Origin of the sequence: Zunongwangia mangrovi (assembly GCF_900112105.1) — a bacterium.
In the GTDB taxonomy this organism is placed as follows: Bacteria; Bacteroidota; Bacteroidia; order Flavobacteriales; family Flavobacteriaceae; genus Zunongwangia; species Zunongwangia mangrovi.
In genome coordinates this window covers 1-230,686 of the sequence record NZ_FOKV01000003.1, presented here as the reverse complement: position 1 = coordinate 230,686, position 230,686 = coordinate 1, and the positions used below count along the sequence as shown (strand labels likewise).

At 35.0% G+C, this 230,686-nt stretch carries 205 protein-coding genes, 1 tRNA gene, 1 other RNA gene and 1 pseudogene; 115 read left to right on the top strand and 93 right to left on the bottom strand.

Going from position 1 to position 230,686, the window contains the following annotated elements; genetic code table 11:
* The first annotated feature begins 53 nt into the window (after window positions 1-53).
* The 13 genes from BM201_RS09390 to BM201_RS09330 all read left to right on the top strand — a co-directional run bounded on the left by BM201_RS09390 (window position 54) and on the right by BM201_RS09330 (window position 10,297).
* Complete coding sequence (locus tag BM201_RS09390) at window positions 54-440, top strand: hypothetical protein (RefSeq protein WP_092541949.1); 387 nt, start codon at window positions 54-56, stop codon at window positions 438-440.
* Window positions 441-597: 157 nt separating this feature from the next.
* Window positions 598-1,056, top strand: coding sequence for a hypothetical protein (locus BM201_RS09385; RefSeq protein ID WP_092541947.1), 459 nt, complete (start codon window positions 598-600; stop codon window positions 1,054-1,056).
* Window positions 1,057-1,215: 159 nt separating this feature from the next.
* Window positions 1,216-1,788: a hypothetical protein gene (locus BM201_RS09380; RefSeq protein WP_092541945.1), complete on the top strand. Its 573-nt coding sequence runs from the start codon at window positions 1,216-1,218 to the stop codon at window positions 1,786-1,788.
* A gap of 484 nt (window positions 1,789-2,272) precedes the next feature.
* Entirely contained in the window at window positions 2,273-2,980 is a 708-nt protein-coding gene (locus tag BM201_RS09375) for a putative quinol monooxygenase (RefSeq protein WP_175487017.1), read from the top strand.
* 176 nt (window positions 2,981-3,156) lie between these two features.
* The gene (locus BM201_RS09370) at window positions 3,157-5,064 is read left to right on the top strand and encodes a tetratricopeptide repeat-containing sensor histidine kinase (protein ID WP_092541941.1); all 1,908 of its coding nucleotides are present in this window, start codon (window positions 3,157-3,159) and stop codon (window positions 5,062-5,064) included.
* A 109-nt stretch (window positions 5,065-5,173) separates the two neighbouring features.
* A complete protein-coding gene (locus tag BM201_RS09365) occupies window positions 5,174-5,839 on the top strand; it encodes a response regulator transcription factor (protein WP_092542323.1) in 666 nt (221 codons plus the stop codon).
* A gap of 186 nt (window positions 5,840-6,025) precedes the next feature.
* Entirely contained in the window at window positions 6,026-6,535 is a 510-nt protein-coding gene (locus BM201_RS09360; RefSeq protein WP_092541939.1) for a hypothetical protein, read from the top strand.
* Window positions 6,536-6,601: 66 nt separating this feature from the next.
* On the top strand, window positions 6,602-7,153 hold the full coding sequence (locus BM201_RS09355; protein WP_139219189.1) for a hypothetical protein: 552 nt from the start codon (window positions 6,602-6,604) through the stop codon (window positions 7,151-7,153).
* Entirely contained in the window at window positions 7,153-7,563 is a 411-nt protein-coding gene (locus BM201_RS09350) for a hypothetical protein (RefSeq protein ID WP_092541935.1), read from the top strand. The genes BM201_RS09355 and BM201_RS09350 overlap by 1 nt, the downstream gene beginning before the upstream one ends.
* Window positions 7,556-8,221, top strand: a complete 666-nt coding sequence (locus BM201_RS09345) for a spermidine synthase (protein WP_175487016.1) — start codon at window positions 7,556-7,558, stop codon at window positions 8,219-8,221. Before BM201_RS09350 ends, BM201_RS09345 begins: the two co-directional genes overlap by 8 nt.
* 79 nt (window positions 8,222-8,300) lie before the next feature.
* Window positions 8,301-9,242, top strand: a complete 942-nt coding sequence (locus BM201_RS09340) for a hypothetical protein (protein ID WP_092541931.1) — start codon at window positions 8,301-8,303, stop codon at window positions 9,240-9,242.
* 29 nt (window positions 9,243-9,271) lie between these two features.
* On the top strand, window positions 9,272-9,814 hold the full coding sequence (locus BM201_RS09335; protein WP_092541929.1) for an STM3941 family protein: 543 nt from the start codon (window positions 9,272-9,274) through the stop codon (window positions 9,812-9,814).
* A gap of 30 nt (window positions 9,815-9,844) precedes the next feature.
* Window positions 9,845-10,297 (top strand): glycine zipper domain-containing protein, encoded by a 453-nt coding sequence (locus BM201_RS09330; protein WP_092541927.1) that lies wholly within the window; start codon window positions 9,845-9,847, stop codon window positions 10,295-10,297.
* A 40-nt stretch (window positions 10,298-10,337) separates the two neighbouring features.
* Here the strand turns inward: BM201_RS09330 and BM201_RS09325 are convergent, their stop codons facing one another.
* The 3 genes from BM201_RS09325 to BM201_RS09315 are packed head-to-tail and all read right to left on the bottom strand — an operon-like array spanning window position 10,338 to window position 12,747.
* Complete coding sequence (locus BM201_RS09325) at window positions 10,338-10,784, bottom strand: PH domain-containing protein (protein WP_092541925.1); 447 nt, start codon at window positions 10,782-10,784, stop codon at window positions 10,338-10,340.
* 28 nt (window positions 10,785-10,812) lie between these two features.
* The gene (locus BM201_RS09320) at window positions 10,813-11,616 is read right to left on the bottom strand and encodes an alpha/beta hydrolase (protein ID WP_092541923.1); all 804 of its coding nucleotides are present in this window, start codon (window positions 11,614-11,616) and stop codon (window positions 10,813-10,815) included.
* A gap of 30 nt (window positions 11,617-11,646) precedes the next feature.
* On the bottom strand, window positions 11,647-12,747 hold the full coding sequence (locus tag BM201_RS09315) for an SGNH/GDSL hydrolase family protein (protein ID WP_092541921.1): 1,101 nt from the start codon (window positions 12,745-12,747) through the stop codon (window positions 11,647-11,649).
* A 192-nt stretch (window positions 12,748-12,939) separates the two neighbouring features.
* On the opposite strand from BM201_RS09315, the gene BM201_RS09310 reads away from it, so the two are divergent.
* The 7 genes from BM201_RS09310 to BM201_RS09280 all read left to right on the top strand — a co-directional run bounded on the left by BM201_RS09310 (window position 12,940) and on the right by BM201_RS09280 (window position 19,422).
* Window positions 12,940-13,431: a sigma-70 family RNA polymerase sigma factor gene (locus tag BM201_RS09310; RefSeq protein WP_092541919.1), complete on the top strand. Its 492-nt coding sequence runs from the start codon at window positions 12,940-12,942 to the stop codon at window positions 13,429-13,431.
* Window positions 13,432-13,435: 4 nt separating this feature from the next.
* Window positions 13,436-14,092, top strand: a complete 657-nt coding sequence (locus tag BM201_RS09305; RefSeq protein WP_092541917.1) for a hypothetical protein — start codon at window positions 13,436-13,438, stop codon at window positions 14,090-14,092.
* Between the two features lie 176 nt (window positions 14,093-14,268).
* The gene (locus tag BM201_RS09300) at window positions 14,269-15,426 is read left to right on the top strand and encodes a retropepsin-like aspartic protease (protein WP_175487015.1); all 1,158 of its coding nucleotides are present in this window, start codon (window positions 14,269-14,271) and stop codon (window positions 15,424-15,426) included.
* A 57-nt stretch (window positions 15,427-15,483) separates the two neighbouring features.
* Window positions 15,484-15,807 carry a hypothetical protein gene (locus BM201_RS09295; RefSeq protein WP_092541913.1) on the top strand — a complete coding sequence of 108 codons (324 nt, stop codon included), beginning with the start codon at window positions 15,484-15,486 and terminating at the stop codon, window positions 15,805-15,807.
* Between the two features lie 294 nt (window positions 15,808-16,101).
* Complete coding sequence (locus BM201_RS09290; protein WP_092541911.1) at window positions 16,102-17,268, top strand: MFS transporter; 1,167 nt, start codon at window positions 16,102-16,104, stop codon at window positions 17,266-17,268.
* Window positions 17,269-17,324: 56 nt separating this feature from the next.
* Window positions 17,325-17,981, top strand: coding sequence for a DUF2461 domain-containing protein (locus tag BM201_RS09285; RefSeq protein ID WP_092541909.1), 657 nt, complete (start codon window positions 17,325-17,327; stop codon window positions 17,979-17,981).
* A 28-nt stretch (window positions 17,982-18,009) separates the two neighbouring features.
* On the top strand, window positions 18,010-19,422 hold the full coding sequence (locus BM201_RS09280) for a serine hydrolase domain-containing protein (protein WP_175487014.1): 1,413 nt from the start codon (window positions 18,010-18,012) through the stop codon (window positions 19,420-19,422).
* Window positions 19,423-19,458: 36 nt separating this feature from the next.
* Here the strand turns inward: BM201_RS09280 and BM201_RS09275 are convergent, their stop codons facing one another.
* A complete protein-coding gene (locus tag BM201_RS09275; protein WP_092541905.1) occupies window positions 19,459-20,493 on the bottom strand; it encodes a nucleoside hydrolase-like domain-containing protein in 1,035 nt (344 codons plus the stop codon).
* 154 nt (window positions 20,494-20,647) lie between these two features.
* Here BM201_RS09275 and BM201_RS09270 point away from each other — a divergent pair, with 154 nt between their 5' ends.
* The 5 genes from BM201_RS09270 to BM201_RS09250 all read left to right on the top strand — a co-directional run bounded on the left by BM201_RS09270 (window position 20,648) and on the right by BM201_RS09250 (window position 24,482).
* Window positions 20,648-21,133: a glycosyl-4,4'-diaponeurosporenoate acyltransferase CrtO family protein gene (locus BM201_RS09270; protein ID WP_092541903.1), complete on the top strand. Its 486-nt coding sequence runs from the start codon at window positions 20,648-20,650 to the stop codon at window positions 21,131-21,133.
* Between the two features lie 182 nt (window positions 21,134-21,315).
* Window positions 21,316-21,921, top strand: a complete 606-nt coding sequence (locus BM201_RS09265; RefSeq protein WP_092541901.1) for a hypothetical protein — start codon at window positions 21,316-21,318, stop codon at window positions 21,919-21,921.
* 72 nt (window positions 21,922-21,993) lie between these two features.
* Complete coding sequence (locus BM201_RS09260) at window positions 21,994-23,178, top strand: TlpA disulfide reductase family protein (protein WP_092541899.1); 1,185 nt, start codon at window positions 21,994-21,996, stop codon at window positions 23,176-23,178.
* Between the two features lie 18 nt (window positions 23,179-23,196).
* The gene (locus BM201_RS09255; protein ID WP_092541897.1) at window positions 23,197-23,757 is read left to right on the top strand and encodes a hypothetical protein; all 561 of its coding nucleotides are present in this window, start codon (window positions 23,197-23,199) and stop codon (window positions 23,755-23,757) included.
* Window positions 23,758-23,900: 143 nt separating this feature from the next.
* Window positions 23,901-24,482, top strand: coding sequence for a hypothetical protein (locus tag BM201_RS09250; protein WP_092541895.1), 582 nt, complete (start codon window positions 23,901-23,903; stop codon window positions 24,480-24,482).
* 155 nt (window positions 24,483-24,637) lie between these two features.
* Here the strand turns inward: BM201_RS09250 and BM201_RS09245 are convergent, their stop codons facing one another.
* The gene (locus tag BM201_RS09245; protein WP_217643052.1) at window positions 24,638-25,564 is read right to left on the bottom strand and encodes a hypothetical protein; all 927 of its coding nucleotides are present in this window, start codon (window positions 25,562-25,564) and stop codon (window positions 24,638-24,640) included.
* A 403-nt stretch (window positions 25,565-25,967) separates the two neighbouring features.
* Window positions 25,968-26,558, bottom strand: a complete 591-nt coding sequence (locus BM201_RS09240) for an FEKKY domain-containing protein (RefSeq protein ID WP_092541893.1) — start codon at window positions 26,556-26,558, stop codon at window positions 25,968-25,970.
* 277 nt (window positions 26,559-26,835) lie between these two features.
* Between BM201_RS09240 and BM201_RS09235 the strand changes: the two genes are divergently transcribed.
* Complete coding sequence (locus tag BM201_RS09235; RefSeq protein ID WP_092541891.1) at window positions 26,836-27,267, top strand: hypothetical protein; 432 nt, start codon at window positions 26,836-26,838, stop codon at window positions 27,265-27,267.
* A gap of 14 nt (window positions 27,268-27,281) precedes the next feature.
* Window positions 27,282-27,956, top strand: a complete 675-nt coding sequence (locus BM201_RS09230; RefSeq protein ID WP_139219187.1) for a hypothetical protein — start codon at window positions 27,282-27,284, stop codon at window positions 27,954-27,956.
* Between the two features lie 64 nt (window positions 27,957-28,020).
* Here the strand turns inward: BM201_RS09230 and BM201_RS09225 are convergent, their stop codons facing one another.
* Complete coding sequence (locus tag BM201_RS09225; RefSeq protein WP_092541887.1) at window positions 28,021-28,560, bottom strand: glutathione peroxidase; 540 nt, start codon at window positions 28,558-28,560, stop codon at window positions 28,021-28,023.
* A gap of 183 nt (window positions 28,561-28,743) precedes the next feature.
* On the opposite strand from BM201_RS09225, the gene BM201_RS09220 reads away from it, so the two are divergent.
* From BM201_RS09220 to BM201_RS09200, 5 genes are all read left to right on the top strand, one after another.
* The gene (locus BM201_RS09220) at window positions 28,744-29,337 is read left to right on the top strand and encodes a TetR/AcrR family transcriptional regulator (RefSeq protein ID WP_092541885.1); all 594 of its coding nucleotides are present in this window, start codon (window positions 28,744-28,746) and stop codon (window positions 29,335-29,337) included.
* Between the two features lie 22 nt (window positions 29,338-29,359).
* A complete protein-coding gene (locus BM201_RS09215; RefSeq protein WP_092541883.1) occupies window positions 29,360-30,406 on the top strand; it encodes an efflux RND transporter periplasmic adaptor subunit in 1,047 nt (348 codons plus the stop codon).
* A 21-nt stretch (window positions 30,407-30,427) separates the two neighbouring features.
* On the top strand, window positions 30,428-33,532 hold the full coding sequence (locus tag BM201_RS09210; RefSeq protein ID WP_092541881.1) for an efflux RND transporter permease subunit: 3,105 nt from the start codon (window positions 30,428-30,430) through the stop codon (window positions 33,530-33,532).
* 17 nt (window positions 33,533-33,549) lie between these two features.
* Entirely contained in the window at window positions 33,550-34,884 is a 1,335-nt protein-coding gene (locus tag BM201_RS09205; RefSeq protein WP_092541879.1) for a TolC family protein, read from the top strand.
* Between the two features lie 398 nt (window positions 34,885-35,282).
* Complete coding sequence (locus BM201_RS09200; RefSeq protein ID WP_092541877.1) at window positions 35,283-36,896, top strand: glycoside hydrolase family 43 protein; 1,614 nt, start codon at window positions 35,283-35,285, stop codon at window positions 36,894-36,896.
* Window positions 36,897-37,104: 208 nt separating this feature from the next.
* On the opposite strand, the gene BM201_RS09195 is transcribed toward BM201_RS09200, so the two are convergent.
* Together BM201_RS09195 and BM201_RS09190 are read right to left on the bottom strand one after the other, a co-directional pair.
* Entirely contained in the window at window positions 37,105-38,100 is a 996-nt protein-coding gene (locus tag BM201_RS09195) for a family 43 glycosylhydrolase (protein WP_092541875.1), read from the bottom strand.
* A gap of 346 nt (window positions 38,101-38,446) precedes the next feature.
* A complete protein-coding gene (locus tag BM201_RS09190; protein WP_092541873.1) occupies window positions 38,447-38,779 on the bottom strand; it encodes a hypothetical protein in 333 nt (110 codons plus the stop codon).
* 822 nt (window positions 38,780-39,601) lie between these two features.
* Here BM201_RS09190 and BM201_RS18000 point away from each other — a divergent pair.
* The 5 genes from BM201_RS18000 (at window position 39,602) to BM201_RS09165 (ending at window position 44,533) form a co-directional block, all read left to right on the top strand.
* Window positions 39,602-39,811, top strand: coding sequence for a hypothetical protein (locus BM201_RS18000; RefSeq protein ID WP_139219185.1), 210 nt, complete (start codon window positions 39,602-39,604; stop codon window positions 39,809-39,811).
* Between the two features lie 1,261 nt (window positions 39,812-41,072).
* Window positions 41,073-41,828: a hypothetical protein gene (locus BM201_RS09180; RefSeq protein WP_139219183.1), complete on the top strand. Its 756-nt coding sequence runs from the start codon at window positions 41,073-41,075 to the stop codon at window positions 41,826-41,828.
* Window positions 41,829-41,864: 36 nt separating this feature from the next.
* On the top strand, window positions 41,865-42,590 hold the full coding sequence (locus BM201_RS09175; RefSeq protein WP_092541867.1) for a DUF3667 domain-containing protein: 726 nt from the start codon (window positions 41,865-41,867) through the stop codon (window positions 42,588-42,590).
* The gene (locus BM201_RS09170) at window positions 42,580-43,578 is read left to right on the top strand and encodes a DUF4421 family protein (protein ID WP_092541865.1); all 999 of its coding nucleotides are present in this window, start codon (window positions 42,580-42,582) and stop codon (window positions 43,576-43,578) included. Before BM201_RS09175 ends, BM201_RS09170 begins: the two co-directional genes overlap by 11 nt.
* Before the next feature lie 10 nt (window positions 43,579-43,588).
* Window positions 43,589-44,533: a hypothetical protein gene (locus tag BM201_RS09165; protein WP_092541863.1), complete on the top strand. Its 945-nt coding sequence runs from the start codon at window positions 43,589-43,591 to the stop codon at window positions 44,531-44,533.
* Between the two features lie 174 nt (window positions 44,534-44,707).
* Here the strand turns inward: BM201_RS09165 and BM201_RS09160 are convergent, their stop codons facing one another.
* Window positions 44,708-45,796 carry a site-specific integrase gene (locus BM201_RS09160; protein ID WP_394333739.1) on the bottom strand — a complete coding sequence of 363 codons (1,089 nt, stop codon included), beginning with the start codon at window positions 45,794-45,796 and terminating at the stop codon, window positions 44,708-44,710.
* Window positions 45,797-46,333: 537 nt separating this feature from the next.
* Between BM201_RS09160 and BM201_RS09155 the strand changes: the two genes are divergently transcribed.
* The 15 genes from BM201_RS09155 to BM201_RS09085 all read left to right on the top strand — a co-directional run bounded on the left by BM201_RS09155 (window position 46,334) and on the right by BM201_RS09085 (window position 60,379).
* Entirely contained in the window at window positions 46,334-47,662 is a 1,329-nt protein-coding gene (locus BM201_RS09155) for a site-specific integrase (RefSeq protein WP_092541861.1), read from the top strand.
* A gap of 3 nt (window positions 47,663-47,665) precedes the next feature.
* On the top strand, window positions 47,666-48,637 hold the full coding sequence (locus BM201_RS09150) for a hypothetical protein (RefSeq protein ID WP_092541859.1): 972 nt from the start codon (window positions 47,666-47,668) through the stop codon (window positions 48,635-48,637).
* A gap of 185 nt (window positions 48,638-48,822) precedes the next feature.
* The gene (locus BM201_RS09145; RefSeq protein ID WP_092541857.1) at window positions 48,823-49,110 is read left to right on the top strand and encodes a helix-turn-helix domain-containing protein; all 288 of its coding nucleotides are present in this window, start codon (window positions 48,823-48,825) and stop codon (window positions 49,108-49,110) included.
* A gap of 89 nt (window positions 49,111-49,199) precedes the next feature.
* Window positions 49,200-50,411 (top strand): primase-helicase family protein, encoded by a 1,212-nt coding sequence (locus BM201_RS09140; RefSeq protein WP_092541855.1) that lies wholly within the window; start codon window positions 49,200-49,202, stop codon window positions 50,409-50,411.
* A gap of 227 nt (window positions 50,412-50,638) precedes the next feature.
* Window positions 50,639-51,508, top strand: coding sequence for a toprim domain-containing protein (locus BM201_RS09135; RefSeq protein ID WP_092541853.1), 870 nt, complete (start codon window positions 50,639-50,641; stop codon window positions 51,506-51,508).
* 108 nt (window positions 51,509-51,616) lie between these two features.
* A complete protein-coding gene (locus BM201_RS09130) occupies window positions 51,617-51,952 on the top strand; it encodes a plasmid mobilization protein (RefSeq protein ID WP_092541851.1) in 336 nt (111 codons plus the stop codon).
* A gap of 2 nt (window positions 51,953-51,954) precedes the next feature.
* Window positions 51,955-52,527 (top strand): hypothetical protein, encoded by a 573-nt coding sequence (locus tag BM201_RS09125; RefSeq protein WP_092541849.1) that lies wholly within the window; start codon window positions 51,955-51,957, stop codon window positions 52,525-52,527.
* Window positions 52,524-53,264, top strand: a complete 741-nt coding sequence (locus BM201_RS09120; RefSeq protein WP_092541847.1) for a relaxase/mobilization nuclease domain-containing protein — start codon at window positions 52,524-52,526, stop codon at window positions 53,262-53,264. Before BM201_RS09125 ends, BM201_RS09120 begins: the two co-directional genes overlap by 4 nt.
* Before the next feature lie 6 nt (window positions 53,265-53,270).
* A complete protein-coding gene (locus BM201_RS09115) occupies window positions 53,271-54,182 on the top strand; it encodes a hypothetical protein (RefSeq protein WP_092541845.1) in 912 nt (303 codons plus the stop codon).
* A 310-nt stretch (window positions 54,183-54,492) separates the two neighbouring features.
* Entirely contained in the window at window positions 54,493-54,717 is a 225-nt protein-coding gene (locus BM201_RS09110) for a type II toxin-antitoxin system ParD family antitoxin (RefSeq protein ID WP_092541843.1), read from the top strand.
* Window positions 54,717-55,010, top strand: a complete 294-nt coding sequence (locus BM201_RS09105) for a type II toxin-antitoxin system RelE/ParE family toxin (protein WP_092541841.1) — start codon at window positions 54,717-54,719, stop codon at window positions 55,008-55,010. The genes BM201_RS09110 and BM201_RS09105 overlap by 1 nt, the downstream gene beginning before the upstream one ends.
* Window positions 55,011-55,058: 48 nt before the next feature.
* Window positions 55,059-56,942, top strand: coding sequence for a site-specific DNA-methyltransferase (locus BM201_RS09100; protein WP_092541839.1), 1,884 nt, complete (start codon window positions 55,059-55,061; stop codon window positions 56,940-56,942).
* A gap of 3 nt (window positions 56,943-56,945) precedes the next feature.
* On the top strand, window positions 56,946-59,597 hold the full coding sequence (locus BM201_RS09095; protein WP_092541837.1) for a restriction endonuclease: 2,652 nt from the start codon (window positions 56,946-56,948) through the stop codon (window positions 59,595-59,597).
* Window positions 59,598-59,611: 14 nt separating this feature from the next.
* Window positions 59,612-60,028, top strand: coding sequence for a hypothetical protein (locus BM201_RS09090; RefSeq protein ID WP_092541835.1), 417 nt, complete (start codon window positions 59,612-59,614; stop codon window positions 60,026-60,028).
* A gap of 9 nt (window positions 60,029-60,037) precedes the next feature.
* Window positions 60,038-60,379, top strand: a complete 342-nt coding sequence (locus tag BM201_RS09085) for a hypothetical protein (protein WP_092541833.1) — start codon at window positions 60,038-60,040, stop codon at window positions 60,377-60,379.
* Between the two features lie 177 nt (window positions 60,380-60,556).
* Here BM201_RS09085 and BM201_RS09080 read toward each other — a convergent pair whose 3' ends face one another.
* A complete protein-coding gene (locus tag BM201_RS09080) occupies window positions 60,557-60,784 on the bottom strand; it encodes a hypothetical protein (RefSeq protein ID WP_092541831.1) in 228 nt (75 codons plus the stop codon).
* Window positions 60,785-60,997: 213 nt separating this feature from the next.
* Window positions 60,998-61,071 (bottom strand) — tRNA-Pro (locus BM201_RS09075).
* A gap of 145 nt (window positions 61,072-61,216) precedes the next feature.
* Between BM201_RS09075 and BM201_RS09070 the strand changes: the two genes are divergently transcribed.
* Window positions 61,217-62,791: an NADP-dependent glyceraldehyde-3-phosphate dehydrogenase gene (locus BM201_RS09070; RefSeq protein WP_092541829.1), complete on the top strand. Its 1,575-nt coding sequence runs from the start codon at window positions 61,217-61,219 to the stop codon at window positions 62,789-62,791.
* A 22-nt stretch (window positions 62,792-62,813) separates the two neighbouring features.
* Here BM201_RS09070 and BM201_RS09065 read toward each other — a convergent pair whose 3' ends face one another.
* On the bottom strand, window positions 62,814-63,701 hold the full coding sequence (locus BM201_RS09065; RefSeq protein WP_317039141.1) for an aldo/keto reductase: 888 nt from the start codon (window positions 63,699-63,701) through the stop codon (window positions 62,814-62,816).
* 158 nt (window positions 63,702-63,859) lie between these two features.
* On the opposite strand from BM201_RS09065, the gene BM201_RS09060 reads away from it, so the two are divergent.
* The 3 genes from BM201_RS09060 (at window position 63,860) to BM201_RS09050 (ending at window position 67,534) form a co-directional block, all read left to right on the top strand.
* A complete protein-coding gene (locus BM201_RS09060; RefSeq protein ID WP_092541827.1) occupies window positions 63,860-64,858 on the top strand; it encodes a response regulator in 999 nt (332 codons plus the stop codon).
* A gap of 233 nt (window positions 64,859-65,091) precedes the next feature.
* Window positions 65,092-66,354, top strand: coding sequence for a YaiO family outer membrane beta-barrel protein (locus BM201_RS09055; RefSeq protein ID WP_092541825.1), 1,263 nt, complete (start codon window positions 65,092-65,094; stop codon window positions 66,352-66,354).
* Between the two features lies 1 nt (window position 66,355).
* Window positions 66,356-67,534, top strand: a complete 1,179-nt coding sequence (locus tag BM201_RS09050) for a hypothetical protein (RefSeq protein ID WP_092541823.1) — start codon at window positions 66,356-66,358, stop codon at window positions 67,532-67,534.
* On the opposite strand, the gene BM201_RS09045 is transcribed toward BM201_RS09050, so the two are convergent.
* The 5 genes from BM201_RS09045 to BM201_RS09025 all read right to left on the bottom strand — a co-directional run bounded on the left by BM201_RS09045 (window position 67,531) and on the right by BM201_RS09025 (window position 72,256).
* Complete coding sequence (locus BM201_RS09045; protein WP_092541821.1) at window positions 67,531-69,579, bottom strand: LTA synthase family protein; 2,049 nt, start codon at window positions 69,577-69,579, stop codon at window positions 67,531-67,533. The genes BM201_RS09050 and BM201_RS09045 overlap by 4 nt on opposite strands.
* A gap of 99 nt (window positions 69,580-69,678) precedes the next feature.
* On the bottom strand, window positions 69,679-70,080 hold the full coding sequence (locus BM201_RS09040) for a hypothetical protein (protein WP_092541819.1): 402 nt from the start codon (window positions 70,078-70,080) through the stop codon (window positions 69,679-69,681).
* A gap of 1 nt (window position 70,081) precedes the next feature.
* Complete coding sequence (locus BM201_RS09035; protein ID WP_092541817.1) at window positions 70,082-70,498, bottom strand: hypothetical protein; 417 nt, start codon at window positions 70,496-70,498, stop codon at window positions 70,082-70,084.
* A 61-nt stretch (window positions 70,499-70,559) separates the two neighbouring features.
* Window positions 70,560-71,909: a 30S ribosomal protein S12 methylthiotransferase RimO gene (rimO, locus tag BM201_RS09030; protein ID WP_092541815.1), complete on the bottom strand. Its 1,350-nt coding sequence runs from the start codon at window positions 71,907-71,909 to the stop codon at window positions 70,560-70,562.
* A 95-nt stretch (window positions 71,910-72,004) separates the two neighbouring features.
* Window positions 72,005-72,256, bottom strand: coding sequence for a hypothetical protein (locus BM201_RS09025; RefSeq protein ID WP_092541813.1), 252 nt, complete (start codon window positions 72,254-72,256; stop codon window positions 72,005-72,007).
* Window positions 72,257-72,382: 126 nt separating this feature from the next.
* On the opposite strand from BM201_RS09025, the gene BM201_RS09020 reads away from it, so the two are divergent.
* Entirely contained in the window at window positions 72,383-73,510 is a 1,128-nt protein-coding gene (locus tag BM201_RS09020) for a P1 family peptidase (RefSeq protein ID WP_092541811.1), read from the top strand.
* Window positions 73,511-73,611: 101 nt separating this feature from the next.
* On the opposite strand, the gene BM201_RS09015 is transcribed toward BM201_RS09020, so the two are convergent.
* From BM201_RS09015 to recR, 15 genes are all read right to left on the bottom strand, one after another.
* The gene (locus tag BM201_RS09015) at window positions 73,612-74,490 is read right to left on the bottom strand and encodes an aminotransferase class IV (protein ID WP_092541809.1); all 879 of its coding nucleotides are present in this window, start codon (window positions 74,488-74,490) and stop codon (window positions 73,612-73,614) included.
* A 135-nt stretch (window positions 74,491-74,625) separates the two neighbouring features.
* Window positions 74,626-77,859 (bottom strand): S41 family peptidase, encoded by a 3,234-nt coding sequence (locus BM201_RS09010; protein WP_092541807.1) that lies wholly within the window; start codon window positions 77,857-77,859, stop codon window positions 74,626-74,628.
* A 139-nt stretch (window positions 77,860-77,998) separates the two neighbouring features.
* Window positions 77,999-78,277, bottom strand: a complete 279-nt coding sequence (locus tag BM201_RS09005) for a hypothetical protein (protein ID WP_139219181.1) — start codon at window positions 78,275-78,277, stop codon at window positions 77,999-78,001.
* Window positions 78,277-79,935, bottom strand: coding sequence for an amidase family protein (locus BM201_RS09000; protein ID WP_092541803.1), 1,659 nt, complete (start codon window positions 79,933-79,935; stop codon window positions 78,277-78,279). Before BM201_RS09000 ends, BM201_RS09005 begins: the two co-directional genes overlap by 1 nt.
* Window positions 79,936-80,178: 243 nt before the next feature.
* Entirely contained in the window at window positions 80,179-81,129 is a 951-nt protein-coding gene (ftsY, locus tag BM201_RS08995; protein WP_092541801.1) for a signal recognition particle-docking protein FtsY, read from the bottom strand.
* 141 nt (window positions 81,130-81,270) lie between these two features.
* Window positions 81,271-81,420, bottom strand: coding sequence for a DUF4295 domain-containing protein (locus tag BM201_RS08990; protein ID WP_092541799.1), 150 nt, complete (start codon window positions 81,418-81,420; stop codon window positions 81,271-81,273).
* An 8-nt stretch (window positions 81,421-81,428) separates the two neighbouring features.
* Window positions 81,429-81,611, bottom strand: coding sequence for a 50S ribosomal protein L33 (gene rpmG, locus BM201_RS08985; protein WP_013070733.1), 183 nt, complete (start codon window positions 81,609-81,611; stop codon window positions 81,429-81,431).
* A gap of 26 nt (window positions 81,612-81,637) precedes the next feature.
* The gene (gene rpmB, locus BM201_RS08980; protein ID WP_013070732.1) at window positions 81,638-81,877 is read right to left on the bottom strand and encodes a 50S ribosomal protein L28; all 240 of its coding nucleotides are present in this window, start codon (window positions 81,875-81,877) and stop codon (window positions 81,638-81,640) included.
* A 140-nt stretch (window positions 81,878-82,017) separates the two neighbouring features.
* On the bottom strand, window positions 82,018-83,268 hold the full coding sequence (locus BM201_RS08975; protein ID WP_092541797.1) for a CinA family nicotinamide mononucleotide deamidase-related protein: 1,251 nt from the start codon (window positions 83,266-83,268) through the stop codon (window positions 82,018-82,020).
* Entirely contained in the window at window positions 83,268-83,606 is a 339-nt protein-coding gene (locus tag BM201_RS08970) for an Hpt domain-containing protein (protein WP_092541795.1), read from the bottom strand. Before BM201_RS08970 ends, BM201_RS08975 begins: the two co-directional genes overlap by 1 nt.
* A gap of 4 nt (window positions 83,607-83,610) precedes the next feature.
* Window positions 83,611-84,225 (bottom strand): fumarylacetoacetate hydrolase family protein, encoded by a 615-nt coding sequence (locus tag BM201_RS08965; RefSeq protein ID WP_092541793.1) that lies wholly within the window; start codon window positions 84,223-84,225, stop codon window positions 83,611-83,613.
* 32 nt (window positions 84,226-84,257) lie between these two features.
* Window positions 84,258-85,202 (bottom strand): carboxypeptidase-like regulatory domain-containing protein, encoded by a 945-nt coding sequence (locus BM201_RS08960; RefSeq protein ID WP_092541791.1) that lies wholly within the window; start codon window positions 85,200-85,202, stop codon window positions 84,258-84,260.
* 2 nt (window positions 85,203-85,204) lie between these two features.
* Window positions 85,205-85,978 (bottom strand): 3'-5' exonuclease, encoded by a 774-nt coding sequence (locus tag BM201_RS08955; RefSeq protein WP_092541789.1) that lies wholly within the window; start codon window positions 85,976-85,978, stop codon window positions 85,205-85,207.
* 94 nt (window positions 85,979-86,072) lie between these two features.
* Complete coding sequence (locus tag BM201_RS08950; RefSeq protein ID WP_092541787.1) at window positions 86,073-87,419, bottom strand: dihydrolipoamide acetyltransferase family protein; 1,347 nt, start codon at window positions 87,417-87,419, stop codon at window positions 86,073-86,075.
* A 184-nt stretch (window positions 87,420-87,603) separates the two neighbouring features.
* Complete coding sequence (gene recR, locus BM201_RS08945; RefSeq protein ID WP_092541785.1) at window positions 87,604-88,221, bottom strand: recombination mediator RecR; 618 nt, start codon at window positions 88,219-88,221, stop codon at window positions 87,604-87,606.
* A gap of 83 nt (window positions 88,222-88,304) precedes the next feature.
* Here recR and BM201_RS08940 point away from each other — a divergent pair, with 83 nt between their 5' ends.
* Window positions 88,305-89,768, top strand: a complete 1,464-nt coding sequence (locus BM201_RS08940; protein ID WP_092541783.1) for a sodium:solute symporter — start codon at window positions 88,305-88,307, stop codon at window positions 89,766-89,768.
* Here BM201_RS08940 and BM201_RS08935 read toward each other — a convergent pair.
* Window positions 89,739-90,101, bottom strand: coding sequence for a CoA-binding protein (locus tag BM201_RS08935; protein ID WP_092541781.1), 363 nt, complete (start codon window positions 90,099-90,101; stop codon window positions 89,739-89,741). The genes BM201_RS08940 and BM201_RS08935 overlap by 30 nt on opposite strands.
* Window positions 90,102-90,507: 406 nt before the next feature.
* Between BM201_RS08935 and BM201_RS08930 the strand changes: the two genes are divergently transcribed.
* The gene (locus BM201_RS08930) at window positions 90,508-92,859 is read left to right on the top strand and encodes a TonB-dependent receptor (protein WP_092541779.1); all 2,352 of its coding nucleotides are present in this window, start codon (window positions 90,508-90,510) and stop codon (window positions 92,857-92,859) included.
* A 110-nt stretch (window positions 92,860-92,969) separates the two neighbouring features.
* Here BM201_RS08930 and BM201_RS08925 read toward each other — a convergent pair whose 3' ends face one another.
* Window positions 92,970-94,586: an ABC-F family ATP-binding cassette domain-containing protein gene (locus tag BM201_RS08925; protein ID WP_092541777.1), complete on the bottom strand. Its 1,617-nt coding sequence runs from the start codon at window positions 94,584-94,586 to the stop codon at window positions 92,970-92,972.
* 165 nt (window positions 94,587-94,751) lie between these two features.
* Here BM201_RS08925 and BM201_RS08920 point away from each other — a divergent pair, with 165 nt between their 5' ends.
* Entirely contained in the window at window positions 94,752-96,167 is a 1,416-nt protein-coding gene (locus tag BM201_RS08920) for a TlpA family protein disulfide reductase (protein ID WP_092541774.1), read from the top strand.
* A 219-nt stretch (window positions 96,168-96,386) separates the two neighbouring features.
* Here BM201_RS08920 and fsa read toward each other — a convergent pair whose 3' ends face one another.
* The 3 genes from fsa to ffs all read right to left on the bottom strand — a co-directional run bounded on the left by fsa (window position 96,387) and on the right by ffs (window position 98,069).
* Window positions 96,387-97,043, bottom strand: a complete 657-nt coding sequence (gene fsa, locus BM201_RS08915; RefSeq protein ID WP_092541772.1) for a fructose-6-phosphate aldolase — start codon at window positions 97,041-97,043, stop codon at window positions 96,387-96,389.
* A 66-nt stretch (window positions 97,044-97,109) separates the two neighbouring features.
* Window positions 97,110-97,928 (bottom strand): SDR family oxidoreductase, encoded by an 819-nt coding sequence (locus tag BM201_RS08910; RefSeq protein WP_092541770.1) that lies wholly within the window; start codon window positions 97,926-97,928, stop codon window positions 97,110-97,112.
* Window positions 97,929-97,970: 42 nt separating this feature from the next.
* Window positions 97,971-98,069, bottom strand: an RNA gene (gene ffs, locus BM201_RS08905) — signal recognition particle sRNA small type.
* 88 nt (window positions 98,070-98,157) lie between these two features.
* Here ffs and BM201_RS08900 point away from each other — a divergent pair.
* A complete protein-coding gene (locus tag BM201_RS08900) occupies window positions 98,158-99,225 on the top strand; it encodes a glutaminyl-peptide cyclotransferase (RefSeq protein ID WP_092541768.1) in 1,068 nt (355 codons plus the stop codon).
* Entirely contained in the window at window positions 99,226-99,639 is a 414-nt protein-coding gene (locus BM201_RS08895) for an acyl-CoA thioesterase (RefSeq protein ID WP_092541766.1), read from the top strand.
* A gap of 45 nt (window positions 99,640-99,684) precedes the next feature.
* Here the strand turns inward: BM201_RS08895 and BM201_RS08890 are convergent, their stop codons facing one another.
* Both BM201_RS08890 and BM201_RS08885 read right to left on the bottom strand, forming a co-directional pair.
* Window positions 99,685-100,128, bottom strand: a complete 444-nt coding sequence (locus BM201_RS08890; protein ID WP_092541764.1) for a hypothetical protein — start codon at window positions 100,126-100,128, stop codon at window positions 99,685-99,687.
* Window positions 100,118-100,699, bottom strand: coding sequence for an RNA polymerase sigma factor (locus BM201_RS08885; protein ID WP_092541762.1), 582 nt, complete (start codon window positions 100,697-100,699; stop codon window positions 100,118-100,120). The genes BM201_RS08890 and BM201_RS08885 overlap by 11 nt, the downstream gene beginning before the upstream one ends.
* A 146-nt stretch (window positions 100,700-100,845) precedes the next feature.
* On the opposite strand from BM201_RS08885, the gene BM201_RS17995 reads away from it, so the two are divergent.
* Window positions 100,846-101,190, top strand: coding sequence for a DUF6249 domain-containing protein (locus BM201_RS17995; RefSeq protein ID WP_139219179.1), 345 nt, complete (start codon window positions 100,846-100,848; stop codon window positions 101,188-101,190).
* 74 nt (window positions 101,191-101,264) lie between these two features.
* Here the strand turns inward: BM201_RS17995 and glyA are convergent, their stop codons facing one another.
* Window positions 101,265-102,539: a serine hydroxymethyltransferase gene (gene glyA, locus BM201_RS08880; RefSeq protein ID WP_092541760.1), complete on the bottom strand. Its 1,275-nt coding sequence runs from the start codon at window positions 102,537-102,539 to the stop codon at window positions 101,265-101,267.
* A gap of 108 nt (window positions 102,540-102,647) precedes the next feature.
* On the opposite strand from glyA, the gene fahA reads away from it, so the two are divergent.
* Complete coding sequence (gene fahA / locus BM201_RS08875; protein ID WP_092541758.1) at window positions 102,648-103,937, top strand: fumarylacetoacetase; 1,290 nt, start codon at window positions 102,648-102,650, stop codon at window positions 103,935-103,937.
* 57 nt (window positions 103,938-103,994) lie between these two features.
* Here the strand turns inward: fahA and BM201_RS08870 are convergent, their stop codons facing one another.
* Together BM201_RS08870 and ytxJ are read right to left on the bottom strand one after the other, a co-directional pair.
* On the bottom strand, window positions 103,995-104,204 hold the full coding sequence (locus tag BM201_RS08870; RefSeq protein ID WP_092541756.1) for a hypothetical protein: 210 nt from the start codon (window positions 104,202-104,204) through the stop codon (window positions 103,995-103,997).
* Window positions 104,205-104,325: 121 nt separating this feature from the next.
* Window positions 104,326-104,721 (bottom strand): bacillithiol system redox-active protein YtxJ, encoded by a 396-nt coding sequence (gene ytxJ / locus BM201_RS08865; RefSeq protein WP_092541754.1) that lies wholly within the window; start codon window positions 104,719-104,721, stop codon window positions 104,326-104,328.
* Between the two features lie 177 nt (window positions 104,722-104,898).
* Between ytxJ and clpB the strand changes: the two genes are divergently transcribed.
* Window positions 104,899-107,505 (top strand): ATP-dependent chaperone ClpB, encoded by a 2,607-nt coding sequence (gene clpB, locus BM201_RS08860; protein ID WP_092541752.1) that lies wholly within the window; start codon window positions 104,899-104,901, stop codon window positions 107,503-107,505.
* A gap of 79 nt (window positions 107,506-107,584) precedes the next feature.
* Here the strand turns inward: clpB and BM201_RS08855 are convergent, their stop codons facing one another.
* A complete protein-coding gene (locus BM201_RS08855) occupies window positions 107,585-107,770 on the bottom strand; it encodes a CsbD family protein (protein ID WP_092541750.1) in 186 nt (61 codons plus the stop codon).
* A gap of 117 nt (window positions 107,771-107,887) precedes the next feature.
* Between BM201_RS08855 and BM201_RS08850 the strand changes: the two genes are divergently transcribed.
* Both BM201_RS08850 and BM201_RS08845 read left to right on the top strand, forming a co-directional pair.
* Entirely contained in the window at window positions 107,888-108,988 is a 1,101-nt protein-coding gene (locus tag BM201_RS08850) for an esterase-like activity of phytase family protein (RefSeq protein WP_245758610.1), read from the top strand.
* 120 nt (window positions 108,989-109,108) lie between these two features.
* On the top strand, window positions 109,109-109,654 hold the full coding sequence (locus BM201_RS08845) for a phosphoglycerate mutase family protein (protein WP_245758609.1): 546 nt from the start codon (window positions 109,109-109,111) through the stop codon (window positions 109,652-109,654).
* Window positions 109,655-109,845: 191 nt separating this feature from the next.
* On the opposite strand, the gene BM201_RS08840 is transcribed toward BM201_RS08845, so the two are convergent.
* Window positions 109,846-111,246 (bottom strand): NAD-dependent succinate-semialdehyde dehydrogenase, encoded by a 1,401-nt coding sequence (locus BM201_RS08840; protein ID WP_092541746.1) that lies wholly within the window; start codon window positions 111,244-111,246, stop codon window positions 109,846-109,848.
* A gap of 245 nt (window positions 111,247-111,491) precedes the next feature.
* Here BM201_RS08840 and BM201_RS08835 point away from each other — a divergent pair, with 245 nt between their 5' ends.
* Window positions 111,492-112,283: a hypothetical protein gene (locus BM201_RS08835; RefSeq protein ID WP_092541744.1), complete on the top strand. Its 792-nt coding sequence runs from the start codon at window positions 111,492-111,494 to the stop codon at window positions 112,281-112,283.
* Between the two features lie 15 nt (window positions 112,284-112,298).
* Window positions 112,299-113,063 carry a class I SAM-dependent methyltransferase gene (locus BM201_RS08830; protein ID WP_092541742.1) on the top strand — a complete coding sequence of 255 codons (765 nt, stop codon included), beginning with the start codon at window positions 112,299-112,301 and terminating at the stop codon, window positions 113,061-113,063.
* Between the two features lie 31 nt (window positions 113,064-113,094).
* Here BM201_RS08830 and BM201_RS08825 read toward each other — a convergent pair whose 3' ends face one another.
* A complete protein-coding gene (locus BM201_RS08825) occupies window positions 113,095-113,838 on the bottom strand; it encodes a DUF6503 family protein (protein ID WP_092541736.1) in 744 nt (247 codons plus the stop codon).
* 247 nt (window positions 113,839-114,085) lie between these two features.
* Here BM201_RS08825 and smpB point away from each other — a divergent pair, with 247 nt between their 5' ends.
* On the top strand, window positions 114,086-114,547 hold the full coding sequence (smpB, locus tag BM201_RS08820) for an SsrA-binding protein SmpB (protein WP_092541734.1): 462 nt from the start codon (window positions 114,086-114,088) through the stop codon (window positions 114,545-114,547).
* Window positions 114,548-114,586: 39 nt separating this feature from the next.
* Here smpB and BM201_RS08815 read toward each other — a convergent pair whose 3' ends face one another.
* From BM201_RS08815 to ruvX, 4 genes are all read right to left on the bottom strand, one after another.
* On the bottom strand, window positions 114,587-114,934 hold the full coding sequence (locus BM201_RS08815) for a hypothetical protein (RefSeq protein WP_139219177.1): 348 nt from the start codon (window positions 114,932-114,934) through the stop codon (window positions 114,587-114,589).
* 223 nt (window positions 114,935-115,157) lie between these two features.
* Window positions 115,158-115,580 (bottom strand): DUF5606 family protein, encoded by a 423-nt coding sequence (locus BM201_RS08810; RefSeq protein ID WP_092541730.1) that lies wholly within the window; start codon window positions 115,578-115,580, stop codon window positions 115,158-115,160.
* Between the two features lie 57 nt (window positions 115,581-115,637).
* On the bottom strand, window positions 115,638-116,228 hold the full coding sequence (gene def / locus BM201_RS08805; RefSeq protein ID WP_092541728.1) for a peptide deformylase: 591 nt from the start codon (window positions 116,226-116,228) through the stop codon (window positions 115,638-115,640).
* Between the two features lie 156 nt (window positions 116,229-116,384).
* Window positions 116,385-116,789, bottom strand: a complete 405-nt coding sequence (ruvX, locus tag BM201_RS08800; protein WP_092541726.1) for a Holliday junction resolvase RuvX — start codon at window positions 116,787-116,789, stop codon at window positions 116,385-116,387.
* Between the two features lie 88 nt (window positions 116,790-116,877).
* Between ruvX and BM201_RS08795 the strand changes: the two genes are divergently transcribed.
* The 3 genes from BM201_RS08795 to BM201_RS08785 are packed head-to-tail and all read left to right on the top strand — an operon-like array spanning window position 116,878 to window position 119,801.
* On the top strand, window positions 116,878-117,693 hold the full coding sequence (locus BM201_RS08795) for a 2,3,4,5-tetrahydropyridine-2,6-dicarboxylate N-succinyltransferase (RefSeq protein WP_092541724.1): 816 nt from the start codon (window positions 116,878-116,880) through the stop codon (window positions 117,691-117,693).
* Between the two features lie 27 nt (window positions 117,694-117,720).
* On the top strand, window positions 117,721-118,743 hold the full coding sequence (locus tag BM201_RS08790; RefSeq protein ID WP_245758608.1) for a glycosyltransferase family 9 protein: 1,023 nt from the start codon (window positions 117,721-117,723) through the stop codon (window positions 118,741-118,743).
* Window positions 118,740-119,801, top strand: coding sequence for a UDP-N-acetylglucosamine 2-epimerase (locus BM201_RS08785; protein WP_092541720.1), 1,062 nt, complete (start codon window positions 118,740-118,742; stop codon window positions 119,799-119,801). Before BM201_RS08790 ends, BM201_RS08785 begins: the two co-directional genes overlap by 4 nt.
* 47 nt (window positions 119,802-119,848) lie before the next feature.
* Here the strand turns inward: BM201_RS08785 and BM201_RS08780 are convergent, their stop codons facing one another.
* Window positions 119,849-120,604: a lipopolysaccharide kinase InaA family protein gene (locus tag BM201_RS08780; RefSeq protein WP_092541718.1), complete on the bottom strand. Its 756-nt coding sequence runs from the start codon at window positions 120,602-120,604 to the stop codon at window positions 119,849-119,851.
* 208 nt (window positions 120,605-120,812) lie between these two features.
* Here BM201_RS08780 and BM201_RS08775 point away from each other — a divergent pair, with 208 nt between their 5' ends.
* From BM201_RS08775 to BM201_RS08750, 6 genes are all read left to right on the top strand, one after another.
* Window positions 120,813-121,754 (top strand): glycosyltransferase family 2 protein, encoded by a 942-nt coding sequence (locus BM201_RS08775; protein ID WP_092541716.1) that lies wholly within the window; start codon window positions 120,813-120,815, stop codon window positions 121,752-121,754.
* An 89-nt stretch (window positions 121,755-121,843) separates the two neighbouring features.
* A complete protein-coding gene (locus BM201_RS08770; RefSeq protein ID WP_092541714.1) occupies window positions 121,844-122,413 on the top strand; it encodes an L-threonylcarbamoyladenylate synthase in 570 nt (189 codons plus the stop codon).
* A gap of 111 nt (window positions 122,414-122,524) precedes the next feature.
* Entirely contained in the window at window positions 122,525-123,955 is a 1,431-nt protein-coding gene (locus BM201_RS08765; RefSeq protein WP_245758607.1) for a CCA tRNA nucleotidyltransferase, read from the top strand.
* Window positions 123,956-124,000: 45 nt separating this feature from the next.
* Window positions 124,001-125,026 carry a COX15/CtaA family protein gene (locus tag BM201_RS08760; protein ID WP_092541710.1) on the top strand — a complete coding sequence of 342 codons (1,026 nt, stop codon included), beginning with the start codon at window positions 124,001-124,003 and terminating at the stop codon, window positions 125,024-125,026.
* Between the two features lie 24 nt (window positions 125,027-125,050).
* Window positions 125,051-125,563: an IS1096 element passenger TnpR family protein gene (locus tag BM201_RS08755; protein ID WP_084842661.1), complete on the top strand. Its 513-nt coding sequence runs from the start codon at window positions 125,051-125,053 to the stop codon at window positions 125,561-125,563.
* A 50-nt stretch (window positions 125,564-125,613) separates the two neighbouring features.
* A complete protein-coding gene (locus BM201_RS08750) occupies window positions 125,614-126,672 on the top strand; it encodes a nucleoid-associated protein (RefSeq protein WP_092541708.1) in 1,059 nt (352 codons plus the stop codon).
* 111 nt (window positions 126,673-126,783) lie between these two features.
* Here BM201_RS08750 and BM201_RS08745 read toward each other — a convergent pair whose 3' ends face one another.
* Together BM201_RS08745 and BM201_RS08740 are read right to left on the bottom strand one after the other, a co-directional pair.
* Window positions 126,784-127,335, bottom strand: coding sequence for a hypothetical protein (locus tag BM201_RS08745; protein WP_139219175.1), 552 nt, complete (start codon window positions 127,333-127,335; stop codon window positions 126,784-126,786).
* Between the two features lie 147 nt (window positions 127,336-127,482).
* A complete protein-coding gene (locus BM201_RS08740; RefSeq protein WP_092541704.1) occupies window positions 127,483-128,547 on the bottom strand; it encodes a hypothetical protein in 1,065 nt (354 codons plus the stop codon).
* Window positions 128,548-128,949: 402 nt separating this feature from the next.
* Here BM201_RS08740 and BM201_RS08735 point away from each other — a divergent pair, with 402 nt between their 5' ends.
* From BM201_RS08735 to BM201_RS08720, 4 genes are all read left to right on the top strand, one after another.
* A complete protein-coding gene (locus BM201_RS08735) occupies window positions 128,950-129,852 on the top strand; it encodes an ABC transporter ATP-binding protein (protein ID WP_092542315.1) in 903 nt (300 codons plus the stop codon).
* Window positions 129,852-130,688, top strand: coding sequence for an ABC transporter permease (locus tag BM201_RS08730; RefSeq protein WP_092541702.1), 837 nt, complete (start codon window positions 129,852-129,854; stop codon window positions 130,686-130,688). The genes BM201_RS08735 and BM201_RS08730 overlap by 1 nt, the downstream gene beginning before the upstream one ends.
* Before the next feature lie 83 nt (window positions 130,689-130,771).
* Window positions 130,772-132,778, top strand: coding sequence for an excinuclease ABC subunit UvrB (gene uvrB / locus BM201_RS08725; RefSeq protein WP_092541700.1), 2,007 nt, complete (start codon window positions 130,772-130,774; stop codon window positions 132,776-132,778).
* Window positions 132,779-132,905: 127 nt separating this feature from the next.
* Window positions 132,906-134,132, top strand: a complete 1,227-nt coding sequence (locus tag BM201_RS08720; protein ID WP_092541698.1) for a hypothetical protein — start codon at window positions 132,906-132,908, stop codon at window positions 134,130-134,132.
* Between the two features lie 148 nt (window positions 134,133-134,280).
* On the opposite strand, the gene BM201_RS08715 is transcribed toward BM201_RS08720, so the two are convergent.
* The 8 genes from BM201_RS08715 to BM201_RS08680 all read right to left on the bottom strand — a co-directional run bounded on the left by BM201_RS08715 (window position 134,281) and on the right by BM201_RS08680 (window position 142,105).
* Window positions 134,281-135,447, bottom strand: a complete 1,167-nt coding sequence (locus tag BM201_RS08715) for a sigma-54-dependent transcriptional regulator (RefSeq protein WP_092541696.1) — start codon at window positions 135,445-135,447, stop codon at window positions 134,281-134,283.
* Complete coding sequence (locus BM201_RS08710) at window positions 135,447-136,355, bottom strand: DUF6268 family outer membrane beta-barrel protein (protein WP_092541694.1); 909 nt, start codon at window positions 136,353-136,355, stop codon at window positions 135,447-135,449. Before BM201_RS08710 ends, BM201_RS08715 begins: the two co-directional genes overlap by 1 nt.
* Before the next feature lies 1 nt (window position 136,356).
* Entirely contained in the window at window positions 136,357-137,250 is an 894-nt protein-coding gene (locus tag BM201_RS08705) for a mechanosensitive ion channel family protein (protein WP_092541692.1), read from the bottom strand.
* Between the two features lies 1 nt (window position 137,251).
* Entirely contained in the window at window positions 137,252-138,547 is a 1,296-nt protein-coding gene (locus tag BM201_RS08700) for an ABC transporter permease (protein WP_092541690.1), read from the bottom strand.
* Window positions 138,540-139,469 carry an ABC transporter ATP-binding protein gene (locus BM201_RS08695; RefSeq protein WP_092541688.1) on the bottom strand — a complete coding sequence of 310 codons (930 nt, stop codon included), beginning with the start codon at window positions 139,467-139,469 and terminating at the stop codon, window positions 138,540-138,542. The genes BM201_RS08700 and BM201_RS08695 overlap by 8 nt, the downstream gene beginning before the upstream one ends.
* Window positions 139,470-139,611: 142 nt before the next feature.
* Entirely contained in the window at window positions 139,612-140,151 is a 540-nt protein-coding gene (locus BM201_RS08690; protein WP_175487012.1) for a fasciclin domain-containing protein, read from the bottom strand.
* Window positions 140,152-140,367: 216 nt separating this feature from the next.
* Window positions 140,368-141,486 carry a molecular chaperone DnaJ gene (gene dnaJ, locus BM201_RS08685; RefSeq protein ID WP_092541684.1) on the bottom strand — a complete coding sequence of 373 codons (1,119 nt, stop codon included), beginning with the start codon at window positions 141,484-141,486 and terminating at the stop codon, window positions 140,368-140,370.
* Window positions 141,487-141,517: 31 nt separating this feature from the next.
* Window positions 141,518-142,105: a nucleotide exchange factor GrpE gene (locus tag BM201_RS08680; protein ID WP_092541682.1), complete on the bottom strand. Its 588-nt coding sequence runs from the start codon at window positions 142,103-142,105 to the stop codon at window positions 141,518-141,520.
* Between the two features lie 168 nt (window positions 142,106-142,273).
* Between BM201_RS08680 and BM201_RS08675 the strand changes: the two genes are divergently transcribed.
* Window positions 142,274-142,948, top strand: a complete 675-nt coding sequence (locus tag BM201_RS08675) for a YceI family protein (protein WP_175487011.1) — start codon at window positions 142,274-142,276, stop codon at window positions 142,946-142,948.
* A gap of 71 nt (window positions 142,949-143,019) precedes the next feature.
* Here the strand turns inward: BM201_RS08675 and BM201_RS08670 are convergent, their stop codons facing one another.
* The 3 genes from BM201_RS08670 to BM201_RS08660 form a co-directional block, all read right to left on the bottom strand.
* Entirely contained in the window at window positions 143,020-143,922 is a 903-nt protein-coding gene (locus BM201_RS08670) for a TIGR01777 family oxidoreductase (RefSeq protein WP_092541678.1), read from the bottom strand.
* Window positions 143,923-143,994: 72 nt separating this feature from the next.
* The gene (mnmD, locus tag BM201_RS08665) at window positions 143,995-144,666 is read right to left on the bottom strand and encodes a tRNA (5-methylaminomethyl-2-thiouridine)(34)-methyltransferase MnmC2 (RefSeq protein ID WP_092541676.1); all 672 of its coding nucleotides are present in this window, start codon (window positions 144,664-144,666) and stop codon (window positions 143,995-143,997) included.
* Window positions 144,667-144,669: 3 nt separating this feature from the next.
* A complete protein-coding gene (locus BM201_RS08660; protein ID WP_092541674.1) occupies window positions 144,670-145,194 on the bottom strand; it encodes a DUF4920 domain-containing protein in 525 nt (174 codons plus the stop codon).
* A gap of 105 nt (window positions 145,195-145,299) precedes the next feature.
* Here BM201_RS08660 and BM201_RS08655 point away from each other — a divergent pair, with 105 nt between their 5' ends.
* Both BM201_RS08655 and BM201_RS08650 read left to right on the top strand, forming a co-directional pair.
* Entirely contained in the window at window positions 145,300-146,367 is a 1,068-nt protein-coding gene (locus tag BM201_RS08655) for a branched-chain amino acid aminotransferase (protein ID WP_092541672.1), read from the top strand.
* A gap of 244 nt (window positions 146,368-146,611) precedes the next feature.
* Entirely contained in the window at window positions 146,612-148,480 is a 1,869-nt protein-coding gene (locus BM201_RS08650) for a BamA/TamA family outer membrane protein (RefSeq protein ID WP_139219173.1), read from the top strand.
* A 1-nt stretch (window position 148,481) separates the two neighbouring features.
* On the opposite strand, the gene BM201_RS08645 is transcribed toward BM201_RS08650, so the two are convergent.
* Window positions 148,482-148,868, bottom strand: a complete 387-nt coding sequence (locus BM201_RS08645; RefSeq protein WP_092541668.1) for a pyrophosphohydrolase domain-containing protein — start codon at window positions 148,866-148,868, stop codon at window positions 148,482-148,484.
* 282 nt (window positions 148,869-149,150) lie between these two features.
* Between BM201_RS08645 and BM201_RS08635 the strand changes: the two genes are divergently transcribed.
* The 4 genes from BM201_RS08635 (at window position 149,151) to BM201_RS08620 (ending at window position 153,547) form a co-directional block, all read left to right on the top strand.
* Window positions 149,151-150,185, top strand: a complete 1,035-nt coding sequence (locus BM201_RS08635) for an SRPBCC family protein (RefSeq protein ID WP_092541664.1) — start codon at window positions 149,151-149,153, stop codon at window positions 150,183-150,185.
* Between the two features lie 530 nt (window positions 150,186-150,715).
* Window positions 150,716-151,054, top strand: coding sequence for a P-II family nitrogen regulator (locus tag BM201_RS08630; RefSeq protein WP_092541662.1), 339 nt, complete (start codon window positions 150,716-150,718; stop codon window positions 151,052-151,054).
* 29 nt (window positions 151,055-151,083) lie between these two features.
* Window positions 151,084-152,298, top strand: coding sequence for an ammonium transporter (locus BM201_RS08625; RefSeq protein WP_092541660.1), 1,215 nt, complete (start codon window positions 151,084-151,086; stop codon window positions 152,296-152,298).
* A 160-nt stretch (window positions 152,299-152,458) separates the two neighbouring features.
* Window positions 152,459-153,547 (top strand): outer membrane beta-barrel protein, encoded by a 1,089-nt coding sequence (locus tag BM201_RS08620; protein ID WP_092541658.1) that lies wholly within the window; start codon window positions 152,459-152,461, stop codon window positions 153,545-153,547.
* A 102-nt stretch (window positions 153,548-153,649) separates the two neighbouring features.
* Here BM201_RS08620 and BM201_RS08615 read toward each other — a convergent pair whose 3' ends face one another.
* The 3 genes from BM201_RS08615 to BM201_RS08605 form a co-directional block, all read right to left on the bottom strand.
* On the bottom strand, window positions 153,650-154,267 hold the full coding sequence (locus BM201_RS08615) for a DUF1684 domain-containing protein (protein ID WP_092541656.1): 618 nt from the start codon (window positions 154,265-154,267) through the stop codon (window positions 153,650-153,652).
* An 18-nt stretch (window positions 154,268-154,285) separates the two neighbouring features.
* Window positions 154,286-155,749 carry a hypothetical protein gene (locus BM201_RS08610; protein WP_092541654.1) on the bottom strand — a complete coding sequence of 488 codons (1,464 nt, stop codon included), beginning with the start codon at window positions 155,747-155,749 and terminating at the stop codon, window positions 154,286-154,288.
* A 213-nt stretch (window positions 155,750-155,962) separates the two neighbouring features.
* Window positions 155,963-156,160: a DUF1328 domain-containing protein gene (locus BM201_RS08605; RefSeq protein WP_092542313.1), complete on the bottom strand. Its 198-nt coding sequence runs from the start codon at window positions 156,158-156,160 to the stop codon at window positions 155,963-155,965.
* A 203-nt stretch (window positions 156,161-156,363) separates the two neighbouring features.
* Here BM201_RS08605 and BM201_RS08600 point away from each other — a divergent pair, with 203 nt between their 5' ends.
* Complete coding sequence (locus BM201_RS08600; RefSeq protein ID WP_092541652.1) at window positions 156,364-157,257, top strand: class I SAM-dependent methyltransferase; 894 nt, start codon at window positions 156,364-156,366, stop codon at window positions 157,255-157,257.
* On the opposite strand, the gene BM201_RS08595 is transcribed toward BM201_RS08600, so the two are convergent.
* Window positions 157,250-157,699 (bottom strand): Lrp/AsnC family transcriptional regulator, encoded by a 450-nt coding sequence (locus BM201_RS08595; protein WP_092541650.1) that lies wholly within the window; start codon window positions 157,697-157,699, stop codon window positions 157,250-157,252. The genes BM201_RS08600 and BM201_RS08595 overlap by 8 nt on opposite strands.
* 118 nt (window positions 157,700-157,817) lie before the next feature.
* Between BM201_RS08595 and BM201_RS08590 the strand changes: the two genes are divergently transcribed.
* Window positions 157,818-158,204, top strand: a complete 387-nt coding sequence (locus BM201_RS08590; RefSeq protein WP_092541648.1) for a hypothetical protein — start codon at window positions 157,818-157,820, stop codon at window positions 158,202-158,204.
* Here BM201_RS08590 and BM201_RS08585 read toward each other — a convergent pair.
* Window positions 158,201-158,830 carry a MarC family protein gene (locus tag BM201_RS08585; protein WP_092541646.1) on the bottom strand — a complete coding sequence of 210 codons (630 nt, stop codon included), beginning with the start codon at window positions 158,828-158,830 and terminating at the stop codon, window positions 158,201-158,203. The two genes, BM201_RS08590 and BM201_RS08585, sit on opposite strands and share 4 nt — an antisense overlap.
* A 185-nt stretch (window positions 158,831-159,015) precedes the next feature.
* Window positions 159,016-162,462: a methylmalonyl-CoA mutase family protein gene (locus BM201_RS08580; RefSeq protein ID WP_092542311.1), complete on the bottom strand. Its 3,447-nt coding sequence runs from the start codon at window positions 162,460-162,462 to the stop codon at window positions 159,016-159,018.
* Between the two features lie 167 nt (window positions 162,463-162,629).
* Here BM201_RS08580 and purU point away from each other — a divergent pair, with 167 nt between their 5' ends.
* Complete coding sequence (gene purU, locus BM201_RS08575; RefSeq protein WP_092541644.1) at window positions 162,630-163,481, top strand: formyltetrahydrofolate deformylase; 852 nt, start codon at window positions 162,630-162,632, stop codon at window positions 163,479-163,481.
* Between the two features lie 84 nt (window positions 163,482-163,565).
* Here the strand turns inward: purU and BM201_RS08570 are convergent, their stop codons facing one another.
* A complete protein-coding gene (locus tag BM201_RS08570; RefSeq protein WP_092541642.1) occupies window positions 163,566-165,056 on the bottom strand; it encodes a catalase in 1,491 nt (496 codons plus the stop codon).
* Between the two features lie 135 nt (window positions 165,057-165,191).
* Here BM201_RS08570 and BM201_RS08565 point away from each other — a divergent pair, with 135 nt between their 5' ends.
* Together BM201_RS08565 and BM201_RS08560 are read left to right on the top strand one after the other, a co-directional pair.
* Window positions 165,192-165,896: a DUF4197 domain-containing protein gene (locus BM201_RS08565; RefSeq protein ID WP_092541640.1), complete on the top strand. Its 705-nt coding sequence runs from the start codon at window positions 165,192-165,194 to the stop codon at window positions 165,894-165,896.
* A 128-nt stretch (window positions 165,897-166,024) separates the two neighbouring features.
* A complete protein-coding gene (locus tag BM201_RS08560; RefSeq protein WP_092542309.1) occupies window positions 166,025-166,219 on the top strand; it encodes a Lacal_2735 family protein in 195 nt (64 codons plus the stop codon).
* Between the two features lie 6 nt (window positions 166,220-166,225).
* Here the strand turns inward: BM201_RS08560 and BM201_RS08555 are convergent, their stop codons facing one another.
* Genes BM201_RS08555 through prfA form a run of 3 tightly spaced genes read right to left on the bottom strand, consistent with a single transcriptional unit; the run spans window position 166,226 to window position 168,948 of the window.
* Window positions 166,226-166,996 carry an ABC transporter substrate-binding protein gene (locus BM201_RS08555; RefSeq protein ID WP_092541638.1) on the bottom strand — a complete coding sequence of 257 codons (771 nt, stop codon included), beginning with the start codon at window positions 166,994-166,996 and terminating at the stop codon, window positions 166,226-166,228.
* Window positions 166,997-167,001: 5 nt separating this feature from the next.
* Window positions 167,002-167,823, bottom strand: a complete 822-nt coding sequence (gene pyrF / locus BM201_RS08550; RefSeq protein ID WP_092541636.1) for an orotidine-5'-phosphate decarboxylase — start codon at window positions 167,821-167,823, stop codon at window positions 167,002-167,004.
* Between the two features lie 48 nt (window positions 167,824-167,871).
* The gene (prfA, locus tag BM201_RS08545) at window positions 167,872-168,948 is read right to left on the bottom strand and encodes a peptide chain release factor 1 (protein ID WP_084842620.1); all 1,077 of its coding nucleotides are present in this window, start codon (window positions 168,946-168,948) and stop codon (window positions 167,872-167,874) included.
* Between the two features lie 442 nt (window positions 168,949-169,390).
* On the opposite strand from prfA, the gene BM201_RS08535 reads away from it, so the two are divergent.
* On the top strand, window positions 169,391-170,041 hold the full coding sequence (locus BM201_RS08535; RefSeq protein ID WP_092541633.1) for an ATP-binding cassette domain-containing protein: 651 nt from the start codon (window positions 169,391-169,393) through the stop codon (window positions 170,039-170,041).
* Here the strand turns inward: BM201_RS08535 and BM201_RS08530 are convergent.
* From BM201_RS08530 to BM201_RS08520, 3 genes are all read right to left on the bottom strand, one after another.
* Window positions 170,038-170,742 carry a hypothetical protein gene (locus tag BM201_RS08530; RefSeq protein ID WP_092541631.1) on the bottom strand — a complete coding sequence of 235 codons (705 nt, stop codon included), beginning with the start codon at window positions 170,740-170,742 and terminating at the stop codon, window positions 170,038-170,040. The two genes, BM201_RS08535 and BM201_RS08530, sit on opposite strands and share 4 nt — an antisense overlap.
* Window positions 170,743-170,862: 120 nt before the next feature.
* Window positions 170,863-172,044: an AIR synthase related protein gene (locus BM201_RS08525; protein WP_092541629.1), complete on the bottom strand. Its 1,182-nt coding sequence runs from the start codon at window positions 172,042-172,044 to the stop codon at window positions 170,863-170,865.
* 108 nt (window positions 172,045-172,152) lie between these two features.
* Window positions 172,153-174,339 carry a glutamine synthetase III family protein gene (locus BM201_RS08520; RefSeq protein WP_092541627.1) on the bottom strand — a complete coding sequence of 729 codons (2,187 nt, stop codon included), beginning with the start codon at window positions 174,337-174,339 and terminating at the stop codon, window positions 172,153-172,155.
* Window positions 174,340-174,563: 224 nt separating this feature from the next.
* On the opposite strand from BM201_RS08520, the gene BM201_RS08515 reads away from it, so the two are divergent.
* Window positions 174,564-175,574 (top strand): glutamine synthetase beta-grasp domain-containing protein, encoded by a 1,011-nt coding sequence (locus BM201_RS08515; RefSeq protein ID WP_092541625.1) that lies wholly within the window; start codon window positions 174,564-174,566, stop codon window positions 175,572-175,574.
* 340 nt (window positions 175,575-175,914) lie between these two features.
* Here the strand turns inward: BM201_RS08515 and BM201_RS08510 are convergent, their stop codons facing one another.
* Window positions 175,915-176,862 carry a calcium/sodium antiporter gene (locus BM201_RS08510; RefSeq protein WP_092541623.1) on the bottom strand — a complete coding sequence of 316 codons (948 nt, stop codon included), beginning with the start codon at window positions 176,860-176,862 and terminating at the stop codon, window positions 175,915-175,917.
* Between the two features lie 114 nt (window positions 176,863-176,976).
* Here BM201_RS08510 and BM201_RS08505 point away from each other — a divergent pair, with 114 nt between their 5' ends.
* The 6 genes from BM201_RS08505 to BM201_RS08475 all read left to right on the top strand — a co-directional run bounded on the left by BM201_RS08505 (window position 176,977) and on the right by BM201_RS08475 (window position 183,807).
* Window positions 176,977-177,972: a carboxypeptidase-like regulatory domain-containing protein gene (locus BM201_RS08505; RefSeq protein ID WP_092541621.1), complete on the top strand. Its 996-nt coding sequence runs from the start codon at window positions 176,977-176,979 to the stop codon at window positions 177,970-177,972.
* Between the two features lie 76 nt (window positions 177,973-178,048).
* Window positions 178,049-178,414 (top strand): BlaI/MecI/CopY family transcriptional regulator, encoded by a 366-nt coding sequence (locus BM201_RS08500; RefSeq protein ID WP_092541619.1) that lies wholly within the window; start codon window positions 178,049-178,051, stop codon window positions 178,412-178,414.
* A gap of 3 nt (window positions 178,415-178,417) precedes the next feature.
* Window positions 178,418-179,656 (top strand): M56 family metallopeptidase, encoded by a 1,239-nt coding sequence (locus BM201_RS08495; protein WP_092541617.1) that lies wholly within the window; start codon window positions 178,418-178,420, stop codon window positions 179,654-179,656.
* 13 nt (window positions 179,657-179,669) lie between these two features.
* Window positions 179,670-181,850, top strand: coding sequence for a M56 family metallopeptidase (locus BM201_RS08490; protein ID WP_092541615.1), 2,181 nt, complete (start codon window positions 179,670-179,672; stop codon window positions 181,848-181,850).
* 162 nt (window positions 181,851-182,012) lie between these two features.
* The gene (locus BM201_RS08485) at window positions 182,013-182,165 is read left to right on the top strand and encodes an SsrA-binding protein (RefSeq protein ID WP_092541613.1); all 153 of its coding nucleotides are present in this window, start codon (window positions 182,013-182,015) and stop codon (window positions 182,163-182,165) included.
* Window positions 182,166-182,574: 409 nt separating this feature from the next.
* Window positions 182,575-183,807 carry an MFS transporter gene (locus BM201_RS08475; protein ID WP_092541611.1) on the top strand — a complete coding sequence of 411 codons (1,233 nt, stop codon included), beginning with the start codon at window positions 182,575-182,577 and terminating at the stop codon, window positions 183,805-183,807.
* Between the two features lie 46 nt (window positions 183,808-183,853).
* Here the strand turns inward: BM201_RS08475 and BM201_RS08470 are convergent, their stop codons facing one another.
* Window positions 183,854-184,825, bottom strand: a complete 972-nt coding sequence (locus BM201_RS08470) for a hypothetical protein (RefSeq protein WP_092541609.1) — start codon at window positions 184,823-184,825, stop codon at window positions 183,854-183,856.
* Between the two features lie 440 nt (window positions 184,826-185,265).
* On the opposite strand from BM201_RS08470, the gene BM201_RS08465 reads away from it, so the two are divergent.
* Complete coding sequence (locus tag BM201_RS08465; protein ID WP_139219171.1) at window positions 185,266-185,472, top strand: hypothetical protein; 207 nt, start codon at window positions 185,266-185,268, stop codon at window positions 185,470-185,472.
* Window positions 185,473-185,735: 263 nt separating this feature from the next.
* Window positions 185,736-187,115 (top strand): C1 family peptidase, encoded by a 1,380-nt coding sequence (locus tag BM201_RS08460; protein WP_092541605.1) that lies wholly within the window; start codon window positions 185,736-185,738, stop codon window positions 187,113-187,115.
* 209 nt (window positions 187,116-187,324) lie between these two features.
* On the opposite strand, the gene BM201_RS08455 is transcribed toward BM201_RS08460, so the two are convergent.
* The 3 genes from BM201_RS08455 to BM201_RS08445 are packed head-to-tail and all read right to left on the bottom strand — an operon-like array spanning window position 187,325 to window position 196,910.
* Window positions 187,325-189,250: an OmpA family protein gene (locus BM201_RS08455; protein ID WP_092541603.1), complete on the bottom strand. Its 1,926-nt coding sequence runs from the start codon at window positions 189,248-189,250 to the stop codon at window positions 187,325-187,327.
* A gap of 12 nt (window positions 189,251-189,262) precedes the next feature.
* Window positions 189,263-190,201, bottom strand: a complete 939-nt coding sequence (locus tag BM201_RS08450) for a PorP/SprF family type IX secretion system membrane protein (RefSeq protein WP_092541601.1) — start codon at window positions 190,199-190,201, stop codon at window positions 189,263-189,265.
* 43 nt (window positions 190,202-190,244) lie between these two features.
* Window positions 190,245-196,910, bottom strand: a complete 6,666-nt coding sequence (locus tag BM201_RS08445; RefSeq protein WP_092541599.1) for an Ig-like domain-containing protein — start codon at window positions 196,908-196,910, stop codon at window positions 190,245-190,247.
* Window positions 196,911-197,603: 693 nt separating this feature from the next.
* On the opposite strand from BM201_RS08445, the gene BM201_RS08440 reads away from it, so the two are divergent.
* The 5 genes and pseudogenes from BM201_RS08440 to BM201_RS08425 all read left to right on the top strand — a co-directional run bounded on the left by BM201_RS08440 (window position 197,604) and on the right by BM201_RS08425 (window position 200,560).
* Window positions 197,604-197,816, top strand: a complete 213-nt coding sequence (locus BM201_RS08440; protein WP_092541597.1) for a hypothetical protein — start codon at window positions 197,604-197,606, stop codon at window positions 197,814-197,816.
* A 126-nt stretch (window positions 197,817-197,942) separates the two neighbouring features.
* Window positions 197,943-198,005: pseudogene (locus tag BM201_RS18350) on the top strand (AraC family transcriptional regulator); the annotation flags it as partial.
* 193 nt (window positions 198,006-198,198) lie between these two features.
* Window positions 198,199-198,888 carry a guanitoxin biosynthesis heme-dependent pre-guanitoxin N-hydroxylase GntA gene (gene gntA / locus BM201_RS08435; protein WP_092541595.1) on the top strand — a complete coding sequence of 230 codons (690 nt, stop codon included), beginning with the start codon at window positions 198,199-198,201 and terminating at the stop codon, window positions 198,886-198,888.
* A 9-nt stretch (window positions 198,889-198,897) separates the two neighbouring features.
* Window positions 198,898-199,485, top strand: a complete 588-nt coding sequence (locus BM201_RS08430; protein ID WP_092541593.1) for a DUF1989 domain-containing protein — start codon at window positions 198,898-198,900, stop codon at window positions 199,483-199,485.
* Between the two features lie 355 nt (window positions 199,486-199,840).
* Window positions 199,841-200,560, top strand: coding sequence for a hypothetical protein (locus tag BM201_RS08425; RefSeq protein WP_139219169.1), 720 nt, complete (start codon window positions 199,841-199,843; stop codon window positions 200,558-200,560).
* A 74-nt stretch (window positions 200,561-200,634) separates the two neighbouring features.
* Here the strand turns inward: BM201_RS08425 and BM201_RS08420 are convergent, their stop codons facing one another.
* On the bottom strand, window positions 200,635-201,321 hold the full coding sequence (locus BM201_RS08420; protein ID WP_092541589.1) for a site-2 protease family protein: 687 nt from the start codon (window positions 201,319-201,321) through the stop codon (window positions 200,635-200,637).
* A gap of 273 nt (window positions 201,322-201,594) precedes the next feature.
* Here BM201_RS08420 and BM201_RS08415 point away from each other — a divergent pair, with 273 nt between their 5' ends.
* Complete coding sequence (locus BM201_RS08415) at window positions 201,595-202,587, top strand: potassium channel family protein (protein ID WP_092541587.1); 993 nt, start codon at window positions 201,595-201,597, stop codon at window positions 202,585-202,587.
* Window positions 202,588-202,670: 83 nt separating this feature from the next.
* On the opposite strand, the gene BM201_RS08410 is transcribed toward BM201_RS08415, so the two are convergent.
* From BM201_RS08410 to BM201_RS08400, 3 genes are all read right to left on the bottom strand, one after another.
* Entirely contained in the window at window positions 202,671-204,803 is a 2,133-nt protein-coding gene (locus BM201_RS08410) for a catalase (RefSeq protein ID WP_394333735.1), read from the bottom strand.
* A 184-nt stretch (window positions 204,804-204,987) separates the two neighbouring features.
* Window positions 204,988-206,424, bottom strand: a complete 1,437-nt coding sequence (locus tag BM201_RS08405; protein WP_092541583.1) for a phytoene desaturase family protein — start codon at window positions 206,422-206,424, stop codon at window positions 204,988-204,990.
* A gap of 8 nt (window positions 206,425-206,432) precedes the next feature.
* Entirely contained in the window at window positions 206,433-207,299 is an 867-nt protein-coding gene (locus BM201_RS08400; RefSeq protein WP_092541582.1) for an SDR family oxidoreductase, read from the bottom strand.
* 297 nt (window positions 207,300-207,596) lie between these two features.
* Here BM201_RS08400 and BM201_RS08395 point away from each other — a divergent pair, with 297 nt between their 5' ends.
* On the top strand, window positions 207,597-208,610 hold the full coding sequence (locus BM201_RS08395; protein WP_092541581.1) for a zinc-dependent alcohol dehydrogenase family protein: 1,014 nt from the start codon (window positions 207,597-207,599) through the stop codon (window positions 208,608-208,610).
* 298 nt (window positions 208,611-208,908) lie between these two features.
* Here BM201_RS08395 and BM201_RS08390 read toward each other — a convergent pair whose 3' ends face one another.
* The 6 genes from BM201_RS08390 to BM201_RS08365 form a co-directional block, all read right to left on the bottom strand.
* Window positions 208,909-209,898, bottom strand: coding sequence for a family 43 glycosylhydrolase (locus tag BM201_RS08390; protein ID WP_217643051.1), 990 nt, complete (start codon window positions 209,896-209,898; stop codon window positions 208,909-208,911).
* A 66-nt stretch (window positions 209,899-209,964) separates the two neighbouring features.
* On the bottom strand, window positions 209,965-213,132 hold the full coding sequence (locus BM201_RS08385) for a beta-galactosidase, LacZ type (protein ID WP_092541579.1): 3,168 nt from the start codon (window positions 213,130-213,132) through the stop codon (window positions 209,965-209,967).
* Between the two features lie 12 nt (window positions 213,133-213,144).
* Window positions 213,145-215,499: a glycoside hydrolase family 2 TIM barrel-domain containing protein gene (locus BM201_RS08380; RefSeq protein ID WP_245758619.1), complete on the bottom strand. Its 2,355-nt coding sequence runs from the start codon at window positions 215,497-215,499 to the stop codon at window positions 213,145-213,147.
* 58 nt (window positions 215,500-215,557) lie between these two features.
* Window positions 215,558-217,117 (bottom strand): glycoside hydrolase, encoded by a 1,560-nt coding sequence (locus BM201_RS08375; protein WP_092541575.1) that lies wholly within the window; start codon window positions 217,115-217,117, stop codon window positions 215,558-215,560.
* Between the two features lie 166 nt (window positions 217,118-217,283).
* The gene (locus BM201_RS08370) at window positions 217,284-218,972 is read right to left on the bottom strand and encodes a RagB/SusD family nutrient uptake outer membrane protein (protein WP_092541573.1); all 1,689 of its coding nucleotides are present in this window, start codon (window positions 218,970-218,972) and stop codon (window positions 217,284-217,286) included.
* Window positions 218,973-218,983: 11 nt separating this feature from the next.
* Window positions 218,984-222,082, bottom strand: a complete 3,099-nt coding sequence (locus tag BM201_RS08365) for a SusC/RagA family TonB-linked outer membrane protein (protein WP_092541571.1) — start codon at window positions 222,080-222,082, stop codon at window positions 218,984-218,986.
* 219 nt (window positions 222,083-222,301) lie between these two features.
* Between BM201_RS08365 and BM201_RS08360 the strand changes: the two genes are divergently transcribed.
* From BM201_RS08360 to BM201_RS08350, 3 genes are all read left to right on the top strand, one after another.
* Window positions 222,302-226,339, top strand: coding sequence for a two-component regulator propeller domain-containing protein (locus tag BM201_RS08360; RefSeq protein WP_092541569.1), 4,038 nt, complete (start codon window positions 222,302-222,304; stop codon window positions 226,337-226,339).
* 1,019 nt (window positions 226,340-227,358) lie between these two features.
* Window positions 227,359-229,221 carry an AAA family ATPase gene (locus BM201_RS08355; RefSeq protein ID WP_092541567.1) on the top strand — a complete coding sequence of 621 codons (1,863 nt, stop codon included), beginning with the start codon at window positions 227,359-227,361 and terminating at the stop codon, window positions 229,219-229,221.
* A 151-nt stretch (window positions 229,222-229,372) separates the two neighbouring features.
* Entirely contained in the window at window positions 229,373-230,425 is a 1,053-nt protein-coding gene (locus tag BM201_RS08350; RefSeq protein ID WP_092541565.1) for a hypothetical protein, read from the top strand.
* Window positions 230,426-230,686 lie beyond the last annotated feature (261 nt).

Genomic DNA, 230,686 nt, shown 5'->3' with positions numbered 1-230,686 from the left:
AACTAAGTTTTTAAAATACCTAACTGAAAATTTCAACTTAAATTCTATTCAACATGAAGTTACGATCTCTTCTTTTTACCTCATTCCTAATCTTCTCCCTTACCACATTTGCACAGAGTGATAAAACCAAAAACGATAGTATAGTTACGAATAGCGTCACTGCTATAAATATTGATACCGATAATGTTGATGATCTAAGAAACTTTGACTGGGAAGAAATGCTGGAGTTCTTTAGTGAAAATGAAGCCGACCAGGAGTTTAAATTTTCAATTGCATATCAAAATCCTGATAAAAAAGAAGAGGGTAAATTTAGCTACGACAATTTTAAATTTAGTGTAACGGGGAAATCTAAAGATGCTGAAAAGCTTCTACAAAATACCGAAAAAGTTGTGAGCAAATTCGTGAAAATTTACGATCAAAAAAGTACTGATAAGCAATAGTTGCCTTCAAGCCAAACCAACCAATGAACTTTGATTTAGAAGATAAACTTAACGGATACTTAAAGCGGAATGAATTAGATTCTACAATACAAATAGCAGAAACGGAATTGAGCAAGTTTCCGCAAACTGATTTCCATCAACTGATTGGCTTCTGCATATGGAATCGGATTTGGACAAGTATATTTCTAAATTTTACTCAATCGTTAAATTAAAATACGCTTTGAGTTTTGGAAAAAAACTAAAGGCCTTTTACTGTGAAATGAACGGATTTACAATAAATTATGACCGTTGGTTTATAGACTTGTTTTCATTTAGCAAAATTGGACAAGAAGATTATGACTGGTTATCTGATTATGACCATCTAACAAAAATCGATTTGACTATAACTGGATTTGAGAACTTACAAAAAGTTTACGAAGACGTTTATAAAAACAAAAAAATTGAAATACCTGAAATCGAACAAGCATATGAAGTAGCGGAATTATTAATCATTTTAAGATTGCAGGAACTTTTTAGAAAAACCTATCAGAGTGCTAAATCAAATGAAAAGAAATGGACTGAATTTCCAATGTTTGTTACAGCACACGACTATGAAATGATTTATCAAACAAAATAAAAAAGCCAGCAGGTAACAATGCATATAGCCAACTGCGGCTAAATTCTAAATCGATATTCGATGTTTTTAGCTATATTTTTTTTGAAAGGACACAATCTGGCAAATCAACTCGCAACTTTTCATACTCGAAACCCTTGGCAACAAGCTAAAACTTAATAGATGAAAAAGAAAATTGGAGAAATTTTAGTACAAATAATACCTGTTATGATTGGTGTTTATCTGGGGTTCGTTTTATCAAATTGGTCGGAAACGAATAAAAGGAAATCTCAAACAGAACTATTAAGAAAAAATATTATAACCGAAATAAAATCAAACAAATCGAAAATTTCCGAGGTATTAAATTATCACATAATGCTTAGAGATAGCTCACGAATTATTCAAGATTCAGATAACATTGAAATGAAAACATTACTGCCGTTTTTTAAGGGAACTCGAACCGTAATTTTAGGTAATGGTGCTTTTGACACAGGAATTCAAACTGGACTTATCAACAATTTAAAATTTCAAGAAATTCAAGATATTAACGAAATCTACACGATGCAATCAGCCTATAAAGATTTTAATCAACTCATACTATCAAATTTGATGATGAAAATTGACTTTAAAAAAAACGATAATGGTGATAGAGAATTTTACGGATTTTTAGCTGTAACAATGACAGACATTGTATTGCAAGAAAAAATACTAATACAGAATTACGAAAAATTATTGGAAGAGATTGATACGGAATAAAGCCAGTTGCCAACAAGGTATCACAACAATTGCGGCTTTATGTTCTGCGGATAATTTGATGATAATCTTAAAAATCAAAAAATGAAGAATAAAATCGGTTTAAATATGCAATTTTGGCTTTACCAATTGGAATGGCATTGCTTCGTAAATTTGATTCCAAACCTTTACGTTTAGAAAGACAGTTTTAGGTATTATTTACTTAGTTACATTTATTGTCTGTATATTTTTGATGCTTAAGAAATAAAAAAGCAAATAAATTAATTAAAAGAAAGCCAGTTGCTAAAAATGCGTATGGTCAACTTCACCTAAATCCTCAATCAATATTCGATGTTTTTAGCTATACTTTTTGGCAGACACAACCTGGCCAATCAAACCGCTACTTTCCATACTCAAAAAAGTTCTTCAGACTAGAATTAACATAGCTTTAAAAAGAAATCTCTATTAAATGGTATCTTCGTTTAGAGGAAACCTTGAATCTAGAAATATGAAAAGAACGTATTTTAAAGCTATCTTGTTTTTACTGCTGGCCATTGGAGGCGCTAATTTTTCTAATGCCCAGGAAGAAAAAAGCTTTCAGAAACTTACAAAATTGCCTTTACGCGAAGGTGGTTACGAGAGCTTTTTATCTTTAATGCGAATTAACGTAACACAATCGCAAAAAGAAGAAGGTAATATTTCTTCGACACTTTTTGGTAAAACAGATGATTATACGATTTACCTGGTAGAGCGCTTTAAAGATAAAGCGGCCTGGGATGCGCACGAAGAAAATGTTTATGCCAGATCTGTTGATGGTATTGCTCCGGCAGCAACCATGAACATGCTTCATGAAACGATATTAAAAGAAATTGAAGAAATTCCTGCTGAATCTACTACTACAGTAACTCCTGAGGAAAATACGCAAAACATAATCGTATGGTTTACTACAAAACCGAATACGAAAGAAGCCTTTGTCGAGGCCATGAGCAGAGCTATTCCTGAAGCCAGAAATGCAGAAGGTAATTTAGGCTATAATATCTATCAAAACGCTGATAATGAAGATGAATTTATAGTGATCGAGCGCTGGAAAAACGCTGAAGTACACCAGGCGCATTTACAGAATGATTATAGTCTTCAGCTTAATAAAGATCTGGAGGGATTATTAACTGAAGAGCCTCAGCAAAACCGAGAAGTCTTAAAAAATATCTCAGAATAATACTTTATGCCGAGTAAACTACCTTGGGGCAAGTGTCGGAGTATTATACCCTTTGGCGGTGCCAATAAAATTTAGCCGCAATGTCAATTTGATATTGCGGCTTTTCTATTCCATTTTTTAACGTATTCGCATATAATTTCAGAAAGCATTTCAGCTTAAAAACTTACTTTTGCGTCATGCTCGCGAAACTTAAAATCCTTCTTCTACTTCCGCTGTTTTTAAGCGTTAGCTGCCAAAAAGAAACAAAACCAATAAGCCAAAACAACAATAGTAAGGCTTTTAATTTATTTGAAAAAGGTAAAAAAGCCGATGATATTTCTCAAAAACTAGATTTCTACCGGCAGGCTTCAAAAGAAGTGAAGGTTTCAGATACTATTCTACCATATATTTTAGACCATCAAATCTACTATTCAATTTATATAAAGGAATACGATTCAGCATTCTTCTTTGCGAATAAAATGCGGAATCTTGCACAAAAAAATAAGGACACATTACTTATTGCTCAGTCATATTACAGAAAAGCAAGAACATTTCTTTCTAAGAAACAATATGACAATGTTCTGGAAAATATGTACAAAGCGCAGCAATATTATCTCTTGGGAGGCGACTCTATTAAAGCGGGTAAGCGCCTTGTTGAAGTTGCAATAGCCCAGGAAAGATTGGGAGATCTTGCGGGAAGTCAGCAAAATAACACCAAGGCTTTAGAATTATTGGAGCACACCAAGGATTCGGCATTTCTGGTTAGTTTATATAATTCTTTAGCTATTACTTATCGGCGATTAGGCGACCGGGAAGAAGCCTTAAAAGAATTTCAGAATGCGCTGGATTACGCTATTGCTTCAGAAGAAAAAATCACAATTTTAAACAATATCGCCCTGATAGATGCCGATTTGAAAGAATACGAGAAAGCTTTAAATATCTGGCAAGAAATATCTAAAATTCCCACCAAGGATAGTATCAATTGGGCTAGAGCTAAAGAAAATCAGCTTTTTTATAAATGGTTAAGCAATGGAACCAGGGAAATTGATTCGCTTAAAATCATTGCTAAAAAAAGAGAAGCTTGGAAAGACTATTCTGGGTTATTAGCGAGTTATGCTCATTTAACATCGATATATAGCAAAGAAAAATCTTCCCTTGCTAAAGTCTATGCTGAAAAACTTTTGGATGCTTCAAAAAAAGCAAAGTCTGATGATGATCGTCTTCTCGCCCTGGATCATTTAGTAGATCTTTCTGAAGGAAACTCGAGTAAATCGTATGCTCAAGACTATATTAAACTAAGTGATAGTTTAAAGAAAGCCAGAATAAATGCCAAAAATCTGTTCGCTAAGATTAAATATGACGAAGAGCAAAAACTAGCTGAAATCAATAACTTACAGGAATTATCGGCTGCTCAAAAGTTAGACCTGCTTCAGCAAAAAAATCAAAAATTGGTGGCTATTTTTGTTATAATCCTGCTTATTCTTTTAGGTGCAGGAATCTATTTTTTTCTTCAGCAGCGCTACAAACGAGAAAAACTTAACGAGCGTTATAAAACCGAAAAACAGCTCGCAAAAAAAGTTCACGACGAATTAGCCAATGATGTGTACCAGATCATGTCGCAGCTTCAAGAACAAAAAGATGATGGCATTTTAGATAAACTTGAAAATGTTTATCGCCGCACCCGGGATATTTCTAGAGAAAACGCAGCTATAAGAACTAACGAAAACTATAAGGACGATCTATTTTATATGATCTCAAAAACCGGCGGAAATCATATAAAATTAATTATGAATGGTTTCAGTGCTATAAATTGGGATCTAATCAAAGAGCCTCAAAAGATCGTTATTTATCGCGCTTTGCAGGAACTATTGGTAAATACCAGAAAACATAGCCAGGCTTCAAGTTTGATTATTAGTCTTATAAAGGAAGGCAAATTTATAGAAATCAATTATCGTGATAACGGAATTGGATTTGAAACCTCAGCATTAAAAAAAACATCCGGATTGGCCAATACGGAAAACCGTATTAAAGACATTGGCGGAAGTTTTACCTTTGAAACCGAACCCGATGCTGGATTTTCAGCAAAAATTAAAATTCCTAGTTAATCTAAGGCAAATTAGCTTAGGCAAACCGGTAGGAATACAATTTAAAAGAACTAAAATATTGAGACAAGCCTCAAATATTGAATCTCGATCATTAAGTAACAACAAGCTCATGTTTAAACATGTTTTAATTGCAGAAGATCTGGATAGCGTAAATATTGCTGTAACGCAGCTATTAGGCTCTTTAGGTATAAAGGAGATCGAAAATACACAGTATTGTGATCAGGCTTTTTTAAGGTGCAAGAAAGCAGAGTTAGACAATAACCCGATCGATCTGCTAATCTGTGATCTTAGTTTTAAACAAGATTTTAGACAGGAAAAAATTGAAAATGGAGAAGAATTGATCTGGAAGTTAAAGAAGGATTTCCCAGCTTTAAAGATCATTGTTCATTCTGTTGAAGATCATCCCACTACGATCTCTCGTTTATGGGATTCTGAAAAGATAGATGCGTACATTTGCAAGGATCGCAATGGAATGCAAAATTTGAAGGAGGCCATCGTAAAAGTTTATAACGATGAAAAATTTCTTCCAAAATCCTTAAAAGATACGCTAAAACAAGATAATATCGTTCAGATCGCAGATTATGAAGTGAGAATTCTAAAGCTACTTTCTGATGGATATACCCAGGAAGAAATTCATGTGAAATTTAAAAAGGAAGGCACTTATCCACACAGTAAAAGTTCTATTGAAAAAAGATTAAAAGACCTAAAAGAAGACTTTGGTGCACGTACCAATCCGCAATTAATAAGCATGGCCAAAGACCTGAAAATCATCTGATAAAATTTAACACTTAGAGATGTAATTTTTACGGAAAACCGTATTGAAAAACTAAGTTGTAATACTAAATTTGTAATTAGAAATGCTGATGGAGACGTTTATCGAGTAGGGCGATAAACATGATCTGTTGGCATTTTCTTTTTATTCCAATTTTCGGCTAAAATTCAATCAAAAAACGAACAGTAAATGTCATCTATACAATGCCCTGCCTGCAAAGAACCTCAGGAAATTAATGTTTCTAATTGTACCAATTGCAGGTTTCCGTTCACCGGGAGTACTCAGGAAAAATCAAAACATATTGCCCAGTTTATCAATAAAAAAAGTGTGATAAATGATGCTGAAGAAGCCCTTTCCCGCAGCAAAAAAATCTTATTTTTAATATCTGGGTATAACTTTTTATTTATTCTGGTTTCCATTTTGTCTTCAACTATAGAAGTTGATGTTTTCTCGATTTCCATAAACCTTATTTTAGGTTTGGGGTTTGTAATATGCGGATTGTTGCTAAAAAAAAGTCCTATGTTTTTTAGCGTTTTCCCTTTAGGCATGATCTTAGGTTTGTATACCGTCAACTTTATTTTAGATCCAGATCTCGCAATGCGCGGCATTATTTATAAATTAATTATTGTAGGAAGCCTTATTTATAGTATTTATCTATTACAAAAAGCTAAAACATTCAATAAGCAGTTTAGCTCATAAAAAATAGGGTACAAATTAGATTTAATCAATTAATCTTGAGGTCTTATCTTTGCTAAAAATTTAGTCTTGATTAGGATCTTTAGAATCTTAGCCTTTTTTTTATTTGTAGCCTGCCACCTGGCTTTCCTATTGTCGATATTGTTCGAAAAAGTACACAATTTTTGGCTTATATCTGGGATCATTATTTCTACGGGGCTAATCACCTATGCTTATTATCACAAAAACACCCAGGAAGAAGCACATTTTCTAAACGATCTTCAGGATATCGTTTACGTTAGTTTAGGAGCTTTACTCACCTATTTTATTAGCGTAGATCTGGAATTAGGTGCTGTGATCGCGGCTGGTTTTACGGGTACAGTAGCTTCCTATTTACCTGTTATTTTTAGAAAATCTTCGTGGATTAAAAGAGTTCCTGTAGCTGCCTACTGTGGTGCATTTGTGGGGATGACGGCTCCCGCAGTATCCTTAGGATATACGTTTATAATTTTTAGTGCATTTTTAACCGGAGCATTATTTATTTCAGCAAAAAATGTGTTTAACGGATTTGGCGGAAAGCTGGGAACTATCGCTTTTGGCGGCGTAGCCTTGTCGTCGTTAATCGTTTATCTTTTATTTTAATGGAAGCAGCTATTCTCATTTTTACCGGCATATTTGGAGCACTGCTTACCTGGTTTATCAACAACCATAAAGCTAAAGGAGCGGTTAGAGCCTCTGCCCTGCCCTCGCTGATCATCGGACTATTTTTCTATTGTTTCCCTAATTTGCTTTCAGTGTTTCTTACAAAACAAATTCCGCTTGTTTTTATCGGTGCGTCTTTTGTTGGAATGGTTTCAATCAAGATTATTTCAAAATGGATTTATGTGGCGATTTCAGGATTGGTTTTTAGCCTGATTTATATAAATACCGGTAAATTTTTTAACGGATTTGGTGGCGCTTTGGGAACAACTGCCTGCATCTCGGTCTTAATAGCGATAGGGCTTGCGAAACTTATTGAACATCGCGGAATTAAAAAGAAGAGTATTGAGTAAACTGAAACAAATTTTAAGCTATTTATGGCCAATTACAGCTAAAAAAGATTCAGACTTTAGTGGCTTACTGGAAGTTACCTGGATAGACGGCAAAAAGGTTTTAGACACTAAAAACGCTAATTATTCTTACGGAGCACTTCAAAAAGTTTTAGAAAACGGACTAAATTTTATCGATTTTCGCCAAATAGAATCGGTTTTAATTTTAGGCCTGGGCGGTGGTAGCGTGGTAAGATCGCTTCAGGAAAAGTTTAATTTCTTCGGAAAAATTTACGCGGTAGAGATCGATCAGAAAATAATTGACATCGCTAAAACCGAATTTGATATTTCAGCAATAAAAAATCTCAACATCCATAATTCTGATGCATTCGATTTTGTAAAAAATAGAGATCAATTTTACGATCTTATTATTGTAGATCTATTTATTGATGCTGAAATTCCCGAGGCTTTTCTTTCTGAAGAATTCTGCCAAAATCTAAGTGAAATTTGCCAAAACTCGCTACTTTTTAATTTAGGCTTTAATGAAAAAGCTGGTGACAAAAGCAAGAAAGTGATTCAATTCTTTAAAGCCGATGAAAAATTTAAAGTTGAAGAATTTAAAGAAGTTGAAGGCATAAACCGCTTATTACTGGCTAAAAGAAACCGCTTCACCTCTATTTAGGCCTACTTTCTGTAACATTTCTACGAAAATCGCTACCTATACTTTAGAAGAATGATCTATTTTTCTAAAACATGAAGCTATGCAATTTCCAAAGGAGGAAGAATTTCAAAAACAAAGATTATTAAAGTCGAAATTAGATAAATTACGTTCTAATTTTAAAGAATCTCATTCGCGCTTAAAAGTGAAAAAAGAGCGTAGTGCCACGTTAAAAGAGACTCTGGAAAAAGAAAAATGTGATGTTCAGAAACTTGATGAACTGAATCTAACCTCCCTTTTTTATAACCTTTTGGGGAATAAAGACGAAAAACAGGAAAAAGAGCGTCAGGAATATCTAAAAGCAAAACTACAATATGACGAAGCGATCGAAGAAATTAAATTGATCGAAGAAGATATTGCAAAGCTTCAGATAGAAATCGATCTTATAAAAGATTCCGAAGAAAAATATCGAATCTTACTTCAGGAAAAGGAAGAGTTCTTGCTATCGCTAAAGGATGAGCGAGCTAAAGATCTACAAGAAATTATAGCCGAAATTGAACAAAACGAATTACAGATTCAGGAAACAAATGAGGCCCTGGAAGCTGCAAAACCTGTATCGCATTATTTAAACGAGACCTTTAAGCAACTGGAATTTGCAGAAAGCTGGGGAACTTTTGATATGATTGGTGGTGGTTTGATTTCTACCGCAATTAAGCACGGCAAGATCGACGATGCTAAACTGGGGATTTCTAAGGCACAATTTCATCTTGATAATTTTGCACGAGAATTAAAAGATGTAGACATTCCAGATCGGGTAGATGGATCTATCGATATTGGAAACTTTAATACGTTTGGTGATTATTTTTTCGACGGACTCATTTTTGATTTTATCGTTCAGGAAAAAATTTCAAAATCAAAATCTCACGTTCAACGCGTGTATTTACAGGTTTCCAGAATAGAAACCATCCTTAAAAACCAGCTGCAAAGCTTGGTAAATAATATCAAAGAGAAAGAACAAGAGAAATTGCAGGTTTTGAATAAATAAATTAAATTTATACAAAAACGTTAGTTATTATGACACATATAGATACCATCTCCATATCATCTGATATTAAAAAACAAAATCACCTGATCATTGCAGGTTTGGTTTTTGTGATCGCTTCGATTATTATCTTTATCAACGCAGATCTTTACGCCAAAACTCCAGATTCTTATGCACCAGTAGTGGTGCGTGGTTTAACTACTTTTAGCTTTCTATTTTTTGGTGGTATCACCGCATTTTTACTTTTCAAAAAAAAAGACGATAAGGTCTTATACATGAACAATAAAGGAATTATAGACCAAACTAACGCAAGCAGTGTTGGGCTTATCGAATGGGAAGATATTGTTGAAATTGAAGCTAAAAACATCTTTTCTGGAAAGTTTTTACTGATCACTGTAAAAGATCCTGAAAAATACCTTCAAAAAGCACCAATTTGGAAAAAAATCATTCTAAAACTTAATGCATTAACGGCTAAAACTCCTTTTAGTATTACTCTAAATTCGTTACAATTGGATGCTGAAACCACAACCGAGTTAGTAAAGGAAAACTATCGGAAATTTAAATTTAACGAATAATTGATTTAATTTACCACACATATTTTTCGAATGGAATTAAAAAGTACAGCTCCCAGAGCTGATATAGGACAAAATAAAAAAGCTTATAAAAGTTTTTCTCAGTTTATGGGGTTTCTTGACGCATTAAAACAACAGGATCTAACCGACGAAGTGATTGAAAAATTGAATCCAGAAATCGATAAAATCAACGAAGCTCCTCTTAAAAAACTGAACACGCAGATCAAGAGAAGTCAGTTAAAAATGCTTCAAATCGTAGAAAAGGAGCAAAAACTGGTTCCTAAAAATTATTACACGAAAACCTGGATGCCTTTAGGTATGTCGGCTTTTGGAATTCCTCTAGGTGTTGCTTTTGGTTTTGCATTTGATAATATGGCCTTCCTGGGAATTGGTCTGCCTATTGGTCTATGTATTGGGATGCTGGTTGGCGCTCAAATGGATAAAAAAGCCGAAAAAGAGGGTAGACAAATGAATATTGAAATGTGATTTAATCAAAAAAAGTAATTCTATTTTTACAATACTTCCCTTACTTCTTACCCGAAGATGTCACTTTGATCTGGTTGTCCAACTCCAGTATTTTATTGATAAAACTTTCGTTGGTACGCGGACTTATATACAACTCGTTATAAATATCATATTTTAAGATTAGTCCTTTTCTTGCGGTTGCTGGCCTTAAACCTATCCACAGACTTTTACCTTCTACAATTTCGGTTATTTTCTCTAGCGGAATCGCTCCTTTTAGCGGGCCACTTTTATATTTAAAATAAGTTGGTGTAAGCTCGTATTCTGTTCCAAAATTCAACCAAAGTAAGAGTCCAGCGATAAGTATCAATAAAACATCACCTACAATAAAATTTTGGTTTCGGGTATCCTGAGAATAGTAAAACTGATAAGCAAAAGCACAAAACACCAGCGTGGTAAAACCAAAGCTAAGAGCTAAGAAAAAGAAATCTTTTCGGCTTTTAAATTTCATGATTACAATTGGGGTCTTTAAATTTTTACTATTGGTCGGATTTTTCTTTTACAAATTTCAACAATAATGGTAAAGCTGGATAAACCATGTTATGGCCATACCCATTCATTTCGTAAAGATCGATTTCTTTTTGCCCGGCAACTTTCATCATTCTATAGAAATAAGCATTCTCTTCGTATCGCCCAAGCATCTCCATTTCACGATCTCCAGTGATCAATAAAGTTGGCGGTGCATCTTTCCTAACATAAAATAAAGGCGCCCATTTATCTACGATCGCCTGTGTCCCGGGAATTCCCTGCTGATCTCTAATCGTAAAATGCGTAATGGTATGCCCGCTAAACGGAATTAATCCAGCCACATCGTTAGCATCAATATCGTATTGGGCTAAATTTTCTTTGTTCATTATTGCCATTAGAGCCAAATACCCACCTGCCGAATGTCCAGAAATAAATATCTCTTCAGTATCGCCATAATACTTTTCAATATTATTAAACACCCAGGCAATTGCAGCAGTTGCATCGTCTATGGTTTCTTCAGCTTTAATTTTTGGCGCCAATCGATAACCTACACCTACCACTACAACTTCCTTATTTTTTAATTCCTTCGGAATTTCTTTGGAGCCACCAGTTAATCCGCCACCATGAAACCAAACGATCACCGGATATTTTTTATTGTTATCTGAATCTGGAAAATGAATATCCAGTTTAGATTGTTGCTTCATGTATTCTGAAGTTGGATCTTCGTAATACTGAATATCCTTTTCCTCTTTATATTGCTGAGAAAAAACCTGGAATGACAGCAATAAAAGAAGCGCACTTAATTTTAAGTTCATCTTTTAATATTCAAAAAAGTTAATTCGAGGCTATTCTTCAGCAACTAAAATTTTCTCGTAAAAAGGTGTGATTTGATCGGCCATCATTTTATCTTCTTCTATCGAAGGGTGCGCGCCGCAACCAGTTTCAGGAATAGGTTCGAAATCAAAAATATGGATTTTTTTGCCTTTAGTTTCAAAATAAGAAGCCACGCTATCCAATGAACGATGTAAAATTTCTTCCTTTTCTCCAGAGATCATAGGACTATCTAAAATGGCGATTTTTGGATTATCGCGAGTATCGAGAAGATGCTGAACAAATTCTATATACGCCCCAACATAATCATCTACACTGAATGCTAAACGCTCATGCTGCCCATCGCCATCTGAAAGATCGTTGGTTCCTAAATTGATACTGATAAGTTCTGGATTAAAATCCTTTGCTGTGTAGGTTTTTGTAGAATCTGTACTTAAATACAGATTATCGTAAACATCGGGAACGGTTGGGCCCGTAACATTCCAGTTTCTATACATTCCCCAACCAGAAATAGAGGATAAGACAAAATCGGCATCCAATCGATTTGAGGCAATCGTTGCGTAAGAATAATACGCATTATGCGCATCGAACCAGGAACCTTCACCACAGGGAAATTCTTTATTGTCATTTCCAAAACCAGAGGTAATTGAGTTTCCTATAAACTCGATCTTAAGATCTGGCTTTTTAGGCGCTTCAGCAATTTCTTTCGCTTTTATACCACTAAAAATTAAATTCCCTGTGCTTGCTTCAGTAGCTTTATATAATTCGATTAAAGTATCGTTTTTGGAAACCGGAATTTTTAATTCGTTTATGGTGTCTCCCTCTACTCTTTTCTTTCCTTTATATTCTCCGTTTATAGCCAAGGCCCAAAATGCATGTTGCTTAGGGTCGTCTACCTTAGAAAAAACACTCAAAGTATCATCTTGTGTATTTTTAAAGGCAATTTTAGAAGCCGGACTAATCATTACCAGCGATGAATCTCTTTTATCCACCCTTCCTGAAATCGTAAAATGTTCAGCATCCTGAGCGGAGTAAAGTTTTGATGTTAATTCTTCTGTCTCCTGACAACTTGAAAAACCGGCAATTATAGCCAGTCCATAGATTATTTTTTTCATGATGATGAATTTTGCTAAAACCTTAAACTAAATTAAGTAAAATATGTTTTTATCTGAAATCCTTTTGTAAGGAAAGTATATTATAAGCCAAACACCGCACAAAGCTTATTTTATTTGATTTTTTTCTGAAAAAAGTGTGATTTTTAAAAAGTAGAAACGATTAATGATACAAAGACCTAAGAAAAACAGGTAATGAAATCGGCTAAAGAAGACATTTTACAACATATCGAAGAAAACAAAAACCTCATTTTTAAGGTTGTAAATGCTTATAGTTATTATCCTGAAGAGCAGGAAGACCTTATCCAGGAGATCATTATTAATCTTTTAAAGAGTTATGAAAAATTTGATCATGCCGTAAAAATTACCACCTGGATGTATAAAATCGCCTTTAACGTCGTGATTTCATATAACCGAAAAATAAAAACCCAGGAGAAATATTTTGTTCCGTTAAAAGAAAAACTTGTTCATATTCAGGAAGAAAATAAAACAGAGGAAAACGAGAACATTAAAAAACTGAACCAATTTATTCAGGAATTAAAACCTTTAAACAAGGCTATAATGATCATGTATTTAGATAATAAAACTCACCAGGAAATTGCGGCAGTTCTAGGAATTTCAGAAACAAATGTTGGCACTAAAATAAACAGAATCAAAAAAGAACTAAAAAAGAAATTTAAAAAATAAACTTATGGATATCGAGCAACTAAGAGATGCCTGGCAAAATCAGGAACAAAAACTGGAAGCTACAAGAAGTTTAAACATATCTGTTTTAAAAGAGCTAAAATTAGATAAAACAAAGTCGAAAATTAATCAGCTGCTTTTTTTACCTATTAGCAGCCTGTTATTTTTTAGTCTGCTTATTGGCTATGCGGTACAATTTCTTATTCGAAATTTAGAAATCTGGTATTTGGCATTTTCGGCCAGCATAATTCTATTTTTTAGCTTTGCTTTTGTATTTTCTTCTCTTAAACAATTGCATGACATTTTGAGTTTAGATTATCAGCAACCTGTTACCATATTGCAGCGACAACTTTCGAACCTTAGACTTTCAATCTTAATTAATTTAAAGATCGCGGCAGCTATTTTACCATTTAGTCCGTTTGTTGGAATTTTTGTGCTAAAAGTTTTATTCGATTTTGACGCTACGGAATTTATTTCAGTACAACAGATCTGGATCTTTGCAGGAATTACCGTAATTCTTCAAATTTTAGCTTTGTTTTTTTCAGCAAAACTGAAATCAAAAAATGCTGACAAAAATTACATAAACTGGTTATTAAAGGGCAATGGCAGCCAGATCGAAGAAGCAAAATCATTTTTAGCTGAAATTGAAGATTTTGAATGCTAAGTTAGAATTCTAAAGATTTAGTTCATTAAAGATCTAGGAATATACATTTCCAATAATATTTTTTATCCCAAAGAGTTACTTATATTTGGCAATATAAAATCCAATTTTACAATCAATTTTAAATGAATAAGACCAAATTATTCCTATTTTTTCTTTTAGCTGTCTTTCAATTCTCAATGGCACAGAATAACAAAGAATTAAAAGAATGGGCAAACCAGGGACAGACCAAAGAAACCGACTTTTTTGCTGAAATTCCTTTTCATTACGTCGATCATTATATTATACTCGATATCGAGCAGAACGATAAAACATACCAATTTATGTTTGATACTGGCGCTGAAGCTAGCGTGATCGACCCAGCTGTTTTAGAAGAATTTGAAACGATTTCTGAAGGTAATGCAGATGTTTTTGGTCCTGTTATAAATAATGGGAAAGTGAATTATGTTTCCATCAAAAATATAGTGATAGGCGGAATTCACTTCGAAAACACCGGTGCAATTGGCATGGATATGGGATTTTCAGAAAAGGTTTTTGCTGAAAAGTTAGATGGCATTATTGGAAGTTCTTTAATCAAAAAAGCCGTTTGGCAGATCGATTATAAGAATAAACTTCTTAGAGTAGCCAATAATATCGATAAGTTCGAAATAGATGAAAACACAGAAAAAATAAATATGCATCTTAAAGAAAGTGGCTGGGGAACTGAAAATGTCGCTTTAACCATCGAAGATGAAGAATTTCAATTTGCATTTGATACCGGAAACGGCCGTAGAAAATTTGTAGCAAACCCTGAAGATCTTAAAAAAGTACTTCGTAACCATAAAAAATCGAGACTAGAATTAAACCTGAAAGATCAGCCCACAGATTATCGATTTATAGCAAACACAGTAAAAATTGGAGATATGATTCTGGAAAATCAGGTCATTGATGCTGAAAATGAAGTGGGTACCTCCAAGCTTATAGGCAATAGGTTTCTTGAAGATTACTTAGTTACCGTAGACTTCAAAAATCATCACCTTTTTTTAAAGAAAAATAGATCAACCCCAAATGATGAGATTGCTCAATTTGAACTCATTTTTAAACCGAATTATCAATCCAAAAAATTAGAAGTTTATAAGGCCGAAAAGGATTTTAATAAAAAACACAAAATTGAAAAAGGTGCTGTGGTGCAAAGCATTAATGAAAAGGATCTTTCAGGATTAACAAAAGAAGCCCTTTTAAATTTTTGGCAGAACGAATGGCTATCCTTGCAAAAGCAGAATTCCTTAGATCTTGTACTTTCTCAAAATGGTAAAAAAGTGAACCTAAAAATCCATAAAATCGATATCAATTCTTGAAAAAAATATCTAAAAAACATATAATTTCGGTAAAACTTAACCAACTACTTTTTTATAATGCTTAAATTTTTAGCTAAACTCTTTCAACTTTCAGAAAAGAGAAACAATACTAACGCACACCTCGAAAATTTAACACCAACCGGAGAAAAAGCGCTTATTACCGCTCCAGAAATTAAAGGAGAATCAGAATTCAAAGTTTCCGAAATTCTTATCGAAAATGAAGGAAAAGCAGCCAAAGGACAGGTTATTTGCTCCCTGGAAAGTAAAAGCTTAAGCTTCGAATTAGAAAGTTTCGAAAATGCAATTCTGCGATGGAAATGTAAAAAAGGTGATATCGTAAAAACTGATGACGAAATCGTAGAAATTGAATTGATTAAGTAGTTTTCAGTATACAGTCTCAGTTTACAGTTTACAGTAAAAATGAAAATAGTTTAGCATTACCATTTCATGTCTAAACTCTAATTTCTATATTCTCATATCTTAAAATGTCACTTCGAGTATTTTATTTTGCAGCACAGCGAAAAAATAAAATGTATCGAGAAGTCTTTTTCAGTGAGCAGTTGGCAGTCTCAGTGAGCAGTAATCTAAAATACCAATAGTCCAAATTCTAATATACTAACAATCCAAAATTCTAACATACCAATTATCCATATCTTTACCCAACAATAAATAAACATGTTGGTTAAAAGGAGAATTCTTCCGCTTATCGTAATTGCTCAATTTTGCTGTACTTCCCTTTGGTTTGCAGGAAACGCGGTGATGACTAATCTTATTACGGACTTTCAACTACCCGAAGAAACTTTAGGTTTATTAACCTCTGCGGTGCAATTTGGGTTTATTTTAGGGACGCTGCTTTTTGCCATTCTTAGCATTGCCGATAGGTTTTCGCCTTCAAAAGTATTTTTTCTTAGTGCTCTTGGCGGAGCACTTTTTAATTTGACGAGTATTTATTCCCAAAATACGATAGAAACTTTACTCCTTTTACGCTTTTTCGTTGGCTTTTTTCTAGCCGGTATTTATCCTATAGGCATGAAGATCGCTACAGATTATTTTCAAAAAGGATTAGGAAAATCATTGGGATTTTTAGTCGGTGCGCTGGTGATTGGGACCGCTTTTCCGCATTTACTAAAAAGTCTAACTGCTAATCTTCCGTGGAAATCGGTTTTAATTGGCACCTCGATTTTGGCCGTTTTAGGCGGACTTTTAATTCAATTTTTCGTACCAGACGGTCCGTTTAGAAGTGCCGGTAAATCTGTAGATCTAAAATCATTTTTAAAGGTTTTCAGGAATAAAAATTTTAGAAGCTCAGCTTTTGGTTATTTTGGACATATGTGGGAATTATACAGCTTTTGGGCTTTTGTTCCAGTCATGCTAAAATTATATGCTGAAATTCACCAAACCAGCTTCAAGTTTTCGCTGTGGTCATTTTTGATTATTGGAGTTGGCGGATTGGCTTGCGTTTTGGGCGGATTTATTGCTGAAAAAAATGGAACTAAAAAAACTGCAATTTCCGCATTAGCACTTTCAGGAATTTGCTGCCTTGCTTCTCCCCTTTTCTTCAGTATAAATTCCGTAGAAATTTTTATCGCTTTTCTTTTATTTTGGGGAATTTCGGTGGTTGCAGATTCACCTTTATTCTCTACTCTGGTGGCGCAAAATGCAGACCCAGAGGTAAAAGGAACAGCACTAACCATCGTAAATTGTCTTGGCTATTGTATAACGATCTTTAGCATTTTATTGCTGAACATTCTTGCTGAAACAACAAATAGCACCACTATTTTTATGATTCTGGCCATTGGTCCCATTTTAGGCTTAATCGCGCTTAGGAAGAAATTTGATTGAAGCAGGATTTTGCTGAAAAAATATGGTAACTTTCCTTCCTAAAAGGAGCAACAACTATGGATTTCGACAAAATTTTTCATTTTTTAATCGATCTTCAAATCAATAATAATAGAAATTGGTTTAATGACAATAAATCAAGATACGAAGAAGCTAAAGACGAGTTTCTGCAATTTTTGGAAGACTTTTTACCGCAGTTAAAAGCGCAAGATCCACAAATCAATGTAGACGATCCTAAAAAATGCATGTTTAGAATTTATAGAGATGTTCGATTTTCTAAGAATAAAGCGCCTTATAAAACAAATTTCGGAGCTTTTTTCGCAAAAGATGGTCGTAAAAGTGGGCACGCAGGCTATTATATGCATATTGAACCCGATCACTGTTTTATTGGCGGCGGAATTTACAAACCGGATGCCCAAAGTTTAAAAGCAATACGTCAGCATATTTATGATCATCCCGAAGATTTTAAAAATATCATTAAAAACGACCAATTTCAATCTTATTTCCCTGAAATTCATGGTGAAAAACTAAAAAGAGCTCCAAAGGATTTTCCGAAAGAATTTAAAGATATCGAATTGCTAAAGCATAAAAGTTACGCAATGATCCATCCTGTTTCGAACGAATTTTGGGCGCAGAAAGACCTTGAAAAACAATTGCTGAAAATCTATAAAATTCAGCTTCCTTTTAACCATTTTCTAAACGAGGCGGTAGATTAAGCTAACTTAAAATTCAATTTAAATGGGAATGCGGTTATTACTTTTTGGTCTTTTCGGTTTTGTTTCTAACCTTGTATTTAGTCAACAGATCATTTCAGATTCCATCGAAAATGAAATTTTACGACGTACAGAACTTGAGATCAATCCGAGTATTTCAATAGGCATATTATTGCCTTCAGGAGAAGCGAAGTTTTTTAATTACGGGCAAATTGATGCTTCTGGAGAGACAGCTACTAACTTAAGCTTGTACGAAATTGGTTCAGTAACAAAAACCTTTACCGCCTGGCTTGCTAAAATTTATTTAGGAGACGAGCTTGATAAATCGATCGCAGATTTTTTTCCAGATATCGAAAATAAAGATTTAAAGCTTGTAAAAGTAAATGAGCTAAGAAATCACAAATCTGGTTTGCCAAGATTATCTGAACAATTTTCACCTAAAGATTGGTCTGATCCGTTTAATGGCTACAGTAATGCACTTTTAGAAACCGAACTAAATAATTTAAAAATCGATACAAGTAAAACCTGGAGCTACTCTAACTTTGGTTTTGGTGTTTTGGGAAGAATTATTGAAAAGAAAACTGTAAGTGATTTTCCAGATCTGGTTGGTGAATTATTTCAGGATAGTGAAATGTATCATAGTCACTTAGAACATGCTACTGTAAATAAAAAACTCCTGGTGCAGCCCACAAATATTGGCACCAAAAATAAAAACTGGAAATTTACAGGACCTAGCCGGTATGCTGGTGGTTTGATAAGTTGTACGCAAGATCTTGTTAGCTATTTAAAATTTCAGAAAGAAAATAACGATCAGTTTCAAGCACCAAAAATTGAAAATCTGCATATGACCGGAATCGACGATCTAGGTGCAAACAACCTGTTTTATAAGAACGGTTGGTTTGTTTTAAAACCAGAAAATTCTACAGAAATTTTATTGCACAATGGTGGCACAGGTGGCTATACTTCATTTGTTGCTTACAATAAGAATACGAAAACTGGTGTGGTGACGCTTTCTAATTCGGTTAGTCTGGTTGATGATATTGGTTTAAAGATCATTTATCCTGAATTTAAATTAAATCACCCCAATCGTACCATCGCTTACGACCTTGCCGATGCTATAGAAAGAAAAGAAACTAATGATTTGGTTGGACAATATTATAAGCTTAAGAATGAGAAAAATCCAAGCAACATATTAGATATTTATTGGTTAGAGCGGCTTAACTTCGGAAATAAAAACTGGAAAATAAGCGCGCAATTAAGCGAGATCATGACTCGAGAATTACCCGAAGACTGGGAAGTTTGGGACATTAAAGGCCAAAATCTAGAAAAATTAAAAGAATATAAAAAAGCCGAAATAGCTTATCAAAAAGCTTACGAACTTAATCCTGAAAAAGGAACTTTGCTGGAAAATATAGAGCGATGCAGAAAATTGCTTAAGAATTAATCCTTTTGGCTAACTGGCAAAATTCAGGTCACTATGTTACTTCGAATAAAGTTCTTTCATTTTCTGCCTGTAATCTTCATACCATTCGGCACGCTTCAACATAAGACCTTCTAATCTATTTTGATACACCTGGTTAAAATTATTCCACGTATTTTCAGGATTTGCGTAATTCCAATCTTCGATGCCAGCATCATCAATCCAGTAATTTGGTCGCTCTTCAGGAAAAGGCTTTATATATTTACCCGCCCAAGAACTAGAAGTTGGATCGTTAATATCTACGCCTGGTTCTAAAAAATAAAGCAATGTTGGAGTATCGCCTGCTCTAAAATATCGCGCCCAATCATGCGGTTGTACAACTTCCCAAATATAATTTCCTAGAGTTCCGTACTCCTTAATTTCATTCAGAAATTCCTTTGGCTCTGCCCCTTCAAACATCGCATTGTACGCCCAATCATTTTCTAACCACCAAAGATTTTTAAATTGGGGATCGTAGTGAATTTCGTCTCTGCCCGGGTTATTCCAGTTTCTTCGAATACCAAAATCAGTGGTATCTTTAGAATGTTGCTGTGCATCTTCATTTGCAGCCATACGATGCGTAGCGATAGTGTAAATTCTTATATTTTCGGCAATTTCTGGCGCTGTATTTAAAGCATCTCGCATCGTATTCATATTCCCCCAAATTAAAATATGAAGCGGTCTCTCGTTTTCAGCTTTAGCTTCAGCAATAATTTTTTGGATAGCTTCTGTTTTATTTTTGGCGATTTGATCTCGCAAATAATCTGGTTCAGGATAACTCAACTCTTTAAAATTATAATCAGGATTTTTATAATCCTGCTCATAAGCTGTGATGGTTTGTATTGTTGCCTCTACGCCTTTTCCTTCCCATAAATCTGGAATAATCCCAACAATATCAACTTCATTGGCATACATAAACAAATGTGCCATTGATTGTTTATCATCTGGATCGCCACCGATATTATTAATATCAGACAAAATTAATACTCGGGGTTTCGTTGGCTTAGAATTACAGGAAATTAAAATTAGAAGAAAGATGAAAAGTAATTTTCTCATGGGGATTTATTGATAAAAGCTTTTAGGGATTTTAAAGATATTATTAATTGAAAAACAATCTTATTAAAATTCTACTTTTTAGACCTAAGATTGTTTAATTTAGTAAAACCTAAGCTACTGGACACCTTGGGTTTTAACCTCGATCGATCTTTCGATGACTTTAAAATATATCACTTTTAGTATATCTATTTGTTTAATTTCCTGGATCGTTGGGATGATCGTAAATGCGGCGCTCAGAAAAACGGAATTCTACGGAAAACTATCTAATATTAGCTTAATAAAAAGTAGAAAACTGAATAAATTCATTGGTTTGGGTGCTTTTAAATGGATCGTAAAAAACACATTCTTTAGATTTTTTAATCCCAAGCTGCAGTTGCAATCTAAAGCCACCACAGAAGAGTTAATCGAATTAAAACAGAAAATGACTATTGCCGAAATTAGTCATTTTATCGGCTTTATATTTGTGATGATCTTTGCCATGATTAAAATAATTAGAGCGGAATATTTATTTTCACTTTGGATCATTTTAGTCAATATTTTAATGAATTTATATCCCTCACTGTTACAACAGGAAAATAAAGGCAGAATTGATCGCTTTTTAAAGATACTTTCTAAAAAAGAGGCTAAAAGAATCGCATGATCTATCAATTAAAAATGAAATAATTAATCATCACGATTTTATATGAATAAAAGCTTCTTTTTAATCTTATGCGTCTCATTTATGACGAATTCGTTCTTTGGTCAGGAAATAAAAGCGACTTATTCCGCAGAAATAATTACTGATTTATTCCAGATTCGGTTCCCAATCCTGACTACGAAATTATGTTAGACCAGATGAATTTTGAAAACAAAAAGGCGGTGGCCGAAATTAAATTCATCGTAATTTCAGATAACAAAAAGTATCAGGTTACGGCAGAATGGCCAGAATACCTTCAGTTTTTTGAAACAGCCTACAATCTTGCTCAAAACAGCATCATAAACAGCAAATTTATCGCCAGCGACATTCAGCAGAAAAAATCATATTACATTCCCAGGGTTTTGGAGTTTACCAGACAGGTCGCTGCAGATAATGTAAAGTGGCGTATTACAGAAACTTCGAAAAAAATAAATGGATATACCGCAATTTTGGCGCTGCCAGAAATCCTTAACGAAAACGAAGAATATCAAAAATTTATTCCTGAAGAATGCTGGTTTATTCCTGAAATTGATTTTGTTGGTGGCCCAACGGCTTACGCCACACTTCCCGGTTTGATCGCCGAATATAAAACCGATAGTTTTATCCTGAAGTTAGAGAAAGTAGAATTCGGGGATTTTGATTTTAAAGAATTTGATCTTGAAAAACAGGCGATTAAAGATCATCTAAAATTCGTCGAATTTTACAAAGAATGGAATAAAACTCACAAGCCTGGCAGCGGGCTAAAAAATTAAATCTGAAAAACAATTTTTATCTATTACTTCTGAAATTAGTTAATTTGGCATCAAGTTTTAGACTTCTAAAAAATGAATCGAATTCACTTAAAATCGATAATTGCAGGACTAATTTTTTCATTATTCCTGGCCAGTTGCACGACTGATGTCGCCATTACCGGAAAGATAAAAAATGCAACTTCAGATCATAAGCTTTATTTGATTCGGCCAGAAAAGTTAAATGAGGTTGCAGCCTCATTTTTTGGAAAAGTTATCGATTCGGCGACTATTGCTGAAGATGGTTCTTTTAGTTTTCAGCAATTTTCAGGGAATTCGGCTTCAGGATTATTGGAAATTGTACTTCAGGCTCCCGGCAAAGCTCCAAATTATTTAATTTCTGAAGATCCAAAATCTTCGAATTATATGCCGGTGATCTTTCAGCAAAAATCCATAAAAATAGCGGCGAATTTCGACGAATTTCAACAAAGTTTTTCTATCGAAAATCCTTCCGAAGAAAATAGGGCCTTGCTTCAACTTAGAGATCTAAAAAACAATGCCTATCAAAAATATCTGGCCAATAAAACCTGGCAGATAGAAGATGGCAGCCAGTTGCTCCAGAAAGAGGAAGCGATCTTAAATTATCAAAAATCATTGATGGATTTCGCTGATAACAGCGAACATATTTTGCCCGCAATGCAGGCTTTACGTTGGGTAAGACCAGAAAATGATTTTGAACGTATTCCAGAATTTTTAGTGCGACAATGCCAAAAATGGCAAGAAAAAAATATTGATAATTACTGGTTAAATGAGCTTTGTGAAATGGGGGCACGCCAAAGTTTACCGGTTTTAATTGGCGATACCTTTCCTGAAGCTATGCTGCCATCGATTACTAAAGACAGTCTTTCGATTCACAAAAATTTAGGTTCAAAATTAACGATTATCGACCTGTGGGCATCCTGGTGTGTTCCCTGCCGAAAAGAAAATCGAAAAGTCCTGGTTCCGCTTTACGAAGAATATAAAAACGAAGGTTTAGAAATAATCGCTTATGCTTTAGAAAGCAACGAAAAAACCTGGAAGATGGCGGCCGAAAGCGATGGCGCCGATGCCTGGATTCAGCTTTCAGAATTACAGGGTGACGATACAGATTTCCTGAAAAAAATAAGAATCAGGACAATCCCTGCAAATTTTATTTTAGATAAAAACGGGATCGTTATTGCTAAGAATATTCATGGAAAGGCGCTTATCGGGTTGGTAAAAAATGAAATTGAAAAGGAGTGATTTTTAATCTAGTTAAGCATGAATCAAGATCTTTCACATCGTATAAAGTTTCATAAAATTGTTAGTCCGTTTAACTACGATATTACAGTAGATTGGGCTATTGAACTTTTAAAAAATGGTTTTGAGACTGACAATATTTATATGCTAGCTTCATTTTCTAAACCAGTAGATTCTGAAGAAATCAAAAACTACGTGAGTGCTGTTCTAAACGATCTAGGGATTCCTGAAGCCATAGAAGAAGAAAAAGATGATCCTGTTAAGCATATTCAACACTTTATGGAACAGATCATCGCCAAGAATGATATTTACGCCCAATTAAAGCAACTTTATGAGCTTTTTCTTAGTTATAATGAGGACTATGGATTGGATCCTTTTTCACTAGTTTATTATTCGTGGGAGAATTTTTTAACGGAAAATGAAACTTTCTACGCAGAAGCTTCAAGCCTGAAAAATTTGGAAAATTGGGCTGTCGAAGAAAGTCATAAATGGATGAGCATATATGTTTATAAAGATTACTGGCAACAACAAAAAACCTTCAAAAACTTATTCAAAAAAATCTGGACACGATTGTTTAAGTAAACTACCTTGGGTAAGCCCATAAGGCATTCGTTAAAAATAATTTTTTAATTTCAAGGTAAGCCTCGGGGATATTATACCCTTTGGCGGTGCCAATAGAATTTATATTTTTTTAAAAATCATCCATCTTAGTTAGATCAATCAAAATGAAAGCATCTAAAAAACCTTATCTAAAAGGAAAAACCATTTTTATTATTTCCCTCATCGTTATTGCCGTGACCGCTGTAACCGTTTGGCTTACGGGAATTAATTATAATCGTGCACTAACCAGTAACTTTTATATTTCGCTTTCGATAATTGGTACGCTACTATTCGCATTTATGACTTATGGTTTATACAAAGGCCTGGGATTACAAGATGATTTTCCTAATTATAGAAATTATACCAAAGGTTCTCTTTTCAACTATCAGGCCCCGGGAGGCTTCGATTCTACAGACACTGATGTGGGAGATGGCTTAAGCGGACTAATACTTTCTATCCTGCTTTGGATCGTGATGAGCATTTTAATTCTTGTTGCTATGCTCTTGCTGGAAGCGATTTTTTGGTTTTCGCTATTTATCATTATCATGATGCTCTACTGGATTTTCTTTAGAGCTTTGCGACAGGTTTTTAAACATGCCAATGCAACTTCAGGCAACCTTACAAAAGCAGCAGCTTACTCAATATCCTACACTTTTCTTTACCTGGGTTGGATCTTCGGAATTGTTTTTCTTTCCGAAATTATATAAATCCTGACTTGATTTTTTACTGAATGAAACAGAACGAAAATTCAGAATTTTAGAAGTAGACTAAATCAGGAGAAAGCTTAGAAACATTTGTTTGAAAATTATCTTTATTTCAAGTTAAGCCTGGCTGCGTTTAAGCTCGATTATCGAATAAAACTTTAAGATCTGGGTTCCTTATTCTGCGCATAATAAACATCTGCCGGAATGTGATGTTCATGATACACCTTAGCCAAAATGTTGTAAAGTACAGGATCATATTCTTCCAGATCGCTAGGCGAAACGATATATTTTCCGCCATCATAAAACCCGTAATTAGACCAAAACCACCACTGCGAACCTTCTGCCCAATATTCTGCTACGGTGTTAATGGCATATTGGCCTTTGTACAATCCTTTTTCTTTGGCTGCAGTGTAAGCTTTGCCAATTTCAGCATATAGCTTTGGATCGGTTTTTCGTAAAGCGCTCATCATATTATGGCTAAATTCGTGTACCAGAATATTTTCGCCATAATATCGAGTATCTGGATATCCCAATAAATTTTCCTCGGCGCAACTTGTTACCGTTCCGCCCATTCCACGGGTACGCTTGTTCCAATATTCTTTATCGGTTTGGCTACCAATTCCGCCTGGTTTATTATAATTTTCACGTTCCCCCGGCGTTAACCGAACATCGTCTATTGCCGGCTTTTTCCAGTCGCTGCGTTCTGGTAGATCGGTTTCCATTTCGGTTTCAGCCATAATTAATATTCTGGCTCCGCGTATTTGAAGTTCCTGCCGTATATCAGGACGTTTTACCAGCATAAAATTTACAATATCACGAGCCACAGCAAGCGCATCATCTGGAACTTTTTCTGAAGAGACCACCGGAATCCCAAAAGCATCAATATACTTTTTATAAAAAGGATCTAATTTTAAGGAATCTGGCGGATTAGCGATCATCATCTCACGATACAGCTGAAGTGTTTTTGCTTCAGTTGAAACTGCCGCACTGTTTTTATTTTGAGCTTTGGTAGTAAGCGTTTTATTTCCGCAGGAAAGAGTAATTCCGCATAAAAATATAAGACCAGTGATTCTTAAAAATGCCATGAATATTTATCTAATTTCAGTTTAAATCAGTTGTTTTGAGGCTTATTTTCTTCCGAAGAAATTACAATAAGTTACCTCAAAAACGTACAAAGTCTTCAATTTAGAATATTTACAGCATAAGTTGACTGTGCTTCCTTTAAACTGCTTACATATTATTGAAACTGGTTAATATGCTATAATTTTACAGAAAACACAGTGCTGATATTGTTGGTTTTGGTCGTACTTTTTTAGTTCATGGAATGGATACCAATCATGTTCCCTTCGGTATCGGTGGCTAAAACAGTAAATTAGTTCGAAAAACACAAAGCGACAACAGACTTAAACACTAAAAATTAACGCAAAAATCAGTGAATATCAGTATAACGCATGGCTCTAATTTTAATAATAAAATTTGATGGAACTACTATTTTTTGATTCCGAATGGAGTTGCAGGTAAACTATCTCTCCATTCTTCGCCAAAGTTTTCGATAAGGTACTCTACTACTTTTTGATTATGTGCGGTAACACGCTTCATAGTTATTGGGTCTACGACACAATTTTTAGTAACCATACCCACACCATAAGCTTCGGTAAATTTAGAAAAATCGATAGGATTATTATTTAATCCGTTATAGATAAAGTTCATTCCTACACCAAGATCTTCAGGATTTGCCAAATTTCGATAATTTAACGCAGTTTCAGTAGTTGGTTTCTGCTCTAACCTTATGGTAATGATATTCTTTTTAGAGGTGATTCTGGCAGGATAATACGTATAACTGGTAAAATCTTCAGAATAAAAACCAAACTGATATTTGCCTTTTTCAGGTAATGTTATTTTAAAACTTTCTGCGGAAGTGATTTTAATTTCTTTATCTAATTCAGTAATAAAAAAAGTTCCCGAAGAGATAGGCAGATCAGTCTTGTTCTCGAAAATAACCTCAGCAATTACTTCTTTGGATTCGGCTTTAAGGTTGATAGCAAATAGTAAAACAATGATAAAAAAGAGCTTTTTCATATTCAGATTGATTGATGAATTTATTAATAGACGATAGGCATAAAATATTGTTGCAATTTGGTGCCAAAAATTATCTAATTATCTATCTAAATATAGTGAAATAAAATTAACCGACTAAGTATTTTGGTAATTCGACGTTAATAGCTAAAAAGCAGAAAATCAGATTATCTCAATTAGAATGCTAATCATCGACACTTCATTAATATATTCCTAAAAATTACCATACTTCGTAAATATCTGACTACATTTGCTTCATTAACAAGCATTAAACAATAAAATGAAAAAAATTTACTTTTTTACCCTACCATTTTTGACTTTAAGCCTAAATGCCCAGGTGGGTATTGGTACATCAAACCCTCAGGGAACTTTACATGTTTACGAGGAAAATGGAACTGCAGCTTCTCCTACCACCGGTACGATGGTATTAGAGCATGCCAACGCCGGTGGCGAATCTTCGATAATTTTTAAAAGTGCCGCTAATCCTGGAAACGATTATGGATATATTAAATACCAGGATAATGCTAGTGGAAATGGCTCTACTGATGAAAACGGACTTTTAACTATTGGGATAGAAAATGACGGCGCACCAACTTATCCAACATATCAGGACGATATTAATATTCAGGCTACAGGTTCTGTTGGGATTAATAACAGCGCACCAAATCCTGCAGCATCCTTGGATCTGGGATCTACGAACAAAGGAATTTAATTAACCGGGTAGCATTGTCGAGCACGACAGACGTTTCTTCTATGGCAGCAACCCCGCCAGTTGGGTTACTTGTTTTTAATACTCAAACTACAAATGATGTTACCCAGGGATTTTACTATTATAATGGTAGCCGATGGGTACGTTCTGGGCATAATACCTTTTCTGTAGAGTACAATCAAACCAATGAAGTAAGAGCAAGTTCTAACAACAGGGAATATGTAAATTTACCTGGCTTAAACGGTACATTTACAGCTCCATACACAGGAACATTCCAATTTATTATCAGCGCTTATTATGCATCTGGAGCACCAACAAATACAACATTTACTGAAAACACAAGTTATAGCTCATCCCATCGTCATAGTGTTACGCATTATCAAGATGGTGCCAGCCAGGGATCTGTTCGATTTATGGTCAATAACAATGTTATTAAAGAAAAATATATAACTTCAGTATCAAAATCGTTCCCTGGAAATACATTTTACAGCCTGGGTCAAAATACTACCATGGTAGCAAATGTAAGTATGGTCGCAGGAACAACTTACACTATCAATGTGCAAGGAAGAGAATGGGTTAAATATAATTCTAGCGAAGGCTATTTTGGTAGATCTACCAACGTTTACGCAGGTGCAGAAGGTGTATCTGATGCGCAATATGCTACAATGAGTATAACTTTAGTACAGCAATAAAGTTAGTAAAAAACAAAAAGGGTAATTTGATTACCCTTTTTGTTTTCTATTATTTTAAGCGGAATTATTTCTGAATCCAACTTAAGATCGAATTATCACCTGGAACCACATTCGAGTCTTTTACCGCGACAAGCTTCCCGTCTCTATCGATTAGATATTTCTGAAAATTCCATTTTACTTCAGAATCTTTAAAACCATTTTTAGATTTCTCGGTTAAAAACTGATACAATGGATGCTTTTCTTCTTCTTTCACTGTAATCTTTGCCATCATAGGAAAATCTACTCCGTAGTTTTTCTGGCAAAATTCTGAAATCTCTTCATTACTCCCCGGCTCCTGATTTCCAAAATCGTTAGATGGAAATCCAATAATTACAAAGTCACCATATTTATATTGCTCGTAAATACGCTGCAATTCGGCATACTGCGGCGTAAATCCACATTTACTCGCCGTATTCACGATCATCACCTTTTTCCCTTTAAGTGAACTTAGATCGAAAGTTTCACCATTTATATCTTCAACCTTAAATTGATAAATCGTCTTATCTTTTTGAGCGAAAAGGCTTGTCATACACATCAAAGCAAGTATTAAAAATGATCTTTTCATTTTCTATATTTTAATTTCAGCCTAAAGTAAGTATTTATTTTAAAATTCAACCTTTAAAATTCTTCACCTCCCATTCACTTTTTAGACGTTCAGACTAAAAATTAACAACTTAGAAAGATTTACATTTAGACATAAATTGTAATTTTGTTTAAAATTAGACATAATTTTAATTTTTGTCGAAAAATGGATTCTAAAGAAGATTTTGTAAAAATGCAGATTATAGAAGCCTCCAAAACCGTATTTCGAGATCACGGTTATAAAAAAGCGACTATGGATCATATCGCTAAGGCTTCAGAAAAAGGGCGAAGTACTTTATATTATTATTTCAAGAATAAAAATGAAGTTTTCGAAGCCTTTGTAAAGAATGAATACGAAAAACGAATTCAGGAGACTTCAAAAAAGGTTTCAAAAGAATTCAGCATCGAAAAAAACCTTTCTAATTATAGAAAGATAAAACTAGAACATCTAATCTCGCTTTCTAACACCTACACCTATTTACTCACAGATCTAAAAGAAAACACTAGTTTTTTATATCAGCTTTTAGACGGTATTAGAACCGAAGAAATCAGCATTATCGAAAATTGTATTCACTGGGCGATCGAAAAACAAGAAATTAAACCTGTTCCCAAAAAGGACATCAATTTTTTGGCGTTGGCACTGGTAACGGCAACCGATAGCCTGGAAAAAGAAATTTTTCTATATCAGCGATTTTCTAACGATATGTTCGATCGATTAGAGTGGATTAATCAATTAATGATCAAAGGACTTCAAAACTAAACTTATCCTAATCTTATTTAATATGCGTAACATTTGTCCCACATTGTTTGCGATTCTTGCTTTGCTTGCCATTAGTTGTGGCGAGAAAGAGAAATCTGTTGCTATCCAACCAATCGCTGTTAAGACGATTACAATTGGTGAACATACTAATTCACTAAATACCAAAAACACTGGTTTTACAGGTAAAATTATTGCCAGCAAAACAGTGAATCTTAGTTTTCAAATAGGCGGAACGATTGAAGTTATTAATGCTGAAATGGGCGATTTTGTACAAAAAGGTGAGCTTTTATCCCAGGTAGACGCTACCGCTTATAAAGAGCAATATGAAGCTCGTAAAGCTCAGGCAGATCTTGCCAAAGAAAATTACGAACGCATAAACGAAGTGTACCAAAAAGGAAGCATTGCTGAAATTAAAATGATCGAAGCGCGATCAAAATACAATCAAGCAAAAGCAGCGGCCAATGCTGCGTTTCAAAATGTAAAACACAGTAAATTATATGCGCCTTTTAGTGGTTATATTGGTGCTAAGATCATGGAATCTGGCGATTTGGCCAGCCCGGGCAGACCTGTTTTTCAATTGCTAAATATAGATACCGTAAAAGCGGCTATTCCTGTGCCAGATGCTGAAGTAAATCAACTAAAAAAAGGAGATAGCGCAAAGGTAAAAATCGATGCTTTGGGAGATGATTTTTTCTTCGGAAAAGTGACTGAAATTTCCATTCAATCTAATCAGCAAAATCCGGTTTATATCGCTCAAATTCTTCTGGAAAACCCAGAGAAATCAATAAAACCAGGAATGTCCTGTACAGCGCTTATCGATTTCAATCAAAATCAAAAATCAGATGATTCTGAAATTATTTTGCCTATTAAAGTAGTTTCAGTAACCGAAGAAAACGAATATTTTGTATTTGTTGCAGAAAACGGAAAGGCTAAACGAAAGCAGGTTAGCACAGGAAAGCTTTACAGCAATGGCATTGCCATAACTTCAGGTTTAAAAGCTTCAGACCAGGTAATTACTTCGGGATATCATAAACTTACCGATAATACCCCAATTAAAATTGCCCAATAATTTAAAAGACTCGTTTAGATTATGAAAAAGCAAAACAATTCTATCATAGAATGGGCAATGCAAAATAAATCATTTCCGCTTGCCGTAGCTCTTCTTCTGGTAAGTATAGGACTATTTGGTTTATTTAATATGCCACGAAATGAATTTCCAGATTTTACCATTAGGCAGGGATTATTAATTGGCTATTATCCGGGAGCAAATTCAGAAGAAGTAGAACAAGAACTTACCAGCAAAGTTGAAGAGTATCTTTTTAGTTTTAATGAAGTAGACAAAACCAAAACCTATTCGTATTCTCAGGATGGTCGCATGTATGTATATGTTGAAGTTGCCAATCGCGTAGATGAAGATGCAACCGAGCAATTTTGGAATAAATTAAAAAACGGCTTATTAGTTTTTCAGCAACAACAACTGCCAGCGGGAGTCCGCGGAATTCTGGTAAATAGTGAATTTGGAAGTACCGCTGCCATGATCCTCGCAGTTCAATCTTCTTCCCGCCCCTACAAAGATTTACAGCATCATGTAGAGGATATTGAAGATAATCTGCGACAATTAGAAAACGTTGCAAAAATTAGCCATGACGGTGGTTTAACAGAACAAATCGCGGTCTATACCAATCAAAACAAACTAGCCACTTACGGGATTAGTCCGGGAATGCTAATGCAAAGTTTGCAGCAACAGGGAAGCGTTAATCCCGGCGGAACTTTAGAGGGAAATGAATTTGACCGGCCAATTCACATTGATACATTTTTAAAGGATGAAACTGATGTTGCCAATCAAATCGTGCGCACCACTAACGACGGAAGCATAATTAGAGTAAAAGATATTGCTGAAGTTAAACGAGAATACGAAGATCCAGATGCTTTTACCAAAACCAATGGTACCAAAGCGATGATCATTACTCTAGAGATGGCCAAAGGGAATAATATCGTTCAGTTTGGGAAAGAGATCGAAGAGCGTTTACATACCATCGAAAGCAATCTGCCTGAAGATATCGAAATTGTAAAAATTGCAGATCAGCCTGAAGTAGTTCACAGCGCTATTGGGCATTTTATGAAAGAATTTGGCTATGCGCTAATTGGCGTAATCCTGGTCGCTTTATTCCTGTTACCTTTTAGAGTTGCATCTGTAGCTGCGGCTACCATTCCCATTACCATTGCCTCTACGCTTGCCGTAATGTATATGCTGGGAATGGAATTAAACACAGTGACGCTCGCAGCGCTTATTATCGTCTTAGGAATTGTTGTAGACGATCCTATTGTGATTATAGACAATCATGTTGAAAAATTAGATGAAGGCGAATCGATTTGGAAAGCGGCTTATCACAGTGCTTTAGAACTTTTCCCTTCAGTATTTACGGCAACTTTAGCGATTTCAGCAACATTTTTACCCTTGGTATTCTTTTTAAGTGGTACGGCAAAAGACTTTTTAAGCACCTTCCCTTTCACGATAATGATCGCCTTGTTTTTATCGCTGGCAATTTCAGTTTTAATCGTTCCATTTTTTAATACGGTTTTCATTAAAAAAGGACTTCATAGCGACAAAAAAACAGACAAGGAAAATAAAAAATCGATGTTAGATCGTTTGCAGGGCTTTTTTAATGCTTCACTTAAAAAGGCGATGAAGCACTATAGATTAAACCTTGCCATTGGGCTGGCATCTGTTATTTTGGGGATCATTTTGTTTTCAGGCTTAACCCGAGAACTTTTCCCAATTATTGAACGAAATCAATTTGCAATAGAAGTTTACCTGGCCAAAGGCAGTAATCTCGATGAAACGGCAAAAGTGGTAAGCCAATTTGAAGAGAAAGTTCTTAAAGACGATGAACGTGTTTTAAACTATACCAGCTTTATTGGTGAAAGTTCACCACGTTTTCACATGGTTTATGCTCCTAACCTACCGGCTAAAAACTTTGCCCAAATTCTGGTAACCACTGCTTCTGAAGATGCTACCGAAGAAGTTTTAAAAGATTACGACGAGCATTACGCAAAGATGTTTCCCAATGCTTATTTCAGGATGAAACAGCTAAATATGGTTAACAAGCCGGCGCCTATAGAGGTTCGTTTATACGGAAATGATATTAGCCAACTTCGTGCTTATGGAGACAGTATTATCAATCTGGCAAGGCAAACGCCAGAAACCATCTGGTCTCGTACCAATTTTGGCGAAATGGAAAAAACCATAAATATCGACATTAAAAAAGATGAAGCTGCCCAGTTAGGATTAAGCAAACAGAATATCGCGAATACTGTTGCCATGTATATGGAAGGTCTAAACGCTACAAAGATCTACGATGAAGATTATGCGATTCAGGTAAAAATTAAGGCTGAAAATAATAAATCTCAAACCGTAGCAGATCTTAATGAACTTGCTATACTTTCAGCAAAAACCCAGAGTATGGTTCCGCTTAGGCAGGTGGCAAATGTAGAGCCCGGCTGGCAGGAAGAGCAAATAACACACCGTAACGGGATGCGCTGTTTAACGGTTAGAGTAGATATTACCAAAGGTGCCGTTGCCAATGTGGTTTTAGAAAAACTAAGACCAAAAATCGATAATCTTGATATTCCTAATTCGATAAGAGTAGATTATGGTGGCGAGTTCGAAATGCAACAGGAAAACCTCGTGCCAATGGGAATTTCACTATCGATAAGTGTTTTGGTAATATTCCTAATTCTTATCTGGCATTTTAAATCTATAAAACACGCCAGTCTTAGTTTTATCACGATGCCGCTAAGTATTTTGGGCGCTGCACTAGGATTAATGCTAATGCAGTATCCATTTGGATTCACTTCGTTTTTGGGGATTTTGGCACTATGCGGAATCGTAGTCAGAAACGGAATTATCCTAATTGATTTTGCAGACGAACTTCGGTTTAAAGAAAATTACAGCGTTAAAGATGCCGCTATTTTAGCAGCACAACGAAGAATGCGACCTATTTTCTTAACCTCATCTGCCGCCGCAGTGGGTGTAATCCCAATGATTATAAGTAGATCGAGTTTATGGGGACCATTGGGAACCGTAATAGCATTCGGACTCATGATTTCGATGGTACTTACGCTTTATGTGTTACCAGCATTATACTGGATGTTCTTTAGAAATACTGAAGAAAAGAAAACTGAAAATGCTTAAACCTGAAATTGTTAAAAATGAAGACTAATTTTTCGATACATAAAAAACAGCTTTTATTTTTTCTAATCTTAGCTGTTACTTATACCAGCAATGCGCAGGAAACTAAAATTACGCTGAAAGAAGCTAAAAATGCTGCACTAAAGTATAGTCACGATATTAAAAACGGAAATCTTAGAATCGAAGAGGCCAATGTGCAACGTCAAGAAGCTATAGCCCATTATTTCCCAAACATTGAAGCCCTAGGTGGCGCCATTTATGCTTTTGATAATATTATAGATCCCATCGCGATGCTGGGAATTCCTGAAATTGATAATGTATATCTGGCATCGGCTACAGCATCTGAAGTTGTTTTTGCCGGTGGTAGCGTTAGAAATTCAAATAAACTTGCAGAAATACAGGTAGAAGCTAATAAAATTAGAGCAGAGCAATCTATAGATTCGGTTATTTTAACTACTGAAAATAAATACTGGCAACTAGTACAATTGCAGGAACAACAAAAAGTAGTTAAGGCTTCTAAGGCTTATTTAAACGAGCTTTTGAAACAACAACAGGATTTGTTGGATGCCGGATTGATCGCAAAAAATCAATTACTTCAGGTAAAAGTAAACAGAAGTAAAGTTTTACTTAATGAAAGTAAGCTTTCTAATTTGCGAAAACTAGCGCTACTAGATCTGGCCTTATATACAGGTTTAAATTATGATACTAGCGCTGTGGCGGTGGATACTCTGCATGAGGTTATTCCGCCAGAATTAAAATACGAGCATACTACAAATGTATCTGCAAATTCTAATTATCGCTTATTGGGTGAGCAAATTCAGGCTTCAAAATTACAAACAAAACTGGCCAAAGCAGAGATGCTGCCTCAGGTTTCGGTTGGTGTAAATGCAGTAAAATACGGCACTTTTAGTACAGGATTAGATTCTGATATTCAACCAATGGCATTTGGTCTTGTACGTATCCCGATTTCTGCATGGTGGGGTGCTGAAAAACAAAAAGTAAAGCAACAGGAAATTAAAGAAGAAATTGCGGTAAACCAGTTAAAGAAAGCTCAGGATCAAATTACGATTGGCATTATGCAAAGCTGGTACGATTTACAAAATGCCTACAAACAAATTGAATTTACTGAAGAAAACCTGACTTATGCTGAAGAAAATTTAGAAGTGCACCGGGATAATTACAACAGCGGTTTAAACAATCTTTCAGACCTACTTGATGCACAGCGTTTACAGCAGGAAGCAAAGACAGAACTGGTTAATGCATTCGCAAATTACCAAAGCAAGGAAATAGTTTACCTGTACAGAAATAACAAACTTGAAGCTCCAGAATTAGAAGATATTTCCAGTTCAAAATAACTAAATTTTATACACCGATATTCGATAAAAATAAGGTCTGTTTTTATCGAATATCGGTGTATTGTTTTGTTTAATTTTTCTTCGGAAATAAGCTGATATTTTCTCATTTAAAGTTTGAAATTTTTATTTTTTAATAAATGAATTACCATTTTTTGAAGAATTCAGCTCATTCTTGAATGAATTTCGGCAGTGTAGAGCTCCAAAACCTTTCTGCATAGTATCAAAAACTTTACGTTTTGTTTCAAACTAGCCTTATAGCTTCGTTTGCGGTCTAGCTTCAAAATAATTCTGCCTTATTTTACCTAATTTTAGATCAAATAGGACTAAATTTTCAGCTTTCTAAAATCTACAAATGATAGATTCGGCTTAAAAATTATTCCGCAGAAATTAGCAAATATATGAGACGCTCGTTTGTCATTTTTTTCAGCTTACTTATTTTCAACAGCACTTATTTTTATTCCCAATCGGCGCAAAATCCAGTGATCTTTGCAGATGTTCCAGATGTAAGTACCATTAGAGTTGGAGACACGTATTATATGAGCAGTACAACGATGCACATGAGCCCGGGACTTCCTATCATGAAATCTAAGGATCTTATAAATTGGGAAATGGCGGGTTATGCTTATGATCGCCTTGTTGAAAACGACAAAATGAACCTAGAAAATAACGAAGAAGCCTACGGAAAAGGTTCCTGGGCCAGTAGTTTGCGTTATCATGATGGTCATTTTTATGTATCGACTTTTTCTGCCACTACCGGAAAAACCCATGTTTACAAAACCGATTCTATTGAAAAAGGGAACTGGGAATCCTTTGCTTTTGAGCCGGTTTTGCATGACAATTCGCTATTTTTTGATGATGACGGAAAAGTCTACATGATCTATGGCGGTGGAGAAATTAAACTGATAGAATTACTGCCCGATGCTTCTGGCATTAAACCCGGCGGAATCCAAAAAACAATTATTGAAAATGTGAATATGGTTTTTGGTGAAGATGAAGTTGGCGGACTTCCCGGTGAAGGTTCACAGGTATTTAAAATTGATGGCAAATATTACATTTTTCATATTGCATCGCCCAAAAGTAAATGGGCACGCAGCGTTATTATTCATAAAGCCGATAAAATTACAGGACCTTACGAAGGTCGCCTGGCTTTGCAAGACGATCATGTCGCACAGGGAGGTATTGTGAATACACCAGACGGCGACTGGTATGCGATGCTTTTTGGAGATCGTGGAAGCATAGGAAGAATTCCTTATCTGGTTCCTGTAGAATGGAAAGATGGCTGGCTTGTTTTGGGTGAAAACGGAAAAGTACCAGAGACTTTAGAGCTACCCAATAAAAAAACTGAAGTGCCGGCAATTGTTGCTTCAGATGATTTTGAACGTAAACCTAATGATCCTAAACTTCCGTTAGTATGGCAATGGAATCACAATCCAGATAATGATCATTGGGAAATCTTAGAAAATCCGGGGCGTTTACGAATAACTACAGGTCGAATTGACGCTAATTTACAATCGGCTAAAAACACCTTAACGCAGCGAACTATAGGACCAAAAAGTTATGCGACTACCAAAATAAATGTCGCTAATATGAAAAATGGTGATATCGCTGGATTAACTGCTTTTCAGAACAAATATGCTTACGTAGGTGTAAAAAAGCAAGATGGAAAAACATCGATCGTGATGGTAAAATCGATTTTAGGAATCGAAAATGAAGATGAAAAACAGGGAATTGTTATGATGAGTAACGTAAGTGAGCATTTTGAAGCTGTAGAAAGTATTCCGCTTAACAACGACGAGGTTTTTCTTAAAGTTTCATGCGATTTCACTAAAGATAAAGCTGAATTTTATTACAGCCTCGATGGTAAAAACTGGCAGAAGATTGGAGATTCTCTACAGATGATTTACACTTTTACAAAACATTTTATGGGCTATCGCTACGGCTTATTTAACTATGCTACAGAGCAACCGGGAGGATATGTAGATTTCGATTTTTATACTATTGAAAAGAATTAAGATTTAATCACGGTAGAATGGTGAAGAATTATAAGCCTAGAGTTTAGTTTTCTACGTATCGATTTTTTGGTTTCCTTTTGGAAAAACAGATTTAATTGAATTTGAAGCGCTTTCCAATAACGCCGTTTTTCTAATTATTGAAGTTTCTGCTTTAAGATTCTATAGAATTCGCCCTTTTTTTAAAACCGAAATTCTACTAAAAATGCAGTTATTTTTTAGTTTTCTCTAAATTCATCAAGGTTTTGGCTGGTCTTACCACTTCAATTTCATCAGCCGAAAAATTAAGACTATCAATAGTCAACCCTCTATACAATTGATCACTATTATCGGTTATGCGATGGTATAAAATATAATCATGACCGCCTTCAGTAAATACGCTATGATGGCCTGGCCCTAAAGTTGATTTATCTTCAGAAGTCGTTAAAACCGGACTATTTTCGCCTTCAGAAAATGGCCCAAATGGATTATTGGCTTTAGCATATCTTACTTTATAAGTTTCTGTAGTGCATTTTCCGTCAGAATACATTAAAAAATAAGTTCCGTCTTTTTTAACCATAAACGGTGCTTCAAAATAATTTGGTGGGGTAATATCTTTTATTTCAGCCTCATCGAAAGAAATCATATCGTCTTTCAATGGAACCACAAAACAATGCCCGTTTACCCAATTTAGTCCAGATCCCCAATATAAATACACCTGTTTATCATCGTCTATAAAAACTTCAGCATCGATCATGTGATATTCAGGAAACATATTGCCTTGAATAAGTGGCGAATTATCGCTTTTAGCATTTTTCCAGGGACCTAAAGGATGATCGCTCACACCAGCCCAAACTTCACTGCCTACAGACACATACATATAAAACTTACCATCTTTCCCCTGAATTACGGAAGGAGCCCATACATTGCTTGAATTAGAAGTTTCACTGGTACAAAGTTCTTTTGTTGGCCAGTTAATATGCTTTTGCTCCCAATGCACGAAGTCATCTGATTCTAAAACTCCAAGTTCTTCTGCTCCCCAGGGATCTATCGTGGCGTAGATATAATATTTATCCTCGTATTTTACGATCGATGGATCTGCAAAATCGCCATCGATAAGCGGATCTTGTAAAACAATGTCATTTTTCTTTTGTTCAGAACAACTTACCAGTACAACTAACAATAATACTGAAATTGCTCTAACTGATTTTTTAAAAATACAGGTCATTATTTTTTGGATTTTTTGAATTAGCCTTTTTTGTAAAGACTAAAAAACACTTGTATAAATTTATTGAAAATACCGATAAATTCTATTCAACAGGATTGCGCTTTTCTATAATTCTAATTATAAACTACAAAACAAAAAAGGGAATGAATAAGATCATTCTCTTTTCGGATAATTTTAAAAGTCGGGATGACAGAACGCTTGTAACATTCTGAAACCCGCAGTATTTATATGGTTTGCCGCGGTTTCCAATTTTGGAACTCACGATTAACTCACATTTTAATCAGAACATATTGAAGGCGTTTGATACTTCTATTATAAAATTAATAAAAAATACCATGAAAATAATCTAAAGTTCATTATTTGAAGAGGAAATCAGCTTAACTGCTTGCTGAACTTCTAGTTTATTTAATTTTTGCCACTTAATATATTTGCTATAATCAAAATTTTTCCCGTTCAAGGTAATATTCATAAATTTCTCATATAACGATTGGTAATATTCTTTCGCTATATTAAAATTTTTAATTTCTTTTTTGTATTTAAGTGATAAAAGAACATTTTTAGCTATGTAATACTCTAAGAAGAAATCTAATCTTACCCAAAAAATTTCATCATTACCAACCCAGCATTCAAGGCCCTCCCATCTTTGTTCAACATATTTTAAACTTAAGTTGTTTTCCATTTTTTAATATTTATCTAATGTAGCTAAAACTTATTGAATCATAAGTATACCCCAGTCCACCTTCATTTATAGGTTTAATTAATATCTTATGCTCTCTAACGAAGAAAGACAAAGTACCAAATATTTGATGATAGGATATCTAAAACAACTCTAATTATATTTCCGCGACTAGCAGCATCTCTCAACTAAGTTTCGCTAATGTAATTCCAGATCTGACTATCATTCCAAGTAGGATTTGGAGATTCACATAATGCATTAAAACCGCCTAAATTTTCGCCGACTTTGAAAGTCCACTTTCGATAATATCTTTTGTATCTCCACCAGAAAGATCATTCCACTTTCCAATAACGGTTGTTGTCTTATTAAGATTTATAACAATATTACCACTGAAGCGAATATACTTAAATCGTAAAATATTATCCGTAATCTTACCCAGCTTAGACGACTGTTGAAGAATTACTGGAAATTGGAGAATCAAAGGAATACACTTTGCTATCAAAGATTGGTATGGTGGGGGGGATGGATCGATAGAGCAGCGGGAAGCGAAAGGCCGCTATTTTAACATTTCAAGGTCGTTTCTGACCGAGAATTTTGATGAATTGATGAACGGGGAAGGTTAAGCCCTGTATTTATAGGGGTTTAATGGCTCATCATTTACTCATCAAATATTCATCAAAAATAAAAGTGATGAATAAAAACATGCTGTTGAAAATAAAAATGATGAATTGATGAATTTTTGATGACAGCTTCAGCTCAATATCTACAAGGGCTAAAAAGGGTTTCTCATCAATTCATCAAAAAAATCCAGAAAATAGAACATTTATGAAAATAAAGAAAATATGCTGTGAACAAGACCGTAATTTAGACATCGTACACATACTCGCTAAATTAGGTCATTATCACAGCAAAACAATGGTGAAAGAAGCCTGGTTTCTGAGTCCCCTGCGGTCAGAAACACAGGCCTCTTTCCATGTCTCTTATCATAAAAATCGCTGGTACGACTTCGGATTGGAAAAGGAGGAAATTGCCTAAATCTGATTATTGAATTAAAATAATGTTCTATTCCTTAAGCTTTGAAAAGCTAAAAAAAAGGGAATGCCAAACGAGGATTTCCAATGATGGGGACACGGGTTCCCATCCAACGGAAAATTCTAATATAGATCCTAATTCAAGATGTGTATCTGTGGACACAATCTTGATTGCTCCCCCTGGTCGCAATTAAAAAAAAGAGATGTTTAAGGGGAAGCGTTATTAATTCCATTTACTTTTTTTATCCCGAGCATTTGCCTTTTTCGTTCCATTGAATCACTACTAAAGATCGAATGAAATAGGCTTTAGGATTATTTCATTTACTTCTTTTAGAGCCGTCACATTACCTTTTTGATATAGATTCTTCTACAGGATTTAGGATTAGGAAAAGGGCTATAAATAGGAAAGCGAAGCTGACCGGGTTATGCACCCGCTAATGCTAAACCTGTTCTTTTGAGATCAAAAAGGTGAGGTTTTAAAATATCGGAGTAAGCTTAAAACTATGCAATGCAGATCGGTCAACTTTACCGGAATGTTGCTAAAGCGAACGTTAGGTAAAAGCAAATTTTCCGCTTCAATCAATTAAAATTTTTATTTGCTTTTGGCTTATGTTCAAGACCATTTCGACGGATCGTTTTGACTGCAACAGAGTGAAGAGAAATAGGGTGAGGACTACCCAAATAATAGCTGAATTTTCAATTTTCCGTGAAATTTACAGTAAAAAATCACCTATTTCTAGGGCTTCCCAGAGGTTTTACAGTAAAAAATCCATGAAAACATTTTGAGTTGCATAAATATAAAACTGATTTTATCTCTCAAATGAGTACTTCTATCTCATAAACATATTACCTCCATTTAATCATTAAATCAAAAATAATGACGCTTTACTTTCTGATCCAAAAACCAATAAAATCATATCCTAGATCGTACAAAATCAATAAGGATATTGTTATTTTTTACTATTACTTTTAATAAAGCGAAGAGTATTTGAGTTAGGAAGATAATGACGGTATCATTTTGAAGATTAAGAATCTTAATTCAATCAGTAAAAACTACTTTGAATATTATCACTTAGTTTTAAAAATTTATTTTTCAATGATTTTAATTTAACATTAAAATGTTAAAAAATTAACTATATTAGTAATTACTAATCAACTCTTTTTCAAATATGAACCTACAAAAATCACTTATTACAATTGTTCTAATTATTTTAAATTTCATTGCTTCAAACATTTTTGCTCAAGAGAAAACGGATGTTATTTATATGATTAACGGTGAAACTAAAGACGGAAAAGTAACCGGAATACATGAGACCAGTATAGATTTTGTTTACACCGGAGAAGACCTAACTTACGAGCTGAAGAAATCTAACATTCAAAAAATTGTTTTCGCAAGTGGTCGTACCCAGATTATTTCGCAACCGCAGGTACAAACTTCAAATTCACCAACTTCTACCGCTGCTGAACGGAAAAATAAACTGGCGGTATTGCCATTTACAATGGTTTCTAATGATCAAGGTCTAATGAGCGAAGCCATGTCTGGTCAAATTCAACATGCGGCAATCAATTCTTTTAAAAAGAATACACATCAAATTATAGTTCAGGATCCCATGACAACTAATGCACTACTTTTAAAGAACAATTTGGACCCTAACAGTATTAAAACTATGATGCCACAAAAAGTAGCTGAACTTTTGGGCGTTGAATTTGTAGTCTATGGAACAGCCAATATTAGTTTTGAAGGTACTCGTTCCTATGGAAGTTCCAGTACAACATATAAAGATAAGACCGAAAAGGACAAAGATAAAAAAGAAAATAAAAGTTCAGGGAAAGAATTTACTTCCAACAATTCTTCAACAGTTTCAAATTATGACACTTCCATAGAACTAAATATCTTTTCTGATACCGGAAGTAATCTATATTCAGTTAGCCGAAATGGGTTTGGAAATTCTTTAGATACCTATGATGGAACCCTAAATTATCTGATTAAAAGATGTCCTTGGGGTAGTAAAAACAAATAGGAGTAACAAAGGCTCTTAACATTTAGAATTCTGCTGATGACAATTTGTAAAAATTGCCATAATCGATTTCAAGGAAACTATTGTAATCAATGTGGACAAAAGGCAACCGTAAAAAGAATTCGTCGTGAATTTATATTCAATGATTTACAGCTAGGGCTTTTTAATATCGACTCCGGAATGTTCTTTACGATTAAAGAACTATTCACTCGCCCGGGATACGCTATTAAGGATTATATTGTAGGTAAAAGGGTTGGATATTTTATGCCGGTCTCAATGCTCATTGTATTATCCACGATTTACAGTTTCTTATATCACTATCTAGATATTGATCTTTTTTACCAGACTACAAATAAGTTCAGCGAAGACGAGAGATCCATGCATCTTATTAAGTCATTAGATGGGAATTATGTGTACTATGTTCTAATGACGCTACACGTGTTTTCATTTAGCTCATGGATCTTATTTAAAAAAAAAGGATATAACTTTTCAGAACATTTTGTTCTTAATACTTATGCTGCAAGTCAAAGACTGGTTTTTCATACTGTCACTCTGAGCATTTTATATGTTGTACCTGAAGAGCCTCAAATACGCCAATTAATTACTCGCATACAGTTGATCGTAGATATCTCTCTTATTGGCTGGTGTTATTTTCAATTTTTCAAATTAAAAACTATTACGCTAATCATCAAAACAGTTTTAAGTCTGGGTTTATCTTATTTAATATTAATTATTCTAATCTCTATTCTCTATTATGTTCTATAAATCAACTTTTCTATTGCCCCTTTTCTTCTTCTCGTGCTTTACTCAGGTTACTAGAGCCCAGCAAAAGGATTCCTCGGCTATTATATCCTATGCTGAAAAAATGCAAATTAAATTAAACGTCGATTCTCATTTAGAGAATTATTATATATCGACTGATGACATTGATCAGGAATTAAACCTTGCTTTGAATAATGATCTCCGGCTCACCTTACTACTAGATTATAAGATTTTTAGTTTATCTTATTCATTTACTCCAGATTTTTTACCCGGAAATCATGGTGATGAGGAAAAAGGCGAAAGTAGTTACTCAGACTTCAGTATATCTTTATTTCCAGGCCAGTTTGTACAGCAGTTAACCTATCAGCGTATGAAAGGGTTTTATGTTGTAAACTCTAACGATTATAACGACAACTTAACTGCTGAAAACCCTTACTTGCTTTTTCCAGACCTAAAACGTACATTTTACGGGGGATCCACTGCCTATATTCTTAATCCCAATTTTTCCATAGAAAATTTAGTTTATCAAAGAGAATGGCAGCGTTATAGCACCGGAAGCTTTGTACCTAGATTTAATTATGGCTATACTGAGTTTTCGAATAATTTTGAAGATTATAGGGGAAAAGAAAAGGACTTTGACCTAAGCTTAGATCTTAATTATTACTATAACTGGGTTCTTGCTGAAATGTTTAATTTGTCGCCATATGTATATGGAGGTTTAGGTACCCGATTTGAGAGTTATAGACAGCGAGGAGAGAATATTAATGAAAGGGAGAATAACACATACTTCACCCAAGAATATGGTGGAGGTATTCAACTCGGATTCAATACAGACACCTTTCTTATGGGAGCAAGAGTATCCTACAAGTCTTTAAATTATAAAAATGATATTGATACTAGAATACAAAACGATTCGTGGTATGGTTTATTTTTTATCGGTTATCGTTTAGATCCTCCTGAAAATATGAAGAGAATTGCTGACCAATTTTAAATTACAAATTATGTATTTTAGATTTTTTATATTGGTGTTCTCCCTATTTCTTTGTCTAAGTTGCAAGAATAATGATCCAAATAAAGAGCATCTAATTGACCTACACCAAAAGAATATAATTCCAGACGGTACGTATGTAGCTGACAGATACGAAGATCGAAATGACGGCTATGACTGGGTAGGTGTTGAAATAACTTCAATTACTGATACCATAATAAAGGTATCGATCAGATCTAGAGCAGATCTAAAAAGACCAACCTGTACACTTCACTGCCTTGCAATAAAGATAGATGACAGTATTTATCAATCTATAAAAACAACCTTACCGGTACAATTTAAATTTAATAAATCTACTCTTTCTATTTTCTCTAAATCACCACAGGATTTGGCATATTTCTGTTCCGGTGGTGCCAGTATCGAAGGATCTTATCGAATGATTGAAAGAAATTTAGATGCTGCTCAAGTTGATCCAAGAGTTTATTCGAAATATCTTCATAGCGAAAGGGTTAATTTTGAGATCAATGTTACCAGTAAAAATGAAGCAAAAGTTTTGAAGGTTATTCCTATGGGTTTATCTAAAGATAATTCTATCTATACGCAATCTTTAGATATGGAAATAGTAAACACACAAATAACTGATCTCGATCAGGATGGTGCCCCTGAATTAATTATACAATTGCAGAATTTTGAAACACATAAATCAGACCTGATTGTTTTCACTACAAATCATAAAAAATCAATGAGTCTGGTAAACTTTCCTGTAAATGAATTTAATTTAAAGAATGGAGCCTATAAAGGCTATGATACTTATGAGATAGAAAAAGGTAGACTTAAGCGGAGCTTTCCGATATTCCAAGATGGAAAACAAACAAATAATAAACATCTAATTATTTATAAGTTGATTCCTGGTGAGGCGATGCCACAATTAAAAGTTGATTTGGAACAAACTATGTAAACAAATTAATCTGTATATCTATACTCAATTTATTTCTCGATGTATGAAATTGACTCCATCTAGTCATTTATATTGATTGAAATCATACGTTTTTTTTGATCTATTAATAGCGAATTTCGAAACATCCCGATTGGCAAGGTACATATAAAGCAGGGTAGCTTTCTGCTATCCTTCCTACAATTTTCCCCTCAACTTATCCATATCATTCGAAATTTTAGAATCTATTACCCTTGCATAAATCTGCGTAGTAGATAGTTTAGTATGTCCTAAAAGCTTGGAGACCGTTTCTATGGGCACACCATTAGCTAGAGTTACCGTCGTCGCAAAGGTATGCCTTGCCGTATGAAAACTAAGCTGTTTGTTGATCTTGACCGCTTTGGTAATCTCTCTTAAATAGTGATTTGTTTTTTGGTTGGAATACACCGGAAGTAATATATCACTAGAACTAACCCTTGGGTGTTCTTTATATTTTTCTAGGATTCTTTCTGCCTCTTCCAGAAGTGGGATTCTAAGCAACGTATTTGTTTTCATTCGCCTTGTATAAATCCACTTTTTACCATCAATACCGATTTGAATATGCTTTTTCTTTAGTTCCAGTACATCCCCGTAAGGCAATCCGGTATAGCAGCAAAACACAAAAATATCACGGTTTATGCTAAGGGTAGAACGTTTAAACTTCTTTTCCTTGATCTTCTGTAATTCTGCTTTTGATAAATACACCATATCGACATGATGAAACCTAAGCTTAAAACGTTTAGCTGGGTTCTTTTCAATCCAATCCAGATCTTCGGCAAGTCGCATAAGCTTTTTAAAGCGCTCCATATGTTTCATGACTCCATTGTTACTTAAGGATGGTAGATCACGCAGAAATCGCTCGAAACCTAGCGTAAATTGGTAATCGATCTGTTTTAAATAAAGATCTGAGATGTTACGTTTTTCTTTTAGATAATTCTTTAGATAGGTTTCTGTAGTCGTATAATTCTTTAAAGTTCCATATTTCAAAACACCTTTCATTTTAGTGGAGTGGTAATCCAGTAATTGGGTTAAGGTGTAATGTTTTTTATCAATGCCCAGATACCGTGACTTCACTGCACTGGCGGTAATCACCTGATCTTCCTTTTGCAAACTGTCATAAGCCTTATATAATAGTGCCTTGGTATCATCGATCTTTTTATTGAGTTGTTGGCTTTCCATACTGCTGCCATTTAACTTGCAGGCTGATTGGTTCCAACGGCTTACTTCCAAACTGCGTTTTAAGCTCATTTCAATATATGCCGTTAACTGATATTCGGGCATAAAGGAGGGCTTCTTCCGGCTTATTTTTTTTCTTGCGGATGAAAAAGGAAATCATAAATGTTTGAGTGGTACGCATCGTTTTGTTTTTTAAATGAAACAATAATTAAGGGTTGAAAGCCAAAACGATCAATATGTACTAAGGGTCATGGGGCTAAACAAGATACAAAAAATAAGCTCACGATTAACTCACGAAAAAGACCAAAACTCACGAATAACTCACATTATAGCTGGTGCAGTTTGGTAGAATTTAACGCATTAAAAAAGGATAACTACATGAAAACCATATAATTACCCTTAATTAACCAAAATTTGGTAGATTAAAAAGTCGGGATGACAGGATTTGAACCTCCGCACTTAATTTATCATCATTTATTCTAAAAACATTATATAATAGACTGTTACACTAATTTTTATAATTATCTTTACTCAAGTTAATAAGGATAATATCACTACTTATTAAGTTTTTTTGTCCGCAATGTGTCCGCATATTATAAAAGTTAAAAGATGAGATGTAAATTTTATTTAGATAGACCATATAACCCTGAAATTGATAATAATATTATCAAAAAGGAAAAGAAGTATGCTGATGAAAAAAGAAAAAAACTGGCAGTAAAATTTTTCAATCCAAAACCGACTTCAGTCTACATTTATTTTTCACCTGATAAAAATACAAGATTAAAATATAGAACGTCGATAAAACTATTAGCCAAAGATTGGGATTTCACAAAAGGTAGAGTTCGGACAAGCTCTTCAGATGCTCTTCATATTAATATTGAACTGGATAAACTTTCTTCTAAAATTGTTAAAGAAGCTTATTTAGCCTTAGAAAGAAACAAGTTTCTATCTAAAAACGATTATAAATTGTTATTAACCAGCAAAGTCGATGAAGATAAATTAGAAAGTAACAGTTCCAAATTAGATAACTTAATAAGTGAATTTAAAAAATACAAAAGATTGTACGCTACTTCTGGAACTATGCAAGAGTATAAAACAGTTTTTAAAGCTTTAGCCGAATATCAAGAAAGAGAAAAAACACAACTATCACTATTAGACTTTAACAAAGACTTCTATATCAGTTTTGAAAATTACTTAAGCTTTAAGAATAATCCATTAAAAGACGAGCCAGGCTTATTAAATGATACTATCTACAAATATATTTCTACACTTCGTGCTTTTTTGAAGTGGTGTCACAGCAATGGTGAAAATGTGCATCCCTATACTTTTGAAAAGCATAATTCAGCTTTTAAAAAGAAGACCTACAATGAAATAGTAGTATTGAATCTGGAAGAAATAAAAAAATTAGAGGAACTTGACTTGAAAAATCAACCTTCATTCGACCGTGTGAGAGATCTTTTCCTCTTAATGATTTACACAGCTCAACGATTCTCAGATATCATGAAATTTTCAAAGTCTGACTTTCAAGACAATAAATGGACATTTGTTTCAGCAAAAACAAAGAAAATGACCGTTGTTCCATTCAACGGTTATATTGCGAATGGGCTTAGATTATTAGAAAAATATGATTATGAACTACCTAAAATATCGAACCAAAAATTTAATGAATATTTAAAAAAGATAGGAAAATTAGCTGAAATTAATTCAGATGTGAAAATTGTTCGGTTTAGAGGTAAAGAAGAAGTGGTCATAAAAAAGCCTAAATATAAGTTTATGAGTAGTCACATGGGAAGAAGAACTGCTGTTACTATTTTGTTATCAAAAGGAATCCCAATACCACTTATCCAAAAACTAACACAACATTCTGATATACGAACTCTAATGAAGTACAATTCTACGAGTATGGATTCTCTTATTAGCGCATTAAACGAACTTTAAATTATGGAAGGATATTTTTTCAAGCCCCGTAAAAATTTTGATTTCAATCCAAATGAATATGATTTAGGTATACCATTTTGGCAGACAAAAACTCATTTGGATATGCATTTTTTGAACAAGATAGTTAAGCTTGATGTCTCAAAACATTGGAATTTATACGAATATCATAAAAACTATTACTTAGAAACCAAAGACAAAGCTGTAGAAGAAGTTTTTTTTAGAAAATTACTTAAAATAGTCGAAGAGGAAAAAGAAAGATACAATCAAAAAGATCCTAGGAAAATCTCACCTAGAGAAAAACAAAAATTAGATAATAAAATTGAGAAATATGAAGCTTTTATAAAAATGCTACGTTCCAATGATAAGTGGGGAGTAACGACGACTGATAAAGATAAACTTTCGAGCATTGGAAAAGATATAAGGAAAAATCGTAAAAGAATCGATTCTTTAAAGGAAGATACATTTAATCAATTAAAAAAGGAATTAGAATCTTTAGACAAAATAGATAAGGGACTAACACCTAACCAAGAGAGTAAACTTGATAGTATTGTTAACAATCTTAAAGAAACCCTTAAAACAGAAAGCCTTTTACAGAAAGAAAACAAACGTTTGAGAGAAGAATTCGAGAATGAGAAAAAACGTTATAATGATTTAAATATAAAGTTTAAAAGAATATATGTAAAACCCGGAAGTAAAATCAACATTAAGGAAGGTCATTTTGGAACTTTTATTTCGCTCATTAAGAATCTACAAAAAATCAAAGAACCAAATACTTCTAATGAAGAAAATCAAATAGAAAAAATTTTACAAACAGGTGCTGAAAAAACGTGGCTTAAATTAATCAGTAATAATTTCACCTCTAATGGAAAGAGTATCTCAATAAAAACACTTGAAAATTACTTTTACGATGACCGTGAGTTACCAAAAAAGGGTTATTACACTGAGATAGTAGTCCTACCAAAAAAAATAAAATAATATATCACCAAATTTATGTCTGAGGGTAAAGTTAATTTACCCTCTTTTTTTTTTGAGGGTATAAATATTTCACCTTCATTATTTCTTCAATTACGCATTAAGTTTGTTCCATCCTTGCAAGGTTGACGATAGTTAGCCACTATCCTTTTCATCATTTATTAACGCTTATTAAATCTTAGCAAATTATGGAATTATTTGATTCAAGTGCATTAGTTCGTTGTATAAAAGAAGCTGTAAGAAGTGAATTACATAGCATATTGAAAGAAACGAATTTTCTAAATCAAAAACCTAAAGAGGAAGAAAGATTGCTTACTAAAAAAGAAATGGCTGAAGAGTTAGATATATCTTTAGTAACACTCACCGAATGGATGAAAAAAGGCTTGCCTCATAGAGGTAAACATAGCCGGAAATATTTTATAAAGGAAGAGGTATTTAACTCCTTAGAGAAATATCCAAAAAGGAAAAAAGCGTAAAGAGTACCATTCTTTACGCTTGTAATTTCTTCAAAATTATTTTTAAATAACTGTATAAGACAAATATACAGTTTTCAAATCAATTGTATATGGAAAATCACGAAATTCCTTATAGTAGAATTGGTTGGGATTATTATTTATTCGATGATGTTCCAACAGTCTACGGGAAAAATATAAGAACGCTCATAAAATGGAACAAACAAGCGATTATTGATGATCATGGCAAAAAGTATTTGGATAAAATACCTAAATACGTCGGATTTACCTGTGTCCCTTCTCATCTCGATTACCAGCGAGTAATAGGTAATAGGTTCAATCAATATCATCCAATATCCCATAAACCGAAAAAAGGCTCAATTAATAATACAATTAGTTTTATTAACCATCTCTTCGGTGAGCAATATCTACTGGCCTTAGATTACTTGCAGATATTGTTTACCATGCCTGTTCAGCATCTCCCGATACTTTGTTTGGTTTCAAATGAGCGTAATACGGGTAAAAGCACTTTTTTAAAGTGGCTTAAAATCATTTATGAAGAAAACGCAACTTTCATCGAAAGTAATAGTTTTCAGAGCCAATTTAATACTGATTGGGCAGGCAAGCTACTTGGGCTAATGGATGAAACACTTTTTAACCAGGAAGAGATTACTGAGAAGCTTAAATATTTAAGTACATCCAATACTCAAAAATTAGAAGCAAAGGGTAAAGATCGTGTTGAAATCTACATTTTTATCAAGTTTATTATTTGCACTAATAACGAATATAACTTTATAAAAATTGATGAATTTTCGGAGCGCTTTTGGGTAAGAAAGATAAATCGTTTGAAGCACCAAAAAACTGAAATGCTAGAGGACTTAAAAGAAGAGATCCCGGCTTTTCTACACTTTCTGACTCAGCGAAAGCTATCTACAAGAAAGCAATCAAGAATGTGGTTTAGCTTTGAACAAATCAAAACCAAAGCCTTTACCAGACTCGTACAAAACAATAAATCTCGAGTAGAAAAGGAGCTAGCCAGTATTCTTTATATGATCATGGAACGCTTAGAGATGGAAGAAATTCAACTTTGTCCATACGATGCCGTTGATCTTGTTTATAGATCAAGAATCAAAACAAGTCAAAATGAAATGCGTAGAATCTTAAAGCGGAACTGGAAACTAACCAATCAAACCAACTCCTGTTGGTATGAGAAATTTAGTCTTTGGCAGGATGGGGATATTCAGTCCAAAAAAACTAAAGGACGATATTTTACCGTAACTCGAGAATTTCTTATTACAAATTTTGATGACTTTGATGACAATTGAGGATAATCCCTTATAAACTAAGGGCTCATCATGTCATCAAAATTGTCATCAGTAAGTCATCAAAAATAAAAGTGATGACAAAATTTGCAGTGAAAAATAAAAAAATAAAAAGTGATGACAAAGTGATGACGTAAGTGATGACATTGCAATCCCTCACTATACTTGGGATAAGAGAGAAATGTCATCAAATCATCAAAAAATCACGAAAATAAAAGCTCACAACAAAAATGAAAACAAAACATATACTTTCCTGTGCAAAAGCGAAACAAATTAGCCTATTAGATTTTTTAAAAGCTAGTGGATATAAACCCGAAAGAAACAAAACTCATGAAGCTTGGTTTTGTAGTCCGCTTAGATCTGAAAATCACGCCTCTTTTAAAGTCTGTAAACGAAAAAATGTATGGTTCGATCATGGGACGGGTTTAGGAGGAACTACAATTGATTTAGTAATGAGACTTAAAAATTGTACAATTTCTGAGGCTCTTTTATTCCTAAGCGATAGTAACTATTCTTTTTCTTTTCACCAGCAACCGAAGATTAATAATAAACAGAACAAATACACTATTCAAAAAGTATGTGACCTACAATCGCCAAAACTATTGCACTATATAAAAGATCGTAAAATCAACATTGATTTTGCAAAAAAGTTTTGCAGAGAAGTACATTATTCATTTGATGATCAAAAAATATATAGCGGTGTAGGCTTCCAAAATGACCTGAATGGTTTTGAAATACGATACTTTAAGTTTCAATGTTGCTTGTTTAAAAAAAGTATTACTAGCATTTTGAGCCATTCGCAAACGGTCTGCTTCTTTGAATCCTGGTCGGATTTTCTTTCCTATCTAACGCTTAAAAAAAGAATTCCAAAAGAAGATTTTATTATTCTTAATAGCACTGCGCTTGTTAAGAAAACAGAACATCTATTGGCCAATTACAAGCACAACAAAGTTTTCTTTGATAACGATACGGCCGGCCAATCAGCCTGTAATTATATTCAAAAACTAGCCCCTAAAAAGACTGTAGACTGTAGTATTCATTACAGTGATTATAATGATTTAAATGATTATCTAATCAATAGTGAAACTATAGGGCGTTGAGCTTAGCCAGTCGTGGGCAACGTGCACAATTCGTGCACACTTTTGCCCCGCCTGGCTATTCGCAGCAGAGCTGCTCATAGAAAATTTGTCAACTAAAATCGATTAAAAATGAATTCAGAAAATAAACATAGGGTTGTTTTTTATTTGTCTTCGGAAGACAAAGAATACCTGAATAATCAATGTGAAATACTTCAAGTCAAAGTCTCTTTTTTTGTACGAAACTGTGTCCTTGAAAAACTAGGAAAGCCTGTTCTTGATATTCAAAAGAAAGATATCGATGTAAAAAAATACAGCTCTCAAATGATCAGAATTGGTGTCAATTTGAATCAAATTTCCAAGAAGTTGAATTCCGGTGCGAAATTCATCATAGCCGATCAAAAAAAAGTTCTCGACGATATTGAAGGCTTAAAAAATCACATCTTAGAAATTAAATCCCAACTATAGTTATGGCGAATAATGAAGAAATATTACTGAATCTTATGCAAAATGTCTCTGATGAATTAGAGCACATTGAAAAGAAAATAAGTGATCTGGAACGATCAAAAGAAAAAGATGATGAGCTCTTTGAAAAGCAACGCAATTTGCTTGCCGGGAATTTAAATGCTACAAATACTATGCTCAGCAAAGTCTTGGCTGAAAATCCGCCAATAGTCAATCATACTCATCATACCCAATATACGGTCTTTGGAAAAGATACGCCGTTTAGTTCGAAAATGCTTTTAATCTTAATCGCTTCGCTATTGCTGTTAATTCCCTTAATCAAATATGTACCTCCATATATGAATGAAAGAAGCACTATCGCCAAAGAACGGGATGATTATAAACTCTTTTATGAGTACGTATTCTATAGAAACTTTGAAGCGGATCAATCTATTCCTAAAGATCTACAGCAAATGCTAAAGGATATCAAAGCTGATGATACCACGTATACCAATTACGTTAATCGGCTTAGCAGAAAATATGAAAATTACCTGAAAAAGGAAGATCTAAAGGCACAAATAAAAAAATTGGAAGAATGATCGCGAAATTACAATCCATATCCTACACCAGTAACGCTTTGCAATACTGTGAAAGAGGTGGCCAGATCTTATATTCTAATGAATGTTTAGGATCTGCCAAACAAATTTACGATCAAATGAAACTATTGGAGGATCGTAATGACCGCTGCGAAAAGAAAGCATTTCATATTAAAATAAGAATTGCACCGGAAGATAAATCGAAGTTAACCAATCAAGATTGGATAGATATAGCTAAGGATTATGCTAAGAAAATAGGTTTTCACAATAATCTATATGCTGCTTATATCCATGAAGAAGGTACAAGTAAAGAGCATATTCATATTGTAGCCAGTAGAATTCAAGAGAACAATATAGCTGTTCCTGACAGTTATACACATTATAAAAACATGGATTTCTCCCGGAAGATTGAAAAGCAATATGGACTGCGAAAAGTGGATCGAAAGTTAGAGCATTTTAAAGCCCAAGAAGTTTTCATTCCAAGCGATATACGCAATTCCAATTTAAAAGATAATATTTTGAAAGCTATGGAAATTTCAGATTCGCTGGATGATCTGACTTTTCATTTGAAACAGCAAAATATTCAAACAAAGATCGGTCGCGGAATATCTTTTATCGATGCCAATGGCGTACGAAAAAAAGGTTCGGAAATAGATCGCAAACTATCCCTAAAAGGCATAGAAAAGCAACTTTCCTATAAGAATCAAGAACGAAAATTTAATTACGGAATAACTAGATAATCAAATATGAAAAATATTCAATTAGAAATAAGTAAAGAGTGTCCAGAGGAGTATATCGAAATTATTAAAGACTACTGGAAATATGAAGGTACACCTTTCGATTTCATCAATAAGCCTAAAAAAATACGAGATAAATATACTATCTCGCAGCAAGATCTAAATAAGATTATTAAACCTTATTCAAAACTTACTTTTTATTTTCATTGTACAAGCTGTAATTCTTATGAATTTCAAGAAGTTCGCAGTCAATCAGCATGTGTGCAAAAACTCAGAGAAATAAAACCGTCAAAATTTGATGAGTTTAGATGTGAGCACTGTGAAAATCAAATGAAAATAGAAAAATTAAAACAGAAAGAGCAAGATAGAAAAAAGATGATTGCAAGATTAGAAAAGGCTGTGGATGAGCAGCGTTGGGAAGAACTTAAAGATTTCGAGTACAAACTATTAGATCATTGTATCTCCAAAGATTTAGCCGAGTTGAAACAATTTTATGGGACGAAACTCGGAAAAGATCAAATCAAGCGGTTATTTAGAGGGTTGTATATTCTGGAAGAATTTGAACTTCTTGTATTAAAAACAGATAGATATAGCAAAACAATTAGAGGCTATGAGGTTCATGAAAAATTAAAAGAAAACTTCAAATATAATCCTCGTCCTTACAAAAATTCAATAGATGAGGAGCCTGAAATTGACTTTGATCAGCTCGATGCTTTGAAATTTTTATTACCTGTGAATAGAACCAAGCTCCGTCCAGATGATCCTAGATATGCAGGCAGAACTAAATTTCCAAAACGTATTATCATCGAACCGAATGTAGAGTATTCATTTGCGCTTTGGGAAAGATCAAATGGCAGCTTATATCTAACGCTATTACCTACTGATGATATTTATCCTTCCCCAAGGGTATCACCTCTTTAGTGAATTAATTATTAAAACAAGAAAATGCCATCTCTCCAAAGTGAGGGATGGTGTTTAGGGCAAAATAATGATTGAAGCACATTTACAAATCTTAGTCATTTTTCGAGATATAGGGTGCTATCTACCATATTTCTCAAAATTTTACTAAAGTTGCGGCTAAGAAAATAGATCAAAAAAATTGAGAGATAAAAAAACAATCATTGAAAACTAGATCAACTCTAATACTTAAAATTAATGAATACCAATTACAGGCAAAACAATTTGATTTTAAATTTCAATATATCTATATTTGATAGATATAGATAAAGTTATGAATATTAGCTTCACCAAAAAACAGGAAGAATATATCTCAAAGCAAGTTGCTTCGGGAGAATATCAAAATAATAGCGAGGTAATTAGAGATGCCTTACGACTTCACGGAATCTATCGTGAAAAAGTAATTCAGGATTTAAGAAAAGAGATTGAGCTTGGTTGGGATGGCCCTGAAAGCCAGCAAACAATGGATCAAATTATTGAATCCAAGAAAAATTCTTAATGGATTACTATACTCTTTCAAAAAAATCAGAGGAAGATATTGAGGCTATTTATGATTTTGGACTTCAAAAATTCGGCAAAGAACAAGCTCTAGCGTATTTAATTGAGTTACGATCTTATTTCGAATTACTTTTAAAAAATCCAACTATTGGTAAACAGCGTAACGAAATAAAGGAAGGCTTATTAAGCTTTCCTTTTTCTTCACATATCATATTTTATAGAATACTTTCTAATCATATTCGTATTGTACGGATTCTTCACGGAAGTAGAGATTTGAAAAGGTTTTTAAAATAAAATTTTTGATTAACTAATACTGAAAAGCGATTTTCTAAAACAAAAAAAATGGACGGGACAAGCCTAACGCCACAAGAAATAAAACTACAAGAATTAAAAAAGATTTTCCCTGAAGTTTTTGCTGAAGGTAAAGTAGACTGGGAAAAATTAAAAGCCACCCTGGGCGAAGACATCAATTTTAGTAACGAACGCTATGTGTTAAACTGGGCAGGAAAAAGCGATGCGTTTAAAGTGTTGCAAGCCCCTACTACTAAAACCCTGATCCCTGCCAAAGAAGAATCGGTGAATTTTGAGGAAACCGAAAATATCTTTATTGAAGGCGAAAACCTGGAAGTATTAAAGGTGTTACAAAAGAGTTACTTTGGTAAAGTGAAAATGATATATATAGACCCGCCTTATAATACTGGTAACGATCATTTTATTTATCCCGATAAGTTTTCTGAAAGCAAGGCCGATTACGAAAGACGTGTGGGCGATAAAGATGAAGAAGGATATATGACTAAAGAGGGCATGTATAGAAAGAACAGTAAAGAAAACGGCCAGTATCATAGCAATTGGATGAATATGATGTATCCTCGCCTATTCTTAGCCAAAAATCTTTTAAAAGATGATGGGGTTATTTTTGTTTCCATTGATGATAATGAAATTCACAATCTAAAAATGATGATGAATGAAGTTTTTGGTGAGGAAAATTTCGTAGAACAATTAGTTTGGAAGAGACGCGCTACTCCTCCTAATGATAGAATAATTGGAAAAAATCATGAATACATTTTAATTTATGCTAAAAGGATTGAATCTTTGAAATTATATCTACAACCAAGAAGTGCTAGGTTGAATTCAAGGTATAGTAATCCTGATAATGACCCGAATGGAGCTTGGGTGGCTTCAGATTTAAGCGCTAATGGAAAAGGTGGTAGGCTTACTCAGAGTTGTATATTTGACATAGTTGATCCTAAAACTGGCAAAAAATATTCTCCCCCAAAAAATAAATGTTGGCTTTATAATCAGGAAAAGGTTGAAAGATTATTAAAAGATAATAAGATTGGATTTAGAGAGACCACAGGAACGCCTTTTCTGAAAAGATATTTATCCGAAGTAAGACAAGGAGTTACATTAGCTACAATATTAGATGATCACGGATTTTCCCAAGATTCAGCGAAGGAAACTAAAGAATTATTCGATGCTGATGTATTTGATTTTCCAAAACCTATTAAAACTTTGATAACGCTTATTATTGCAGCCACAAAGGATAATGATTTGATTCTTGATTTTTTTTCAGGTTCAGCATCACTAGCTCAAGCTGTCTATGCACAAAATCATAAAGATTTTAGTAAAAGAAAATTTATATGTGTTCAAATAGCAGAATTAACTGGAGAAAAAAGCGAAGCGAAAAAACTAGGTTTTAAAACTATTTCTGATATTTCTAAAGAAAGAATTCGAAGAGCAGGTAAAAAAATAGAAGAAGAAATTTTAGAAAAAAAGAAAATACAGAAATCTGAAATTCCTTTTAATGAAAAAGAAACCTTTAATCCAGATTTAGGCTTTAAAGTTCTTAAACTTTCCGATAGCAACTTTAAACAATGGCAGCAAATTCAAAATAAAGATGCCAAAGCTTTAGAAGAGCAAATTAAACTTTTTGTAGATCCGGTTTCAGAAACGGCTACGATAGAAAATATGGTGTATGAGTTACTACTAAAAAGTGGAAAAGATCTTAATAGTAAAATTCTTAATCAAGAAGATTATTATAGCATAAACGATAATGAATTAGTACTACTTTTAGAAAAAGCTAATCAGGATATTATCGATAAAATTATCGCCACAAAACCTCAAAAAGTAATTGCGCTAGACAAACTTTTCAAAGATAACGACCAACTCAAAACTAATACGGTGTTACAAATGAAGGATGCAGGGATCGAATTTAAAACTATTTAAGCGATGAAGTTAACTTTTGAAGCCGATCTGCAATTTCAACAAGATGCCATTAAATCGATAACCGATGTTTTTGAAGGGCAGCCTTTAGAAGATGCTGTACAGGAATTTGATTTGGGCGAAAAAGATGTGCTAAACCTTATTAATGGGGTTGGGAATAAGCTTATTTTATCGGAAGAGCAAATTTTTGCCAACCTACAAAGTATTCAGAAAGCTAAGGATATAGCTGTTTCTAAAAAACTCGACGGAATGAATTTTTCAGTCGAAATGGAAACAGGTACAGGAAAAACCTATGTGTATCTAAGGACTATTTACGAATTAAATGCACTTTACAATTTTAAAAAATTCGTGATTGTAGTTCCTTCGGTAGCCATTCGTGAGGGCGTTATAAAAAATCTGGAAATCACCAAAGAGCATTTTCAGAATCTTTATGATAATGTACCGGTCAATTTTCAGGTTTACGATAGTAGTAAAGTTTCCGCCTTACGTGGTTATGCCACCAATAACAATATAGAAATTTTAGTAATTAATATCGATTCCTTCGCCAAAGATCAAAATATTATCAATCAGCCACACTATAAAGCGAACGGTCGGAAACCTATTGAGTTTATTCAATCTACAAATCCATTTGTAATTATTGATGAACCTCAAAACATGGAAACCGAAAAACGTATTGCTGCAATAAAAAATTTGAACGCTGCCTGTACACTGCGTTACTCGGCTACTCACAGAAATCAATATAATCTTACCTATAGTTTAAATCCGGTAAAAGCTTACGATTTAGGCCTGGTAAAACAAATTGAGGTAGATAGTATAATTGAAGAAAATGCCTTTAACGATGCCTATGTTTCAGTAGATTCCATAAAAGCAACAAAAACAAAAGTTACCGCGAAGCTTCTTATTAATGTAAATGATAAAGGTGGCGTAAAAAAGAAAAAAGTAAACGTTTCTGTAGGGAAAGATCTTTATGACCTTTCCAACGAGCGCGAAATATACTCTGATGGTTACTTAATAGAAGAAATAGATGCAGCCAATGAATGTATCTCATTTTCCAACGGTAGCATATTATACAAAGGTGATAGCCAGGGCGGTTTAACAGATGAAGTGATGAAATTTCAGATCCGTAAAACCGTAGAAGAGCATCTTAAAAAGCAGAAGCGTTTAAATAAACTGGGGATTAAAGTATTATCGCTATTCTTTATTGATAAAGTGGTTAATTACAGAAAATACGATGCTAACGGTAATCAATTATTAGGGAAATTTGCCCAATGGTTTGAAGAAATTTATCAGGAATACATAAACAAACCAGCATTTAAAGATTTAAATCTATTTTCTGTTTCAGAAGTGCATAACGGTTATTTTTCGCAGGATAGAAAAGGAAAATTAAAAGATACTTCAGGCGAAACAAAAGCAGATGATGATACCTATAGCCTGATTATGAAAGATAAAGAAAAGCTTTTGAATCTGGATAATCCGTTACAGTTTATATTTTCACATTCAGCATTACGCGAGGGTTGGGATAATCCTAATGTGTTTCAGATCTGTACACTAAACGAAACCAAATCTGATATTAAAAAACGTCAGGAAATAGGACGTGGATTGCGTTTGGCAGTAGACCAAAACGGAAAAAGAACTTATGACCAGAACATTAACCGCTTAACGGTAATAGCAAATGAAAGTTATGATGATTTTGCTAAAACGCTTCAGAAAGAAATAGAAGATGAATGTGGAGTAACCTTTAAAGATCGAGTTAAAAATAAACGAAAACGTACGCCAATCAAATATCGTAAAGGTTTTGATGCAGATCCCAAATTTTTAGAAATATGGGAAAAACTGAAAAATAAAACCACATATAGAGTAGATTATAAAACCGAAGAACTTATAACCTTAGCGGCCAAAGCGATTAAAGATTTACCGGAAATTAAAGCACCGTCGATAAGGTCTACCAAAGTACGTTTATCAATGTCTGATGAAGGTTTAGAAACCAGTTACGCCGGAGATAAAGTAGAAAATTACGATAGTTATTCGTGGTCGATACCAGATGTTTTGGGATATATTCAGAATAAAACTGAATTAACCCGATCAACGCTACAGGCAATTTTGAGTAAATCGAATAGAATTCCTGATATATTAGTAAACCCCCAGTTGTTTTTAGATTTAGCTTCACAGGCCATAAAACGAACGCTTTATGATTTAATGATAGAAGGCATTAAATATGAAAAGATAGGCGGTTCTGAATACGAAATGGCCTTATTTGAAGCACAAGAGTTAGAAGTCTACCTAAATGATTTTACATTTAATGTAAATGATACTTCTAAAACCATTTATGAAGAATTTATTCCGTTAGATTCGGGAGTAGAAAGCAAATTTGCCGAAGATTGCGAAACAAGCGAGCAAATTAAATTTTATTTCAAATTGCCTAATTGGTTTAAAATCCCAACCCCTATAGGAAATTATAACCCAGATTGGGCGGTCGTTTTTCAGGATGACAACAAAGTCTATTTTGTTGCTGAAACAAAAGACACCGGCACACCAGAAATTGACCTTCATAAATTAAGTGCAGATGAGCAATTAAAAATAAAATGTGGTAAAGCACACTTTAGTGAATTTGATAAATTAGAATATCGAGTAGTGAATAAAGTAGGACAACTCATTTAACCATAACATATAATATGCTTACAGAACTAGAAGAATCTCAACAGGAATCAATCAAAAACTACTCAAAAGCAGGTATCGAAATATCAGTAGTAGATGAAGAAACAGTTTTAATTAAGCAGAGTAAACTCATTAATGGCTATATTCTATCAAATAAAGAATTATTCAAGAGAGCCAGAGCCATTTTTCCTGAACATAATATTAAACCTGTAGTTTTTAACTTAGATGTTTCCTCTATTACTATTGAATGGATAGAGCAAAAAATGAAGGAATTTGGATTGAATAAAAAAGATCTAAGTCGTCAATTAGCGATTAAAAAAGAAGATATTGCGCTTTATTTTTCGAAAAAAAAGGGAATTGAGTATACTTTAAAAGCGGCATTTTACTATTATTTTTTATCCTACGAATTAAATAAAAATTTCAGAGCAATATAGCTTTTGCGTATGGGAACTACTCTCAATAAGCAAGAAAAGCAACAAGTCCTCTCTACCCTAACCTATGCTACGCATAAAATGATTAAACAATTAGAGGTAGGTAAAATGGTTGGTAACTTAGATTTTTATCAATTTTGTGAAGACCATTTTAAAGGAGGAGTTTGGTTAGGTTTTATTACAAAACTCAATTACTACCATCATGATTATTCAAAGCTATATGTGAAGGTTAAATGCAAATATTTAGGAACTAAATTTAAAATAACTTTTTCCATGAAAGAGATTACGCAAAGTGATAAAAGTAAAATATGGCAAGCTTATAATATCGATATTTCAGAAAAAGTAGAATTGTAGAAATTTAGTAGCTACTACTTATTCATCTTTTTTACGGGTGATGGCACTTCAAAACTATATGCTTTAACATATAATATCAATCAAACAGAAGGAATTATATGTAATTACATATAATTTAAATTCTAAATTTGCAGTCAAAATAATTCAACTACAATAATCTACTGGAATGGTTTAAATTCATAGTTTTTCCAACCAATCATCAATATTATCAATTCGTTCCAAATTTCCGCTTTTGGCTTCTTCAATAGCGGCTTTAGTAGCCTCATTAGGAATATTACCAATGTCTTTAGCTAATGCCTTTTCTATGTAGTTATTTAAACTGCATTGATTTGCCTTAGCTTCTTCTTTTAAGGCTTTCAAAAGGTCTCTATCTAAATGCAATTTTACTCGAACTTTTTTATCCATGATATTCAATTAAGGTATAAATTACAAAAGCATAGTAAATATAGCCCATTCCTATTAAATAAGAATTTTAGAGAATATTACTTGAATTAATTTAAGTTGGCTTATTCAGCTTAACTTTACTTAACTCATTTTATCAGAAGGAAAGAAAAAAGAAAAAATCTGTCCGCATTATGTCCGAAAAAAATATAAGCCGCTGATTATCAGCGGATTTTGTCGGGATGACAGGATTTGAACCTGCGACCCTACGCCCCCCAGACGTATACGCTACCAGACTGCGCCACATCCCGATTTAGAAATGGCAAAATAAACAGGTTCGGCTATATTTTCAAAATATAATTCCATAAAAATAAAACTCAATAAATTGATAATTTCAGCACTACTATAGGTCGGAAATTGAGTATATTCATAGTATAATTAATTGAATTTACAAATATGACAACCGACCAACTAAAGATCAACGATCTACTACACCAAAAAACCTATTTAAGTGACGGTAAACTCATCGATTGGACTGGCAAAACCGATGAGGTTTTTTCTACAATTTCATCTTCAGAAAATTATCAAAAAACACTATTGGGTACTGTACCTCACATGGATAAAGAAACCGCTCTGGAAGTGCTAGAATCTGCTTGCCATGCTTTTGATAAAGGAAAAGGACTTTGGCCTACAATGAAAGTTGCCGAGCGTATTGCCTGTATGGAAAACTTTGTAGGCAAAATGAAAGAGCAACGAGAGATCGTAGTAAAATATCTTATGTGGGAAATTGGTAAATCTATGCCAGATTCTTATAAAGAATTCGACAGAACGGTTGAGTATATTGAAGACACCATTGAAGATTACAAAGACCTGGATCGCGATAGCGCTAAATTCTCTAAAAAAGACGGAGTTTACGCGCATATTAGAAGAGGACCTTTAGGCATTGTGCTATGTCTAGGACCTTATAATTATCCTTTAAATGAAACTTTCGCTTTATTGATTCCCGCTATTATTATGGGAAATACCGTAATTTTTAAACCTGCGAAACATGGTGTATTGCTTATTTCTCCGCTTCTTGAAGCTTTTAAAGAAAGTTTTCCCGCCGGAGTAGTAAATGTGATTTACGGTAGAGGTCGTGAGGTTGCTGCGCCAATTATGCAAAGCGGTAGAATCGATGTATTAGCACTTATTGGTAACAGTAAATCGGCTATTGCACTGCAGGATCAACATCCTTATAAAAATAGACTAAGATTAGTATTAGGACTTGAAGCCAAAAATCCTGGAATTATTTTACCAGATGCCGACTTGGACCTGGCGATTAGCGAATGTATATCTGGAACACTTTCCTTTAACGGCCAACGATGTACTGCACTTAAAATTCTTTATGTGCACGAATCTATACAAAAAGAATTTTTAAAGCGTTTTGCTGAAAAAGTTGACAGTTTAAAATTTGGAAATCCATGGGACGAAAATGTTAACCTTACTCCATTGCCTGAGCCTGGCAAACCTGAATATATCCAGGGGTTAATTGAAGATGCTCAGCAAAAAGGCGCTAAAATCATCAATAAAAAAGGTGGTGAAATTTCAGAAAATTTCATATTTCCAGCCGTACTCTTTCCGGTAACTAAGGATATGAATGTTTACCAGGAAGAACAATTTGGACCGGTAATTCCAGTAAAACCATTTTCAGAAATTAAAGAAATATTAGAAGAAATTGCAGATTCTAACTACGGGCAACAAGTTTCTCTCTTCGGAAAAGATATTTGCGAACTTGCTCCGCTAATCGATACACTAGTGAATTTAGTTTGTCGCGTAAACCTTAATAGTTCCTGCCAACGTGGTCCAGACGTTTTCCCATTTACAGGAAGAAAAGATTCTGCCGTAGGTACACTTAGCGTGCACGATGCACTTCGCTCTTTCTCTATACGAACTTTTGTAGCTTCAAAAGATAATCCATACAATAACGAGATTTTAGAAAATTTGCTGCATAGTAAATCCTCTAATTTTATGAGTACAGATTATCTTCTGTAAAACTTTTCAGGAATCATCCCGATTATTTGTTAGCAAAATGCTCCATAAAATGATCGGGGTGTGCTCCTGTTCTTTCATTATTATCTAAATCATCTATTTGCTGTACTTCATCTTCGGTTAATTCAAAATCAAAAATCTCAGCATTTTGTTTAATTCGGTTTTCATGAACACTTTTAGGAATGGTAATTACGCCTTTCTGTAAGTCCCATCTTAATACCACTTGTGCAGTCGATTTTTGATATTTTTCAGCAATATTTTTTAAAACCTCATTATCCAGTATTTGGCCCCTCATCAATGGTGACCAGCCTTCGTATTGAATATTCCGCTCAGCACAATAATTCAACATATTTTGCTGCACGAGTTTTGGATGAAATTCATTTTGAAGCAACATAGGTTTTATAGTTCCATTTTCGATAATTTCATCCATTTGATGTTCTACACAATTGCATAAACCAATCGCTTTTGCTTTACCAGATCTATAGATCTCTTCCATCGCGCGCCAGGTTTCAGTTAATGTATCGGGTACGGGCCAGTGAATTAAATATAGATCTAAATAATCCATCTGTAACTTGGCCAAACTCTCATCTATAGCTTTTAATGTCCCTTCATAACCCTGGTCATCATTCCAGACCTTACTTGTTACAAAGATCTCCTCACGAAGGATGTCACTTTCCTTGATGGCCTCTCCTACTCCTTCTTCATTTTTATAAAAACTGGCAGTATCAATATGTCTATAACCAGCTTTTAAAGCAAAATGAATAGCATTTTTAACTTCATCGCCATCTTTAGATTTATAGACACCTAAACCAAAATAAGGCATTTCGTAGCTATTATTCAATTTCACTTTTCCGTTAATACCTGTAATATTCATAAGCTTTTTTGTTAAAGATAAGACGTGTATCTGATTCATAAAAATCTATGGAAATTTTGACAAATCTTTGACTAAAAATTTAGATTGCTTAATTCATTAGAAGGTTCTATATTTGACGCTCCTTAAGCTAAATCTTTTTACCTGATTATCAATGCTGTAAAAAGAGACATTAGTATTGTCTTAGGGAGCTAGCTGTTATGACCCACAACAAAACCTACAAGATCCTACTAATCTCTAATCCAGAGGAAGAACCTTTCTGCATAAAAGCATACCTGGACGATTCGATCATAATTACAAGAGTGACCAATATTCACTCTACTTCAGAAGCTATAAATGAGCTAAAAGAGCATACCTATCATATCATATTCTTGGATTTAGGTAAACCAGGAAAAGCGGGATTAACAAAATTAGATCATATTCTCGCCTTCACCACAGCGATTCCTGTTGTAATTTTAAGCAACCAGCTAAATATGGCTTTTAGCATTCGCTGTTTAGAAAGAGGTGCTTCAGATTATCTTATAAAAGACAGTTTAGACACTTTTACCGTTTATAAAGCCATACGCCATAATATAGACCGTCGCAGCTATATTCATGCGCTTGAAGAGTCCAGATTAAGATATAGTCGTTTATTTCATTTAAGCCCGCAACCTATGTGGGTTTACGATATCGAGACCTTACAATTTATCGATGTAAACGAAGCTGCACAAACTAAATACGGGCATACTTTAGAAGAATTTCTTTCGATGAAAATAACCGATATTCGATCTACAGCCGAAATTCCTAAAATGCTAAAAACGGTTTATGAAACTCGAAAGAATTTAAACCGCAGTTATAAAGGTATTTTTAAGCATCGCACTAAAGACAAGCAAAATATCGATGTAGAGATTCATAGTAATCTTATAAAATTCAACAATAAGCCGGCTAGATTAATACTTGCCAACGATATTACAGAGCAGCTTAAACATATTAAAGCGATGGAAGCTCAAAACAAAAAATTGCGTGAAATCGCATGGACGCAAAGTCACGTAGTTAGAGCACCATTAGTAAGAATGATGGCTTTAGTAAATATGCTTAACGATAATTTTGAAGACAAATCTGAATTTTACCTGGAACAGATCAATAAATCTGCGCAGGAATTCGACCAGATCATTCGGGAAATCTCAGAAAAAACCGCCCGAATAGAATTCGATGATTAATTTCTAAATTCTGTAAAGTACCTTGGGACAATCCCACAAGGCCCTCGTTGGAAATAAATTTTTAATTTCGAGACAAGCCTAGGGGTATTACATCCTTTGGCGGTGCCAATAAAAACACTTTCCTTTTTTTCTTTGATTTATTGGTTTATCCAATATTTTTGTAGCTGAATTAGTATTTAATTTCTATATTCATAAAACCCAAATCATGTGCTTTGCACAAGTATTTCTTTATAATGAGTAGTATAAATCATTCTTATTTTAGATATTTTACAGTAATTTTCTTTTGCCTGTGCTTAAATCTTACCGGTAACGCACAACAATACGGCTCTGATGAATTGTTTACCATGGCCAGGAATGCAGCTTTCGAGGAAGACGATTATCCCAAAGCGATCAATTTGGCAAAGCAGGCTTTAGAGCAAAGCCCAGATTATACAGGAATTCGTATTTTTTTAGGAAGAGTATATACCTGGAGTGATAAAGTTGACAGCGCAAGAGTAGCTTTCGAGAGAGTTTTAAAAGATAATCCCGGCCACGAAGATGGCTCTTTTGCTTATGGAAGTTTAGAATACTGGAACGATAATTCTAAAAAAGCATTAAATATTATTAATAATGGTTTAGAAAAACATCCCGAATCTGAAAACTTATTATTGCTGAAGGCAAAAGTGCTTCGTGATCTAAAAGAATATAAACTGGCACAGGATGCTAATTCCAAGCTATTAAAAATTAACCCGAAAAATACTGAAGCTCGATCTTTGAGTCAGCGTTTAACCACACTTTCAGCTAAAAATCAAATAGGCGCAACTTACGATTTTGTGTATTTTGACGAACAATTTGATGATCCCTGGCATCTCGCCAGCATCGATTACAGCAGGCAAACTAAAATAGGATCTGTTGTGGCTAGAGTGAATTATGCAAACCGATTTAATACAAATGCATTTCAGTTTGAAGTTGATGCCTATCCAAGTATTTCTGAAACTTTCTACGCTTATGTAAATGCAGGAATTTCAGATAATGCTGGCATCTTTCCAGAATATCGCGCAGGTTTTTCTCTTTATGCTAACCTACCCTGGGCCCTAGAAGCCGAAGCTGGTTTTAGATTACTAGGTTTCGACGACGAGACCTGGATCTACACCGCTTCCGTAGGGAAATACTACAAAAGCTTCTGGTTTAATCTAAGAACCTTTTTAACGCCCTCTAATAATTCGGTTTCCCAATCCTTTAGCTTTATGACGCGCTATTATCTGGGCGGTGCAGATGATTTTTTAAGTATTAGAATTGGTACGGGGCTTTCGCCAGATAATCAAACTAATAATATTTTATATAATAATGGTAATCAATATCGCCTAAAATCGAATAATATTTCTCTAGGCTTTCGTAAAACACTTTGGGCCACTAATGTGGTATTTATAGAAACCGGACTCGAAAATCAGGAATATCGACAAGGCGAAACTGGTAATCAGTTAACGATAGGCGTAGGATATTTAAAACGTTTTTAAAATGCTGAAAAAGCGTTTAAAACACATTATTATTATTTTGATTTTATTGTTGCCAGTCTTTATGTTTTTGGCGTGGTTTTTTACGCCTAAAACTAAAATGGTTGCCGCTATTATCGATAAAACCGTTTTAACTACAGAAGGCCAGGAACATATCTCTTTAGACTGGGTTCTTAATTACAAGAAATACACAAAGACTTCAACCAAATTCTATAAAAGGAGCGAAGATTATTTTGGTTTTTTTCCGAAGGAAAATGAAGAATTTGACCTTCGTGGATTAGAGCGTTTCCCGTCAAACAAAATAGAACAATTAAGTAACGATGCAGATTTGGTTTATTTTACCGATACCTACGGAATTTACACCAACGAGTGGTACGAGCAAGACAATCAAACCGAGCGCTCTGGGATTGTATACGGCGGATTAAAAGAAAATGACATGGATCTCCTTCGTAAAATGAAGGAAAAAAATAAGCTTGTTATTACCGAATTTAATACGTTTGGCTCACCTACCGCATTCGATATTCGACGAAAATTCGAACGGACTTTTGGTCTAAAATGGACTGGATGGACGGGTCGTTATTTTGACAATCTGGATACGCTTACCAATAAAGAATTGCCACGATGGCTTATTCGAAATTACCTAAATCAACATGGTAATAAATGGCCATTTAAAAAATCTGGAGTTGCCTTTGTACACGAAAGTGACCAGGTAACCATTCTTGAAGACAGCATACATTTAGAGCGTGAAATCCCGCAGATCTTAAGTAATGACTACGGAAAAGAGCGCTTCTCGCTACCTAATGAAATGAAATATCCGTTCTGGTTCGATATTGTTCAAAATAACCCGACTATCAATAAAACCGCTGCAAATTATAAACTCTACACTACAGAAAAAGGAAGCCAGGAATTGAAGAAATACGGTATTCCTTCCTCATTTCCTGCCGTAACTTATCATATTGATAGCGATTACGAATTCTATTATTTCTCTGGTGATTTTTGCGACAATCCCATCACTATGGGAACTTCGTATTTTAAAGGAATTAGCCTTTTTCAACGGTTTTTCTACAATGACAGAGACAAAACTGAAAGAGCCAGTTTCTTCTGGAAATTCTATCGCCCAATGCTTCAAACCATCTTAGAAGATTACGAGAAAAAAATTAGTGCAGAAAATAACGAATCTTAGTTCGTATATTTCACATAAATCGAATCTGGAATTATTTTCCCGCCATTGGTAATTATGGCGTTCTTCTGCTTAAATCCATTATACGCATCCATAATACTTTGTTGCTGCTCTGGATCGTTTACAGGTCGTGTTCCCATATTTTCCTGAATTTCATAAAGACGATCGCCGTTAAGATGATAGTTTCCTACCACATAATCCTTCATATTCACCTTGGTTTGAATTAACGGAATTTGATGAATATTTCTAAAATTAACTACAGTATCTAAACCTTTTCCCAGCCAACTGGTATTATCAGGAAGATCTAAATTATAATTCGATTTCAGCAATCTTAAAAGACTTGGCGCAACATCATAATGCGAAGAGATCGAAGCCATTTCTGAAGTTCTGTTAAGCATTGGCGAATACATAATTAATGGTACATGATAACGATCGATAACGGTTGCCATAGGAATTTCTGGCATACGGTGATCTCCTGTAATTAGAAAGATGGTATTCTCAAAATCTGGACGCTTTTCGAAGTTTTCGAAGAACTTTTTAAGCATTTCATCGGTATATAAAATACTGGCGTATTGATCGCGATACGAGCGATAATCCTGCTTTTTCCGATCTGAAAATTCTAGTTGCGTCATTCGCTCTTCAAATCGATCATAAAACTCCTGCTGATGATTAATTTTAAATGGGTTATGCGAAGAAACCGTTAGCAAAACACCTAATTGTGGTTTTGCAGCACTATCTGAAGGTCTTGTTTTTAAATATTCAGCATAAAGTGCTTCATCATCGTAACCCCAGGTAAATCCGTTTGTTTCGGGCAGTAATCCTGAATTTGTAGAAAACTCATCTTTATCGATTAAATCGTCAATTTTATTTCTTCTTAAATACAGCTCCATATTATCGAAACTCGCATCACCACCGTAATAAAACGAAGTTTCATACCCGTTATGTTTCAGCAAATTTAAAAGCGATAATTGTTTAGGCATTTGCTCGCCCATTCCCAAATAACCACTTTGTGCAAATGGCAAAGATCCTAAAACAGAAGGCAAAACAGCGAAAGTACGCCCACCCTGACTAAGAAAGTTTTTCCAGTACAAACTTTGTGTAGAAAGCGAGTCCAAAAAAGGAGTCCAGTTTCCTAAATATGCACCTTTATTTGTAAAAGCTCGCCCTAATCCTTCAACCAAAATAATAACAACATTCGGTTTTTTTTCATTCAGATTAAAATAAGGAGAAAGCACATCGGTATCTCCATCTACATGATAAAAAGGATAATTACTTTCATCTAAATATTCAAAATCGGCAATAGAATTATCAAGATTGTCATAAATACCAATATAATTATCGGCGTAAATATCTACGTCGTAATCTGTCTTCGGAAAAAAATAATAATATGAACTTGTAAAAAAGTAATCAGATTTATTAGTGACCAGATTGCTGGCAAAAGTGTTCTGTAAACTTATCTGGCTCCATGCTGAATTGCTTGGCGTGAAGAAAATAATTACTGAAGCAATTGGATAGATCACCCCTAAACTCCACGGCAATTTAATGAATCTTGGCACCCACCATAAAATTGAAATACAAATGGCAATTACCACCAAAAACTGAAGTATCGCCACAAAACTTAATCCGCCAGAAGCTCCTAAAGTTTGCTGTACATCTTCTAAGGAGTAACTAAAAAGATCTGCCCCAAGTAAGTTTAAAGAAGTAGTGAAATATAAAACCAACGCGGTTTGTATAACGGCTGCGATACAAATAAAAGTTTTAAAAATAGCTTTAGCCGATCTTGGATGAATTACATAAAAAATTATGTAGAATAAATAACAAATTGCACCCCATTTTAACCAAAGCAAAATATCCATCCAGCAACTGTACATCAATAGATTAAAGAAATTTTCCTGTACAGAATTTACTACTGTATTATATAAAAGCTCTAAAATACTAAGCAAAAACAATAGCAATAGCCACACCAGTGAAATCGAAAAAAATTCTCTGGTAGCATTAATTAACTTCTCTCTAAAACTTAGATGATCGAATGAACTTATCTGAGACATAAGACTTAGTTACAAGTAGCCAAAGTATCAAAAAAAGCTGTATTCTTAAATATAAGAATGTATAAAAATAGATAGGTTTTTTTCTGAAACGTACTAGAACTAATTTAAAGTAAGCCTGGATCGTAGTAGTTGAAGATCGTCTTCTTTAAAACCTTTTATATTTAAAATAGAACCGCGATGCGCATCAGATTTTAAAATGAGTTTATCTTTTTCGAAACGAAAATCAACAATATCTTTAAATAAAAACGATTTAGATTTTAACTGCTGACCTTTAACTTCCAACTTTTCATCATCCCAAGAGATCATTACTTCTTTTGGATAATAAAAATAGACCAGTAAATTAATAAAACCAGCAAACATAAACATCGTAAACATAAATATACCTACCGGATGTTCAGTTTCAATTAGATTAGCAATTCCCGAAATTATAAAAGCAACTCCAGAAATAAGCCGTAAATGTTTTACCCAAAATGGTGAATGTTTCTTGATTGTAGTTTGCATCTTAGGCGAATTGTAAATTAACTTCTGAACTAAAATCCTCCTGTAATTGCTGAATATCTTCAGGTTTGAAACCTTTTAATTCCATCATTGTTCCGGCAGCTGCTCCTTTTTTGATCGTAAGATTATAATCTGAAACATTTATATGATCGATTTCAGCTAAAGTAAAGCTAACTTCTTTTTGAGTCCATTGTTTTAAAACGATCTTATCATGATCCCAGCTAATATATTCTTCAGTAGAACCACCAGAGAAATATTGTACTACAAAATAGCCAATTCCAAAGGCGAAGTAGCCATACGACATCACACTCGAGCTATCTTCAATAAAAAACATAGCAACAGCAATAATTAGGTAAAATGAACCAAACAGACTGTAATAATGTCTTCTAAAAAAGCCGTTATGTTTTTCGATTTTCTGCATAAAAAAAGGATTTCGATCTAAAAATACCGAAATCCTTTATTATTTCCTAAAAAATTTTACCCTACACCGTTTTTATTTTTAATTCTTTTCGTGTAGGCTTTGCTTCTGCATTTAAAGGTGTACCGTACAAATCAAAGTCGGCTGCATCTGTTATCTTAATATCGTAATATTCGCCTGTTTTCAAGTAAATTTCAGTAGCATCGATCAAAACTTCATTATCTACATCTGGCGAATCGAATTCTGTTCTACCAATAAAATAATTTCCTTCTTTTCTATCGATTATCACCTTAAAAGTTTCTCCTATTTTTTGCTGATTCAGCTCCCAAGAAATTTGAGACTGAATTTCCATGATCTCGTTAGCGCGCTCCTGTTTTATATCATCTGGAACATCGTCCTCAAGATTATAAGCATGCGTATTTTCTTCGTGAGAATAGGTAAAACAACCTAAACGTTCAAAACGCATTTCTTTAACCCATTCTTTCAATTCCTGAAAATGCTCTTCAGTTTCCCCGGGATAACCAACGATTAGCGTTGTTCTAATTGCCATTTCTGGTACGATTTCACGGAATTTATATAAAAGATCTGTGGTTTTTTTATGAGTAGTTCCACGACGCATCGACTTTAAAAGATCGTCTGAAATATGCTGTAATGGGATATCCAAATAGTTACAGATCTTAGGCTCACGCTTCATGATCTCTAATACATCCATTGGGAATCCTGTAGGAAAAGCATAATGCAAACGAATCCATTCGATACCTTCAACTTTTACAAGATTCTCTAATAATTCAGCCAGATTTCTCTTTTTGTAAAGATCCAGACCGTAATAAGTAAGATCCTGAGCGATAAGAATTAATTCTTTTACGCCGTTTGCTGCCAGTTTTTTAGCTTCAGTAACTAAATGCTCGATTGGTGTCGATTTATGACCACCACGCATTAACGGAATTGCACAAAAACTACAAGGACGATCGCAACCTTCAGCAATTTTTAAATATGCGTAATTTTTTGGCGTTGTGGTTAAACGCTCACCAATAAGCTCGTGTTTATAATCGGCTTCCAAAGCTTTTAACAAACCAGGAAGTTCTGTAGTTCCAAAATATTGATCTACATTTGGAATTTCCTTTTGTAGATCTGGTTTATAACGCTCACTTAGACAACCGGTCACAAACACCTTATCTACATCGCCCTGCTCCTTTTTCTCTACAAATTCTAAGATCGTATTTACAGATTGTTCTTTAGCATTATCGATAAAACCGCAGGTATTTATCACCACGATATTACCATCTTCTTCGTGAACAACTTCTTTATCATTCGCTTTTAACTGCCCCATCAACACTTCGCTGTCGTAAACATTCTTACTACAACCAAGGGTTACCACATTTATCCTGTTCTTTTTTAGCGATTTAGTCCTCATGTAAAATCTTCGTTTAGGAGTGCAAAAGTAGTGAAGATGAACGAAATACTAAGGATCTGGACTAAAATTTAGTTTTTAGGTGGTTTTCAGCAAATTCAATCTTGTTGAGAATGCAGTTCTTCTTCAGGTTTCTTCCATAATGCCAGGCAGATAACTCCAGAAATTAGCATCGCAGCGATTACGCCGCCAATGACGATTCCATAGCCATCACCCGCAAAACGATCCATATTATAATCCATAAAAATAAAAAGGTAGCCTATAAAAAGTGCATCTAATACCAATTGAATAATCCAATAGGCTATTTTTCCTTTATGCGTTAGCTTTCGCAGAAATAATCGATCTAACATAAATTGAGTTTTCTTTTGGGTTTTCTTTGATTTGGGTTTAAAGAACGAGCAGTGTTTTCGATTATTTTATAGACTGGGAAGTTATTTTTAAGAATAGTGTATCTTTAAAAGATCAATCAATATTCTATGAAATTTCGGCTTTTTTTTCTGCTCATTTTTATTGTTAAACTATCCACGTATGCTCAAAAAACCGCCAGAGAATTGGGTATTAAAACCGGAGTTATGCCCGTTGGCGCCACCAATAGTATTGTTGATGTTAAAGGCGTAAAAGTTGGACATACCACTTTAATCAAAGGCGATTCTATTAGAACTGGTGTTACTGCAATTTTACCCCACGGTGGAAATATCTTTCAGGATAAGGTACCGGCGGCATTTTTTGTGGGTAACGGTTTTGGAAAATTAGCTGGTACCACACAAATAAACGAACTGGGGAATATCGAAACTCCCATTATTCTAACCAATACTTTAAATGTTGCTACCGGCATCGATGCCGTTATAAAATACACGCTAAATCTACCCGGAAACGAGAACGTAAGATCGGTCAATGCGATCGTAGGCGAAACTAACGATGGCTACTTAAATGATATAAGAGGGCAGCATGTTTCTACAAACGATGTAATTTCAGCTATAGAAAATGCAAGTACAGATAAACCGAAGGAAGGAAATATTGGTGCCGGCACGGGTACGATCTGTTTTGGTTATAAAGGCGGAATTGGAACTTCTTCTCGCAAATTACCTGAAAATCTTGGCGGCTATACTGTAGGCGTTTTGGTACAAAGTAATTTTGGCGGAGTTATGGATATTGGCGGCGTAAATATGGGTGAAAAATTAAAGAAATTCGCCTTTTCAGATGAGTTGCAAAATAATGTAGATGGTAGTTGTATGATCGTTGTTGCTACCGATGCGCCTTTAACCAATCGTAATTTAGAACGATTAGCTAAACGTGCTTTTATGGGATTGGCACAAACCGGCGGAATTGCCTCTAACGGAAGTGGAGATTATATCATCGCTTTTTCTACTGCGGAAGAGGTTCGAATTCCATATCAAACAAAAGAAATCTATAAAACTGAAAGTGTTCCTAACGACTGGATGTCTCCGCTATTTATGGCTGCAAATGAAGCAACGGAAGAAGCTATTATTAATAGTTTGTTTATGGCTGAAGATATGACCGGATACGACGGACATACGATTAAAAAACTACCTGTAGAAAAAGTCTTATCGATCCTAAAAGCGCAAGGTGTTTTAGAAGAATGATTAAGTCTATTTTTAAGAATGCTACGCCAAGACTTATTTATGTTTTACAATTATTAAAACTTTGGCTGAGAGCTGACAGCTGAGAGCTTTTTCATCAACTACTAACTTAAATCCACTCCTGTTTGTTTCTTTACTTCTTCAGAAAATAATTGTTGAAGCATTTTAGTCACTTTTCCGATCTGGTCTCCAAAATTTAAAATTTTATCTGGAAAATGAAGATTCTTGATTGCTGTGATCTGGGTGGTGGTTCCGGTGATAAAAACTTCAGTAACCTCATCTAGTGCTGAAACCGGAAGTGCTTCTTCGATAATTTCTATAGCATTGTTCTTACATAGTTGAATAAGAAAATTTCGGGTAATTCCGGGTAAAATGAATGTTCCATTGGGATGTGTATAAACCGTATCGTTTTTCACAAAGAACAGGGAAGAATGTGAACCTTCAGTAAAAAAACCATCTCTAATCATTATATTTTCAGCAAAACCACCTTTTTTAGCTTCGGTATTTGCGATAATATTGGCCATTAGAGAAACCGATTTTATATCGCAACGATGCCAACGTAAATCATTGGACACCACCACATCTTTAAATTCCTGCTGAAAACCTCTAAGATTGGTTTTATAGGCATACATAAGCACTGTAGCATTGTATTTTTCAGGAAAATAATGTGTTCTTGGTGCCATTCCCCTACTCACCTGAATGTAAATTGCGCCATCTTCCTGGTTTAATTCAGCCAGATCGATCGCTTTTAAAATTAGTGCTTCAAAATCACCAATATCGCATTTCAGTTCGACTTCATTTAAAGAATATTTCAATCGGTCTAAATGTTCTTTCAGCAAAAATAAATTTCCGCTATAAAAAGGAATGACTTCGTAAATGCCGTCGCCGAATAAAAAACCACGATCAAAAACAGAGATTTTCGCCTCTTCAGGCTTTAACCATTCTCCGTTTAAATAGACTTTGCTGGGGTAAGTTAGCTTCATATCGTAATGCAAAATCTAAAAATAGACTTTTGAAGGCTATAAAAAAACTGCCCCGGAAAATTTTTCACGAGGCAGTTCTAAATTTATATTAAATCGATCCCGATTTAACTCAGGATAAATTATGTTTAAAAAATACTATTCGGTTTCTTTTAAAAGTTCTTTTACTGCGGTTTGCAGCTGTGGATCTTCACCGTTTAAAAATTCGTTATAAGGTAAAGCCACTTCGATATCCGGTTGTAATTCCATATTCTCGGTTGGTACGCCTTCTGCTCCAATAGTAGCCACCATAGGAATTCCAAATACGATCGAAGGATCTATTTGTCTTTCCCACCAAACTGCTGTACCGGTACCGGCAACAGGCATTCCTACCAGTTTACCAATTCCGTTTTGTTTGTACACGTAAGGGAAGATAAAAGCATCACTATAGTTTCCTTCACTCATTAAAACAATGCTAGGTTTCGTCCAGCGAGCCATTGGCTCACCACCACTAATTACTTCTCCCTGCGGTGCGAATTTCAGATATTCTTCTCCGCTTAAAAAAGTATTAAGATCGTCGTGTAACCAACCACCGCCATTAAAACGGGTGTCTACCACAAGACCTTCTTTTTCTAAATTCTTACCAAGGGCATTTTCGAAAACATCTCTAAAACTTCCATCATTCATTCCCTGGATATGTACGTAACCTAGTTTTCCACCACTAAGACTATCGGTTTTGCGCTCCATAGTTCTTACCCAACGTTTATACATCAAACTACGAATAGATCCTTTTGAAACCGGTTTAATAGTTTCTTCGAAAGTTGAATTACCGCTTTTGATCGTTAGCAGTGTATTTTTATCCTGAATGTTATTTAAATACTTATTCCAGTTTTCATTAGAATCGATGCTTTTACCATTGATTTTGGTAATAATATCACCTGCTTTTATTTTACTATCGGCATTATCTAATGGCCCCCCCGAGATAACTTCGGAAATTTTAATTCCGTTGCCCATATAAGATTCGTCATACAACAAGCCTAAAGATGCGGTATGATCTCCATTAGCTCCTGAAGCATAATAACGACCACCGGTGTGCGAAGCATTTAATTCACCTAAAAGTTCACTTAACAATTCCTGAAAATCATAATTGTTGTTGATGTGCGGTAAGAATTTGGCATATTCATCATGATACATTTGCCAATCGATACCATGAATTTCTGGATCATAGAATTTCTTGGTTACCTGTCTCCACATGTGGTTAAACATATAATCTCGTTCTGTAGCGGCATCTACAACCATATCTCCGTTAATCGCGATATTATCTACTTTACCACTTTCAGCATCCACCTTTACCAGCCTGCCATTATTACTTAAAAATAATGATTTACCATCTTCGCTAATTTCGATTCCGCTTGGCGAACCGCCCATTTTAGCCAAGATCTTAGTTTCTCTCGTTCGTGGCTCTGTTACCCAAAGATCATATCCTTTTTCGAAAGAAGCCAGGTAAAAGACCTTACTCGCATCTTTATTTAGCACATAATCGCTAATGCTGGCCGAATTGATCGTAAGTTTTACTTTACGAATATCCAGATTATCAAAATCGAGCTTTAATTCTTCTTTTTTATCCTCTTTCTTCTTTTTAGACTTTTTATCGTCTTCTTCAGCTTTTTCCTTTTCTTCTTTCTCCTTTTTCTCACGCTCTTCTAAAAGCTTGAATTCTTCTTCGCTTAAAGTGTAACGGTCATAAGCTTTTTGATTGAAAAAAACCGCATAGATATCCTGCTCTGTACTTCCCTGTAATGCTAAAGATTTTCTACCTTCACGACTGCTGGCGTACGTCATCATCTTACCATCCATTGCCCATTTGGCATTCGATTCTCCAAATCCGCTATTTACAGGATGAAAAATTTCACCGCTACCATCAGCTTTGATCAAAGCAGTATTATTAAGGAAGAAATATCCTTTTTGATCGTCTACCATTAACCAACGGCTATCTGGACTCCATTGAAAAGACCAATCTCCATCGCTGTAAGAATGATTTCTACCTTCAGGAAGAATAACTGTTTTCTTGCCGGATTTTAGATCCATTACCTTCAAAATATTTCGCTCTTCTACAAAGGCGATTTTAGATGAATCTGGGGCAATTTTTGCCTGAAATTCTTCAACTTCAGTATTAATTAAAGGCTTAATATCAACAATGGTTGAAGCATAAAAATACTCTTCCTGAGGTCGATTTAGCGTCGCTTTATACACATTCCAGCTACCATCCTGTTCCCCAGAAAAAATAAGTTCTTTTCCGTTTGGTGACCAGCTGATCATTCGCTCCTGCGTAGAGGTATTGGTGATTCTTTTGGTACGAGAATCATCTACACCAGTTACAAAAACTTCCCCACGGTTTACAAAAGCGATCTCTTTATTATTCGGACTAACAGCAAACTCGGTTACACTGTTTATATCCATATTTTTGATAGCCTCGAAAGCAGCATCATCTAAAACTTTTATTGCTAATTTTTCAGGCTCAGATCCCGGCATCATGGTATAAACTTCGCCTTTCCAGGAAAAAGCAAGTTTATCATTATCTGAAATACTTAAATGACGAACCGGAAAATCTTTAAAATTCGTTAGTTTTTCTTCAGAACCAGAATCAAGGCTTTTCACGTAAAGATTTTGTGTACCGTCTTTTTCATTCAGGTAAAACACTTTTGAAGCATCTGCACTAAAAACCGGCTCGCGATCTTCACCTTCAAAATCACTAATTTGTTTGTAAGAATCATTTTCTACATCATACAACCAAATATCCCTGGTCACGGCTGAAGTATGATGTTTTCTCCAGGCATCTTCGTAACCTTTTCTATCCTGAAATACCAAATGTTCTCCATCATTACTAAAGTGAGCTTCTTCAGCCCCCGCAGCGGTAAGCAATTCTGGTCTTCCTCCTTGTAGAGGAATGGTATATAAATTTTGAAATAATCCGGGATTAGGAAATCTAACACTCGAAGCCGGTGCATTACGACCACTTCCGTAGAGAATTTTATCATCCTCTGGTGTGAAATCGTAAGGATAATCATTAGCGCTATTAAAAGTTAATCTTGTTGGTGTGCCGCCAGTTGCCGGCATTGTATATACATCAAAATTCCCATAGCGATCACTGGCAAAAGCAATGCTCTTAGCATTGTTACTCCAAACAGGCCGCATATCGTAAGCATCGCCCGTAGTTATCGCGATAGCCACACCACCATCGCTACTCACGCGATAAAGGTTACCCATATATCCAAATACGATGGTCTCACCATTTGGAGAAATCGAAGGATATCGTAACCATTTTGCATTTTCTTGTGCCGAAATTGCCACACTAGCCAGCAATAGCATCATCAGCAAGTAAGATTTTTTCATAAAGTGATTGAATTTAGTTTAGAAAAATTATAAGAGTTGCACTAAGATACTAACAATCGGAAACTTTAAGGCTATAAAAAACCCATCGAAACTTTCGTTAAGATGGGTTTTTATAATCTATATAGTTAGAATATATCTTCTAAGTACCAAAATAATTATGCAAGCCTAATAACCAGCCTTGTTCGTAATACCTGATAATACTTATAAGTATTGCACAAATGATAACGTATAGCCAATTGTACTTCTTGATCTTTACAAAATATGCACCTAAAAGGCCCAATATGAGCACCGGGAAAGCTATAATTAGGTTAGCATAAAGCCATGCACCCTGAAAAACGGCCAGTATTTTCATGATCACATAAAACAGACAGTATATAAATATAAGTTTGGTAAATATAATCAGGTATCGTTGTGCCATTACTTAGAATAGTCTTTTGGTGGTTTACGCTGCTGCGATTCCTGCTCGTATGCATAAGCCCAGCGTAGTAAATTTTGTTCAGAATAAGGAATAGAAATAAAGGTTAAACCTTTAGGTTCTCCAATATCGTCATAGCCCATAGGTACTGTAATCGCAGGATATTCTGCAACTGCGGCAAAACCGGCATGATAATTATTTATCGAAAGAACACCGTCTAAATCATATTCTTTCATCGGGATATTAAAAAACCGCTTTCCGCGTGTTTTTAGGGTATCTTTTATTGCCTGAAATTCTTCTGCTGAAGCGGTATCCTTTACAATTCCTTCAAACAATCCCTGCCCATAAGGAGCACGTTGCACTGAATCTTCAACATTAAAAGCCATTATATCTTCTACAGATCTAACGTCTACCCTTTTGCCATATCGCTTTAGATAAGCAGGAAGATCTTTTTTCATATCAAGATTTAACAGCCTAAGAAAATTTGGCAAATCAATGTCTTCAGCTTCAAATTCGACGATTTGAGCTCCAACTTTTTTAAGATCGTTAATGGCACGACTATATAAAGAATCTTCAGTAAGTTCTTTGATCACACCTAATCTTACTCCGCGTAAACTTGTAGTATCGCTTAAAGCCGAGTAATAATCTGTGGTTACTTTAATAGAATCTGAAAACACTTTCGCGTCGCTAGTATCTCTTCCCGCCATAGCACTCAACAAAATGGCGTTGTCCATAACGGTTTTCGTCATTGGGCCAGGAGTGTCTAAGGTACTTGAAATAGGAACGATTCCGGTTCTACTTAAAAGTCCGATTGTTGGTTTTAATCCCACTAAACTATTCTGACTAGATGGTGAAAGTATAGATCCTGAAGTTTCAGATCCTACTGCCAAAGGAGCAAAATTAGCAGCCACTGCAACACCACTACCAGAGCTGGAACCTCCAGTATCAAAAAACCTACGCCCGTAAGGATTTAAAGTTTGCCCTCCTACTGCCGAATATCCACTAGGACATCCTTTACAGAAAAAATAAGCCCATTCACTAAGGTTAGCTTTTCCTAAAATAATTGCACCGCTACTTTCTAATTGATTCGCGATAAAAGCATTAGGTGTTGTATTTCCTTGCAGCGCTACAGCTCCGGCCGTTGTTGGCATCGTAGCTGTATTAATATTATCTTTTAGCAATACCGGTATCCCATAAATAGGACTTTTATTCTCGGTATTTTTATAATTTCTATCCTTTAAACGAGCTTCGGTTAACACATCTGGATTAATCGCTATTACAGAATTTAAAGAAAGTTCATTTTCACGATCTAACTTTCGCATTCTATATAAATAAAATAGAGTAAGCTCTTCGTAGGTAAGTTCTTCTTTTGCGATCGCACTTTGTAATTCTGTCACAGATTTTTCAAGAATTATCGATTTTAAGCTATCGTATTTCTTTTCTGTAACTTTATAGAGTTCGATTTCGAATGGCGCCCAAAGCACGTCATTCTCGATATATTTAGAATCTAAAACCTTAAATTCTAGCATTACATCTCCCTGATATTCGCTAGTACCAGTTGAATCTGAAACTACAATTTCCTGAGAATCCTTTTTACTTTCTTTATCTTTTTTACAGCCTATAATGGCCAATATTCCGCACAAGAATAAGATCTTTTTCATATGGGGTGGTTAGTTGGTTAATATTGGTTAGTTTATTTGTATATTCTAAAAGAACAAATCTTACTCTGTTTAAAATTTCTTCGGAAGAAAATAGCCTTCAAAAGCACAAAATTAATTTCGAAAAATAATAATTCCTTAAAAATGAATTGAAATAAAAAACTTCAGGAATCTATAATAAGTTAAAATCTTACCATCTTAAACCGGTAAAAAATACTAGTTCAAAATCGATAAAATCAGCTAGAATTATTTGAAAAATGAATCTACAAATTCAAATTTATTGAATACCTGAAGATCCTCAACACGCTCTCCTACGCCAATATATTTCACCGGAATCTGGAACTGGTCGCTAATCCCAATCACTACACCGCCTTTTGCAGTTCCATCCAGTTTGGTTACGGCTAGCGAAGTAACTTCAGTAGCGGCTGTAAATTGTTTAGCCTGTTCAAAAGCATTTTGCCCGGTAGAACCATCTAAAACTAAAAGTACTTCGTGTGGTGCATCTGGAATTACTTTTTGCATCACTCGTTTTACTTTAGAAAGTTCTTTCATAAGGTTTACCTTGTTGTGCAATCTTCCGGCAGTATCGATAAGTACTACATCGGCATCCATTTTGACTGCATTTTGTACCGTATCAAAAGCAACAGAGGCTGGATCGCTTCCCATAGATTGTTTGATAATAGGCACGTCTGTACGTTCTGCCCAAACTTGTAATTGATCTATTGCTGCAGCTCTAAAAGTATCGGCTGCACCTAAAACTACTTTTAATCCACGATTTTTAAATTGGTTTGCCAGCTTACCGATGGTCGTTGTTTTACCAACACCATTTACCCCTACCACCATCATTACGTATGGTTTCTTATCTGGAACAGTAAAATCTGTTGCATTACCCGAGTTAGTTTCAGATAACAAACCTGCAATTTCTTCGCGTAGGATCTGGTTAAGCTCGTCTGTACCCAGATATCTATCTTTAGCCACACGATCTTCAATTCGGTTAATAATTTTGATCGTAGTAGCAACACCTACATCACTACTTACCAAAACATCTTCCAGATCATCTAAAACTTCATCGTCTACTTTAGATTTCCCGGCAACAGCTTTACTCATTTTAGAGAAAAAACTGGTCTTACTTTTTTCTAGCCCTTTATCGAGAGTTTCTTTCTTTTCTTTTGAAAAAATCTTTTTAAATAAACTCATTTTTGATTGTTAGTTTTAATGAGAATGGTCCTAATCGAAAAAAGGACTCTAAAATTAGGGGTAAATATACATAAAAAGAAAAAGCCGTCCAGATAACAAATCAGGACGGCCTTTTAAAAAAATTATAAATTTTTTATCCGATTACTTTTTCAAATAATCGTTAACATCTTCAGGAGCCATAATAGCCTCAACGAAAGTATATGCACCTGTTTTAGGAGATTTAACCATTTTAATAGCTTTGGTTAATCTCTTAGATCCTGTTTGTAATGCTGCAACTGATTTCTTTGCCATGACTCAAATTATTTAATCTCTTTATGAACCGTCATTTTTTTCAAGATTGGGTTAAATTTCTTTAACTCCATTCTATCCGGTGTATTCTTTTTATTCTTCGTAGTAATGTATCTTGATGTACCTGGTTGTCCAGAAGCTTTATGCTCGGTACATTCTAAAATAACCTGTACTCTGTTTCCTTTCTTTGCCATCTTAATTTGTTTTTATAAGTAAAGGATTATTTTTGAAGAAATCCTTTTGCTCTAGCCTCTTTAATAACGGCAGAGATTCCTTTCTTGTTAATATTTTTAAGCGCAGAGGTAGACACTTTTAAAGTGATCCATTTATCCTCTTCAGGAATAAAAAAACGTTTCTTAACCAGGTTCGCGTTAAATTTACGCTTGGTTTTATTCATTGCGTGAGAAACATTGTTCCCAACCATCGCTTTTTTACCTGTAAGTTCACAAACTCTTGACATTGCTCTATACTTTATCTCGTTATTTCAAAACAGGGTGCAAATTAACGATTTTTATCCCTAATTCACAACACATTCTGTAAAAAAAATTTACGATATTATTTTCGTTGTTATTGAGTATGAAATTATTGAAGAAAACACCTCTATTTTTGGCTATAAATTTCATCTAATACTAGCTCCATACATTTATTTATGGCCTTCCCAAAAACCTTGTCTCTATGATTCCCAAAGTTGAATTCTCTGGCAAAAACATGATCTGGGGTAGCGATCGCTAAAAAGACAGTTCCAACATCTGCATCGCTATCTCCTTTTGATGGGCCTGCGTTTCCTGTTGTTGCAATGGCGTAATCGGTTTGGTATAAAGCTTTTACTTTCCTAGCCATTTCACAAGCCACTTCATTACTTACCACAGAATATTTATCAATAAGCTCCTGCGAAACTCCAAGAATATTCACTTTAGCTTCTGTAGCATATGCCACCACGCTCCCTTTAAAAAAAGCTGAAGAACCTGAATTTTTGGTAAAAATAGAAGCTAATCTACCTCCTGTAAAACTTTCAGCAGTAGCCAGGCTGGCATTTTTTTCTTTTAATAAATTACCAATCTGAACTTCTATAGGATTTTCTTCCTCTACTCCTTTTATAATTTCTCCAATAATCTGGCTAAGCGAAGCGATTTGGTCATCTACTTCCTGTGCCATTATTTTAGGATCACTACCTTTTGTACTTAAACGTAAACGTACTTTACCCAAGTTTGGCAAATAAGCCAGACGTATATGAGCCGGTAATGCTTCTTCCCAGGACTCAATTTTTTCAGCAATAGCACTTTCACCCATCCCTAATGTCAGCACTGTTTTATGCAAAATAAAAGGTCGTTTAAAACGCTCTCTAATTCTTGGAATTACCTCATCTTGCATTAATGCTTTCATCTCGTATGGCACACCCGGCATAGAAACAAATACAGTACTATCTTTTTTAAGCCACATTCCGGGAGCAGTCCCATAACTATTCTTTAAAACCTCTGCTTTAGATGGCACCAACGCCTGCATCCTGTTAAGATCTGAAATTGGTGTATCGATATATTTCTCAAAAAGCTCTTCGACATGCGCTAAAACTTCCTCGTTCTTTACCAGGGTATCGTTAAAAAATTCGCAGAGACATTTTTTGGTGATATCATCTTTGGTAGGCCCAAGCCCACCGGTAATAATTACAATATCTGCTCTTTTTTGGGCTTCACCTAAAGTAGTTAAAATATGGTTCCATTCATCTTCTATAGAAGTTATTTGATGAATACTTACCCCTATTTTATTAAGCTCTTTTGCAATATAAGCCGAATTGGTATCGATGATCTGGCCGATAAGAATTTCGTCGCCAATCGTTATGATCTCTGCGTTCATTAAAGATTAAAGTCTTCTTTTAATTCTTTGCAAACCTGCGTTACTTTAGCTGTAATCGTTCTTGCAGCCTTTGGAGCATCTTCTTTATTTTTCCCTTGTTTAGACCATTGCTCGATTACAGTAATCTCTGGCATTAACTGTAATCCAAACAATTTTAGATTTGGTTTCATCTTATGGGCAAAACTGTAGGCGAGATTTGCGTTACCATTATTTATAGCTTCATTCATGGCTTCTACATCTGGCGGAATCTCTTCAAGAAAAGTTTGTACTACTACAAGCATAAATTCCTGATCACCGCCTGCCATTTCTTCTACATCTTTTAAATCGTAGCTACTCATGGGGTTATTTAATATTTATAGAAAAAATTTCTTCTTCTTCAATAAATCCGGTTAAATTATCTTCTGGAGCAACCGGGCCAACACCTGCAGGTGTTCCCGTAAAGATAATATCACCGATCTTTAATGTAAAGAATGTTGAAATATAAGCAATTAGTTCGTCAATTTTCCAAAGCATCAAAGAACTATTGCCATTTTGTACAATTTCGTCATTCTTTTTTAAACTAAAATTAATATTGTTTAAATCTGAAAACCGATTTTTATCCAGCCATTTTTCACCAATTACCGCGGCACCATCAAATCCTTTTGCTTTTTCCCACGGAAGTCCTTTAGATTTTAGTTTCGCCTGAAGATCTCTGGCCGTAAAATCGATTCCCAAACCTATTTCATCATAGTATTTATGAGCAAATTTAGGCTGAATATGTTTTCCTACTCGTGTGATCTTTACCAGTAATTCTACTTCGTAATGCACATCATTAGAAAAATCTGGAATAAAAAAAGGCTGTTTTTTTAATAATATCGCCGTATCTGGCTTCTGAAAAACTACAGGATCTTCTGGCTTTTCATTTTCTAACTCGGCAATATGATCGGTATAATTTCTACCTATACAAATAAGCTTCATTTGCAATACTTTTTAATCTGTTTTTTTAGTCTCTAATCTGTCAAGGTTATTTTGAATGCCGGGACTGGCAACATTCCAGAAAAAACTTCATTCGAATTATCTAAATTATCCATTTTTTGCCAGCCATTAGTGTCTTTGTAATATGAATTAAAACCTTCCCTATATTCTTCTAAAACTCCGCTAAAAACTGGTCCATATTTACGCAATTTCACATCACGATAAATAATAGTGTCGTTAACACGATAATCTTTTTCTTCAAAATAGGCATTTTCTTCAATAAACAAATGCTCTACTGCTACAAAAAACCCATCCTTTGGAACCGGAATTTTATATGGAAGCATATCAATTTTGCTTTTAAACTGGCTGGCCTCTTTCTGGATAATCAATCCGTCGCTTAGTAGATCATAAGAAGGTTTTCCTTGGTTATCCACCGCCATAATCCGTAACCTGAATTTTGCGCTTCCGTAAAGTGTTTTTTCTACGGAAAAATAACGGACTTCAATATTCTTTATAAAACAGCCTTCATCAAACTTTTCCGGCTTATCATAATGCCTGGCAACGATACTCGGATATTGCCCACCGCTAAAATTACCAAGCCCAATGATTTCTTTACGTCGAAAATCGTTAATTCTTTGTCGTTTTTTTTCTTTTATGGTATATAAGCGAACTTCAGCTAAATGATCTACAGAAGGTTTTAATCGAATTACTTTTCCTTTTAATTCCTTTAACGGTGCATGCTTAGATTCGTAACCTACATAACTAAATTTCACATCAGTATCTTCAGCAATATCTTTTACTACAAAAGAATACCTGCCTTCTTTATCTGTAGAAGTTCCTCTTTTTTCTTCCTCTAAAATAATATTTACGTAAGGTAATGGCTCTAAAGTTTCAGCATCTACAACTTGCCCCACTGCTCTGATAGCTTGCCCAAGAGCGCTCGCAGAAATAAACAGAAAAAAAGGAAGCAGAAGCCGCATTTTTAAAGTTTTGTATTCAGCTTACGCAATTTTATCGCGGTTAATACTTTCTTGGTATATAGTGGAAAATCGGCATTCTGTAACCAACCAAAATAACCGGGTTCCTTTTCTAAAACCTCTTCTACAAGCTTTCCTTTATATTTTCCAAAAGAGAAAACTTCCTCTCCTTTTTTATTGAAGCTTATAAAACCGGCAAAATCTGCAAAATTCTTGCGAGCACTATATTGCGACAACCACTTAATATCATTCTCTAAATCCTCGTATTTATCTAGCTGAGATTTTAAAACTTCGTAAGTCGCTTCAGTATCTGCAGCGGCACTGTGCGCATCGATAAGATCTTTTCCGCAGTAAAACTTAAGAGCGGCTGCTAAAGTTCGCTGCTCTTTTTTATGGAAGATCGTTTGTACATCTACGGCAAGCATATTCTTCATATCAAAATCGATATCTGCACGTAGTAATTCTTCAGCTAAAAGTGGTATATCAAAGCGATTGGAATTATAGCCTCCAAGATCACAACCTTTAATCATGTCGTAGATTTGCTTGGATAATTCTTTAAAAGTCGGCTCGTTCGCCACTTTCTCGTTCGAAATTCCGTGAATAGCAATAACCTCTTTTGGAATCTCCATTTCTGGATTTACCAACCAGGTTCTACTTTCTTTATTTCCGTTTGGATATACTTTTAATATCGCTATTTCTACAATCCTATCTTTAGCAAGGTTCGTTCCGGTAGTTTCCAGATCGAAAAAACAAATAGGCTTTGTAAGCTTTAATTCCATCTTTTAAGGTTTGATTTTTCTTACAGCAATATAAAAAGAAAACCGGAATCGCCCCATAAAAAGCAATTCCGGTTTCTCTTTATATACATTAATTTTATATTTCTCTATTCTTATCGAAGCCTTCTAAGTATTGAGCTACACGTTGCACAAATTGCCCGCCTAGCGCACCGTTTACCACACGATGATCGTAACTATGTGAAAGGATCATTTTATATCGAATCCCGATAAAATCACCTTCTGGAGTTTCTATAACCGCAGGCATTTTTCTAATTGCACCTAAAGCCAGAATACCTACCTGAGGCTGATTAATAATTGGTGTTCCCATAATACTACCAAATGTACCTACATTGGTTACCGTATAAGTTCCTCCCTGAATATCGTCTGGTTTTAGCTTATTTTGTCTTGCTCTATTTGCCAGGTCGTTTACCGCTTTGGCCATTCCTACAAGATTTAATCGATCTGCATTTTTAATAACAGGTACGATTAAATTCCCATCTGGAAGCGCTGCCGCCATCCCCAAATTAATATCTTTCTTCTTGATCACTTTGTCTCCATCTACAGAAATATTGATCAATGGGAAATCACGAATAGCCTTAGCTACAGCTTCCATAAATATTGGCGTAAATGTTAGTTTTTCGCCCTCTTTTTTCTGAAAAGCTTCCTTATGCTTATTTCTCCAGTTATAGATATTGGTTACATCTACTTCTATAAAAGACTGCACGTGGGCTGAAGTTTGCACACTATCGATCATGTGCTTACTAATCATTTTCCCCATACGGCTCATTTCGATAATCTCGTCTTCGCCAGAAGTCACCACATTCTCCTGATTTTTAAAAGCAGGTTCTAAATGATCTGATTTTGAAGTAGTATTGTTAGCCGTTGAAGTTTTTGGCTTGCTTCCACGGTTTTCTACATAAGCTAAGATATCGTCTTTAGTAACGCGCCCATCTTTCCCGGTACCTTTTACGGCTTCCAGTTCTTCCAGGCTAATATTCTCTTCTTTAGCAATGTTTTTTACTAATGGAGAATAAAAACGATCTGAATCTGAATAATCTGAACTTCCTGTAGTTTCCATTGCCATTTCAACCGCAGCTTCAGCTTCTGCAGCATGCTGCTCTACTTCCTCAGCATCTTCTTGGCTACCTTCGTTACTATCTTCTTCAAGATCAATAGCTAAATCATCATCCTGATTAACTTCGCCATCAGTTTCTATAATAGCGATCGTTTGGCCAACTTCAACTACATCATCTGCCTCAAAAAGTATTTCTACAAGCTTACCATCTACTTCACTTGGCACTTCGCTATCTACTTTATCTGTAGCTATTTCCAGTACCGGTTCATCTGCTTCAATGGTATCGCCTACTTCTTTTAACCAGCTGGTTATGGTTGCCTCAGCAACACTTTCTCCCATTTTAGGTAATTTCAGTTCAAATTTTGCCATATCTATATTTGAAAGCTATTTTTTGTTGTTTCGTTTGCGAATTTACTTAAATTAAAGGTTTTTAAATATTAAAAAATCAATAAAACATAAATTCACTGAAAATATTTTTGCATCTATACTTAAAAAAGTATTGTGTAAAATTACAATTTCATCCTTCAACCTGAAAGCAGAAGCTTAAAGCATTTTAACTTTTTAGGCTATTTTCAAAAGGAACTCGATTGGTAATACTTCGGCCTAAAGTCACCTCATCTGCATATTCTAACTCATCTCCTACACTTATTCCCCTGGCGATGGTAGATGTTTTTATACCCGTTCCTTCTAATTGTTTATAAATATAAAAGTTCGTCGTATCGCCTTCCATCGTGCTACTTAATGCAAAAATGATCTCCTGTATCTTGCCATCTTTCACTTTTTTGATCAATGGTTTTATAGTAAGTTGCGAAGGACCAATACCATCCATGGGGCTAATTTTACCACCCAAAACATGATACATGCCGCGATATTGCCCTGTATTTTCGATCGCCATCACATCACGAATATCTTCTACAACGCAAACAAGGTCTTCCTGTCTGGAAGGATTTGCACAAATATCACAAAGCTCTGTATCGCTAATATTATAACAATTTCGACATCTTTTTATTTCTGCTTTAAGTTTAGAAAGTGCTTTGGTAAGTTGTTCGGTTTGCGTTTCGGGTTGCCTTAAAAGGTGTAAAACCAATCTAAGCGCGGTACGTTTTCCTATACCAGGCAACTGCGACATTTGGTCTACAGCCTGCTCCAATAATTTCGAAGAAAAATCCATAGCCGCAAATTTACAATTTTTAAACCGATGCAAATAGTTAGTAATATGCTAAGTTTGCAATTGTTTTGGTTAAATTCGTATTTATGGAACCTATACATATTGTACTACTCATCGCACTTTACTTTGGTGTTTTACTTTTAATTTCATATTTCACAGGAAAAGAAGATAGCAACGAAGCTTTTTTTAAGGCTGAAGGTAAATCTCCCTGGTACATCGTAGCTTTTGGAATGGTTGGTGCCTCACTTTCTGGTGTTACTTTTATATCGGTTCCCGGGTGGGTTAGAGACTCGCAATTTAGCTACATGCAGGTAGTAGCCGGTTATCTATTTGGTTATCTGGTGATTTCTTTCGTTTTACTACCCATTTATTACAGCTTAAATGTTACTTCAATTTATCAATATTTAAATAATCGCTTCGGAAATGTAAGTTACAAAACCGGAGCTTTTTTCTTTTTTATATCCAGAGTGTTAGGGGCTTCATTCAGACTTTTTCTAGTGGCTACCGTTTTACAATATTTTGTTTTTGAAGCATGGAATGTACCTTTTGTAGTAACCGTTATCCTATCGATTTTACTAATTTGGATCTATACCTCGCGAGGCGGAATTAAAACCATTGTTTGGACAGACACCCTTCAAACTCTTTTTATGTTAGGCTCTGTTGGAATTGCTATATATTTTATATCTAGTGAATTAAACTGGACAGTTAACGACTTTTTCTCGGCTCCAGAACTTGCTCCCTATACCAGCACATTCCATTTTGATAATTTTCTTGAAAAAGATTATTTCTGGAAAGCTTTCTTTGGCGGGATGTTCATTACCATTTGTATGACGGGCTTAGACCAGGATATGATGCAAAAGAATTTAACCTGTAAAAGCCTAAAAGATGCACAAAAAAATGTAATGTCTTACAGTCTGGTTTTTATTCCGGTAAATATCTTATTTCTTTTCCTAGGAGCACTTCTTTTTATTTATGCTGAACAAAACGGAATTAGCGTTCCTGTGCTAGACGGTAAAGAAAAAACCGATCTTCTTTTTCCTGAAATAGCTTTAAATGCTGAGATGGGAATGGGCCTTGCCATTATCTTTTTACTCGGCTTAATCGCTGCTGCATATTCTAGTGCAGATAGCGCTTTAACCAGTTTGACGACCAGCTTTTGCGTGGACTTTTTAAATATAGAAAAAAGAGAAGCCAGCGCCCAAACAAGTATAAGAAAACGTGCACATATCTTAATAAGCGTGCTTTTAGTAATCGTTATTATTGCTTTTAAATATTTGCTAGATAGCAGTGTAATCGATCTACTTCTAAAAGCCGCCAGTTACACTTACGGACCATTACTTGGCCTTTTTGCTTTCGGAATTTTTACCAAAATGCAAATAAAAGATCATCTGGTTTGGATCGTATCTTTAGTATCTGTGGTTTTGACCTTTATTTTAGGAAATCTACCATCAGAATATTTGGGCGGTTATGTATTTAACTACGAATTACTAATCGTAAATGGTGCAATCACCTTTTTAGGTTTAGTATTGATTCGTACCAAGCATAACTAAAGTACAGGCGTTTTGATATTCGATATTATTTTGCTCTAAAATTCTGTAGAGTTCAGGATTCTCTGTTCCCGGATTAAAAATTACACGCTTAGGATTTAGCGCAACCAGATATTCGTAATATTCAGGTTGATTTTTTGGACCAACGTATAAGGTTACGGTATCTATATCTGTAAAAAGATCTTTTTCTTTTACTATATCAATTCCTTCAACTTCTCCTTCTCTTAATCCCAATGCAACAACGGGTTGTTGCTTGCTTACCAATTTTTTGATCGCCATATTAGAATATCTGGCTGGATTGGTAGAAGCTCCTATTACTAATGTTTTCTTTTTCATATTGTTAAATAACTCAGGGCCAATCCCTGATCTGTTTTTTGAAATTAATTTTTATGTTGAACCAAAGCTCAAATCATATAATCTCGATTATCGAGTAAAAATACTTTTTAAAATTTACTGTAACAAGTTTCAAACTTATCAGTCTTTATGGTAAGACTAGTCTAAAAATGTCGTTGCTATCTTTTTTTTGATGGTTAGAAGATAGTAATGCTTGATAAGGTTCGCGCTATTTGCAAGGCGCGAACTTTTTTCAAAATTAATTCAGGATTTCTGTAACATTAATTTTTTAGCGTCGTCTTTATAGTAGAAATCATCAAAATTGCAGAAATACACTTTTTGGTATTATGCAATACAAAGTATTATTTATAACATAACAAACTTTCAATTACTAAACATCAACCAAAAAATGAAACAGTTATTTTTAATCATCATCCTTGCGCTAACCGGCTTTAATTCTATTGCAAATAACGAACCATTTGCCAGAATATCAGGAACTATTATGGATACAGACTTACAGGAACCTATTCCTTACGCTACCATAAGCTTAACAGACACAGAAGGAAACATCATCACCGGAACAACATCAGAAGAAGACGGGTCATTCATCATCAAAAAAGTAAAATCGGGCACTTACACCCTGAATATCCAATTTATTGGCTACAAAAAATTCAGTAAAGAAATTGTCGTAAATCGTAACGGACCTATGGAATTAGGAACCATAAATCTTGATCCTGATGTTGCCGAAATGGATGAAGTTGTAGTTGTTGCCGAACGTTCCACGATCGAACAAAGAATCGACAGGAAAGTTATCAATGTTGGTAAAGACCTTACCACTGCCGGAGCCAGCGCTTCAGACATCATGAACAACCTGCCTTCTGTTAACGTAGACCAAGACGGTAATATCGCGCTACGTGGAAACTCGAACGTTCGTATTTTAATTGACGGAAAGCCTACAAATATGGATGCTGCTCAATTATTGAAGCAAATCCCTTCAAGCTCCATTAAAAAGATCGAATTGATCACTAATCCTTCAGCAAAATATAATCCTGAAGGAATGAGCGGAATCATTAACATCGTTCTACACAAAAACGCTAATAATGGATTTAACGGTAGTTTAAACACCGGTTTAACTTATGGTGAAAATGCACGTTTTAACGGCTCTTTAGATCTTAATTACCGCCAGGGTAAATTAAATTTCTATGCAAATCTTGGAACTAACTTCGGAAAAAGAGAAAATATAAATGACATTAACCTAATAGGTAGAGACGCTACACAATTTTTAGATATGCTGAATGATACCGAGTCGTATTTATATAAAATTGGGGTAGATTATTTTCTAGACGACAATAACACTTTTAGCTTCTATACCAATCAAAATATTTATGATGGCGGATTAGGTGCTACTATTACCGCTACCTATCTTAACAATCCTGCTAACAACTTTGAGCAGTATTTAGACCTGGATTTAAACAATGTGAATGCAAGTTATAATTTTGCATACAAACATTTATTCCCTAAAGAAGGACACGAAATTTTATTTGAAGCCGATTTTAATGATTTTGACGGTGACGAAGATTTTGCAGCAGATTTTAGCAACAATGCACGATTTGATTCTTATGCTGAAATCGTAAAAGAAGAAAGATCTAATGTGATCACCAATATTGACTATTCACTTCCTATTGGAGAGAGGTCAAAATTTGAAGCTGGAGCTGAAGCCAGAATCTTAACCAATACTGAAGATTACGATACTAACAATCCTGCTTCTCAAAATTCAGATTACGATTACGATAGAAATATTTACTCCTTATACAGTACATTTGGACAAACTTTCGAGAAATTCTCTTACCAGTTAGGAGCTCGACTAGAAAGCTTTGATATCGATGCTGATGTAAATGGAGAAAATGTATTTACCGATGATTATGTAACATTATATCCTTCAGGATTCTTCAATTATACGCCTAACGAAAAAAATAGCTATCAGGTAAGTTATAGTCGTAGAATAGATCGACCAAGTTTAGGACAGGTAAGCCCTGTAAGAGAGGTAAGCACTCCAACGATCACAGTGGTAGGAAACCCGAGTTTACAGCCACAATTCACAAACTCGGTTGAATTTAATTACACCAGAAAACTTAAGAACGGTAGTTTTACCGGTGGTGTTTTCTTCAGAAATATAAATGATAACATTAACCAGTTGATCGAAGAAGATCCATCTGATCCTGCAAGTTTGATCATCTCTTTTTCAAACTTTGATGACACAAATGCATATGGATTCGAACTTTCCTCTAACTATAAATTTACCGATTGGTGGAATGCTAATGCTAGCTTCGAGTTATACCAGCAATCTCAAAGCGGAATCGTAGGAACAAGTTTTGTTGAAGTAGACAACACGGTTTACACCGCAAGAGTGAATAATAGTTTTAGTGTTACTGAAGATCTAACACTTCAATTATTTGGATTCTATAGAGGGCCAAGCGAAGAACTTCAGTTTAAAAATGAAGATGTATTTTTTGCAAACATTGGTGGTCGCTATACCTTCTTAGATAAAAAAGCTACGCTGAGTTTAAACTTTAATGATGTATTTGGAACCCAGGAATATAGATTTAGCACTACTAGACCTTACGAACAAGAAGGGTACTTTAAAAGTGAATTCCAGAATGTGTATTTAGGATTTAGCTATCGTTTTGGAGGAAGTAATGGTAAGAAATTAAAAAGAAAACAAAGAGATAACGATGAAGCCCAGGGTGGCGGAATGTTTTAAGGAAAACAAATTATATCATTTTAGATAAAAAATTTGTTTGTTTAGCCAAAAGAAAAGCCTGAAGTTAAAACTTCAGGCTTTCGTTTTTCTATAAGTTGATATTCTACAAATTAAGAATACATTTTATCACGTTGCTCCTTTATTTTAGGATCGCTCATATACTCATCGAAGGTTAAGTAACGATCTATCACTCCTTTTGGAGTAAGCTCGATAATACGGTTTGCAACCGTTTGTGCAAACTCGTGATCGTGTGTTGTAAGCATTACAGTTCCTTTAAAATTCTTAAGCGAATTATTAAAGGCAGTAATCGATTCCAGATCCAAGTGGTTTGTAGGCTCATCTAGCATTAGCACGTTTGCCCTCATCATCATCATTCGGCTTAACATGCAACGTACTTTTTCTCCTCCAGACAATACGTTACTCGTTTTTAAAGCTTCCTCGCCACTAAATAACATTTTTCCTAAGAAACCACGAATAAATACTTCTTCTCTTTCTTCTTCGGTTTTCGCATATTGTCTTAACCAATCAACCAAAGTAAGATCGTTTTCAAAATAATCGGAGTTATCTAACGGAAGATAAGATTGTGAAGTAGTTACTCCCCAATTAAATTTTCCTGCAACAGGTTCTTCTTTTCCATTAATGATCTCGTAAAAAGCGGTCGTTGCACGACTATCCCTAGAGAATACTACAATTTTATCTCCTTTAGTTAAGTTGATATCTACACCGCTAAAAAGTGTCTCACCTTCTAAAGAAGCTTCCAGGTTTTCGATATTTAAAATTTGATCTCCTGCTTCTCGATCTCTATCAAAAATGATCGCAGGATAACGACGACTTGAAGGTTTAATTTCTTCAATATTTAATTTATCGATCATCTTTTTACGAGATGTAGCCTGTTTAGATTTCGCTACGTTCGCGCTAAAACGCTGGATAAATTCCTGTAATTCTTTCTTTTTCTCTTCTGCTTTCTTGTTTTGCTGTGCACGCTGTCTTGCCGCTAACTGCGAAGATTCGTACCAGAAAGAATAGTTACCACTAAAGTGATTAATCTTTCCGAAGTCGATATCAGAAATATGCGTGCAAACTGCATCTAAAAAGTGACGGTCGTGAGATACCACGATCACTGTATTATCATAGTTTGCCAAGAAATTTTCTAACCAGCTTATCGTTTCGTAATCCAGGTCGTTGGTAGGCTCATCCATGATCAAAACATCAGGATTTCCAAAAAGTGCCTGTGCCAGTAAGACACGTACTTTTTGTTTACCATCAAGATCTTTCATTAATGTATAATGAAGATCTGTTTTTATTCCCAGGTTAGAAAGTAAAGATGCAGCAGCACTATCTGCATTCCATCCATCCATTTCTTCAAACTGAACCTGTAGCTCTCCTATACGATCTGCATTCTCATCAGAATAATCTGCGTATAAAGCATCTATTTCGGTCTTAATTTCAAAAAGCGGTTTATTTCCTCTTAAAACCGTTTCTAAAACAGGATAATCATCATATACATTGTGATTTTGCTCCAGTACAGACATACGTTTGCCCGGCTCTAAATGAACATGACCAGACGTAGGATCTGATTTTCCAGATAAGATTTTTAAAAATGTAGATTTACCGGCACCATTGGCACCAATAATTCCGTAGCAGTTCCCCTCAGTAAAAGTAGTATTCACTTCATCAAAAAGTACTCTTTTACCAAACTGGACAGAAAGATTTGAAACTGAAAGCATAAATTCCTCTAATTTTTCGCAAAAGTAGCATATATTGTACACTTTCTAAAAGATTAACGTTTAGAAAATTCCTTTTAACTCGTGGTTAACATTCAAGATTTTAGCTGCATTTTATATTTGTTGATCTGTTACAAGACTTTTTGATATGAGATTATATTTATTTGGATGAGAAAATTTTTACTGTTAGGTATTATTTCTTCTTTAGTTTCACTAGTTGGTTGCAACGATAACAGCACCAATAGTGAACGCGTTTACCTAGGTGGTAAAATTGTAAATCCAAACTTAAAATATGTAATCTTATCCAAAGATCAGGAAATTGTAGATACACTTTCCTTAAACACCGAAAACCAATTTGGTGAATATTTAGAAGATATTACTCCGGGAATTTATACTCTTCAGCATAATCCAGAAAATCAGGTAGTCTATCTTGAGCCTGGCGATAGCATTATGGTTTGGGTGAACACTTATGATTTTGATCGCTCATTGAATTTTAGCGGAAGAGGAAGTAAAGAAAGTTCGTTTTTACTGAATCTTTTTCTTCGCAATAGAGCCAATAACGATCTTGTTTTAAATTATTACAAGATCAAGCCTGAAGAGTTTGAGCAAATTAGTGATTCTATCCACAACAAAAGGATTGAAGAGTTTGAAGAAAATACCGCTAAGCAAGATCTTAGCGAAACCTTCAATAAAATTGCGCGACAGGGTATCGATTATGAATTTTACGATCTTCGAGAGCGATACACCTATCTTATTAAAAAATATCACCCGGAATTTGTAAAACTAATTCCTGAAGATTTTAATGATTATAGAGATTCAATAGATTTCAATAACGAACTTCTTCAAAATTATTACGTTTACACCAACACTATCGATGATTACCTTCGAACCAGAGCCGTTGAGTTTTGCCTGGAAGAACACAAGGATAGAGAGTGTTTTAATGTTTCTAACTTCGATAACATTAAAAGAAGAGCCACTCTTATAGATTCGCTGTCTAACACACCTGCTATAAAAAATAAATTTTTAGATATTTTACTTAGTAAGGCAGTAACCATGGCATCGAACGAAAAAGATTTAGCAAAAGTTCTAAATTTCGCTAAAGGCCTGGATTATGAAGAAATAGATCAAATAAATCAGTTGGCCAATATCCAAACCAATTACTTTACCGGGAAATCGCTTGCAGATTTAAGTATTTTAAACACCAAAGGTGAAGAGGTTACTTATGGGGATGTTGTAGATCAAAAAACTATTGTTTATCTATGGTCTGCAAACAATATTCGTCGCTACATCTGGCAATTTAGAACTATAAAAAATCTACAGGAAAAATATCCAGAATTAGATTTTATTGGTGTAAATCTAGACATGGGACAGCAAAATAAGTGGCTAAGAATCTTAGAAGAAAACAACTACGGCACTGAAAATCAATATCAAATTGCTCGCAGGGAATTTGGAAGCGATTTTGCTACTAAATACTTATACCGCTTAAACTTTATAGATAAGGATGCTGTGATTATAAAAGGAGACATCGCGCTTAGTTCTTCGCCAGAATTTGAGTCTAAATTGGTAGAATTTATTAATCAATAAGTCGCCCAAAATTTACTTCAGACTTTTTATTTCATCTGAATTTCTGAGTATTATTACCTGATTTAGCTTCTGAAAAAATTGTTCACTAGAACATCGAATATTAATTACTAAGATTCTATATTTTCTAAGATCTTTTTTCAGAATAAATTTGATTCGAAAAAACAAGACATAAAAAAAGCTGCCAAAAGGCAGCTTTTTTATTTTATACAGAACTAACGATTACTCGTTTCCTTTTTTATAATCTGCTAAGAATTTTTCTAATCCAATATCAGTTAAAGGATGTTTTAATAAACCTTCGATAGAAGATAAAGGACCAGTCATTACATCTGCACCAATTTTAGCACAGTCGATCACGTGCATTGTGTGACGAATAGAAGCTGCTAAGATTTCAGTTTCGAATCCGTAGTTATCATATACCAATCTAATTTCTTCGATAAGGTTAAGACCATTAGTAGAAATATCGTCTAAACGACCTAAGAAAGGAGATACATAAGTTGCCCCTGCTTTAGCCGCTAATAAAGCCTGACCAACAGAAAAAATTAATGTACAGTTCGTTTTGATTCCTTTATCAGAGAAATGCTTAATTGCTTTAATTCCTTCTTTGATCATTGGTACCTTTACGATAATTTGATCGTGAAGTGCAGCAAGCTCTTCTCCTTCTTTAATAATTCCTTCGAAATCTGTAGAAATAACCTCGGCACTTACATCCCCAGTTACGATCTCACAGATCTTTTTATAGTGATTTATAATGTTTTCTTTTCCTGTGATTCCTTCTTTAGCCATTAACGAAGGATTTGTAGTCACACCATCTAATACACCTAATTCCTGAGCCTCTTTAATTTGATCGAGGTTAGCGGTGTCGATAAAAAATTTCATATTTCAAGTTTTATAAGTTTATTCTTAATTTTATTTAAGTGTAAAAATAACACATTTAATCACTTTTTACAATTTATAGTGATTCATAAGCATTTTTTCGTAGGCTCTATCGGGTAAGATCTTCTTAAGTACGATACTCGCTTTTTGCAAAAGCTCCCCTACTTTATAATGTCCTTTAGGCTCTTTTTCTTCTATAATCTTAAGTACAGCTTTCGCCATCATATCTGGATCCTGTCCCGCATCTACATGCTCATTCATCAATTTTAAAGAATCTCCGTAAGATTGCTTATAAGGAGAATCGTCTAAAACAGGAGCATGATAACGCCCAGAGGCAATATTAGTTGCAAAATCACCAGGAGCAACACAGGTCATTTTTATATTGAAGCCCTTTACTTCCATTCTAAAAGCTTCGGTAGCAATTTCTAAAGCCGCTTTAGAAGCCGAATAGATTCCGCGATATGGTAAGCCCATATAACCTGCTATCGATGTCACATTAATTATAAGACCTTCGTTTTGCTTTCGCATCACCGGTAAAACTGCTTTGCAAACATTTATGGGACCATAAAAGTTGGTTTCAAAAGCTTTACGAATTTCTGGTGTTGGCGTTTCCTCTAAAGGACCGGTAATTCCAACACCGGCATTATTGATCAAAATATCAATTCGTCCTTCTTTTTCTAAAACTAATTTTACTGCATTAAAGATACTATCTTCATTAGTAACATCTAAATCTATAAGATTAAAATTTGATGATTTTCCGGCAGAATTTCTGCTGGTACCATATACTTTAAAATTATGCTGATTTAAATAGTCGCCAATTGCTTTACCAATTCCTGAAGAGCCACCGGTAATAAAAACTACTTTGTGAGAAAGAGTATCTGTTTTCATAAGGCAAATATGCGATTAATTTTGCTAATTTCCAGATACAAAAAAAGGCAAGCGACCCACATCACACCGCTACGACCGCCTACCCTTGCTGCGTTCCCGCCCTGGGGGATTCAGCAGGAGCTGGTTGTGTGGGACTTGCCGGGTGCAAATATACAATCTTTAGCACTTCTGGCAAGCATTTTTTAAACAGAATTGGTTAATTTAGCCATACAAAATAGGACTTTAGAAGATGATGAAACTTAAATCTCTGTTAATCTTAACATTAGCTTTTTTATATTTTTCCTGCGGAAGCAATTCTGGCTCAAAAAAATCGCATTTTAGTATCAAAACTGATGAAAATAAGAAAGAATTTCAGCTTGGCGAGAGCATTTCAGGGCAAATTGAAAACAAAAAAGAGTTCAGTATCGACTCAGTTATCGTTTATTTAAATACAGAAAAAGTAACCGCAAAATCACCAAACTGGTCTTTTGATATTCCGCTTAAAAATCAACTTTTAGGAAATCAAACCCTAAAGGCTGAAGTTTATTACGAAGGCCAAAAAGATACCACCAATAAGTCGATCAAAATATTTAATGACACCCCACCAAAAGCCTACACTTACGAGATCGTAAACACGTATCCTCACGATCCAGAAGCTTACACACAAGGATTAGAATTTTTAAACGATACTTTATACGAAAGTACAGGCGAATATGGCGAATCTGATCTTAGAAAAGTAGATCTAGAAACCGGTGAAGTTTTACAGATTATCGATTTAGATAACTCGGTTTTTGGAGAAGGAATGACCATTTTTAATGACCAGATCATTTTACTTACCTGGCAGGCAAAAGAAGGTTATATCTACGATCGCGAAACTTTTGAGAAAAAAGGAACCTTTAGTTATAACCAAAGTGAAGAAGGCTGGGGACTTTGTAATGATGGCGAACATATTTATAAAAGTGATGGCACAGAAAAGATCTGGCTTTTAAACCCTGAAACTTTCGCCGAAGAAAATTATATCCAAATCGCAACCCACAAAAGCATTAATTCTAAAATGAATGAGTTAGAATGGGTAGATGGTCTTATTTATGCAAACACCTACCAGAAAGATGGCGTAGCGATTATTAATCCTAAGAACGGAGCCATTGTTGGTCTCATCGATTTTAGAGGTTTAAGAAATAAATTAGGTAACGAAAACGAACTTAGCGAGGTGAACCATGTTTTAAATGGTATTGCATACAATCCTCATACTAAACAGCTTTTTGTAACCGGTAAACACTGGGATAAATTATTCGAAGTAAAAATCGTCGAAAAATAAATGATCACGACTCCCCAGATTTTTGAAATGGAGATCAAGGTTAGCCAAATCGATCTTGATGAACAAAACCACGTAAATAATGTACAATATGTGCAGTGGATCCAGGATGTAGCAAAAGGCCATTGGGAAGATCGCGCTTCAGCAGCTCAAAAAGAAGAATTTTTTTGGGTAGTGGTTCGACACGAGATCGATTATAAACAACAGGCTTTTTTAGACGACGAAATTCTGCTACAAACTTACGTAGATCAAATCACCAATGTGACTTCTATAAGACACGTAAGTATTAAAAATAAAAAGACCGATAAAGTTCTGGCCCAGGCAAAAACCACCTGGTGTTTAATGAGCCACGAGTCTAAACGCCCGGCAAGAATCGATGAAAATATGAAGGTTTTATTTCAGGAAAAATCAGTTTAAGATTAACCTTCTCGAAAAAAACTAGAAGGTATTTAATCTCGATTATTAGGCAAAATTCTTTTTATTCATCCAGTTATTCAGTAGAAAAATTTCTAATAAAAAATAAGCGGTAAAAAGTGCTATAGAAATCGCCAAAACATCTGTATTCAAAATATCGATATTGGGCATTTCAATAGAAAAATTAAAAACAGATTTCAGCTTACCCCATTTATCGATCATTACCCCTGAAGCGTTTACTGCGGAAGAAAAATATGCTGAAATCAACAATATCGCTACAAAAGCCGCGATCATCCCCCAGCCGGTTTTAGTGATTAATGGCTCATATTTTATTTTTTCAACTGAAGTTTTCGCGCTTTTTATTTTAGCTGAATTAATTTCAGGAAGATTAGCCATTACCTTATCGGTAAAATTGAATGAAGGAGTTTCCAGGCTTGTTTCACTGAAAATTTTCTGAGTAAATTCGTCTAATTTCATTTCTTTATTTTCCATAATTCAGCAACATATCATTCGACAATCTTCTTTTTAAAATAACCGCCAGTTGTTTACGGCCTCGGTATAATTTTACTTTAACGTTAGCTACCGATAAATTCATAATTTCAGCAATTTCTTTAACCGACTGGTCTTCGTAATAATGTAAAGTTAGCAAAAATGCATCGTCCTCATTCAGCATATTAATACAACTCAAAATCGCCGATTTTCGCTCCTTTTCTTCAAGAATATCAATAGCATTATCTAAATCTTGAATCTCAAAACCATCATAAGCATCTACACTTAACTCCTGAAATTTACGTTTTTTAGCCTTCAAAAAATCAAGACAATTATTATAGGTTACTCGATACACCCAGGTCGAAAATTTTGCTTCTCCTTTAAATTTATTTAGAGATTTATAGATTTTCACAAAACTATCTTGAGCAACTTCTTCGGCCTCTTCCCTATTTTTTAGTAATCGCAAACATAAGGTAAACACCAAATTTTTATAACGATCTACCAGGACAGAGAATATTTGCTTATCTCCACCCAGGATTTGATCGATGAGTAATTGGTCTTTTTTGATGGTCATTTTAGTATATGACGACGACTAAGAAAACCTGGTTACATTAATTTTCCTCTTTTCTTGAATTAATTTGTAACCTGTTTTTACAAAGTATCGTCTTAACTTTTGAAAGCGCTTAAAAAAATTGTCATTAATCAAATAAAATTAAAAATATGAATCCAGCTATTATTATATGTATCTCTCTTTTTGCCTGCATCTTTGGTATTTTTTTCCTGTTTTTTCAAACGAGAAACAAAGAGCGTCTTGCGCTTATCGAACATGATAAGGATGCCTCTATATTTAAATTTAGAAAAGATAGATCGTCACCGGTTTGGGCAGTTATCCTATTAAATTTATCGCTTGTCTTAATGGGTGTTGGCTTGGGATTTCTTATCGGAAATCTTCTTGAAACTTATACCATTTTAAGTGGAGACCTGGCTTACGTGGGTAGCTTATTCTTTACTCCCGGAGCATTTTTACTCTTAGGTTTTTACCTAACCCGTAAGATGAAATTATAATCGATCGATCCATTTACGAACAAAAAAAGCTACCAAAATTGGTAGCTTTTTTATATAATATTGGTAAATACAGCTTAAGCTTTAAAAAGTGGACGACCATGCATTAAGGCATTCACTTCAGATTTTACTTCTGCTAATTTAGCATCGTCATCAATATTAGAAATTACCTTATCGATCAATTCTACGATCTTAGGCATATCTTTTTCAACCAAACCTCTCGTAGTTACTGCAGCAGTACCAATTCTAATCCCAGAAGTTACAAATGGTGATTTATCGTCAAATGGCACCATGTTTTTATTTACGGTAATATCTGCTTTAGTTAAAGCTTCTTCCGCTTCTTTACCGCTCACCTCTTTATTTCTAAGATCGATAAGCATACAATGATTATCGGTTCCGCCAGAAATAATTTGATAGTCTTTTTCAACAAAAGCCTCAGCCATTACTTTAGCGTTTTTCTTCACTTGTACAGCATAATGTAAAAACTCATCGGTTAACGCTTCTCCAAAAGCAATTGCCTTTGCAGCGATGATGTGCTCTAAAGGACCACCTTGATTTCCTGGGAAAATAGCACTATTTAAAATAGCTGACATTTTCTTAAGATTTCCATTTTTCAATTTTTCTCCAAAAGGATTATCAAAATCTTTCCCCATCATGATAATTCCCCCACGTGGACCACGAAGTGTTTTGTGGGTTGTTGATGTTACAATATGACAATGCGGAATTGGGTCTCCTATAACACCTTTTGCGATAAGACCTGCAGGGTGTGCGATATCTGCAAATAAAATAGCACCTACGCTATCTGCGATCTCTCTAAAACGTTTATAGTCGATCTCACGAGAATACGCTGAGGCTCCCGCGATAATCATTTTTGGTTTTTCTTTTTCTGCAATCTCTGCAACTTTATCGTAATCAATAAGTCCGGTTTCTTTATCTACTCCGTAGAAAACAGGCTCATATAATCTTCCTGAAAAGTTTACCGGAGAACCATGTGTTAAATGCCCTCCATGAGAAAGATCAAATCCTAAGAATTTCTCGCCAGGTTTTAAACATGCCTGGAAAACAGCTGTATTTGCCTGCGAACCAGAATGTGGCTGTACGTTTGCATACTCTGCCCCAAAAAGTTCTTTTAAACGATCGATGGCTAATTGCTCTACTTCATCTACTACTTCACATCCACCGTAATATCTTTTGCCAGGATAACCTTCAGCATACTTGTTGGTAAGTACAGATCCGGCAGCTTCCATTACCTGATCACTAACAAAATTCTCACTTGCAATAAGCTCTAAACCATGTAGTTGACGCTCTTTTTCCTTCTCGATTAAATCAAAAATTTTTGTATCTCGTTGCATCTTAAATATTTACGTTAAATATTCATCAAAAGTAATAAATACATTCGGTTAATTACAGGAAAATAATATATTTGAATCAATCAGATTTTAACAAATTCTTATTTTTCTATGTCAATTACCGCAAACGATCCAAAAAGAAAAACCTGGTTGGAGATTTCTAAAGATACCGATTTCCCGATCCAGAACATTCCTTTTGGTGTATTTTTAACCAGAGATGATATCATTACCATTGGAACCAGAATCGGTGATTTTGCGATCGATCTTGGTGCACTACATCAGCTTGGTTATTTTGAGGGAATTCCTTTAACCGATGATATTTTCCTTCAGGATACTTTAAATGATTTTATTTCTGACGGAAAAAAAACGTGGAGATTAGTAAGAAATAGAATTGCTGAAATCTTTGACGAAAACAACGAAGCTTTAAAGAACAACCAGGAACATCGAAATGTAGTGCTATTTACTTTAGATGAAATAGAAATGCAAATGCCGGTGCAGGTTGGCGATTATACAGATTTCTACTCAAGCAAAGAGCATGCAACCAACGTTGGGAGCATGTTTCGGGATAAAGAAAATGCTCTGTTACCAAATTGGCTGCACATCCCCGTAGGTTATCATGGTAGAAGCTCTTCGATCGTTACCAGCCATATTCCTATTCATCGTCCTAAAGGCCAAACAATGCCAGAAGATGCTAAAGAACCTGTATTTGGACCATCAAAACAGGTAGATTTTGAAATGGAAATGGCTTTTATTACTACAGATGCTAATTTATTAGGAGAACCAATTCCTGTTGATGAAGCTGAAGAATATATCTTCGGAATGGTAATGTTTAACGATTGGAGTGCTCGCGATATTCAGAAATGGGAATATGCACCACTTGGACCTTTCTTAGCTAAAAACTTTGCTTCTTCTATTTCGCCATGGATCGTAACCATGGATGCTTTGGAACCTTTTAGAACTGAAGGACCAGATCCAGAAAAAGAACTGATGTCTTATTTAAAATACACAGGTAAAAAGAGTTTCGATATTAATCTTGAAGTTTATCTAAAACCAGAAGGTAGCGAGGAAAACTTACTCAGTAAGACAAATTATAAGTATTTGTATTGGAATATGAGTCAACAGTTGGCGCATCATACTATTAATGGTTGCCCGGTAAATTCTGGAGATATGATGGCATCTGGAACCATATCTGGTCCAACTCCAGATACCTACGGAAGCATGTTAGAACTTTCTTGGAAAGGAGAAAAACCAATAAAATTAGGTGACGGCAGCACTCGTAGCTTTATCGAAGATAATGATACGGTAATTATGAGAGGTCACTGTGAAAATGAGAGCATACGAATTGGTTTTGGTGAAATTAACACCAAGATTTTACCAGTATTCGAACCTAAAAAGAAATAACTATTCCTAAATATAGGTCATAAAAAAAGCTGCCAGATCATGGCAGCTTTTTTTATTTTATCGACTGTAGCTTCTAAATTCCCTCGACTCGCGCATCGCCGCCTCAGCAGCTTTTTTCTCGTCGCTAGATCCGCCTTTCTTTCGATCTTCAGGCAAATTAGCTTCGCTGTAATCTTGGAACTCTCGCTGTTGTCTGTCGTTATCCTGACTTTTCTTGATGGCTTCCCATCTTTTTTCAAGTTCTTTAAAATCTATCTCTTTATCCATAACTGTGATTAATCTTTAAACCTGATCCAAAATTACAAATGATGAATCTTTTTGACATATTGATTAATAATCTTTAACAATGGTTTCTAAATTTAAATTAAAAAAAGAAAATATTCAAATATTATAAGAATTCCTTGATATTATTCACGTCGATATCTTGGTGAGAACTATGATGAACTACTTGTTTTTGCTGAAGTATGATGAGCTGTGGGCTCTCGTGCCTTACCTTAAATCGATCTGCGATTTCATTAGAAATATCACGATGACTAAGCAGGTCTAAAAAGTATAATTTAACCTCAGCATCTTCAGGAAGATCATAAGAATTTTCAAATTGTCTTAACACCATTCGGCTAATTCCGCATCGAGTAGAATGTTTTAAAATTGCTACTAGTTGCTGCTGTGATTCCATTTCTGCAACTTCGACCTCAGAAATATCGGTTAACGGCCTCCAATTCACCTTAGATTGATTATTAGATTCATTCTCTCCTCCTCCAAACATTTTATCAAAAATTCCCATACTTAAATTTTTTGCAAAGATACACCTTAAAACCAGATGCTTACCCAATTTAAAAGATTTTCAGTATAAATACAAAAACTGTCGTTTTGTCTTAAGATTATTTAAAAATAATGTCAATTTGTCCAATTATTCGTAAGGTATAGGATTTGCTATTTAGAAATCAAAAAACAAAAGACTATGAATTTTAATAATTTCACAATAAAATCACAGGAGGCTATTCAGCAGGCGCAACAGCTTGCTCAGGAAATGGGCCATCAGCAAATCGAGAACGAACATCTATTTAAAGCGATCACGATCGTAGATGAAAATGTAACTCCATTTTTGCTGAAAAAGTTGAACATTAACGTTAACCTCTTCAATCAAATTCTGGATAACACGCTTCAGAGTTTTCCAAAAGTTAGCGGTGGCGATATCATATTAAGTCGGGAGGCCGGCAAAACAGTAAATGAAGCATCGAGCATTGCCAAAAAAATGAACGATGAGTACGTTTCTGTAGAACATTTGATCCTGGCAATTTTTAAATCTTCCAGCAAAGTTTCTCAGATCTTAAAAGATCAGGGAGCAACTGAAAAAGGTTTAAAGGCAGCTATCGAAGAATTAAGAAAAGGTGATCGTGTAACTTCTCAAAGTGCTGAAGATACGTATAACTCTTTAAATAAGTATGCAAAAAACCTTAACCAGCTAGCAGAAACCGGAAAACTGGATCCTGTAATTGGTAGAGATGAAGAAATACGCCGAATCTTACAGATCTTATCGCGTAGAACCAAGAACAACCCAATGCTTGTTGGTGAACCAGGTACTGGTAAAACTGCGATTGCTGAAGGTTTAGCACATCGTATCGTAGCTGGTGACGTTCCTGAAAATCTTAAGGAGAAACAAATTTTCTCTTTAGATATGGGTGCACTAATTGCCGGAGCTAAATTTAAAGGAGAATTCGAGGAACGTTTAAAAGCGGTAATTAAAGAAGTAACCGGCAGCGATGGTAATATTGTTCTTTTTATCGATGAGATTCACACACTTGTTGGTGCCGGTGGTGGCCAGGGCGCGATGGATGCCGCAAACATTTTAAAACCTGCGCTTGCTCGTGGTGAACTAAGAGCGATTGGAGCGACCACTTTGGATGAATATCAAAAATATTTTGAAAAAGATAAAGCTTTAGAGCGTCGTTTTCAAAAAGTGATGGTTGAAGAACCAGATACCGAAAGTGCGATCTCGATACTTCGTGGTATTAAAGAAAAGTACGAGCAACACCATAAAGTAAGAATTAAGGATGAAGCGATTATCGCAGCGGTAGAATTATCGCAACGCTATATCACTAACCGATTTTTGCCAGATAAGGCGATCGATCTGATGGATGAAGCTGCTTCTAAACTTCGAATGGAAATCAACTCTAAACCAGAAGAATTAGATGTTTTAGATCGTAAGATCATGCAGCTGGAAATCGAGATCGAAGCAATTAAGCGCGAAAAAGATGAAGCAAAACTAAAATCTTTACGTGCAGATTTAGCGAATCTTAAGGAAGAGCGAAACGAAATACATGCACAATGGAAAAATGAGAAAGAAGTTGTAGATAACATCCAGGGCGCTAAATCTGAAATCGAAGAATATAAACTGGAAGCCGAGCGTGCTGAGCGTGAAGGTGACTACGGAAAGGTTGCTGAGCTACGTTATGGTAAAATTAAAGAAGCACAGGAGAAATTGGAGCGCCTTCAAAAAGAAGTTCAGCAAAAAGAAAGTGGTAAATCTTTGATTCAGGAAGAAGTTACTAACGATGATATTGCTGAAGTTGTTGCAAAATGGACGGGAATTCCGGTAACTAAAATGTTACAAAGCGAACGTGAAAAATTACTTCGACTAGAAGACGAATTACACCGTCGCGTTGTAGGACAGGAAGAAGCAATTGTTGCCGTAAGTGATGCCGTTCGTAGAAGTCGTGCTGGATTACAGGATCAAAATAGACCAATTGGATCCTTCTTATTCCTGGGAACAACCGGAGTTGGTAAAACTGAATTAGCGAAAGCACTAGCAGAATATTTATTCGATGACGAATCTGCCATGACCAGAATCGACATGAGTGAATACCAGGAGCGTCATTCGGTTAGCCGTTTAGTTGGTGCACCTCCGGGATATGTTGGTTACGACGAAGGTGGGCAGTTAACTGAAGCGGTGAGACGTAAACCATATTCAGTTGTACTTTTAGATGAGATCGAAAAAGCGCATCCAGACACGTTCAATATCCTGTTACAGGTACTTGATGAAGGACGCTTAACAGACAACAAAGGACGTTTGGCCGACTTTAAGAACACCATCATTATAATGACTTCGAATATGGGAAGCCAGATTATTCAGGAGAAATTTGAAGCGATCCAGGATGTAGAAACTGCAATGGAAGCTGCAAAAACCGAAGTTCTTGGTGTACTAAAACAAAGTGTACGACCAGAGTTTATAAACCGTATCGACGATATCGTAATGTTCACTCCATTAACACAAAAAGATATTAAACGAATTGTAGATCTTCAGTTAAAAGGTGTGAAGAAAATGCTGGCAAAACAAAACATTGTTTTAGATGCTACAGAACAGGCATTGAATTTCCTTGCAAGACGAGGTTTCGATCCACAATTTGGTGCACGACCAGTGAAGAGAACCGTACAGAAAGAAGTGTTGAATAAACTTTCTAAAGAGATTCTTTCTGGAAATATTCATACCGATAGTATCATATTATTGGATGAGTTTGATGATAATTTAGTATTCAGAAATCAGGAAGAACTAACTGCTTCTGAGTAATCGAAAAAAGAAAAAATAAGCACTAAAAAAGGGACTGTAAATTACAGTCCCTTTCTTATTACCTTCATAAAGTATTAAATTACCACTGCTCTATCTCGTACTTCAATTCCTGCTTGGTTTTGCCGGTTTTTTCCTGTAACCTTCCAAGCATTTCATCAAATTTTCCTTCAGCATAGGTTGCATCATCATCGGTTACTTCTCCATACTTCTGTTTGAATTCACCCTGCATCTGTTTCCATTTTCCTTCTAATTGATCATTATTCATAACACTTGATTTTTTTGGTTAACAATATAAATTTACTTCAATACTCAATAGATTCATCATAACAAATCGCCATATTTTACTTAAGCTTTTGTTATTTTTATCCTGAAAAAAATGATGATGAAGAAATTACCAATATTGGCCATTCTAGGCCTGCTTTTTTGTTCTTGCGCGACCACCAGAAAAATAGAAGACGACAGAATAAAAATTAAGTTTCGGGACGAATATGTGATCGATAAAGATCTTACCTTAGACGATACTAAAGTCGGCGGATTATCTGGAATTGATTATAAAAACGGCAAATATTACTTTATCGTCGATACACCTTCTGATGCCCGCTTTTACGAAGCTGAAATTGATCTCTCCGGAAATAAAATTGATACTGTAAACTTCAAAAAAACGGTAATAATCGAAAGATCTGCTGAATTTTTCAAGGAACATACATTAGATCCTGAAGCGATTCGATTTTCCACTGAAGAAAACCAGGTTTACATTAGCAGTGAAGGGAGTATAAATAACGAAAAAGATCCTTCAGTATTTATTTTAGACGAAAATGGTAATTTTAAAGAAGCTTTTAAAATTCCGCAGCATTTTACAGCAACCGGAGAACAAAAACCTAGGCATAACGGAGTTTTTGAAGGTTTAACCGAAGCTTCAGATAAAAAAGGAATTTGGGTAGCTACAGAACTTCCGCTAGAAAAAGATGGCCCTAAACCCAAATTATTTCCAACAAAATCTTTTACCAGAATTACCTATTTTGATAAAGAATCGATGGAAGCAACCAATCAATTTGCGTATCGATTAGACGGAATTTCAAAAATCCCTTGGAACTATTTTGCAATTAATGGCGTAACCGAGCTTTTAGAATACAAACCGGGCAATTTTCTTGTTTTAGAACGCGCTTATTCCGCAGGACATGGATCGCATAGCAATACAGTGAAAATTTTTGATGTTGATACGAAAAGAGCAACCAATATCCTGGAAAAAGAATCACTAAAAAAAGCCAGTTTTTCACCGGCCAGAAAACGTTTGGTCTTTGATTTTAAATCGGTAAAAGATCAACTCACCGATAAAATAATTGATAATATAGAAGGAATATGCTTTGGCCCAAAACTCGAAAATGGGAAACAGTCTTTATTAGTAATTTCAGACAATAATTTTAATAGCTTCGGGCGACAAATAACGCAGCTTATTCTTTTAGAAATTGATATTAAAGAATAAATTATGGTGATGAGACCCTGAATCAAGCCTGCCAGCCGGCGAGGCAGGTTCAGGGTGACAAAACCCAAATATGACCGATTTCTGTAAAATTTAAAATTCAAACTAAACCAACTAAAAAATATGAAACAAATTATCAAATATTTATTCTTAAGCTTTCTTTTCTTATCAATTTCCTGCCAGCAACAACCGAAGAAAAAAGAACAAAAAAATGAACCAAAATTAGAGAAAATCAGCACTTATTATTTTATAAGACATGCTGAAAAAGACACTACAGATACCGGTAACCGCAATCCCGCTTTAACCGAAGAAGGAAAAGAGCGCGCCCAAAAATGGAAAGCTATTTTTGCTGAAGTTGATTTTGATGCCGTGTATAGTTCAGATTTTATTAGAACTATAGAAACCGGGAAACCTACAGCTGAAAGTAAAAGTCTTAAAGTTGAAATCTACGATCACACTAAATTAAATTCCGAAGCATTTAAAAAAGCAACCGAAGGTAAAAAAGTACTGGTAGTTGGACATACTAATACGACACCTTACTTCGCAAACGGCGTTTTAGGAAAAGAACATTTTCAAAACGATATTGATGAATCACAACACGGTAAATTATTTATCGTTCAGGTTAATCCAAATGGAGAAAATACGATCGAAAATCTAACGATCAATTAAAGAAAATCCACAAGTAAACCAACTCGTTACAAGCTCACATTAATGGAAGTAAATTTGTAATCTCGTGGTAAGCTTTGGGAGTATTATTCCCTTTGGCGGTGCCAATGCAAAAAGCCGTGAAAACTAATTCACGGCTTTTTCTCCAACCAATTGCGCTGAAACTAAATCCAGCGTCTTTTAATTGTTCAATATTATCCTTCTAGAATATTGATAGCTTTGGTGTTTACAAATTCTTTAATTCCAAAGCCACCATGTTCTCTACCATATCCAGAATTTTTAACTCCTCCAAATGGCATATTTGGTTGTGCCACGCCAAAAGAGTTAATAAATACCATTCCGGTATCAAAATGCTTTTCGGCTAGCTCGATCGCTTTTTTCTCATCTTTAGAGAAAATTCCGCCACCAAGACCAAATCTACTATCGTTAGCAATTCTCATAGCATCTTCGTCGTCTTTCGCTTTAATAACAGAAGCTACCGGGCCAAAAAGCTCATCGTCGTAAGCTGGCTGTCCTGGGTTTACATTTGCCAGTACAGTTGCTGGATAAAAATATCCTTCACCATCTGGAATTCCGCCACCACAAAGCACTTTTGCTCCGTTTTTCACACTTTCTTCTACCTGATCGTGTAATTTTTCGCGAAGATCTTTACGTGCCATCGGTCCTATCTGCGAATCTTCATTTGTAGGATCTCCCATTTTTACGTTCTTCATTTTTTCTGTAAATGCTTCTAAGAACGCATCATAATTCTTCTCTGTCACTACAAATCTTTTTGCAGCCACGCAGGTTTCACCATTATTATAGATTCTACCTTTCACACTCCATTCTACTGCAGTGTCAAGATCTGCATCATCTAATACTAAATACGCATCATTTGATCCTAGTTCCAGTACGGTCTTTTTAAGGTTTCCTGCAGCTTTTTCTGCTACTGCCCTACCACCGTTTGGACTTCCTGTAAAAGTTACGCCTCTTACAAAATCATTATCGATAATATCATTAGACTGATCGTGATCGATGATCAATACTTTAAATAAGTTTTTAGGTAAACCAGCTCTTTCAAAGATTTCCTCTAGCATTAAACCAGATCCTGTAGTTCCTTCAGCATGTTTCAATAACACTCCGTTTCCGGCCATTAGATTTGCGATAGCATATCGTACTACCTGGTATGCTGGGAAATTCCATGGTTGGATTCCGTAGATCACACCAATAGGAGAATATGTTATAATTCCGCGACCACCACCTGGTAATTCACGTTCTGGTTCATTTTGTAATTCTTTTGCGCCATTTTCAGCAGTATATTCACAAATTGTAGCACAAAGCTCAATTTCTTCTTCTCCCTGACTCACTAATTTCCCCATCTCTTGGGTCATTAGCTGAGAAAATTCAGATTTATAATCTCTAAGAGTTTCAGCAATCTTTTTAAGAACTGCTCCTCTTTCTTCTAAAGATTTGTGTTTCCAGTCTACAAAAGCTTCGTGACATTTCTTAACTGCTTCACTAGCTTCTTCATTGGTCATTAACGGATAATCCTTAAGTTTTTCTCCTGTTGTTGGATTAATCGTTGTAATAACATCGTTTTCAATTAATGTACTCATAGCTTTTAATTTTTTTCTAAGGTACGATAGGACTTCAGGCTTTGCTGATAAAGCCCCGTTAAAGCTTTTCGAAATTCACGTTAATTGAGATTTGTTAACAGAATTACGCCATGTATTAATTGTTCGTTTAGAAACTGAATTCATTTTCATATTAATTCGCTAAATTTAATTTTCATTTCGGTTTATAGATGCGAAAATTACTTTGTTTACTTTACATCCTTAGCGCCTTTTCCTGCGCCTCTAAAATGAAAATAAAGGGAGAAGCAACGCAACAATTTGCTCCGCTTAAGAAGAACGAAGCTGTCGCCATAATCGAAGAATATAAAAAGATCCCAGATTCTATCAAATATCAACACGTTGGTGAATTTCAACTAAAAGATGGTGGCTTAACGGTAGATTGTAGCTACGAACATGTTTTGGATCTTGCCAAAACCAAAGCCAGAAAACTTGGCGGAAATGCAATTAGGATCATCCAACATAAAATGCCAGGAGCTTTTTCGTCCTGTCACCAGATAAAATTCGAAATTCTAAAAATGACAGATGTTTTTGCTTTTCAGAAAATGTTGATCTGGAGTAAAGAGCACAAAATAGGCTGGAAATATTTTAAAGGCGCTCCAAAGATCGAACGTCCATCATTTCTTTGTGCTACGCTAAATGTAGATTATAAAGACCACAAAATTGGTGGTAAAGGAAGAATAGAAGTTTTACCGGTAATTGTTTTCGATTGCAGTTACATTCAACCCAATTATCAAAATAAGCATCAGTTAGAATACAACCAGCTAAAATTCGACCTTCTGGAACTTTACGCGCGTAAAATGCGTGAAGCTTTTAATGCTGCTAATATCGACTCGCAGCTGAAGTGGCAAAAGTTTGCTGAAGAAATCTACAACGAGATCTTTAATGATTTTGAAACTGAGATCTATTATCTGGAAACCGAAACTAATTTTGGGCTGGAATACACTGAAACTTTACGCTGGAAATACCGTTTAAAAGAAGAATTAGCAGAAACCGCTGCTTTAAGCACCGATTCTATTTAACCTAAAATCTAAAAAATGGCTACAAGCTGGGATGCGAAATTATATAATACAAAGCATGATTTTGTTTTTCACTACGGAAGTTCACTAATCGAACTTCTAAAACCAAAGAAAGATGAATTGATCTTGGATCTTGGTTGCGGTGCCGGGCAACTGACTGAGGAAATTGCGAGAAGCGGAGCAAAAGTTATAGGCATGGATGCTTCTGAAACCATGATTAAAAGTGCCAAAAGTAATTTCCCCGAACTGGAATTTAGAATTGCTAATGCTGAAAGTTTTGATTTTGCTGAAAAATTTGATGCTATTTTCTCGAATGCCACTTTACACTGGGTAAAAAACTATAAAGTCGCCGCTGCGAATATGTTTCAGCATTTAAATAAAAAAGGTCGCTTAATTATCGAATTTGGGGGTAAAGGAAATGTTGAGAAAATCGAACAGACACTAAAAGCCGTATTGAAAGAAAAAAATTATCTAAAACAAGCTAATATCAATTTATGGTTTTTCCCTTCTATTGCTGAATACTCCAACATATTAGAAGAAACAGGTTTTGAAGTTCGTTTAGCCGAATTATACGATCGACCAACCAAATTAGCCGATGAAAAAACCGGGATAAAAGACTGGATTTCGATGTTTGGCAAGACTTTTTTTGAAGGTATTCCTGAAAATGATGCTGAAATCATTAAAAATGAAGTTCAAAACCGACTAAAACCGGATCTTTTAAAAAAAGATGGCTGGTATGCCGATTACAGGCGTTTAAGAATAATTGCCTATAAAAACAGCTAATATTGAATTTAAGAATCAGCTTTTAACAAAACTATTCTGAAAAATTAACCTCAACATCTTCAGTAATGATTTCAGAAAATAATTCTAATTCACCAGCTTCGTAAAGTTCATCAAGACTTTCTAAAGGCGTAGAAAGATCGTCTTCAGCATAATTTTTATAATCTACAAAGCGAATTCCTTTTATCATTCGTTCATTAAAGGCTTCTCTAAAACGAATTCCGCCTTCATTTACATGATAACTGTACGCCAGATAATCTACCGTGAATGTATTGGTATTGATCCAATAAAGATATTCATCTTCATAATCGGTGCCGCCACCATCTTGATTAAAACTAACTTTAATTTCGTAATATTCTTTACCTTTAATACTGTCTTTCCCTAAAAGATCTTTATTCACCGCATCACCATTTAGACCGTAAGGCAATTGCACAAAATAATGTACAGAATTTACCGAATTTGAGTAGGCACTGGCTGTAGAATCTGGCAAGTTAACAGGCTTCTCATTCTGCGTTCGAGAAAAATCATTATTGGTTAATTTATCGATAATTTTATTTCCTAAAGAATCTTCCTGATGGCGCTCCAATTGAAATTGCCCATTTTTCCTGGTACTTTTATAATGCTTATCACGAAAATTAAAAGTGATTGTTGCTGAATCGTATTTCTTTCCGCCAGAGGCTTCAATAGATCTATTAATGATCTCTTTAGCATCAAGCTCTTTTTGCTGACAAGAAATACTAAATACTGAAATTATAAGGAGTAGGGTAATTTTTTTCATAGATTAAAATTGTCGGCAAAGATAATAAATCCTTTCAGCAATTGAAGACTAAAGGAAAATTGAAAAGAATGCTTACTTTTGTTTGTTACGATTTTTGTAAAATGATTTAATTATCTTGTGAAGCTTATTATTTTTGCTTTCTATACAAGTTCACTTCCTGTTGGCAACAGGTTTTGAATATTAAAAAAGAATTCCATTTTTAAATCCGGAAAAAGGAAAATTTTAATGGATTTCAAATTCAATTTAAATGAAACAAGCGAACACTATAAATATAAAAAATCGAAAGGCTAAATTTCAATATGAATTTCTGGATAAATACGTTGCAGGAATCAAATTAGCTGGAACCGAAATTAAAGCGATACGACAGGGTAAAGCTTCTATTGCTGAGAGTTTTTGTGAGTTTCAGGATGGTGAACTTTATGTAATAAACATGCATGTTGAAGAATATTCGCATGCTACCCATTTTAACCATAATCCAAAAAGTGAGCGTAAACTCCTTTTGCAAAAAAGAGAATTGCGAAAACTGGAAAAAGAAGTTAAAAACGGGGGATTAACCATTATTCCGCTTCGATTGTTTATAAACGACCGCGGACTCGCAAAATTACAGATCACGCTTGCCAAAGGTAAAAAGCTTTACGATAAGCGTGAAACCATTAAAGATCGTGATAACAAACGTAAACTAGACCGCATAAAAAAGGAGTATAATTAAAAAATTATACTCCTCTTCATTTGGAAAAAATAATCTAATCTACTTTAACTCTCCGTAACTAAAAGCTTTATCTAAATTGGCTTTAATTGTTTTTCGATGAATAAAGAAATTTTCATCGTCTGTTCTTTTTAGCACTGCAAAAGTTCCTTTTTTAGTATTTTCTACGGATACAATTTCTACTTCCAATCCGTCTAATTTCTTATAATTTGGTCGTTCTCCCTGTTTTACCAACATATTTAATTTTGGCAGTTTTAGGGATTTGAACTTTAAATTACTGTTAGAATTGATCGTAAAAACATCTCCTTCTTTTACATTTTCTGGTTGTTCCTGGCCATAACTAAAACCACAAACAAGTAGGCTAAAACAAAATAAAAATATAGTTCTCATTGGTTCTTGATTTTGAATCAAAACTATCGGCTTCAATTTAAAATATTATTGGATTTAGATTAAAATTTGATTAGAAATCGTTAATTTATTAATAATATAAGTTAATTTTTATCAAATCATCAATTTATGAGACGAGTAACTATCTGAATTTCAGAGAAATAAAAAGCCTGTCTTAGCAATTCGCTAAAACAGGCCTTTCGCTGTTTTGAAATAATTTTATAAACTATTCTTCTTCACTACTGGCTTCAACCTCTTCTCCTTTAGAAAAATCGGTAAATCCATTTTTAGTAAGAAGGTTATACCATTGGATAATTTTCTTGATATCACTCGTGTAAACCCGGTCTACATCATAATCTGGTAATACCTCAGAAAAATAATTTTCCAATTCGTTTTTAGAAGCTTTGTGGCTAATTGCTTCACCACCATCTTCTTTTTGTTTAATATTTTCTAGAACCTGCCCCAAAGGCACTTCTTCTGTATAAGTATAGATCGCAATTTCGCTAAGAATGCTCACATTGTGACGCATATTCACAGCGATCTTTTTTCCATCTAAGATTGATTTTGCAATAAATCCGCCTCTTGTTTGAGCGGCAAGCTCATACAAACCTGGTTTTCCTGATATTGCTAAAATTTTATCTAATGCCATAGTCTCGTTTGAATTTGGGTGGCAAATATCACACCCCGCTTTAAATTATCAAAAATATTAACGACCTTTTTTTGCGCTAGGAAAACGCATCTTGTAGTCTACTTTTATTTTTCCTGAAGAAATCTTTTTTAAACGTCCGTTAATCAGGCGTTTCTTAAGGCTAGAGATCTTTTCAGTAAAAAGAATACCTTCTGTATGATCGTACTCATGCTGAACTACACGCGCCGCTAGACCGGTAAAAGTTTCTTTTTTCGTTTCAAAATTCTCATCCTGATATTCGATAGTTACCTCTGGTTTTCTAAAAATATCTTCCCTAACATCTGGGATACTTAAACAACCTTCAGAAAAAGCCCACTCGTCCCCGGTTTCTTCGATGATCTGCGCATTAATAAAAACCTTTTTAAATCCTTTTAAATATTCTTTTTCAGAAGCACTTAGATCGTCATCTTCAGCAAAAGGAGCGGCATCGATCACAAATAATCTGATAGGAACCCCAACCTGTGGAGCGGCAAGGCCAACACCATAAGCGTTGTACATGGTATCCCACATATTACTTATTAATTCTTCTAATTTTGGATAATCCTTATCAATTGGTTTTGCCTTCTTTTTTAATACCGGATCACCGTAGGCAACTATTGGTAAAATCATATACTGTTCTTTAATCTCTGTTTAAGTTGTAATCTCTATTGTAAAATGCATAATGAATAAGTATAATTGAATTCAAATAATTAAACCTCATACATTATCTAATTTATTCTGAAGTAAATACCTACCTTAAATTAGACTTATTTAATCCTGAAAAGTTTAATAAAGATAAGACTGAAGGATAATGGTTGCGCTAACTTCATCGACCAAAGCTTTATTTTGTCGCTTCTTCTTTTTGAGTCCGCTATCAATCATGGTTTGAAAAGCCATTTTACTGGTAAAACGCTCGTCCACACGTACCAGCTTCATATCAGGAAATTTCTCGGTGAATTTTTTAAGAAATTCTGCAATAAAAACTTCACTCTGGCTGGCCGAATTATCCTTTTGCTTTGGCTCTCCTACCACCACGGTTTCTACCTTTTCTTTTTTAAAATAATCTTCGAGAAAATTTAAAAGAGATGAAGTGTCAACTGTGGTAAGTCCGCTGGCAATCATCTGAAGTTCATCGGTAACGGCTATCCCCGTTCGCTTTACTCCATAATCTAATGCCATTACTCTTGCCATACTTCAAAATTTATGCAAAGGTAAGGTTTATATCCGTAGCTCCCCAAAAATTACAATGAAGCTATTATATTTGCTAAAAATTAGATTTATGGATCACTTAAAAGCGAAAATCGAAGCAGCCTGGGAAAATCGCGAGCTGTTAAAAGATAAAGAAACTACTGATGCTATTAGAGAAGTTGTTACTCTTTTGGACGAAGGTAAACTAAGAACTGCCGAGCCAGTTGAAGGTGGTTGGCAGGTAAACGAGTGGGTTAAGAAAGGTGTTGTGCTTTACTTCCCTATCCAGAAAATGGAAACTCTTGAAGCTGGAATCTTCGAGTACCACGATAAAATGCCTTTAAAGAAAGGTTATAAAGAAAAAGGGATTCGTGTAGTACCAAACGCTGTGGCAAGACACGGTGCTTACATTTCTAGTGGTGTTATTATGATGCCAAGTTATGTAAACATTGGTGCTTACGTAGACGAAGGTACTATGGTAGATACCTGGGCAACTGTTGGTAGTTGTGCCCAAATTGGTAAAAACGTTCACCTTAGTGGTGGTGTTGGTATTGGTGGTGTCTTAGAGCCATTACAAGCCTCTCCTGTAATTATTGAAGATAATGCATTCTTAGGATCTCGTAGTATCGTTGTAGAAGGTGTACGCGTAGAAAAAGAAGCCGTTCTTGGCGCTAATGTTGTACTTACTGCTTCAACAAAAATTATCGATGTAACTGGTGACGAGCCTGTAGAAATGAAAGGAATTGTTCCTGCAAGATCTGTAGTGATTCCTGGAAGTTATACCAAAAAATTCCCAGCCGGAGAATTTAATGTACCATGTGCATTAATTATTGGAAAACGTAAAGAAAGTACCAACAAAAAAACTTCTCTAAACGATGCGCTTAGAGAATATGATGTTGCGGTATAAATGAAAATTCTGGTAATACAGCAAAAAATGATTGGGGACGTTCTTACGTCCTCAATCTTATTTGAGGCACTTCGGGATGCTTATCCTAAAGCGCAGTTGCATTACCTAATTTATCCGCACACTAAGGCGGTTGTAGAAAACAATCCTTTTATCGATAAGCTGATATTCGGTAAAAATGAGCTTCCTTTTTATAGATTACTGAAGCAAATTAGATCTGAAAAATACTACGCTATTATCGATGCATATTCTACGGTACAAACATCGATTCTTACCAGTTTATCTGGGGCTAAATATAAAATTGGATTCGATAAAAAATATACCCGCCCATTCTACACACATGTTTTTAGCCGAAAAATTCAGGCGAAAACTATTGCAGGTGCAGCGATCGAAAAGCGAATGCGATTACTTACTCCGCTTATTAAAAATGCTCCGCTTCAGCTAAAACCAAAAATCTTTTTGAGTGATGCTGAACGTGAAAAAGCTAAAAGAATTTTGATTGAAGGCGGCGTAGATCTTCCAGATTCCATTTATATGATCGGGGCTTTAGGAAGTTCAGAAAAGAAAACCTATCCGCTCCCCTATTTGGCCAGGCTCTTAGACCAGATCGCAGCCAAAGAAAATACGGCTATTTTATTCAATTATATCCCAAGCCAAAAAGAGCAAATTTCAACTTTAATTGGTTATTGCAATACTCAAACCAAGCAGAAAATTTATCTTGAGAGCTACGGAAAAAGTCTGAGAGAATTTTTAGCACTTACCAGTTTTTGTGATGCGATCATAGGGAATGAAGGTGGCGCTATAAACATGGCAAAAGCTTTAAATGTCCCATCTTTTGCGATTTTTTCACCTCCTTTAAACAAAACGAACTGGAATATTTATGAAGACGGAAAGCAGAATGTTTCGGTTCATTTAAAAGATTTTTCTCCGGAATTATTTGCTGAAAAAAGTCTGGAAGATTTGCACAAAGATGTATTTCGGCTTTACGAGAAATTTTCACCAGATTATATTGAAGAACCTCTGAATCAATTCTTAAAACTGAACACTAAATGACCTATCGCTTTTTAATTTACTTAAGTCATACTTACGCGTTGCCGATTGGTTTACCGCTTCAGGAAGAAATTAGGAAAAGAAGTTACGAGGTAAAATGGTTTACAGAGCTGGATCCTCCCAGATCCTATTTCCCTGAAAATGGGGATTTGATCGAAACAATTGAAGACGCGATAGATTACAATCCAGATATCGTGCTATGCATTACAGATGTTGTTGCCGATTTTCTACCGGGATTAAAAGTGCAGATCTTTCATGGATTTTTAGCCAATAAACATAGCGACAAAAAAGGTCATTTTAGAATTCGTGGTTTATTTGATCTTTATTGTACGCAAGGACCATCGACGACCATTCCGTTTAAGGAAATTCAGCAAAAAAAGAATCACTTTTTAGTGAGAGAAACCGGCTGGTCTAAAGTAGATCCTTTGTTTAAGATTGAAGAAAATAAGCATGAAAAACCTACAATATTGCTTTCTTCTACCTTTTCTCCAAAATACAGTTGGTTGTATAATGAAGAAGTGATCGCTGAAATAAAAAGATTATCGAAAACCGGCGAATTTGAGTTTCTGGCTGTGCTGCATCCAAAAATGAATAAGGAGAAAATTGAGATCGTTAAAAAAATGCAGCACGAAAACTTCAAATATTACGATACTACAGATATTATTCCGCTGTTTCGCCAGGCAGACATCATGTTTTCAGACACCACATCTGCGATTACCGAGTTTATACTTCAGAAAAAACCGGTAGTGACTTTCAGAAATAATAAACCTGCCAATCATCTTATCGATATTTCTAATGCTGAAGAAATTGAAAGCGCCATTAAAGCAGCTTTTTCACCTTCAGAAAAACTACTAAAAAACATCGAATCTTACATTTACAACACGCATCCTTATTTTGATGGCAAAAGCAGCGAGCGCGTAATTTCTACCTGTATTGATGTTTTACACACCGATAAATCTGAATTATCCAGTAAACCTTTAAATTTGGTAAGACGCTATCAATTAAGAAAAAAACTGAATTATTTTACTTTAAAAAGCTATAGGAAACCTTTTACTCGATAGTCGAAATTCGATAAAAACGGGAGATATTTTTATTGCGAATTAGAAAATTACTTTTTCCAGAATTTAAGCTTTTTCTTTAGCCTTTTTTTCCTTAAAAATTTCTCCTGAAATTCTTTGGTGTAACCCCACATTGTTTCAAAAACTTCGTTTTCGTTCCACGCCGTCAGGACAGAATATTCGTTAGCCATAATCTTGATCATTTCCTTATTTGGCGTAAGGCGAGCGAAATTTTTCATGCGCTGTTTAAAATCCAACCGCTTAAAATTCATTCGGTTTAAATCGACCAAAAAGAACTCAAATTGATTGCCATCGATTTGTATTAACGTATTTCCTGGAGAGTGATCTAAAAACTCAATATTTTTTTCATGCAGCTCGTAAGTAAAGCGTGTAAAAGCCCTTAAAACCGATTCTTTTTGTGCTTCATCTTCAAATTTCTCGATATCTCTAAAGGTAAAATCGTATTCTAAATGGTCACAAATGTAATAACTGCGGCCAAATGTTATCCACTTACACTCTTCAGCATAAGCAACAGGAAAAGGAGTCCCCACCTCTCGAGATAAAAGATATTCAGCATAACTAAAACTACGCGCAGCTTTGGATTTTCTAAAAAAACGATAGACGATCTTATTGATTAGATTGGGAATTCTAAACGACTTAACATTAACTAATCTACCATTAAGATCGAAAGTTTTAATGATATTTCGGCCACTACTAAGCGTTTTCCCTTTCTCTGAAAAATCAGATAGAATTTGATCGATTTTTTCAGCCTGGTCTTTAAAAGCGTCTGCGTATACGATTTTCATGTTGCAAAATTACGATTATAGAAACTTAAAGACTAATGAAAATATGAATAGTATTATGACCTTATAAAAAACTTAGGAGTTCTTAGGCTAAAAGTCAAATTTTGGTATTTTAGACACGTTTTGCAATCTAAGTTTAATAATAAATCAGGATTATCAGTTTTAAACGTTTCTAGAACATATTTCAAAAAAACACCTCTAAATCTCTAATATGAGCATCGCTATAAGTTGTATTATCGTAAATTATAACACTGCTAAATTTACATTAGATTGCGTGGCTTCGATTTTTGAAACCCATCAAAATACTGAAGCGATAGAAGTTATAGTGGTAGATAATGCTTCAGAAAAAGAGGATTATTTACTTTTAGAAAGTGAGCTTCAGAAAAAAAACTTTCCGAACACAAAGCTTATAAGAAGCAAACAAAATTTTGGCTTTGGGGCAGGAAATATGATTGGCGTTAATGCTGCCTCGAATTGCGAATATTATGCGTTTATCAATAACGATACGTTACAGCTTACCAATAATTGTCTTTGGGTTTTAAAAGATTTTATGGATGCTACGCCAGATTCCGGTGTATGCTCGCCACAAATGCTGGATGAAGACAAAAATTTTAGAAGTACTATAGATCACTTTTCTTCACTTAGCAGGGAAATTCTAAAACGTGGATTTCTGGAAAAAGTAAATCCCAAAAAATATCCCAGTCGGAAAAAATTCTTCGATAAACCTACAGCCGTAAATTATGTTCAGGGATCGTTTATGTTTTTTAATGCTGAAGATTTTAATAAAATTGGAGGTTTTGACACTAATTTATTTCTATACTACGAAGAATCAGATCTTGGCTTACGACTTTTAAAAGAGCGAAAGAAATACGCCTATATTTTTCCTGAAGCGCAATACATTCATTTTAAAAGTGTAAGTATTAAAAAGAGTGTAAATATCCTTATCAAACGAGAATTAAAGATTTCCTTACTCTATCATACTCGTAAACATTATGGCTTTTTAGCGCATCAATTCTTACTGAATTTTCTCCGCATTCGGTATGGTTTAACCTGTATCGTAAAACCCAAATATTTCCCGTTGTTTAGACTTTTACTTGGCGGCGCCAGTCTTTCTAAATCACTTAAACAAAAGCAATCGATTAAAGAGATTTAAAAAAGATGTCTTGATTTTAAGGAATTTTGACTTAAAACTGGTTTCATAAATTTTCTGAAGTATCTTTGCAGGTCGTTAGCAAGGTAACTATGGAAGATAAAAAGACTGAAATTCAAAATTGTTTAGCCGTTCTTAAAAAAGGCGGACTTATTCTTTATCCAACCGATACGGTTTGGGGAATTGGCTGTGATGCTACCAACGCAGATGCCATTGATAAGATTTTTGCACTTAAGAAAAGAGCAGAAAGCAAATCGATGATCTGTTTGGTTTCAGATTTTAAAATGCTGAATGAATATGTAGAAGAAGTTCCAGAAGTTGCTTACGACATCTTAAAATATGCCGCAAAACCAACGTCTATTATTTACGACGATCCTATTAGAGTGGCTGAAAATGTAATTGCTGAAGATAACACTCTTGCGATAAGAGTTACCAAAGATCCCTTTTGTAAGGAATTGACCAGAAGATTACGCCGACCTTTAGTCTCAACTTCTGCGAATATTAGCGGGCAACCAACACCGGGTTCTTTTTCCCAAATTAGCCCTGAAATTTTAAAAGGTGTGGACTATGTAGTAAATTTGCACCAGTCTAAAAAATCTTCCAAACCATCGGCTATTATTAAACTTAGTAACGACGGAAAGGTTAAAGTAATACGTAAATAGATTGCTAAACCACGAATAAGGTTTTACGAAATTTGCCAAATTCCATGGGTTTTTTAAGACTTTAAAAGAGCGTTTTATAGGTATCTGTATTCGTGGCGAAAAATTAATGTAGTGAAGAATTATAGTGAAGCTTTAGATCATCAAATTTTTAAGGTAATTTCTCAGGCAACCGAAGAACTTCAGTTAGAAAGTTATGTTATTGGTGGTTTTGTTAGAGACTTTATTTTACAACGTGGTAATGCCAAAGATATCGATGTGGTTGCCGTTGGCAGTGGTATCGACCTGGCGCTAAAAGTTTCTGAGCTCCTTCCGCATAAACCAAAAGTGCAGGTTTTTAAAAACTACGGTACGGCAATGTTGCGTGCTTTCGATATGGAAATCGAATTTGTTGGTGCCAGAAAAGAAAGTTATTCTGAAGATAGTAGAAATCCGGTTGTAGAAAATGGAACGCTTGAAGACGATCAAAATCGCCGCGATTTTACTATTAACGCATTAGCTTTAAGTCTTAACAAAGCTAATTTTGGTGATTTATTGGATCCTTTTGGTGGACTTGAAGATCTAAAATCGCAATTGATAAGGACTCCGCTTGAACCCGGAATCACCTATTCAGACGATCCACTTCGAATGCTAAGAGCGATACGCTTTGCATCGCAGCTTAATTTTATTATTCAGAAGAAATCTTTAGATGCCATAAAAGAGCATCATAAGCGCATAAAAATTATCTCGAAAGAGCGAATTACAGAAGAATTGCATAAAATCTTTCTTTCTGAAAGACCTTCTAAAGGTTTTGCGCTCTTACATAAAACAAAGCTTTTAAAACTTATCCTTCCTGAACTTACCGCTTTGGAAGGAATCGACGAAATTGAAGGACAACGCCATAAAGATAACTTTTGGCACACGCTTGAAGTGGTTGATAATATTAGCGAAAACACAGATAATCTTTGGTTACGCTGGGCGGCGCTATTACATGATATTGGTAAAGCTCCAACAAAGAAATTTCATAAAAGAAATGGCTGGACGTTTCATGGGCACGAGTTTGTAGGATCTAAAATGGTTTACAAACTTTTTAAGCGACTAAGAATGCCATTAAACGACAAGATGAAATTTGTCCAAAAAATGGTATTAATGAGTTCCAGACCAATCGCGGTGGTAGATGATGATGTAACAGATTCTGCTGTACGAAGATTGATCTTTGATGCCGGTGAGAATATCGATGATCTTATGACTTTATGCGAGGCAGATATCACGACTAAAAATCCGCGTCGCTACAAAAAATACCACAACAACTTCAAGATCGTAAGGCAAAAGATGAAAGAAGTTGAGGAACGTGATCATGTTCGTAATTTTCAACCGCCGGTTAGTGGAGAAGAAATTATGGAAACATTCAATATTAAGCCGTGTAGAGAAGTTGGGATTATAAAAGATGCCATTAAAGAAGCAATTCTAGAAGGCGATATCCCAAATGAACATGCCGCTGCAAGAGAACTTATGCTTAAAAGAGGTAAAAAACTCGGTTTAAAAGAAGTATCAAAACAAGATTAAAATATCAGGAAATTCCCAATAATTCACTTTTAAAAAATTGAAATTGTGTATCGAAATTCGGTAAAAATTGCACTGGTTTTAGTGTACCTGGTCATCATCGCAGGTGCAGTGGTAAGAATGACGGGAAGCGGAATGGGATGTCCAGACTGGCCTAAATGTTTTGGATATTATATTCCTCCTACCCAGGAATCTGAATTACTTTTTCAGGCAGATCGAGATTATGAAAAAGGGCAGGTAATTATTGTAGACGAAAGTTTAAAAGTTGCCAAAAGCGATTTTACTTCCGCAGAAAATTATAATCCAGACAACTGGGAAACCTACACCAAACACGATTACACAATATTTAATCCACTGCATACCTGGACAGAATATATTAACCGATTAGTGGGCGCTTTGGCCGGTTTCGCCGTTTTGATCATGGCAATTCTTTCCTTTAGAAAGTGGAAAACCAGGAAACGGCTTACGATCCTATCATGGCTTTCAGTTTTTTTAATGGTATTTCAGGCCTGGCTTGGCGCTACCGTAGTTTATTCGGTTTTAGCGCCTGTAAGGATTACTCTGCACATGGTAATGGCGCTGGTAATTGTAGCCATCTTATTATATATCCTGGCAGATTCTTCAGTAAAAATATACGATTTTAAAGTTTCTAAAACTTTTAAAACAGTTGTACTTGTATCGATAATTTTGAGTTTGATTCAGGTAGTTTTAGGAACACAGGTACGACAATTTGTAGACGAACAGGTGAAAATTTTCGGCTACGGAAGTCGCGATCTATGGCTTAATAATCCTGAAATTTCATTTTACATTCACCGCTCATTTTCGATTCTGGTCTTTTTGGTGAATCTTTTTATCTGGTGGAAAAACAAACAAAAATTTTACAATCTTGGCTTAACCAACCGGATCATTTTTCTAATTGTGATTGAAATTTTTACGGGAATGGCCATGTATTATCTGGATTTCCCATTTTTAAGTCAGCCACTACACCTGGTAATTGCTTCGGTATTATTTGGGGTGCAGTTTTATTTATTATTAGAATGTTTTAAAAGTGGCAAAACGCTTAAAACTTCTTAACTTTGAAGCTCAAAATTTTCAATTATGGTTTATCGATTTAGAGTAATTCTAGACACGGCAGAAGATGTTTTTAGAGATATTGAAATTTTAAAAACCGATACGCTCGAGGATTTACACAACACCATTGTGCAGGCGTTTGGTTTTGACGGAACCGAAATGGCTTCGTTTTATTTAAGCGACGACGAATGGACGCAGGGTGAAGAAATTCATCAATTCGACATGAGTGGCGGTGACGACAGCATTCGTTTGATGAATGAAACAACTTTAGATAGCGTACTTTCTGAAGACCAGACCAAACTACTTTACGTGTACGATTTCTTTAATATGTGGACGTTTATGGTAGAACTTGCCCAAATTGCAGAGGTGGAAGAAGGCCGTGATTACCCAAATTTAATGTTTGTACATGGGCAAATTCCGTCTAATGCGCCAGATAAAGAATTTAAGGCTGAAGAAGATCCTGCGGCAGACGAAAATTTTAACGACGATTTTGATGTAGACGATTACGACAGTTTTTCTTTTGATGAAAACTGGAACTAATTTTCTATATTTTTAGCTGTAATTTTACCGACTTATAATTTTTAAACCGAATGATCAACTTATATAATGCCCAAATTGAATCCTTATCGATTCATCGTGTGGGTAACAAAAGCCGTAACGAAAATATCTTTTTGTCTGCAGCACCTTATCAGCTAAATGACGAAATTACGCCTTTGATCAAGGAATATTTTCTAAAGCCTTTTAGAGAAAAAGAAGAGAATTATTACAAATTTGATCATGAAACCGATCTAGAGTTCAACGAACTTTACAACCTGGCGAATGCTATTTTTGATAATCCTGAAAATATTCATGAGGCTTCAAAAAAAATAACCACGCTTCTTTTTGAGCAATCTGCACATCCACACATTAAAAGTGGTGAAGTGTATGTGGTTTATTTTGAAAATGCACAGCTAGACAACGAAAAGCTTCCGGCAATTGGAATTTTTAAATCTGAATTAAAGCACGATTTCTTACAATTTCAAGAAAAAGGAAGCATTTTAGAAATGATCGTTCAGCAAGGAATCAATCTTCAGAAATTGGATAAAGGAGCATTGATCTTCAACAAACAAAGAGCTGAAGGTTACAAGATCTTATCGATCGATTCTAACAAATACGACACAAAATACTGGTTAGAGAACTTTTTGGGTGTAGATGTAATGGCCGATGAAAATTACTACACTAAAAAGTATTTAAAATTCTGCCAGAATTTCGCCAAAGACGTGGTTTTACCTGCGGAAGACAAGAAAGAAGAAGTAATGTTTATGAACCGAAGTATGGATTACTTCGCGAAAAACGACGATTTTGAAGAAACAAACTTCTTAAACTCGGTTATCGATAATCCAGATTTGGTACCTGAATTTCAGAATTACAAAACCGAGAAGGCTCCAAAATATAAGATCGAGGATCTAACCAATTTCCCTATCGCGAATAAAGCGGTGACCGATGCACGAAAAAAACTAAAGAACGTGATCAACCTGGATACCAATATTCAGATTAAAATGGATTTTGTAAATGCAGATTCTGCCGATAAATTCGTAGAAAAAGGTTGGGACGAAGAAAAACAGATGTATTATTATCTGGTTTACTTCAACAAAGAAGAAAAAAGCTAGACTTTAAATAGAAAAAAATATAGGCCGAAATTCGATAATTTCGGCCTATATTTTTATTTGCACCGCCAAAAGGTATAATACCCAGAGGCTTGCCTCGAAGTAGTTTACTGTTTATTCTGAAAGCTCGATAGCTTCGAAAGTATAAGATTCGTGATAATCGCCAAGGATTCCAGTATTAGAATGCGTAAAAACCATTCGGTTTTCAGATAATTCTGATAATTGGTAATTTGAAAATGTAGATCCTACAAGTCCATAATCCTCATTCGCATATCCTCTCCCAAAACTTAAATAAATAGTTCCGGGATCGCCAATCATTTTTAAATTAGCTGAAAATTGTTCGTGTTCTGCGGTAAAATTTCCTTCACTTAAACGATCGAAACAAAGCACTTCGCCATAAGTGATCTCTACTTCCCTATCTGCTTTAAACGTATAAACATCGTCACTTACACAGTCTGCAGTAATAAAAAAATCGTCTGTTTCATCTGAATAATCATCTACAACTTCAACAAGTCGCCATGATTTTTGACTGTCACCATGAATTAAAGACATTTGAGATTCTGGAAAATTAGGAATTCGATTTTCGTCGTCATCAGCACAATTTGTTAGCGTAGCTGCTAAGGCTATGAGACTTAAAGTTTTAAGGGATTTGTATATTTTAATCATAAAGTTTGCTGTAAATTGATGTTTTTGATTGAAATTTTTAAAATTTATAACAATCTGCAAACCTAAATAATTTTTTCAGTTTTATCGGTCTCCCCTAAACTTTTTCAGTTTTAAATTAAATGTAGCTTTAAATTTATACTGAGAGCTCTATTCCAGCAGTCGTTTCATATTAATATCTTCGTAATTCCGTTGCACAAAATCTAGCGCAGTTCTTAAGATTTGCCCCATGGTGCTGGCTCGCTTAAATTTCACGTCTTTGGTAAAGTGATACAACTCTGTTCGCAATTGCTTTACATTTTCTTTGGTTGAAACATGGTCGTTGCTCATACATTTTATCAATCGCTTAAATCTTGCCTGTGTATTGATCATCCTTTTAGCCAACAGCGAACGTTCCTCTTTTCGATATTGCTCGATCGACGATAATTGCAGACGTTCTGAAACTAACTTAACCATTTTATAGTTTTCCTTGAAAAATTGTGGTCGGTAGACTTTAAATTTTCCTTCAAAACATTGCTGATCGAAATCTATAGCTCTTATTTGATATTGCACATGATCAAAATCGTGTGTTGGGATTACCACGTAATTGTACGAACGCATATCGCCCAAAAGCCGAACTGTACAGCGCTCGTTAAATTTTACGAATTGCTTTGCGATCTGTGCCTTTTCCCATTCGGTTAATTTCGGTAAATGTTCTTCAATAAAAACATCCCCCGGAATTCCTGCAATATGAGCTTCAATTAAAGTGTCTTTATACACCAAAAAAGTGATACGATGCGGAGAAAGCAAATGTTCCAATTCGAGTCCGTAGATTCGGGAAGCATCAGCTTTTTTCACGTAGAAATAGGTAAAAACATCATTAAGAATATTCCGAACTTTTATACGGAAGGGTCTGGAATTTCCGAAGGTGCAATAATCGATGGCATCGACAGCCAGAAACTCGAGCATATCGTCACTACCATCAGAATGAAGGATATTATAGATCTTTTTTAAGCTTTCATCTATTTCCTCTCTTTCAAACTCGGGATAATAACAGCGTACCCAAAAAGTATCTTCATCATCCTGATCGTAAACCACCACAGAACCAGAAAATCGTAATAAATCTTCGTAAAAAACAGGAATTTTGGTATTTCGATTATAACGTGCCAGGTATTTATTGAAACGATCATTTACGGGAAAGGAAGGTTTCTTTTTTGACATCAGTCTGGGTTCCATAGTCTTGCGATTTGTTTAAATTCTTCTGAAGAAGTTCTATAAGATATTGAAAATATAAGGATTTAACGAATACTACTTCCGAAGAAATCTTTTAAAAATTAAAGCCTAAAATGTCGAATTTGAAATCGTCTATCTATGGGCAAACTTAAAGCTATTATTAAAAAATCATTCTCTATTTATAGCCTCGTTTCGATTATCAAATTAATTCAATCTTAGACAATAATCTCAATCTTTCAGTTAAAAACAAGATAGTAATACGAAAACTGTAACAAAAATGTAAATTAGTCGTCGTGTAAGTAAACTATCTCATGGCAGTCCCAGAGTTTAGTGATATTTATTTTTAATTTGGAGGGCAACCTCGAAAAATTTAATCTCGATTATCGAGAAAAGAAACCATCTATTTTGAAGACAATCCTTAGCATTAATCAATTAACAAAAGTTTACGGCCCTTTAAAAGCGGTAGACAATTTATCCTTTACGATCGAGAAAGGAAACGTGTACGGAATTTTAGGTCCTAACGGAAGTGGAAAATCGACCACCCTGGGAATGGTCCTTAACGTGGTGAATAAAACCTCTGGAGATTTTAAGTGGTTTGATGGCGCCGAATCTACACACGAAGCTTTAAAAAAAGTAGGAGCAATCATCGAGCATCCTAATTTTTATCCTTATATGACAGCGGCACAAAACCTTGAACTGGTTTGTAAAATAAAAGGAGTGCCCAGCAATAAAGTTGAAGAAAAACTGGAAATCGTTGGATTACTGGACCGTAAAAGCAGTAAATTCAAAACGTTTTCTTTAGGGATGAAGCAACGACTGGCGATCGCCTCTGCCCTGCTCAATGATCCTGAAATTTTAATTTTAGATGAACCTACAAACGGACTCGATCCACAGGGAATTCATCAAATTCGTGAGATTATTCGCAAAATTGCTTCAGACGGGACTACCATTTTACTGGCTTCGCATCTTTTAGATGAAGTTGAAAAAGTGTGTAGCCATGTGGTGATCATTAGAAAAGGGGTGAAATTATACAGCGGACCGGTTGATGGCATTAACGCCAGCCACGGATTCTTTGAACTGGAGGCTGAAAATACCGAATTACTTCAGCAATTATTAAACGAGCATCCATCGATTGGTAAAGTGAGTCTTAAAAATAATCTGGTGACTGCAATTATTGAAGAGCCAATGAGCGCTTCAGATATTAACCGTTATCTTTTTGAAAAAGGACTTAGTCTTAGCTATTTAATTAAACGAAAAGAAAGCCTGGAAGAACAATTCCTTCAACTAACCAATCAAACTACTGCGTAATGTTACGACTTTTAAATATAGAATTTCTAAAACTTAGATATAGTAGATCCTCAAAGATCCTTATTCTTACTTATTTCATTTTAATCACTTTTATCGCGCTTATTGCTTCAATAGAATTTCCTATTGGAAACATCAACTTTAGAATCGCAGACCAGGGAATTTTCAATTTTCCATTTATCTGGCATTTTAACAGCTACATTGCTGCCACGCTAAAATTATTCTTAGCGATCGTGATCGTTTCGATGATGTCTAACGAATATAGCAACAGGACGCTAAAACAAAACTTAATCGACGGACTATCAAAAAAGGAGTTTATTTTATCGAAATTCATCACTGTGATGGTATTTTCTATAGTTTCGACCATTTTCCTTTTTGTAGTTTCTTTGATCTTAGGGCTTTCATTTTCAGATTATAATGAGTTTTCGATCATCTTTTCTGACCTTGAATACATTCTGGCCTATTTTGTAAAACTTACAGGATTCTTTGCTTTCTGCCTATTCCTGGGCATTCTGGTAAAACGTTCAGCTTTTGCGCTTGGATTTCTATTCATCTGGTGGATCGTTGAAACTATTTTATACGCTATCCTAAAATGGAGAATTTTTAAAGGAACTGATATTGCAGATAAGATCGTTCAGTTTTTGCCATTAGAATCGATGAGTAATTTGGTTAAAGAACCATTTTCAAGACTTAATGCTGTGCAATCTGCTGCCAATCAATTAGGATCTGCTTTCGAGAAAGATTACTCCATACACTGGTATCAAATCCTTATTGTAATTGTTTGGACGGTACTATTTGTGTATTTCTCTTATGCGTTATTGAAGAAAAGAGATTTATAAAAACCTTAGTTTCATTAATTTTTCTACCCTGTTTGAATAGGCACATTTATTGCTTAACTTCGTAAGGCTAAGAAAAAGAACGCATGAAATTTAAGATAGAATCTGAATATAAACCAACCGGAGACCAACCCAACGCTATAAAACAACTGGTTAGCGGTATCGAAAAGAATGACCAGTTTCAAACACTTTTGGGAGTTACCGGTTCTGGTAAAACCTTTACTGTTGCTAATGTAATCGAGGAAGTGCAAAAACCAACACTGGTTTTGGCGCACAACAAAACCCTTGCAGCGCAGTTGTATTCAGAATTCAAACAGTTTTTCCCGAATAATGCGGTAGAATATTTTGTTAGTTATTACGATTATTATCAACCTGAAGCTTTTATTCCATCTTCAGGAACCTACATAGAAAAAGATCTTTCGATAAATGATGAGATCGAAAAACTACGATTAAGCACCACCTCTTCCCTACTTAGCGGAAGACGTGATGTTATTGTTGTCGCTTCGGTTTCCTGTCTTTATGGTATTGGTAACCCGGTAGAATTCCGTAAAAACGTGGTTTCTATTGAAAGAGACATGGAAATTTCAAGAACTAAATTTCTGCATAGTTTAGTTCAAAGTTTATATTCTAGAACCGAAGCTGAATTTGTTCATGGAAACTTCAGAATAAAAGGCGACACCGTAGATGTTTTTCCTAGCTACGCCGATAACGCCTTCAGAATTCACTTTTTTGGTGATGAGATCGAGGAAATTGAAGCTTTTGATCCCGCTACCAACGACGTGATTGAAAAATATGAACGATTAAATATCTATCCTGCCAATATGTTCGTGACATCGCCAGATGTTTTACAAAATGCGATACGAAGCATACAGGATGACCTGGTAAAACAGGTAGATTATTTTAGGGATATTGGTAAACATCTTGAAGCAAAAAGGCTGGACGAAAGGACCAATTTCGACTTAGAAATGATTCGTGAGCTTGGATATTGTTCTGGGATCGAGAATTATTCACGTTACCTAGATGGCCGTAATCCGGGGACAAGGCCTTTCTGTTTATTAGATTATTTTCCAGACGATTTCTTAATGGTTGTAGATGAATCTCACGTAACTATCCCCCAGGTTCACGCGATGTATGGTGGTGACCGCTCTAGAAAAGAAACTTTGGTAGATTATGGTTTTAGACTTCCGGCAGCGATGGATAACCGACCTTTAAAATTCGAGGAATTCGAGATCCTTCAAAATCAAGTTATTTATGTAAGTGCTACTCCGGCCGATTATGAACTTCAGAAAAGTGAGGGAGTTTATGTGGAGCAGGTGATTCGACCAACCGGACTTTTAGATCCGGTGATCGAAGTACGCCCTAGTCAAAACCAGATCGATGATCTTATTGAGGAAATTCAAATAAGAGTTGAAAAGGATGAGCGGACTTTGGTGACTACACTAACTAAAAGAATGGCTGAAGAATTAGCTAAATATTTAACCAGAATCGATGTTCGTTGTAGATATATTCATAGTGATGTGGATACTTTAGAGCGAGTAGAGATTATGCAGGATCTTCGTCGTGGATTATTTGATGTGCTAATTGGAGTAAACTTGCTTAGGGAAGGTCTGGATCTACCAGAGGTTTCGCTCGTGGCTATTATCGATGCTGATAAGGAAGGATTTTTGAGAAGTAACCGTTCACTTACTCAAACCATTGGTCGTGCAGCAAGAAACGTTGAAGGGAAAGCCATTTTGTATGCTGACAAAATTACTGACAGTATGCAAAAAACCATGGATGAAACCGAATACCGTAGAACCAAGCAGATGAATTACAACAAAAAGCATAATATTACGCCAAAACCTCTGGTTAAAAAACTTGAGAGCTCTACACTTGTAAAGAAAAAGCTTGAGATTTTTGAAGGTGATAACAAACCTCCAATGCAGGCTGCGGAAGAAGAAGGTGCGTACCTAACCAAACCTCAGATCGATAAAAAGATCAAAGAAAAGCGTAAAGCAATGGAAACTGCAGCGAAAGAACTAGATTTTATGGAGGCAGCAAGATTACGTGATGAGATCAAGATTTTACAGGATAAATTAAAAGAATTGGCATAAGTTTATCAATGATTACCATATAATTAACTTACAACATATTGACTTATAGGGTTTTGTGTTATAATTTTATAATTATCACACTCCCCGGAATCCTTAGTTTTCTAAGCAATCTAAAAACTAGATGCCTATGAAAACATTTATCTCAATTTTATCGATTTTCTATTTTAGCCTGCTTGTAAATGCGCAAGTGGGAATTAATACTGCAAACCCAAAGGCTACTTTAGATATTGTAAGCTCAGATCCCGATGATCCCTCTAATATCGACGGAATTTTGATTCCACGTATTTCGAAATTTCCGTCTGAAGATCCAACCGATGAACAAAACGGAATGATGGTTTATTTGGACCATGATATTGATGATTTTTCACAGGGATTTTATTTCTGGAATGCCGAAGAATCCTCATGGTTACCTATAGAAGGAAACTCATCTGAAGCAAATTTTTACGAAATAGATACAGAAAACTCCCCTCAAAATATCGAATCTGCTATTTACAGAGATGGTAATATTGGTATAGGTACAGATGATATTGAATCTAAAATTCAGGTCGAAGTAGACGAAAATGATGATGACACCCAAAAAGGTCTGGAGATCGATAATCAGAATTCAGAAACCAATACCAGAACCACCTACGGTATAGAAAACACAAACAGAAGTTCTACTAACGGAACAAAATACGGAATTAAAAATAACGTGAACGGAACTGGCTCCGGAATTCATTACGGTATTTTTAATGAGACTTTTCAAAGCACAGGCACCAACGACATCTATGGATTCTTTAATCGTGTAGGTAGAACTTATGGTGCCAGAAGTGATAATTTTGGGATGTATTCTGAAATTGGAAGTTCCACAGCACAAGGAAATATTTATGCTATTTATGGCTTCGCAGAAGGTAATAGCACTGCCAATGTTTTTGCCGGTTATTTTGCAGGTAGGTTAGGGATTGGATTAAATCCTTCTACCGAATATATTTTTCCTTCGGAAAGAGGTATTGAAGACATGGTACTAAGCTTAGGCGAAAACGGACTGATGAGATGGCGTCCAACCACTTATTTTCCATATGTATCCTCAACCAGTAGCACCGGAACATTCACTATTGAAGATCATCTTGGTTCGCTAAGAATTAATAATAATCTTAGTTCGGTGCAGGTGCCAGATGCTTCAGAGAATAGAGGCAGAACAATTATTTTAGTATGTTGGTCTACTACTTCAGATAAACCTTTGTCGTTTGTAAATGGTGATGATCTTTTTGATGTTACAACCAACAGCACCGTAAGTAATATTGAAAGCGGAACGGTACTCACAATTCTAAGCGCTGGCAATAGATGGCTTGTAATTAATAAATACAAAGAGTAAACTACCTTTGGGCAAGCCCATGAGGCATTCACTAGAAACAATTTTTTAAATTCGAGGCAATCCTCGGAGTATTATACCCTTTGGCGGTGCCAATAAAAAAAGCCGAATCCTAGGATTCGGCTTTTCTATTATGACTCAATATTCTTTTTTAAACTTTGCTGGCAAAGAGGCTTACATCCTCATCTGTGATTTCACTACCACCAAGAATTAGTAAACGCTCTACAACATTACGCAACTCCCTAATATTTCCTGTCCAGTTATATTCTTTTAGTAAATTAAGGGCTTCATTCGTAAATGATTTCTTATTAGTACCCTGCTCTTTAGCAATCTTTTCTGCGAAGTATTCTACTAAAAGAGGGATATCATTTTTACGTTCATTTAGAGAAGGTACTTCTATTAAGATCACGGCGAGACGATGGTATAAATCTTCTCTAAACTTTTTATCTTCGATCTCCTGCTTTAGATCTTTATTCGTTGCAGCAACCACACGAACATCTACTTTGATATCTTTATCGCTACCTACACGCGATATTTTATTTTCCTGTAAGGCTCTTAGCACTTTAGCCTGTGCAGAAAGGCTCATATCCCCTATTTCGTCTAGAAAGATAGTTCCACCATTCGCCGCTTCAAACTTACCTGCCCTATCCTTATTTGCTGAAGTAAATGCTCCCTTAACATGCCCAAAAAGTTCACTTTCGATCAACTCTGAAGGAATTGCAGCACAATTCACTTCTATCATTGGTCCTTTAGAACGTTCACTTTTTTGATGGATCCAATGTGCCACTAATTCTTTACCTGTACCGTTTGCTCCTGTAACCAAAACTCTAGCATCTGTTGGAGCCACCTTTTCGATGATCTCTTTAATTCTGTTGATTTCTTCAGATTCACCAATCATCTGAAAATTCTTACCAACTTTCTTTTTAAGTCTGGCATTTTCCTGCACCAATTGTTTTCGGTCTAAAGCATTGCGAACCGCATTCAGTAATCTATTAAGATCTGGTGGTTTAGAAATATAGTCGAAAGCACCCATCCTCATGGTTTGAACGGCAGTATCCAGATCGCCATGCCCAGAGATCATTACAAAAGGAATCTCTGGTTTAATTTTATTGGTTGCTTCCAAAACCTCTACACCATCCATTTTAGGCATTTTAATATCACAAAGAACAAGATCGAAATCTTCTTTTTTGATCAATTCCATCCCTACAAGACCATCTTCGGCTTCGGTTACATTATACTCTTTATTTTCTTCGCTTAGAATCTTAACAAGCACCCTTCTAATGGCTGCTTCATCTTCTATTAATAATATTTTAGACATTAAAACACACTAAATTTAAGTCCGCCACGCGCATAAAATGTATTCACTGAATTTATCGTGTAAACATCATTTCTATCTTTATCGCGTAAACGAATATCATTCATAATTGTATGGCCGGCATAAACATAAAGTCCTAAATGTTCAGTAAAACTATACTCATAACCTAAACCAGCCAGCACAACGGTCATAGACATACTATCTGCAAGATTCGTACTATTTGGAACCGTTGGCGTTATATTAAAATTATCTTGAACATTTGCATAAAAGCCATCTAAAGTTACAAAAGCCTGAAGAACATTACGGTCGTTAGCGTGATATTTTAAGTTAGTTTTAGGAACTCCAACCATATACGACCATTGCGGATGAAACTTTTTGTAATAATGAGCAACGGGCAATGGAAATGGGAATCCTGAAGTTGTTGAATAGTGTAAACCAAAGATCATACGTGTAGGCTTAAGCACCTCTTCCCCATTCTTTATTTTGATAAAAAATACAGCTCCTTCGTATAAAATATCATCCTTAAGTAATTCGTTCGTAGAAAAGTTTGAGGCAGCTTTTGCGCCAGTTTGAATCCCAACTCGCCAATCATTGCTTAGATGAAAAACATACCCAAGAGTTGCCGTGAATGATTGAAATCTATCTAAATGAAGCGTCTCAAAAGATGTATCATCGTAAAATTTAAAATGAACATTTCTATATTCAACTCCCGGCACCAGGTAAGAACCTTCTTTTTTTAATTTTATAGGGAAGTTCAAAAAAGTTCGAAACCTTCTAAAAGAATTATCAGAATCAGATTGTGGGAAGTAAGTAAATTCTACCCTGGCTAAATCTGTTAACTGTGCGTTTGCTGAAATTCCAAAAAAAAGAAAAAGCAATAGCACTAAAATACTTTTAGAAGCGTCCTTCATACTAGTCGGTTTTTGGTTGATTCGGAGTATTAATTATATGCAGATCTCTTTGTGGGAATGGGATACTAATACCATTTTGTCTAAAACTATCGCCGATCTTGAAACGTAGTTCACTTTTTATCTTGGGGTCTGTAAAACTATCTCCTATGTAAAAATACACACCAAACAATAAAGCTGAATCACCAAAATCTTCAAATAAAACGAATGGTTTTGGATTTTTAAGCACTCCTTTTTGTCTCGCTACACAATCTAGAAGTAGTTCTCTTACTTTTTGAGTATCACTACCATAAGCTACACCAACATTCACACATTCTCTGGTAGTACGGTGGTTTTGTGTATAATTATATACCGTGTCACTTATAAATTTATGGTTAGGAATGATCATTACCTTATCATCCCTGGTAAGTGCACGCGTGGTTCTAAGTTTAATTTCGAAAACCCTTGCAACCTTATTATCAATTTCGATAATATCTCCTACTAATAGTGACTTATCTAAAATGATAAAAATTCCGCCGATGATATCCTGAAATAATTCCTGCAATGCCAAACCTACACCAACAAATAGTGCTGCTGAAGCAGTTAGCAAGATTGAAATATCTACACCGCTAGAACTTAAGGTAATTAGGATTACAATAAGATAAACGATATACTTTACAAACTTAAAAGCACTTATAAACTTTAGTTTATCCTCGTTTAAAAGTTTGCTTGCAATAAAATTACGTACAAGTCTTAGTACAACAGAAGTTAGAATAAATACGAAGATCACCAGTAAAACTATCCCAACGGTTAGCTTAAATGGCTGCGTAAGCAGGGTAAAATCTAAAAATGTCTGGATATTTCCCCAGATGTCCTGCTCTATTACTTCTGAAATTTGATTCGCTGTATCGTTTTGCATTCTAATATTTAAGCCACTTATAAATCTCTTTATAACTAGCTTTCTTACCGTACATTAAAATACCAACACGGTAAATTTTAGCGGCAAGCCATACCACAGCCGTATTGGTGCACAGCAATATAAGAATAGAAAGGGAAATTTCCCACCAAGGCACCCCAAATGGGATACGCATTAACATAACTATAGGAGAAGTTAAAGGAATCATTGAGAAAATCGTACTTATAGTACCGTGTGGATTTTCGATCACAGCAAAAAATCCTACATAGATTCCCAACATTAAAGGTAGTATCACCGGAAGCATAAATTGCTGAGTATCTGTCTCGCTATCTACGGCAGCCCCAATTGAAGCATAAATGGCACTGTACAAAAAGTATCCTCCTAAAAAGTATATTAGAAAATATACAATTAGACTAAAAATTGGCAAATTAAGTACATCCGTTACTAATTGATTAACTTCAGGAATATTTAGTTGTTCTACTTCAACTTGTCCCGGTTGCGCATTCATAAGATCTACTCCAAAATATAGACCGGCGAGAGTGTATAAAATTCCGCCTAAAATAACCCAAACTGTGAATTGTGTGATTCCTGCCAACGAAGTACCAATTACTTTTCCTAGCATTAGCTGAATGGGCCTTACCGAAGAAACTATAATTTCGATAATTCGATTAGTTTTCTCTTCGATCACAGAACGCATTACCATATTACCATAAATGATAATAAACATCATTAATAAATAACCCGCTGCACCACCAAAAAACATTCTAAGATAATTGGCCATTTTTGATGTGGTCTCTCCAGAAAAATTCTGAATTTGGACATCTACACTTGTCTTGGCAGAATCGATCTGAGCCACATCTATTCCACGTTCGATCAACTCGTTGCGCTGTAATTTATTGGAAATGATCTTTTCTATATTCTGTACCGTTCCCAATCCGGGAGACTCTTCACCAAAAAACTGAACTTTTCCAGTTAGATCGTAATTATTATCTGCATCAGGAATATGTATAAGCCCATAATATTCATTTTCACGAACAATTTTTTTGGCTTCATCTAAAGACTTAGCAGAAAAGTCTAAATACTGAAGATTTTCATCATCTTGAAATTCTTTTAAAAAAAGACCGGTTTCATCATGAAACCCAATGATATGCTGTTCGCTGCTATTTAGCATACTTAAATAAGCGATTAAAGCAAACATTCCTACCAAAATAATCGGACTAAGAAATGTCATTATAATAAAAGTCTTATTACGTACTCTTGCTAAATATTCTCGCTGAATGATAAGTTTTAAACTACGCATTATGAGTAACCGTTTTAATGAAAATATCGTTTACTGAAGGAATTACTTCTACAAAGTGATTGATCTTTGCCCTGTTTAATAAATACTGAATAAGATCATTTGGATTTTCGTGTGGCTGAAGCTGAATGCTTACTTTAAGATCATCGTTTATACTCTTAAATTGAGCCTTTCCTACTTTAAATTTCTCCTGAAGTTCTGCGAGTAAAGCTGTTTCGTTCTCACTTTCCAGACCAACTTCAAAAGTATTGCTTTTATACTCCTTTTTAATTTCAGAAACCTTACCGTCTAATAATTTATTCGATTTATTGATAAGCGCCATATAATCGCAAAGCTCTTCGACACTTTCCATGCGGTGTGTAGAAAACAAAATGGTTGCCCCCTTTTCTTTTAGTTCTAAAATTTCACGTTTTATAATGCTCGCGTTTACCGGGTCGAAACCACTAAAAGGTTCATCAAAAATCAACAATTTGGGATCGTGTAAAACTGTGATCACAAACTGTACTTTTTGAGCCATCCCTTTAGACAGTTCCTGGATCTTCTTATCCCACCAATCGGTTATATCTAATTTTTTAAACCAATATTTAAGTCTTTCTTTAGCTTCAGCTTTAGAAAGTCCCTTTAACCTGGCCAAATACATTGCCTGCTCTCCTACTTTCATCGACTTGTATAAGCCACGCTCTTCTGGAAGGTAACCAATATGTCTAATATCTTCTGGATGTAAAGGTTTGCCATCAAGATATACTTTGCCCTCATCTGGCATCGTAATTTGATTAATAATCCTAATAAATGTGGTCTTACCGGCGCCATTTGGCCCTAACAAACCAAAGACACTTCCTTTTGGGATGGTGATCGATACATTATTTAGTGCAGTATAACCTCCAAATCGTTTATAGATGTTCTCTGCAACCAAAAGATTTTCCATAAAAAAATTTTAGAGGTGTAAAGATATTCAAATCCTAGTACAGACTTAAAAATTGGTACTTAATATTTATAATTTCAGTATAAGACACAAAAAAAGGCTTCCTAATTTAGAAAGCCTCTCGGGGATCTGATGTTATTATTAATTAATAACTGCTTGCAAAATAATTTGTAGGAGTTATTAATTGGTCGATCACATGAACGATTCCGTTTTTAGTTTCAATATCACTTTCAATGATATTTGCACCTCCAACATCTACGCTTTGTCCATTCATTTCGGTATTTATCTTAATCGATTCATCTTCAGAAACGGTAATTACCTGAGAACTATTAAATTGATTTTTAAGGACTTTTTCTGGCACTATATAATGTTTTACAAATTCTACCAGTTTCATCTTGTTATCTGGATTGGTTAATTTAGATAGCTTTTCTACTTCCATCTCCCCAAATGCCTCGTTGGTTGGCATAAAAATGGTAAATCCATCTGCATATTCTACAGAAGTATCTAACCCAGATGCTTCTAAAAATTCAAGAAATATTGAAAAATCACTTTCTTGTTTTGCTAATTCTACGGCTGTGTAATTTTTAGTATCTGCTAGATCATCGAAGTATTCACTGTCTTGAGCGAATGAAATTGCGGTAAATAATCCAATTAGCATAGATAAAATTAAACTCTTCTTTTTCATAATTTTCATTTTTGTTTTTTCGAAAATTACTAAAGAAATATACTGAAGACAAGCAGTTTAAACTTAGTTTATAGAAGGTTTAACGAGTTTGTTAAAAAACAAAACCCACCCTTAATTTGATTAAGGATGGGAAAAAAATTGCTATGAAAAAGAAAAATTATCACTAAAAGTCTTAGTGAGAATCAAATATATAAATTTTTTCTTAAAATGAAGATTCTAAGAAAACATATCTTTAACTTTTTCAAAAAATGACTTATCACTTTTTTCGGGATTCGGCTGAAAGTTCTCGTCAGTAGCCATCTTCTCGAAAAATTCTTTTTGTTCTTTAGTTAAGGTTTTTGGTGTCCAAACATTTACATGAACAAGTAAATCTCCTTTACCATATCCATTTAAACTACTTACGCCTTTACCTCTAAGTCTTAAAATCTTACCAGATTGCACACCCGGCTCGATCTTAATTCTCACTTTACCGTTTACGGTTTGGATTTCCTTAGAAGCTCCAAGTGCTGCTTCAGAAATACTTACATAAAGATCATAATGTAAATTATCTCCCTCTCTTTGTAAGCTTTCATGCGCTTTTTCTTCGATAGCTACCAAAAGATCTCCCGGAATTCCGTTTCCAGGCGCTTCGTTTCCTTTACCTGAAACTTTTAACTGCATCCCATCTTCTACCCCTGCAGGTATTTTGATAGATACGGTCTCTTCCTGAACTTTTAATCCCTGCGCATCTGCATCTGCAGGCTTTTGATCGATCATTTGCCCACTACCACCACAGGTTGTGCATGGTGAAGCAGTTTGCATTCTACCTAAAATAGTATTAGTCACACGAGTTACCTGCCCAGTACCATTACATGTAGAACAGGTTTTGTATGTGGTTCCTGAAGCCTGAACTTTACGTTTTACTTTGATCTTCTTCTCTACTCCGTTAGCGATCTCTTCTAAGGTTAAAGAAACACGAATCCTAAGGTTACTTCCTTTTGCACGACGCTGACCGCCGCCACCAAAGCCACCGAAACCTGAGAATCCGCCGCCAAAGCCGCCTCCAAAGATATCACCAAACTGACTGAATATGTCATCCATATTCATGCCACCGCCACCACCAAAGCCGCCTCCTTCGAAGGCCTGATGTCCAAAACGATCGTATTTGGCTCTTTTTTCTTCGTTTCCTAATACTTCGTAAGCTTCCGCTGCTTTTTTAAATTTATTCTCGGCTTCTGAATCCCCAGGATTTTTATCTGGGTGATATTTGATCGCCATCTTTCGATAGGCTTTCTTAATTTCAGCTGCCGAAGCACCTTTGCTTATACCTAATATTTCGTAATAATCCTCTTTCATGGTTTAGTTTGCTTTTTAAAAGTTGTACTCCTTACTTACCAGTAACAACCTTTGGATAACGAATAATACGTTCTCCTAATTTATATCCTCGCTCTACTACATCTACGATCTTACCTTTAAGATCCTCTGTAGGAGCAGGAATTTGCGTAATTGCCTCATGAATATCAGCATCAAAAGTATCTCCACTTTCAACTTCTACTGGTTCTAAACCTTTATTTTTAAGAGTCTCGCTAAACTTAGTATGTATTAGCTCTACTCCTTTTAAAAGGTTTTTATCTTCAGTTTTTCTAATTTCAACTAAAGCCCTGTCAAAATCATCTAAAACTGGCAACATAGCAAGCATAACTTCCTGGTTGGCAGTTTTAAATAACTCGATGCGTTCTTTAGAAGTTCGCTTTTTATAATTCTCAAATTCAGCAAAAAGACGCAAGAATTTATCTTTTTCCTTTTGAAGGTCTTCTTTAAGTTGATCACTTTCTGAAACCTCTTCATCTGCTTGCTCTTTATCCTCAGGCATTTCAGCTTTCTCTTTTTCTACCTCATCGATTGCCTTATCGATATTTTCTTCTACCTGATCTTTTACAGAATCCTGATTTTTATCGTTAGCTTTCTTTGTCATTGTCTTATATCAATTTTTTGATGCTTTAGCATAGTCAAATTTATTGCCAAGCCTAGCGTTGTGTCAAAATGTCACCGATTATTTTTAATATTATTTTAGTACAAAAAAATATATTTCATATTACATTTGTCGCTCAACCAAATTGCAAAAAAACTAAATTTCAACAAGATGAAAAAAAACATTTTAAAAGGATTTATGGCATTAAGCCTTATCGTAGGTTTAGGAAGTTGTAAAAATAACAGCGGTCACGAAAGCGAAGCTGAAGATGCTAAAGAAGTTGCTGAAGCTACAGCAGAGTCTATGGAATACGTTGTAGATACTACAGCTTCTACAATTAGCTGGATTGGTAAAAAACCTGCAGGACAACACACAGGAACAATAAAAGTTTCTGAAGGTTCTTTTATGGCTAATGATAGTGTAGTAGAAAGTGGTGATTTTACTATCGACATGATGTCTATCGAAGTTACAGATCTTGAAGGTGATGACAAGAAAAGTCTTGAAGCTCACTTAATGGGAACTGTAGAAGGTAAAGAAGGAGATTTCTTCAATGTAAACGAATATCCTGAAGCTACTTTCGAAGTAACTGGAATTTCTGAAGAAGAAGGTGAAATGATGTTATCTGGTAACCTTACTATTAAAGAAGAAACTAAGAACATTTCTTTCCCTGTATCTATCAACAAAACTGATGACAGTTACGAAATTTCTAGTGAAGAATTTACTATCGATCGTACCAACTGGAACGTAAACTACGGGTCTAAATCTGTATTTGATAGTTTAGGTGATAACTTTATCTACGACGATATCACTTTAAAATTAGATATCAAAGCGACTAAAAAAGCTTAATTCATTTTTTAATGGATACGAAAAAAGCCGGCTAATCGCCGGCTTTTTTTATTTTCAATAATTACAAAGTCTTATAATAAATCTTCCAACGCAGGTTTTAGATGAACATATTCAAAATGATAACCTTGCTCTTCAATTTTCTTACTACTTACCAACTGGCTCGATAATAAAAGTGTCGACATTTCACCAAAAGCGGCTTTAAGCGCAAACTTAGGAACATTAGGTAACCAAAGAGGTTTTCCTAATTGATTAGCAACTTCTTTAGTCATTTCTTTATTAGTAACAGGGTTTGGTGCTACTCCATTATATGTACCCTCTAACTGATTTTCTAAAACGTGTAGAAAAATTTGAGTAAGGTCTTTAATATGAATCCAGGATTGCCATTGCTTTCCACTACCAAGAGGTGCACCGATATTAAAATTAACCGGTTCTTTTAATTTCTCTAACATTCCTCCATTTTCAGCCATCACCAGGCCAATCCTGATTTTCGATACTTTAAGACCTAAATCTTTGAAATTATTTACCGCACTTTCCCATTTCACCACAACCTTCCCCACAAAAGAATCGTCTACGCTTTTTTCGTCTTCAAAATAAAGCTTTTGCAAGCTACTTGGATAAACACCAATTGCACTTGCAGAGATAAATTGCTTGATCTGGTGATCGTTCTTAGATAAAGTATCAAACAACAGGTTGGTACTTTCTACCCTGCTATTTAAGATCTTTCGTTTATTTTCACTCGTCCAACGTTGTGCAATGCTTGCGCCCACAAGGTTAATGACCGCATCTACATTCTCTATCGCTCGCGTATCGATCTCCTTGTTTTGAGGATCCCATAAAAAACCTCGATAATGATCTTTATGCTGAATTTTATCTTTGCTTGTGGTAAGATAATTTACATCTATGCCTTTTTCGTGGCATAATGCTGAAATTTTTGACCCAATTAGTCCGGTTGCTCCAGTAATTAATACCCGCATTTTTTTCTTTTGAAGATAAGTCTAAAGTAGGTTCTGGATATTTTTTTTAGCGAGGTTTAACAGCTGTAGAACCTATTTTTTAACTGCTCTTAACATTTCTCTTTTTCCCGGTGGGCCAGGCAGTCGCTCTACGGTAAACCCAACAGCCTGCATCGCTCTTCTCACACTTCCTTTCGCGGCATAAGTAACTAAAACACCATTGACCTTTAAAGAATTATACATTTTAAGAAAGATATCTTCTGTCCATAATTCTGGTTGAACTCGTGCACCAAAAGCATCAAAATAAATAAGATCGAAAGTATCTTGATCCTCGATCTCCTGAAAAGTTTTCTCCTGTTTCTTTAAACTGAAATTAGATGTTATAGCAGCAGATTTTTCCCAATCTATTTGATGCATTTTATTAAAAACAGCTTCTGCAGTATCAAAATCGGGTAACACTGAAGCATAATCTAAAACTTCTAATTCTTCAGGTTTAACAGGATAGGCTTCAACACCTGTATAATCTATTTTAACCGTGCTTCCGTAGAAAGCGGTAAGCAAAGCATTTAAACCGGTTCCAAATCCAATCTCCAAAATAGAAAGTTCAAATTTATCAAATTCAGCAATTGTAAAATCCAGACCCATTTTTATAAACACATGCATTGCTTCTTGTAAAGCACCATGCTTAGAATGGTATTGCTCATTCCACTCGGGAATATGAATCGTAGCCGAACCGTCACCGGTGTTAATGATCTTTCGTTCCAAAAATTATTGTTTTAAAAGTACGCCGTTAGCTAAAAATGCAAGTTCTTGCTTTGGCTCTGTAATAGCTGCGATCTCCTCTTCAGATTTCCCGGCATCTTCGGCAAAATGCTTTTGGTCTTCTACAGATACTTCTTTAAGAAAAGCTTTTCCTTCAACTACCACTTCTTTTCCTTCGATGTCTTTAGGCACAAAAAAGCCGTAGTCTTTAAATTTTACGCTTACGTCTTCATCCCCAGGTATCTCCAAATTCATCCAACAGCCTTTCATTTTACAAACCGAATTTACGGTAGAAACAAAACTGGTAGAAATAGTGTCGCCAGGCTTCAAACTTTCGTAACGCTCGGCTATAGTTGCAGCATCTAAAGCACCTTCTGCAGCGATCTCTTCTCCAAAAGAAGCATAGGCCATATCTTTATTGCTAGTTTCAGCTTCTTCTGTTTTTACTGTTTCTTCTTCTTTATTTTCTTCGGAATTCTTGCAGCTTAAAAGCGCGCAGCATAATAATGCTGAATACATTATTTTTTTCATGGTTAATTTTGATTGATTATTGCTTGTATTTCCCAAAATTACCAAAACTTTAGATTTTAAATTTACTTTTATTTAGGTAAATTTGAATCTCTTAAATAACACACAATGGAAAACATCGCAACGAAAGTAAAAATCACAAAAACATCTACTTCTAAATTATCTGAAACAGATTTTAGCAACCTTACCTTTGGTAAAGTCTACACCGATCATATGATGGTTTGTGATTATAAGGATGGTTCCTGGCAAACTCCTGAAATTGTTCCTTACGGACCTTTACAGATGTACCCTTCAGCAAAAGTATTTCATTACGGACAGGCTGTTTTCGAAGGAATGAAAGCGTATAAAGACGACGAGGATAAAATTTGGCTTTTTAGACCAGAACAAAACTTTGAGCGTATAAATAAATCGAGCAAACGTCTTGCTATTCCAGAATTTCCTAAAGGTCATTTTTTTAACGGACTGGAAGAATTACTAAAATTAGACAGTGAGTGGATCCAAAAAGGTTTTGGAAACTCAATGTACATTCGTCCTTTTGTGATCGCTACTGAAGCTGGTGTATCTGCATCTCCTTCTACCGAATATAAATTTATGATCTTATGTTCTCCTGCGCAATCTTATTATAGCGGAGAAGTTAGAGTAAAAATTTCTGAAGATTATAGCCGTGCTGCAGATGGTGGTGTTGGATATGCAAAAGCTGCCGGAAATTACGGTGCTCAGTTTTTCCCAACAGATATCGCTAAAAGTGAAGGTTTCCAGCAAATTATCTGGACAGACGCCAATACACACGAATATCTGGAAGAAGCGGGTACAATGAACGTTTTCTTTAGAATTGGAGATAAATTAGTGACCGCTCCTACTAGCGACAGAATACTAGATGGTGTTACCAGAAAAAGTATTATCGATCTTGCTAAAGATGCTAATATTGACGTAGAGATTAGAAGAATAACGGTTTCTGAAATTATCGAAGCTGCTAAGGCTGGCGATCTAAAAGAAATTTTTGGATCTGGTACAGCTACCGTGGTAACTCCAATCCTAGGATTTGGATATAAAGGTGAGAAATACGAATTGCCAACGATCGAAGATTCCTGGTCAAAATCTTTTAAAGACAGATTACTAAAGATTCAATATAACCAGGCAGAAGATAAATTTGGTTGGAGACACGAGGTGAAATAAAAACCTCTTTAAATCATAGAAAAATGCGCTGATCTTCAGCGCATTTTTTGTTTCATAAAAGTTCTTTCTTTAACAAAGGCTACATATTTGTATTGAAAAAAATTACATATGTTTGTTTGCTGCTGTGCGATCACTTTCGCTAATTAAAACAGCAAAAAAATTGGATACTTTTAGGTCTGTCACAAATTGACTTCAGAAAAAAAGACCTTAAAAAACCTCGAATATCGAGTTAATAGAATTTGGGTTGAGATACAGTGTACTTATATTATTTTTTTACTGTTTTTCAGTATCTGCTCAAAACGACAGTTTACAGCGATTTCCTGTTCGTGATTCTATCCAAATGGCTAAGGATCGTGATTTTTATAAACAACTTCAGGAAAAAACAAAGAATAGTAAGTTTACCAGGATGCTTTACGATCTGATGTTCGATCCTGTAAATCCTGCAGATTCTAAAACTGCTACCAAAAAGATCGAAAAGCAATTACAACGTGATTTTTCAAAATACCAGGGGAAAACTATACGTGAAATTCATATTACTTCTTTAGATCCTTTTGGTTATAGTGAAAAAGATACCGCTGTAAAACCCACACAAAAAATTCAGAAAATAGGCAATGTGTTGCATGCCCGTACCAAAGAATTTACCGTTAAGGGTTTGTTGTTGGTAAAAGAAAATTCTAAAATGGATTCGCTGGAAGTTTTAGAATCTGAACGTGTTTTAAGAGCTCAAAATTATATTCGAAGAACTTTAATACGCCCTGTTCTTGTAGAGGACGATCCTAATGCGGTAGACCTTTATGTCTATGTATTAGATAGCTGGAGTATATCTGCAGATGGTAATATTTCTAGCCGAAAAGGGGAATTAAGAATTCGAGAATATAATAGTTTTGGCCTGGGCCATCGTACTACTTTAGCTTATAAAAAAGGTTATAAAGATGAAATTGGCACCGGGTATACTGTGGGGTATCGTGCCCAGAATTTATTCAACACCTATATTAATGCTGAATTTTTAAGAGATCTGGATGTTGATGACACCTATGAAAATTTTGCAAGTATTGATAGGGATTTTTACTCGCCTTATGCTCGATGGGCAGGACAGGTAAGTGTAAGAGAAACCCTTTACGAAGAACAAATTTATCATGAAGACCTGGACACCCTTTTAAGGGAACCGTTAAATTTTCGAGATTTTAATGTCTGGGGTGGTTATGCAATTCCCATTGCAAATAAAGATTCTGAAGAAAAATTACCAACCAACCTTATTCTAGCCGGTCGCTACACCAATAGAAACTACCTGGATAGGCCTGGAGAGCATATCGACTCGGTAGCTTATTTCTCGAACACCAATGTTTTACTTGGATCTGTTGGAGTTAGAAATATAAATTATACCAGGGATCGCTATATTTTTAGAAATGGGGATATTGAAGATATTGCGCTTGGTCACAGTTATTTTATAAACTCCGGTATTCAGCGAAACTCAGATAATCAGAATTATTTTTATCTGGGAGTAGATCTTACTTATTCAGATTATATTAAAAATTTTGGCTACCTGGCAACTAATATTGGCTATGGTAGTTATTTTTTAGAAAAGGAAGCCAGACAGTCGCTCTTCAGATTAGAAAACACTTATTTTTCACCTATTTTTAGAATAGGAAGCTGGTTCTTCAGGCAGTTCGTAAAATCGAATATCGTAGTTGGTATCAATCGCAAAGATTTTATTAGAGACAGGATCACTTTAAATGACCAGTATGGTATTTATGGTTTTGACACGCACGAGGTATTTGGAACCAGGAAATTCGTCTTTAATTTTCAAACGCAATCTTATGTTCCTTTTAGTTGGCTGGGTTTTAGGATGAGTCCGTTTGTAAATTTCGATCTTGGATTTATAGGCTCAGAACCACGACCATTTTTCAGCAATGATCTTTATACCAAATTCGGACTTGGTTTTATTATTAGTAACGATTATTTTGTTTTCGACAATATTCGTTTATCCTTTGCGATTTTCCCAAATATGCCGGGTAGAGGTCGCAACGTTTTAGATTTTAATGTGAATACAGATAATCAATTCAACTTAGAACAATACCGTTACGAACCTCCGCATATCTTAGAATATCGATAAATTATTTATCTAAGATCTCTCTAATATTAGGTTTAAAATAATTTGGCCCCTTTAAAACTTTACCGTCTTCTCTATAAATTGGTTTTCCATCGGCGCCTAACTTGTTCATATTACTACGCTGAATTTCGTCAAAAACCTCTTCGATTTTATGTTGCATGCCATGCTCGATAATTGTTCCGCATAAAATATAAAGCATATCGCCTAATGCATCGGCAACTTCAACAAGATCATTATTTTGCGCAGCTTCTAAATATTCCTCGTTTTCTTCTTTCATTAATTCAAATCTCAATTTGTTTTTTGCCTCTCCTAAACTCGCCAGTGGCTGCTCACTTACTCCTAATCCAAATGCATTATGAAATTGCGTAACCGCATCAATTCTTTTTTTCATTACTTTCTTCGCTTATTCGTTTAAATTTGCATAAAAATAGACAAAATGTTTAGCACAGGACAATGGGTATTTGCCGGCCTTTTTTTAGTAACATTTATAATTGTTATGATCTTTATGTATAGAAAAGATCTAAAACTACATCGCAAATACTATAAGAACAGTATTTATGTGTTAATTGGCTTTATTGCCTTTATCCTATTATTATTTGTAATTAAGGTATATTTAAAATAAAAGCTTATATTCTATTTACTATATTAGCGATAATCGTGATTCCCTAAGCCCATGAAGATTTTTAAATATTTACTTTTTTTAATTCTTATTGTACTTATTGGCGGTTCTATTTATGTAGCAACCAAAGACGGAAATTATAAATTTGAGGAATCTCAGGTTTTTAATGCCCCGCAGGAAATTGTTTTTAAGGAAGTAAATAATTTTGAAAACTGGGAATTTTGGGATCCCTGGAACCAGGATTCAGAAAACGTGATCACAAATTATGGTGATACGGTACAGGGTGAGAATGCCAGCTATTTAATAGAAAGTGACGAAGATGGCGATATTAAAATCGAAACAATAGAAGCTAAGCCATTTACAGATATAACGCAAAAGATCACTTTACCACATACTTTTACAAATGCGACCAGCAAAATGTATTGGATATTTGAAAGCCTGGAAAATGGGCAGACAAATGTAACCTGGGGTATGGAAGGCAAGCAAAGCTTTAAAGAAAAACTTTCCTTTCTTTTATCTGAAGCGTCCTTAACAGAGATTATGCGCCCTAAATTAGAAAAAGGACTTAACATGATGCAAGAGGTGATCACTAATAAAATGAATGAGTATAGCATAAGCGTCGATGGAGTTGTAAATCATGGCGGCGGTTACTATATGTATACTACAACCGCAAGCAAAATTTCTCAGGTTAGCGAAAAAATGCAACCAATGATCACCCAGGTTTCTAATTTTATGGAAGCACAGAATATTGAAAAACTTGGCAATCCAATAGTCCTTTATAATGAATGGAACGAATCGAATGGATCTGCGATTTTCTCTGCTGGTTATTTTACACCAAGTGAAGTGATTACACCACTAGACGCAGATGTTCTAAACGGTAGTATGCCAAACCAAAAGGTTTTAAAAACTGTTCTGAAAGGAAAATACGATAATTTTGAAGAAGCCTGGAATAAAGCCTACCAATATATTGAGGAAAACGGCTTAGAGGTGAATCAGGAGACTAAACCATTTGAGGTCTATCTTACCAATCCAGAGGAAACTCCAAACCCGGCAAACTGGGTAACCAATATTTACATTCCTGTATTATAATATTGTATATTTTAAGTACTCATTTTATTTATTACGGAAGATTAATCCTGAAATTCTTATGAAGAAATTTCGAGTTGATTTTATTTCGATTTTGACCAATTTCGATATTATTTTTTAGAAACATCTTAGATCTTCACTAGTTAGAAATCTTCACCAAAAAAATAGGATCCAGAGCGGTCAACGGTTTGACAATTACAATTGATATCCATTTCACTTCTGATTGATTTTCCTCTTTTTAACTGAAAATCTACTGATTTTCAGTTAAATTATAATCGACTTTAGATTTTATTTCTTCGGAATTAAAATTTTAAGAAATTATATAGTTAAAATTGTCATTATACTTTCAATTTGAAGGAATAAGCGTTTAAAAACTTTCTACCGAAAACTTCGATTTTCACTTTTTAATTATTCACCCCACAACATTTAGGGGGTAATTTTCTGATATTCACATTTCTTTAGGTATAACCCCTACTTTTTTAACTTTATTTAAGAATTTTTAATACTTTTAAATCACTAAACCTGAAATTCTTATGAAGAAAATTGAAGCTATTATCAGAAAGTCAAAATTTGACGAAGTAAAAAAAGCCTTGCACAGCTCTGAGGTTGTCTTTTTTACGTACTGGGATGTTACAGGTGTCGGAAACGAGAAACAAGGCCATGTATATCGTGGGGTGTCTTACAGCACTACAGATATTCAAAGGCGAAAATTATCGATTATCGTTTCGGACGAATTCCTGGACAAAACTGTAAATGCCATTTTAGAATCTGCCTACACAGGTTCTGTTGGTGATGGTAAAATATTCGTTTCTACGATAGACGAAGCTTACCGTATACGTACAAAAGAAAAAGGGACAGATTCCCTTAAATAATTAACTAACATTGAAATAACGAAATTATTATGGAAACAGATGCTGTATTAGATTTAATGTGGATTGTGATTTGTGGAATCCTGGTGTTCTTTATGCAGGCAGGATTTACACTTGTCGAGGCTGGATTTACGCGAGCAAAAAACACCTCGAACATTATCATGAAAAACCTCATGGACCTTTCTGTAGGTTCTTTAGCTTTTTGGGCTATTGGGTATACTATTATGTATGGAGATTCTATTGGTAGTTTTATTGGAACACCTAGTTTATTTTATGATGTTCGTGAAGACATGCATAACTTATTCTTCCAAACAGTATTTTGTGCTACAGCAGCCACCATCGTATCTGGTGCTATTGCAGAAAGAACAAAATTCTCTACTTATTTAATCTTCTCTTTATTATTAACTACTATTATTTATCCAATCTCTGGTCACTGGGTGTGGCAAGGTGATGGTTGGCTAACCGGATTAGGATTTATTGATTTCGCTGGTTCTACAGTTGTTCACTCTGTTGGTGGATGGGCTGCTCTTGTAGCTGCTGCTTTAGTAGGCCCTCGTATTGGTAAATATACAGATGGTAAGTCTAACGCACTTCCTGGTCATAACATGCTTTACGGTGCACTTGGGGTTTTTATCCTTTGGTTAGGATGGTTTGGCTTTAACCCGGGATCTGAACTTGCGATCTCTGGAGATAGCGCAAACAACGTTGCTGGTATTGTAATCACTACAAACCTCGCTGCTGCAGCAGGAGCTGTTGTTGCATTATTCCTTACCTGGATAAGATATGGTAAAGCCGATATTTCTATGACACTTAACGGTGCATTGGCTGGTCTTGTAGGTATCACTGCAGGATGTGCTGCTGTAGACCCTATGGGTGCTTTTATCATCGGGATCGTATCTGGTATTGTAGTAGTATTTTCTATCGAATTTATTGACAAAGTACTTAAGATCGATGATCCAGTTGGAGCCATTTCTGTTCACGGTGTAGTTGGTGCTGTAGGTACTTTACTTGTAGGAGTTTTTGCTACAGATGGCGGACTTCTTTACGGAGGCGGATTTGGACAGCTTGGAGTACAGGCTATAGGTGTGGTTGCAATTGGCGGATGGGCTATGATCACAACTTTTATAGTACTTTCTATTCTTAAAGCAGTAATGGGATTAAGAGTTACCGAGAAAGAAGAACTTGATGGATTAGATATCCACGAGCATGGTATCGATTCTTACCCAGAATTTGGTAGAGATAAATAAGAACTTCTCTTCCATTATCAAAACATAACAAGCACACACGTTTACTATTACAGTCTGAAAAATAAAAAAGGAGCACTTGGCGGAGTGCTCCTAAACTATGAATTTTTCTTACTGCTTACTATTAATTCATTTTTTGTCGAACAAACTAAATCATGTAAACATGTCAAAATTCACTTTTGCAAATATCCGACTTTTTGTAGTATTTTCAATCATAGCCTTATTAAATCTAGATGTACAGGCTCAGGAAGATGACGAAAGTCCTTTTAGTATCTCAGGTACTGTAGATGCTTATTTCAGAACCAATTTTAACGGATTAAACAAAACAGAGTACGATGCCAATGAGGATCCAATGTATTATGCTGCGGCTCCTGCTACATCTTTTGCTAACGACCCAGGATTTGCGATTGGGATGGCCAATGTAATTATGGGATACGAAGGTGATAAAGTTGGTTTCGTGGCCGATCTTGTTTTTGGTCCTCGCGGTGAAGATGCCGTATTCTTATCAACTGGTTCTGCTGCGATCGTAAACCAATTATATGTTTACTATAACCTTAGCGATAATGTAAGATTAACCTTTGGTAATTTTAATACTTTCCTTGGTTACGAGGTTATTTCTCCTGCAGCTAACTTTAACTATTCTACTTCTTATATGTTTTCCTATGGACCATTTTCTCATACAGGTTTAAAGGCAGATTTTACCATAGATGAAAACTGGAGTGCGATGTTGGCAGTAATGAATCCAACAGATTATACTGAATTTAACCCGGTTGGGAAGTATACTTTTGGTGGACAATTAGGATATGCTAATGACGCTGGTAGTGCTTACTTAAACTTAATTTATGGAGAACAGTGGTTATCTGATGATGCGTTATTTCAAGTTGATCTAACCACAGGATGGGATCTTAGCGATACCTTCTATTTAGGATTTAATGGTACATACCAAACTACAGATGGCGAAGGATTTGCTGGTGCTGCTATCTATCCTCAGTTGAGTACTTCAGATAGCTTTGCTATTGGTTTAAGAGCTGAATATTTTAACGAATTATCAGATGGCGAAGGTCTAGTTTATGGAGCAGATGCTAATACAACAGCTTTTACATTAACCGGAAGCTATACTTATGGAAATCTAATGATAAAACCAGAACTAAGATTAGACAGCGTAGATGGTGCTGCGCCATTTGTGGATTCAGACCTTATGATGCAGGATAATTTATCATCATTTTTAGTTGCAGCGATTTACTCATTCTAACAATCAAAAATCGACAACTAGCTAACCAATTTTTTAATTAAATGCATAATAAACCTATCTCCTTATATTCTCAAATTCTTATTATGCACCTGTCTGTGATACTTATTTAGCATAAGTTTTTACTCCTGCTGTTATAGCCGCATCAAGGTTATTTTCAGCAGGAGGAACAGGACAGGAATATCCACCGCTATAAGCGCAATATGGATTATAAGCCTGATTAAAATCTAAAGTGATCGTTTTAACTCCTTCTTCAGGAATTCTTAGATCTATATATCTTCCTCCCCCATACGTACTTTTACCATTGGTTAGATCTGTAAAAGGTAAAAAAAGATAATCATAATATTGTGGATCGTTTTTTAAAGACTGACTTTGATAAACAGCTAATTTTTGTTTTTCACCTTTTAAGGTAAAATATAAGTCGGCATATTTTACATAAACTGGCTGTCTATCTGAAGATGTTTGCATTCTAAATGTAGTTTCATACGGAGTTCTTACAAATTCAGCTTCGACTGTAAATGAAGTATCGATCTCAAAGAAGTCATGCCCAGTGAAGGCTAGGCGATCTTCCACAGATAAAGGTGATTCTTCTGGATCCTTGTACTCTTCGTTTAAATGTTTCTGAAATTCCTTAATCTTTTCAACCTTTTCTTTATCGGCATTTTGCCCAAAATTCAGAAAAGAAATAAATAAAAATATAAAGCTGGAAATGTAGGTTTTCATTGATAATTTTCTATTATACTAATTGGTTTGTGTAGCTTCTGCTTCTTCAGTATCTTTTTCAGAATCAAAAATAATATATTTTGCTTCCCCACCGTATTCTTCAATGAGCAGGTTAAACTCGGTACTCATTTGCAAATCCAAAATACCTTCTAAACCATATATTTTTTCAAACTCTTTATAACCGGTCTTCAGCAAATCTTCAAGGTATAACATGGCAGTTTCAGCATCACCATCGTGACCTGCAAGCTCGATAATACTCAAATAACCTTCTGGAGCCTCTTTATCTGTAATGGTTTTTAAGATCGAAACAAAGATCTTTGCGTCGATAGCAGCATTAGAGGCTATTACATTTTTATAATTTCCATCTACAAGATCCTTTAAGTAACCTTCCAGACGATAAGCCATATTTCTTTCAATAAGATTTTTTTGTTGCTGCCCCGCATTTAAATTATCTACCTGCTCTGCCCACCAGCCAATGTTTTCAAAATTGGTAGTAAAAATATCCATTTCCAGGAAATGTGCATAATCTTCTTTTTGAAAAGCTTCCTCCTCTTTTACATCATACCATTTTCTACGCTGCTGTTTAAATTCTCTATTCCTTCTAATACTTCGTTTTAATTCTTTTAACTGGTCATCAAAACGATCAAAATCATCAAATTTATCTTCAGCTTTTTTCACCTGTAGAAATGCAATATAATAAGAACCGTTTCTCGCTAAATCCTTAATAGTTTTAATTTCATTCTGAAAAACCGTATTGATGATCGTATCATTTTTTGGTCTTTCCCCATTTTGCATAGCTTCAAGAGTAAATTTTGATACGGCATTGTTCAATGTGTAGGTATCTGGCCAGGATATTGGCCCACCCTCATAATAATTCACTTCTGTAGGAAAATCTTCACCATACAGGTAATCTACAACATCGAGCATCCCAAATCTTGAATAATCCCTTGTTCCCATTATTGCTGAAAAAACATAAGGTTTCTTTCGGTTTTCGATAAATTTTCCGTTAATCCAGGTTTTATTGATCGCTAAAACACCAGAAACCCTTTCGTTGATAAGCGGCAAAGCTGAAGCGATTTCGGCTCCCTTATTGATACCGGCGATATACAATAAATTAGGATCTACTTTAATGGTTCGATAAAAACCATTCATAAACTGAACTGATTTTAAAATATCATCTTGTAAAGAATCGCTTTCAATTTTCTGATTGCTCGCGGCAATCACATAATTTTGATCTTCTGCAGTTTGCCTAAACAGTTGTACCGCTTCTCTTCCGTTCCCGTCTGGATCTAATACAAAAATTACAGGAGCTGGTTTCTCCATATTATATGACTGCGGAAGATATACTGCATAAGTTGCATCTGTAGAATCGCTAATTCTTACATTATCGGTTACATTACCTTTTTGCAATCTTATTTCCTGAGCTAAAACAACTGAAGAGCATAGCAATGCAAAAAAGCAGATAAGAGTTTGTTTATACATAGGTGTATTCAATTTTTTTAGTATCACGAAAATTTAATATATCCTCATAACTAAGGAGCAAATTAAAACTTGTCTCTTTTTAGTAAACTGCCGCACGGCAAGCCTCAAAATATTTATTCTCGATTATCTAGTAAATATACTTTGTTTTTAAATTGAAAGCATAAAAAAAGCCTTCACTTACGTGAAAGCTTAAATCCTTTGCATATGCAAATTCTATTCCCTTTTTATTCTCTGTAGTCTTAGTTTCTTTTCTGGGAAGAAAAACTTAGCCATTAAAGAAATAATAAACAGGTCTGCTGTTATAAGACACGCTACACGAATCACTTCAATACCAGCAAAACGCAATCCTGTAAACCCAACTAGACCGGTAATTACTGCTAAAACTAAGAACAACACTGTATACTTCTTCATAATCTTTTTCTTTTTTTTCAAAGATACGACCAGATCACTAATAATTTTATTAAAGAAAATCCAATTTACCTAAATTTAACTAAGAGGTGTGTATATTTTAATATCTGTTAATTTTCGGCGTTTTAGGTTCTGGTTTTTAGTAAAATTTTACACTTGTTAGAACTCTAAGACTAAAGTATCTTTGGCAAACTAAATTTACAGGATTGCAAAAAGGACATTCTCATAATTATTTTGGATCATATCGCGACTTTTGGTGGAATAAAGGTTTTCTGGATCTTACAGCAGAACGTTTAGAACTTCATCGCTATTCTAATATGTTAGATGTAGGTTGCGGGCAAGGTCACTGGACAAAAACACTGGCTCCATACTTGGCTCATGACTCTAAAATAACTGCCATCGATAATGATGAAAATTGGTTTGAAAGTAATGCTGAATTAGAACATCACTTCAAATTATCGAAAATCGACTTCAGTTTAAAATATGGTGATGCTGAGAATATTCCTTTTGAAAATGAAACTTTCGATTTTGTAACCTGCCAAACGGTTTTAATTCATCTTAAAAATCCGAAGAAAGCACTAGAGGAAATGACGAGAGTGCTTAAACCAAACGGACTTTTACTTTGTGTGGAACCTAACAATATCGTACAAACACTTACTAAAAATTCTATTTCTCAGAACGATAGTATCGAAGAAACTCTAGATCATATAAAGTATCGCTTAATTATCGAAAAAGGGAAAAAGAAACTTGGCGAGGGTGATAATTCGCTGGGAGATCTTTTACCGGGATGGTTTGCTTCAGAATCACTTAAAGATATTCAGGTGAGACTTTCAGATAAAGCGATTGCAATGTATCCACCTTATGATAATAAAGAGCAAATAGCAACGCTTAAGCAATGGATGCAGGGAAGCGCCTGGAAATCTGAAACTCGTAAAGATATCGATTACTTCAACGCTGCAGGCGAAAAATACATGCCGTTTTACTTCGAATACCAGGAAAAATACGATACTCGCTCAGATCATATCATGGGCGCCGTACAGCGTGAACAATATCACGCCGCAGGTGGTTCTTTGATGTATTTGGTAAGCGGAATTAAGTAGTTTTTCGATTCCGTACCGGGGCGTGTTCAATCACGTTCGATAAAATGATATGCGTTTTTGTTTCGCCATAAGTGATTAGCTTATCGATAAAAACCTCTAAATGTCCCTGATCCTGAAAAATAACCTCCATGATAATATTTTCGTTTCCGGTAATTCTATAGCAATTGATCACCTCTTTAAATTCGGTTACTTTTTCCAGGAAGGGTTTTAAACGCCCCATAAAAGCACGCAAAGTGATGATCGCTTTTAGGTGATGTCCTGTTTTTTGATAAGACACTTCGGTCTTGTATCCTTTAATGATACCGGCATCTTCCATTTTCTTAACACGCTCTGCCACTGCCGGAGAACTTAAACCTACTTTTCGGCCAATTTCAGAGAAGGAAAGTCGGGCGTTTTCCTGAAGTGATTCTAATATCGCCCAGTTCAATTTATCTACATTCATATTTAAAATAAATACTTTAAATATATTTAATATTTAAATCAAATTTACAGATTAGCCTTAATTTTTAAATATAACTTGACTGAATTCTAGGTAATTTTATAAATGAAATTCCCCCTTTATGAAAGCTTATCAGTTGCCAGTTTATAAAAAAGCATTAGAAATCTTTAAAATTTCGAGTGCTGTTTCATCTTATTTTTCTGACAATAAAAATATTCTTGAAATGGATATTTCTACTGTCCCTGCGCATAACTATGCAGGACGCCTGGTGACCGAAAGTTTACAGCTTGCCCCGGGAATTGCAGGCGTGGTAACCGCTCGCTCAAAAGAAATTCAGCTTAAACGTATTGAAAAAATACGAAAAGCGGCAAAAAGAATTAAATCTAATTGCCGCAATATTGAAATCACCGGAATCAAAGAAACCGAATTTTTAGATTTACTTCGTCGTGAAATTCATCATTTTGAGCACTTAATTTCAGATTGGTTACACCAAAACCAAAAGAACTAAAGCTGAAAATCTTCAGTAAAAAAAGCTAATTTTATCCCCTGGATCAACATATTGGTTCCAATAATGGCAATGATCAACCCCATGATCTTCTCGATCACTACGATCTTGTTTTGCCCAATAAATCTAACCAGGTAATCACTAGAGATAAACGCCAGGTGATTTAACCACATTATTAGCCCAAACATTACCAGGATCACCAATAACTCTAAATAACCGGCATTGGTCGTATAGTTCATCGCGGTGACGATAGAACCAGGCCCAGCAAGAATTGGTATCGCTAATGGCGAGGTAGAAATTCCTTCGTTAAAGTTAATTTCGCTTTGGTTATCGATACTGGCTTCCTGCGCTCTTATCATTTCGAAACCAACAAAAAATATAAGAAGACCTCCAGTAATTTTAAAGGCAGGAATCGTTAAACCAAAAAGGCTAAAGATATATTTACCTAAGATCACGAAACCAGAAACTATAATAAAGGCGGTAAAAGTCGCCTTTTTCGAAATATTCTTTCGGGTTTTACGATCGGCCTGTTTTGTTAGACTTATAAAAACAGGAATATTTCCTATAGGACTATTTATTGCAAAAAAACCGGTAAAAACCGCAATCGCAAATAACCAAACGTTTTCCATGACTGCCAGATCCTTTAAAAATTATACTGAAAACTCATTTTAAAAAGCCGGCAAAATTAGATTGGAATTATCGATTTACAAACAAAAAAATCATCTTTTTTCTACATAGAAAAAAGATGATTTTTACTGTTGATTTTCAATGTATTTACTTCAATTTTAAATACACTATTTTAATTTCAAAAGCCTTACATATTTCTTCGGTATTGCCCACCAACTTCGAACATCGCGTTGGTTATTTGGCCAAGACTACACACCTTTGTAGCTTCCATTAAAACTTCAAAAATGTTTTCGTTTTGTACTGCTGCTTTTTTGATCGCTTCTAAAGCTTCTTCTGCTTTGGTTTCTTTCGCGGTATGCAGCGTTTCTAAAGTTTTGATCTGGTTCTGCTTTTCATCCTCTGTCGCTCTTATTACTTCACCAGGAGTAACTGTTGGAGAGCCTGTAGAACTTAAAAATGTATTTACCCCGATAATTGGATAATCACCATTATGCTTCAGCGTTTCGTAATACAGACTTTCTTCCTGAATTTGTCCACGTTGATACATCGTTTCCATTGCACCAAGCACTCCGCCTCTTTCAGTAATCCTATCAAATTCGGCATAAACAGCTTCCTCTACCAAATCAGTTAGTTCTTCAATAATAAATGAACCCTGAATTGGATTTTCATTTTTCGCTAAACCAAGTTCCTTATTGATAATTAACTGAATCGCCATGGCACGTCTCACTGAAGCTTCGGTTGGTGTAGTAATTGCCTCATCGTAAGCATTAGTGTGTAACGAATTACAGTTGTCGTAGATCGCATATAATGCCTGAAGCGTCGTTCTTATATCATTAAAATCGATTTCCTGCGCATGCAAAGATCGCCCTGAAGTCTGTATATGATATTTAAGCATTTGCGCTCTTGGATTCGCTTCGTACTTATTTTTTAAAGCTTTAGACCAAATTTTTCTTGCAACGCGACCAATCACAGCATATTCTGGATCTACACCGTTACTGAAGAAAAACGATAAATTAGGTCCAAATTTATTGATATCCATTCCGCGGCTTAAGTAATATTCCACGTATGTGAAACCATTTGCTAAGGTAAATGCTAACTGCGTGATTGGATTCGCCCCAGCTTCAGCAATATGATATCCTGAAATCGAAACCGAATAAAAATTCCTAACCTTCTCTTTGATAAAATATTCCTGAACATCCCCCATTAAACGCAAGGCATATTCCGTAGAGAAAATACAGGTATTTTGCGCCTGATCTTCTTTTAAAATATCGGCCTGCACTGTCCCGCGAACCGATGCCAGGGTATTGATCTTAATTTCCTGATAGGTTTCCTGCGGAAGAATCTGGTCTCCGGTTAAACCTAACAGCATTAAACCTAAACCATCGTTCCCTTCAGGAAGTTCTCCTTTGTAAGTTGGTCGCTCGATATTATTATCGTCGTAAAGCTCTTTTAATTTTGCTTCAACTTTATCTTCTAAAGTATGCTCTTTAATATACTTTTCACATTGCTGATCGATCGCCGCATTCATAAAGAATCCAAGCAGCATAGGCGCTGGCCCATTAATCGTCATACTCACTGAAGTATACGGATGTGCCAAATCGAAACCAGAATATAATTTCTTAGCATCATCTAAACAGCAAATTGAAACTCCGGCGTTACCTATTTTCCCATAAATATCGGGACGATGATCGGGATCGTTACCATAAAGGGTAACCGAATCGAAAGCGGTAGATAAACGTTTAGCCGGCAAACCTAAACTTACATAATGAAACCTTCTATTGGTTCGTTCTGGCCCACCTTCACCTGCAAACATTCGGGTTGGATCTTCACCCTGTCTTTTAAACGGATACAATCCTGAAGTATAAGGAAATTCTCCCGGCACATTTTCCTGAAGACTCCACTCGAGAATATCACCCCAGGCCGAATATTTTGGCAAAGCAACTTTTGGGATCTGCGTATGCGAAAGTGACTCGGTATGCGTTTCGATCTTAATCTCTTTATCACGAACTTTAAACGAGTAAATTGGCTCGGTATATTTATTCACTTTCTCCTGCCAACCCAGGATAATTTCCCAGTTATAAGGATCTAAATCCATCTTTACACGATCGAATTCTTTAAAAAGCAATCCTAAAAATTCGTGATTATCAGCTTGCTGATCGTCTAAAAATTCTTCCTGTACGAGTCCGTTTTTATCTAAATGCGCACTATATTTTTCTTCGGAAATATTCGCAACACTCAATATGGTTTTATAAATACCGAAGAGTTTTTGTGCAATATCGGCCTGCTTTATTGCTGTTTCGTTATAAGAGCGATTATTATCTGCAATTTCAGAAAGGTAACGAGTTCGTTTTGGCGGAATCACAAAAATCTTCTCGCTCATTTCTCGAGTCACTTCAAAAGTAGATTCTAATTTCGAAGCTGTTTTCTCATCGATCTTATCCATGATCTTGCGATATAACGTATTCATACCGGGATCATTAAATTGGGAAGCAATCGTTCCAAAAACCGGAAGTTTTTCAGCATCCTCATGCCATAATTGATGATTTCGCTGGTATTGCTTTTTAACATCGCGTAAAGCATCCTGCGCACCACGCTTGTCGAATTTATTGATCGCAACCAGATCTGCAAAATCTAACATATCGATCTTCTCTAACTGAGTTGCCGCTCCAAATTCCGGAGTCATTACATATAAAGACACATCTGAATGATCCATAATTTCGGTATCAGATTGCCCAATTCCAGAAGTTTCTAAAACAATAAGATCGTATTCAGCTTTTTTCAAAACCTCAACAGCTTCCTGTACATATTTTGATAAAGCTAAATTGCTTTGTCGCGTAGCCAGCGAGCGCATATATACACGAGGATGATTTATTGCATTCATTCGAATACGATCACCAAGCAAAGCGCCACCGGTTTTCTTTTTAGAAGGATCTACAGAAACGATCCCAATTTGTTTATCTGGGAAATCACTTAAAAATCGTCGAACCAGTTCATCTACCAAACTCGATTTACCGGCACCACCAGTTCCTGTAATTCCTAAAACAGGAATATTCTTTTCAGTTTCTGGAACGGCATCAAAATGCGTTTTAAATTCATCATGCTTATTTTCAGCAAGAGAAATTAAACGAGAAATAGTATTTATTTTCTTCGATTTTAGGTCTTCTTCAATATTGGTATTTTCTGGCAACGAAGGCACTTCCTCATCTACCGTTTTCACCAAATCATTGATCATTCCCTGCAAACCTAACTCTCTTCCATCATCGGGCGCGTAAATTCGGGTTATCCCGTATTCCTGTAGTTCTTTAATTTCTTCAGGAAGAATTACTCCACCTCCACCACCAAAAATCTTAATTTGCCCGGCATTTTTTTCCTGAAGCAAATCGTACATATATTTAAAATACTCGGTATGCCCGCCCTGGTAACTGGTCATTGCAATAGCGTGAGCATCTTCTTGTATCGCGCAGTTCACTACCTCTTCTACACTACGATCGTGGCCAAGATGAATCACCTCTACCCCGGTCGCCTGGATTATACGACGCATTATATTTATGGCAGCATCGTGCCCATCAAAAAGGGAAGCTGCGGTTACAATTCTTATTTTATGTTTAGGTAAATACGGAGTCTGTTGTTCCATTTTCAATAAAGAGTGAAATTATGAGTGGCAATTTACGAAAATTGTAAATAATTTTTGATTATTCTGAAAAAAGCATAAATCTGAATTCTCGTTGGTTCAGTTAAAGTGATTAAACTAATTTTATTCTTCATCAGGCTTTGATTTTTGAAGCATTAATACTGAAAAACATGGCGAAGGTTACTTTACTGATCAATTGTAAAGATAAAAGCGGGATTATCGCAACGGTTACTAATTTTTTCCACGAGAGAAATGGAAATATCGTTTATATCGACCAGTATGTGGATACTGAAAATGGTATTTTCTTTATGCGTTTAGAAAATGAATTTTCTTTGGAATTTGATATTGTAAAAGTTAGAGCAGATTTTGAAAAAGAGATCGCTAAAACCTACAATATGAACTGGAAGCTTTTTGCTGAAGAACGTGTCTTAAAAATGGCCATTTTCGTCTCTAAGTACGATCATTGTTTGTATGATATTTTGGGAAGATATAAAGCTGGGGAATTAGGCGTTGAAATTCCGTTTATTCTTAGCAATCATAAAGACCTCGAACCCATCGCCAAAGCTTTTGGTATTCCGTTTTATCATGTTCCTGTCACCAAAGACACTAAAGTTGAAGCCGAAGCAAAGCAATTAGAGCTTTTGCAAGAATTTGAAGTTGATTTTATCGTATTGGCGCGCTATATGCAAATCATTTCAGATAAAATGATTAGCGAATATCCTAACAATATTATTAATATCCACCACTCATTTTTACCGGCATTTGCCGGAGCAAAACCTTATCATTCGGCTTATAAACGCGGAGTAAAAATTATTGGAGCTACCTGCCATTATGTTACCGCCGAATTGGATGCCGGCCCAATTATCGAACAGGATATTACAAGAATTTCGCATTCGCACTCAATAAAAGATCTCATTCTTAAAGGCCGAGATCTGGAAAAAATCGTCTTTAGCCGCGGAATAAAACTTCATATTCAACGAAAAACAATGGTATTTAATAATAAGACGATCATCTTTACATAAAAAAAGCGCCCAAATTGGGCGCTTTTTATTTTCATTCTGAATCCTCAATCTGAAGGATTCTTCAGTATTATCAAGAATCGATAATTATCGAGCGAATTCTTCCATATTGATTTCAACTCCAAGTCCGCTTGCGATTCTTGCTCCTAGTTCAGGATCTGCTCTAAACCAGTGGCAAAGCTGGCGCATGATTATTTCGTCTTTCTTCTCTCCTTCGATCTGGCTCATCGATCCAACGGTATTAGAAACCAGATTCGATTTAGCTTCTTCATTCATTACTCGGTATAAATTACCCGGTTGTGTGTAATGATCATCGTCCCCAGCTTCAGAAGCATTACGATCAAACCAATCGGCTTCAGCATCTGTAACTCTTGGCGCTTTCAGCTTATATTTTTCATCCACAGAAATATCGTCGAAGCTATTTGGGTAGTAATTTTCACTTCTACCACCATTTCCATCAACTCTCATAAACCCGTCACGCTGATAATTATTTACCATATAAGGACAACGGTTTACCGGAATTTGCTCATAATTTGCTCCAAGGCGATAACGGTGCGCATCTGGATACGATAATAGACGTCCTTGTAACATTTTATCTGGAGAATATCCCACACCATCTACAATATGTGCCGGCGCAAATGCAGATTGCTCGATTTGAGCAAAGTAATTATCGGCATTTTTATTCAATTCCATTTTTCCAACTTCGATCAATGGATAATCATCGTGAGGCCAAACTTTGGTAAGATCGAATGGATTCCATTTATAACTTTTAGCTTCTTCCTCTGGCATTACCTGGATCTTTAATGTCCAGCTTGGGAACTCGCCATTTTCAATATGTTCTAATAAATCTTGCTGTGCAAAATCTGGATTTTCACCTGCCATCTTAACTGATTCTTCATCGGTAAAATTCTTGATTCCCTGATCGGTTTTAAAATGAAATTTTACGTAAAAACGTTCATCTTTATCGTTAATCAAAGAAAAAGTATGCGATCCATAACCGTTCATATGACGAAAACCATAAGGCGTCCCGCGATCACTCATTAAAATAAGCACCTGGTGTAGCGACTCTGGATTTAGCGACCAGTAATCCCAACGCATCGTTTGCGATTTCATATTCGTAAACGGATGGCGTTTTTGAGTATGAATAAAATCACCAAACTTCTTAGGATCTTTTATAAAGAAAACCGGCGTATTATTTCCTACCAGATCCCAGTTTCCATCTTCAGTATAAAATTTAAGCGCAAAACCACGTGGATCACGATCTGAATCGGCAGAACCTTTTTCTCCACCTACCGTAGAGAATCTTGCCAGCATATCGGTCTTCTTACCAACTTCAGAAAATATTTTTGCTCTTGTATATTTAGTAATATCATTTGTCACTGTAAATGTACCAAAGGCACCAGAACCTTTAGCATGTACCACACGCTCTGGAATTCTTTCTCTATTAAAATGAGCCATTGTTTCATGAAGCACATAATCTTCAAGTAATAACGGCCCTCTTCTACCAACGCTTAACGAATCTTCCTTTTCTACAAAAGGTCTTCCGGAAGCAGTGGTTAATTTTTTCTCTTTAGACATAATTCTAGCTTTAGTTTCAATTTTTTTAAAGGTAAATAGGATGTTTCAATAATAGAAATCGATAATTTTAATTTATTCATAAATTTTTATAATACTAGAAGTATTAGAGATATCTTATATTTGAAAAAAAGCTCCATGAAAAAGTTACTTTGCCTATTCGTTATTTTCTCTTTAAGCTCTTGTGCTGAACTGCAGGATATTGCCAGCCAGTTACCACAAGGTAGTTACGGTGTTACAAATACTGAAATTGCCTCTGGATTACGCCAGGCGCTGGATTTTGGAATCGACAAACAGGTTACAAAACTCACCCAGGAAGATGGCTTTTTTAAGAATGAATTAGTAAAAATCACTTTACCGGCAGAATTACAAAAGGTCGATAAGACCCTACGTGATGTTGGATTAGGCAATTTAGCCGATCAGGGACTTAAGGTTTTAAATCGCGCTGCAGAAGATGCTGTTAAAGAAGCAACACCGATCTTCGTAAATGCAGTGAAAGAAATTACCTTTAACGATGCTCGCAATATCTTATTAGGACAGGATGATGCAGCAACGCAATATTTGGTTGGGAAAACCAAATCTCAACTCTACGATAAATTTAACCCTGTAATTACAAATTCTTTAGATAAAGTTGGCGCTAACCAGATTTGGAGTAATATAATCGATCGTTACAACAGCATTCCGCTAACTAATAATGTAAATTCAGATCTTTCAGATTATGTAACCTCTGAAGCTTTAAACGGAGTTTATACGATGATAGCGGTAGAGGAAAAGGATATTAGAAATGATCTCTCTGCAAGAACAACTAGCCTATTAAAACGAGTTTTTTCACTTCAAGATTAGATTATCAAAAATATTTTAACATTTGATCAAGCTTATCCGCAAACTTTAAATTAACATTAACTGCCGCTTAATAAATCTTAAAAACACCTCATTGTATCTTTGTAGTATAGATGATGAAAGACTGGAGTATGTTTAAAATATTCAAACAAAGATCAAAAGAAGAATGCATGTGTGAGAAATACACGCAGCTAATGCACAAGGCTTACAAACTAGCCTTGGTGGACAAAGAACGTAGTGATAAGATTAATGCGAAAGCTAAAACAATCCTACGAGAACTAAGACGTATGCATTATCCTGAAGTTGAAAACTGGGCTACAGAATAATTTATTTTAATGTAAGGTTTTAAAATAACTAACCGCTTTTTCCAATCTTGAACCATACCAACTAAAATATTCGCCATCCACAAGAATTGCATGAAGTCCTAACTTTTTAAATTCTTCAATGTGTTCTTGTTTAAACGGAAATGGCTCGCTAGATAATAAAACCACATCTGGTGAATATTCAATCAATTGTTCCTTATTTATTGCCGGATATCGATTTCCGGCAATTTTATTTTCGAACTTATTTAGTTTAAGAAGCTCGTTGATAAAGGTATCATTTCCTGCCGCCATGTAAGGATCTTTCCAGATAAGATATAAACAGCTTTTCCATTTCTTATGCTGAATTTCTTCGGAAAAAGTCGCTAACTTCTCCTCTATTCTATCAACTAATTTTAAAGCCTTTTCCTCAACATTAAAAATTTCACCATAATCATTTATAAGCTGAAGCGAATCTGAAATACTCGAAACTTCTGAAACATGTACCGGGGCGATTTTCTCTAATTCGGCTACCATTGCTTTGGTATTTTCTTCCTTATTGCACAAAATAATATCTGGCGCTAAAGCTTCGATCTTATCTAAATGTACAGTTTTTGTGCCGCCAACTACCGTTTTTTCCTTTCGAAGATGCTCTGGATGCACACAAAATTTTGTGATACCTAAAATACTATTTTTTAATCCAAGATCGACTAAAAGCTCCGTCTGGCTTGGAACTAAAGAAACAATGCGCTTTGGAGTATCGCTAAGAAATAATTTTCGGCCTAAATGATCGAAAATCGTCATAAATATTATTCGAATTTCTCTAATTCTTCAGCCATTTGCTGCTGTAGAATTTCAGCTTTTGCAGCGGCAACTTCAGCAAAATTATTATTTGTAGAAGCATAAATAATTTTACGGCTGCTATTTACCAAAAGGCCAACATCTTTGGTCATTCCGTATTTACAAACATCTTCTAATTTACCGCCTTGTGCTCCAACGCCGGGCACAAGAAGAAAACTTTCTGGAACGATCTTACGCACTTCAGCAAGATATTCGGCTTTAGTGGCACCAACCACATACATCAGATTTTCTGAATTCTCCCAGCTTTTAGAAGTTTCCAAAACTCTTTTGTAAATCTCAGTATCATCAGATTTTAAAGTCTGAAAATCGAAAGCACCTTCGTTAGAAGTTAAAGCCAGTAAAATGGTATGCTTATCATCGAATTCTAAAAAAGGCTCAACAGAATCTTTGCCCATATAAGGCGCTACGGTAACCGAGTCGAAGCCCATATCTTTTAGAAATGTCTTCGCATACATTTTAGAGGTATTACCAATATCGCCACGTTTGGCATCTGCAATAGTGTAAATTTCTGGATAATTATCGTGAAGATAATCGATGGTTTTTTGTAAAGCTTCCCAGCCTTTTAAACCACAGGCTTCATAAAAAGCCGTATTAGGTTTATATGCCACGCAAAATTGATGCGTGGCGTCTATAATTGCTTTATTAAAACTAAATATTGGATCTTCCTCAGAAAGTAGATAGGTTGGAATCTTTTTGAGGTCTACATCTAAACCTATACATAAAAACGATTGCTTTTTTCTAATCTGCTCTACTAACTCCTGGGTGGTCATATTTAGTTTTTAGATGGCATTTAAAATTTTATTCTAAAACGCCGAATATTAAAATATATCTGAATTCTCTTTAAGCTTTTCGGTATTTTCTACCAATCTTAGCTCATCAATAATTTTCTGAATATCTCCGTTTACGATATTGGATAGATCGTAAAGTGTTAGGTTAATTCTGTGATCTGTTACACGCCCTTGTGGATAGTTGTAGGTTCTAATTTTTGCACTACGGTCACCACTTGAAACCATCGAATTTCGCTTTGCAGCATCGGCTTCCATTTTCTTTGCAAGCTCCATTTCATATAAACGAGAACGTAAAACCCTAAAAGCTTTCTCCCTGTTTTTATGCTGCGATTTTTGATCCTGACATTGCGCTACCAAACCTGTAGGTTCGTGAGTTAAACGCACGGCAGAATAGGTTGTGTTCACCGACTGCCCACCAGGCCCCGATGAACAGAAATAATCGATACGTACATCTTTTGGATCGATCTCTACATCAAATTCTTCAGCTTCTGGTAATACCATAACTGTAGCTGCAGAGGTATGCACACGACCCTGAGTTTCGGTTTGCGGCACACGTTGTACACGGTGAACACCAGCTTCAAACTTCATGGTACCATAAACATCTTCTCCAGAAACTTCAAAGATCATCTCTTTAAATCCGCCACTGGTTCCTTCGCTAAAATCTACAATATTGTGACTCCAACCTTTACTTTCTACATATTTGGTGTACATTCTGTAAAGATCACCAGCAAAAATACTCGCTTCGTCACCACCGGTACCTGCACGAATTTCCATCACGACATTCTTAGCATCTTCAGGATCTTTAGGCACCAACATCATTCTTATCTTTTCTTCAAGAGCTGGTAATTCTTCCTTCGCTTCTTCCTGCTGAAGTTTTGCCATCTCGGTCATTTCTGGATCGCTTCCATCAGAAATGATTTCTTCAGCTTCTTTAAGATTATCGGTAAGTTCTATATATCTTTCACGCTCGTCCATAAGCGCTCTAAGATCTTTATATTCTTTATTAAGTTCAACGTAACGTTTCTGATCGGCAATAATATCCGGCTGGATAATAAGATCATTCACTTCATCAAAACGTTGTTTAACGATATTAAGCTTCTCTAACATACAATTCTTAAGAATTTAGATAGCAAATTTACAATAATTTGACTGAATTTTTATCTTCTCTAAACTTTACCTGTTCGTTTTCTTTATTTTAGTGCTAATCATAATAAAATTAGCTTTTTAACGCTTTTAATTTAAAACATCGATCAAAATCTCAAAATATGACTAACACTTTTGCTGTGTTTTTTCAATTTTACCGCAAGTTTTTAATTCCTTCACTTTTAATTAATCTGCTAATATTTTCTATTGGTAGTCCGCTTTTTGTAATTGTTTTAGATAAATTATTTATCGCTTTTATCATTTATCTTTTCTACCGATTCATCTCTACAAAAAAAGAGCTCGTGTTTTATTACAATCTTGGTTTTAGCCGATTGCAATTATTCAGTTTAGCCATTTTGGCCGATATTTTTCTTCTTAGCCTTTGTGCCACCATAAACTTTCTAATATGATCTTTGAAATTGATAATGTCGAGTTGTATTTTGATGATCATGCTATTCTTAAAGCGGCTTATGTAAAGGCTGAAACCGGGAAAGTAACCGGATTATTAGGTAGAAACGGTAGTGGAAAAAGTAGCCTTTTAAAAATTCTCTTCGGAACCTTAAAACCGAAATATAAACTACTCCGCATAGATAAAAAACCTATCCTGAAGCGCTTTTACAAAACCGGAAGAGTCGCCATGCTTCCGCAGTTTCCTTTACTTCCGCCTATAATTTCAGTAGAAAAGGCTTTTAAACTATATAATATCGATTTTGGTGATTTTAGCAGTGTTTTTTCTGAAATGAATGCAGTAAAACATCAGAAAGTACGGGAACTATCTGGCGGGCAGCAACGAATTATCGAAATCTATCTGGTCTTAAAAAGAAATGTAGATATTGTTCTTTTAGACGAACCTTTTGCTCAACTTTCCCCATTGATGATCGAAAAATTTTCAGAAATTATTCAGCAGGAAAAAGAACAAAAAGCGATTATAATAACAGATCATCGATACGAGGCGATATTGGATGTTTCAGACGATATTTATTTATTTCAGCATAAACAAACAACACTGGTGCATTCAGCAAAAGAACTTGTTAAGCTGGGATATTTACCCAATTAGATCTTCACATCAATATCAATAAAATTTTCTTTTTTATTTGTGGTTGCTGCGTAAAGCATTAAGAAACCAGATCCAAGAATATTAAACGCATGATCTGCGTAGTAGAATTCGGGAAAATCAAGATAATACCCAATAAAATAGGTTAGATCTGAAAAGATCATCCAAAGCACGGCGCACATATAAAAGATACTCTTAAGATTACTATAGCGATTACTATAGGAAACAGCGATAATAATAGTAAGTATGGCAATAAAAGCAAAGGCATAAAAACCGGGACTAAATAATTCTTCAGCATGTTTTAAAGAAATCATACTTTCCAGCTCGAACAGCAAAACAAGATTTATCGCTACCAGAATTGCACCTATAAAAAATTCTAATCCGGTAATTTTTAACCGCTTTAATTTTTTTGCACCAATACTTCCTACAATAACAAATGCAGCTCCTCTACTAATAAATGTTAGGGCGTTGAAAATGGGATTTTCAAAATAAATAAGGGAGAAATCGCAGATCGAGAACAATAGAAGTATAAAAAATAATTTCCAGGAAAAGGGCTTATGTAAAGTTGCGGTAATAAAAAAGAAAGCGGTACCAATAAACCGAACCCATCTACTTACCTCGTCACTAAACATCGATAAACTTGCAAAGTTTACCGCAACCCAAAACACAATGGAAAAAACAATTAATTTTCTTCGTTCACTCATCTAACAAACAATCAGATTTTCACAAATATAATGAGATATTCCAATAAAAAAAGCTATAAAATTAACACTAAAACAATTTTAGTTAACCTTATAGCCCTTTTATTAAATTAAGTGTAAAATCTACGAATAATAATATTCGCCAAATTCACTCTTTATCGTTAAGGATTTTTTATCTGAAGCTTCTACTCTTCCCACCACCTTAGCATCGATATTAAATGACTTGGAAATTTCGATAATTTCTTCTGCAAGCTCTGGTTTTACGTAGATTTCCATGCGATGCCCCATATTAAATACCTGGTACATCTCTTTCCAATCTGTTTTACTTTCCTGCTGAATTAACTTGAATAATGGCGGAACTTCAAAAAGATTATCTTTTACAATATGAAGATTATCAATAAAATGAAGAATTTTTGTTTGTGCCCCTCCACTGCAATGCACCATCCCGTGAATCTCTTTATTACTGAATTTAGATAATATCTTCTGAATTACAGGTGCATAAGTTCTTGTTGGCGACAATACCAGTTTGCCGGCATCTAGCGGAGAATCCTCAACCTCATCGGTTAATTTTTTTCCTCCAGAATATACAAGATCATTTGGGATCGAAGCATCAAAACTTTCAGGATATTTTTCAGCTAAGATCTTTGCAAAAACATCGTGACGAGCAGAAGTTAAACCATTACTTCCCATACCGCCGTTATATTCTTTCTCGTAGCTGGCCTGCCCAAAAGAAGCTAAACCAACGATCACATCGCCAGGTTCGATATTACTATTATCGATTACCTCGCTACGTTTCATTCTGGCTGTTACCGTAGAATCTACAATAATCGTTCTAACCAAATCACCAACATCTGCGGTTTCACCACCGGTAGAATGAATTTCTACGCCAAATTCTTTAAGATCTGCAATAAGTTCTTCTGTTCCGTTAATGATTGCTGAAATTACCTCTCCCGGAACCAAACTTTTATTACGACCAATGGTTGAAGACAATAAGATCTTGTTGGTAGCACCCACACAAAGTAGATCGTCAATATTCATAATCAAAGCATCCTGGGCAATACCTTTCCAAACAGAAAGATCACCAGTTTCTTTCCAGTACATATAAGCTAAAGATGATTTTGTACCGGCACCATCTGCATGCATGATCACGCAATAATCCTCGTCACCGGTTAAATGATCTGGAATAATTTTACAAAATGCTTTAGGAAAAAGCCCTTTATCTACATTTTTGATCGCGTTATGCACATCTTCTTTACCTGCTGAAACACCACGCTGACTATACCTTTTACTTACGTCCTGACTCATGAATTTGGTTTAGGCGTCAAAGATAAACAGTTTTAAATTCTTTAAGAAGTTTCTAAAAAGAAAAAGCCCTGCAAGTTACAGGGCTAAAATCTTTAATTTTGAAAGAAATTATCTAGTGAACAATAATTCACGGTATTTAGTTAATGGCCAAAGCTCATTATCTACCAGTAATTCTAATTTATCGCAGTGATATCTAATCTCGTCAAAATGAGGTTTTACTTCATTACAGTAAGACTCTGCTTTTTGCTGAAGATCATCAAGCTTATTTGCTACTTTTCTAGCGTCGATCATTGCATTTACCTTGCTATTAATTACCGCAATATGTGTAGAAACTCGCTCGATAAGATCAAGTTGTTCTTTTGCATGTTTTTGATAATCTTCACCGTAAATACTTTTTAATCCGGTTACATTCTTAATAAGAATATTTTGATAGCGAATAGCAGTTGGGATTACGTGGTTTCTAGCAATATCGCCTAAAACTCGACCTTCTATCTGTACACGCATGGTATACTCTTCTAGCTCGATCTCGTGACGTGCTTCGATCTCGATCTTATTCATTACTCCAAGATCGCCGTAAAGCTGCACTGCTTTTTTAGAAATTTGGGCTTTAAGAGCTTCAGGAGTAGTTCTATTATTACTTAAACCTCGTTTAGCTGCTTCTTTTTCCCAGGCTTCACCATAGCCATCACCCTCGAATCTAATCTTTTTGCTCTGCTTGATATATTCTCTAAGAACATTAAAGATGGCATCGTCTTTTTTCATCTTTTTGCTCTTGATCAATTTATCTACTTCAACTTTAAATTCTTTAAGTTGTTTTGCCATGATCGCATTTAGCACCGTCATTGGGTTTGCACAGTTTGCGGTAGATCCTACTGCTCTAAACTCAAATTTATTTCCGGTAAATGCAAAAGGTGAAGTTCTATTACGATCTGTATTATCCAATAAGATTTCAGGAATCTTACCAACTACATTCAATTTAAGATCTGTTTTTTCCTGCGGAGATAATTTTCCTGAAGTTACTTTTTCAAGTTCATCTAAAACCGCAGTTAACTGACTACCAATAAATACTGAAATAATTGCCGGCGGTGCTTCATTTGCTCCTAAACGATGATCGTTAGATGCACTTGCTATCGATGCTCTTAATAACTCTTCATTCTCGTAAACCGCTTTTATCGTGTTGATAAAGAAAGTTAAGAATTGAAGGTTTTTCATAGGAGTTTTTCCAGGAGACAAAAGGTTTACTCCCGTATCTGTTCCCAAAGACCAGTTATTGTGTTTACCACTACCATTAATTCCGGCAAATGGTTTTTCGTGCATTAGTACTACAAAATGATGACGCTCTGCAACCTTGTTCATCACATCCATAATTAAGGAGTTGTGATCTACAGCAAGATTGGCTTCTTCAAAAATTGGTGCAAGTTCAAATTGATTTGGAGCAACTTCATTGTGTCTTGTTTTTACAGGAATCCCCAATCGCATACATTCGATTTCTAAATCCCTCATATAGGCTAAAACTCGAGAAGGTATCGATCCAAAATAGTGATCATCCAACTGCTGTCCTTTTGCAGGAGAGTGTCCTAAAAGTGTACGCCCCGCTAACTGAATATCTGGACGTGTTGCAGCTAAAGCAGAATCTATTAAAAAATACTCCTGCTCCCAACCTAGAGTAGCGTTTACTTTAGTTACATTTTTATCAAAATATTTTGCAACGTCTGTCGCTGCCTGATCTACCGCCTGTAATGCACGAAGAAGCGGAGTTTTATAGTCTAAAGCCTCACCGGTATACGAAACAAAAACGGTAGGAATACATAAAGTAGTTCCCCAGATAAATGCTGGTGATGTAGGATCCCATGCTGTATAACCACGAGCTTCAAAAGTATTTCTAATTCCGCCATTAGGAAAACTAGACGCATCTGGTTCTTGTTGTACTAAAGAACCGCCTCCAAATTTTTCTATAGCAAGACCCTCCCCAATAGTTTCAAAAAAAGCATCATGTTTTTCGGCCGTTGCCCCGGTTAAAGGCTGAAACCAGTGCGTGTAATGGGTTACTCCTTTATTGATCGCCCATTCTTTCATTCCTGCAGAAATATGATCTGCAATAGTTCTGTTGATTTTTGCGCCGGTTTTAATCGCATCCATCACATTACTATAGGCTTCTTTGGTGAGATATTGTTTCATCACCGACTCATTAAAGACATTACTACCAAAAATCGAAGAGCGTCTTCCTTCCTCTTCTATATTTAAAGATCTTCGGTTAAAGGTTTCTTCTATTGCCTTAAATCTAAGTGTTGACATGTTAAGCTGTTATGATTAATAATATTTTGTATTCAAATTTAAATATTTATCAGTAGAACACCTTCAAAATCATCAAATAATCTAAACCCCATAAATTTTAGGGGGTAAATTTCAGAAATTAGAAATTCTTACGAAATCACCCCTCAAAAGATATACTTTGTATATAAAATATTATATTTTTGTTAACGTTAGACGTTCAATTTTTTATAAAACCGAATTAGATTATGAGCAAATCAAAACTGGAGTATATCTGGCTTGATGGTAGCAAGCCGACTCAGAAGTTACGTGGTAAAACAAAAGTAGTTACCGATTTTTCCGGAAAACTTGAGGACTGTGAAGTATGGTCTTTCGATGGATCTTCAACAGGTCAAGCTGAAGGAAACTCTTCTGACTGCCTACTAAAGCCAGTATTTATTTGTCCAGATCCACAACGTAAGAATGGTTACCTTGTAATGTGCGAGGTACTTAATTCAGATAGCACACCACACGAAACTAATGGTAGAGCTACTATAGACGATGAGGATGATGATTTCTGGTTTGGATTTGAGCAAGAATACTTCCTAATCGATAACGAAACAGGTAAACCACTAGGATTCCCAGCAAATGGATATCCAAGACCACAAGGACCTTACTACTGTTCTGTTGGAGCAAGTAATGCTTACGGTAGAGCTATCGTAGAAGAGCATTTAGATGCTTGTCTTGAAGCAGGATTAAATGTAGAAGGTATTAACGGTGAGGTTGCTGCAGGACAATGGGAATACCAGATCTTCGCAAAAGGAGCTGCTGCTGCTGGTGACGAAATTTGGGTTGCTAGATATTTACTGGAAAGAATTGGAGAACAATACGGAGTATCAATAGATCTTCATCCAAAACCACTAGGAGAATTAGACTGGAATGGTAGTGGTATGCACGCCAACTTCTCTAACTCTACTTTAAGAAATGCCGGAAACCGTGAAACTTACGAGAAAATATGTGAAGCTTTCCGTCCAGTTGTTAAAGAACATATCGATGTTTATGGCGCAGATAACGACATGCGTTTAACTGGTAAGCACGAAACTGCTTCTATCCACGACTTTAGCTACGGAATTTCAGACCGTGGTGCATCGATTCGTATTCCAATCGCAACTGTAGAGCGCGGATGGAAAGGATGGCTAGAAGACAGAAGACCAGCTTCTAATGGTGATCCTTACAAAATTGCAAGCCGTATCATTAAGACGGTAAAAAATGCAGAATAAGCTTTAGGCTAGATTATAATCAATCTTAGATTAGGCGCTTCACATGAGGCGCCTTTTTTATTGAATGCTATTTAATTATACTGAAATTAGTCTTTTGATAGCAGGTTTTTTTCTGAAGTGTAGTGTTTATAGAAAATAGTTTTTGCAATAAAATCATGACCAAATGGGCTGCTTGCAGCGGCGTTTCAAGAGTCTACCTTTTTCAAATTTTCTGACGACCCTAGGTGAATAATCCACTAAACAAGACATTAAAATTAAAAGCAATAGATAACTTCTTATTTGCTCACATCCATTCCCTTGTCTCTATATTCTATAGTCTATTCTCTAAAATCTAGAATGATTACCTAAAAATAGTGATATATAGAAATACAGCATAACCTGCTAAGATCACAGCTCCTTTTATCCTGCTGAATAAGAATTTCTTCGGAATAAAGGCAAGCGGAACTAATATGAATGAAAACGCAATCATCCAGTAAATATCCTTACTTAAAACTTCTTGAGATTGCATTACAATAGGCTGAATTAAAGACGTGATCCCTAAAACTGAAGCGATATTAAAAATATTAGAACCTATTAAATTACCAAAAGACAAAGCTTTTTCCTTCTTTAAAGCTGCAATTACAGAGGCAGCAAGTTCTGGAATACTTGTTCCTATAGCGATCATCGTTACCGAAATCACACGTTCGCTTACACCAAGATCCCTCGCTAAAGAAACCGATCCATTTACCAACAATTCTGATCCTCCATATAAAGCGGCACCACCAATAATTAACCAGATGATAATTTTAAACCAGGATGTCCCTTTTAAACTATCATCTACTTCTTCTACCACTTCCTCCTTAACCTTACGGCTTCGTATAATTAAGAACAGCAAATAAAGTACGAGCCCTAAAACCAAGGCTCCACCTTCAAGGCGATCTATATCTTCCCCATTCAGTAAAAAGAAAAATAAAGCGAAAGAAAAGGCCATCATTACCGGCCAGTTAAATTTATAGAAATCACGATCTACTGCAATAGGTGAAATCATCGCTGTAACTCCTAGTACCAAACCAATATTTGCGATGTTAGATCCCATAATATTACCAAGTGAAATATCAGAAAATCCATCTAAAGCTGCTTGCAAACTCACCAGTAATTCTGGCGCAGAAGTCGCAAAAGAAACCACTGTTAACCCAATTACCATACGGGAAATATTCATTTTAAAAGACAACGCCACAGAAGACCTCACTAAAAACTCACCTCCTACTACCAATAATGTCAACCCAATAAGTATGTAAACTATATCCATTCGTGCATTTTTATGCGAATATAACTTAAACTTTAGAGCTATTCTATTTCTTAAATACTGAATTAAAAACTACAAAAATAGTTTACAAACTAAGATTATCGTTATATTGCAACTATGAAATATCTTGTTTTCATTTTCTTATTACTCAGCATTTCGCTACGTGCACAGAAAACTTACACAGGGCGAATATTGAGTGCAAAAGACTCTACTGCATTGCAGGGAGTATCTATTTATTTTGATGGCACCAGCTTGGGAACAACTAGTAATGAAAAAGGATTATTTAAAATTAAGAATACCGCTTCAAACATTTCACCTCTTATTTTTAGATCTATTGGTTATACGACCAGAACTGTTCCTAACATTTCGGTTTTTGAAGACGACAATTTCCCAATCGTATTTTTAGAAGAAAGTATCGATCAATTAGAAACTGTTGTTTTAGAAACCGATCCATGGACACGAGAACATAAACTAAGAGTTTTCAGAAGAGAATTTTTAGGAAAAACTGAAGCGGCTACAAAATCTAAAATTTTAAATGAAGAGGTTATAAAACTTAAGTATAGTCCGTCTAAGGGTGAACTGATCGCCTTTGCCAACGAACCAATTATTATCGAAAATAAATACCTGGGTTATATCATCGAATATGAGCTTATGGATTTTACCGTTAAATACAGCAGTGGTAGTTCCGGACTTCAATTGGTAGATTTTACCTTTTATGAAGGCAGTAGTTTTTTTAAAGAACTAAAGAAAAAACCTAAACGACGTTTTTTAAGTCATCGTGAAGAGACGTTTAAAGGCTCGTTGCTTCAGTTTATGCGAGCGCTCGCAAATAAAAAACTTGCCGAGCATAACCTCAGGATCTTTCACGAAAGATTTGAAGTACCTCCCTATAAATATTTTGATATTCAGCCTAAAGAAGATTTTACCTTAATAAAAATGCTTACTGAAGAATTAAGCATTCTTTACGAAAATCAACAATCTGCTATCATTTACAAAAACCCATTTTATATTGACGAATTTGGGAACTTTACTCCTACGCGCGCCTTTAGCATTTCGGGATTTATGGGACAATCCAGAATAGCTAATCTCTTACCATTAAATTATGGATTATAATTTTTTACTATGAATATAGTTTAACAACTATTTTTTTCGTTATATTTATCGAACATTAATTTGAGATCATTTTAGCATGGAAAAATTAACAAATAAGGAAGAAGAAATTATGCGAATTATCTGGAAGCTGGAGAAAGCTTTCGTAAAAGAGATAATTCCGCATATTAAAGAACAAAAATTACACTATAACACCGTTTCTACCATTGTTAGAAATTTAGAGGAAAAAGAATATGTTTCGCATATCGCCTACGGGAAAACACATCAATATTACCCGGTAGTTACCAAAGAAGCTTATCGCAAACAGTTTATGAATATGGCAACCAAACGTTTCTTTGATAATAGTTATAAAAGTGTGGTTTCCTTTTTTGCAAAAGAAGAAAAAATTAGCGCTAAAGAACTTAGAGAAATCCTAGAGATCATCGAAAATAAAAAAGAAGACTAAAACGTGGAATATTGGAATTACATCATCGAGAATTTCTTAGTACTGGCAGTATTTTTTGCCGGCTATGAGTTATTTCTCAAAAATTCCAAATTCTTTAAGTTTTCCAGATTTTATTTACTCTTCGGCATTATTATTAGTCTCCTTTTACCACTATTTCATTATAGAATTTTAATTGAATTACAGCCAACTGAATTTTTGGAACTCGGTAAATATAATACTGAAGAACTTCAGCAAAATTTATCCAATATTAGTAGCCGAGATTCGATAAATATTGAAACAATTATTATTTCAATTTATCTCTTAATTAGTTTTGGCTTTTTTGGCCGATTTCTTTTTCAAGCATTTCAGCTGAAAAGACTAATTGATGCTGCAGAAAATATCTCAGTAATAAAAGGCGTTAAAATAAAACAAGCTCCTGAAAATCAGCGATCATTTTCGTTTTTCAACTATATCTTTCTGAATAAAACTTCAGAAAAAACCACAAAAAGTTATGTGTTAAGGCACGAGTTGATCCATGCACAACAGTTTCATAGCCTGGATGTTATTTTTGTAAATCTGGTGCAATGTTTTTTATGGTTTAATCCGCTGATCTATTTTTTAAAAACCAGAATTACAGATAATCTTGAATTTATAACTGATGATGAGGTCACTAAAAATACCAGGGCTCTCGATCAAAAAAACGAACTCAAAAATTACCAATATCAGCTTTTATCGTCCGGACTAAGTCCGCATCAAAAAATGCCTATTCTTTCTTTTAATCATTCATCAATCAAAAAACGAATCATCATGCTTAATAAAAAATCTTCCAGTAAATTACATCTATTAAAATTAAGCTTTTTAATACCATGTTTAAGTGTTATCTTTTATAGTTGTAATGTAGATGAAGTGGAAAAGTTAGACGAAAATGCCGAATTTTCATTCTATTTTAATCGGGATACCAATGAACAAGAACTGCAAAGCAAGGTTTCGATGTTTAACCACTTTTATAAGGATTCTGTTACTTTAAAGATCTCGGATGTTTCATACTTAAACGGAAAATTAAATGAATTTACCATAAGCAGAAAGTTTCCTGGCGATACTGGTTTTGTACAAAGTTTATCAATGGAAAATCAGTCTAAAAAAACAGAGTTCTCTAACTATATCAGCTTTAAAGATCACAAATTAATCCTGAAAATGGATCCTTCACACAAAATTGAAATCTCTAAAGACACTAACGCGGCTTTTATAAGGACCAAGAATTAAATTACAAATTATTATGCAAGACTTACTTATCTATCTTTTAAAATCCTCTGCATTAATCGGATTATTTTATTTCGCTTACTTCATTTTGCTGAAAAAAGAAACTAGTTTTATACAAAACCGTAAGTTTTTAATTATTGGTCTTGTAAGCTCCCTGGTCTTGCCCTCTATCTACTTTACACAAAAAGAATATGTAGAACTGCAAGCCAGCAATGCACCCTATGTTGCTTTTACTGAATTTTCTCCACAGGAAAATATGATGATCGAAGAGCCTACAGATTGGTGGCAGATTGGTTTTTATTTGTATTTATTAGGGCTGGCGGTGATGAGTTTTAAATTTTTACTTCAGCTATATAGCCTGCAGAGAATCATTAATTCTGGAGAAAAAAAACGCTTTAAAACTTTAAAATTGGTTAGAACTTCTAAGGATATTAAACCATTTTCCTTCTTTAAACACATCGTTTTTAATCCCAAAAAACATAACGAAAAAGATCTAAAATTAATCCTGAAGCATGAGCAAATACACGCGAAGCAATGGCACTCTTTAGATGTTATTTTCACATCACTACTTTGTGTTGTTTTTTGGTTTAACCCATTTATCTGGCTTTATAAAAAAGTAGTGGTACAAAACCTGGAGTTCTTAGCAGATCAAGATGCTGTAGCCAATATCCCGAGTAAAAAAGAGTATCAAAAAGCTTTAGTTATGGCCACTGTTGGTTTACAGCCCGCAATGACTAATCAATTTTATCAATCATTTATTAAAAAAAGAATCATCATGCTTAACAAATCGAAAAAGAAAAACACACCGTGGAAAACGTTATTAGTTGTTCCGTTCTTATGCCTGTTTTTGTATAGTTTTAATTTAAAGACAGAAAGTATCGTCTTAGATTCTTCTAATAAAGAAAGATCTGCTCAGGATACTGTAAAAAATACAAGTGTTTTAGGTAATGTGAGTTTTGAAGAAGATGCAGAAGAAGACACAGAAGCAGCTAAAAATGATGATCAAAAATTACCAATTCGATCTAAAGCTTTTGATGTTCTAGGCGAAAAACCACTTTATATTCTAGACGATAAAAGTTATACAAAGTCTGAAATTGAAGGAAAAGCGATCACTTTTAAAGCGGTAAATATTATGAAACCGGCCACTGCAAAACAGCAGTATGGTGAACATGCGAAAGATGGTGCTGTGTTATTATCTAAAACTGAACTTATAGATGATCTTCAGGAATTTTATAAAAACCTGGATAAACGGGAAGAAGCAGTTGAACTTCAATTTTTAACGATCACTTCAGCCAAAAAACCTGAAATCTTAACATTGAAAAAAGAGGCGAGTTCAGTAAAGACAACGCATAAAGCAGAAACTTCTTCCGAAGAAAAAAAAGGGAAAGAGAAAAAACCTAGCCAAAAAAGATATTTGAATAGAATAGTTAATTTCTCGTCGCCAATAAAATCGAATGATACTCTTTTTATTCTAAACGGAATTATTCAAAAAGACAGAACATTTCTGAATCATTTCGGAAAAGAGAACATTGAAAATATTACTTATTTAAAAGGAGCCAAAGCGACTGCTCTATATGGTGCCCGAGCTTCTAAATATGGTGTAAAAATTTACACGACTAAGGTTAAAAGCTCTAATTTAACTAGGCATAATAATCAAAAAACAACAGATTCTGTAAAGGTCTTTAGAATCAGCGATTCCAGCCAGGCATATAAACCACTTTATGTGCTAAACGGTGAAGTGATTTCAATAAAAGAATTTGAAAAATTGGTTCCTAAAGATATCAAAGCGATTTATATCTTAAAAGATAAAAGCGCAACTACTAAATACAAAAATAAGCAAGCTAAGTATGGTGTAGTGGAAATTTACACCAATGACTATAAAGGTGACATCCCAACACAAAAGACTTCTAAAGTTTTTGTGTATACGATTAATCCTAACGAAACTGATGCCGCTATTAATAATATGATCAAGAAGATTAAAAAAGCATACGATGTTGATGTAGATATTAAAAAACTGCATAGAAATGATGAAGGGCTAATCGATACTGTTAAAATGAAAGCCAGACATTCTAGTTCATCCTCATGGAATGTTACCTACAGCGCTTCGAACAGCAGTGATCATGTAGAAACTATTTATATGGTTATGGATACTGAAAATGATGACTTTAAGATCACTAATCAAAAACCTGGTAAGTAAACTACCTTAGAACAAGTAAGCTAGTGAGGCATTTTTTGAAAATCATCTTTGTACCGAGCTAAGCCTCGGAACATTAAATCTCGATTATCGAGTAATTTATAAAAATAGCTTCTTTTTTATTGAAAGTCAATATTTTAATATATTTGAAATAAACTAACCAAAATGAAAAAGAAGTTGTTTAAATCTTTAGCAAAATTAAACAGGAAATTATTGCCAAGTTATTCAAAAAAGCAATTAGATTTAGCTAAGGCCAGCAAAGTACAAATGGCGATAATCGGCTGGAAAACCTGGGTAACCAAAAACTCTTTAGATTAACCTATTAAAGAAAATCATACTCTACAGCTTTATCCAGGAGTGGTTTATCTCCAGATTCTTCAATTTCGAATATCTTTCTAATATTTCTTTTCCTTTTTTCTATTGCCGCCAAAGAAAGTGGGATAATCTATTAAGTTTTTGCTATCGATTTGCAAAATAGCCATTGTAATTAACAGATTAGCTACCATATTACTTTACTTTGCCTCCAAGCTGGCGAATCGTTGTCATAGGTGTATTTTATAAAAATTTTGGATTTTTGAACCGGCTCCGTTTTTAGCATAAAAATAATTACAGGAGAGCCGTAAATAAATTAATATGAATTTTTCAAATACTGAAAGTCTCACTAAAATATTCCGACTTACCTCCCAAAAATTAATCTGATATTTACCGCATTCTTAATCCCCAACCAATGCATTTAAGCCAAGCCTCAGAAAAACAAAAGCAAATTGCTACCATAGTCACTTTCTTTACGATTCCACTTTCAGGATTTATGACCGATATTTATTTACCTTCCTTCCCCTCGATGGCACAAAATCTTTCGGTTTCAGAAAAAAGTATTCAGCTTACCTTAACTTGTTTCTTTTTAAGTTATGGTTTTGCACAGCTATTTGTTGGGAGCATTTTAGATAGTCTTGGGCGTTATAAACCCGTTTTATTTTCCTTAGTGGCTTTAGTTATAAGTAGTCTTGCCATTACCTGGACAGAGCAGGTTTGGCTTATCTGTTTTTGGCGAATCGTACAGGGATTGGGCACTTCTTTTATCGTAGTTGCTAAACGCGCCTATTTTGTAGATGTTTATGATGAAGAAAAACGAAAGCATTTTTTAAGCTTTTTCACCATTGTGTGGTCTTGCGGACCAATAATCGCGCCTTTTCTTGGCGGATATCTGGAAAGTTTATTTAATTGGCAGGCTAATTTTTACTTCCTCGCTATTTACGCCGGAATTCTATTTTTTGCTGAATTATTGTTAAGTGGCGAAACAATAAGAAACGTGAAGAAATTCAACCTGAAGAAAACTTCTATGCTTTACGCCATTATGCTGAAAAATAAGGCCTTTGTTTTTGGAATTTTAATCTTAGGGCTTGCCTACTCTACCGTAATGGTATTCAATATTGCCGGCCCATTTGTAGTAGAGCATCACTTTGGTTTCAATGCCGTTACCACAGGATATTGTACACTTATCCTGGGAATTTCTTGGATGATTGGCGGAATTTTAAGCAAAACTTTTTCGAAAAAAAATTTTCCTCAAAAATTACGAATATCGGCCTTTGCACAAATTCTTTTGTTAATTCTATTTGTAATCGCTGCCGTTCAATTAGATCAATTATATCTTTTAGTAGGATTTGCCTTTTTAATTCATATCGTTTCTGGTTTTATTTTTACCAACTATTTTACACAGAATATGATCTATTTCCCCAGTAATGCCGGGATTGCCGGAGGATTAATTGGCGGACTCCTTTATATCATCACTTCCATCGTAAGTTTTGCGATCTCTTCTTCCGGAGAAATTGCAAACACTTTTGATATGTCTTTGCGATATTTAGGAGTTGGTATTCCGCTGGTTTTGGTGATTTTTTACGCTACTTTTTTAATTCTGAAAAACCATCGAAGAAAAATGAAATTGCAAAACTCTGCGGTATAATTTTTTACACTGAAAGGAATAGCAAAATCGTATTTTAGGCATAAAACTAATCGAATTGTAGCTCTAAAGACCTTATTTTATGATAAGCAAGTTTTAACTGATTAGATTCTGAAGTTAACCACTTACCCGAATTTTCACTGAGACTATTTTTTAATTCTGCTCTAGCTGAAGCATAAAAATTCGCATCTAAATTATCGAATTTCGATAGTATGTTTTCATATTTTTTCCATTCGGTTTCATTATAGATCACAAAAGGATTTTGACTGTACAAATTAAATGCCCAATATTCATTGGAAGAGATCTCAAAATCCTCCAATTTTTGCTCCAAAACCATCAGATTATTCTCATAATCCATTTCCTTATATTTATACTTCGATGATATTTTAGATAATCGAGATGAATTTTTAAAATATAGTTCCACATCACCTTCAACATAACGGTTTAGTGTCATACTATATAATTTTTTAGTCGTATAACTCGCATTTTTGATAGAATAATCGTTTAGATCTACAGTTAACTCTCCTTCAAAATGATCATTTACAAAATGAACGATCGCTTCATTCTCTTTAGTGATCTTCTCGATATTATATTTAAATACATTGTGTTTTTTCTTTGAAATAGGGCCTAATTCCTGAAACACACGATATTGGTGAATTCCGGTAGATAATCCTATAATACTGATATTTGTTTCTTTCTCGATCCACTTTTCGAATTCAGCCTTAGGTGTTGAAATTCTTGAATTTTTAGGCACAAATTTATAATCTGAGTACACTGCAGTATTTCTTTTTTGCCCCAAATAGATCGAATAACCAATACTTTCATTTAAGACTACAGGATCGTTATTCAACCTTATCAATTCCGCCGAATAAGTTTTGGCCATGTGTGTTTCTTCAGGTTGATTTTTCTGGTAATTTTTATAAATTTTTATCATGATCTTATTAGCACTAAGATCTGATTGTTGCGCATTAAGATTGAAAAAGGAAAAAGCGATGAAAATGAAAAGGATTTTTGTCTTCATGATGATCGAAATTAGATGATTGAATGAATTACTTTAAAACTTTTTAGGCATGATGCAGGGAAATATTTCCTAACAAATTGATTTCCATAAATCTAAAACTAATTCATATAAAATCCTAAAACAAAATCCATTTTTAAAATTTCTACTCTAAGTATTAATCAATAGTGGTCGTTTTTGGTATGTTTTCTTAAGATCTAAAACTTCAAAAATATACCTGATATCGGGTATTGTACGGCAAATGAAAAAAAGATGAAATTAAATTTGCTGAACTGTTAGTCCATTATTCTTTTTGAAAATTAGAATCTGAATAGCTTCACTTTTAGCTAATAGAAAATATACAAAGGTCAGATTCTATAAAAAGAATATCGAATCTTAGCCTAAAATATTTCTGTAAACTGAGCCGTAAACAGGAAACTTTGCTAGTATCTAAAAAAGCAGCCTTGAAACCATTCTTGAACAAACCGGATTTTACGACGACCTGTGCTTACCGCAAGAAAGACAAAGGCATCAATAACTTACCGCTCCTTAACTCTACAGAATTTGAAAATAATATACTGATGTTTATTCTTACCAGCTACGGAACAGAGCAAGGTAATTATTTACCGCTAATGCAAGATCTGGATGTAATTTTAGAAAGTAAAAGATGAGATTGAGGCTGGGTTTAAGTAGCATTTAAACAGAATCTTCCTCATATATTATATTTTTTAGATTTTTATACGAAGTCGTTATTCCTTCAAAAACTTTCATCAAATATATTCAATTAACAATCAATAAAATACCTACGAGCAGGTATTTTATTGATTAGTAAGGTTTTGTAATTTTCGGGAAGTATTGATATCCAGGTATAGACACAATTATACACAATAAAGTTATCCATATAACCAGTTGGCATTAATTAAAACGTAAATCAATGAAGAAAATACATTTAATAATACTACTGGGATTAATTGGGCTTGCTAATGTTTACTCGCAAGACAATAATCATACAGGTTTATTATTTACAGATAAAGATAAGTACGAGCAAATAGGCGTTGCTTCTTTGCCTTTTGGTGCTGGAGAAGTTCCCAATAGAATAGACTTATCATCAGATTTACCGCCTGTTGGAAATCAAAACCCACAAAATTCTTGTGTAGCATGGGCCACCACCTACTCCTGTCTCTCATATTATGAGAAGGGCATTAGGAATAAACCATATTATAGCAATGGGGCAATAAACTATGACAATATTCTATCTCCATCATATGTTTACAATCAAATTAACAATGGACAAAACAAAGGGACTTATTTTGAAGATGCTTTCAGAATTCTAATCAATGAAGGAGCGTGTACATACAGTTCAATGCCGTTCGCCCCTAATGACTGGATTTCGCAACCTAACTCAAGTCAAGAAGCAGAAGCTCAAAAATTTAAGATAGAAACTTATAGACGACTTAACCTTTCGGATGCTTTGACCAGTATTAAAGCTGAATTAATAAGCAAAAACCCTGTAATTGTTGCGTCAATTTTTGACCAATCTTATTATAATTCAGGATTTAATTTTTCAGGATATGATTACGTGTGGAATTCTATTGGTCAAGTAAATAATCTAATGGGTCATGCTATTTTAATTGTTGGGTATGACGACTCTAAAAATGCTTTTAAGTTCGTTAATTCTTGGGGACAAAATTGGGGTAATAAAGGGTATGGATGGATTAGTTACAACATTGTAAATCAAATTGTACAAGAAGCTTACATAATAAAGCCTAAATATAAAGAAAATGATGAAGAAGAAGAAACACCTGAATATATTACTACTACCTCCAATGAACTGAATAATAATGATATAAATAACATTGGATTAAATTTTTTAATAACGAATGTAACACATCAAAATAATTTTAACAGTCCTGGAGTACCACCAAATATGAGGCAAATGGGATTTAATGGAACAATATCATTACCAGCTAACATCGGCAGAAATGTTCAAATTGTTATTAATTTTTATGTTAACAATGGAGGGGTAAAAGGAATGCCGATTGGCAGTAATAACTATAATTATGCTTTGCCAAATGGACAAGCCGCGACTGGTACACCAATTCTGAACTTAACCCCTAATCAAACTACTAACACCACCTTTTGGGCAGCGATTCCTTATTCAACTTTAAATGTTCCTAGAGGACAATACATTCAGACACCATTTGGCCCAAAATATCAGGAAAGAATATCCTATTTGTTTGCTGAACCAGTTTTGTTTATTGATAATTTCCCAATGAGGATAGGCCAATTAATACCTTTTACTGTCTCTCTATAGAAAAAACTAATGCCAACAAAGTATAAAAATAATAGCCGGAATAGTGGTGATTTTGAGCATTGTAGCCCACATGTAACTCAATTGTAATTTAAAACATTTGAGTTCTTTAGTCGGCTACTATTCTTATACAAGCCGTTACCACACATTCTGACCCGTCCTGAATAGAGGCTTTATAATTTAAACAATTATATATGTTTAGGTTAATCCTCCTACCTCTCCACCACAATAAAATTTGAGCGGCGGTTTTCTTCATGTTCTTCGTCAGAGCAATCGACCCCGTTGGTGCAGCGGTTTAGGATTTCAATTTCCCCGTAGCCTTTGATGCTTACAACTCGGTTTTCTGCTATTCCTTGTGAGATTAGATACTCTTTAGTCGATTTTGCACGATTTTGAGACAAAATTAAATTATAGGTATCACTGCCTCGGGAATCGGTATGCGATTCGATCTTTATTTTCATTTCAGGAAAACTTTGCATCACATAAACAATATGATCCAGCTGTTTTGCCGCTTTTGGCCGTATATCGTATTGATTAAATTCAAAAAATATAAGATCGATCTTTATTTTCTCCTCATCACCATCGGTCTCTACCAGATCCTGGTAAGCAGACAGTAAAAAGTTAACCCCACTTATGGTATCACGATGAACATTTTCTGTAGTAATCGATTTTGTAGCTTTTGAGTAGTTATTTTTTTCCGCAGTAAATAAAAACTCATCATTACAGGGAACCTGCGCTACATACATTCCCTGGCTATCTGTGGTTACTGTTTTTATTTTGGCATCAAATTGATCTTTGATAATTATAGCCGCATTTTTTAAAGGTTTTTTGGTAAATGAATCCAATACTTTTCCCGCTACGAATTGATAACAGGAACGTGTAAAATAATAAATATCATCATCGCCTTTGCCCATACTTCGGTTAGAGGACATATAACCGTCTTCCTGATTTTCAGCAATGATATAAGAAAAATCATCTTTACTGCTATTAATAGGTTTTCCTAAATTCTGCGGAACACTAAAACGAAAATCTCCTAAATTTTTAGCCTGAAAAATATCCAATCCGCCTAAACCATAATGTCCATCTGAAGAAAAATACAAAACATCATCCTGGTAATACGGGAACATTTCTCGACCTTCAGTATTAATTTCTGGCCCCAGGTTTTTGGGCTGCGTCATACTCCCATCGGGATTTAACTGAACCACATAGATATCGGTATCACCAAATCCACCCGGCATATCGGAGACAAAAAACAGGTATTTTCCATCTCCGCTAAGCGCCGGATGTCCAACCGAATAGTCTTTACTGTTAAAAACTAGGTCTTCTACATCGCTAATCTCACCTTCTTTTATAAGTCCACGCATTACATGGAAATTATTTACACCATCTGCATTATTAAACAGCTTGTTGTTTTTGCTCATATTAGAGGTGTAATATATGGTATCTAAATCTTTGGAAAATGCAATGGTGGCATCATGATAACGGGAAGCAAGGCCTTCCATAAATAATTTTTCATTTACAAGTTCGCCATTATTTTTAGTGCGATCTGCGATGTACAGGTTTAAAAAAGGCTGTTGGTTCCATACATAAATTTTATTGCCTTTTTCATTATTCTTTTTACTAGAAGAATATACTAACTGATCGCCATAAAATGCCGGCCCAAAATCTGAATTCTCGCTATTTGTGGACAAATTATAGAGCAGATAGCCAGAGTTACCTTCCTGCATACCCCATAACTCCTTTTTTTGCTCCATAAAACGATCGATAAGCATGGGATTATTGTTTCGTTTTAAATAAACTTCAGCAAGTTCATCTGCTTTTTTATAATCCTGAACTCCGCGTAAACTTTGGATATATTTAAACATATAGTCATCTTCCATCGCTTCTCCCTGAATGCTATACAATTCAGTATACCATTTTAAAGCCTGCGAGATCTCACTAATTAAATAGTGAGCATCCCCGGCTTTTTTCAAGGTTTCAATTTCTCTTTCATCGGCTTTGGCCAGATAATCATCATAGACTTTTGCGGCCTCTATATAATTCATTTCCTCAAATAATTGATTGGCATGCTTTAAACGTTGCGCATGTAGCGTAACTCCCAAACTCAAAAAAAACAATAGTAAAATGTAGTTTTTCATAACAAAAGTGAATTAGAAAAATCGAGGGGATTTAATTTTATTATTCCCTTTTAGGAGATCAAAGCGCAATAAAATCTCGTGGGTACCATCATTATATTTATTAAAATCTGTTGTGGTGTAATCAAAAGAATATCCAACAAATAAGCTTCTTGAGATTTGGAAGCCTGCTAAAAAGCTTACCGAATCTTCCCATCGATAGGCTACTCCTAAATTCAGGAATTCCTGTAATAAAACATTGGCCGAAACATCTACTGAGACTGGCGCACCGCTAACAGCTTTTACTAAAAAGGCAGGCTTCAATTTCAGATTTCGGTTGATATCAAATACATAGCCCCCCATTATGAAGTAGTGCAAGCGATCTGAAAGTACAGACTCTTCGATATCATCATAATAATCTGATCTTAAAAAATTTGGAACGGATGCACCAATATACCAACGGTCTGAATACCAATAAGCGCCGGCACCAACAGATGGCATAATCCTACTATCAATATTGGTGTTTAAAAGCACATCTTCTGGATCGTAAAAACGACCTTTGCTCCAATCTACATTCAAAAGCCGGGCACCACCCTTAACTCCTAGGGCGAGCTTTGTGTAATACCCGGTCTGAATGGTATATGAAAAATTTACATCTGCAAAAACTTCACTGGATGGACCAAGCTCATCATTTACAATATTTAATCCCAGTCCCATTTTTTCATTACGAAGCGGACTATGCACACTAAAATTTTGAGTTTCAGGAGCTCCATCTACCCCAACCCATTGACTACGATAAAGCAGCAATGCCTGCAAGCTTCCTGTACTTCCTGCATAGGCAGGATTTATAGACATCGTATTGCACATATATTGTGTATAATGCGGATCTTGCTGCGCGTTAGCCACTTTAGTTATTATTAAGATTAGAAGAACTAAGCAGGCTTTTAAATTTCTATATATATAAGCTGTATTCATAATTTTAATTTTTTCTCAGTTAAGATTTAATTTTATCTATACATTATCTCATTATATATAACCATCCCTGCATGTTCACGTTATCTATTTCTCCCCTTCCATCTACCTGCAAGACATAATAATAAGTGCCTACCGGTAAAGGCTTATTAGTGAGAACAGCTCCTCTATTTGCTGTCCCATCCCAATTATTCTGGTATCCACTGGTTTCAAATACTAAGTCTCCATAGCGATTGTAAACTTCAAGCTTATTATTTGGATAATTCTCGATACAATCGATCCTAAACACATCATTAGAGCCATCATTATTAGGAGTAAATTCATTGTATACCATCAGGCAAAGCGGATTAACTGTAATTTGTGCCCTGTTATTACTAGCATTAGGATCGGCTGGGATACTGGACATTAGTTCTACTACTTTCATATAATCATCTTCATCCGTAACCTCAGCTACAATTCGAGCCTCCGCAGATGCATTAGCCTGCAACATCGATATCTTCCAATTCCTATTCACCATACTAAACTGCCCCTTTACTGAAGTTACCGATTTTACTCTGTAACCTTCTGGAAGCATACTTCGAATCACGATATCATTAAAGTCTACATCACCAAGATTATCAACCCTAATGGTGAAAGTTACTTCTTCCCCTATCATTGGTGAGAAGTTATCTACGGAAGCACTCATAGCTAGATCTGAACAGTTAACTACGTTGATATCAATCATTTCCATTACTTCTGCGGAACAACTACCAGTATCCATATATGAAACACTAACTGAAGTATTTAGAACACTAGTCCATCTTACGGTAACTGAATTATCAGATAATCCACCACCAGCTGTTATTTCACCGCCGTCGATATCCCACAGATAATCTTCTTTACCAGGTTCTGTTGTGTATGTTACTTCTTCCATCAAGCAAATTCCATCGAAAAGTCCGTCTATACTAGCAACCACATCTGTTAATAAACTAACAGTAACTGCTAAACGTTGTGAGCTTGAACAGCCGCTAGCAGGATCAAACCCTGCATAGTACGTCATCCCATTTTCTAATTGAGTATTTTGAGCAAGCGGACTGGATGAATCTGCAGAAGCATACCAAATAACATTACTTTCATTTACCTGGATATCGGCCACCGTTGCCCCAGCGCAAAAAGATTGATTAGGTAATGTTGTTGTTGGCGTTCCAGGATCACTTACAATCACCTGAAGTGTAGCCACTTCACCCGGTAAGTTTTCACAAACACCATCACCACTTACCGTTACATAATAAGTCGTAGTTGTAGTTGGCATCACTGTTAGATCGGTTATTTCTGAATTTAGTTCCGCATCAGAATAATATCTGAATACAGGATTGGCAACCGAGCTAGTTGCAGTAAGCATAACATTACCACCACTACAAATAAAACTATCGTTTACTGCTAAGTCACTAGCCGTAGCGGTTGGTAATAGTTCTACTGTTATTGCTAATAATTCTGAACTTGCACAACCGCTAGTTGGATCGAATCCGGCGTAATAGGTCATTCCATCCTGAAGGCTTGTAGCTGCATCTAAAATATCACCACCAGTCTCATCAGCATACCACACCACATTGCCTTCATTAGTCAGTAGATCGGCTATGGTAGCATCTCCGCAGAAACTCTGCATAGCCATATCGGTAGTTGGTGTACCGGGATCACTTACACTTACCGTGATCATCGCCGCATCACCCGGAAGGTTTTCACAAACACCATCGCCACTTAGCGTTACATAATATGTAGTAGTTACCGTTGGTGACACCTCTAAATCAGTGATTTCATTCGTTAGATCGGCATCAGCATAATAGGTCAGTGTTGCATTGCTTACTGAAGTCGTTGTTTCCAGTGCTACACTTCCACCTACACAGATATCATAATCTATGGTTACCAGATCAGATTCCGTAGCGGTTGGTAGGATCTCAACGCTCACTGCTAATAATTCTGAACTCGCACATCCACTCGATGGATCGAATCCGGCGTAGTAAGTTCCGTTTTCAAGAAGCATGGATTCATCCAAAATATCGCCGCCAGTCTCATCTGCATACCAAACTACGTTGTCTTCATTGGTCATTAGATCGGCTATGGTCGCTGAAGAACAGAAACTTTGCATAGCCATATCCGTAGTTGGTGTACCCGGATCACTCACACTTACCGTGATCATCGCCGCTTCACCGGGAAGGTTTTCACAAACACCATCACCGCTTACCGTTACATAATAAGTCGTAGTGCTTGTTGGCGTTACTGTAAGATCGGTAATCTCTGTGGTTAATTCAGCATCGGCGTAATATCTGATCGTCGCATTGCTTACTGAAGTTGTTGCTTCAAGTTCCACACTACCACCAGCGCAGATATCATAATCCATTGTTACCAGATCAGATTCCGTAGCGGTTGGTAACAGTTCTACGCTTACCGCTAGAAGTTCTGAACTTGCACAACCGCTCGTTGGATCGAATCCGGCGTAGTAAGTTCCGTTTACTAATATTTCAGTATCGGATAGGATTGTTGTTCCATCTTCATCGGCATACCAAACCACATTGCCTTCATTGGTCATTAGATCAGCTATCGTAGCATCTCCGCAGAAGCTTTGTATTGGCATATCGGTAGTTGGTGTGCCCGGATCACTCACACTTACCGTGATCATCGCCGCTTCACCCGGAGGGTTTTCACAAACTCCGTCACGACTTAGAGTTACATAATATGTAGTAGTGCTTGTTGGCATTACTGTTAGATCGGTGATTTCATTCGTTAAATCAGCATCGGCGTAATACCTGATCGTTGCATTGGGTACCGAAGTCGTTGCTTCCAATTCCACACTACCACCCACGCAAATATCATAATCCATTGTTACCAGATCAGATTCTGTAGCTGTTGGTAGAATTTCTACCGTTACCGCTAATAATTCTGAACTTGCACATCCACTCGCTGGATCGAATCCGGCATAGTAAGTTCCGTTTACTAATATTTCAGTATCGGATAGGATCGTTGTTCCATCTTCATCAGCATACCATACCACATTGCCTTCATTGGTCATTAGATCGGCTATTGTAGCATCTCCACAGAAACTCTGCATAGCCATATCGGTAGTTGGTGTTCCCGGATCACTCACACTTACCGTGATCATTGCTGCTTCACCCGGAAGGTTTTCACAAAGTCCATCACCACTTACGGTTGCATAATAAGTCGTAGTGCTTGTTGGCATTACTGTTAGATCGGTGATTTCATTCGTTAAATCAGCATCGGCGTAATACCTGATCGTTGCATTGGGTACCGAAGTCGTTGCTTCAAGTGCTACACTACCACCTACGCAGATATCATAATCCATTGTTATCAGATCAGATTCCGTAGCGGTTGGTAATAATTCTACTGTTACCGCTAATAATTCTGAACTCGCACAACCACTTGCTGGATCAAAACCGGCATAATAAGTTCCATTTTCAAGAAGCATCGACTCATCTAAAATATCACCACCAGTCCCATCGGCATACCAAACCACATTGCCTTCATTGGTCATTAAATCGGCTATGGTCGCATCTCCACAGAAACTCTGCATAGGCATATCCGTAATTGGTGTACCTGGATCACTAACATTTACCGTAATCATTGCTGCATCACCGGGAAGGTTTTCACAAACTCCATCGCCACTTACCGTTACATAATATGTAGTAGTTGTAGTTGGCATTACTGTTAGATCGATGATTTCATTCGTTAAATCGGCATCGGCGTAATATCTGATCGTCGCATTGGGCACCGAAGTTGTTGCTTCCAATTCTACATTACCGCCCACGCAGATATCATAATCCATCGTTACCAGATCAGATTCCGTAGCTGTTGGTAAAACTTGTACTTCAAAAGGAATTATATTCTGTATAGGACATCCATTTCGACTTATTTCTAAAAAGAAGGTTTGATCTGATTCTATTTCTGAAGTTGTATAGCTTCCACCGTTGGCCATTTGATTATCACCTGACTCTGAATCAAACCATATATAAGATAATCCCGCTTGAGTTTCTATGTTGAAATTAACCGATTCTCCACTGCATATTTCTGTAACTTCATAATCAATAATTTGATCAGGAACTTCAATATAAGCTCCGTAGATATCGGTACTTTCTAATGCGTTTACCAATCCAAGATTACGGATCTCTACACGATCATATACACCACTGGCTTCGAATTGTGCACTAAAACGTTCACCGCCAAGTAAAGTTAGACGAACCAAAGAGCTATTTAAGGTATATTGATCTACCTGGGTATTTCCATTCGACAAAGTAACCTGCAATCCGCTTAATACAGATACATCAGCAAGGCCTCCCGGAATACCTAGATCTACTCGGATGCTATCTCCCGCTATTCCTGAATTTGGAAAAATAAGTTCCTGATATACCGAAGCTGATACCCCGACACTAACCCTTAATCTTGCAAAATTATTAGGATCATTATCTACTGAATTTCCGGCATTGCTTACACCACATAATACACATAGTAAACCATCGATACCATTATTCTGAGCATTAGCTGCGGTACAATCGGTAAGATCTTCAACAGCTTCCACTGTTAAACTTGCTGTGGTAGGTGTTGACTCCTGTCCGGTATCCGGGTTTCTGGAGATAACATCATACGTATAATCACCAGGTGCAAGGTCTGATGGTGTTGTATAGTTTTCTCCCACAAAAACTTCTACGCCATTATCATTATACCAAGCATATTCTACAGGATCTGGGTTTTCACTACTGGCCATAAAGGTCTGCGTTTCCCCTTCGGATATTGTAGCCATCTCCGGTGTTACCGTTGGTGGTAATAGATCGGACAAAACAGTTAAAGTTACTGTGGTAGGTATTGATTCCTGTCCGGTATCCGGATTTCTGGAAATAACATCATAGGTATAATCACCAGGTGCTAGGTCTGTTGGTGTTGTATAGTTTTCTCCCACAAAAACTTCTACGCCATTATCGTCATACCAAGCATATTCTACAGGATCTGGGTTTTCACTACTGGCCATATAGGTTTGTGTTTCCCCTTCAGATATTGTAGCCATTTCTGGTGCTACCGTTGGTGGTAATAAATTATCCAATACCGTTACAGTAACATCGGCTCCCAAACTTTCACAGCCCGCTGCTGATACCCCAATAACCGTATAACCAGCTGAAGCCGTTACGTCAGTTAGCGCATACGTCTCCCCCGTATGAACTATCGTGCTCGCATCCCCTTCAGCGTACCAGTTATACGTTATATTGGTATCTGGATTCTCGATCTCGAAAGTAACATCTCCCCCAGAGGCTACTTCTATATTGGACTCCACTAAAACAGGTGTGGTTGGAAGGTCTTCAACTTCGATCGTTACCTTGACGCGGGCAGATTCATAGATACAGCCAGGTCGCGATTGAGCCACATAATAGTCATACGTTCCATCGGTTAAATTTTGAGGAGTAAAAGAAGTAGTCGTAGCAACGATAGTGCCTCCCTCGACTTGTGTATACCAATTGTAAACTGAACCCGCTATCGGGTTTTCGATGAAAAGGCTTACCTCTTTCCCTTCGCAAATAGATGCTATCCCAGCATTTAGATCATCTGAAATTATGACTGGTGAAGGCGGAGCAGTTCCTACTTCGTAGATATTTATACCTGAAAAAACAGTAGCTAAACTTCCTGCATATCTTATTTCTACTTCATCAAAAGCATCAGATACCGGAAGAGAAAGTAAATACTTCGAGCTGCTTCCACTTAATAATTCTAAACTTAATAAAGAACTTGATGCATTGAAGGTTTGCACTACTTCCTTATCATTAAGGGCTATTACCTGAAAATTTGATGATAGTAAACTAAGGTCTAAAATTCCGGCTGCCTGGTCCTCCAATATTATTTGTATTTGATCTCCAGGTTTGGATGCTCCATTAAAAGGAACGTTCAAATATGCAGAAGTTAATGCACTAACGTTTGCTCGTAAAAGAGCTGCAGAATTAGGATCACCATCTATTGCATTGTATGGGTTTTGAATAACATCTAGAGCCGAAAGTAAATTTAAATCAAGTAATTCTCCTTCAATACCAACAAGAGCATCTACAGGATCAATACAACCTGAACCTACGCTACTTTCTTCATAAAAAGCTTCATAAACATCTACGGTAGTAAGTACTCCAACATTTAGTAAACCTTCTGGAACTCCAAGGGAAATTTTCACTCCATTGAAGTCTTCATCTGGAGTTATTATTACTTCTAATTGTTGATTGCCTGTAAGTGCACCAACTAAATCGCCTAATATAATTTCTTCTCCTGCATTTGACTCGCCTGAGTCAGTATCATTTATACCTTGTAAATACACTCCCGATAATGCAGATAAAACATCACCTCCTAAACCAAGTTTAATGGTAACAGGGGTATTTGCCTGAAGACTTTCTGTAAAATTAAGTTTTATTGAAGCTTCTCCCCCAATAGAGATCAGGCCGCCTAAGGCGTTTACAACTGTAGAATTTAATGTAGCAAATGTTGTAAGATCTGAGTCTGTGGCCGCATTCACATTGTCTACACTCCCGCTTAGAATACCTAATAAAGAATATTCATCTGCACTTGCTTCTGCATTAGTTGCATATATGCGTTGTGTTGATGTTTGAGCATAAAATGTTATCGAGAAAAAAAGTACATTAAAAACCACTAAAATTAATGGCAGTTTTTTGTTATTAATAGGTAATGATAATTCCATAATTAGAGATTTAGATTAGTCTATCTCAAACGGAATTGGATCAAAGAATCCCTGCCGTATAAAATTTTCATTTTATACAGATATGTAAAATGGATGTATACTTAAAGGAAAGTTGTTACGTTGAGCTCTACAGCCTATAAAACATATAGACATCTAGAGGTTAGATCCTTTAGAATATATCTTATTTTGTAAAAAAGGAATTTAATCTTTGAGTAAATATACCAACCATTCAGATAATATTTAAAAAAAATTAAAAATTACTTATCAGCTTCTGGTAGGGCAGAAAGTCATTTTCACAGGTACAGCGTGGGAGAAATTGCTCGTACACTAAACGTGAAACAAAACTGTCAAGCTAATTTGGTCGAATATCTTGATCTAAGTATCATAAAGATAAGAACTTATAACATAACTCACAATTTAGAATTATCAATCTGTGATTATTTTCAGCTAATTTTGTTAAAAAAATACTAAAATCATTCAACTAAAACCAATTAATTAGATAAAATAAAAGCTAAAATTTAGTATTTTTTTAACTACAAATTCAATGGTTCTTTGTTAATCAATAAAATTGATCCGTTTATCTTTCAAACTTTTGTAGTGATTTATAATTTATTCATTTCTTAAATTTAATTTGAAAATAAACTTTAAATGAATTGAAATAATGAACTAAATTTGCGCCCTAAACTTTACATCTTGACACAAATACCCAACTTAAAAGTTTTCAATTTCGAGATTAAGACACCCATAGATTTCGAAAATCAACTTGTAGTAGATGACATTATTAAAAATGACATCCTTGGACATTTAGATTGTCCTTATATTCTAAAATCGGTAAGCTTATCTATTAATCGCAAAGACAACTATGTAGTTGTTGTTCTGGTAGAGCTTATTCTAGAAAATGAATAAAAAAAGTCCTGCAAATTGCAGGACTCTTTTTTATATGGTTTAGTTTTTTTGGCGGAAAGTGACTGATATTAAAAAACTTCTTATTTTTCTTCTGTATGTCTTCAGGCGATTTTTTAATAGTACACTTATTTTAATCGACTTTTCAAAAAATACACCGGAATTACTCCTCCTGAATACTTACAAATATAGAATTAACTATTAATTCCTATAAATGCCCAATCTGACTTATTCATAAAGAAAAGAGATTACAAATGACGTATTTACTTTAAATACGGCCGCTATTACTTTTTATATGTTAAACCGTACCAAATTTTGATTTAAACTGTTCTTAAGCCATTTCTCCTCGCAATTGATTCAGAATACATTTGAAAAAAACTAAGTTATGCTGAAGATTGCTGAAGAAAAGAAGGAAGATTTAACCAAAAGCTATAAAATCGACCAAATTTATAAAGATTTCGATCGATTTATTACAGGTGAAAATCATCCCTGTATTATGGCGAAAACTGTTTTTAGCATGGATAATGTTCATCTAAAATCATATAAAAATCTGGCTAATCTTAGCGAAACATCAAAATTATACGAAGATCTAAAATCATATATAAAAGAATACGATTTTGACTCAAACAAGTTTGAAACTTTTATAGCTGTTTTTCCAGATACACCTCAGCTAAACGAATTAGATTTCGAGAAGCAATTATGGATGCAATTAGATCAGCTTCATAAAATAGATAATTTCGACTGGGATAGCAGAGTAAGTAATGATCCAGACGACCAGAATTTCAGTTTTAGTATTGCCGGGAGATCATTTTATATTGTAGGTTTACATCCAAACAGTTCGAGACTCGCACGTCGCAGTCCGTTTACCGCTATTACTTTTAATTTACACTGGCAATTTGAGAAATTAAGGGAAATGGGCACTTATAAGCGAGTAAGAAATACCATTAGAAAAAGAGATAAGAAACTACAAGGAAATATAAATCCCATGCTAGAGGATTTTGGTGCTACTAGCGAAGCAAAGCAATACAGTGGCCGTAAGGTTTCTGAAAAATGGGAATGCCCTTTTAAACATTAATTTTTTTTTATGCAGACGATTTCTAAACAATCTGGAGTAGGTTTTATCTTAAAACGAGGAGAATATTTAAAAGTAAGCGGACCTAAAGGACAGCAGGTAAGCGACATGGTTCTTTTTAATAAAAATGATAAAAGAGAAAAAATATCAAGCGGAAAAACCTTAGATTTTGAAGAATCTATCCTAATTAGTAAGGACAACTTCCTTTGGAGCAATCGTAGCAACAAAATGATGAAGATCGTCGAAGACACCAATGGGCGTAATGACTTTTTACTGGCGCCTTGTAGTCCCGAAACCTTTAAAATTATGTATAAAAATGAAGAATATCATCCTAGCTGTTTCGAAAATTTATATACCAATTTAGCGAAATTCGATATAGAGCCAGATGACATTCCAACGGCCTTCAATATTTTTATGAATGTTCAATTTGAAAAAAATGGGAAAATAAGCGTAGATCCACCTTTTAATACTCCCAATGATTACGTGCTTTTTGAAGCTAAAATGGATTTGATTGTAGGACTTACAGCTTGCTCGGCAGAGGACAGTAACGGCGGTAGCTTTAAAGAAATTGAATACGAGATTTTTAAGGAACTTCCGTAATTGAGAATGTTACCTAAGGCGTATTAAAAACCGAATAAATAATATTAAAACCAAAAGAGAACCAATAACGAAAAACGGAATTGTTAGTACCGCTGGTAAGATTTGAATCGTAGAAGCCATAGCAATAGCATAACTTATAATAAGAAAAGCTATTAAGAGCTTCTGTTTAGAGCTGCTGATTAATTTCATGGTAGGTTAGATTTGGTTTTACCAAGTTATAACACTTTAACCAACTAAACAACAGCTTTTTATAACTATCTTCTTTTGCGTTAATAAAGCTGCGTATTTTGATAAAATCAATAAATTTTATCGGGATCACGAATAGAAATCAAATTATTAAAATTTAAAGACCAGAATGATGATGAAAGAAAGAAATGAGAACGGTAAAAAACCAAGCAACACTCAAGAAATAAGTATATCTGATTGCTTACATAAGATAAATTCTAAATTCGAATTAAATGAACAAGAAATAAATAAAATATACGATCTGGAAGAAGCGATAATCTCTGGAGTTTATTTAACTGAGGAAGGTAGTTTTAATCCGGAAAATGGTGAATTTGTTACCGAAAATATTCCAGGAAATGGAAAAATTTGCATAAAGTATTTCCAAAAACTACCCTACCCGAAGTTTTTAATTCTGAAGAAAATTGAAGCATCAGAAAACGAAATTAATTTAAACTCGATCTATAATCAGCTTGAAGAAAATATTTTGTTTTTTGAAGAAGCAAGAAAAGCCTCAAAGAGGATGATCTTTAAAAGACTATTCGAAAATCATAAAACCCAAGCGCTAAAAACCATTGAAGATTTAAATAAAAGCTTCAGTAGATCTATAATACATCGTAAAACCGATGAAAAAGCACTTGCCGATCGTTTACACTTCTTGCAGAAAAAGGGCAGAAACTATGTATTGAATAAAGCGATGTATCTTGAAAACAAATTGGCCGAGGCCATAAGCACTAAACTAGTACAGCCCGAACTAAAAAGCAAGAGGCACAAATTAGAAACTATTAATAATGAATTGAAGCAAAATATAGCTGAACTTAAAAGGTTTCAGAATACAGTTTTGCTTCGTTAGTGAGCGAGAGAAATAAATTGATCATAAATCCCTGTTGTTGAAATTAGTTAATAACAGGGATTTTTTTGTAACTATTAAATTGGGTTACGAGGAAAAATTTCAAAATGACTTGTATTTTCCTTAATCACTTCTAACTTGCTGGGTCTAGAGGCTCTTGCGTGTGTCACAGCTTTCTGATATGCTTCATCATAATCGTCGATATGATCAAATTCGGCTTCATCTTTATTTTCAGAAGATAGCATCCAGGTTTTCGCTTCCTTGTTATAATAAAGTTGAAATTGCTTTTGTTGTAATAATTGATGATTTCTCTTCAGCAAATAATAAATAATTTTACCGTCGCTGTAATTCCCGTCAGGATAACTCATAGGCAATAAAGCAAAAAACACATAATACAAAGAGAAATATAGGAATTGATAGGTAAAAATTGTTTCTACAATGACCTGATTTGATACTAAATAAATCAACACAAAACTAGAAAGAATATTTGCGATAATCCCACCAGAATAGATCAACAAATTTCTCCATCTACTTTTGTCTTCGATATTTTCGAAGTAACAGTAACCATAGTAGAAATAATATTTTCTTATTTCGAAAAACCGCGCATTAAAAAGTATTTTACCAGAGCCTATAATTATTTTCACCTGTTTTGCGCCCAGAATCTTAGCTATCAAAAGATGGCCAATTTCGTGTACTAAGGAAACCACAGGAAGTATTATAAAAAAGGCTACAAATAATTTAGGTATGTCCCAAAATTCTATCATTCTCGATTATTTTTTACAAAATTAAGCTTACAGATCTGCGGAAGATAACGCATTAACTCATTTTAAGTCAGTAGTTAACGAGAATTTTAGCTTTTCCACAAAAAGTTATAATATTCGAATTAAATGAAAACTTAGACGAGAAATTATTTCAATTAAAAGAAGATGAATGGTATTGCACTTTAATTGCTAAATAAGACTTAAAAGAACGGCTTTTCGCCTGAATAAATTTCGGCTAGACATTAATTGCATTATCTTTAAAATAAACTAGAACGAATGCTATTTTTTGCCCTGGGAGCCATACTATATATTTTAACGGTTAACGATATTTTAAAAACCACCTTGTCTATGGAAGGTGGTGGATTTTTAACCAACAACTTTTCTAAACTCCTATGGAAAATAAGTTTTCTCATTTCTGGTAAAAACGGAAATTCAAAACTGTTAGGTAAAACGGGATATTTGATCTTAACCGGGATAATTATTTTTTGGGTAGGATTATTATGGACAAGTCTTTCTCTAATTTTAGTTTCAGATCCCGCAAGTATAATAAGCAGTTCTAACAAAACCCCAATACAGGGAATCGAAAAATTATATTTTGCTGGCTATACACTTTCTACTTTGGGAAGTGGAGAATATATTCCAGGCACAGATTTTTGGCGTATAATTACCAATATATTTTCTTTTACTGGTCTTGTTCTTCTAACAATGTCTGTTACCTATTTTGTTCCGCTTTTACAAGCAGTTATCGAGCAGCAGAAATTAGCGGTTCAAATAAGCGGATACGGCAGTAATCCACAGGAAATGATCATTAACTCTTACGATGGTAAACATTACCAAGGTTTAACCGCTAATGCTTCAGAGTTAAGTTTAGCGCTAATTAAACATACACAAAATCATAAAGCTTATCCCGTAATTCACTATTTTCACAATAGCGATCGATCTTACAATATTATTTTAGAACTTTCTAAAATTCACGAATGCTTAGTAATATTAGAACATCTAGTAAACGAAGAGCATAAACCAAAAGAAAGCGAACTTAGATCATTAAAAGTTGCTTTCGATAATTATTTTAAGATAATCACTCAAATTACTGGTACTAAGAAACAGAAAGATTATCTAATTTCTTCTATTAAAACGAATGCTTTAGTATCGCATAATTTTATCGACGCTAATAAAGAAGTTTCTTTCGAAAACCGCGGAAGAAAGATCTTTCAAAAACTTGTTGAAAACGATGGCTGGCAGTGGGAAGATATTCAGAAAGAAGATTAATTACCAGTATAATAATTCAATACAAAGGCCGTATCATTAATACGGCCTTTTCTTCTAACACAATTGCACTAAAAAACTAAACTTTATACAGGAATCTTCATCGCCTCTGGTTGACGTACCCAGTTACGATGTGCTGCAATTTGTGCTATGAAAGCTTCAGGATCCTTTCCTATTAAGATGGCTTTATCATCTTTAAACATGGAAATAGCTGTTTGATCCAATAGATCTGCGGCTCCCTTTTCGGCAGCTACTGCTTTACAATGCTTCAAGGTTTCATTGATAAACTTAATTGATTTTGGAGCGTTTAGTAATGCTTCAATACTTTTACTCCCTCCAGGAACATACACCGCATCATAGAGAACACTCTCAGTAGTAAGTAGTGCGGCGTCAACCTCGTGGTCTTTATCATGATCACATTTAACCGTCCCTCCATGGGTAGCCACTAAATGTACCATCGCATTTTCTGCAGTTAAGGCTTTTTTCATTTTCATCACCTGCTCTCCATCAAAGCCATCTCCCACTAGAAAAGCAATTTTTCTGGTGGCGATACTATCTGAGTTTAAATGCGTTAAACTTAATGCTTCTGATCGATCAAGATATTCTTTTTTAGGTCCTGGCTGATGATCCTCTACGGTTGCATCTGCTCCAATAGCCTGATTCACGGGTTGATCAATATTTTTAGGAACCTGCATCCCCAAACCATTTGCAACCTTGGTAGCCAGATCTTTATCTATATGGTTGATCACATAGAGCATACGCTTTTTAATATGATCGTAAGTACATTTTCCCAGTTCAAATGTATAGGCATCAGCTACATGTTGCTGTTCCCAATCGGTAAGACTACGATAAAACAATGCCGGTTGCGAATAATGATCACTAAAACTGGTACTTCTACCTCTAATCTTTTTGGCATCTATGCGTTCTTCATAAGAAGTGAAACCACCCTGAGCCATTTTTGCCAGATGAGGGCATCCGCCGCCAATAGAATTTGGGAAATAGGCAGTTTTGCCTTTGTCTACCGTCATTCGCATATGGGCATCTCGTTGATTATTATGCGTTTCATTTATAGGACGATTGATAGGGATTTCATGAAAATTAGGACTTCCTAGACGTGAGAGTTGTGTATCGGTATAGCTAAACAATCTTCCTTGTAATAGCGGATCGTTGGTAAAATCAATCCCAGGAACCACATGTCCCGGATGAAATGCCACCTGTTCTGTTTCTGCAAAGAAATTATCAGGGTTTCGATTTAATGTCATTTTTCCAACACGCTGTACCGGAACCATTTCTTCAGGAATAAGCTTGGTAGGATCTAAAATATCAAAATCGAATTTGTGCTCATCCTCTTCAGGAATAATTTGTAGCCCTAACTCCCATTCAGGAAATTGACCGGCATCGATAGCTTCCCACAAATCTCTACGATGAAAATCGGTATCTGCACCGTGAATTTTTACCGCTTCATCCCAGGTAATTGAGTGCGTTCCTAATAAAGGCTTCCAGTGAAATTTTACGAAATGTGACTTTCCTTCGGCATTTACTAATCGAAAGGTATGAATCCCAAAACCTTCCATCATTCTAAAACTTCTGGGAATGGCGCGATCGCTCATCACCCATATATGATTATGTAGTGTTTCAGTAGTATGAGACACAAAATCATAAAAGGTATCGTGGGCTGAGGCAGCCTGCGGAATATCACGATCTGGTTCTGGTTTTACTGCATGAATCAAATCCGGAAATTTCATGGCATCCTGAATAAAGAAGATAGGCATATTATTACCAACCAAATCGAAAATACCTTCTTCGGTATAAAATTTCGTAGCAAAACCACGAACATCTCTGGCTAGATCGGCAGATCCTTTATTCCCGGCTACTGTTGAAAATCGAACAAATACTGGCGTTTTTCGATTAGTATCGGTAAATATACCCGCCTTGGTATAATCCTCGAGGCTTTCGTATAATTCAAACACACCATGCACACCACTTCCTCTGGCATGAACGATACGCTCTGGAATTCGCTCATGGTCAAAATGTGTGATTTTTTCTCTTAAAATAAAATCTTCTAACAATGATGCTCCCCGCTCCCCGGCTTTCAAAGAATTATTGGTATCGTTCACCTTGACTCCCTGGTTAGTGGTCATCGTTTTGCCCGATGCATCTTTAGTGTTGGCCTTAAGATCTTTACTTTTTCCTGTTTCTTTCTTTTCCTCACTCATCATATTTTGGTTATGGATTAGGTTTTTAAAAGGTATCAAATCCAAGAGGTACAAATGTGCTTTATTGCCACATTTGCATCGTTATTCATCGTTTAACAAAACAATCGCATTTCTCTAACAGAGTTTAAGAGAAGCCAAAGAGTAATGGAAAATATAAATTGGAAGAAAAATAATATTCATTATTAATTTAAAAGTGATCCTTAAAGGCTTGTTTTGCGGCATTAAAACCAGCCATACCATGCACTCCGCCTCCAGGTGGTGTAGAAGAAGAACACAAATAAATATTATTGTTGGAGGTTTTATACGGAGATATTTTTGCTATAGGTCTTGTGAATAGTTGAGTGATATCCTGCCTTCCGCCATTAATATCTCCGCCAACCAAATTTGGATTAAAAACCTCTAAATCGCTTGTATTCATAGTAGCTCTTTTCAGAATACTTTTTTTGAAACCTGGAGCTGCTTTTTCAATTTGATCTTCGATTATTTTAGTACAATCAAATGTACTTCCGTTAGGCACATGACAATACGCCCAGGCGGTATGTTTTTCCTCTGGCGCTCGGCTACTGTCAAAAATACTGGGTTGAACAAGTAGAATATATGGATTTTCAGCAATTTTTCCTTTAGCAGATAAGGCTTCAGAATGCTCTATTTCTTCACTTCCATAACCAATATGAACTGTCCCTGCTCGCCTACATATAGCATTATTAAAAGGTATAGGATGGTTTAAGGCCCAGTCAATTTTAAAAACTCCAGATCCATAAGTAAATTTAGAAAGTCTTTTTTGATAGGTGTTGCTTAAGTTTAGGCCTTCTATTTTCAACAACTGTCTTGGAGTTAAATCGAATAACTGAATCTTTGAATTGGGAATATTCTTTGCATCTTTTACAGTATAATTACAGTGAATTTTTCCGCCGAGATCTTCATAATAAGCTAACAGTGCTTTAATTATTGCTGAAGCTCCATGCTTGGGAAAAGGCCAGCCATTAATATGCGCCATGATGCTTAATACCAATCCAAATGACGAGGAAGCTAAATTTGTAAGTGGTAAAGTTGAATGTGCCGCGGCACCATAAAATAAAGATTTCGCTTTATCTTCCTTAAAATAATGATTTACTAAGGTTTTTGCCGGAAGAATAGCCTTAATCCCAAATTTTAAAAACTGAATAGGATGTGAAGGTATGCCAAAAGGCGATAAAATATCTTCATCAATTTTTGCCCAATTTGATACTAAAGGATTCATTAAATCTTCATAAGCTTCTTTATCCTTTCCCAGATTAGCAGCTGTTTTAGAAATATCCCGATAACAACCTACCGCTTCTCCATTTTCTAAAGTTTGCGCAAAAGCAATTTCTGGAAATATCCATTCCAACCCATATTTTTCTAGAGGAAGTGTTTGAAAAAAAGGAGAACTATAGGACATGGGCAGGACTGCAGATCCAATATCATGAACATATCCCGGCAGCGTTAACTGCCCACTTCTGGTTGCTCCGCCAGGATCAGAATTTTTCTCCAGAATAAGTGTTTTTAGCCCTTTCTGTTGTAAATAAATCGCTGCAGAAATTCCGTTAGCGCCACTACCCACAATTACTGCATCATACTTTTCTTCAGTCTTATCTTGCCCCATACCTATAATTATTTGATGTCTTCAGTATCTATTTGATCCAAATAGGTTTCAAAATTCATTTTGCCATGCTCTTCAGCAATCATATCGTTACTCATGATATATCGAAAATAGGCTAGTTTATCACTAATTTCATCTAATTGAAGTAGCTTAGGCAATTTGCTTCCATGCTTAGCTATAGATTTCGGGATTTTAATAATTTCACCTCCAATTTTTTTCTGGATCATTTTAGCCATTTCCATACGGGTATGAATTTGAGGACCGCCTACTTCTTTCAGTTCAGGTAGATTTAGAAATTCAGTCATTATATAATTAGCAAGATCCCCATGAAAAATACTATTTGTTCTGGCTTCACCATCACCAATTAAGGGAATTACCTTACGCTTAGCCATAATTACGAGATCATTCAAACCCGAATAAAATCCAACAGGCCTAACTATACTATAATTTATACCAGACTCCTTTAGTGCATCTTCCATAAGTTTATGAATGCCGGGTATAGTATATTCTGAAGCTTCTTCAGCTCCTTTCATGGATATGTAAAAAAATCGCTTTACACCATTTTCCTTTGCCTCTTGAAGTATATTCACATTAGCCTTATAATCTATTTCGAAAAATGAGTTTGGCCCTGGACTAAAAAGACTTACAGATTTTCCTAAGGCAGAAATTACATAATCTACACCTTTTGTAATCCCCTTTATCTTCGTAAGATCTTCCTGGGCATTTGCACACCAAATATCATCGGTATATGAGCGTACTTTCTGATAGCCTTCATTAGAATGTGTGAGGACACGGATTTTAAAATTTCTGGAATAACACTCTTTTAAGATATATTCTCCTAATGCTCCCGAGGCTCCTAATATTAAGATTTTCTCCATAGTTCATACTTTACCTAAGATGTTGGTTTATTAAAAGACAAGAGAAGCTTTTCTAAGTTTAAAAACTTTTTAAAATCTCATCTTTCCAAAGCTAACTACAAATTGGAGCTTAATGAAAATTGCAGGGTTAATTGTATTACAAAGTTTGTAAACTATATTATAATTTATGAGGTAAAAACATACGCTTAGCTTGAAACGCTACTACCAAACTCTAAACGACTTCTAAAGGTTATGTTATATATGTGAAACTATTTGTTCTGAAGTTTATAATTTCTGAGATTAATAAAAATTTGAACTATGATTATTGAGAAGAAAAGAACAAGGATTGTGAAATTTTACGAAACCGGCACAGCTGAAGTTTTAAAAATTGAAGAAGTAGATCTACCAGAACCTTCAGAAAATGAAGTTCGTATAAAAGTGGACGCAATAGGTTTAAACCGTGCAGAAGTCGCTTTTAGAAGTGGAGCATATTTAGAAACTCCCAATTTCCCATCGCTAATTGGCTATGAAGCCAGCGGTGTCGTAGAAGCCGTTGGTAATAAAGTAACTTCTGTAGAAATTGGAGATAAGGTAAGCACCATTCCTTCATTTTCGATGAATGATTACGGTGTTTATGGAGAAACCGCAATCGTGCCAGAGCATGCCGTGAGCAATTATCCCAAAAACCTGACAAGCGAAGAAGCCACAGCAATATGGATGCCATTTATCACGGCCTACGGTGGAATCGTTACAAATGGAAAGATCAAAAAAGATGATGCGGTACTTATAACCGCGGCGAGTAGTAGCGTAGGCTTTGCAGCCATTGAAATCACCAAACTAAAAGGTGGAATTGCTATCGCAACGACTAGAAAACGAGCTAAAAAACAACAATTATTAGACGCCGGTGCAGACTACGTGATCGTTACTGAGGAGGAAGACCTTGTAGATCGTGTAATGGAAATCACTAACGAAAAAGGTGCAAACATTATTTTCGATCCTATTAGTGGACCTATTATCGAAACATTGACTAAGGCCGCTGCACCTCTTGGCCGAATTATTGAATACGGCTCTTTATCTAGTGAATCAGCAAAATTTCCGTTTGGACAGATGCTTCAAAAAAGGTTAACAGTACAGGGTTATATTTTAATGGATATCACAACAAATCCTGAAAAACTAAAACCTGCAAAACAATTTATATTCGAGGCCTTAGAAAAAGGAAAACTTACTCCGACTATCGATAAGACATTTGATTTTGAAGATATTATTGAAGCCCATAAATACATGGAGTCTAATCAACAGCTAGGAAAGATCATCGTTAAAGTATCTAGCTAAATTTATCGAATATTATTAGCTATAAGTACTTAAAATTGAATCTAATTATTATTAGATTACTCAAAATAAAAAACCCTGCAAGTTGCAGGGTTTTTTATCATTCGTCTTCTTTAAAAGTGACCTCGGCAGGATTCACCGATGTCTGGGAAGCCCTATAAATACTAGTGTCTATTTTTCATGTTGACGATCTGTGAACTTTAAAATTGAATTCATTTGATTCGTCTTGGTAAAGATAGTAAACTATTTTGCTTCGAAATAGTATCAATAAATTTAAAATAATGCTATCAACGTATTAAAATTAATTCTCATTTAAATGCATCATTGTTTTTAAAGGTTTCACCACTTCTATTTCACCTTTCGAAAAATTAAGACTATCAATAGCCAACTCTCTATACAATTGATCATTATTATTGGTTATGCGATGGTATAAAATATAATCCTGACCGCCTTCAGTAAATATGCTATGATGGCCTGGCCCTAAAGTTGATCTATCTTTAGAAGTTGTTAAAACCGGACTATTTTCACCTTCAGAAAATGGTCCAAATGGATTATTAGCCTTAGCGTATCTCACTTTATAGGTTTCTGTAGTGCATTTCCCATCTGAATACATTAAAAAATAAGTTCCGCCTTTTTTAACCATAAATGGTGCTTCAAAATAATTTGGTGGGGTAATATCTTTTATTTCGGCTTCATCAAAAGAAATCATATCGTCTTTTAAGGGAACCACAAAACAATGCCCGTTTACCCAATTTAACCCAGATCCCCAATATAAATACACTTGTTTATCATCGTCTATAAAAACTTCAGCATCGATCATATGATATTCAGGAAACATGTTGCCTTTGATAAGTGGCGAATTATCACTTTTAGCATTCTTCCAGGGGCCTAAAGGATGTTCACTTACACCAGCCCAAACTTCACTTCCTACAGACACATACATATAAAACTTACCATCTTTCCCTTCAATTACTGAAGGTGCCCAAACATTACTTGAATTAGAAGTTTCACTGGTACAAAGTTCTTTTGTTGGCCAGTTAATATGCTTTTGCTCCCAATGCACGAAGTCATCTGATTCTAAAACTCCAAGTTCCTCAGCTCCCCAGGGATCTATCGTGGCGTAGATATAATATTTACCATTGTGTTCTACGATCGATGGATCAGCAAAATCACCATTGATAAGCGGATCTTGTAAAACAATGTCATTTTTATTTTTTTCAGAACAACTCATTAATAAAGACACTAAAATCAATAGAAGTGCTCCAATTGATTTTTTAAAGATGTATGTCATTTTATTGAAATTTTGATTAAAATCTTTTTGAAAAAATCTGTTCTTAGATTATACAATTTCGACATTCTATTTCAGCAAAGAAATAGTGTACGAATAGCTGTATTTATTGTCTTCTAAACGATATTGTCTATGCGGGTAACGTCCCCAGGAATCATCACCACCAAGACCACGTTGTTTAAAATCTACGTGTAAAAACACCTTGTTCTGAACAGGAATATCGGTTGGGTGACGTTGTGCTTTATTTTCTCCCGGATCTAAATCTTCCGTAGCAACATTTAAAGCGCTAAATCCTAATGGCTGCTCACCAATAATCTTTAAGCCACCGCCTATTTTATTTTCAAGCTGAATCCATCTTGCATCAGTTTTATAACCGGCTTCCTGCGGACGAATATATTCCCACACAAACTGGTTTTCTACTTTATCTTCATAGATGCCCATAAAGGCTGAAGTATTTCTATCAGAATAATTTTCCCACGGACCACGACCGTAATATTCAAGGTTTTCATAGTCTCCCGGAAGGATCATTCGCATTCCAAAACGTGGAAGTTCAGGAAGGTCTTTTTCACTATCTAAAGTAGCAGTGACTTTAATATTTCCGTTATTTTCTATAAAATATTCCACGGTATAAGGCACGTCTACACCAGCAAGCTGATAAGTCACGGTAATTAACTGACCTTCTTTCGATTTTTTAGCAACCTCAACATTGGTCACTTCAGCATTATTGGTCGCCTCTTTCCATGCTTTTAATCTTCTTGGCATTCCGTTTCCAAAATCATTATCGGTTGGTGCTCTCCAAAAATAAGGCTGTGGAAATACCGATATTGGTGATTCTTCAGCTCCTTTTAAATGATAGGCTTCGAAACTTCCGGTTTCCGTATTAAAAACACCTTCGATCATGTCATTTGAAAACTGAAGTTCATTTCCTTGCTTTTTCACTTTAAGTTTTCCTGAAGTTTCCCCTTCAGCAGTAGCAAAAAAGGTGTTTTCTCCTAGTTTAAATTGTGCTCTGGCAATTTCGTGATTAGCAGGAACCATCGCTTTGGCTTTTTTAGTATAGCCATAAATGCTTAAGAAATATTCTTTATCTCCCAATTCTGGCAACGAAATACTAACCGATTTTGTTGCGTTTGGAGCTACGTCTACTGTAAATTTTCCGGTTTTTACAACTTCACCATCGCCAAGTAATTCCCATTTAAAATCGAAAGCTTCAAGATTCGTAAAATCGAATTTATTGGTGACTACAATAGAATTTCCATCAAGCTCAAATTTGATGTTTTGATATACTTTTTTTACCTCTTCTAAAGCTGGGTGTACCGTACGATCTGCACTTACCAATCCGTTAGCATTAAAGTTTTGATCGTTTTGCAGATGGCCAGCGCCTAGATCTCCGCCATAAGCCCAAAACTCTTTACCGTCTTCAGTTTCAGCACGTAATCCCTGGTCTACCCAGTCCCAAATAAAACCACCTTGCATATGATCGCTATTATCGATAATATCCCAGTATTCCTGGAAGTTTCCGTTACTATTCCCCATTGCATGAGAATATTCACACATGATAAATGGACGCTCCTTGCTTTCATCCTCGGCATATTCTTTCATGTAATTCATGCCAGGATACATAGGGCAAACGATATCTGTATTGCGATTCTCACCCGCCTGCTCAAACTGAACTTTACGAGTCGTATCACGTTCTTTGATCCAATCGTAAGCATCGTAAAAAACAGGTCCGTTTCCACTTTCGTTCCCTAAAGACCATACAATAATTGAAGGATGATTTTTGTGGAATTCGACCATTCTTTTAATACGATCTAAATGTGCTGGCGCCCAATCTTCAAGATAGGCCGGGTGCTTTGATTTATCGAAATTCCCCTGCCATTCGGCGCCCATTGCATGAGTTTCGATATTAGCCTCATCGACCACGTACATTCCGTATTCATCGGCAAGTTCGTAGATATAAGAATCGTGAGGATAATGACTCATACGTATTGCGTTGATGTTGTTCTTTTGCATCACCTCGATATCCTTGCGCATCATTTCACGATCTGGCGTGTGCCCTTTATCGGGATGATGTTCATGTAAGTTCACACCATTAACAGTAATTGGTTCTCCATTTACCATTAATTGCGCATTTTTGATCTCTACTTCGCGGAAACCAGTTCTTCCCGCAATAGCGGCAATCTCGTTATCTTTTTTATCTAACAAACTAATGCTGTAGTTGTATAAATTTGGAAATTCATTGCTCCATTGTTCAACCTCAGCAAGCGTTTTATTGAAGCTTACTTCCGTTGCATTTTTATCTAAAGCTTTAGTTTCAGTATAGACTTCTTTTCCTGAAGGATCCATTAAAGCAAACTTCACTTTTGGTTTTTTGATACTTCCTTTATCAAATTCCTTCAGCTTAACATTCACGTTTAATTCTCCATCCTGATAATCCTCGCTTAAACCACTGGTCACAAAGTAATCCCATATCGTTGTTTTAGGAACCGCCTGTAAATATACATCACGCTCTAAACCACTTAAGCGCCAAAAATCCTGATCTTCTAAATAACTACCGTCGTGCCATCTAAAGATCTGAACGGCCAAAAGATTGTCGCCTTCCTTCAGCAAATTGGTGATATCAAATTCAGCCGGAGTTTTAGAAGCTTTGGTCATTCCTGCTTCCTGGCCATTCACAAAGATTCTTGCATAACCCGAAATGGAACCAAAACGAAGGATAATTTCATGATCTTCCCAAGCTTCTGGAACGCTAAATGTTCTGCGATAAGAACCTACCGGATTGTAAATTTCTTCATCGCCATCTTTAGCGTTTTTATTGATGGTTTCTCCACTTGCTGTTTTTTCTTCGGAAGGAAATCCGATATATGGTGGGTTTTTAGGATGCGGATAGGTAACATTGGTATAAATTGGAAGGTCGAAACCTTCTAATTCCCAATTGGAAGGAACTTTAATATCATCCCAATTACTGTCGTTTAAGGATTCTGAATAGAAATCTTTTGGGCGCTCGCTGGGATGTTGCACCACATTGAATTTCCAGGTACCATTAAGACTCTGATACAGATTAGATGATGTTGGATCGTTTTGTAATGCTTTTTTTGCTGAAGTGTACAATACAAAATCACTGTGGCCTTCAAGCTTATTACGATCTATTGTAGTTGGGTCTTCCCACTCGTTCTGCTGTGCGTATGTTGCAGTAAACAACAGCAAACTAAGTAGGCTAAAAAAGGTCTTTTTCATAACTTCAAATTTCTATTTATTATAGGCTAATTTTTTTTCATTCATTCCTTGTACCTTAACAGTTATTGAAACATCCTTCTGTTGAATGCTTTCTGAAAGCTTAAGATATGCTCGCAATTTTCCCTGATAAGTAATTCGTTGATTGCTTTGGTAGTCTTCATGACTTTTTAAGTCTCCGCTTTCTAATCCCAGCACTTTTATACCTGTAGGTACTTTAAAAGTCACCGAGCGATCATCATTAATGATGAGAGATCCGTTTTTATCTATCAATTCAATATCTACAATAAGGATATTATCAACATTTTCCTTGTTATAAATGAGTTTAAAGTCTGTTATTGATTCTGGTGTTCTTAGTTTATGTGTAGCAACTTCCTTTCCCTGCTTGTTATAACCTTTAAGTAATAACTCTCCGCTTTTAAAAGGAACCTTCCAGAATATCATATTTCCATCGTATTCTCCTTTCTTCTTTCCTAGTGATTTATTATTTAAGAAAAGTTCAACCGTATCAGCATTAGTGTATGCGCTTACATATTTTAGATCATTTTCAGCGCCACTCCAGGTAGTGGAAATATGACGACGTTTTGTCACATCCTCTTCATTATCCGCAATTCCAATAAAAACTAAAGGAGCATCACTCCATAAACTTTTTCTAAAATAAAAGTCCGGTTTTGGTTTTCCTGCAAGATCAATGATTCCGGCGCCACTACTTCTATAAGGCCACTTTCCGGCTTCTCCAATGAAATCAAATGCCGTCCATAGAAATTGAGAAGCAATAAAATCATTGTCTTTTACAGCATTCCAGGCACTAAGTGCATCCCCATTTTCACTTCCGTAAATAATTCTATTCGGATATTTTGCATGATCTTCTTCATATCTAAATTCCTGATAATTATATCCCACAATATCCAGAATTTCAGGATAGGCCGTGAAGTTAGACATCGTTACTCCGGCGAGAGCTGCAGTAATTGGCCTCGTGGTATCAAATTTTTTAGCAGCCATACTAAGCTCATTTGCAATCTTACCTAGTTGATCTACCGGGGGATGATCAGGCATATGTCCCTTACCATAGATTTGTGGATTTCGACCTTCATCCAAAATAGGATGGGTATAAGGGTCATTGGGGTAATCAATTTCGTTGCCTATACTCCACATGATGATAGAAGGATGATTCCTGTTTCGCCTAACCATATCTTCTACATCTATGGCGCCCCATTTCTCAAAATCTTTATGAGAGCCGTCTTTACCAGGGGTTCCTACATTCCAACCTTCAATCCATTTATTTTTGCCAAACTCCCATTCATCGAAAGCTTCGTCCTGAACCAGAAAACCCATTTCATCAGCCAGATCATAAAGATAATCCTGATGCGGATAATGGCTCATTCTAATAGCATTTGCACCAAGTTCTTTAAGAGTTTTTAATCGTTCTTTCCAAACTTTTTTAGGAACTGCAGCTCCTAATGCTCCCGCATCATGATGGATACAAACCCCTTTGATAAGCATATTCTTTCCATTTAAAAAGAAGCCTTTGTTAGCATCAAACTTAAAATCTCTTATTCCTATTTTATCGCTCCATAGCTCCATCAATTTTCCGTCTACCTCTATACGTACATCTAGATCGTAAAGATTAGGGGCATTTGGTTCCCACAATTCAGGGTTATCGATTTTTAAATGCAATTCAATATAATTTTCCCTATTTGGATATAATTGTAAACTGAAAGTGCCGGTAGCTACTTTTTCGCCTTTGTCATTTCTTATACTGGTAATGATATCTGAGCCTGATACCTGATCAGTTAAATTTTCAATTTCTAACTGAATATTGATTTCCGCCTCATCCTTTTCAATTTTGGGGGTTGTTACAAATACACCCCATTGAGAAAAATGAATTGGATTTTGTTGAATTAAATAAACATTCCTAAATATCCCAGAACCGGTATAATACCTACTGTCTGCATAATCCGTATGATCACACTTTACAAGTATTTCATTTTCTTTTTCTTTCAAATAGGGCGTTAGATCATACTGAAAAGGAATGAATCCATTAGGCCTTTTACCTAAAAAATGACCGTTTATCCAAACTTCACTATTTTTATAAACACCATCGAAGTATATACTATATTTTTTATTTGGAGAATAATTCTGAACATCAAAGCTTTTCTTATAATAGGCTATCCCACCAGGGAGAAAACCCGTTCCACTGGCCCACCGCGAATCGAAATCGCTTTGAATACTCCAATCATGTGGAATTGATACATTTTTCCAGTTTGCATCACTTTTATTCGTTAACTCTCCCATATGGAATTGCCAGGAGTCATTAAACAGTAGCTTATTATTTTCTTGAGCACTTATCGCCAACGGAAAGCTTATCACAAACAAAAGAAGAATCTTTTGCCAATTCAAAAGCCTTTTTGAAAAAGATGTTGTCATATTATTTTGAAAAGATTAAAGTGGTAATAGATTTTTCGGTCAATGAGATTTTAGTACCATATTCTACCGATGCTAAGTTTTTAGCACTGGAAGTCACATAGGATGATCTGGGTGTCAGGAGCTTTTCATTATTTTTAAATTGAACTTGGATCTTTCTATTCAAGGGGTTTATAATGACTAAGACATTTTCCTGATTGTCCGGAGAACGAAAACCTGAAATTAAAATTTCTTCAGGTAGTTGCTCTTCTGAATTTATTTGAATACGTTTGGCTCCAGGCCTAATAAAACGACTATAATTTCCCAGGGCCCATAGCATCTTACTCTCTTCAAAATTGCCGTCTTTTTTATTCTTATCAGCATAAATTAATCCATCTTTATAGTCATAAACCGATACTGCCGTCCACCAGTGCCAGGCCGAAGCATTAGCAATACTTAAATCATGATGTATCACTTTGGCCATATAGAGCGCGGGCTCAATACTCAAATCTTTACTGTTTCCTTCAATTTCTCCATTATTATCACCAAGAATACAATACTCAGACATCCAGAATTTTAAATTCTGAAAATCTTTCAGAGCCTGATTCAGTTTCTTTCGTTCTCCAACTAATTTAGATGTAGGAGAAGTGGTAAAATAACTATGTCCAGATATCACCTTGCCTAAATGCTCCAGATCACCAATATAGCCCGCTGAATTTTCGTTAAAGAAATAGTCAAGTTGGGTACCTCTTCCGGATTTATTATCGTCTTCCACTAAATAGTTAAGCTGTGCAGTTTCCGGAAGATCAATTTTTGTTTCAATATTATTTTGAATAAAACTCTTATTAATTAGTCTTGTAATCTCGGCTATTTCTTCATTCCAGAAAGGAGTGCCTTCCTGCCCCCCATCAGCCCAATCCCATTGCGGTTCATTAAAAGGACTTATAATATCTACGCTAAGACCTAAATTTTCCATACCTTTTATACTATGGCTTAGATAGTCTGCGAACTTTTTATAGTTAACTACTGCTAAGTTAGATTGATCACCACTTGCACTAAATGCCTTATTATTTCTCGTGAAATTTACATGGGGACTATTTAGAAATACCAGCAATTGATCTACTTCGTAAGCTTTGGCTGCCTTTGCAAACCACACTTGTCCAGATTGGCGTTGCCAGGAATAGGTTCCATCCAATTGTAAAAAAGAATCTGCTCTTCTCCACTCATCGGCTATACCACTATCAGCTCCCTGTTGTGCACTTCCTGCCCCTAGGTTAAATCTCCATAAGGAAAGACCGATTCCTAATGGATTATTATTTTTATCCAACTCCTGACTAAAAAGGAGCTGTGCTATTTTTTGTTTTTTATGAGTTGGCCAATTCCCGATATGCTGCATGCTCCAAGCATCAGATGCTCCAAAATTGTCGATAGTCTGAAAAACTACCTCATCTTCAATGCTTATCGATGTGAGCTTAGTCCTTTCCTCTGTAGTTCCTTTTTTTTTATCATTATTTTCCTGTTGGCAGGAAATAAAGAACAAATGCAGCGTAAGTAGGAAAAAGAAAGATTGAAAGTTTTTTTTCATCAATTGAATATTATAGTGTTTCCGCGAAAGAACCTAAGTGGTTATACTTAATAAAAATTTTTACAGAGGTAGTAGGTAATCCAGAATTATTAGGAATAAAATTCAGATTCAAAGTGATGGAATATTAAAAACCATATTGCCCGAAGACAATATGGTTTTGATTGTATTAATAACCTGGATTTTGTTCTATCTGGTTATTTGAAGCTAATATTTCACTTCTTGGAATAGGTAACCAGTAATTTCTCTCATTAAAACTTTTTCCGTCGAGTGCGATGAAAGTATTGTAATTAAAATCTCCGTTTGTTCTGGTAATTCTCATTCCCTGAGCAGGTTGATTTTCGACCTCATCTGCAATCATCCATCGTCTTACATCATAATATCTGTGCTCCTCAAAGGCTAGTTCAATTCTTCTTTCGTGACGAATCTTTTCGCGCATCTCACTTTGACTTAGTCCACTCTCCAAATTCGGCATACCGGCTCTAGACCGAATAAGGTTTAGGGCATTATAAACGGATTCATCTGGACCGACTGCTTCATTTTGCGCTTCAGCGTAATTCAGTAAAATTTCACCATATCTAATATAAATCCAGTCCTGTGTTCCGGCAACTCCCCATGGATTAATGATTGGAAGATCTTCATCGATAAATTTTCTCAAATAGTAACCTGATTTACTGGTATTCCAGTTGGAAGGACCATCTGGACTATCCAAACCATTGGGTACAAATGTTTCTACTTCCCTTCCTCGATATTCAGCTCCATTATATAATATGGTTTGATAAAATCTTGGATCCCTGTTCTGGTAAGGCTCCTCTGCATGAGATTCGTTATTCCAATCAAATTCAGATCCATCTGCCATTTCATAATCATCCACTAAATTTTGTAATGGTACATTACCACCCCAGCCTCCATAGCCGTTAGGACCATTAGCAATTTCTAGAGCAGTGTGTAATGCATTAAGATTGTAGTATCGGGCAAATATTATCTCGCTATTTCCTGCAGATTCAAGAAAAAGTTGTTGGTAATCAGGATATAAACTATATAAACCAAGATCCATTACTTCCTGAGCAGCATTTGCTGCATCTGCCCATTTTTGAGCATCATTGGTTTCTCCATTGTATAAAGGACTGGCCGCATATAGTAACAATCTAGCTTTAAGGGCCATAGCCGCACCTTTAGTAGCTCTACCTTCCTGCCAGTTATTTGAATGATTTTCTGGTAAAGCATTGATTGCTTCATTCAATTCATTGATAGTATATGTTAAGCTTTCTGATATTGTGCTTTTTTCAAACAAACTAGGATCAGTTAAATCGTCTCCAAGTTCTACTACACGATCTTCCATCAGTACTACTTCTCCGTAATTTCTAATAAGATCATGATATCTATAGGCTCTTATAAATTTTAGCTCCGCTGTGAGCACTTCTTTTTTTGAGTCGCTCATTGCCAAATTATCTATATTATTTAGGGCATAATTAACTTCTCTAATACTACGATAGCTTCGTCCCCAAATTGTTCCAGCAATACCCGTATTTTCAGGAGCTAACTGCCCCTGCTGTATTAGCCAGGTGTTATCATCATTGTTATAAATAGATTCATCAGTCAAAGAACTCCACATTGCATATTCAAAGCCCCTTCCAAAGCCAGGTCGACTTCCATCGCCCTCTTTATCTGTCAATCGAACTCCCAAGTATCTATTGATCACATAGGCTTCAAATAAAGTTGAATCATTTAGGATCGCCGCATCAGACACGCGATCAGTCGGGGTTACCTCTAAATAGTCTTCTTGACATCCAACCAAAATAAGACTTCCGAAAAGAGAGAATAACAGTATTTTTGTATATATAATATTAAATTTCATATTTCCTTTTTTTAAAACTGAACATTAATTCCTAGATTAATAATCCTTTGTTGAGGATAAAACTGGCCACTTTCGCTACTTCCTTCAGGGTCAAAATCTTCTACTTCTGTTAAAGTAAATAGATTAAATGCGCTAGCATATATCCTAGCATTTCCAATAGCTAATTTATCAGTCCACATCGTCGGAAGCGTGTATCCTAACTGAACATTTTTAAGACGGACAAAGGCTGTATTTCGTAGCCAGAAATCATTTCGAAATCTACCCCCGCTTACTGCTGATGATGCACGCTCGCTTACTCTTGGGTAACTACCATCTGGATTCTCAGGTGACCATCTATTATTCGCCCAACTACTATAAAAGTTTCCAACAGTTCCCGATTCTGGAAGTACGTATTGCCTTACTTGACCCTGGCCAGCAAAAACTGCTGAGAAATCAAAATTCTTATAAGTAGCATCCAGAACAAGACCGAATGTTATCTGAGGGATATTTCCATACTCACTTCTATACATATCGTCTGGAGTAATTTCTCCGTCATTATCATAATCCTCGTAGATTAAATCACCTAATCTAGCTCCCTCAACATGTGGGTAATTATTCAGATCTTCTTCAGTTCTGAAAATACCTATAGCATTATACAAAAGATAGGTATTAAGTGGACGTCCTGTTTGTCTTTGATAATCCAAAACCCCTGGTGCTTCGTCAATAAATCCAATTTCATTCTTTGCATACGTAAAATTTCCCTGCACTCCGAAGTTAAAATCACCTTCAGATTTCAAATCATAACCGATAACAGCTTCAAAACCATGACTCTTAACTTCTCCGATATTTTCAGATGGTACTAAAGGATCTCCACCATAAGGATTCACAATACCTGTAATTGCTGGAATAGAAGCATTTCGATTGATAAGTATATCCGTTCGATCCTGAGTAAAATAAATAAACTCTGTATTGAAATGATCCAGCCATTTAAAATTCAGTCCTAGGTCGGTCTTTCTCGCAACTTCCCAGGTAATATTTGGATTGGCCAGTCTTATTAGATCTATACCGGTCACGACCTCTCCACCAACTACATAATTATTATTGATCGCATAATTATCAAAATATTGGAACTGTCCTACATTATCGTTCCCCAAAATTCCATAGGAAGCTCTAATTTTAAGATCATCAAAGAAGTCCACATTAAACCAATCTTCTTGTGTTATTCGGTAACCTGCAGATATAGATGGGAAAACCCCATATCGATTTCCCTCTGGGAATATTGAAGATCCATCTACACGCATTTGAAATTCCGCAAGATATTTTTCGCTGTAGTTATAAGCAATTCTTGAAAGAAAACTTTCTCTGGTAAAATTATAACTACTACCATAATTATCCCTGTCAGTCGCTGCCCCTCCACCTTGAGAAAGTTCCGGAGTTTGAGTGGTTGGAAAATGAATTCTAGAAGCTCCTAAAGTATGATCCTTGTTTTCACTCCTTTCGTATCCAATGAATGCATCTATATTATGACTACCAAATCTTCTCTTAAAGTTAAGCTTGATATTTCCCACAGTCTTAGATTGACTAAAATGTTCTTCTTCTAAAGAGCCTTGTTGATCAGGTCCACCTCCAATAACTACAGGATTATATTCTTCTGTATTTCTATTATAATTATAAAGCGTATAAGGTGTTCTAAAATTTCTTATTCTACTAGATAATTCATCTACAGAAAAGAATCCGTCTATCGACAAACCATCCAAAAATGGTAACTCATATTTGGCTTTAAGAATTCCATTAAAAATATATCTCGGTTGATTATTTGTTCCTCCCGCAGGAGTAGCCATAATAACCGGATTTGCATTTTCAATCCCGGTTGAAGGATATCCATTAGGGTAAATAGAAGCTACTGTTGGATAGGCTCTATAAATTGATCTAAATATGTAATTAGCACCTTCTGTAGCGAATTGCCTATCTTCTTTTCTACCGGACAACGAAAGGCCTAAGCTTAATCTATCAGAAATATCAACATCTAAGTTCGATCGAACATTATACTGATCATATTGGGTAGCCCCATTTTTATATAAGCCTTCTTGAGATGTTTTCCCTAAAGAAAAGAAATAATTTACCTTTTCAGATCCACCTGACACATTAAGGTTATGTTGAGTTTGAGTAGCATAATCTCTGAGTGCTGCATTGGCCCAGTCGGTATTTGGATAATTTAATGGATCACTCCCATTAGCGAATAGGTTAATCTCTTCAGGAGAGTAAACTTGATTTAATCCATCATTAGGACTATTGTAATAGGCAATTTCATTTCTGATCTGCGCATATGTAGAGGCATCAGCCATATCTGGTAATCGTGTAGGAGATGAAAAACCAACATCAAACTTGTAAGATACAGAAGGGGCTGAATTTGTTTTTCCTCTTTTAGTGGTTATAAGAATAACACCATTAGCGGCACGACTTCCGTAAATTGCTGCAGAGGCATCTTTTAGCACGGTTACGCTTTCAATTTCTTCTGGAGAAAGTCTCGAAAGGCCTCCTACCTGTCCTGGCACTCCATCGACTACTACGAGGACATCATTATTACCTGTAGTAGCTAAACCTCGAATACTGATACTAGAATCATCATAACCAGGCTCCCCCCCGCGATTGCTTGCAATTACTCCAGAAATCCTTCCAGAAAATGAATTGGAAAGGTTAGGCTGCGGACTTTTCACAAGATCTCCTCCTTCAACCTCAGATACTGAACCTGTAAGTGTAGCTCTTTTCTGTCCCCCGTAACCTACAACAACTACTTCATTTAATGCTTCAGTGTCACTTAATAGTGTTATCTCAAATGAACTTTGATCACCAACAGGAATCTCCTTTGTTTCAAAACTTACAAATGATACTACTAGTATGGCACTTGATGGATCATCTACTTCTAAAGAAAAATTCCCATCCATATCGGTTACTGTTCCATTCGAAGTATTTTTTACAACTACCGTTGCACCTGGTAAAGGCAATCCAGTTTCATCAAATACCTTTCCTGAGACTTCAATTTGCTGGGCAAAAATTGCAGTACTGGTTAACAGCAATATCAACATCATGTTGATCCTGGACTTTCCCAGATTTAGTAAAAATTTAAACATATACTGTGATTTTAGTTAATAGTGAAATAATAGTTAGTTTTGTGTAGCAAAAAGATTGAAAACGATTTCGCTACTATTTATAGTTACAATTTTCCTAATTTTAAAGGGATTTTATAAGGCACAAATTGACTTTAAGCAAGGCACTAATCGACTAATTTTGTTAATTTCATCCTTTTAGCCGTCTGTTTTTAAAAAATTATTAAAATACCACCACCCTAAATGAATAATCAGAAAACCTTATTATTTTATATTTTCTTAATAATACAATTTTTGATTCCTAAAAAATTTCATGCACAAAATACTCCTGCCTTTCACTTCTATACGATTACAACAGAAAATGGATTATCAAGTAATCTGATCAATGATATTAAACAGGATTCTCTAGGTTATATATGGATAGCTACCAATGATGGCTTAAACAGATACGATGGAAATAATTTTAAGATTTTTAAAAGTGGAAATCTTTATGATTACATTTCGAATAATTATATACAAAGTATCGAAATTGTTGGAAATAAACTATATGCGGGAACTGATGGAGGACTAAATATATATGATATCCAATATGATTCTATAAGCGTATTGAACACCAAGCAGTTTGATATATTAGGAAATAGTATTAGTGCACTTCATAAAAGAACTGACTCGCAAATCCTAGATTTAGGAATATACCGTGGTGGAGTTCAACAATTACAACTCGAAAATAATTTACTGAGTACAAACCGCTCTTTGAATCAGGTATTATCATCCAAGGAAGTATCATCAATACTCCAACGTGACAACTTTTTATTTGTCTCGACATTTGATGATGGTTTAAATAAAATCAATTTAAATTCTAACGAAATAGAAACTGATTTTCTAAGTTTAGGAGCAATAAATACATTGTATCTAGATCGGAAAAAAAATATCTGGATTGGGACAAGGCGCGGAATAGTAATTATAAAAAATGACGATTCAATTCTTAAAATTCAGAAAGGAAAAAATGCTGAAAATGGATTGAGCGATAGTGATATATTATCTTTTCAAGAAGATCATAATGGATATATGTGGGTTGGTACCCGTAACGGAGGTCTTAATCTGATAGATACAGATGAACTCATCAATAATCAATCACTAAAAATACAATGGTATTTACCTTCAGATGATTACGAAAGTATAAATAATCGTACGGTGTCTGTTCTTTTTCTGGATAAACAGGAGAATATGTGGATAGGAACACCCACAGGAATAAGCTTTACGAAAACAACTGGAGAAATAGTAGGCATCCGGAAACATATAAATGGTATTGATCGGAGTCTTAGTCATAATCGTATTGGGGCAATTGCCAGTGCAAAAAATGGAAATATTTGGATAGGTACCGATGGAGGAGGACTGGATTATTATGATATAGAACAGAATAATTACAAGCATTATTCCAAGAAAAATAATACAAACAGTTTGAGCAGCGATTACATTTTATCTTTGCTTGAAGATTCGAAGGGAAGATTATGGATTGGTACCTATCGTGAAGGATTAAATTGCTATTACAATGGAAAATTTGAGCATTATCTTCAAGGAGCTCCTTCTGAAGGTAGCGATGTTAGAGTTATTTTTGAGGATCGTAAAAAACAAATTTGGGTAGGAACCAATAGAGGAGGATTGTTTAAATATGATGAAAAAAATAAGATTTTTAATCGCATAGAAGTTCTTGAAAAATTAGACATCAGGGATATAGCACAAGATCAAAATGATAATTTATGGTTAGCCACATACGGTTCAGGTCTTAAAAAATATAATGTAAAAGAAAAAAGTGTTACAACATATTCAAAAGACGAGGGATATCCTTTCCCCAGTAATATAGTATTTAGCGTTCTATATATAGGGAATAATGAAATTTATGCGGGAACAAGATATGAAGGGCTCGTACATTTAAATACCTTAACGAACGAATTTCAACGAATATCTGAAATAGATGGATTGAGCAATAATTCTATAGTAGGAATGACCAAAGAGAATGATAACTATATTTGGTTGAGTACTTTCAAAGGTATTAATAGATATGACACAAAAAATAAAGAAGTCGTAAATATTTCTTCGCTGACCAACTTACAAAATGGGGAGTTCAATATTGGAGCAATTACAAAAAGTACTGATGGCACAATATATATCGGCGGGAACAATGGATTAAACTTTTTTGATCCATCAAAAATACTACAGGAAGATTCTAAAGTCTCAGTATATTTTGAAAACTTAAGAATATTGAATCAAAAAGTAAATGTTCAAAAAGCTAAAGGTGCAATTCTTTATAAATCTTTGCTTTTCGAAAATGAGATCTGCTTAGATTACAATGAAAATTCCTTTTCTATAGATTTTCATAGTATGAGTTTTCCATTTGTTAAAAATACAGAGCTTATCTACAAATTAAAAGGATATAATGATGTATGGCTATCTGCCAGTGGTTCCGGAACTGCAAATTTCACGAAAGTTCCTCCCGGAAACTATCAATTAATGGTAAAAAGTAAATCAGGTATAAACGCGGTTAGAAATGCGCAACTAGGAATTATTATTTCCCCACCTTTCTGGAGTACCTGGCCAGCATATATATTATATCTATTTACTTTAATATTGATAATTTTTTTAATATCAAAATATTACAGCGAACGCCTAAAATTGAGAAATTCAATTGCTTTTGAAAAGAAACGGTATCAACTAGAACATAAATTAAACGAAGAAAGACTACGATTTTTCACTGGATTTTCGCACGAACTGAAAACTCCACTTACCTTAATATTAGCTCCGATAGAAAATTTACTGCAAAAAATAAATCAAAAGGATTCTCGAGAAGATCTAAAATTTATAAAGAGAAATGCAAAAAATTTACAGCAGGCTATCAATAAATTATTGGAATTCCGGAAATCTGAAGAAGGACTTAGTGAACTTCATTATGGAACATATAATATTGAAAACGAATTGAATCGCTGGTTAATAAATTTTCAACCACTAGCGAATGAAAAAAAGGTTCATCTCAAACTATCCTATACTATCAATGAGTGCTATTTATATTGTGATATCGAAAAAATAGCAATAATCATTAATAATTTATTATCCAACGCGGTGAAATATTCAGTTTCAAATTCTGAGGTTGAATTAAAAGTTTTTTATGAAGATGAAAAGGTAAAAATAAGAGTTGCAAATCAAGGTGAAGGAATCAGCTCGCAAGAGATTAATCATATTTTCGAATGGTATTATCGTGCAGGAGGCCAACGTAAAAAGTTAGGGACAGGCATTGGTTTGGCTCTATCTAAAAGCTTTGCGGAACTACATGAGGGAACAATAAACGTAACGAGTGTTCCCGACCAGAATACTAAATTTACACTATGTATTCCAAAGAAATTTATAGTAGAAAATACAGAAGTTTTAGAAGAAACATCCAATTACATTAGAGATATTCAAATTGAAGACTTTGATGAAGTTTTAGAAACAAGACAGGAGAAAAGTATCAATACTGTACTCTACAGGAATATCATGTTGATAATTGACGATAATCCTGAAATACGACTATTTCTGGAAAATTTATTTAAGAAGGAATACGATTTGCTTTTTTCAGAAAATGGTAATGATGGATTGAAAAAAGCAATGAAGTATATCCCGGACATTATTATATCAGATGTAATGATGCCATTGAAAAATGGTATCGATCTCTGTCAGGAATTAAAAGACAATATAGAAACCAGCCACATCCCTGTTATTTTACTTACGGCCAAACAAAATACAGAAAGCATTAGTTCTGGCTATAAAGGCGGGGCAGATCTTTATGTTACAAAACCGTTTAAACCTAAGTTACTAAATGCTCAAGTTAGTAGTCTGCTTGCTAATCGGAAAAAATTACGTTCCCTTTTCACTAATTACAAAAATCAAAAAACACAAAAAGACGATAGAAATTCATCCAATCTTATCCACTCTGAAAAGCAGTTTCTCCAAAGTATAGAAAATATAGTTTTAAACGCAGAAAATATAAAAAACATAAACACTACATTTCTTGCGAAAGAACTTGGCATGAGCCGGACACCGCTATATAGAAAAGTAAAAGCTCTTACAGGTTTAAATATCAATGAATTAATAAGAGACATTAAACTTAAAAAAGCAGCTGATCTAATTTATCGAGAAGAATACTCTGTTACTGATGCCTCCTTTACTGTAGGTTTTAACAGCTTGAAGTACTTTAGAAAAATTTTTAAAGAAAAGTATGGTAGTAATCCTTCTGAATATAAACCTTAATTTCAAAAAATGCTATTTCTTAAACTTTGCATTTACAAAATAGAATTAATCCAGAAAAATTTCTTAGAACTGCTATATTAATTTGGATTATATTTTTCTATTCGAGTTGAGAAATAAAAATTTGTTTGATAACAATATATTCTATAGGAATACACCCATAATAAAATGGAAAAAGTTTTTGAAGTACGCATAAAAAACATGGTAGTAGATATTCATTAATATAAATAACACAATATGGTAAAAAAACCTAAAAAGTGTTGATATCCGGAAAATGAACCGGATAAAAGTGTATTTTTATGATGATATAACGAGTTGTAAAAAATAGCTCCTGACCCAATCTCTGCCGAAAACAGAACTGATCGTGAAAAATAATAACCAAAATTCGATAAAATCAGAACAAATTTTTTAGAATTTTAAGAAATGAAAAACTGACAAAATCGCTCTCTCGAAATCTTAAAACAAAATTGGAACTAAATGAATCAGCAACAACGCGGACAAAAAATCAAAGAAAATAACGGTGAAATTGTATAAAACCGGACGGCTTTTTTTCACTAAAACGGATAAAAGATTTTGTCGTAAACTCAAATTCGGTTTAAATACAAATTAAAAACTGAAAAAGCAGATCATCCCGCAGAACCAATCTCTCCCGAAAAATTATAATTGAGAATTTCAGCTAAAAATTACAAAGATTCACTGGAGAAACTAAAAATTGTGAAAATTTACTATCAGTTTTAAACTTCAAATGCCTCTCTCCTATTATTTGAAAATAAAAGTAAAATCTGATCAGAGCTAATATTCGATAAATCTGACAATAATTTTTAAAGCAAGAAAGAACGGAAAATTTTATATAAGAACGTATCGCTACATTTTACAACAACGTATAATAGCAATTGCGGCTTCGTGTCCTGCGGACACATCCGCGCAAACACAAAAGTCAGTATTTTTAATTATCTTAGTTTTCAACCAATCCGCAACTGACGATTATACGAAAACGTTATCTCTAACCTTTAAAGAAGATTATGCTCCAAGGAATAAAAATAAGTGAATCTTTAAAAGCCGTTTATGACATCCAAAATGAATTAGGGTTGATTACAAATTTAAATCAGCTAAATACAATAGTGGGAGCAAATAACACCGGTAAAAGTAGATTTTTAAGAACAGTATTTTCAGGATCCAATCATATTAAATTCATCTATGAAATTGATGAATCAATCTTTAAAAATTCAGTTAGGATAATTAGAGATATTTTCCAAGTTATTAAAGTTTTAGATGGTCATAGTATTAAGTACATGCATCGACAAGAATTTGAGGATGCACTTAATAATATTGATGGAAATCACAATTCCCTTGATCAAATAACTATACTCCATAATTTGATTAAAAATTTAGAAAAAAATCAATTCGATGTAATATTTGAAGGTAAGCGTCATCTTTTAATTAGAAATTTATCAAATATTAGTTCGCAAAAAAATAATTTAACTGCCATATTAGAAAGCCTAGGAATTGAAAATGAAAGAGTAAAACGAATTTACATACCTATCTTAAGAGGGCTTAGACCTATTGCTAAAGAAGAAAAGAATTTCTCTAAAGATGATATTTATTCTAAAAGAACCAGACACGATTATTTTCAAAATTCAACTCCTAATGGTGATGTATTTTCCGGCCTTTCAATTTATGAAAACGTAAAAAGTTTATTATTGGGTGATGAAAATGAAAGAAATGAGATAAAAGAATTTGAGAGTTTTCTAAGCGAAAATGTTTTTAAAGACAAAATCAACTTAATTCCCAAGTATAACGATGATGTTTTGCATATTAAAATTGGAGATGAATTACAATTCCCAATTTATAGGTTAGGAGATGGACTTCAGACATTAATTATTATATTATTCCCAATATTCCTTAATAGAAAGGAACGTCATATAATTTTTATTGAAGAACCAGAAACCCACTTACATCCCAAATGGCAAAGATTGCTTTTTAGAGCAATGAGCTTATTTTCTGAGCACACATATTTTATTTCAACTCATTCTTCAATATTTATTAATTCTCCTCAGAATTCAATTTTTATTATATCTAAAAATAATGGAAAAACTCAGATCAACTTCTCTGATATTAAGACAGAAAAGGTTGATGTTTTAAAAGAATTAGGTTATAAACCTAACGATTTATTTCAAACAAACTATTTATTGTGGGTTGAAGGACCAAGCGATAAAATTTATTTAAACTATTTAATTAAGAAGTTAGATGAAAATTTGGTTGAGGAAGAAGATTATAGCATTATGTTCTATGGTGGAAGTTCTTATAAACATTTCCTAGAGAACAACGGTGATTTTAGTTTAGATTTTATTGAATCCCTTAACCAAAATTACGCGCTCATAATGGATAGTGACAGATCCAAGGCAACTGAACCATACAATAAAAAGAAGAAGAAATTAAAGGAAGTTTTTGAAGAAAATAATGCATTTTTCTGGTTAACAAGATTACGGGAAATTGAAAATTATATTCCTTTCGATGACTTTGAAAAAGCTGTAAAAGATGCTCATAAAATCAAAAATATACAAATTGATAAATCTGATTTCGGGGATAGGTGTCAATTCATTGACTTAGATGCAAAACCAAGTTATAAACCTTCAATAAAGTTAAGCAATGACTTATTTCAAAAAATCCAAAAAAATAAAAATGGCAAACTTACAGGAATCGACGGTAAGGAATTAAGAAAAGAAATTGAAAATGCCATTCAAAAAACTGCAAAAACAGTAAGAAAAATTGATAAACTAAAGGTGGCCGAAAAGCTCGTTAGAAATGGATTTTCAGTTGAAGATTCAGAGATAAATAAAAAATTACAGCAGTTAGTTTTAGATATTAAAAAAGCAAATAGTTAAAGGCTAGAGATAACAACGGTTCATCGCCAATAGGCAGCAGCGTTAGAAAGAAAATAATTAACTTGACCCACAAACCAATACTTAGCCGACAAATCCGTGTCCTCTACTCCGCCAACTGGCGATAACCGAGACCGTTGGTGACAATTTTATTATGAAAAAAAGTTTTGACAATAATATCGAAAAGTATCCAATTGTTCTAATACCTGACCGAATACTAAAAAATATAAATACAGGTATTCCAGAGTCTTTGGTCCTTAAAAATTTTAGTTTAAAAAGACCAGAGAAACCGTATACATACCCACCAAGAAGACCTCAAAAATTTAAAACGGTAGATTACTATAAATTTAATTTTTTCGATTTAGGATGCATTGTGCATACAATTCTCGGTTGTTTAGCAATGAGTTTATTATCTGTAGTACTTGGTTTAATGCCATTTCTTGATGCTTTCTTTGGTATTTTTGTGATACTTGGTTTATTTACAATTCTTACCGCAGGAATTTTCCAAGGAAATCCACTTTTGCCAAGATCCACTAAACATCAAAGAGAAGTAGAAATTTCTGATGAAGAATATCAGGCAAATATGGAAAAATATGAAGATGAAAGAATTATATATATTTCTAAAAAATTAGAAAGAGAAAAAAAATATGAATTGGATTTAAAAAATTATGAATCTAGATTTAAAAAGGAAAAAAATAAAATAGCACATAAGATACATCTAGAAGATTTAAGGCCAACAAAATCGGCTATAAGAATATTTAACACCAATAAGAGGGGTGCTAATGAAATTAAATTTTTAAAAGTGCTCAATGATAGATTAAGGAATTATACTTTTATAGATAAAGCCATATCTAATAATTCATATTCTCCTGATATAGTATTAGTTTCTCCTACAAGTGGACTACACATTGACCTAGAAATTGACGAACCATATACACTACACGATAATTCACCAATACATTATAAAGGATGTAAAGATTCTGATAGAAATGACTATTTTTTATCACATAACTGGTGTGTTATAAGGTTTACTGAAAGACAAATAGTTCAAAATTCAGAAGAATGTTGTAAAACCATCATATCAATAATTGATTCTTTGGAAAATAGAATTCCCAAGTTTGATACCTTTTTAGATGGAGAAAAGAGTTGGAGTTACGAGGATGCAATAATTCTAGCTGATAACAATTACAGGTTTTCCTATAAATAAAACTATCACCAACAACGAGTATAGCCAATTGCGGCTAAATACTTAATCGATATTCGATGTTTTTAGCTATATTTATTTTAAGCGGACAAAACCTGGCTAATCAACCCGCAACTGTCCATACTCGAAACCGTTGTGAGCAATAAGCGCGGCTTTTACACCGATAAAGGAGTATTTTCTAGAATCAAAAAAGGACGTAGCATTGCGTAAGTGTGAACGTTGAGGAAAGAATTTCCTTCAACCCAGGCTTTTCGATGAGATCGT

Excerpts from the sequence above, each read along its gene's own strand:
- BM201_RS08555 (WP_092541638.1), bottom strand. The coding sequence starts at position 166,996 with ATGACGATTTTCGATCATTTAGGCCGAAAATTATTTCTTAGCGATACT.
- BM201_RS09125 (WP_092541849.1), top strand. The coding sequence starts at position 51,955 with ATGGCGAATAATGAAGAAATATTACTGAATCTTATGCAAAATGTCTCT.
- BM201_RS09225 (WP_092541887.1), bottom strand. The coding sequence starts at position 28,560 with ATGAAAAGATCATTTTTAATACTTGCTTTGATGTGTATGACAAGCCTT.
- BM201_RS08815 (WP_139219177.1), bottom strand. The coding sequence starts at position 114,934 with ATGAGAACTATATTTTTATTTTGTTTTAGCCTACTTGTTTGTGGTTTT.
- BM201_RS08510 (WP_092541623.1), bottom strand. The coding sequence starts at position 176,862 with ATGGATATAGTTTACATACTTATTGGGTTGACATTATTGGTAGTAGGA.
- BM201_RS08705 (WP_092541692.1), bottom strand. The coding sequence starts at position 137,250 with ATGCAAAACGATACAGCGAATCAAATTTCAGAAGTAATAGAGCAGGAC.
- BM201_RS09060 (WP_092541827.1), top strand. The coding sequence starts at position 63,860 with ATGACCCACAACAAAACCTACAAGATCCTACTAATCTCTAATCCAGAG.
- BM201_RS09260 (WP_092541899.1), top strand. The coding sequence starts at position 21,994 with ATGAATCGAATTCACTTAAAATCGATAATTGCAGGACTAATTTTTTCA.
- BM201_RS08670 (WP_092541678.1), bottom strand. The coding sequence starts at position 143,922 with ATGCGGGTATTAATTACTGGAGCAACCGGACTAATTGGGTCAAAAATT.
- BM201_RS09120 (WP_092541847.1), top strand. The coding sequence starts at position 52,524 with ATGATCGCGAAATTACAATCCATATCCTACACCAGTAACGCTTTGCAA.
- BM201_RS08940 (WP_092541783.1), top strand. The coding sequence starts at position 88,305 with ATGGAACCTATACATATTGTACTACTCATCGCACTTTACTTTGGTGTT.
- BM201_RS08475 (WP_092541611.1), top strand. The coding sequence starts at position 182,575 with ATGCATTTAAGCCAAGCCTCAGAAAAACAAAAGCAAATTGCTACCATA.
- BM201_RS09320 (WP_092541923.1), bottom strand. The coding sequence starts at position 11,616 with ATGAACTTAAAATTAAGTGCGCTTCTTTTATTGCTGTCATTCCAGGTT.
- BM201_RS08470 (WP_092541609.1), bottom strand. The coding sequence starts at position 184,825 with ATGAAGACAAAAATCCTTTTCATTTTCATCGCTTTTTCCTTTTTCAAT.
- BM201_RS08830 (WP_092541742.1), top strand. The coding sequence starts at position 112,299 with ATGGCTACAAGCTGGGATGCGAAATTATATAATACAAAGCATGATTTT.
- BM201_RS08775 (WP_092541716.1), top strand. The coding sequence starts at position 120,813 with ATGAGCATCGCTATAAGTTGTATTATCGTAAATTATAACACTGCTAAA.
- BM201_RS09150 (WP_092541859.1), top strand. The coding sequence starts at position 47,666 with ATGGAAGGATATTTTTTCAAGCCCCGTAAAAATTTTGATTTCAATCCA.
- BM201_RS08400 (WP_092541582.1), bottom strand. The coding sequence starts at position 207,299 with ATGGAGAAAATCTTAATATTAGGAGCCTCGGGAGCATTAGGAGAATAT.
- BM201_RS08580 (WP_092542311.1), bottom strand. The coding sequence starts at position 162,462 with ATGGAACAACAGACTCCGTATTTACCTAAACATAAAATAAGAATTGTA.
- BM201_RS09170 (WP_092541865.1), top strand. The coding sequence starts at position 42,580 with ATGTTCTATAAATCAACTTTTCTATTGCCCCTTTTCTTCTTCTCGTGC.
- BM201_RS08795 (WP_092541724.1), top strand. The coding sequence starts at position 116,878 with ATGGATCACTTAAAAGCGAAAATCGAAGCAGCCTGGGAAAATCGCGAG.
- BM201_RS08445 (WP_092541599.1), bottom strand. The coding sequence starts at position 196,910 with ATGGAATTATCATTACCTATTAATAACAAAAAACTGCCATTAATTTTA.
- BM201_RS08425 (WP_139219169.1), top strand. The coding sequence starts at position 199,841 with ATGATGATGAAAGAAAGAAATGAGAACGGTAAAAAACCAAGCAACACT.
- BM201_RS09220 (WP_092541885.1), top strand. The coding sequence starts at position 28,744 with ATGGATTCTAAAGAAGATTTTGTAAAAATGCAGATTATAGAAGCCTCC.
- BM201_RS09205 (WP_092541879.1), top strand. The coding sequence starts at position 33,550 with ATGAAGACTAATTTTTCGATACATAAAAAACAGCTTTTATTTTTTCTA.
- clpB (WP_092541752.1), top strand. The coding sequence starts at position 104,899 with ATGAATTTTAATAATTTCACAATAAAATCACAGGAGGCTATTCAGCAG.
- BM201_RS08840 (WP_092541746.1), bottom strand. The coding sequence starts at position 111,246 with ATGAGTACATTAATTGAAAACGATGTTATTACAACGATTAATCCAACA.
- BM201_RS08565 (WP_092541640.1), top strand. The coding sequence starts at position 165,192 with ATGAAAAAGTTACTTTGCCTATTCGTTATTTTCTCTTTAAGCTCTTGT.
- BM201_RS08975 (WP_092541797.1), bottom strand. The coding sequence starts at position 83,268 with ATGAACGCAGAGATCATAACGATTGGCGACGAAATTCTTATCGGCCAG.
- BM201_RS09080 (WP_092541831.1), bottom strand. The coding sequence starts at position 60,784 with ATGGATAAAAAAGTTCGAGTAAAATTGCATTTAGATAGAGACCTTTTG.
- BM201_RS08365 (WP_092541571.1), bottom strand. The coding sequence starts at position 222,082 with ATGTTTAAATTTTTACTAAATCTGGGAAAGTCCAGGATCAACATGATG.
- BM201_RS08585 (WP_092541646.1), bottom strand. The coding sequence starts at position 158,830 with ATGGAAAACGTTTGGTTATTTGCGATTGCGGTTTTTACCGGTTTTTTT.
- BM201_RS08710 (WP_092541694.1), bottom strand. The coding sequence starts at position 136,355 with ATGAAGGACGCTTCTAAAAGTATTTTAGTGCTATTGCTTTTTCTTTTT.
- recR (WP_092541785.1), bottom strand. The coding sequence starts at position 88,221 with ATGGATTTTTCTTCGAAATTATTGGAGCAGGCTGTAGACCAAATGTCG.
- BM201_RS09200 (WP_092541877.1), top strand. The coding sequence starts at position 35,283 with ATGAGACGCTCGTTTGTCATTTTTTTCAGCTTACTTATTTTCAACAGC.
- BM201_RS08785 (WP_092541720.1), top strand. The coding sequence starts at position 118,740 with ATGACCTATCGCTTTTTAATTTACTTAAGTCATACTTACGCGTTGCCG.
- pyrF (WP_092541636.1), bottom strand. The coding sequence starts at position 167,823 with ATGACCACCCAGGAGTTAGTAGAGCAGATTAGAAAAAAGCAATCGTTT.
- BM201_RS08925 (WP_092541777.1), bottom strand. The coding sequence starts at position 94,586 with ATGCTTTCAGTTTCAAATCTTTCTGTCCAGTTTGGTAAAAGAGTACTT.
- BM201_RS08635 (WP_092541664.1), top strand. The coding sequence starts at position 149,151 with ATGAAGATTTTTAAATATTTACTTTTTTTAATTCTTATTGTACTTATT.
- BM201_RS08515 (WP_092541625.1), top strand. The coding sequence starts at position 174,564 with ATGAGCAAATCAAAACTGGAGTATATCTGGCTTGATGGTAGCAAGCCG.
- prfA (WP_084842620.1), bottom strand. The coding sequence starts at position 168,948 with ATGTTAGAGAAGCTTAATATCGTTAAACAACGTTTTGATGAAGTGAAT.
- BM201_RS09145 (WP_092541857.1), top strand. The coding sequence starts at position 48,823 with ATGGAATTATTTGATTCAAGTGCATTAGTTCGTTGTATAAAAGAAGCT.
- BM201_RS08535 (WP_092541633.1), top strand. The coding sequence starts at position 169,391 with ATGATCTTTGAAATTGATAATGTCGAGTTGTATTTTGATGATCATGCT.
- rpmB (WP_013070732.1), bottom strand. The coding sequence starts at position 81,877 with ATGTCAAGAGTTTGTGAACTTACAGGTAAAAAAGCGATGGTTGGGAAC.
- BM201_RS09180 (WP_139219183.1), top strand. The coding sequence starts at position 41,073 with ATGATTAACGGTGAAACTAAAGACGGAAAAGTAACCGGAATACATGAG.
- BM201_RS09295 (WP_092541913.1), top strand. The coding sequence starts at position 15,484 with ATGCTTAAATTTTTAGCTAAACTCTTTCAACTTTCAGAAAAGAGAAAC.
- BM201_RS08595 (WP_092541650.1), bottom strand. The coding sequence starts at position 157,699 with ATGAATGTAGATAAATTGAACTGGGCGATATTAGAATCACTTCAGGAA.
- dnaJ (WP_092541684.1), bottom strand. The coding sequence starts at position 141,486 with ATGAAAGAGGATTATTACGAAATATTAGGTATAAGCAAAGGTGCTTCG.
- fsa (WP_092541772.1), bottom strand. The coding sequence starts at position 97,043 with ATGAAATTTTTTATCGACACCGCTAACCTCGATCAAATTAAAGAGGCT.
- BM201_RS08810 (WP_092541730.1), bottom strand. The coding sequence starts at position 115,580 with ATGGCATTAGATAAAATTTTAGCAATATCAGGAAAACCAGGTTTGTAT.
- BM201_RS08520 (WP_092541627.1), bottom strand. The coding sequence starts at position 174,339 with ATGTCAACACTTAGATTTAAGGCAATAGAAGAAACCTTTAACCGAAGA.
- BM201_RS08570 (WP_092541642.1), bottom strand. The coding sequence starts at position 165,056 with ATGTCTAAAGAGAAAAAATTAACCACTGCTTCCGGAAGACCTTTTGTA.
- BM201_RS09240 (WP_092541893.1), bottom strand. The coding sequence starts at position 26,558 with ATGAAAAAGCTCTTTTTTATCATTGTTTTACTATTTGCTATCAACCTT.
- BM201_RS08485 (WP_092541613.1), top strand. The coding sequence starts at position 182,013 with ATGAAAAAGAAGTTGTTTAAATCTTTAGCAAAATTAAACAGGAAATTA.
- BM201_RS08790 (WP_245758608.1), top strand. The coding sequence starts at position 117,721 with ATGATTGGGGACGTTCTTACGTCCTCAATCTTATTTGAGGCACTTCGG.
- BM201_RS17995 (WP_139219179.1), top strand. The coding sequence starts at position 100,846 with ATGAATCCAGCTATTATTATATGTATCTCTCTTTTTGCCTGCATCTTT.
- BM201_RS08410 (WP_394333735.1), bottom strand. The coding sequence starts at position 204,803 with ATGATGAGTGAGGAAAAGAAAGAAACAGGAAAAAGTAAAGATCTTAAG.
- BM201_RS08700 (WP_092541690.1), bottom strand. The coding sequence starts at position 138,547 with ATGCGTAGTTTAAAACTTATCATTCAGCGAGAATATTTAGCAAGAGTA.
- BM201_RS09215 (WP_092541883.1), top strand. The coding sequence starts at position 29,360 with ATGCGTAACATTTGTCCCACATTGTTTGCGATTCTTGCTTTGCTTGCC.
- BM201_RS09195 (WP_092541875.1), bottom strand. The coding sequence starts at position 38,100 with ATGACCTGTATTTTTAAAAAATCAGTTAGAGCAATTTCAGTATTATTG.
- BM201_RS09380 (WP_092541945.1), top strand. The coding sequence starts at position 1,216 with ATGAAAAAGAAAATTGGAGAAATTTTAGTACAAATAATACCTGTTATG.
- BM201_RS08615 (WP_092541656.1), bottom strand. The coding sequence starts at position 154,267 with ATGAAAACCTACATTTCCAGCTTTATATTTTTATTTATTTCTTTTCTG.
- BM201_RS09155 (WP_092541861.1), top strand. The coding sequence starts at position 46,334 with ATGAGATGTAAATTTTATTTAGATAGACCATATAACCCTGAAATTGAT.
- BM201_RS09310 (WP_092541919.1), top strand. The coding sequence starts at position 12,940 with ATGAAATCGGCTAAAGAAGACATTTTACAACATATCGAAGAAAACAAA.
- BM201_RS08590 (WP_092541648.1), top strand. The coding sequence starts at position 157,818 with ATGAAAGCTTATCAGTTGCCAGTTTATAAAAAAGCATTAGAAATCTTT.
- BM201_RS08885 (WP_092541762.1), bottom strand. The coding sequence starts at position 100,699 with ATGACCATCAAAAAAGACCAATTACTCATCGATCAAATCCTGGGTGGA.
- BM201_RS09360 (WP_092541939.1), top strand. The coding sequence starts at position 6,026 with ATGTCATCTATACAATGCCCTGCCTGCAAAGAACCTCAGGAAATTAAT.
- ftsY (WP_092541801.1), bottom strand. The coding sequence starts at position 81,129 with ATGAGTTTATTTAAAAAGATTTTTTCAAAAGAAAAGAAAGAAACTCTC.
- BM201_RS09245 (WP_217643052.1), bottom strand. The coding sequence starts at position 25,564 with ATGGCATTTTTAAGAATCACTGGTCTTATATTTTTATGCGGAATTACT.
- BM201_RS08780 (WP_092541718.1), bottom strand. The coding sequence starts at position 120,604 with ATGAAAATCGTATACGCAGACGCTTTTAAAGACCAGGCTGAAAAAATC.
- BM201_RS09325 (WP_092541925.1), bottom strand. The coding sequence starts at position 10,784 with ATGAAATTTAAAAGCCGAAAAGATTTCTTTTTCTTAGCTCTTAGCTTT.
- BM201_RS18000 (WP_139219185.1), top strand. The coding sequence starts at position 39,602 with ATGAAAATAAAGAAAATATGCTGTGAACAAGACCGTAATTTAGACATC.
- BM201_RS08755 (WP_084842661.1), top strand. The coding sequence starts at position 125,051 with ATGGTTTATCGATTTAGAGTAATTCTAGACACGGCAGAAGATGTTTTT.
- BM201_RS08955 (WP_092541789.1), bottom strand. The coding sequence starts at position 85,978 with ATGGAATTAAAGCTTACAAAGCCTATTTGTTTTTTCGATCTGGAAACT.
- BM201_RS08990 (WP_092541799.1), bottom strand. The coding sequence starts at position 81,420 with ATGGCAAAGAAATCAGTTGCAGCATTACAAACAGGATCTAAGAGATTA.
- BM201_RS08385 (WP_092541579.1), bottom strand. The coding sequence starts at position 213,132 with ATGAAAAAGACCTTTTTTAGCCTACTTAGTTTGCTGTTGTTTACTGCA.
- BM201_RS08455 (WP_092541603.1), bottom strand. The coding sequence starts at position 189,250 with ATGAAAAACTACATTTTACTATTGTTTTTTTTGAGTTTGGGAGTTACG.
- BM201_RS09005 (WP_139219181.1), bottom strand. The coding sequence starts at position 78,277 with ATGGCACAACGATACCTGATTATATTTACCAAACTTATATTTATATAC.
- BM201_RS09265 (WP_092541901.1), top strand. The coding sequence starts at position 21,316 with ATGTTAGACCAGATGAATTTTGAAAACAAAAAGGCGGTGGCCGAAATT.
- BM201_RS09390 (WP_092541949.1), top strand. The coding sequence starts at position 54 with ATGAAGTTACGATCTCTTCTTTTTACCTCATTCCTAATCTTCTCCCTT.
- BM201_RS09040 (WP_092541819.1), bottom strand. The coding sequence starts at position 70,080 with ATGCAAACTACAATCAAGAAACATTCACCATTTTGGGTAAAACATTTA.
- BM201_RS08750 (WP_092541708.1), top strand. The coding sequence starts at position 125,614 with ATGATCAACTTATATAATGCCCAAATTGAATCCTTATCGATTCATCGT.
- BM201_RS08695 (WP_092541688.1), bottom strand. The coding sequence starts at position 139,469 with ATGGAAAATCTTTTGGTTGCAGAGAACATCTATAAACGATTTGGAGGT.
- BM201_RS08745 (WP_139219175.1), bottom strand. The coding sequence starts at position 127,335 with ATGATTAAAATATACAAATCCCTTAAAACTTTAAGTCTCATAGCCTTA.
- BM201_RS08690 (WP_175487012.1), bottom strand. The coding sequence starts at position 140,151 with ATGAAAAAGAAGAGTTTAATTTTATCTATGCTAATTGGATTATTTACC.
- BM201_RS09130 (WP_092541851.1), top strand. The coding sequence starts at position 51,617 with ATGAATTCAGAAAATAAACATAGGGTTGTTTTTTATTTGTCTTCGGAA.
- BM201_RS09090 (WP_092541835.1), top strand. The coding sequence starts at position 59,612 with ATGCTTACAGAACTAGAAGAATCTCAACAGGAATCAATCAAAAACTAC.
- BM201_RS09275 (WP_092541905.1), bottom strand. The coding sequence starts at position 20,493 with ATGAGAAAATTACTTTTCATCTTTCTTCTAATTTTAATTTCCTGTAAT.
- BM201_RS08415 (WP_092541587.1), top strand. The coding sequence starts at position 201,595 with ATGCTATTTTTTGCCCTGGGAGCCATACTATATATTTTAACGGTTAAC.
- BM201_RS08610 (WP_092541654.1), bottom strand. The coding sequence starts at position 155,749 with ATGTATAAACAAACTCTTATCTGCTTTTTTGCATTGCTATGCTCTTCA.
- BM201_RS08895 (WP_092541766.1), top strand. The coding sequence starts at position 99,226 with ATGATCACGACTCCCCAGATTTTTGAAATGGAGATCAAGGTTAGCCAA.
- BM201_RS09015 (WP_092541809.1), bottom strand. The coding sequence starts at position 74,490 with ATGAAGCTAACTTACCCCAGCAAAGTCTATTTAAACGGAGAATGGTTA.
- BM201_RS09340 (WP_092541931.1), top strand. The coding sequence starts at position 8,301 with ATGCAATTTCCAAAGGAGGAAGAATTTCAAAAACAAAGATTATTAAAG.
- BM201_RS09165 (WP_092541863.1), top strand. The coding sequence starts at position 43,589 with ATGTATTTTAGATTTTTTATATTGGTGTTCTCCCTATTTCTTTGTCTA.
- BM201_RS09010 (WP_092541807.1), bottom strand. The coding sequence starts at position 77,859 with ATGAAAAAATCTTACTTGCTGATGATGCTATTGCTGGCTAGTGTGGCA.
- BM201_RS09290 (WP_092541911.1), top strand. The coding sequence starts at position 16,102 with ATGTTGGTTAAAAGGAGAATTCTTCCGCTTATCGTAATTGCTCAATTT.
- BM201_RS08360 (WP_092541569.1), top strand. The coding sequence starts at position 222,302 with ATGAATAATCAGAAAACCTTATTATTTTATATTTTCTTAATAATACAA.
- rimO (WP_092541815.1), bottom strand. The coding sequence starts at position 71,909 with ATGAGGACTAAATCGCTAAAAAAGAACAGGATAAATGTGGTAACCCTT.
- uvrB (WP_092541700.1), top strand. The coding sequence starts at position 130,772 with ATGAAATTTAAGATAGAATCTGAATATAAACCAACCGGAGACCAACCC.
- BM201_RS08920 (WP_092541774.1), top strand. The coding sequence starts at position 94,752 with ATGAGAAAATTTTTACTGTTAGGTATTATTTCTTCTTTAGTTTCACTA.
- BM201_RS09315 (WP_092541921.1), bottom strand. The coding sequence starts at position 12,747 with ATGAAAAAAATAATCTATGGACTGGCTATAATTGCCGGTTTTTCAAGT.
- BM201_RS08900 (WP_092541768.1), top strand. The coding sequence starts at position 98,158 with ATGATGAAACTTAAATCTCTGTTAATCTTAACATTAGCTTTTTTATAT.
- BM201_RS08655 (WP_092541672.1), top strand. The coding sequence starts at position 145,300 with ATGGAAAACATCGCAACGAAAGTAAAAATCACAAAAACATCTACTTCT.
- BM201_RS08460 (WP_092541605.1), top strand. The coding sequence starts at position 185,736 with ATGAAGAAAATACATTTAATAATACTACTGGGATTAATTGGGCTTGCT.
- BM201_RS08390 (WP_217643051.1), bottom strand. The coding sequence starts at position 209,898 with ATGACATACATCTTTAAAAAATCAATTGGAGCACTTCTATTGATTTTA.
- BM201_RS08870 (WP_092541756.1), bottom strand. The coding sequence starts at position 104,204 with ATGGATAAAGAGATAGATTTTAAAGAACTTGAAAAAAGATGGGAAGCC.
- BM201_RS09105 (WP_092541841.1), top strand. The coding sequence starts at position 54,717 with ATGGATTACTATACTCTTTCAAAAAAATCAGAGGAAGATATTGAGGCT.
- def (WP_092541728.1), bottom strand. The coding sequence starts at position 116,228 with ATGATTTTACCAATAGTTGCCTACGGTGATCCGGTATTAAAAAAGAAG.
- BM201_RS09050 (WP_092541823.1), top strand. The coding sequence starts at position 66,356 with ATGCTGAAAAAGCGTTTAAAACACATTATTATTATTTTGATTTTATTG.
- BM201_RS08835 (WP_092541744.1), top strand. The coding sequence starts at position 111,492 with ATGAAAATAAAGGGAGAAGCAACGCAACAATTTGCTCCGCTTAAGAAG.
- BM201_RS08720 (WP_092541698.1), top strand. The coding sequence starts at position 132,906 with ATGAAAACATTTATCTCAATTTTATCGATTTTCTATTTTAGCCTGCTT.
- BM201_RS09375 (WP_175487017.1), top strand. The coding sequence starts at position 2,273 with ATGAAAAGAACGTATTTTAAAGCTATCTTGTTTTTACTGCTGGCCATT.
- BM201_RS08350 (WP_092541565.1), top strand. The coding sequence starts at position 229,373 with ATGAAAAAAAGTTTTGACAATAATATCGAAAAGTATCCAATTGTTCTA.
- BM201_RS09065 (WP_317039141.1), bottom strand. The coding sequence starts at position 63,701 with ATGAATCAGATACACGTCTTATCTTTAACAAAAAAGCTTATGAATATT.
- BM201_RS08450 (WP_092541601.1), bottom strand. The coding sequence starts at position 190,201 with ATGAATACAGCTTATATATATAGAAATTTAAAAGCCTGCTTAGTTCTT.
- BM201_RS09300 (WP_175487015.1), top strand. The coding sequence starts at position 14,269 with ATGGCACAGAATAACAAAGAATTAAAAGAATGGGCAAACCAGGGACAG.
- BM201_RS09280 (WP_175487014.1), top strand. The coding sequence starts at position 18,010 with ATGCGGTTATTACTTTTTGGTCTTTTCGGTTTTGTTTCTAACCTTGTA.
- BM201_RS09055 (WP_092541825.1), top strand. The coding sequence starts at position 65,092 with ATGAGTAGTATAAATCATTCTTATTTTAGATATTTTACAGTAATTTTC.
- BM201_RS08770 (WP_092541714.1), top strand. The coding sequence starts at position 121,844 with ATGGAAGATAAAAAGACTGAAATTCAAAATTGTTTAGCCGTTCTTAAA.
- BM201_RS08855 (WP_092541750.1), bottom strand. The coding sequence starts at position 107,770 with ATGAATAATGATCAATTAGAAGGAAAATGGAAACAGATGCAGGGTGAA.
- smpB (WP_092541734.1), top strand. The coding sequence starts at position 114,086 with ATGAAACAAGCGAACACTATAAATATAAAAAATCGAAAGGCTAAATTT.
- BM201_RS09190 (WP_092541873.1), bottom strand. The coding sequence starts at position 38,779 with ATGGAAAACAACTTAAGTTTAAAATATGTTGAACAAAGATGGGAGGGC.
- BM201_RS09285 (WP_092541909.1), top strand. The coding sequence starts at position 17,325 with ATGGATTTCGACAAAATTTTTCATTTTTTAATCGATCTTCAAATCAAT.
- BM201_RS08675 (WP_175487011.1), top strand. The coding sequence starts at position 142,274 with ATGAAAAAAAACATTTTAAAAGGATTTATGGCATTAAGCCTTATCGTA.
- BM201_RS08625 (WP_092541660.1), top strand. The coding sequence starts at position 151,084 with ATGGAAACAGATGCTGTATTAGATTTAATGTGGATTGTGATTTGTGGA.
- ruvX (WP_092541726.1), bottom strand. The coding sequence starts at position 116,789 with ATGGCAAGAGTAATGGCATTAGATTATGGAGTAAAGCGAACGGGGATA.
- BM201_RS09370 (WP_092541941.1), top strand. The coding sequence starts at position 3,157 with ATGCTCGCGAAACTTAAAATCCTTCTTCTACTTCCGCTGTTTTTAAGC.
- BM201_RS08530 (WP_092541631.1), bottom strand. The coding sequence starts at position 170,742 with ATGAGTGAACGAAGAAAATTAATTGTTTTTTCCATTGTGTTTTGGGTT.
- BM201_RS08505 (WP_092541621.1), top strand. The coding sequence starts at position 176,977 with ATGAAATATCTTGTTTTCATTTTCTTATTACTCAGCATTTCGCTACGT.
- BM201_RS08960 (WP_092541791.1), bottom strand. The coding sequence starts at position 85,202 with ATGCGGCTTCTGCTTCCTTTTTTTCTGTTTATTTCTGCGAGCGCTCTT.
- BM201_RS09175 (WP_092541867.1), top strand. The coding sequence starts at position 41,865 with ATGACAATTTGTAAAAATTGCCATAATCGATTTCAAGGAAACTATTGT.
- BM201_RS08420 (WP_092541589.1), bottom strand. The coding sequence starts at position 201,321 with ATGATAGAATTTTGGGACATACCTAAATTATTTGTAGCCTTTTTTATA.
- BM201_RS08930 (WP_092541779.1), top strand. The coding sequence starts at position 90,508 with ATGAAACAGTTATTTTTAATCATCATCCTTGCGCTAACCGGCTTTAAT.
- gntA (WP_092541595.1), top strand. The coding sequence starts at position 198,199 with ATGCTGAAGATTGCTGAAGAAAAGAAGGAAGATTTAACCAAAAGCTAT.
- BM201_RS08355 (WP_092541567.1), top strand. The coding sequence starts at position 227,359 with ATGCTCCAAGGAATAAAAATAAGTGAATCTTTAAAAGCCGTTTATGAC.
- BM201_RS08525 (WP_092541629.1), bottom strand. The coding sequence starts at position 172,044 with ATGAGTCAGGACGTAAGTAAAAGGTATAGTCAGCGTGGTGTTTCAGCA.
- BM201_RS08500 (WP_092541619.1), top strand. The coding sequence starts at position 178,049 with ATGGAAAAATTAACAAATAAGGAAGAAGAAATTATGCGAATTATCTGG.
- BM201_RS08605 (WP_092542313.1), bottom strand. The coding sequence starts at position 156,160 with ATGAAGAAGTATACAGTGTTGTTCTTAGTTTTAGCAGTAATTACCGGT.
- BM201_RS09100 (WP_092541839.1), top strand. The coding sequence starts at position 55,059 with ATGGACGGGACAAGCCTAACGCCACAAGAAATAAAACTACAAGAATTA.
- BM201_RS08405 (WP_092541583.1), bottom strand. The coding sequence starts at position 206,424 with ATGGGGCAAGATAAGACTGAAGAAAAGTATGATGCAGTAATTGTGGGT.
- BM201_RS08645 (WP_092541668.1), bottom strand. The coding sequence starts at position 148,868 with ATGAAAAAAAGAATTGATGCGGTTACGCAATTTCATAATGCATTTGGA.
- BM201_RS09235 (WP_092541891.1), top strand. The coding sequence starts at position 26,836 with ATGAAAAAAATTTACTTTTTTACCCTACCATTTTTGACTTTAAGCCTA.
- BM201_RS08430 (WP_092541593.1), top strand. The coding sequence starts at position 198,898 with ATGCAGACGATTTCTAAACAATCTGGAGTAGGTTTTATCTTAAAACGA.
- BM201_RS09110 (WP_092541843.1), top strand. The coding sequence starts at position 54,493 with ATGAATATTAGCTTCACCAAAAAACAGGAAGAATATATCTCAAAGCAA.
- BM201_RS09350 (WP_092541935.1), top strand. The coding sequence starts at position 7,153 with ATGGAAGCAGCTATTCTCATTTTTACCGGCATATTTGGAGCACTGCTT.
- glyA (WP_092541760.1), bottom strand. The coding sequence starts at position 102,539 with ATGCAACGAGATACAAAAATTTTTGATTTAATCGAGAAGGAAAAAGAG.
- BM201_RS09095 (WP_092541837.1), top strand. The coding sequence starts at position 56,946 with ATGAAGTTAACTTTTGAAGCCGATCTGCAATTTCAACAAGATGCCATT.
- BM201_RS08715 (WP_092541696.1), bottom strand. The coding sequence starts at position 135,447 with ATGTCTAAAATATTATTAATAGAAGATGAAGCAGCCATTAGAAGGGTG.
- BM201_RS09000 (WP_092541803.1), bottom strand. The coding sequence starts at position 79,935 with ATGAAAAAGATCTTATTCTTGTGCGGAATATTGGCCATTATAGGCTGT.
- BM201_RS08850 (WP_245758610.1), top strand. The coding sequence starts at position 107,888 with ATGAAGAAATTACCAATATTGGCCATTCTAGGCCTGCTTTTTTGTTCT.
- BM201_RS08680 (WP_092541682.1), bottom strand. The coding sequence starts at position 142,105 with ATGACAAAGAAAGCTAACGATAAAAATCAGGATTCTGTAAAAGATCAG.
- BM201_RS09085 (WP_092541833.1), top strand. The coding sequence starts at position 60,038 with ATGGGAACTACTCTCAATAAGCAAGAAAAGCAACAAGTCCTCTCTACC.
- BM201_RS08825 (WP_092541736.1), bottom strand. The coding sequence starts at position 113,838 with ATGAAAAAAATTACCCTACTCCTTATAATTTCAGTATTTAGTATTTCT.
- BM201_RS08490 (WP_092541615.1), top strand. The coding sequence starts at position 179,670 with ATGCAAGACTTACTTATCTATCTTTTAAAATCCTCTGCATTAATCGGA.
- BM201_RS09020 (WP_092541811.1), top strand. The coding sequence starts at position 72,383 with ATGAAATTTCGGCTTTTTTTTCTGCTCATTTTTATTGTTAAACTATCC.
- BM201_RS09135 (WP_092541853.1), top strand. The coding sequence starts at position 50,639 with ATGAAAACAAAACATATACTTTCCTGTGCAAAAGCGAAACAAATTAGC.
- BM201_RS08845 (WP_245758609.1), top strand. The coding sequence starts at position 109,109 with ATGAAACAAATTATCAAATATTTATTCTTAAGCTTTCTTTTCTTATCA.
- ytxJ (WP_092541754.1), bottom strand. The coding sequence starts at position 104,721 with ATGGGAATTTTTGATAAAATGTTTGGAGGAGGAGAGAATGAATCTAAT.
- BM201_RS08910 (WP_092541770.1), bottom strand. The coding sequence starts at position 97,928 with ATGAAAACAGATACTCTTTCTCACAAAGTAGTTTTTATTACCGGTGGC.
- BM201_RS09210 (WP_092541881.1), top strand. The coding sequence starts at position 30,428 with ATGAAAAAGCAAAACAATTCTATCATAGAATGGGCAATGCAAAATAAA.
- BM201_RS08660 (WP_092541674.1), bottom strand. The coding sequence starts at position 145,194 with ATGAAAAAAATAATGTATTCAGCATTATTATGCTGCGCGCTTTTAAGC.
- BM201_RS09140 (WP_092541855.1), top strand. The coding sequence starts at position 49,200 with ATGGAAAATCACGAAATTCCTTATAGTAGAATTGGTTGGGATTATTAT.
- BM201_RS09365 (WP_092542323.1), top strand. The coding sequence starts at position 5,174 with ATGTTTAAACATGTTTTAATTGCAGAAGATCTGGATAGCGTAAATATT.
- BM201_RS09025 (WP_092541813.1), bottom strand. The coding sequence starts at position 72,256 with ATGTTAGATCGATTATTTCTGCGAAAGCTAACGCATAAAGGAAAAATA.
- BM201_RS09045 (WP_092541821.1), bottom strand. The coding sequence starts at position 69,579 with ATGTCTCAGATAAGTTCATTCGATCATCTAAGTTTTAGAGAGAAGTTA.
- BM201_RS08395 (WP_092541581.1), top strand. The coding sequence starts at position 207,597 with ATGATTATTGAGAAGAAAAGAACAAGGATTGTGAAATTTTACGAAACC.
- BM201_RS09305 (WP_092541917.1), top strand. The coding sequence starts at position 13,436 with ATGGATATCGAGCAACTAAGAGATGCCTGGCAAAATCAGGAACAAAAA.
- BM201_RS09250 (WP_092541895.1), top strand. The coding sequence starts at position 23,901 with ATGAAAGCATCTAAAAAACCTTATCTAAAAGGAAAAACCATTTTTATT.
- BM201_RS08730 (WP_092541702.1), top strand. The coding sequence starts at position 129,852 with ATGTTACGACTTTTAAATATAGAATTTCTAAAACTTAGATATAGTAGA.
- BM201_RS08965 (WP_092541793.1), bottom strand. The coding sequence starts at position 84,225 with ATGAAGCTTATTTGTATAGGTAGAAATTATACCGATCATATTGCCGAG.
- BM201_RS09035 (WP_092541817.1), bottom strand. The coding sequence starts at position 70,498 with ATGCAGAAAATCGAAAAACATAACGGCTTTTTTAGAAGACATTATTAC.
- BM201_RS08630 (WP_092541662.1), top strand. The coding sequence starts at position 150,716 with ATGAAGAAAATTGAAGCTATTATCAGAAAGTCAAAATTTGACGAAGTA.
- BM201_RS08370 (WP_092541573.1), bottom strand. The coding sequence starts at position 218,972 with ATGAAATTTAATATTATATATACAAAAATACTGTTATTCTCTCTTTTC.
- fahA (WP_092541758.1), top strand. The coding sequence starts at position 102,648 with ATGTCAATTACCGCAAACGATCCAAAAAGAAAAACCTGGTTGGAGATT.
- BM201_RS08560 (WP_092542309.1), top strand. The coding sequence starts at position 166,025 with ATGTTTAAAATATTCAAACAAAGATCAAAAGAAGAATGCATGTGTGAG.
- BM201_RS08620 (WP_092541658.1), top strand. The coding sequence starts at position 152,459 with ATGTCAAAATTCACTTTTGCAAATATCCGACTTTTTGTAGTATTTTCA.
- BM201_RS08890 (WP_092541764.1), bottom strand. The coding sequence starts at position 100,128 with ATGGAAAATAAAGAAATGAAATTAGACGAATTTACTCAGAAAATTTTC.
- BM201_RS09330 (WP_092541927.1), top strand. The coding sequence starts at position 9,845 with ATGGAATTAAAAAGTACAGCTCCCAGAGCTGATATAGGACAAAATAAA.
- BM201_RS09270 (WP_092541903.1), top strand. The coding sequence starts at position 20,648 with ATGACTTTAAAATATATCACTTTTAGTATATCTATTTGTTTAATTTCC.
- BM201_RS08375 (WP_092541575.1), bottom strand. The coding sequence starts at position 217,117 with ATGAAAAAAAACTTTCAATCTTTCTTTTTCCTACTTACGCTGCATTTG.
- BM201_RS09255 (WP_092541897.1), top strand. The coding sequence starts at position 23,197 with ATGAATCAAGATCTTTCACATCGTATAAAGTTTCATAAAATTGTTAGT.
- rpmG (WP_013070733.1), bottom strand. The coding sequence starts at position 81,611 with ATGGCAAAGAAAGGAAACAGAGTACAGGTTATTTTAGAATGTACCGAG.
- BM201_RS08970 (WP_092541795.1), bottom strand. The coding sequence starts at position 83,606 with ATGAGTAGCTACGATTTAAAAGATGTAGAAGAAATGGCAGGCGGTGAT.
- BM201_RS09385 (WP_092541947.1), top strand. The coding sequence starts at position 598 with ATGGAATCGGATTTGGACAAGTATATTTCTAAATTTTACTCAATCGTT.
- BM201_RS09115 (WP_092541845.1), top strand. The coding sequence starts at position 53,271 with ATGAAAAATATTCAATTAGAAATAAGTAAAGAGTGTCCAGAGGAGTAT.
- BM201_RS08935 (WP_092541781.1), bottom strand. The coding sequence starts at position 90,101 with ATGAAAAAGAAAACATTAGTAATAGGAGCTTCTACCAATCCAGCCAGA.
- BM201_RS08950 (WP_092541787.1), bottom strand. The coding sequence starts at position 87,419 with ATGGCAAAATTTGAACTGAAATTACCTAAAATGGGAGAAAGTGTTGCT.
- BM201_RS08740 (WP_092541704.1), bottom strand. The coding sequence starts at position 128,547 with ATGGAACCCAGACTGATGTCAAAAAAGAAACCTTCCTTTCCCGTAAAT.
- BM201_RS09160 (WP_394333739.1), bottom strand. The coding sequence starts at position 45,796 with ATGAGCTTAAAACGCAGTTTGGAAGTAAGCCGTTGGAACCAATCAGCC.
- BM201_RS09070 (WP_092541829.1), top strand. The coding sequence starts at position 61,217 with ATGACAACCGACCAACTAAAGATCAACGATCTACTACACCAAAAAACC.
- BM201_RS09335 (WP_092541929.1), top strand. The coding sequence starts at position 9,272 with ATGACACATATAGATACCATCTCCATATCATCTGATATTAAAAAACAA.
- purU (WP_092541644.1), top strand. The coding sequence starts at position 162,630 with ATGGCGAAGGTTACTTTACTGATCAATTGTAAAGATAAAAGCGGGATT.